The 230,686-nt window shown below is 27.2% G+C and carries 214 protein-coding genes, 2 pseudogenes and 1 other annotated feature (1 of these 217 cut by a window edge); of the genes and pseudogenes, 132 read left to right on the top strand and 84 right to left on the bottom strand.

Annotation, left to right across the window (positions count from 1 at the left end):
* The 5 genes from LQE93_RS04910 to LQE93_RS04890 form a co-directional block, all read left to right on the top strand.
* On the top strand, window positions 1-838 hold the 3' portion of the coding sequence (locus tag LQE93_RS04910) for a helix-turn-helix transcriptional regulator (protein ID WP_231072307.1). 113 nt of this gene lie to the left of the window's left edge; the window shows 838 of its 951 coding nt (coding positions 114-951); its start codon lies off the left edge, out of view; it ends in the stop codon at window positions 836-838.
* Between the two features lie 197 nt (window positions 839-1,035).
* Entirely contained in the window at window positions 1,036-1,413 is a 378-nt protein-coding gene (locus tag LQE93_RS04905) for a DnaB-like helicase N-terminal domain-containing protein (protein WP_231072305.1), read from the top strand.
* A gap of 42 nt (window positions 1,414-1,455) precedes the next feature.
* A complete protein-coding gene (locus tag LQE93_RS04900; protein ID WP_331000411.1) occupies window positions 1,456-2,361 on the top strand; it encodes a DnaB-like helicase C-terminal domain-containing protein in 906 nt (301 codons plus the stop codon).
* Window positions 2,362-2,376: 15 nt separating this feature from the next.
* Entirely contained in the window at window positions 2,377-2,937 is a 561-nt protein-coding gene (locus LQE93_RS04895; protein WP_231072304.1) for a hypothetical protein, read from the top strand.
* Between the two features lie 240 nt (window positions 2,938-3,177).
* Window positions 3,178-4,209 (top strand): winged helix-turn-helix domain-containing protein, encoded by a 1,032-nt coding sequence (locus tag LQE93_RS04890; RefSeq protein ID WP_231072302.1) that lies wholly within the window; start codon window positions 3,178-3,180, stop codon window positions 4,207-4,209.
* A gap of 130 nt (window positions 4,210-4,339) precedes the next feature.
* Here the strand turns inward: LQE93_RS04890 and LQE93_RS04885 are convergent, their stop codons facing one another.
* The 3 genes from LQE93_RS04885 to LQE93_RS04875 all read right to left on the bottom strand — a co-directional run bounded on the left by LQE93_RS04885 (window position 4,340) and on the right by LQE93_RS04875 (window position 5,170).
* Window positions 4,340-4,555, bottom strand: coding sequence for a DUF2922 domain-containing protein (locus tag LQE93_RS04885; RefSeq protein ID WP_231072300.1), 216 nt, complete (start codon window positions 4,553-4,555; stop codon window positions 4,340-4,342).
* Between the two features lie 110 nt (window positions 4,556-4,665).
* Window positions 4,666-4,890: a DUF1659 domain-containing protein gene (locus LQE93_RS04880; RefSeq protein ID WP_231072299.1), complete on the bottom strand. Its 225-nt coding sequence runs from the start codon at window positions 4,888-4,890 to the stop codon at window positions 4,666-4,668.
* An 88-nt stretch (window positions 4,891-4,978) separates the two neighbouring features.
* Window positions 4,979-5,170: a YvrJ family protein gene (locus LQE93_RS04875; protein ID WP_055262780.1), complete on the bottom strand. Its 192-nt coding sequence runs from the start codon at window positions 5,168-5,170 to the stop codon at window positions 4,979-4,981.
* A gap of 331 nt (window positions 5,171-5,501) precedes the next feature.
* Between LQE93_RS04875 and LQE93_RS04870 the strand changes: the two genes are divergently transcribed.
* The 6 genes from LQE93_RS04870 to LQE93_RS04845 all read left to right on the top strand — a co-directional run bounded on the left by LQE93_RS04870 (window position 5,502) and on the right by LQE93_RS04845 (window position 21,001).
* Entirely contained in the window at window positions 5,502-6,332 is an 831-nt protein-coding gene (locus LQE93_RS04870; RefSeq protein WP_231072297.1) for an SDR family oxidoreductase, read from the top strand.
* 540 nt (window positions 6,333-6,872) lie between these two features.
* Window positions 6,873-9,710, top strand: a complete 2,838-nt coding sequence (locus tag LQE93_RS04865; protein WP_231072272.1) for a HelD family protein — start codon at window positions 6,873-6,875, stop codon at window positions 9,708-9,710.
* A gap of 509 nt (window positions 9,711-10,219) precedes the next feature.
* Complete coding sequence (dptF, locus tag LQE93_RS04860; RefSeq protein ID WP_231072271.1) at window positions 10,220-12,646, top strand: DNA phosphorothioation-dependent restriction protein DptF; 2,427 nt, start codon at window positions 10,220-10,222, stop codon at window positions 12,644-12,646.
* A 4-nt stretch (window positions 12,647-12,650) separates the two neighbouring features.
* Entirely contained in the window at window positions 12,651-14,039 is a 1,389-nt protein-coding gene (gene dptG / locus LQE93_RS04855) for a DNA phosphorothioation-dependent restriction protein DptG (RefSeq protein ID WP_231072270.1), read from the top strand.
* The gene (gene dptH, locus LQE93_RS04850) at window positions 14,020-19,185 is read left to right on the top strand and encodes a DNA phosphorothioation-dependent restriction protein DptH (RefSeq protein WP_231072268.1); all 5,166 of its coding nucleotides are present in this window, start codon (window positions 14,020-14,022) and stop codon (window positions 19,183-19,185) included. Before dptG ends, dptH begins: the two co-directional genes overlap by 20 nt.
* 25 nt (window positions 19,186-19,210) lie before the next feature.
* Window positions 19,211-21,001, top strand: coding sequence for a DUF262 domain-containing protein (locus LQE93_RS04845; protein ID WP_231072266.1), 1,791 nt, complete (start codon window positions 19,211-19,213; stop codon window positions 20,999-21,001).
* Between the two features lie 54 nt (window positions 21,002-21,055).
* Here LQE93_RS04845 and LQE93_RS04840 read toward each other — a convergent pair whose 3' ends face one another.
* The 5 genes from LQE93_RS04840 to dndB are packed head-to-tail and all read right to left on the bottom strand — an operon-like array spanning window position 21,056 to window position 27,506.
* Window positions 21,056-22,219 carry a cysteine desulfurase family protein gene (locus LQE93_RS04840; protein ID WP_231072265.1) on the bottom strand — a complete coding sequence of 388 codons (1,164 nt, stop codon included), beginning with the start codon at window positions 22,217-22,219 and terminating at the stop codon, window positions 21,056-21,058.
* Complete coding sequence (locus LQE93_RS04835; protein ID WP_231072264.1) at window positions 22,216-22,605, bottom strand: DndE family protein; 390 nt, start codon at window positions 22,603-22,605, stop codon at window positions 22,216-22,218. The genes LQE93_RS04840 and LQE93_RS04835 overlap by 4 nt, the downstream gene beginning before the upstream one ends.
* 2 nt (window positions 22,606-22,607) lie before the next feature.
* Window positions 22,608-24,767 carry a DNA sulfur modification protein DndD gene (gene dndD / locus LQE93_RS04830; RefSeq protein ID WP_231072262.1) on the bottom strand — a complete coding sequence of 720 codons (2,160 nt, stop codon included), beginning with the start codon at window positions 24,765-24,767 and terminating at the stop codon, window positions 22,608-22,610.
* Entirely contained in the window at window positions 24,757-26,385 is a 1,629-nt protein-coding gene (gene dndC, locus LQE93_RS04825; protein ID WP_231072261.1) for a DNA phosphorothioation system sulfurtransferase DndC, read from the bottom strand. Before dndC ends, dndD begins: the two co-directional genes overlap by 11 nt.
* 41 nt (window positions 26,386-26,426) lie before the next feature.
* Complete coding sequence (dndB, locus tag LQE93_RS04820) at window positions 26,427-27,506, bottom strand: DNA sulfur modification protein DndB (RefSeq protein WP_231072259.1); 1,080 nt, start codon at window positions 27,504-27,506, stop codon at window positions 26,427-26,429.
* Window positions 27,507-27,650: 144 nt separating this feature from the next.
* Between dndB and LQE93_RS04815 the strand changes: the two genes are divergently transcribed.
* The 11 genes from LQE93_RS04815 to LQE93_RS04765 all read left to right on the top strand — a co-directional run bounded on the left by LQE93_RS04815 (window position 27,651) and on the right by LQE93_RS04765 (window position 35,198).
* On the top strand, window positions 27,651-28,814 hold the full coding sequence (locus tag LQE93_RS04815; protein ID WP_231072258.1) for an HNH endonuclease domain-containing protein: 1,164 nt from the start codon (window positions 27,651-27,653) through the stop codon (window positions 28,812-28,814).
* Between the two features lie 9 nt (window positions 28,815-28,823).
* The gene (locus tag LQE93_RS04810; protein WP_231072257.1) at window positions 28,824-29,768 is read left to right on the top strand and encodes a helix-turn-helix transcriptional regulator; all 945 of its coding nucleotides are present in this window, start codon (window positions 28,824-28,826) and stop codon (window positions 29,766-29,768) included.
* A gap of 150 nt (window positions 29,769-29,918) precedes the next feature.
* Window positions 29,919-30,374 (top strand): hypothetical protein, encoded by a 456-nt coding sequence (locus tag LQE93_RS04805; protein ID WP_231072255.1) that lies wholly within the window; start codon window positions 29,919-29,921, stop codon window positions 30,372-30,374.
* Window positions 30,375-30,456: 82 nt separating this feature from the next.
* On the top strand, window positions 30,457-31,227 hold the full coding sequence (locus LQE93_RS04800; protein WP_231072254.1) for an EFR1 family ferrodoxin: 771 nt from the start codon (window positions 30,457-30,459) through the stop codon (window positions 31,225-31,227).
* A gap of 89 nt (window positions 31,228-31,316) precedes the next feature.
* Window positions 31,317-31,463, top strand: a complete 147-nt coding sequence (locus LQE93_RS04795) for a CAP domain-containing protein (protein ID WP_231072353.1) — start codon at window positions 31,317-31,319, stop codon at window positions 31,461-31,463.
* Between the two features lie 165 nt (window positions 31,464-31,628).
* Window positions 31,629-32,111 carry a hypothetical protein gene (locus tag LQE93_RS04790; RefSeq protein WP_231072253.1) on the top strand — a complete coding sequence of 161 codons (483 nt, stop codon included), beginning with the start codon at window positions 31,629-31,631 and terminating at the stop codon, window positions 32,109-32,111.
* The gene (locus tag LQE93_RS04785) at window positions 32,104-32,844 is read left to right on the top strand and encodes a hypothetical protein (RefSeq protein WP_231072252.1); all 741 of its coding nucleotides are present in this window, start codon (window positions 32,104-32,106) and stop codon (window positions 32,842-32,844) included. Before LQE93_RS04790 ends, LQE93_RS04785 begins: the two co-directional genes overlap by 8 nt.
* Before the next feature lie 367 nt (window positions 32,845-33,211).
* Window positions 33,212-33,595 carry a hypothetical protein gene (locus LQE93_RS04780; protein ID WP_231072250.1) on the top strand — a complete coding sequence of 128 codons (384 nt, stop codon included), beginning with the start codon at window positions 33,212-33,214 and terminating at the stop codon, window positions 33,593-33,595.
* A gap of 92 nt (window positions 33,596-33,687) precedes the next feature.
* Window positions 33,688-34,008, top strand: a complete 321-nt coding sequence (locus tag LQE93_RS04775; RefSeq protein ID WP_055262803.1) for a nucleoside triphosphate pyrophosphohydrolase — start codon at window positions 33,688-33,690, stop codon at window positions 34,006-34,008.
* Window positions 34,009-34,327: 319 nt separating this feature from the next.
* On the top strand, window positions 34,328-34,759 hold the full coding sequence (locus LQE93_RS04770) for a nucleotidyltransferase domain-containing protein (protein WP_055262805.1): 432 nt from the start codon (window positions 34,328-34,330) through the stop codon (window positions 34,757-34,759).
* Window positions 34,743-35,198: a hypothetical protein gene (locus LQE93_RS04765; protein WP_055262807.1), complete on the top strand. Its 456-nt coding sequence runs from the start codon at window positions 34,743-34,745 to the stop codon at window positions 35,196-35,198. The genes LQE93_RS04770 and LQE93_RS04765 overlap by 17 nt, the downstream gene beginning before the upstream one ends.
* Before the next feature lie 64 nt (window positions 35,199-35,262).
* Here LQE93_RS04765 and LQE93_RS04760 read toward each other — a convergent pair whose 3' ends face one another.
* Entirely contained in the window at window positions 35,263-36,306 is a 1,044-nt protein-coding gene (locus LQE93_RS04760; protein WP_231072248.1) for a DUF2804 domain-containing protein, read from the bottom strand.
* 202 nt (window positions 36,307-36,508) lie between these two features.
* Here LQE93_RS04760 and LQE93_RS04755 point away from each other — a divergent pair, with 202 nt between their 5' ends.
* Window positions 36,509-37,255: a hypothetical protein gene (locus tag LQE93_RS04755; RefSeq protein ID WP_231072246.1), complete on the top strand. Its 747-nt coding sequence runs from the start codon at window positions 36,509-36,511 to the stop codon at window positions 37,253-37,255.
* A 101-nt stretch (window positions 37,256-37,356) separates the two neighbouring features.
* Window positions 37,357-38,013, top strand: a complete 657-nt coding sequence (locus tag LQE93_RS04750) for an FMN-dependent NADH-azoreductase (RefSeq protein ID WP_231072244.1) — start codon at window positions 37,357-37,359, stop codon at window positions 38,011-38,013.
* A gap of 106 nt (window positions 38,014-38,119) precedes the next feature.
* On the opposite strand, the gene LQE93_RS04745 is transcribed toward LQE93_RS04750, so the two are convergent.
* Window positions 38,120-38,917: an EcsC family protein gene (locus LQE93_RS04745; protein WP_231072243.1), complete on the bottom strand. Its 798-nt coding sequence runs from the start codon at window positions 38,915-38,917 to the stop codon at window positions 38,120-38,122.
* Window positions 38,918-38,978: 61 nt separating this feature from the next.
* Window positions 38,979-40,013: a LacI family DNA-binding transcriptional regulator gene (locus LQE93_RS04740; RefSeq protein ID WP_231072242.1), complete on the bottom strand. Its 1,035-nt coding sequence runs from the start codon at window positions 40,011-40,013 to the stop codon at window positions 38,979-38,981.
* A 1-nt stretch (window position 40,014) separates the two neighbouring features.
* Here LQE93_RS04740 and LQE93_RS04735 point away from each other — a divergent pair, with 1 nt between their 5' ends.
* Together LQE93_RS04735 and LQE93_RS04730 are read left to right on the top strand one after the other, a co-directional pair.
* Window positions 40,015-40,662, top strand: coding sequence for an MFS transporter (locus LQE93_RS04735; protein WP_231072241.1), 648 nt, complete (start codon window positions 40,015-40,017; stop codon window positions 40,660-40,662).
* Window positions 40,663-40,788: 126 nt separating this feature from the next.
* On the top strand, window positions 40,789-41,586 hold the full coding sequence (locus LQE93_RS04730) for an HAD-IIA family hydrolase (protein ID WP_231072239.1): 798 nt from the start codon (window positions 40,789-40,791) through the stop codon (window positions 41,584-41,586).
* A 27-nt stretch (window positions 41,587-41,613) separates the two neighbouring features.
* On the opposite strand, the gene LQE93_RS04725 is transcribed toward LQE93_RS04730, so the two are convergent.
* On the bottom strand, window positions 41,614-42,309 hold the full coding sequence (locus LQE93_RS04725; RefSeq protein WP_231072238.1) for a YoaK family protein: 696 nt from the start codon (window positions 42,307-42,309) through the stop codon (window positions 41,614-41,616).
* Window positions 42,310-42,621: 312 nt separating this feature from the next.
* Between LQE93_RS04725 and LQE93_RS04720 the strand changes: the two genes are divergently transcribed.
* Window positions 42,622-43,452 (top strand): hypothetical protein, encoded by an 831-nt coding sequence (locus LQE93_RS04720; protein ID WP_231072236.1) that lies wholly within the window; start codon window positions 42,622-42,624, stop codon window positions 43,450-43,452.
* 145 nt (window positions 43,453-43,597) lie between these two features.
* Window positions 43,598-44,110: a hypothetical protein gene (locus tag LQE93_RS04715; protein WP_231072234.1), complete on the top strand. Its 513-nt coding sequence runs from the start codon at window positions 43,598-43,600 to the stop codon at window positions 44,108-44,110.
* Window positions 44,111-44,236: 126 nt separating this feature from the next.
* On the opposite strand, the gene LQE93_RS04710 is transcribed toward LQE93_RS04715, so the two are convergent.
* The gene (locus tag LQE93_RS04710) at window positions 44,237-45,754 is read right to left on the bottom strand and encodes a hypothetical protein (protein WP_231072232.1); all 1,518 of its coding nucleotides are present in this window, start codon (window positions 45,752-45,754) and stop codon (window positions 44,237-44,239) included.
* Window positions 45,755-45,927: 173 nt separating this feature from the next.
* Between LQE93_RS04710 and LQE93_RS04705 the strand changes: the two genes are divergently transcribed.
* From LQE93_RS04705 to LQE93_RS04610, 21 genes are all read left to right on the top strand, one after another.
* Window positions 45,928-46,089, top strand: a complete 162-nt coding sequence (locus tag LQE93_RS04705; protein WP_186838206.1) for a hypothetical protein — start codon at window positions 45,928-45,930, stop codon at window positions 46,087-46,089.
* A 141-nt stretch (window positions 46,090-46,230) separates the two neighbouring features.
* Window positions 46,231-46,824, top strand: a complete 594-nt coding sequence (locus LQE93_RS04700) for a class I SAM-dependent methyltransferase (RefSeq protein ID WP_231072230.1) — start codon at window positions 46,231-46,233, stop codon at window positions 46,822-46,824.
* Window positions 46,825-46,979: 155 nt separating this feature from the next.
* Window positions 46,980-47,195: a hypothetical protein gene (locus LQE93_RS04695; protein ID WP_055262837.1), complete on the top strand. Its 216-nt coding sequence runs from the start codon at window positions 46,980-46,982 to the stop codon at window positions 47,193-47,195.
* Between the two features lie 136 nt (window positions 47,196-47,331).
* Window positions 47,332-48,459, top strand: a complete 1,128-nt coding sequence (locus tag LQE93_RS04690) for a metallophosphoesterase (protein ID WP_231072229.1) — start codon at window positions 47,332-47,334, stop codon at window positions 48,457-48,459.
* A gap of 91 nt (window positions 48,460-48,550) precedes the next feature.
* Window positions 48,551-50,173 (top strand): Na/Pi cotransporter family protein, encoded by a 1,623-nt coding sequence (locus LQE93_RS04685; RefSeq protein WP_055262841.1) that lies wholly within the window; start codon window positions 48,551-48,553, stop codon window positions 50,171-50,173.
* A gap of 114 nt (window positions 50,174-50,287) precedes the next feature.
* The gene (locus tag LQE93_RS04680; protein ID WP_231072227.1) at window positions 50,288-50,662 is read left to right on the top strand and encodes a hypothetical protein; all 375 of its coding nucleotides are present in this window, start codon (window positions 50,288-50,290) and stop codon (window positions 50,660-50,662) included.
* A gap of 238 nt (window positions 50,663-50,900) precedes the next feature.
* Complete coding sequence (locus LQE93_RS04675) at window positions 50,901-52,025, top strand: aldo/keto reductase (RefSeq protein ID WP_231072225.1); 1,125 nt, start codon at window positions 50,901-50,903, stop codon at window positions 52,023-52,025.
* A gap of 31 nt (window positions 52,026-52,056) precedes the next feature.
* Window positions 52,057-52,443, top strand: a complete 387-nt coding sequence (locus tag LQE93_RS04670; RefSeq protein ID WP_231072224.1) for a MerR family transcriptional regulator — start codon at window positions 52,057-52,059, stop codon at window positions 52,441-52,443.
* A gap of 66 nt (window positions 52,444-52,509) precedes the next feature.
* A complete protein-coding gene (gene gloA2, locus LQE93_RS04665; protein ID WP_231072222.1) occupies window positions 52,510-52,896 on the top strand; it encodes an SMU1112c/YaeR family gloxylase I-like metalloprotein in 387 nt (128 codons plus the stop codon).
* 307 nt (window positions 52,897-53,203) lie between these two features.
* The gene (locus LQE93_RS16780; protein ID WP_269144333.1) at window positions 53,204-53,329 is read left to right on the top strand and encodes a hypothetical protein; all 126 of its coding nucleotides are present in this window, start codon (window positions 53,204-53,206) and stop codon (window positions 53,327-53,329) included.
* A 150-nt stretch (window positions 53,330-53,479) separates the two neighbouring features.
* Window positions 53,480-54,097: a hypothetical protein gene (locus LQE93_RS04660; RefSeq protein ID WP_231072220.1), complete on the top strand. Its 618-nt coding sequence runs from the start codon at window positions 53,480-53,482 to the stop codon at window positions 54,095-54,097.
* A 32-nt stretch (window positions 54,098-54,129) separates the two neighbouring features.
* Window positions 54,130-54,741, top strand: coding sequence for a hypothetical protein (locus LQE93_RS04655; RefSeq protein ID WP_231072218.1), 612 nt, complete (start codon window positions 54,130-54,132; stop codon window positions 54,739-54,741).
* A gap of 345 nt (window positions 54,742-55,086) precedes the next feature.
* Window positions 55,087-55,425 (top strand): DUF6054 family protein, encoded by a 339-nt coding sequence (locus tag LQE93_RS04650; protein WP_231072216.1) that lies wholly within the window; start codon window positions 55,087-55,089, stop codon window positions 55,423-55,425.
* 189 nt (window positions 55,426-55,614) lie between these two features.
* Window positions 55,615-56,331 carry a phosphatase PAP2 family protein gene (locus LQE93_RS04645; RefSeq protein ID WP_231072215.1) on the top strand — a complete coding sequence of 239 codons (717 nt, stop codon included), beginning with the start codon at window positions 55,615-55,617 and terminating at the stop codon, window positions 56,329-56,331.
* A 162-nt stretch (window positions 56,332-56,493) separates the two neighbouring features.
* Window positions 56,494-58,134: a PP2C family protein-serine/threonine phosphatase gene (locus tag LQE93_RS04640; RefSeq protein WP_231072214.1), complete on the top strand. Its 1,641-nt coding sequence runs from the start codon at window positions 56,494-56,496 to the stop codon at window positions 58,132-58,134.
* A gap of 16 nt (window positions 58,135-58,150) precedes the next feature.
* Entirely contained in the window at window positions 58,151-59,575 is a 1,425-nt protein-coding gene (locus LQE93_RS04635) for a vWA domain-containing protein (protein ID WP_186838215.1), read from the top strand.
* Between the two features lie 9 nt (window positions 59,576-59,584).
* Window positions 59,585-60,418, top strand: coding sequence for an FHA domain-containing protein (locus LQE93_RS04630; protein ID WP_231072212.1), 834 nt, complete (start codon window positions 59,585-59,587; stop codon window positions 60,416-60,418).
* A 1-nt stretch (window position 60,419) separates the two neighbouring features.
* Window positions 60,420-61,517, top strand: a complete 1,098-nt coding sequence (locus LQE93_RS04625) for a protein kinase domain-containing protein (protein ID WP_186838217.1) — start codon at window positions 60,420-60,422, stop codon at window positions 61,515-61,517.
* Between the two features lie 27 nt (window positions 61,518-61,544).
* The gene (locus LQE93_RS04620) at window positions 61,545-63,272 is read left to right on the top strand and encodes a CFI-box-CTERM domain-containing protein (protein ID WP_231072210.1); all 1,728 of its coding nucleotides are present in this window, start codon (window positions 61,545-61,547) and stop codon (window positions 63,270-63,272) included.
* 95 nt (window positions 63,273-63,367) lie between these two features.
* Window positions 63,368-63,976, top strand: a complete 609-nt coding sequence (locus LQE93_RS04615) for a glycosyltransferase (protein WP_231072208.1) — start codon at window positions 63,368-63,370, stop codon at window positions 63,974-63,976.
* A 397-nt stretch (window positions 63,977-64,373) separates the two neighbouring features.
* Window positions 64,374-64,778, top strand: a complete 405-nt coding sequence (locus LQE93_RS04610) for a hypothetical protein (RefSeq protein WP_055262871.1) — start codon at window positions 64,374-64,376, stop codon at window positions 64,776-64,778.
* Between the two features lie 24 nt (window positions 64,779-64,802).
* Here LQE93_RS04610 and LQE93_RS04605 read toward each other — a convergent pair whose 3' ends face one another.
* Window positions 64,803-65,330, bottom strand: coding sequence for a hypothetical protein (locus LQE93_RS04605; protein ID WP_186838220.1), 528 nt, complete (start codon window positions 65,328-65,330; stop codon window positions 64,803-64,805).
* 226 nt (window positions 65,331-65,556) lie between these two features.
* Here LQE93_RS04605 and LQE93_RS04600 point away from each other — a divergent pair, with 226 nt between their 5' ends.
* From LQE93_RS04600 to LQE93_RS04590, 3 genes are all read left to right on the top strand, one after another.
* Window positions 65,557-65,994 carry a hypothetical protein gene (locus LQE93_RS04600; protein ID WP_231072206.1) on the top strand — a complete coding sequence of 146 codons (438 nt, stop codon included), beginning with the start codon at window positions 65,557-65,559 and terminating at the stop codon, window positions 65,992-65,994.
* Between the two features lie 149 nt (window positions 65,995-66,143).
* On the top strand, window positions 66,144-66,983 hold the full coding sequence (locus tag LQE93_RS04595; RefSeq protein WP_186838221.1) for a glycerophosphodiester phosphodiesterase family protein: 840 nt from the start codon (window positions 66,144-66,146) through the stop codon (window positions 66,981-66,983).
* Window positions 66,984-67,125: 142 nt separating this feature from the next.
* Window positions 67,126-68,631 (top strand): carboxypeptidase M32, encoded by a 1,506-nt coding sequence (locus LQE93_RS04590; RefSeq protein WP_231072204.1) that lies wholly within the window; start codon window positions 67,126-67,128, stop codon window positions 68,629-68,631.
* Between the two features lie 56 nt (window positions 68,632-68,687).
* Here LQE93_RS04590 and LQE93_RS04585 read toward each other — a convergent pair whose 3' ends face one another.
* Window positions 68,688-70,103 (bottom strand): spore germination protein, encoded by a 1,416-nt coding sequence (locus LQE93_RS04585; protein WP_231072203.1) that lies wholly within the window; start codon window positions 70,101-70,103, stop codon window positions 68,688-68,690.
* A gap of 116 nt (window positions 70,104-70,219) precedes the next feature.
* On the opposite strand from LQE93_RS04585, the gene ybaK reads away from it, so the two are divergent.
* The 13 genes from ybaK (at window position 70,220) to yjeM (ending at window position 86,732) form a co-directional block, all read left to right on the top strand.
* Window positions 70,220-70,687 (top strand): Cys-tRNA(Pro) deacylase, encoded by a 468-nt coding sequence (ybaK, locus tag LQE93_RS04580; RefSeq protein ID WP_231072201.1) that lies wholly within the window; start codon window positions 70,220-70,222, stop codon window positions 70,685-70,687.
* 86 nt (window positions 70,688-70,773) lie between these two features.
* Window positions 70,774-71,559 (top strand): tetratricopeptide repeat protein, encoded by a 786-nt coding sequence (locus LQE93_RS04575; protein ID WP_055262885.1) that lies wholly within the window; start codon window positions 70,774-70,776, stop codon window positions 71,557-71,559.
* 34 nt (window positions 71,560-71,593) lie between these two features.
* On the top strand, window positions 71,594-72,142 hold the full coding sequence (locus LQE93_RS04570) for a GNAT family N-acetyltransferase (RefSeq protein WP_186838653.1): 549 nt from the start codon (window positions 71,594-71,596) through the stop codon (window positions 72,140-72,142).
* A gap of 102 nt (window positions 72,143-72,244) precedes the next feature.
* A complete protein-coding gene (locus LQE93_RS04565) occupies window positions 72,245-73,939 on the top strand; it encodes a M3 family oligoendopeptidase (RefSeq protein ID WP_231072199.1) in 1,695 nt (564 codons plus the stop codon).
* A 185-nt stretch (window positions 73,940-74,124) separates the two neighbouring features.
* Window positions 74,125-74,472: a hypothetical protein gene (locus LQE93_RS04560; RefSeq protein WP_186838651.1), complete on the top strand. Its 348-nt coding sequence runs from the start codon at window positions 74,125-74,127 to the stop codon at window positions 74,470-74,472.
* 105 nt (window positions 74,473-74,577) lie between these two features.
* Window positions 74,578-77,682 (top strand): DEAD/DEAH box helicase, encoded by a 3,105-nt coding sequence (locus tag LQE93_RS04555; protein WP_231072197.1) that lies wholly within the window; start codon window positions 74,578-74,580, stop codon window positions 77,680-77,682.
* 137 nt (window positions 77,683-77,819) lie between these two features.
* Window positions 77,820-78,464 carry a Bax inhibitor-1 family protein gene (locus LQE93_RS04550; RefSeq protein WP_055262895.1) on the top strand — a complete coding sequence of 215 codons (645 nt, stop codon included), beginning with the start codon at window positions 77,820-77,822 and terminating at the stop codon, window positions 78,462-78,464.
* 141 nt (window positions 78,465-78,605) lie between these two features.
* Window positions 78,606-80,129 (top strand): histidine ammonia-lyase, encoded by a 1,524-nt coding sequence (gene hutH, locus LQE93_RS04545; protein ID WP_231072195.1) that lies wholly within the window; start codon window positions 78,606-78,608, stop codon window positions 80,127-80,129.
* An 18-nt stretch (window positions 80,130-80,147) separates the two neighbouring features.
* Window positions 80,148-81,038, top strand: coding sequence for a glutamate formimidoyltransferase (gene ftcD, locus LQE93_RS04540; protein WP_231072193.1), 891 nt, complete (start codon window positions 80,148-80,150; stop codon window positions 81,036-81,038).
* Window position 81,039: 1 nt separating this feature from the next.
* Complete coding sequence (gene hutI / locus LQE93_RS04535) at window positions 81,040-82,299, top strand: imidazolonepropionase (protein WP_231072191.1); 1,260 nt, start codon at window positions 81,040-81,042, stop codon at window positions 82,297-82,299.
* A 13-nt stretch (window positions 82,300-82,312) separates the two neighbouring features.
* Window positions 82,313-82,954, top strand: a complete 642-nt coding sequence (locus LQE93_RS04530; protein ID WP_231072189.1) for a cyclodeaminase/cyclohydrolase family protein — start codon at window positions 82,313-82,315, stop codon at window positions 82,952-82,954.
* Window positions 82,955-82,970: 16 nt separating this feature from the next.
* Window positions 82,971-84,995 carry a urocanate hydratase gene (locus tag LQE93_RS04525; RefSeq protein ID WP_231072187.1) on the top strand — a complete coding sequence of 675 codons (2,025 nt, stop codon included), beginning with the start codon at window positions 82,971-82,973 and terminating at the stop codon, window positions 84,993-84,995.
* Window positions 84,996-85,214: 219 nt separating this feature from the next.
* Window positions 85,215-86,732 carry a glutamate/gamma-aminobutyrate family transporter YjeM gene (gene yjeM / locus LQE93_RS04520; RefSeq protein WP_231072186.1) on the top strand — a complete coding sequence of 506 codons (1,518 nt, stop codon included), beginning with the start codon at window positions 85,215-85,217 and terminating at the stop codon, window positions 86,730-86,732.
* Between the two features lie 37 nt (window positions 86,733-86,769).
* On the opposite strand, the gene LQE93_RS04515 is transcribed toward yjeM, so the two are convergent.
* Both LQE93_RS04515 and plsY read right to left on the bottom strand, forming a co-directional pair.
* Window positions 86,770-87,042, bottom strand: a complete 273-nt coding sequence (locus tag LQE93_RS04515) for a DUF1294 domain-containing protein (protein WP_442870534.1) — start codon at window positions 87,040-87,042, stop codon at window positions 86,770-86,772.
* Window positions 87,043-87,122: 80 nt separating this feature from the next.
* Complete coding sequence (gene plsY / locus LQE93_RS04510) at window positions 87,123-87,713, bottom strand: glycerol-3-phosphate 1-O-acyltransferase PlsY (RefSeq protein ID WP_055262910.1); 591 nt, start codon at window positions 87,711-87,713, stop codon at window positions 87,123-87,125.
* Between the two features lie 234 nt (window positions 87,714-87,947).
* Between plsY and LQE93_RS04505 the strand changes: the two genes are divergently transcribed.
* The 32 genes from LQE93_RS04505 (at window position 87,948) to LQE93_RS04350 (ending at window position 122,563) form a co-directional block, all read left to right on the top strand.
* The gene (locus tag LQE93_RS04505; RefSeq protein WP_186838669.1) at window positions 87,948-88,577 is read left to right on the top strand and encodes a DUF488 domain-containing protein; all 630 of its coding nucleotides are present in this window, start codon (window positions 87,948-87,950) and stop codon (window positions 88,575-88,577) included.
* Between the two features lie 213 nt (window positions 88,578-88,790).
* The gene (locus tag LQE93_RS04500; RefSeq protein WP_231072183.1) at window positions 88,791-91,739 is read left to right on the top strand and encodes a helicase C-terminal domain-containing protein; all 2,949 of its coding nucleotides are present in this window, start codon (window positions 88,791-88,793) and stop codon (window positions 91,737-91,739) included.
* Window positions 91,740-91,981: 242 nt separating this feature from the next.
* Window positions 91,982-93,025: an ABC transporter ATP-binding protein gene (locus LQE93_RS04495; protein WP_231072181.1), complete on the top strand. Its 1,044-nt coding sequence runs from the start codon at window positions 91,982-91,984 to the stop codon at window positions 93,023-93,025.
* Window positions 93,019-93,885, top strand: coding sequence for a carbohydrate ABC transporter permease (locus LQE93_RS04490; RefSeq protein WP_055262916.1), 867 nt, complete (start codon window positions 93,019-93,021; stop codon window positions 93,883-93,885). The genes LQE93_RS04495 and LQE93_RS04490 overlap by 7 nt, the downstream gene beginning before the upstream one ends.
* Window positions 93,886-93,896: 11 nt before the next feature.
* Window positions 93,897-94,724 carry a carbohydrate ABC transporter permease gene (locus LQE93_RS04485; protein ID WP_055262918.1) on the top strand — a complete coding sequence of 276 codons (828 nt, stop codon included), beginning with the start codon at window positions 93,897-93,899 and terminating at the stop codon, window positions 94,722-94,724.
* A gap of 179 nt (window positions 94,725-94,903) precedes the next feature.
* Entirely contained in the window at window positions 94,904-96,232 is a 1,329-nt protein-coding gene (locus LQE93_RS04480; protein WP_231072179.1) for an extracellular solute-binding protein, read from the top strand.
* Between the two features lie 180 nt (window positions 96,233-96,412).
* Entirely contained in the window at window positions 96,413-97,369 is a 957-nt protein-coding gene (locus LQE93_RS04475; protein ID WP_231072177.1) for a DHH family phosphoesterase, read from the top strand.
* Between the two features lie 140 nt (window positions 97,370-97,509).
* Window positions 97,510-98,940, top strand: a complete 1,431-nt coding sequence (locus LQE93_RS04470; RefSeq protein ID WP_055262924.1) for a LexA family protein — start codon at window positions 97,510-97,512, stop codon at window positions 98,938-98,940.
* Between the two features lie 15 nt (window positions 98,941-98,955).
* Window positions 98,956-100,149, top strand: a complete 1,194-nt coding sequence (locus LQE93_RS04465) for a pyridoxal phosphate-dependent aminotransferase (protein WP_055262926.1) — start codon at window positions 98,956-98,958, stop codon at window positions 100,147-100,149.
* A 44-nt stretch (window positions 100,150-100,193) separates the two neighbouring features.
* The gene (locus LQE93_RS04460) at window positions 100,194-101,027 is read left to right on the top strand and encodes a pyridoxamine kinase (protein ID WP_231072176.1); all 834 of its coding nucleotides are present in this window, start codon (window positions 100,194-100,196) and stop codon (window positions 101,025-101,027) included.
* 261 nt (window positions 101,028-101,288) lie between these two features.
* Window positions 101,289-101,753: a ribosome maturation factor RimP gene (rimP, locus tag LQE93_RS04455; RefSeq protein WP_055262928.1), complete on the top strand. Its 465-nt coding sequence runs from the start codon at window positions 101,289-101,291 to the stop codon at window positions 101,751-101,753.
* 17 nt (window positions 101,754-101,770) lie between these two features.
* Window positions 101,771-102,829, top strand: coding sequence for a transcription termination factor NusA (gene nusA, locus LQE93_RS04450; protein WP_055262930.1), 1,059 nt, complete (start codon window positions 101,771-101,773; stop codon window positions 102,827-102,829).
* A gap of 12 nt (window positions 102,830-102,841) precedes the next feature.
* A complete protein-coding gene (gene rnpM / locus LQE93_RS04445) occupies window positions 102,842-103,108 on the top strand; it encodes an RNase P modulator RnpM (protein WP_055262932.1) in 267 nt (88 codons plus the stop codon).
* Window positions 103,101-103,415, top strand: a complete 315-nt coding sequence (locus tag LQE93_RS04440) for a 50S ribosomal protein L7ae-like protein (protein WP_055262934.1) — start codon at window positions 103,101-103,103, stop codon at window positions 103,413-103,415. Before rnpM ends, LQE93_RS04440 begins: the two co-directional genes overlap by 8 nt.
* 15 nt (window positions 103,416-103,430) lie before the next feature.
* The gene (gene infB, locus LQE93_RS04435) at window positions 103,431-105,503 is read left to right on the top strand and encodes a translation initiation factor IF-2 (RefSeq protein WP_055262936.1); all 2,073 of its coding nucleotides are present in this window, start codon (window positions 103,431-103,433) and stop codon (window positions 105,501-105,503) included.
* Window positions 105,504-105,515: 12 nt separating this feature from the next.
* The gene (gene rbfA, locus LQE93_RS04430; protein WP_055262938.1) at window positions 105,516-105,866 is read left to right on the top strand and encodes a 30S ribosome-binding factor RbfA; all 351 of its coding nucleotides are present in this window, start codon (window positions 105,516-105,518) and stop codon (window positions 105,864-105,866) included.
* Between the two features lie 2 nt (window positions 105,867-105,868).
* The gene (locus LQE93_RS04425; protein ID WP_231072173.1) at window positions 105,869-106,840 is read left to right on the top strand and encodes a DHH family phosphoesterase; all 972 of its coding nucleotides are present in this window, start codon (window positions 105,869-105,871) and stop codon (window positions 106,838-106,840) included.
* A 3-nt stretch (window positions 106,841-106,843) separates the two neighbouring features.
* A complete protein-coding gene (gene truB, locus LQE93_RS04420; protein WP_231072172.1) occupies window positions 106,844-107,722 on the top strand; it encodes a tRNA pseudouridine(55) synthase TruB in 879 nt (292 codons plus the stop codon).
* Between the two features lie 9 nt (window positions 107,723-107,731).
* Complete coding sequence (locus tag LQE93_RS04415; protein ID WP_231072171.1) at window positions 107,732-108,661, top strand: bifunctional riboflavin kinase/FAD synthetase; 930 nt, start codon at window positions 107,732-107,734, stop codon at window positions 108,659-108,661.
* Between the two features lie 172 nt (window positions 108,662-108,833).
* On the top strand, window positions 108,834-109,097 hold the full coding sequence (gene rpsO, locus LQE93_RS04410) for a 30S ribosomal protein S15 (protein WP_055262947.1): 264 nt from the start codon (window positions 108,834-108,836) through the stop codon (window positions 109,095-109,097).
* A gap of 76 nt (window positions 109,098-109,173) precedes the next feature.
* On the top strand, window positions 109,174-111,276 hold the full coding sequence (locus LQE93_RS04405; RefSeq protein WP_231072169.1) for a polyribonucleotide nucleotidyltransferase: 2,103 nt from the start codon (window positions 109,174-109,176) through the stop codon (window positions 111,274-111,276).
* 107 nt (window positions 111,277-111,383) lie between these two features.
* Complete coding sequence (locus LQE93_RS04400; RefSeq protein ID WP_055262951.1) at window positions 111,384-112,640, top strand: M16 family metallopeptidase; 1,257 nt, start codon at window positions 111,384-111,386, stop codon at window positions 112,638-112,640.
* Between the two features lie 89 nt (window positions 112,641-112,729).
* On the top strand, window positions 112,730-113,035 hold the full coding sequence (locus tag LQE93_RS04395) for a YlmC/YmxH family sporulation protein (protein ID WP_055262953.1): 306 nt from the start codon (window positions 112,730-112,732) through the stop codon (window positions 113,033-113,035).
* Window positions 113,036-113,076: 41 nt separating this feature from the next.
* The gene (gene dapG / locus LQE93_RS04390) at window positions 113,077-114,273 is read left to right on the top strand and encodes an aspartate kinase (protein WP_186838638.1); all 1,197 of its coding nucleotides are present in this window, start codon (window positions 113,077-113,079) and stop codon (window positions 114,271-114,273) included.
* A 136-nt stretch (window positions 114,274-114,409) separates the two neighbouring features.
* Window positions 114,410-115,207, top strand: a complete 798-nt coding sequence (locus LQE93_RS04385; protein WP_231072168.1) for a hypothetical protein — start codon at window positions 114,410-114,412, stop codon at window positions 115,205-115,207.
* 327 nt (window positions 115,208-115,534) lie between these two features.
* On the top strand, window positions 115,535-115,816 hold the full coding sequence (locus tag LQE93_RS04380; protein ID WP_231072166.1) for a hypothetical protein: 282 nt from the start codon (window positions 115,535-115,537) through the stop codon (window positions 115,814-115,816).
* Entirely contained in the window at window positions 115,788-117,728 is a 1,941-nt protein-coding gene (locus tag LQE93_RS04375) for an insertion element protein (RefSeq protein ID WP_231072164.1), read from the top strand. Before LQE93_RS04380 ends, LQE93_RS04375 begins: the two co-directional genes overlap by 29 nt.
* A gap of 227 nt (window positions 117,729-117,955) precedes the next feature.
* A complete protein-coding gene (locus LQE93_RS04370; protein ID WP_331679218.1) occupies window positions 117,956-118,510 on the top strand; it encodes an RNA polymerase sigma factor in 555 nt (184 codons plus the stop codon).
* A complete protein-coding gene (locus LQE93_RS04365; RefSeq protein ID WP_231072161.1) occupies window positions 118,500-119,252 on the top strand; it encodes a hypothetical protein in 753 nt (250 codons plus the stop codon). Before LQE93_RS04370 ends, LQE93_RS04365 begins: the two co-directional genes overlap by 11 nt.
* Window positions 119,253-120,125: an ABC transporter ATP-binding protein gene (locus LQE93_RS04360; protein WP_231072160.1), complete on the top strand. Its 873-nt coding sequence runs from the start codon at window positions 119,253-119,255 to the stop codon at window positions 120,123-120,125.
* A 3-nt stretch (window positions 120,126-120,128) separates the two neighbouring features.
* Window positions 120,129-121,397: a hypothetical protein gene (locus LQE93_RS04355; RefSeq protein ID WP_231072158.1), complete on the top strand. Its 1,269-nt coding sequence runs from the start codon at window positions 120,129-120,131 to the stop codon at window positions 121,395-121,397.
* 11 nt (window positions 121,398-121,408) lie between these two features.
* Window positions 121,409-122,563: a chloride channel protein gene (locus LQE93_RS04350; protein WP_231072157.1), complete on the top strand. Its 1,155-nt coding sequence runs from the start codon at window positions 121,409-121,411 to the stop codon at window positions 122,561-122,563.
* 144 nt (window positions 122,564-122,707) lie between these two features.
* Here the strand turns inward: LQE93_RS04350 and LQE93_RS04345 are convergent, their stop codons facing one another.
* The 3 genes from LQE93_RS04345 to LQE93_RS04335 form a co-directional block, all read right to left on the bottom strand.
* Entirely contained in the window at window positions 122,708-123,601 is an 894-nt protein-coding gene (locus LQE93_RS04345; protein ID WP_186838636.1) for a DUF5685 family protein, read from the bottom strand.
* Window positions 123,602-123,624: 23 nt separating this feature from the next.
* Window positions 123,625-124,350, bottom strand: a complete 726-nt coding sequence (locus LQE93_RS04340) for a J domain-containing protein (RefSeq protein ID WP_186838635.1) — start codon at window positions 124,348-124,350, stop codon at window positions 123,625-123,627.
* A 292-nt stretch (window positions 124,351-124,642) separates the two neighbouring features.
* On the bottom strand, window positions 124,643-125,044 hold the full coding sequence (locus LQE93_RS04335) for a tetratricopeptide repeat protein (RefSeq protein WP_055262962.1): 402 nt from the start codon (window positions 125,042-125,044) through the stop codon (window positions 124,643-124,645).
* Between the two features lie 145 nt (window positions 125,045-125,189).
* Between LQE93_RS04335 and LQE93_RS04330 the strand changes: the two genes are divergently transcribed.
* From LQE93_RS04330 to LQE93_RS04295, 8 genes are all read left to right on the top strand, one after another.
* Complete coding sequence (locus tag LQE93_RS04330; RefSeq protein ID WP_231072345.1) at window positions 125,190-125,543, top strand: arsenate reductase family protein; 354 nt, start codon at window positions 125,190-125,192, stop codon at window positions 125,541-125,543.
* 27 nt (window positions 125,544-125,570) lie between these two features.
* Complete coding sequence (locus LQE93_RS04325) at window positions 125,571-125,903, top strand: hypothetical protein (protein ID WP_055262966.1); 333 nt, start codon at window positions 125,571-125,573, stop codon at window positions 125,901-125,903.
* 21 nt (window positions 125,904-125,924) lie between these two features.
* Window positions 125,925-126,338, top strand: a complete 414-nt coding sequence (locus LQE93_RS04320; protein ID WP_055262968.1) for a hypothetical protein — start codon at window positions 125,925-125,927, stop codon at window positions 126,336-126,338.
* 82 nt (window positions 126,339-126,420) lie between these two features.
* Window positions 126,421-127,386: a YbgA family protein gene (locus LQE93_RS04315; RefSeq protein WP_231072155.1), complete on the top strand. Its 966-nt coding sequence runs from the start codon at window positions 126,421-126,423 to the stop codon at window positions 127,384-127,386.
* An 85-nt stretch (window positions 127,387-127,471) separates the two neighbouring features.
* On the top strand, window positions 127,472-127,717 hold the full coding sequence (locus tag LQE93_RS04310; RefSeq protein WP_186838631.1) for a DUF3243 domain-containing protein: 246 nt from the start codon (window positions 127,472-127,474) through the stop codon (window positions 127,715-127,717).
* A gap of 133 nt (window positions 127,718-127,850) precedes the next feature.
* Entirely contained in the window at window positions 127,851-128,663 is an 813-nt protein-coding gene (locus tag LQE93_RS04305) for a TerC/Alx family metal homeostasis membrane protein (protein WP_055262974.1), read from the top strand.
* Window positions 128,664-128,709: 46 nt separating this feature from the next.
* Window positions 128,710-129,438: an HAD-IB family hydrolase gene (locus LQE93_RS04300; RefSeq protein WP_055262977.1), complete on the top strand. Its 729-nt coding sequence runs from the start codon at window positions 128,710-128,712 to the stop codon at window positions 129,436-129,438.
* Between the two features lie 77 nt (window positions 129,439-129,515).
* Window positions 129,516-130,451 (top strand): hypothetical protein, encoded by a 936-nt coding sequence (locus tag LQE93_RS04295; RefSeq protein ID WP_055262979.1) that lies wholly within the window; start codon window positions 129,516-129,518, stop codon window positions 130,449-130,451.
* Window positions 130,452-130,493: 42 nt separating this feature from the next.
* Here LQE93_RS04295 and LQE93_RS04290 read toward each other — a convergent pair whose 3' ends face one another.
* Window positions 130,494-131,465, bottom strand: coding sequence for an alpha/beta hydrolase (locus LQE93_RS04290; RefSeq protein WP_055262981.1), 972 nt, complete (start codon window positions 131,463-131,465; stop codon window positions 130,494-130,496).
* A 129-nt stretch (window positions 131,466-131,594) separates the two neighbouring features.
* Window positions 131,595-132,794: a threonine ammonia-lyase gene (gene ilvA / locus LQE93_RS04285; protein ID WP_231072154.1), complete on the bottom strand. Its 1,200-nt coding sequence runs from the start codon at window positions 132,792-132,794 to the stop codon at window positions 131,595-131,597.
* A gap of 195 nt (window positions 132,795-132,989) precedes the next feature.
* On the opposite strand from ilvA, the gene LQE93_RS04280 reads away from it, so the two are divergent.
* From LQE93_RS04280 to LQE93_RS04220, 13 genes and pseudogenes are all read left to right on the top strand, one after another.
* Window positions 132,990-133,730, top strand: coding sequence for a pseudouridine synthase (locus LQE93_RS04280; RefSeq protein ID WP_055262985.1), 741 nt, complete (start codon window positions 132,990-132,992; stop codon window positions 133,728-133,730).
* Between the two features lie 10 nt (window positions 133,731-133,740).
* Complete coding sequence (locus LQE93_RS04275; RefSeq protein ID WP_055262987.1) at window positions 133,741-134,283, top strand: tRNA (mnm(5)s(2)U34)-methyltransferase; 543 nt, start codon at window positions 133,741-133,743, stop codon at window positions 134,281-134,283.
* A 67-nt stretch (window positions 134,284-134,350) separates the two neighbouring features.
* Window positions 134,351-135,244 (top strand): MurR/RpiR family transcriptional regulator, encoded by an 894-nt coding sequence (locus LQE93_RS04270; RefSeq protein ID WP_055262989.1) that lies wholly within the window; start codon window positions 134,351-134,353, stop codon window positions 135,242-135,244.
* 74 nt (window positions 135,245-135,318) lie between these two features.
* Window positions 135,319-136,533, top strand: coding sequence for an NAD(P)/FAD-dependent oxidoreductase (locus tag LQE93_RS04265; protein ID WP_055262990.1), 1,215 nt, complete (start codon window positions 135,319-135,321; stop codon window positions 136,531-136,533).
* 78 nt (window positions 136,534-136,611) lie between these two features.
* Window positions 136,612-137,268 (top strand): (d)CMP kinase, encoded by a 657-nt coding sequence (gene cmk, locus LQE93_RS04260; RefSeq protein ID WP_055262992.1) that lies wholly within the window; start codon window positions 136,612-136,614, stop codon window positions 137,266-137,268.
* Window positions 137,269-137,309: 41 nt separating this feature from the next.
* Window positions 137,310-139,220: pseudogene (locus LQE93_RS04255) on the top strand (bifunctional 4-hydroxy-3-methylbut-2-enyl diphosphate reductase/30S ribosomal protein S1).
* A gap of 105 nt (window positions 139,221-139,325) precedes the next feature.
* Complete coding sequence (locus LQE93_RS04250; protein WP_231072153.1) at window positions 139,326-140,261, top strand: GNAT family N-acetyltransferase; 936 nt, start codon at window positions 139,326-139,328, stop codon at window positions 140,259-140,261.
* A 109-nt stretch (window positions 140,262-140,370) separates the two neighbouring features.
* On the top strand, window positions 140,371-141,699 hold the full coding sequence (miaB, locus tag LQE93_RS04245; RefSeq protein ID WP_055263000.1) for a tRNA (N6-isopentenyl adenosine(37)-C2)-methylthiotransferase MiaB: 1,329 nt from the start codon (window positions 140,371-140,373) through the stop codon (window positions 141,697-141,699).
* 114 nt (window positions 141,700-141,813) lie between these two features.
* A complete protein-coding gene (mutS, locus tag LQE93_RS04240; RefSeq protein WP_186839385.1) occupies window positions 141,814-144,492 on the top strand; it encodes a DNA mismatch repair protein MutS in 2,679 nt (892 codons plus the stop codon).
* Window positions 144,493-144,503: 11 nt separating this feature from the next.
* On the top strand, window positions 144,504-146,453 hold the full coding sequence (gene mutL / locus LQE93_RS04235) for a DNA mismatch repair endonuclease MutL (protein WP_186839386.1): 1,950 nt from the start codon (window positions 144,504-144,506) through the stop codon (window positions 146,451-146,453).
* Between the two features lie 16 nt (window positions 146,454-146,469).
* Window positions 146,470-147,399, top strand: a complete 930-nt coding sequence (gene miaA / locus LQE93_RS04230; RefSeq protein ID WP_186839387.1) for a tRNA (adenosine(37)-N6)-dimethylallyltransferase MiaA — start codon at window positions 146,470-146,472, stop codon at window positions 147,397-147,399.
* A 22-nt stretch (window positions 147,400-147,421) separates the two neighbouring features.
* Window positions 147,422-147,658, top strand: coding sequence for an RNA chaperone Hfq (hfq, locus tag LQE93_RS04225; RefSeq protein ID WP_055263008.1), 237 nt, complete (start codon window positions 147,422-147,424; stop codon window positions 147,656-147,658).
* 109 nt (window positions 147,659-147,767) lie between these two features.
* Window positions 147,768-149,045: a methionine gamma-lyase family protein gene (locus tag LQE93_RS04220; RefSeq protein WP_186839388.1), complete on the top strand. Its 1,278-nt coding sequence runs from the start codon at window positions 147,768-147,770 to the stop codon at window positions 149,043-149,045.
* Between the two features lie 25 nt (window positions 149,046-149,070).
* On the opposite strand, the gene LQE93_RS04215 is transcribed toward LQE93_RS04220, so the two are convergent.
* Together LQE93_RS04215 and lexA are read right to left on the bottom strand one after the other, a co-directional pair.
* Window positions 149,071-149,691 carry a DUF3267 domain-containing protein gene (locus LQE93_RS04215; protein ID WP_186839389.1) on the bottom strand — a complete coding sequence of 207 codons (621 nt, stop codon included), beginning with the start codon at window positions 149,689-149,691 and terminating at the stop codon, window positions 149,071-149,073.
* 72 nt (window positions 149,692-149,763) lie between these two features.
* A complete protein-coding gene (gene lexA, locus LQE93_RS04210; RefSeq protein ID WP_186839390.1) occupies window positions 149,764-150,369 on the bottom strand; it encodes a transcriptional repressor LexA in 606 nt (201 codons plus the stop codon).
* Window positions 150,370-150,510: 141 nt separating this feature from the next.
* Between lexA and LQE93_RS04205 the strand changes: the two genes are divergently transcribed.
* A complete protein-coding gene (locus LQE93_RS04205) occupies window positions 150,511-150,867 on the top strand; it encodes a hypothetical protein (protein ID WP_186839391.1) in 357 nt (118 codons plus the stop codon).
* Between the two features lie 57 nt (window positions 150,868-150,924).
* Here LQE93_RS04205 and LQE93_RS04200 read toward each other — a convergent pair whose 3' ends face one another.
* The 3 genes from LQE93_RS04200 to LQE93_RS04190 form a co-directional block, all read right to left on the bottom strand.
* Complete coding sequence (locus LQE93_RS04200; protein ID WP_231072344.1) at window positions 150,925-151,920, bottom strand: tyrosine recombinase XerC; 996 nt, start codon at window positions 151,918-151,920, stop codon at window positions 150,925-150,927.
* 482 nt (window positions 151,921-152,402) lie between these two features.
* Window positions 152,403-152,591, bottom strand: a complete 189-nt coding sequence (locus LQE93_RS04195; RefSeq protein ID WP_055263019.1) for a hypothetical protein — start codon at window positions 152,589-152,591, stop codon at window positions 152,403-152,405.
* Between the two features lie 195 nt (window positions 152,592-152,786).
* Window positions 152,787-154,520: a hypothetical protein gene (locus LQE93_RS04190; protein ID WP_231072151.1), complete on the bottom strand. Its 1,734-nt coding sequence runs from the start codon at window positions 154,518-154,520 to the stop codon at window positions 152,787-152,789.
* Between the two features lie 181 nt (window positions 154,521-154,701).
* Between LQE93_RS04190 and LQE93_RS04185 the strand changes: the two genes are divergently transcribed.
* Complete coding sequence (locus LQE93_RS04185) at window positions 154,702-154,920, top strand: DUF378 domain-containing protein (protein ID WP_055263023.1); 219 nt, start codon at window positions 154,702-154,704, stop codon at window positions 154,918-154,920.
* Window positions 154,921-154,985: 65 nt separating this feature from the next.
* On the opposite strand, the gene LQE93_RS04180 is transcribed toward LQE93_RS04185, so the two are convergent.
* The 10 genes from LQE93_RS04180 to LQE93_RS04135 form a co-directional block, all read right to left on the bottom strand.
* Window positions 154,986-155,246 carry an HPr family phosphocarrier protein gene (locus LQE93_RS04180; protein ID WP_032118696.1) on the bottom strand — a complete coding sequence of 87 codons (261 nt, stop codon included), beginning with the start codon at window positions 155,244-155,246 and terminating at the stop codon, window positions 154,986-154,988.
* 166 nt (window positions 155,247-155,412) lie between these two features.
* Window positions 155,413-155,673, bottom strand: a complete 261-nt coding sequence (locus LQE93_RS04175; protein WP_032118697.1) for a stage V sporulation protein S — start codon at window positions 155,671-155,673, stop codon at window positions 155,413-155,415.
* A gap of 148 nt (window positions 155,674-155,821) precedes the next feature.
* Window positions 155,822-157,423 carry a ribonuclease Y gene (gene rny / locus LQE93_RS04170; RefSeq protein ID WP_186839465.1) on the bottom strand — a complete coding sequence of 534 codons (1,602 nt, stop codon included), beginning with the start codon at window positions 157,421-157,423 and terminating at the stop codon, window positions 155,822-155,824.
* Between the two features lie 170 nt (window positions 157,424-157,593).
* Window positions 157,594-158,625 carry a recombinase RecA gene (gene recA, locus LQE93_RS04165; protein WP_186839466.1) on the bottom strand — a complete coding sequence of 344 codons (1,032 nt, stop codon included), beginning with the start codon at window positions 158,623-158,625 and terminating at the stop codon, window positions 157,594-157,596.
* A gap of 155 nt (window positions 158,626-158,780) precedes the next feature.
* Complete coding sequence (gene pgsA / locus LQE93_RS04160) at window positions 158,781-159,371, bottom strand: CDP-diacylglycerol--glycerol-3-phosphate 3-phosphatidyltransferase (RefSeq protein WP_186839467.1); 591 nt, start codon at window positions 159,369-159,371, stop codon at window positions 158,781-158,783.
* Window positions 159,355-160,692 (bottom strand): 30S ribosomal protein S12 methylthiotransferase RimO, encoded by a 1,338-nt coding sequence (rimO, locus tag LQE93_RS04155; protein WP_186839468.1) that lies wholly within the window; start codon window positions 160,690-160,692, stop codon window positions 159,355-159,357. Before rimO ends, pgsA begins: the two co-directional genes overlap by 17 nt.
* Window positions 160,693-160,773: 81 nt before the next feature.
* The gene (locus LQE93_RS04150; protein WP_055263031.1) at window positions 160,774-163,131 is read right to left on the bottom strand and encodes an FtsK/SpoIIIE family DNA translocase; all 2,358 of its coding nucleotides are present in this window, start codon (window positions 163,129-163,131) and stop codon (window positions 160,774-160,776) included.
* Window positions 163,132-163,250: 119 nt separating this feature from the next.
* Complete coding sequence (locus LQE93_RS04145; protein ID WP_055263033.1) at window positions 163,251-164,000, bottom strand: ClpP family protease; 750 nt, start codon at window positions 163,998-164,000, stop codon at window positions 163,251-163,253.
* A 26-nt stretch (window positions 164,001-164,026) separates the two neighbouring features.
* Complete coding sequence (locus tag LQE93_RS04140) at window positions 164,027-164,698, bottom strand: hypothetical protein (protein ID WP_186839469.1); 672 nt, start codon at window positions 164,696-164,698, stop codon at window positions 164,027-164,029.
* Between the two features lie 111 nt (window positions 164,699-164,809).
* Window positions 164,810-165,046, bottom strand: coding sequence for a ground-like protein (locus LQE93_RS04135; RefSeq protein WP_186839470.1), 237 nt, complete (start codon window positions 165,044-165,046; stop codon window positions 164,810-164,812).
* A 137-nt stretch (window positions 165,047-165,183) separates the two neighbouring features.
* On the opposite strand from LQE93_RS04135, the gene LQE93_RS04130 reads away from it, so the two are divergent.
* Both LQE93_RS04130 and LQE93_RS04125 read left to right on the top strand, forming a co-directional pair.
* The gene (locus LQE93_RS04130) at window positions 165,184-165,573 is read left to right on the top strand and encodes a PadR family transcriptional regulator (RefSeq protein WP_055263037.1); all 390 of its coding nucleotides are present in this window, start codon (window positions 165,184-165,186) and stop codon (window positions 165,571-165,573) included.
* A 70-nt stretch (window positions 165,574-165,643) separates the two neighbouring features.
* On the top strand, window positions 165,644-166,084 hold the full coding sequence (locus LQE93_RS04125) for a hypothetical protein (protein WP_055263039.1): 441 nt from the start codon (window positions 165,644-165,646) through the stop codon (window positions 166,082-166,084).
* Window positions 166,085-166,119: 35 nt separating this feature from the next.
* Here the strand turns inward: LQE93_RS04125 and LQE93_RS04120 are convergent, their stop codons facing one another.
* Entirely contained in the window at window positions 166,120-167,130 is a 1,011-nt protein-coding gene (locus LQE93_RS04120) for a hypothetical protein (protein ID WP_186839471.1), read from the bottom strand.
* 297 nt (window positions 167,131-167,427) lie between these two features.
* Here LQE93_RS04120 and LQE93_RS04115 point away from each other — a divergent pair, with 297 nt between their 5' ends.
* On the top strand, window positions 167,428-168,225 hold the full coding sequence (locus LQE93_RS04115; RefSeq protein ID WP_186839472.1) for a tyrosine-type recombinase/integrase: 798 nt from the start codon (window positions 167,428-167,430) through the stop codon (window positions 168,223-168,225).
* A 215-nt stretch (window positions 168,226-168,440) separates the two neighbouring features.
* Here the strand turns inward: LQE93_RS04115 and guaD are convergent, their stop codons facing one another.
* Both guaD and ygfK read right to left on the bottom strand, forming a co-directional pair.
* Window positions 168,441-169,721 (bottom strand): guanine deaminase, encoded by a 1,281-nt coding sequence (gene guaD, locus LQE93_RS04110; protein ID WP_186839473.1) that lies wholly within the window; start codon window positions 169,719-169,721, stop codon window positions 168,441-168,443.
* Window positions 169,722-169,819: 98 nt separating this feature from the next.
* Entirely contained in the window at window positions 169,820-172,837 is a 3,018-nt protein-coding gene (ygfK, locus tag LQE93_RS04105; RefSeq protein ID WP_231072148.1) for a putative selenate reductase subunit YgfK, read from the bottom strand.
* A gap of 361 nt (window positions 172,838-173,198) precedes the next feature.
* Here ygfK and LQE93_RS04100 point away from each other — a divergent pair, with 361 nt between their 5' ends.
* Window positions 173,199-173,720, top strand: a complete 522-nt coding sequence (locus tag LQE93_RS04100) for a hypothetical protein (RefSeq protein WP_186839719.1) — start codon at window positions 173,199-173,201, stop codon at window positions 173,718-173,720.
* A gap of 195 nt (window positions 173,721-173,915) precedes the next feature.
* On the opposite strand, the gene LQE93_RS04095 is transcribed toward LQE93_RS04100, so the two are convergent.
* The 9 genes from LQE93_RS04095 to LQE93_RS04055 form a co-directional block, all read right to left on the bottom strand.
* Window positions 173,916-174,392, bottom strand: coding sequence for a hypothetical protein (locus LQE93_RS04095; protein ID WP_231072146.1), 477 nt, complete (start codon window positions 174,390-174,392; stop codon window positions 173,916-173,918).
* Between the two features lie 66 nt (window positions 174,393-174,458).
* The gene (locus LQE93_RS04090) at window positions 174,459-176,450 is read right to left on the bottom strand and encodes a molybdopterin-dependent oxidoreductase (RefSeq protein ID WP_231072144.1); all 1,992 of its coding nucleotides are present in this window, start codon (window positions 176,448-176,450) and stop codon (window positions 174,459-174,461) included.
* A gap of 54 nt (window positions 176,451-176,504) precedes the next feature.
* Window positions 176,505-177,443 (bottom strand): TRM11 family SAM-dependent methyltransferase, encoded by a 939-nt coding sequence (locus tag LQE93_RS04085; protein ID WP_231072143.1) that lies wholly within the window; start codon window positions 177,441-177,443, stop codon window positions 176,505-176,507.
* Between the two features lie 172 nt (window positions 177,444-177,615).
* A complete protein-coding gene (locus LQE93_RS04080; RefSeq protein WP_186839723.1) occupies window positions 177,616-177,810 on the bottom strand; it encodes a hypothetical protein in 195 nt (64 codons plus the stop codon).
* A gap of 68 nt (window positions 177,811-177,878) precedes the next feature.
* Window positions 177,879-179,213 (bottom strand): uracil-xanthine permease family protein, encoded by a 1,335-nt coding sequence (locus LQE93_RS04075; RefSeq protein ID WP_231072138.1) that lies wholly within the window; start codon window positions 179,211-179,213, stop codon window positions 177,879-177,881.
* 199 nt (window positions 179,214-179,412) lie between these two features.
* Window positions 179,413-181,584 (bottom strand): HelD family protein, encoded by a 2,172-nt coding sequence (locus LQE93_RS04070; RefSeq protein WP_231072137.1) that lies wholly within the window; start codon window positions 181,582-181,584, stop codon window positions 179,413-179,415.
* Between the two features lie 27 nt (window positions 181,585-181,611).
* Window positions 181,612-182,361: a tRNA pseudouridine(38-40) synthase TruA gene (truA, locus tag LQE93_RS04065; RefSeq protein ID WP_055263064.1), complete on the bottom strand. Its 750-nt coding sequence runs from the start codon at window positions 182,359-182,361 to the stop codon at window positions 181,612-181,614.
* A gap of 25 nt (window positions 182,362-182,386) precedes the next feature.
* Complete coding sequence (locus tag LQE93_RS04060) at window positions 182,387-182,737, bottom strand: hypothetical protein (RefSeq protein ID WP_055263066.1); 351 nt, start codon at window positions 182,735-182,737, stop codon at window positions 182,387-182,389.
* 87 nt (window positions 182,738-182,824) lie between these two features.
* A complete protein-coding gene (locus LQE93_RS04055; protein WP_231072342.1) occupies window positions 182,825-185,413 on the bottom strand; it encodes a 3'-5' exonuclease in 2,589 nt (862 codons plus the stop codon).
* 161 nt (window positions 185,414-185,574) lie between these two features.
* Here LQE93_RS04055 and LQE93_RS04050 point away from each other — a divergent pair, with 161 nt between their 5' ends.
* Window positions 185,575-187,962, top strand: a complete 2,388-nt coding sequence (locus tag LQE93_RS04050; RefSeq protein ID WP_231072136.1) for a sensor histidine kinase — start codon at window positions 185,575-185,577, stop codon at window positions 187,960-187,962.
* Window positions 187,963-188,241: 279 nt separating this feature from the next.
* Here the strand turns inward: LQE93_RS04050 and LQE93_RS04045 are convergent, their stop codons facing one another.
* The 9 genes from LQE93_RS04045 to mnmH all read right to left on the bottom strand — a co-directional run bounded on the left by LQE93_RS04045 (window position 188,242) and on the right by mnmH (window position 198,424).
* Window positions 188,242-189,054 carry an ABC transporter ATP-binding protein gene (locus tag LQE93_RS04045; RefSeq protein WP_231072134.1) on the bottom strand — a complete coding sequence of 271 codons (813 nt, stop codon included), beginning with the start codon at window positions 189,052-189,054 and terminating at the stop codon, window positions 188,242-188,244.
* Window positions 189,047-190,054, bottom strand: coding sequence for an ABC transporter ATP-binding protein (locus LQE93_RS04040; RefSeq protein ID WP_231072132.1), 1,008 nt, complete (start codon window positions 190,052-190,054; stop codon window positions 189,047-189,049). Before LQE93_RS04040 ends, LQE93_RS04045 begins: the two co-directional genes overlap by 8 nt.
* 12 nt (window positions 190,055-190,066) lie before the next feature.
* Window positions 190,067-191,314, bottom strand: a complete 1,248-nt coding sequence (locus tag LQE93_RS04035) for an ABC transporter permease (protein ID WP_231072131.1) — start codon at window positions 191,312-191,314, stop codon at window positions 190,067-190,069.
* Between the two features lie 15 nt (window positions 191,315-191,329).
* The gene (locus LQE93_RS04030) at window positions 191,330-192,334 is read right to left on the bottom strand and encodes an ABC transporter permease (protein WP_231072129.1); all 1,005 of its coding nucleotides are present in this window, start codon (window positions 192,332-192,334) and stop codon (window positions 191,330-191,332) included.
* Between the two features lie 109 nt (window positions 192,335-192,443).
* Window positions 192,444-194,300, bottom strand: a complete 1,857-nt coding sequence (locus LQE93_RS04025; RefSeq protein WP_231072128.1) for an ABC transporter substrate-binding protein — start codon at window positions 194,298-194,300, stop codon at window positions 192,444-192,446.
* 124 nt (window positions 194,301-194,424) lie between these two features.
* On the bottom strand, window positions 194,425-195,873 hold the full coding sequence (locus tag LQE93_RS04020; RefSeq protein ID WP_231072126.1) for a response regulator transcription factor: 1,449 nt from the start codon (window positions 195,871-195,873) through the stop codon (window positions 194,425-194,427).
* Between the two features lie 139 nt (window positions 195,874-196,012).
* A complete protein-coding gene (locus tag LQE93_RS04015) occupies window positions 196,013-196,390 on the bottom strand; it encodes an ankyrin repeat domain-containing protein (protein WP_055263081.1) in 378 nt (125 codons plus the stop codon).
* Window positions 196,391-196,543: 153 nt separating this feature from the next.
* Window positions 196,544-197,230, bottom strand: a complete 687-nt coding sequence (locus LQE93_RS04010; RefSeq protein ID WP_186839614.1) for a SpoIIIAH-like family protein — start codon at window positions 197,228-197,230, stop codon at window positions 196,544-196,546.
* A gap of 87 nt (window positions 197,231-197,317) precedes the next feature.
* A complete protein-coding gene (gene mnmH / locus LQE93_RS04005) occupies window positions 197,318-198,424 on the bottom strand; it encodes a tRNA 2-selenouridine(34) synthase MnmH (RefSeq protein ID WP_186839613.1) in 1,107 nt (368 codons plus the stop codon).
* A gap of 214 nt (window positions 198,425-198,638) precedes the next feature.
* On the opposite strand from mnmH, the gene selD reads away from it, so the two are divergent.
* The gene (selD, locus tag LQE93_RS04000; protein WP_055263087.1) at window positions 198,639-199,676 is read left to right on the top strand and encodes a selenide, water dikinase SelD; all 1,038 of its coding nucleotides are present in this window, start codon (window positions 198,639-198,641) and stop codon (window positions 199,674-199,676) included.
* Window positions 199,677-199,862: 186 nt separating this feature from the next.
* Here selD and yedF read toward each other — a convergent pair whose 3' ends face one another.
* The 5 genes from yedF to LQE93_RS03975 form a co-directional block, all read right to left on the bottom strand.
* Complete coding sequence (yedF, locus tag LQE93_RS03995; protein ID WP_186839612.1) at window positions 199,863-200,459, bottom strand: sulfurtransferase-like selenium metabolism protein YedF; 597 nt, start codon at window positions 200,457-200,459, stop codon at window positions 199,863-199,865.
* A gap of 152 nt (window positions 200,460-200,611) precedes the next feature.
* Entirely contained in the window at window positions 200,612-201,637 is a 1,026-nt protein-coding gene (locus tag LQE93_RS03990) for a pyruvate kinase (RefSeq protein ID WP_231072125.1), read from the bottom strand.
* Window positions 201,638-201,958: 321 nt separating this feature from the next.
* A complete protein-coding gene (locus LQE93_RS03985; RefSeq protein WP_186838778.1) occupies window positions 201,959-202,975 on the bottom strand; it encodes an alpha-hydroxy-acid oxidizing protein in 1,017 nt (338 codons plus the stop codon).
* Between the two features lie 238 nt (window positions 202,976-203,213).
* A complete protein-coding gene (locus LQE93_RS16870) occupies window positions 203,214-205,202 on the bottom strand; it encodes a sensor histidine kinase (protein WP_231072124.1) in 1,989 nt (662 codons plus the stop codon).
* A gap of 507 nt (window positions 205,203-205,709) precedes the next feature.
* Entirely contained in the window at window positions 205,710-206,501 is a 792-nt protein-coding gene (locus LQE93_RS03975) for a TIGR00266 family protein (protein WP_231072122.1), read from the bottom strand.
* A 282-nt stretch (window positions 206,502-206,783) separates the two neighbouring features.
* Here LQE93_RS03975 and LQE93_RS03970 point away from each other — a divergent pair, with 282 nt between their 5' ends.
* Both LQE93_RS03970 and LQE93_RS03965 read left to right on the top strand, forming a co-directional pair.
* Complete coding sequence (locus tag LQE93_RS03970) at window positions 206,784-207,365, top strand: hypothetical protein (RefSeq protein ID WP_055266950.1); 582 nt, start codon at window positions 206,784-206,786, stop codon at window positions 207,363-207,365.
* A gap of 208 nt (window positions 207,366-207,573) precedes the next feature.
* Window positions 207,574-208,680, top strand: coding sequence for a DEAD/DEAH box helicase (locus tag LQE93_RS03965; protein ID WP_231072120.1), 1,107 nt, complete (start codon window positions 207,574-207,576; stop codon window positions 208,678-208,680).
* 133 nt (window positions 208,681-208,813) lie between these two features.
* On the opposite strand, the gene LQE93_RS03960 is transcribed toward LQE93_RS03965, so the two are convergent.
* Window positions 208,814-209,407 carry a nitroreductase family protein gene (locus LQE93_RS03960; protein ID WP_186838781.1) on the bottom strand — a complete coding sequence of 198 codons (594 nt, stop codon included), beginning with the start codon at window positions 209,405-209,407 and terminating at the stop codon, window positions 208,814-208,816.
* 169 nt (window positions 209,408-209,576) lie between these two features.
* Here LQE93_RS03960 and LQE93_RS03955 point away from each other — a divergent pair, with 169 nt between their 5' ends.
* Window positions 209,577-209,903: a winged helix-turn-helix transcriptional regulator gene (locus LQE93_RS03955; RefSeq protein ID WP_055266944.1), complete on the top strand. Its 327-nt coding sequence runs from the start codon at window positions 209,577-209,579 to the stop codon at window positions 209,901-209,903.
* Window positions 209,904-210,026: 123 nt separating this feature from the next.
* Here LQE93_RS03955 and LQE93_RS03950 read toward each other — a convergent pair whose 3' ends face one another.
* The 17 genes from LQE93_RS03950 to LQE93_RS03870 all read right to left on the bottom strand — a co-directional run bounded on the left by LQE93_RS03950 (window position 210,027) and on the right by LQE93_RS03870 (window position 224,875).
* On the bottom strand, window positions 210,027-211,994 hold the full coding sequence (locus LQE93_RS03950; RefSeq protein ID WP_231072119.1) for a class I tRNA ligase family protein: 1,968 nt from the start codon (window positions 211,992-211,994) through the stop codon (window positions 210,027-210,029).
* A 90-nt stretch (window positions 211,995-212,084) separates the two neighbouring features.
* Window positions 212,085-212,355: a binding site (T-box leader), on the bottom strand.
* A 102-nt stretch (window positions 212,356-212,457) separates the two neighbouring features.
* The gene (locus LQE93_RS03945) at window positions 212,458-212,754 is read right to left on the bottom strand and encodes a YciI family protein (protein WP_186838783.1); all 297 of its coding nucleotides are present in this window, start codon (window positions 212,752-212,754) and stop codon (window positions 212,458-212,460) included.
* A gap of 19 nt (window positions 212,755-212,773) precedes the next feature.
* Window positions 212,774-213,037, bottom strand: a complete 264-nt coding sequence (locus LQE93_RS03940) for a hypothetical protein (RefSeq protein ID WP_207731871.1) — start codon at window positions 213,035-213,037, stop codon at window positions 212,774-212,776.
* A 9-nt stretch (window positions 213,038-213,046) separates the two neighbouring features.
* Window positions 213,047-214,303: a DNA polymerase Y family protein gene (locus tag LQE93_RS03935; protein WP_186838784.1), complete on the bottom strand. Its 1,257-nt coding sequence runs from the start codon at window positions 214,301-214,303 to the stop codon at window positions 213,047-213,049.
* A gap of 258 nt (window positions 214,304-214,561) precedes the next feature.
* Window positions 214,562-215,710 (bottom strand): ABC transporter permease, encoded by a 1,149-nt coding sequence (locus LQE93_RS03930; protein ID WP_231072117.1) that lies wholly within the window; start codon window positions 215,708-215,710, stop codon window positions 214,562-214,564.
* A complete protein-coding gene (locus tag LQE93_RS03925; protein ID WP_231072116.1) occupies window positions 215,685-216,830 on the bottom strand; it encodes an ABC transporter permease in 1,146 nt (381 codons plus the stop codon). Before LQE93_RS03925 ends, LQE93_RS03930 begins: the two co-directional genes overlap by 26 nt.
* Before the next feature lie 8 nt (window positions 216,831-216,838).
* On the bottom strand, window positions 216,839-217,774 hold the full coding sequence (locus LQE93_RS03920; RefSeq protein WP_231072112.1) for an ABC transporter ATP-binding protein: 936 nt from the start codon (window positions 217,772-217,774) through the stop codon (window positions 216,839-216,841).
* 456 nt (window positions 217,775-218,230) lie between these two features.
* Window positions 218,231-218,734 carry a GNAT family N-acetyltransferase gene (locus tag LQE93_RS03915; RefSeq protein WP_231072111.1) on the bottom strand — a complete coding sequence of 168 codons (504 nt, stop codon included), beginning with the start codon at window positions 218,732-218,734 and terminating at the stop codon, window positions 218,231-218,233.
* Window positions 218,735-218,816: 82 nt separating this feature from the next.
* Entirely contained in the window at window positions 218,817-219,521 is a 705-nt protein-coding gene (locus tag LQE93_RS03910; RefSeq protein WP_231072107.1) for a class I SAM-dependent DNA methyltransferase, read from the bottom strand.
* Window positions 219,522-219,552: 31 nt separating this feature from the next.
* Window positions 219,553-219,705 (bottom strand): hypothetical protein, encoded by a 153-nt coding sequence (locus LQE93_RS03905; protein WP_156334266.1) that lies wholly within the window; start codon window positions 219,703-219,705, stop codon window positions 219,553-219,555.
* A gap of 52 nt (window positions 219,706-219,757) precedes the next feature.
* A complete protein-coding gene (locus LQE93_RS03900) occupies window positions 219,758-220,396 on the bottom strand; it encodes a response regulator transcription factor (RefSeq protein ID WP_055266926.1) in 639 nt (212 codons plus the stop codon).
* A gap of 10 nt (window positions 220,397-220,406) precedes the next feature.
* Complete coding sequence (locus LQE93_RS03895; RefSeq protein WP_055266924.1) at window positions 220,407-221,510, bottom strand: sensor histidine kinase; 1,104 nt, start codon at window positions 221,508-221,510, stop codon at window positions 220,407-220,409.
* Between the two features lie 188 nt (window positions 221,511-221,698).
* Window positions 221,699-221,881 carry a DUF4177 domain-containing protein gene (locus LQE93_RS03890; protein ID WP_055266922.1) on the bottom strand — a complete coding sequence of 61 codons (183 nt, stop codon included), beginning with the start codon at window positions 221,879-221,881 and terminating at the stop codon, window positions 221,699-221,701.
* Window positions 221,882-222,147: 266 nt separating this feature from the next.
* A complete protein-coding gene (locus tag LQE93_RS03885; protein ID WP_231072106.1) occupies window positions 222,148-222,909 on the bottom strand; it encodes a sugar phosphate isomerase/epimerase family protein in 762 nt (253 codons plus the stop codon).
* 11 nt (window positions 222,910-222,920) lie between these two features.
* The gene (gene aat / locus LQE93_RS03880) at window positions 222,921-223,577 is read right to left on the bottom strand and encodes a leucyl/phenylalanyl-tRNA--protein transferase (RefSeq protein WP_231072104.1); all 657 of its coding nucleotides are present in this window, start codon (window positions 223,575-223,577) and stop codon (window positions 222,921-222,923) included.
* Window positions 223,578-223,974: 397 nt separating this feature from the next.
* Entirely contained in the window at window positions 223,975-224,289 is a 315-nt protein-coding gene (locus LQE93_RS03875; RefSeq protein WP_231072102.1) for a nucleotide pyrophosphohydrolase, read from the bottom strand.
* A 79-nt stretch (window positions 224,290-224,368) separates the two neighbouring features.
* On the bottom strand, window positions 224,369-224,875 hold the full coding sequence (locus tag LQE93_RS03870) for a TetR/AcrR family transcriptional regulator (protein ID WP_055266916.1): 507 nt from the start codon (window positions 224,873-224,875) through the stop codon (window positions 224,369-224,371).
* A 126-nt stretch (window positions 224,876-225,001) separates the two neighbouring features.
* On the opposite strand from LQE93_RS03870, the gene LQE93_RS03865 reads away from it, so the two are divergent.
* Window positions 225,002-225,943: a poly(ethylene terephthalate) hydrolase family protein gene (locus tag LQE93_RS03865; RefSeq protein WP_186838795.1), complete on the top strand. Its 942-nt coding sequence runs from the start codon at window positions 225,002-225,004 to the stop codon at window positions 225,941-225,943.
* A 281-nt stretch (window positions 225,944-226,224) separates the two neighbouring features.
* On the opposite strand, the gene LQE93_RS03860 is transcribed toward LQE93_RS03865, so the two are convergent.
* The 3 genes and pseudogenes from LQE93_RS03860 to LQE93_RS03850 form a co-directional block, all read right to left on the bottom strand.
* Window positions 226,225-227,190 (bottom strand): aldo/keto reductase, encoded by a 966-nt coding sequence (locus LQE93_RS03860; protein WP_186838796.1) that lies wholly within the window; start codon window positions 227,188-227,190, stop codon window positions 226,225-226,227.
* 19 nt (window positions 227,191-227,209) lie between these two features.
* Window positions 227,210-227,752: pseudogene (locus tag LQE93_RS03855) on the bottom strand (flavodoxin family protein).
* Window positions 227,753-227,783: 31 nt separating this feature from the next.
* Window positions 227,784-228,200, bottom strand: coding sequence for a cupin domain-containing protein (locus LQE93_RS03850; RefSeq protein ID WP_231072099.1), 417 nt, complete (start codon window positions 228,198-228,200; stop codon window positions 227,784-227,786).
* Between the two features lie 187 nt (window positions 228,201-228,387).
* Here LQE93_RS03850 and LQE93_RS03845 point away from each other — a divergent pair, with 187 nt between their 5' ends.
* Window positions 228,388-228,810, top strand: a complete 423-nt coding sequence (locus LQE93_RS03845) for a MarR family winged helix-turn-helix transcriptional regulator (RefSeq protein WP_055266906.1) — start codon at window positions 228,388-228,390, stop codon at window positions 228,808-228,810.
* Between the two features lie 91 nt (window positions 228,811-228,901).
* Window positions 228,902-230,278, top strand: a complete 1,377-nt coding sequence (locus LQE93_RS03840) for an MATE family efflux transporter (RefSeq protein ID WP_231072097.1) — start codon at window positions 228,902-228,904, stop codon at window positions 230,276-230,278.
* Window positions 230,279-230,686: the final 408 nt, after the last annotated feature.

The following is a 230,686-nucleotide window of genomic DNA, read 5'->3' as shown; positions in this document are numbered from 1 at the left end:
AAAAGTTACCTTAAGAGAATTATCCAATGTATTTGGTATAACAAGAATCTCAAAGGTTCAGTCAATTTTAAAAGCTTTAGTAGATAAAGGATATATATCTACCGAAAAAACTATAGGAAAAGCAACTAACTATAGTTTTGTAAAAGAAGGCTTAATATTTAAAAATAATGAAGATATAAGTAATGATCAAATGGCACCTATGGCCGAAAAGGTATGTACAGAAAGTAATGCGCAAATAGAACCTATGGTCGAAAAGGTATGTACAAAAAGTAATGGTCAAATAGTACCTAAGGCTGAAAAGATATATACAAAAAGTAATGACCCAATAGAAGAAAGTAATAAAAAAATACTTAGTGAATCTATAGAAAAGTGTAATTGTTATGAGAGTAGAATGGGGACTAAATCAAGTAAAATAGACAGTTTGACAGGGGTATACAATTCTGAAAATAGTCTGTCAGATAGAGATAAAGATGATAATATAAATAGTTATATAAATAATAATATAAATAATAAATTATATATAAATATATTTAATACTTGGAATAAAATTAATATAAATAAAGAGCCACATATAAATCCTAAAATTACAGATGCAATAAATACAGCATCTAAAATCTATTTAGAGGATCAGATTGTACAAGCTATAGAAAATTACAGTAAGGTTTATCATAGTAATCATTATTATAATCATCCTTGGAAGATTGTTAATTTTCTTAGTAGACCAAATGGAATGAAGAGGTTTATTGATACGGGAGATATATGGTTAAGTTATAAAGATAAATATGAAGATGAGGAGCTCTATGGAGGAGATTTTGATATAGAAAAATATATTGATTAGTCGACTGCGTCGAGGAGAAAAGTTTGCTGGCGCAAAGGAGAAAGGTCACCTGCGGTGAGGGGAAAGGTTTGCTAGCGTAAAGGTGAAAGGTTGCCTACGGCAAGGTGAAAGGATGGCTTGGACATGGTGAAAGGTTATCTGTAGCAAGGTTAGGGTTTTCAGGGACAAAGATAATATGATAATTAGGGGGAGAGTTTATGTTGGATAATAATCAGGTAGTATTGGAGCAGGAGATACTTTGCTCTATGTTTAGGAATAATGAGCTTATTATAAAGGCTAGGGATAGTATAAAGCCGGAGATGTTTTTGTATGATAAGCATATGAAGATTTATTTAGGTATATTGGATATGGTAAATAATAAGATGGAAGTGGATTTAGTTACTTTTATTCAATATCATAGCGCTGAAATTAGGAATATGGATGGAGCATCTTATATTTCTGATATTTATACATGTAATGGTAGTGATAGTGGCTTTAATACAAAGCTTGAGTTACTTATTAAAAATTATAAAAAGCATCTTTATGTTGAAATGATGAATAAGTTAAATGGTGATATGGCACTTGAGGATATTTAAGGTGAACTTGAAAGTGTAAAGGTTAAGGTTCATAAGTGTGAGATTAAAAAGGAGTTAGATATTGCAACTCAGTTTGATGATTATGTAAATTGGCTATATAACTCAGAGAGAAATAATGGTATAAAAAGTGACTTCATACATCTTGATAAATATTTAGGTAACTTCCAAAAAGGTAGGCTTATTACTGTATTTGCAAGAAGTGGAGTGGGTAAAACAACATTTTCACTTCAGCTTGCTGCAAATATGATTAAAAATAATGCCAAGGTCTTTTATGGTAGTGCAGAGATGACAAGAAATCAAGTCTTTAATAGAATGGCAGCTAGTCATTTGTCTATATCTAGTAAATCTATAGATGATGATTCAATTAATAATACAGATAAGGAAAACATAACAAAATATATGACAAAGCTTCTTAATAGCAGCTTTTATGTATCAACAGAAACAGATTTCAATAAGTTTATAAATGAAATTAAAGTGTACAAGCTTCAAAATTCTTTAGATGTAGTTTTTGTTGATTATATAAATAAATATATAGATTTTAGCGATAAAGATATTATGACAAATAAGCTTGGGAAAATAAGTGGAATGCTTAAAACTCTAGCTATGGAAGAAGACATATGCATAGTGCTGATGGCTCAGGCAAATAGAGTTGTCGATAAAAAAGGTGGAGATATGGCTATAGAAAAGATTGATTCTAGTGATATTCAAGATAGTGCTAGAATTGAGCAAGATAGCGATCAGGTTATAGCTCTTTATAGAAATATTAAGCTTGACGATAAGATGTATAGAGATGCTTTATTTAAAAAGGGAAAATTGAAATACTCATCAAAAAATGCAGATGAAAATCCAGAATGTATAAATGCAATATTAATAAAAAATAGACATGGAGACAGAGGAACCTGTGCTTTAAAATGGAACGGAAGATATTCAAGAGTAACAAATTTTTAAATAGGAGGATAGTTTATGTTTAGTGAAATGGCAGAAATAATAAAAGAAAAAGACAAATACCTAGCAGAAATTATAAATAATTTTGAAGAAATGCTATTTATAGATTCATATACAGTTATCTTAAAAGGTAGGACTATGGCAGAAAGGATAGCAAGAAATATTATAGCAGCTGAAAATATTAAAGAAAATGAAGAGATAAGTCAGAAAGACAGAATTTATCTATTAGAAAGAGAAAGACTACTAGAAGAAGAGGTTATAAAAGCTTTTCATACTATAAGATATCTTGGAAATAGAGTAATACATGACGAAGTGGAAGGAGAGTTTGAAACATCACTTACTATTTATAGAAATATATACAAGGTGTTAGCTTGGTATGTTCCATTATATATAAGCAATAGTTTTGAGGTTAAAGAATATTTAGAGCCAAAGGTTATTGAAAAAATAAAAAATGTAGAAAAAGAGGCCAACGGTGTTAAAAATATCATTATGGAAAACTTCTTATTAAACCTATATATGGACTATGATAAAGAGAAATACTATTTTCACAGTAGAAAAAATAAGAAAATGTATAATTAATAGTAAAAATATAAATCACAAGGGGAAGTAACTAATAATACTTCCTTTTCTATACAAAGAAGTGTTTATAATCTAAAATAAAATACTCGTAAATGATGATAAGGATAAAACTAAAAAACATACAAAATAATAAATCGAACATATTTTCTAGAAAAGTATTTAAATATTATTGGAAATTATGTATAATATTAATAAAGAACGTACGTTTGACGAGAAGGTGTTGAATTGGGGGAATAAAAGTTGTTATGTGGTAGAGAGTTTAAAAGGATTAGAGGGGAAATAACCAATATACTTAAAGAGATTACAGAACATGAATTATTTAATAATTTTATATTTTATGATGAGGTTCCTACAGAAGAATTACAATATTGGAAGTATGGTATTTCAATAATAGAAGAAGATTTTACTGCTTCTATACAAAGTGTGTGTGGTTACTTTGTTGCTTCTCAAAAGGTTATGCAAAATAGAGAGTGTAATATTAATAGCTTTTTTAGAATAAACGATATTATAGCTGAGGAATTTTATTATATTGATAATATTAATGGGCCACTAAATAAACTAGCAAACAGTTTGAAAGAAATTAAAAGCTTTGCAGAAACAGTATTTGGAATTTCAATAGAAATAAATTCAGGAATCAATAATGAATGTCAATGGCTTAGAGAAGTTTGTGATGAAAATATGCTTATAATACATTCAGCTGAAAATGAAGACTTTGTAGATGTGAGCTGTATGATGAGCGAAAGATACGATCTTAGATGTACAAAGGAGAAAGAGAATAATAAAGTGGAATTATTAAGAATTCCTTTTGATAAAGTAAAATATTTTGATAACTTTGAAAGGATTGATAATAGAAACAATTATTATGAAGAAGAAAAATACAATTATATAAATAGCAATATTGAAAAAGAAGATAATACTGAAGTAAACAATATTACAGAAAACGATGATGATAATGGTACTACATATGAAAAGTTGTGTGAATTAATAAGTGGTGTATGGAGATATGATAATCTTATAGTAGATTTCACTCAGAAAATAATAACAAAAAAAGGAGAAAGAATAAGATTAGGTAAAAAGCAAATGGAAATACTGAAGATACTTGTATACAATAAAGGCAATATCATAAGTAGAGAACAGATTATACAATATGTTTGGTATACAGATGACGTTAATGATAGAACAGTTGATGCACATATAAGTAAAATAAGAAGAGAGCTAGGGTTAACATGCATAAAATCAGTTCCAGGGTATGGGTATAGATTAGAGTGCTAAGTAATAATATAAACCTTTAGTATTAAAAAGACAGTAGAGATTTTTTTACACAAATCTCTACTGTCTTTTTTAGAGATAATAGAAAAAGGCCCACCTAACCATAAAGATTAGATGGACCTTTTTAAAAAAGTTAAAGGGTAAATTTAGTGATTTGTCTTTCAGTTACCTTAGCTGCATACTTGGAAGCTATAGCTCCTTTTTTACTTATAAAAATATCATTTTCTAAGATGATATCCATTAAGTCAGATACTTCCTGAGAGTTAAGATTTTGTCTAACACCTGATATTGATAAAGTGTACTTATCATCTGTTTCAGTTAAAAAAGTCATTGATAAAGTATATTCCATAATTTGTTCCCCCCTAAGCGATACTTAAAATTTAAATTTGTTTTGTAGAGCTTATACCTATGTGAATAGGTATTTTATTTATAAGCACATAAGCTCCAGTTGTTTGAAAATTAGTTACTTTGTATTAGTGACGTTTCATTTAAGTAGTAAGCTACAGCGTCATTTTTAAGAACTGTCTTAATACCTTCTGCAACAGCAAAGATAGCTTCAGCAGAAGCCTTTCCTTTAACGTTAGCAAAAGATTTCGTTTTATAAACTGTGTTTCCTTCTTCGTCAGTTCCATTTTCAAGCTTAAAAGCTAATGATACTTTTTGTAATTCTTTATTGGCTGCCATTTAGCATTCCCCCTTTTTTGTTTCTTCACTTAATAAATATGATGTAATATAAAAGTTTTACTGTTTTTATTAAGTTTTTTTATGATTTTTAAGAAATTTTTTTTGTTATTTCATCATTATCTATTACAATGCCAAGCTTAGTTGAAACTATAGTATTTAGCTTGTTAATAGAGTAAGTTAAGTTCATTATTTGCTTTTCAAGCCTTACTAATAAATAAGCACTAATGGCAACAGGAAAACCAACATTAGCAATCAAGTTTAGTAATTCATTAATCTCCATAAATAAACCTCCTTTAGATTTAGAGTTTAGAAGTATGTCTACTTATTAAATATGAAGGAGATAGAAAGTTTTATATACTTAGTAGTAATAATAAGTTATACTTTAAAATAAAATACTCGTAAATGATGATAAGTATAATAAAAATACACTTAACTTTTGGCTTTTCAAAGATAAGAACATAAGTAACTGTAAATTTAATATTTAATAAAAAGTAAATATATGAGTTGAAATATTTTATGAAAACGATCATAAAAATATATTGACTTTGAGTTAACTCAAAGAAGTAAAATTATTTTAAAGTAGATATTAAAATAATTGAAGGAGAAAATTTATGAAAGATGTAATGATTATGACTGGTGCAGGTCAAATTAGTATGGCAATAGCAAGAAGAATTGGTTATGGAATGAAAATAATTATTGGAGATAAAAATCCCCAGAATGCAAATACGATATCAAAGATTATGAATGATGCAGGGTTTGATACGGTAGCATTTGAGATGGATTTATCTTCTAGGGAGTCAATTTTAGATTTAATTAGAGAAGCAGAAAAATACGGAGAAATTTCTATGTTAGTTAATGGCGCAGGGGTTTCACCGAGCCAGGCATCAATAGAAGACATTTTTAAAATAGATTTATATGGAACTGCTGTATTATTAGAAGAAGTAGGAAAAGTTATTAAGAAAGGTGGAGTCGGTGTTACTATTTCTAGTCAGTCAGGACATAGAATGCCAGCTTTAAGCGCTGAAGTTGATGAACAGCTTGCTACAACTCCAACTGAAAGACTACTTGATTTAGAAGTGCTTCAAAAAGAAAATATCAAAGATACACTACATGCTTATCAGATGGCTAAACGCTGTAATCAAAAGCGTGTAATGGCTGAATCAGTAAAATGGGGAAAAAGAGGTGCACGTATTAATTCAATCTCTCCAGGAATTATTGTAACACCATTAGCTATTGATGAATTCAATGGGCCAAGAGGCGATTTTTACAAAAATATGTTTGCTAAATGCCCAGCAGGACGTCCAGGCACTGCAGATGAAGTTGCAAATGTAGCAGAATTATTAATGAACCCTAAAGGAGCATTTATAACAGGGGCTGATTTCCTAATTGATGGAGGAGCTACTGCATCATACTTCTATGGACCATTAAAGCCAGAAGAATAGAGAAAGAAGTTAAGTAAAGATAATGTGGCGATTAAGATAAAAAACATAGTTACAATAGCTGCTAAGTACTAAGATTGTATTGTAATTAAAAATTATAAGAATATAAAAAAACTAAAACTAACATGTAGAAATTAAATAAATTAGTAATGGAATAAGCTATGTATTTATTAAAAAATTAATAAGTACATAGTTTTAATTTTATTAAGATTAAAATAATAAAAATTAAATATATAAGCCACAATTTAGCAGCATAATTTTATATTATTTATTATGTCTACTTGATAGGGAACAGTTCAATCTCACCTAGAGTTTTTTAGTGCTAATTCAAACATTTAATCATATTATTGACTTTATCAACTGTATCATTGAATCCTTTAAATATGCAAAATAAATAACAATAAAAGGTATATTTCTACAATTAAAAAATAAGCTTTCTAATCATTGCATAAAAATAAATTTGTAAGAGTATCCATAATAATAAGTAAAATAAGAAGTTTAAATATTATGTAATATATATTTAAAAGTAAAGAGGCGAGAAATATGCTAGATAAAAAGTCATTAATTAGTGAAGAAAACAATATTCTTGAATATAATATTGGCTTAATTAATAAAGAAATAAATAAAAATACAGACATAATAAACTCATATGAACGAGATATTATTATTGAAGAAAGAAAAGTAGATGAACTTTCTTACAGTAGAATTTTAAATGAAAATATAAGATTGAAAGATATATTAAAAAATCCTTACTATGGTAGGTTAGACATTGATTATGTTGAGGATAATGAATCTGCAAGTATTTATATTGGAAGAAAAAGTTTCATACTAGATAACAAGGCAATTATTGTTAGTTGGGCAGAACCTATAGCTGATGTATATGAAAGATTTAATTGTGGCAAATTTCAATATCATTATAAGAATAAAAAAACTGAAAAAGACTTATATTTAAGTGGAAATATAACAGACAAAAGAAAAATAGCAATAACAAACCAATGTGTTACTGATGTGTTTAGCTATAAAGAGATTTCTTTAAGTGAAACAGATGAAGATAAATTAATAACTGAAAAACTTGAAAAAAGTGAAACTGATAAATTAGGAGTAATATTAGAAACTATTAAAAGAGATCAGAATAGAATAATAAGGCTTCCAATAGAAAAAAATATTTTAGTTCATGGATGTGCTGGAAGTGGTAAAAGTTCAGTAGCTTTCCATAGATTAGCTTACTTAGCTTATAATTATAATCTTAATAGTGAAGATATGTTAGTAATTTCACCTAATAAGATATTTCAAGGATACACATCTGATATTTTATTTGAACTTGGAACAGATTTTAATGCTACTCAAAAAACTTTTTTTGAGTTTGCTCAAGAAATTTTAGGAATTAATTTACCTAACAGAAATATAAGATTTGATCAAGAAAATGCTAAGTTAAATAAGATATTAACAGGAAAGAAATTTAAAAGCCTATTAGATAGGGGTGTAGAATATACAATAGATAATTATATACCAAAGGAAAGTATAGAAATAGATGATTTACAGTTAGTTTTATATGATGAAATACTTTCTATTTGGAAAAAGGAATTTGCGACATACAAATTAAATGTAAGAATAGAAAAGTTTAAAGAATATATTGAAAAGTATCTATATAAAAAAGTTGATGATTATATTAATACAATTAAGCAAAAATATGAGAATAATAGAAAAAAATTTTTGAAGTATAACAACAATTATACTATTTATAATGATGTGTTAGAGCTTTCAAAAGAAGAGGAGAAAACCAGATGTACGAGAATTAGAAAAGAAGCTTTACTAATTATAAGTAGTTATATAAGAGGATTAAAAACAGTTAATACTTTTGATTTATATAAAAATTTGTTTATAGAAAAGGAAAATATAAATTTACTTTGTAAATATATATTTTTTGAAAATGAGGAGAAGGAATTGCTTAATAGGAACATTAAACTGTTTGAAGCAATTGACTATATACCTCTGACATATCTTTCTTTAAAGATAAACGATATAGATAAAAAATATCGGCATATAGTAATTGATGAATGTCAGGATATGAGCTACATAGAGATAGCAATTATCGAGAAATTAACAAATTCATTTACTCTTGTAGGAGATTTCAATCAGAGAATTGATACTGGAAAAGACATGATTAGTATTGATGAGATAAATGATATGTTTAGAAAATACACATATTTTGAAGTATACAGCTTAAATAAGAGCTTTAGAAATTCTAACTCTATCACTTATTTTTCAAATGAAATACTTAAACCATACTTCATTAATAATAAATATATTCCCCAATCTTTTAATAGGGAAACTTGTAAGCCAAAAGTATATTTTAATATGAATTATGAATTAACCATAAAAGAGATAATTAAAAATATCAAAGATAGAAGTAATGTCAAGAAAAATATAGGAGTAATATTTAAAGAGACAGATTCTGTAAAAAAATATTATGAAACTATAAAGGAAGAAGTTAAAGATATTAATATTAATTTAATTGAAAATGAATATTGTGAATATAAAAAAGGTGTGAATCTACTATCTGCAAGGTTGAGTAAAGGATTAGAATTTGATTATGTTATTATTGCAGAAGGTGATAAGTATTTAGATAATGAGAGTGATAGAAGGCTTTTGTATGTTTCTGCAACCAGAGCTTTACATGAGTTAGATATATATATTGAAAATAGAAATTGTTTTATTACTTCAATAGATGATAACTTATGGGATGGTAAGAAGAAGTTTTCTACTGATAAACTATTTAGTGATATTAAAGATGCCATAATTAATAATCTTGAAAAAGTGTATGGTAATTTAAAGGATGAATACAAAGATTATATTTATTCAATACAAGATAATACAAAACTTTTACAGATACCAATTAAGTTAACAGGTTTAGAAGACATTGATGAATTTTTTTATAATGAGGGAGTCATATTATCGGAGAATCCTAATAGTAGAAATGAAAATAATGATATATTATTAAAAAATAGTAATACTAATAGAAATAGAAATAATTTTAATACTCCTTTAATCAGCGAAAGTATATTAAATGATATAGAAAGTGGAAGTCCTGATGGTGAAATTATAATTGGAGCTAATTGTAAGGAATTGATAGGTGAAATCAATACTAAAGTTAAAAAATTATATGGAAAGCAAATAGATGTTGCAGATTACATTATAAATAATTTAGATAAAGTTGCAAAATTTAAAACTTGTAAAGATATGGCTGATGCTATAGGGGTAAGCAGTTCAACTATTTCTTTAGTTTTATTACGATTAAATCAAGATAATTTTATTAAATTTGTTTCTAAAGTAAGATATTGTATAGCAAAAGATTCTAGTGAGTTAGCTAGTTATAAGTAAAGCTTTACCTAATATGTTGTAAAAACCACACATTTTAATGTGTGGTTTAATTTTATATATTAAATAATAAATGGTACACAATAGTAATTACTCTAATTGATAGTAAGATATATTAAATTTTGTAATAATCTTTAGGATTAATTAGAATATATAATAATTCTTAAGCTAGTAGTACAACTACAACAAAATTTGATTTGTATAAGGATATTTTAGAGTGGATAAAAGATAGAAATTTAAGTGAAAAAATAGAATTAGGATTTAAATAGTAATATAAAGCTATAATTTAAAATAATACCTCCTACTTTATTACGGTTGGAGGTATAAAATTTATAAGTTTAAAATAATTATTAAAAAGGTAGTTAAAGTTTAGCTAGTAGAGAAACCGTAAATAATTACAGTTGGACAAGATGTAAAATTTAATACATATATGTTATAATATTAATAAAATAATATTATTATGAAATGATATTTAGAATATTGTCAAGTTCTCTGAAAGGAATGTATAAAAATTGAAAAGAGATATTTTTGAGTATTTAGAAAAAGATTATAAAGAATTATATAGTTTATCAAAAGATATTGATAGATTAGTTTTTACTGCACCACATAGTGTTATATTAAAAGCTAGAGTTTTTATAGAATGTTTAACAAAAGAAATTGCAAAGATTGAAAAGATGGACAAGTTAAATACATATACATTAGCTGATAGAATTAAAGAATTAACATATGCAGATTTAATAGATAAAGAAACTAATAGATATTTTTATCAAATTAGAGTTATAGGAAATCAAGCAGCACATGAAGAAGTAGAAGATGAACTTGTGTTGGCTTTAAAAGTACATAAATATATTTATAAGATTGTATCATGGTTTATAGAAACTTATATAGATTTTAATTTTGAAGCTCCAGTCTATAAAAATCCATTACCAATGAATGGAAATAAAGAAGATAAGATTGAGAGTAGTTTTCTACAAAAACTAATGGGGAAAGTTGATGATTTAATTAAATCTACTAATCATACAAAAGAAGTAGTAAGTGAGGTTGCAATTTCTAGAAGGAATGATAGGGAAGATGATGATAAAGAAAATATAAATAATGAAGTTGTTGATAATAAGATAGATGCGAAAGAAATAAATAATATAGAATACTCAAATGTAAAAATAGAGGCTAAGACTGTAATTGAAAAGCTAAGCAAGAATTGTCTTATTCAGGAACTAGCAAGACTTAAGGAATCATCTAAAGAAGCAGTAGAAGGATTGAATACTTTTAGTGACTTTAAGAAGTATATGCATATAGAAAGAGATGTACAAAGAGAGCTAGAGAATATTATTAAAAAATCAGCTACAAGTGAGAAAGGCAAATTAATTCTTGTTTGCGGTAGTGTTGGTGATGGGAAATCACATATTATATCATATTTTAAAAACACTATGCCTGATATAATGAAAAGCTTTGAACTACATAATGATGCTACTGAGAGTTTAGATCCAGATAAGACTTCGATGGATACTTTAAATGAAGTTTTAGATCAGTTTAGTGATGAAAAAATTGATAATACAAAGCAGAAATTCATTTTGGCAATTAATCTTGGAACATTAAATAACTTTATAGATTCAGAGTATGGGCATAGATTTACAAAATTAAAAGAATTTGTGTATGATAAAAAAATACTTGAACCTGGAATAGAAGATAATGAATATTGTGAGAATAGTACTTTTCAGTTCGTAGACTTTACGGATTATCATTTATATACATTAAAAGATGGAAAAGTTAAATCAGATTACATAAAAGAGTTGTTAGAAAAAATAACTAATAAAAGTGAATATAATGTGTTTTATCAGTCGTATAAGGCTAACTGTATAGATTGTAAAAACTGCAATTGTTGTCCTGTAAAAGCAAACTACGAGTTTATTAGCGAGAATGAGGTTCAAGAAGAGATTATCCAGTTGTTAGTTAAAGCTATAGTTAAGAATAAAATGCTTATTTCTACAAGAGCATTATTAAACTTCATGTATGAAGCTATTATTTCAAGAACATATTTAGATGTCAATTCACCTTCATTTAAAAATAAGATTAATTCTATGAATAAATTAGATTACGTTAGGTCGCTAATACCAAATATATTATTTAATCATAAAGAGTTATCATTCATTTTTGAAGCGTTAAAGGGTATTGATCCATTAAATATAAGGAACAGCAAACTTGATGATTTTATAATTAAATTCAATAACTCTACTGAAATAAGTTGTTTCTTTAAGGAGTATTTAGATCTACCAAAGGGATTTTTAGATAATTTGTATGATATTGATTTTTCAGACACTAAATATAGTGACATAAAATATGAATTGCTAAAGACTTTCATTAGAAGTTATGAATTATGCGGAAAGGGAGATGTATTCTCTTTAAGTGATGATATTTATAATAATTATATAGAAAGTTTATATTATTGGAATAAAGGTGAGAAATCTAAGCTAAAGGGACTTTATACAACTATAAAAGATGGAATAGTTAAATGGAATGGTGTAGCAGATAAAAACTATATGAATATCTTTATAGGTAAAAAACAAGTCAAATATAAAGTTAGTGAAGAGTTAGAAATTAAAGCTGATGTTTCAGGATTACCTAATAATAGTAACTCGGAATTAGTTAAATTCTTGAAAAATATTAAGTTAAGATATAAAACAGAGAAAAGCGAAAAGTCTTATGAAGTAGAAATAGATTATCAATTATATGAATTAATATATAAAGTAGTAAATGGATATAGACCAAATAAGAATGATAAGAATCATTTTATTAATTTTATAGAGTTTATTAATAAACTTGAATCTATAGGTTCACAAGATGAAAAGTTAGTATTTACTGAAAAGAATAGAGAAGATAACAAAAAATATAAACTTGAGTATAATGATGAATTTGATGAGTATAGATTTGTGGAGATGTAGGTAGATGAATGATATAAATGAATTTAAAATTGATATAAATGGAATAAAAGAAGCATTTTCTTTTAAACCTGATGGTGGATTAACCCACACTCATTGTGGAAAATTTAGAATGCTTCCATATGTAGCTAATGATAAAAATTTAGAAATAGATTATCAAGGGGTAGCTGGAGCCTTTTCAAGATCAATATGTGGTAAAAATTTAAGTGAAGATTTTAATGAAGATACATTCATAAAAAGTGTATCAGAAAAGATTGGAGAATTTGAAGGTAAAAACGCAGAGGAGACTTTTAAGGATATTATAAAAACTATGTTTTTAGATAATGGTAACCTAGTTAATTTTGATATAAAAACTTTAAATTATATACAAGCTTCAACAAAAGAGAAAAAGATTGCTGGATTTTTATCTTCAGTTTTAAGTAATGATGCTCTAAAAAGTATCGCAGATGAACATTATGATAATGAAGTTAAAAATATAATGTATAAGTTGGTTTTAGATTCTTTACCAAAGCTTAAAGACATTAATGTAAAAGATGAAGAGTTTAACTGCTATTTACCTTTTGTTAGAGATATGTTTTTAGAAGATTTTAGATTTTTAATTAGTAATGAAGAGTTATATAAGGAATCATTAAAAAGAGTATTAGAATTCTATTATATGTTTTATGTTTCACAATTAGTTTTAAAGGTGTCTAAATTTGAAAAAGCTGATTTAACAAAACCAGATAGTTTATACTATTCTTTATCTTGGGAAAGTTTATCGAAGAATAGAACAGCTTATAAATTTGGATGGAATTTATTAAAAACTAATGTATTATCATTATTTTCACATGCTGTAACTTTAGAACTTTTAAATCATAATAACATAGATAAACAATTAAACTATATAGATTTATATGATTTATTTAGCAAGAGTGACGAAACTATGTCAATGGTAGAAATTCAAGCTTTGATAGATTTATATAAGAATCAATTAACTGATATTACATGGAGCGCAATGAATATAAAAGAAATTAATTCAGGAAATTTAGCTTTTGATAAAGTGTTAGAACTGTTTGAAACTGTTGATTATCAGTTTAATAACTCAAGTAGATCAAGAGCGTATGAAGCTTATAGAAATTGGTATATCAAATTTGTATGTGAGAAATTTGCTAAAAAGAGAGGCCCATTAGGGTACAGTTTAAATTTAACAGAGGATGATATTATTTTATTAACTAAAATTTGTATCAAAGACAAAAGAAAGCTTAAGCTAAACTTCTTATTTGAAGAATTTGAAAAAAGAGGAGTATGCTTTGATAGGGATTCAAAATTAAAGGTTATACAATTATATGAAAAATTAAACCTTTTAGAAAAGAAATCAGATAGTGGGGATGCACAATATGTTAGATCAGTTTTATAGTTATTTATCAGATAAAATTATCGACTTTTTTAAGGATAATCCATTAGAAGTAGGTGCTAAATACAATATACAATTTGAAACGGATGATCAAGTGAAATCACTTGTGAAAGCTTTAGAAGAGAATAATATAGCTGAACCTTTTGAATATACAGATAAAGGTGAAGTAAAATATAATTCATATATGCTGAATTTTGGAAAAGTAAAACTTATAGTTGCTTCAACTATGGGGAATGTAAAGCCTGACTTTTTAACAAGACTAAGAAATATGGTAGGAATGGAATCAGGATATGAAGATAAGGCTATTCTATTTATTCATAATACAACTCTAGATAGTATTATAGGTGGAACAGAGTCATTTAACAAAGAAGGTATGCCATTCCATATTGATTCAATACAAAAGGATATTAAAAAGAAGTTATCTGTATCTGAATTTAAAGAAGTAGATAAGAAGATAATCGAATTAGATTTAGAGAGAAAAAAGACAGAATTATTCCAAGATAACAGTTCAGTTTTTGAATATAAGGAAATTCTTGAAACAATAAATAGTACTTGTATTAAAAGAGAACATTATAAGAATTTTGGATTGTTTTATGATAGCGATATAGAGGATTTCACTGGAGCTGAACTAAAAAAAAGATTAAAAACTAATGCTTTATATTTCGCAAGAGTTGACGAGATACATAATTATGGTAATCCTGATACTCAGCTTGAAAGATATTTTGATGAAAATTTGATAAAGGAATTAAAGAAAGCTGATTGGAAGAATATTGATTATAAAAATGTTAAAAAATCAATTGATATAATAGTTGAAACAGAACCTCCAAAGTATTTAGGAAGTACAGCTAAGTGGGATAAAGAAGAAGGAACGTCAAAGGCTAAACAAAGAATAAGAAATATATTAGTATTTAATGAAGATAACGTAGATAAAGTAGATTTAGAATTTGCATTTAATGACTATGTAAGAAAAGATGGACTCTCAACAGTTGGCGAAGTAGATGCTGTAACAAGTGGTAAGAAGATTAAAGCAACAATTTATAATGTAGAAGGAAAATCTAATTTTTATAAAATAACTTATAAAAATGATAAGGGAGTTAAGTTCGATTTCAAAATTGTAATGCTGCATTGTAATGATAAAGTCTTTGATTCTGTATTAACGAAGTTCTCAGTAGTTATTAAAGGGAAAAAAGTAAGATATATTTCTATTAATACAAATGACTCAGAGGTAGTATTTAACGGATATTGTGATAATAAATGCGAATATAAGCTTTCTCAGAATAAAGAAAAAGTAGAATTAATAGAAGACGAAAAACTGATTATAAAGATAGGGGAAGATTATAAATACGAAGATGATAGTGATATAGCTTTTTTTGATTTAAAAATAAAAGATAAATTTGTACCAATTGGAATAGTAGGTACAAATGAAAAGATAGCACCTATTGAAGGCCTTAAAGTTTGGAATTTAAAAAGAGAGAAAGAATCAAACTTTAAATTAGTTGGAGAAAATAAGTTATATTTCGGTACCAGAGAATATTTTGCTAGAGATGAGTTTAGAAAGAATTTAGAGCTTGAAAAAGAACTTATTAATTTAGATGGAATATGTTTCACTGATACAATCAGAGGATTAGAGGTAAAATCATTAGAATTAGATAGATGTGTTAATATGTCTTATAATAATATCCTTGATTATTACAAAAAGTCAGGCAATTTACCAAGCTTAACTTACATGAGTGATGAGTTGAAAATTTTATATACTGACTTTATTAATGATTATGTAAGGGCCTTAAATAAGATTGAGGAAGGATCTTATTTAAATAGAGAACAAAAGAACTTATTTAAAATAGGAACAATATATAGAGAGATAGAAGATAGAGAAATAATGTTAACTCCATTACATCCATTAAATATAGCATATCAGCTACATTTAAATAATGAGGTTGGAACTGATTCAATATCTGAAGAGGTTATAAAGAAATTAACTTCAACATATCTTCTTCCGTATATTCAGAATAGTGACGATAAGCTATATGTACCTATGGAGCAGCATCATTCTCCAGAATGGAAATACTATGTTGATGAATCTCTACCAAGATATAAGGGGTCAAGAGACTTTGTATCAAAACTTGTGCAAGAAAAGATTGAGGAATTTATAGGCCACTTTAAATATATGTTTAATATGACATCTAATGCACCTATAAAGCTTAATCTAATAAATACAGGAGATAGTAAAGAGATACTTCAAGGTGTTCTAAAGTACTATGTAAAGTTGTTAAAAGGAAATAAAAAAGTTGAACCATTACCAATGGAGATATTTATTTATGCTGATAAAAATATAACTTCAGCTTTTGAAGAAGCTGCATTTAATGATGATATCGAAGATTTAAAAAATACTTACGGTTTAGATTTAAAAGTAGATAGTTTGTCAGAAGAAGATGTTTTAAAAATATATAGAGAAAAGGTTCATTTCTATACTAAGAAGATTGAAGATGGCATTGAGTATGCACATATAACATTCTTAGAGATGAGCAATGATATAAAAGCTATAACTTCTAAGTCAGATGATATTCCATCAGGAGTGATTTTGAACGGACTTATTTCGGGCGTTCCATCAACATTCTTAGGCGATTCATATAGAACTGGATTTGGAACAAAGTATGCAAATAATGATTCTACTATAATGAATATAGCAACAAGATTAAATGCACTAAATTCTGCTGCATCTGGTGAACCTTTCGGATGGAATCAGTGTAAAGCTATTGCAGTATCTAATAATGCAAAATCAGGATTAGAATCAGTTTATGATGCAAGTCATTGGGTAACATTTATAAATCCAAAGGTCGATTTAAACTTCTTTAAAAACGATCCTGACGCAAAAGATTTACTTATAATTCACTATAGCGATCAATATACAACTGCTGGAGGATATGATGCGATTACAGTTACAAGAAAGTCAGGACCATATCAAAGAGTAATAGAAGAATTTTTAGAAAAGAAAGATATAGAAAATGCATCAGATTATTCTCCTAAAGTAATTAATATGTTTAATGCTATTAATGGAGATTGGTTATTAAGATTGTTATCAAGCAAATCACATTTCCCTAAGGAAAAAATAAGTATACTTTCTGCAATTAAGTTAGGCTTAGCTGAATTTAAAAAGGAAGGTATTATTTGGGTTCCAATTTCATTAGAAGAGATTTTAAGAGTTTCAGGTGGAGCTGGACTTAAACAAGCTGAGGGATTCTTATCAGCTAAAAATCTTGGATTTGATAAGAGCGGAGTAACTAGTGATGATATATTATTTGTAGGAATTGAAGTTGTTGATGGAAAGGTAAATCTTCATTATTATCCTGTAGAAGTTAAAATAGGTGAAAATACAAATCAATACATTCAAAAAGGTATAGAACAAGCAAAGCAAACAAAGAAAATATTTGATACAATCTTCTCGAAAGATGAAGAAGGAAATATTACAACTATACAAAGAGTATATAGAAACTTCTTAATGCAATTAGTAATTACAAGTGCAGAAAAGTTAAAGCTATATAATGTTTGTGAAGAAGAAAATTGGGAGTTAATAACTGATTCTGATATAAGAAGAAGACTTTTAAATGAAGATTATGAAGTTACATCTGTTGATAAAACATTAATGGGAGAAGCTGCGGTAATATCATTTAAAAGAGGATTAACTTTCAATGATAAGAGAATTGAAGATGGAGTTATGGTAATCGAAATGTCAGAAGATGATGGAGTGAACTTTATTACCAAATCAATATCTGAGATAAGAGAATCATTAGGAGAAAAGCCTATTGGAGCAAGTTCAATTAATATTGATGGATTAGATAATACTGACCCTGTAGTAATTGATGATGGTATAGAAGAAGTAGAACCATCAAGTGATAATACGGTTCCAGATGAATTTATACCAGATGATATAGAACCATCAAGTGATAATACAGGATCAGATGATATACAACCATCAGGTGTAGTTGTTAAAGAAAGTAATAGAAATATGGAAGTATTATTCGGTCATAATGTTAATAATAATAAAGAAATTATTTGGGAGCCAAATAATACAGATAAGGTATTCCATACTAATACAGGTATTATAGGAACAATGGGAACTGGTAAAACTCAATTTACTAAATCATTAGTTACTCAGTTATATAGAGAATCATCTAATAATGTTGATGGTAAAAAAGTTGGAATTTTAATCTTCGATTATAAAGGGGACTATAATAAAACAAAAATGGATTTTGTAGAAGCAACTGATGCTAAGATATTTAAGTTATTTAGATTGCCATTCAATCCATTTAGTTTAAGTGTGTCTGCTGATCCTTTACCTATGTTACCATATCATATAGCTAATACATTTACCGATACTATTATTAAAGCTTTTGGACTAGGAAGAAAACAAGAATCACTATTATGTGATTTAATAGAAGAAGCATATAGCAGAAGAGGAATAGATAGCTATGATGAGGAAACTTGGAATAAGCCAGCGCCAACATTAAAAGATGTCTATGATGTATATGAAGCAAGAGAAGATATCAAAAAAGATGATAGTCTTTACGCTGCATTTAGAAAGCTTATAAAGATGCAGGTGTTTGAGCCAGATCCATTTAAAACAAAGAGCTTATTTGATCTTATTGATGGAGTAACAGTAATAGATTTATCTGGATATGACCCAGGAACACAAAATCTTGTTGTTGCTATTACATTAGATTTATTCTATTCACAAATGCAAGCACATGGACACAGTAAGATTGATGGAAGCATGAGACAGCTAAACAAGATAATTTTAGTTGATGAAGCTGATAACTTCTTAAGTAAAGACTTTGAATCATTAAAGAAAATATTAAAAGAAGGAAGAGAGTTTGGAGTAGGAACTATTCTTTCAACTCAGCTTCTAAGCCATTTCTCAACAGGTGAAAATGATTATGCAAACTATATATTAACTTGGGTAATCCATAATGTTGCAGATTTAAATCAAAAGGATGTTAAATATATATTCAATACTCAAAATAAACAAGAGGAAGAAGTGCTATACAATAAGATTAAAAGTTTAACTAAACATCATAGCTTAGTTAAGATGGGGGATAGTAGTATTCCTATTCATATGAAAGATAAGGCTTTTTGGGAACTAGAAAAATGATAAAGTTAAGGAGCGATAGCTAAATATGGGGAAAATCAAAGCTCAAGATGATAATACTCTAAGAGATTTGTTACAGAATAAAAATTTTATATTTAGAATTCCGATTAATCAAAGAAAGTATTCATGGCAGGAAGAACAATTGGAAGCTTTTTGGGAGGATTTTGTTAAATTAGTTGGAAAAAATTCATCTCATTATTTAGGGGTAGTATCATTAATAACAAAAGAAATTGATGATATGAATTTTAAGTGTTTTGAAATAATTGATGGACAGCAAAGAATAACTACAGTGATCTTATTAGTTTCAGCGTTAAGAGATGTATATTTAGCACTAAAAGATATTAATAAGGCTAAAGGAATACATGCTAATTATTTATCTGCAATATCAACAAGAAAATGTCTAAATAAACTTGAAGTATCAAGGTTAGATAAGTTTACTTTTTCTAAAATTGTAAATATTAATGAGGGTGAAGGCACAGAAGTAGATATCTTAGAATGTGCAGAACTTGAATTGAAAAAAGATAAATGTAGATATATAAATAATGATAATGATGAATTTATAAATAATACAATGATAGAAGCATATAAATTCTTTTATAACAAATTAATAGATTATATAAACATTGTTAGTGATATTAAAGAACAAAAAAATAGACTATTAGATATAGAAGAATCACTTGGTAAAATAGATATAATAATCATTAAAAGTGATGATATTGAAAGTATGTTTTTATTTTTTGACTCATTAAATAATAGAGGTTTACAACTTAGTAGGATGGATATTATTAGAAATTCATTATTAAAAATTATTCAAGAAAAGTTTCCAAATTCGCTTGATGAATTTGGTGAATTATGGGATAGATTAGTGATAAGATTAGATTCTTTTGATGAACTTAAATTTCTAAAATATTATTTTATGTGTACAAAAGAAAATAAAATTATAAGTGAAAAAGAGTTGCCTAAGAGATATGAACAATATTTTAATGAGTTTGAGTCTAAAGGAGAGTTAAAAAAAGAAATACAAAAGATAATTGATTATTCTAAAATATACACTCAGTTATTTGATAAAAGTAAGTTGTCAACTAACGATACATTATTACAAAGAGTAGTAAAACAGATTAATCAACTAGGTCAACAAGCATGTTATTCATTTTTCATGGAGTATATTTATAATGTTGATGATAATAATAGACAAGTAAATATAGCAAAAAATCTAGAAAACATGATGTATAGAAGAATAATATGTGGTAAATCTACCAAACCTTTAGACGGGATATTTAGAGAATTTATAAATTTACGACTACCAACTAATAACTTATATGAATTTAATGATATAGATATCCTAAATAGAATTAAAGAAAATTCACCAAATGATGAAGAGTTTAAAAGTGTATTAATAGATAGAGTTTGGGAAAGAAATGAGATTACAAATTATACACTAAGAAAATATGAGTTCGAATTACTTCCTAATCACAATAGTATGGATTATATTCTAAAAGATCGACAAGATGTTCATATAGAGCATATTATGCCAGAAAATTTTAACTCAGCATGGCAAAATCAATTAGGAATAAGTGATAAAAAAGGAACATACGATGTGTTTGTGAAGAAATTAGGTAATTTAGTTCTTTTAGATGCAGATATCAACACAGCAGTTAAAGATAGTTTGTTTAATGTAAAAAAGGAACTATATAAAGATTCTACATTATTACAAACAAAAGAATTATTAGATAATTATACGACATGGAATATTGAAGATATACGATCTAGAACAGATAAGCTAGCTAATAAATTCTTAGAGATTTGGAATTTAGATTAAATAAAAGGTTTATATTTGGTTAAAGTTTAATCAAATATAAACCTTTTTACATTGCTATAAATTATTAAATTTACTTAGAGTAATTCTTAAAAAGCTAGAACTATTGTTTTGTTTACCAATGTTATCTATAACATATGATGGTTCACTTATTCCACAAGCAGAACCAGCAGAAATTGCAATTTCATTTGCTAAATCTTTAATTAGCATTTCGTTAACTATACCAGGAATAAGCATACCTATCATTCCAGGTATTTTGTCAACTGGATCACCTAAGAATTCTGTTCCAGGATATTTAGCTAATATCATTTTTTTAGCCTCAACTTCAAGTTCAGCAATTTTCTTAATATATTCATGCATATCTCTTTTAGCAATCTCACATGCTTTACCGAAGCCAACAATATTATGAACTCCATGAGTTCCAGCTCTATATCCAAATTCTTGTTGACCGCCATGGATTAATGATGTCATTTTATATTTAGTTAATCCATTTTGTCTTATATATGCAGCACCGACACCTTTTGGTGCATACATCTTATGAGCAGAGAATGAAAGGAAATCTACAGGTAATGTATTAACATCTATATCTATCTTACCTAATACTTGTGTAGCATCAGAGTGGAATAGTACATTGTTTTCTTTTGCTATTTTTCCAAGTGTATTAATATCATTTAATGATCCAATTTCGTTATTTCCATATATAAATGAAGCTAAAATAGTATTTTCTTTAATTGAATTTTTAAATTCATCAGCATTTACTTGTCCGTATTCATTTACAGATAAGAAATCAACTTCAAAACCTCTATCTATTTTCTTTTCAGCTTTCTTTTTCACAAATCTACTAGCTACTGATTTATTAGGAAGATTATTAAATACTTCACCATTTAAAAACTTACAAGTTTGTAAAACTGATTTATGTTCAACAGTAGAAGTGATTATATGATTACCTTTTTCTTCATAGTATTTCATATAATCTGCAACGCCTTTAATTATAAAATTATTGCTTTCTGAAGCACCACTAGTAAATATTATTTCTTCAGGCTTTGCATTAATAAGTTCAGCTACTTGATTACGAGCTTTTTCAACTGCTTTTTCAGCATTTACAGCTAAAGTATAGTGTCTACTTGATGGATTACCAAACTCCTCCTTAAGGTAGGGAAGCATAGCTTCCAATACCTCAGGATCAATAGGAGTAGTTGCACTATTATCTAAATATATCATATAGATACATCTCCTTTTTGAGTTAAAGTCTTTAAGAATTTTTCTAAATTACCACCTGAATATTTATAAAGGTTACTAAGTATTTCTGCACCTTTATCTATATGTTTTTTTGTATAAAGAGGGTAGTATTCATCATCAGTTAAATGTCTATTTAAATTAACTTCCATTAATGATTTATACATATTGTCAAATTCACCTGTTACTGTTGATCTTTGAAGCTCTAAACCGTTAGTATCAGTTTCTTCATATAAATCTATAGAGTTATCATCTTTTAATGATAATGCAATTGCAATCTTTGATAATGCAAATGGTTTTAGGTTGCTGCTTGAACCTACTTCTTCGAATATTTCTTTTGTCTTTTTTGATGTTTTAAGTCTAAATCCCATAATTATACCTCAAAGTAACCTTTCTTAACTTCTGTTTTTCTAGCACTTTCATTATAAAGTAATAAATACTCATCACAAATGTAAGGCTTAATTACACTGTATAAATTAGAATCAATTTCTTCATTAGTAGATAGAATAATGACTTGTTTACTAATCTTAGGTAAATAATCTTCAGTTAATGATTTTCTATGACTTTCATCTATTCTAGCGTAAGGAGTATCAATTATAAATGGAACTTCAACTCCAGAACTCTTAATTAATGCCCAGATTAAGCAAAGAATATATATCTGTTTTTCACCTTTAGAGAAATCATTAACGTTAACTTTAGTTCTTAATTCTATTAATTCAAAAGTAGGATTATCATTAAAATGATTAATTAATTCGTCTATAGAGTCCACCTTGAATTTATTTAGTAAATCTTCTATAAATTTAAGACCATATTTTTTAGATATATCGTTTATTCCAAGATTACTTATTATATTTAATATTTCAAATGAAGTATAATCTCTGCCTACATATAGTGTTGAATCAAACGAATCATCAATAACTATACTTGAAACATATTCATTTTTTCTAATTATAGTTTTGAATATATCTATAAAGTTATTTTCTATTAATTTTAGTTTGTCTTTTGTTAATGTAGCTAATAGAGTATCAAGATACTCTGTAACATTTGATGATAATTCTAATACATTATTGTTTTGTAACGAAGCTGTATATTGATTTTTAGCTCTTGTATAGTGATATTCAGCATTTTTCAGTTCTTCGTGCCAAGAATCTAAAGTATGTTTTAAAGAAACAATTTTATTCTGAGTTTGAATTATTTCTTCATTAATAATTGACATATCTTTTAAGTAGTTTTCAACTAATTCACCAGATATAGTTGAGTTTAATCTATCTCTATTAATTTTAATTTCACTAGCAATAGATTTTAATTTATCAAATTTTATAACTACAGATTGTTTATGCTGATTTTCTTTAGAAAGAATAGAAGTTATTATCGATAGTACATTAACCTTCTGATCATCAGATAAAAGAAGTACTTGATCAATATTTTCTAAAGTATTAACATCAAACATGTTATTTAATATTGTAACTGCAACTTCATCAAAATTTGCTTTACTAGAATTTAAGCTAGGAAGAGTATTAAATGATTTTTTTATTACTTCACCAGATAGCTTATTCTTAACTGCATTATATGAGGAAAGATTTTCTTCCTGTTCAATTTGTTTTTTAGTTGTTGATAATAAATCACTTAAAATAAGGAATGGTAATATGTCATTACAGAAGTCCTTTATTTCTTGATTTATAATAGCACGCTCACTTTCAAGTTTATTTATTCTTGCAGTAATTTCAGAACGTTCATTTTCTAAGATACCACCAGAACTTTTGAATTCATCATCAAGATTATTTTTTTTAACCAATAAATCATCTAATTCAGATTCTTTAATTTCTAATTCAGTATTAATATCTTTAATTTTATTTTTAGCATTTTTAACTCTTTCAAGTGTTTCATCATAAGTTGCTTGAATATCTGTTAAACTATCAGTACTTTTGGATATATTTCTTTGGAAAGAAAGCAGATGTTTCTTTAGTATATTAAAAGTATCATAATTAAATAATTGTAAAATAGCATCTTTTAAACTGTTTGAAGAATTCTTTCCTATAAAGAATTCAGTGAGTTCTTCACCATCAAAGAAGAAGAAGTCAAAAAGGCTTGGAGGCAATACCGATTGAAGGTATCTATTAAAGTAATTAACTTCATCTTCATTTAGAATCGAACCATTTTTCAACACTTCGAAAGTTTCAACTATTCTTTGATTTACATATTCCCAAGATCTATTTAAGGTATATTCATTTACTTGAGTTCCTTCTTTAAATGACAGAGAAATGGAAATATCACATTTAACAATATCATTTTTAAAGGCATTATTGTTTATATTATTTTTTATCTTAGTCAAATAGTTTGAATTTATTCCTAAGTAGCCGTAACTCATAGGACCATAAATACAAAGTTTTATTGCTTCAAATAGAGTAGACTTACCTGAACCATTTTCTCCACCAATTAAAACTATATTTTTATTGTCTCTTGGAGAAAAAGAAAATTCAGTTTCATCTTCATAAGATCTAAAGTTTTTAAGTTTAATACTGTTAATTATCATTTTCTATCTCCTCAACTATGCTTTTGTGTAAGTATCTTTGATTTAATACTTTAGATATTGATTTATCTAATACAGTTTTATTAGTAAAATTCTTAGCCTTATTTGTTTCAATAAGTAACTTGTTAATTAAATGATTAGATAAATTAAATTCTTTATTAAGCTCTTCTATAGTATCTAAAGCCACTTGATCAAAAATAGGTTTTTTAAAATCATGCCAAGGAAGTTTTTCACCAATTACTTCATAATAAATATCCACAAGGCTTCTTCTAGTTAAATCTTCCTCATCATCCCAAATCTTATCAATTTGTTCTAACTCTTCAATAGTTATAAGAGGGAAGTCAATATATTCATTCATTATTACTTGAGTTTCTAATAATTTTTTAAGAATCTCTTTTCTACCGAAGAAATTAAATGGACCATATCCAACAACATTAACATATGGTTTAGAATCTTTATCAAATATTTTTGATTCATCTAATTTATATTCTGATAAGATTGGAAGAAGTTCTAAATATATCTTTTCTTTATCAGTAGATTCTCTACTACCTGATTTTAAATCTTCAGCGGTATTTCTTAAGTCTATATATTGCTTATTATTTTCTTCGTCTTTAAATATGTATTCTTTATTTAATGTTAAATCATCTATCATTGGAAGGTCTTCTAGATATAATCTCTTATAATAATGATTTCCATCACGTCTATATTGTTGTCTATATTCATGCTTATCTCTAATACTTAATAACCAAGATCTAAAGTCAAGAAGAGGCATTAACCATTCTTCACCGTTTTTGATAAAACCAGTAAGTGATTTATCTTCTTTAACTACAGTACAAATCCAGCATCCAAATCTAGAGTTACCACAAGATGGAGAATCAACTTCACCTTTAGCATTCTTAGTTATAGTAAATGGACATTCACCTGCATCAGATCCTGCATATAAAGCAAATAATTCGTTATTATCTCCACCCCAAGGAGTTACTCCATTATTACTTAATAAAGTTCTCCATACATCATCAGTAGTATAATCAACAATTGGATTATATACATAAGTATTTTGAAGTGAACCATGAGGAGTTAATAAATAGCCATCAATAGCTCTATTTTCAATTCTTATCTTTCTTGCTATACTTTCAGCTTTTCTAACACCTAGTAAAACAATTACTTCACCATTTTCTTTAACCTTTTCTTCTATAAAAGTATTAGAAGGTTTTATTTTTAGACGCTCAGTACACCATCTAAATCTAATTGATGTTGGAGTAGGTAACCCCTTACCGATTATATTAGTCCAAAAAGTATTATTGAAATCTGGATGAACCATTTCAGCATATAAAGGTAAATTTTTTGCTTTAGCACCTTCATTAATTAAATTAGATGCTTCTTTTAAATAACCAAGGACAATAGGATTTTCAATTAAAGTATCTGAAGAAACAACATAAATAGGCTTATGTCTTTCTTCTGGAGATAACGATTCAAGCATTGTAAAAGCAAGCTGAACAACAACAGTACTATCCTTACCACCACTATAACCTATAATCCAAGGTCTAGAATCATTTTTGTATACTAATTTCATTTCTTCAATTACTTCGTTAATCTTTTTGTTTATATCATTAGCCATCATAGTAATATACATCCTTTATTTGTTAAATTATTATTCAAAGCTTATCTTTTGAATTCTTTTTCAAGCTTTTCTTCATCTTTTGTTAGAGGCAAATCTATTTTTGATTTAATTAAGTTACATGTTAATTTTATATAGCTAGCACTTTTTACAATACGACCATTAGGAGCTATTACACGATTTTCCCAATCTTTAAGATTAGATCTATTCCAATCTATAGTATTTAATTTAGCTATATAAGATTTCCAATCACTATAATTATTTGTATATAAATAGTTACCTATTATTCCAATGGCCTCAAGAACGACTCCGTTAGAATTAATATATGTATTTCTAAAATTATGAGCGCTCATTTCTTTATTGAAAACGAACATCCATTCACTAATATTATTGCATAAACAATCCCAAAATTCCAATACAAATTTTTGAGACTGGTTATCTGTAGCATTTATCTTGTTAAGCAGCTTTTTATTTGTTTCGTAAATACTACTTAATATAAATAGCTTTGCTGAGTATTTTGGTAAAGATGTATTTTCTTTATCAGTAAAGTTTTTTAAATACTCATTTTTTTCTAATAAGTTTTTTGTGATTATTGCAATTGGGTCTCTCGAATCATATAGGATACCGATAGACTTAGAAACATTAACAGCATGTTTATTTAAATCAGCAAAAATTTGTTGGCTTCTACGTAATCCTTCATCAATAAAAAGAACAACGGAAATAGTTTCTTCACCAAGTTCTGGACAAGCTTTTAAAGCTTCCTCAATAGCAGCTCGTCTATGTTGACCATCATTAATAAGAAGCTTACTATCCATAGAAACTTTAAGTATTCCAATGTCTTTATTATTTTTACTATCAAAAGCTGAGAAGTCAAATTCACCATCAATTGAAGCAGTAAGAGAAGAAAAGACATAGTCCTTAGGATTTTCGATTATATAATTAGCCATTTCTGGAATTCTAGTTTTATTTAAAATTCTCTGTGATCTATATTCAGCTGGAAGTTCATCATCGCTAAAAATAAATAATTTAGATAAAATCTTCAAAGGACACATTATAACAAAGTATTCTTTAGAAGATTGTGTTCCTTTTATAGCAGGAAATGAATAGAAAAAGTTGCTCTCCATAAATCCTCCTTACGTACGTAATATTTATGTAATAATTATATAACATTATGTTACGTACGTAAAGTATATGATTATCTATCATTTTTAAAATTCATGATAAACAGTTATAATATTTGTAGATGTTATATAAAGGAGAGGAATAATATGAACAATTTACCAAAAGATGATGAGGTTAATATTACATATTTAAATGAGGCATTTAATAGCATGAATACGAGTTATAAGATATTTTGTTTTAAAGCTATATACGATGAAATAATATTAGATAATTATTGTATAGATTTTAAAACTTTAGCTTGTAGAATGATTGAGAGTGTATGGTATCCATTATTAAAATATAAATTAAATTTAGGAAAACAAGATCAATTACAAAAAATAGTTAATGAAATTAATACAAAAGGTACTATTAAGACAAATATAGAATCTATAAAGTTATTAAAGATTTTAAAGCAAGAAGTTGATGATAAACTTGTAGATGAGTTACTTAAATATGTTATTTATAGATTAATACGACCAACATTTTCAAAAGAAATTAAAAATATTAAAACCGATTATGCTCAACAGAATGCTATAATGAATTTATGTGAAAATAATTTTGAATGTATTTATAGAGTTGATAGTAAGAATAGAATGATATATGTAAATAGCTGTTGGTTCAAATATATTAAAAGGAATCAAAATATAATTAACGGGTGGATGAGATATAAGTTAATAGAATTTCTACAAAAACGAAATCCTAATGTGCCAGCTATAATTAATAAAATAGATGTTGAAGTAACTCGTGATTTAAAAGAAGCTACTAGATTGTGGAAAAGTATTGTGGAACATATTAAAATCTATGATATTTATACGGGGGATTTAATAACAGCCAAAGAATTTGAAATTAAAAATTTAATGAGTGTTGATCATTTTATTCCATGGAGCTTTATAGGACATGATATGTTATGGAATCTGATTCCTACTTTTAAAAATATTAATAGTAGTAAAAGTGATAATCTTCCAGAGTGGGAAATATACTTTGATAAATTTGTCAAACAGCAATATCATTTATTTTGCTTTTTAAGAGTAAATGCAAGTAAGTATAAAAAGATACTTGAGGATTACCTTGAAATATTTAATAGTTATGATATTAACAATATTACTAATAAAGAAACTAGTATTTCTTATAATGATTTTTATGTAAATATGTTACATACTCTACAACCTCTATATCAAATTGCATATAATCAGGGATTTACTATTTGGAGGTTGGATAATGGAATACATATTAAACAGATAGAAGAGAATAAAGAAGAAATTATGTTTTAGGGAAATGATATGGGGAAAATAAACAATGCACTTAGAATGCTAGCAATTCTTCGTAGTAGAAGAAAAGTTACAAGAAAAGAACTTGCAGAAGAACTTGAAGTAGGAATAAGAGAAATCACAAGATATAAAGAAGCTTTAGAATACGCTGGAGTTACTATTACTGAAGTGAAGGGGAGATATGGTGGATATATATTAGAAAACAAAGATTACCTTTTAAATCTTCAATTAAGTAATCTAGAAGAACTATCTTTAATCAAGGCTAAAGAGTATTTAAAGGACCAAGGATTACATTTTTATAATGATTTAAGTAGTGCTGTAGAAAAAATAAAAGCTGTAAAACCAAAGGTTAATGAAGATATCCATGAAGAGATTTATTCTAAAGGTATAAAAATACGTGCTAATCATGAAGAGGAAAGCAATAAGTGGTTAACTATAAATGATGGAATAATTAACTCTAAAAAAATAAGAATAACTTATACTAATTCAAATGGAGAAGCTAGTGATAGAGTAATTCATCCATATAGATTATACACATATTATGGATCAAATTACTTTGTAGGCTTTTGTGAAGATAAACAAGAGTTAAGACAATTTAAACTAGTAAGAACCAAAAGTATAGAATTATTAAATGAAAAGTTTGATAAACCGAATTTTGATTTAAAGGAATATCTTGGACAAACCATAGGCATATTTAAAGATAAATCATATAATATCAAGTTAAAGATAGATTATCCATATGCACAAGGGTTTAAAGAGTATCATTGGGTTGATAATGAAGAAGTAGAAGATCATATTGAAGAAGGATTTATTATATATAGAGCTACTGTAGAAGGCAAAACTCAAGTTATACCTTGGATAATGGGAATGGGAACATCATGTGAAGTATTAGAGCCATTAGATTTAAAAGAAGATGTTATAGCTGCATTTGAAGAAGTTTTAAATAAGTATAAGTGAGATGCTAATTTAAATTTAGATAATCGAACTTATTCATCGACGAATAGGAGAATGAGTTTTCTTAGAAAATAATTTTTAAAAGGACGATATAAGTCACTATTAAGAGTTATTATTAGTACATAAAGTAAATTACTTAATGAGGTGCAAAAAATGATAAAGATAAAACACAATTTAGATTCAACAAAATTCATGTGGTTATGGAGTAAATATGTACAAGATGGAAATGATAAAAAACATTGCACAGCTTCTTTAAAAGGTAAGTATAGCAAAAAGTTTAGTGCACATAATGAAAATTTCAATAATGAAACTACAATAATTTTTGATGAGCAGCCAGAAGATGGTTTTAAGGCTATTTATATATGTGGAGTTATTAAGGCTGGCTATAGTGCTAAAAAGAATTATCCGCATAATGTTCATTTAGCAATAGTTCCAAAGAAAGGTGCTAGATCTCTTTATGAATTTGAAGACTGGAAGATAGAAATTGAAGATGGGATGATTTCAAGAATTCCTGAAATAGAGGAACTACCAAAAAAGTATCAGGGGTTACCTGATGAGTATATAACTTGTAGAATATATAGATGGGCTATTGGGTATTTTTATAGTTAAATGTAGTAGAATCTATGTTATTGGTATAATCTTTTTAAATAAGGAATAATAATATTAAAAAATGTTGATTTGAGGAATAAAAATGAAAATAGGAATTTTTTATTTTAGTGCAACAGGAAATACTGCGGATTTAGCAAAGGTAATGAAGTCTACTTTAGAAAGTAAGCATAATATAGTTGAAATAAGAAAGTTTGAAGAGGGATGGTTTAAAAATTATAATGATTTTGACTTTTTTATATTTGGATCTCCAAAACATTATGAGTATATTCCATTATTCTTTTTGAATTGGATAAAAGATAATCTAAGTAAATGCGATAAGCCAACTGATGCTGCTATATTTATAAATGGAGCAGCAGATCTTAATAGTGGATTTAAAAAGATGATTAATATTTTAAAATCTAAAAATATTAATGTTAAAGCAACAAAAACTATAAAAATGTCAAATAATTATTTTTTACCTCCATTTGATAAATCTTATAAAGAACCATTAATATCTAGTTGTGAAACTGGGGAAGAAATAGCAAGAAAATTTGCAATAGATATTAACAATGGAAAAATGCAGTTAGAAAAAGCTAATTTTCTTCTTGAAAATATGTGTAAAGATGTTAGTTACTTTTTCGGGAAGAAAAGTAATAAGGTGGCTAAAAATTTTTCTACATCTATTAAATGTAATAAATGTGGAACTTGTGTTAGAAATTGTCCTGAAAATAATATATTTATTAAAGATGGAAAGATTGTTTTTGGAGATAAGTGTATAACATGCGCTAGGTGTATGAATATATGTCCTATGAATGCTATTCTTTATAAAGGTAAAGAGATTAAACAATATAAATTAAAAATGAAAGAAATATAAATATTTAGCGGAGGAATACTAATAACAGTACTCAACAAGGTGATAATATAGCTGTAAGTGATAAATTTATGGCACAAGTTGAATAAGCTATATTTAACAAAGTTAATGAAGAAAGAACTAAAGCAGGAGTTGCACCATTAACATATAATACAACTATGGAAAAGTACGATAGAATCAAGTCTCAAGATATAGGAGATAACAATTATTTTAGCCATACTGATTTAAATGTTAGATAATTAAATGATGTATAGATAATAAAAGTAGCCAGGAGATTGGAGAAGTCTAAATCTTGGCTACTTTTTTAGTAAAATATTATAATGGAATTATACTAACTAAAAAGTAATTTATTAAGTTTATTTTGAATATACTTTGATTGAACATAAATTAGTTGGGGGAATATAATGGAGTGGCTTAGAGTGCAGAGCATTGCAGAATTACAAGAATTATCAAAAGTTAGAGGGAAAAGGAATTTAAATAACATAAGAAGAATAATTAAGGCTGATCTTAGAAACTATGTTATTGAAACAGCAATTAAAGATAAGTCAGCACAAGAAATGATTAGTATTACAAGTAACTCATGGGATGGGTTATATAATAAGATTTGTTTGTTTAGAAATATGATTGATAGTTATAGTAATTCAAATATTGATTATTTTAAGTCTAAAGAAGATGAATTAATATTTTATATATTAGAAATGGATGGCAAAAGAAGAAGCGAAAAGCTTGGTATTACAAGAAAGTGTTTTCTAAATAAAGAAGAAGCAAGGAAGTGGAAGAATAATATTTTAAAAAGTATTCATCCAGATAAGGTAAGCCATAAGTATTCTAATGAAGCCGTTTCGGAAATTAATCAATTGTTTGAAGAGATGGTTGGTAATGGTTAAAGGTAAGGAATTAAATAAAAGTTCATCAAATTTGCCATCAAATTTTGTTATTAAAGCAGGTGATATAGATTATATAAAACCTGCTTTATTTGATGGAGGATATAAAGGAACTTTTACAGCAATAAAAAATGCTTGTGATGAAATTTTGGGAGATGAAATGGGAAATTTATTTGTAAATTCAGCTTATTTAGATAGAATTTTAAGAACTAAATCCTTTGTAGCTAAAGAGATTCTTGTGAATATACCAAGAGAGGACAAGCTTATATTTCAAGGGGTAACCTATGTAACCCTTGGAGAAATCATGAAAATAGTAACAAAGAGGTTACAGGAGTTACCAGCAGGTAAAACAAGAGCATATCTTTTATTAGCTGAGCAGTTTTTAATTAATATAAGAGATAATGATAAATTTCTAAATAAAAGGACAGAGATGCAACTACAATTGATAGAAGAGTTTAAGACTCTTAAAAAGAAAAGAATAAAAAGCTATAAAATAGAGAATGATGAATTAACAGGTAGAATATTACTAAAAGGCGCACAATTTTCACATATAAGAGCAAAATCTGTTTATCCAGCATATGCTTTAAATATTGATAACGGTTTAATAGTAAATGTAGATACACATGAAATAATCACAGCAAGAGCTATTGTTAATGAGGAGAGTCTATTAAATCTATGTGAGGAATTAGGTTGGAAAACAGAGTGGTATATAGTATATAAAAACCTTGTACTATAAAAATGAGGAATAGATTTCATGATTTCACTATAATTTGGTAGGACATTAAGCATGAAGTAAATTTCCAGTGCCAACCTTTGGTTTATCTGTTTAGGTTTTTATTCAATGAACAATATGATCACTGTATTGTAATCAATTACAAATTAGGTCCGAGAAAGTTCCATCCATAAGTATTAAATGGTAAGTAGTATGCTAAACTTATTTAAAGCTAAGAAATATTTTATCATTAATAAATAATTTTCACAAAGTGTGCTATTAAATGGCATGCTTTTTTATATGTAGAAGTTAAAGATAGTTGGGTATAAAAAGCTTGTGTTTACAGATATTAATTGTAGAATATGTATAGTTTAAGCTTGGAGTGTTGAATATGGTTTCTTTAGTTAATGAGGCTTATAAAATAGCTGATAGTAATAATGCAATCTTAAAAGGCAATATCAAAATAAGTAATAATACTAATTGTTTAATATTTGCACATTACTGTGATAGTACTTTATTTTATAAGAAGTTTTATAAAATCTCAAAAGATATTTTAAAAGTAAACAATATAGCTAATAAAAATCTAAAGGAAATTAAAAAGTTAGTTAAAAGTTATGGCTATAAAAAGGTTTGGGCTAAAGGTGTATTTTCATTTTATGGTGATTTAAGACCTTTGGCAGTAGAAGCTGGCTTTGGTAAATGGTCGGATAGTGGGATTATAGAAAATGAAAAGTATGGCACTAATTTTATGATTACTGCTGTGTTTTATAGATAAAAAAGTAAGATATTTAAAACGATACATCTTATTTATGGAAGATAAGATGTATCTTCAATTAATGGAAATTCTACTGAGAGAGGATAAAAGTTATGAAAAATTACAATAAATTAGTTAGAGACTTAATTCCAGAAGTTATAAAGGCTGATGGTAAGGAATGTGAAATAGAAATAGCTAAAGATGAAGAAAAAACAGCTCTTCTTGAAGCCAAGCTTATGGAAGAAGTAAACGAATATCTTCAAGATAAAAACTTAGAAGAGCTTGCAGATGTTATGGAAGTTTTATTTGGACTTGCGCATAACTTAGGTTACTCAGAAGAGGATTTAATTAATATGAGAAATGAAAAGCTTAAAGCTCGTGGAGGTTTTAAAAAAGGAATTGTATTAAAGGGAGTATATAAAAATAAATCTTAGGTATTAAATAAAGGTAGAGATAAAATTATGGCAAAAACATTTAATTAAAATGATATTATTATTCGAGAAATATTATCTAAAATTGAGAGTTTAGAAATTCAACTACAGGATTTTCAAAGCGTCTAGATATGTGATGATAATATTATACATGCACTAATTGCAAGTATAATATACTTTTATTTTTATTACTTTTTCATTGTACATTATTATAGAGAACTAGTATTGGAAGCTTCGATATATAATTTAAGTTTTAAAACCATAATGATAAAAATATGTTCATATGGTATAATGTAGCTATAGAATTAGAGAGGTGATATAGATGGATAAAAGTGAATACATAGAAGAGCTTAGTAAAATAGAGGGGTTAGTAAGTATTTGTCAATTCGGAAGTTATGGAACCGAGTATTGGATGGAAGATGTGAGTGATATTGATTTAGTTATAGTAACTGCTCCTGATAAAAATTTTATGTATACATTAAAAATTGAAGATGATATTTTAGAGTTAGCAAAGAAGTTTTATAAATATGATGATATTCATCTTACATTTGTATTATTTAATGAATTCTCTAATAAGTATGCAAGAATAGCAGTAGATAGTGATAATAAATTTATAATAAATGATGAAAAGTGGTTTGATTTTCAACATTATGTTTGTAAATATGCAAGAAATAATGAGAATTTAGAAAGAACTCTTAAAATTGACGAACAATTTAGTTACTTTGGGAGGATAATAGATGAGTCCGTATTATAGATATAAAAAAGAAAAATTTATGGAAAAATACCAAAATGCTTATGATAATCTTAATGATTTGAAAGAAGCAATAAATGAATACAGTAAAAATCCTAATAGAATTATAAGAAGAGCAATGTTTGCTTTTTTTCAAGATTTTTCTGAATATATAGTAGATATGTGTGAAAGTTATATTATAATAAATGATGGAAGAATTAAAAGTTCGAGTACATCATTAAATTTAATAGAGCAAGCATATGAATTAGGCTTTTTTGACAAAGACTTGAAAGAGTACTTAATATTTTCTGTAAAATTAAGAAATAGATATACTCATGATTATTATAAGAGAGAAGAAAGTGAAAAACAGATAGAGCAGTTTTGTTTTCAAGAGTTATCTAAGTTAGATATATTTTTAGAAGAAAGTAAGGATAAAGTAGTATTAAAGTATATAAAGAATTAGTTTGTTTATAGTGGACACTTGATAAATATAGGCTACAGAGAAATCTGTAGCCTATATCTTTTTATCACCATTTATTATATACTTTTTCTGCAAAGCCAAGCTTATCTTTAATATTAATTACTGTACCATCAGATAAGGTTGCTTGTCCTGAAAATAATCCAAAGACTTGATGTTGTTTACTTTCGATTATTCCTAGGTTACTATTATCTATTCTATCTATAATAGGTTTAAATGTCATTTCAAATTTACCATCGTTTGAAGTAAAGGTCCAAGGACTCATAAAGTCATCTTTACCATTAAGTTGTGGAATATTGAATGTAACTTGGTCAAATTTATGAGCTATACCATCTAGGAAAATCATATTCTCTGATCCATTAGGTCTGTCTGAAAAGCCATAGCCTATATTAAAGCCAAATTTTCTTCCATCATCTAAGTATGTTTGCATACTTCCCCAGTACCATGTATTAACTCTAGTCCAAACGCCACGTCCCCAGTCAAGAGTTCCTAAGCTATCAGATTCATCAAAATTGTATTTTTTACCATCTATAATGCAATATCCACTAGCTTTCATACAATTAATCTTACTATTGTAGTAAAAGCTCTTATTGTCTTCATTCCAGGCAGAAGCAATAACCATAGAATCTTTTGGAAAATCAGTTAAGATAAGATTTGCTTCTAAATTAACATCCTTACCATTAATATTATCAAATTTATCAAATCTACAATATAAATTACGAGTTTGTCCATCATTCTTAAAAGTCATATCAACTCTTTTAGATTTATAGTTAATATCACCATTATCCGTAGTTGATGGCATAATGTTTTTACCAAATGTAAATAATTTAATCTCACTTGTAGTTTTATAACTTGGTTTTAAAAAGTCTAAAAAGCTTACTGAAGCTAAAGACATATAGCTATTTTCTGCGAAAGTTAAGGCAATAGCGATTTTACCATTTGTGATTATATAATAATCCCATTCCTTAATTCGCCATTTAGATGCAGCAATATCATTTCTAGAATATTCTTTAATTAATTTTGTAGACCAGCCTGATTCAATAAGTTGTCCTTTTTCATCTAGTAATTTTCCACGACTTAAATTCCCTTGCATATTAATCCCCATCCTTTTGGTAATATTACTTTAATTTAAGAATAGTTAATCTAATTTATAATATTACAATTATAGATATAATTATGAACTTTTTGAGAAAATTTGTAAAGTAACAGATTCATTGATACTTTTATATAATTATAAGTAGGGAAAATATTGAAGTCTCTTTATTTACACATATATTTTAATATGGAGGGGAAATATGGCTAGTAAAGGGGAGAAGGCTAAAAGCAAGAAAACAATTGAAGCTAAGAATACAGTAGATAGTAAAAAAGAGGAGAATGTTAAAATAGTATTTGAGTATTCTAAGGAAAGATATAATTATATGATAAAGCAGAAGGAACATATAGATAGAAATTCGATATATTTGCTATTAATAATATCAATTTCTGCTTTATTTTTAATATTTAATGGAGTAGGTTTATTATACGATACTACTGAATTAGTAATAAGTGATTATTTATATATAGGGACATTTGTGGTATTAATTTTAGATATATTAATTTTAGTAGCTTCATTAAAGAATACTTTTATAAAGAAAAAAGTGTTTAGGTATTTATTTAAGAAAATATATAAAATAGACATCTACAAAGACTTAGAATTAAAAGATAAGATTGATGATGCAGTTAAGAGCAAAGAAAAAAGTTATAAGAGAAAATTAACAAGGGATGAAAAAAAGAGGGTAGCTAGAAAAACTATAAGAGAGAGCTGTTGCTATAGAGAAATGGATGATCCTGTTGAAATAATGAAGATTTCTAAAAGAAGATACTCAGAGAAAACAGATAAATTTTATGAGTATCTTATAAAATTAATTAGCCCAAGAATAAATGAGGGAAATGTGATTAATAAAATAAAGCAGATATGTTTTAATATCAGTTTAGGTTTATTTGTAATTTCTATGATATTAATATTCATAAATACAATAGTATATATTTATTTGCCTATTTAAATCTTATCTATTAGTGATAAATATTTAGTTATGTATATATAATTATTAGAATTTAGGTAAAGCTATATTTGTTAGTATTATTCTAAAGATAGAGGTGTATTATGAGTAGAAAGTTATTATATATAAGTGTTAATTCAAAACCTGAAAATTTATCGTCATCTAAAACAGTAGCGAGAGATTTTATTAACAAGTTTCTTGATAAAAATAAAGATTTTGAGGTAGAGGAAGTAGACTTATATAAGCAACATATACCAAGATTAGAGTATCAGTATTTTGAAAGTCGTAACTGTATTATTAATGAAGAGGCAGAAAAGAAGTTGCCTGAAAAGGAGCAAAAAGAGGTCCAAAGAATAAGGGAATTATGCGACCAATTTATAAGTGCTGATATGTATGTTATAGCTTCACCAATGTGGAGTGTATCATTTCCAGCTCCACTAAAGGAATATATTGATTGTATTGTTCAAGTAAATAAGACAGTATTAATTGAAAAGGATAAGAAGCCAAAAGGATTGCTAGATGATAAGAAAAGGGCATTAGTATATATACAATCATCAGGTGGAAGTATTCCTTGGATTTTAGATCCTGTAATGGATAAGGGAGAAAATTATATAGCTTCTATTATGAAGCTAATGGGAATAAAAACTGTTGTTGAGCTTAAAGTTGATGGAACAGGAACAACTGAAGAAGAGAGACAAAATGCAATTAATAAAGCTAAAGAAAAAATTGACGATATAATAGATGGATTAGATTTTAATTAAGAAATTAAAATAAAAGGATAAGTTTATTCTTTATAAAAAGCTTTTCTTAAACTATATAATAAACCACTGCCTATTTCGCTATGAATGAAGATAGACAGTGGTTTTTCTAAAGTTTATTTAAATATCTCTTTTTATATTTAATCTTAGCTATTTTAGTTATATCTTGTAATGTGATAAAGTTAGTAACACCACCTACAACACCAACGATAGGAAGACCTTGAATAAATTTTGCTGTGAGCATATAGGTTGATATTTTATTAGAAGTATCAATTAGTATTTCTTCTAAATTATAATCATAAGCGTTATTATTATCTATATTACTAGCTAAGATATCTAGCTTATCAAAATAATGCTTTCTTTCAGCACCTTTAGTTACAGCAGAAGATATTAAAGTTAAGATATAAGCTTTTTCAGTTTCTGTTGAATAATCAAATCCATAACTTAAACTAATTTCATAGATTGATTTTAAAATAACTGCAATATAAACTGGAATATCTGGTAGGCCAATACCAAGCAAGCCAAGTCCACTACCTTCAATGGCTGTTATTGATTTATTTATTATAGATTTTTTATTTGCAGCTTTATCTATTTTCTTTAAGTTCTTTTTTGATGGGTATTTATTAACTGCATAAGCATTAATATCATACTCCATATTAATTGAATCTTTATTATAAGTTTTCTCTATAATTCCTATACCTTTATCAAATACTAATTTAAACCCTTTTTGAAAAGCTATTTCTAAAGTAGATTGTAACTTTTCAGGAATTTTATCTTCTAGTTTATTTTTAATAGGAGATATTTTTTCTTTTATATAGCTGTCTTTAGGTTCTTTTAATAGGTTAGCTTCTTTCTTTTCAATTATTTTCATTTGTTTATTAATTAAGTTATTTATATCTTTTTTCATAATAACTTCTCCATATATATTAATATAAAAATTATATCACATTAAAAAGGCTAAAAGTAATTTAATAACGAGCAGGACCAGTAGAATTACGTTGTACTAATCTTTGTTCATATTCCACTCTAATAATTGAGCTATTTTTAAATTGTGGCTTTGTATATTCATTAATCTTATTTAGCAAGATTTTAAAAGCATTATGGCCAATATCTTCTATGCAGTGCTCAATAGAGGTTAGAGATACTGGAGCAAAATGAGATGGGAATATATTATCAAATCCACAAATACTATAATCATTAGGAATTTTATAACCTGAATCAATAATAGCATCTGCTATCCCGTATGCAACCATATCATTAAGACCAACAAAGGCAGTAACTTTTTTATCTTTTAGAACTTCTTTGCACAAATTATATCCAATAGCATGTTCGATAGATATGTTATCTCTTTCTATATCTGGAGTAATATTTTGTGATTTAACCATAATTGAATAATCATTACCATGCTTTTTGTAAGTAGCTTTAAGTCCTTCTAATCTATTTAACCTTGAAGTGTTTATATGGTCTAAAGTTGGGGATAGAAATGCTATATGTTTATGACCTAATTCTATAAGATGGTTTCCTATTAAAACACCAGCATTATAGTTACTCACTTCAACAGTATCAATGTGTACTGAACAATCACTGTCTCCAATTACTACAATCGGTAATTTAGAGCTTAATTGCTCGGCAAATTGAGGATTACTTGGCATCATTGCAAATATAATTCCTGCAAGGTTTAAATTATAAAAAGTCTCAATGATTCTTTTTTCAATTTTAGGGTCTCTATAAGTATTAAAGATAATAACATCTATACCATTTTGCTTAGCAACCTGTTCTACAGCTTGAACTATAGTTGAGTAATATGGATTTGTAATATTAGGACAAATTACTGCAATTACTTGATTAGTTGCTTTAATAATATTTTGTGATTTATCAGTTTTACTTATGTAATTTAATTTATTAACAGCATCCATAACTTTTTCTATTGTTTCAGGAGAAAATGTAACTCCGTTTTTTTTTGTAATTATCATAGAAGCAGTTGGAACAGAAACTCCAGCCAACTTGGAAAATTATTGGAAGACAATTTTACTTGGTTGTGGTACAAGATGGATTGATGGTGTATTCTATAATGTATTTGCTGTATTCACGCTTTCTTATGCAACTCAAAATTTAGGAGTAGCTCAAAGTTCAATGTATATAGTTAATATAATATTTGCAGTTGCAGCTATGCCTTTTATACTTTGGGCAGGTAAACTTGCTGATAAGTTAGGAAAAGGTAAATTATTCTGTATGTCAAGTATTGCTTGTGGTCTTATAGCTATTCCAGGTATGAAAATAATAGAAAATAGTGGTGGAAATCTGTTTATTATCACTGCTGTAATAATATTAGGTTGGAGTATCTTCTATTCAGGAATCTGGGGTGTTCTTGGTTCTTTATGGGCTCAACTTTTTGAAACAGAAGTTAGATATTCTGGTATTTCATTTGTATATCATGCACCTAGTTTCTTAGTTGCAGGAATAGTTCCTACTATTTGCACATACTTATTAAAAGTAGGAAATGGAAATGTAATATTTATAGGTATATTTGTGGCATTTGTAGCTGTTATAAGTACTATTTGTGGTGTTGTATTACAAAAAAGACATGATAAAGCTGAAAAGTTAGCTAAAATGAACGTAAAAATTACAAGTGAAGTTGGAGTAACTGAATAAAAGTAAATCAAGCTTAGTTTGTAATAGTTATTTAGACTGTTGGTTAATGATACATTTTTAAATATTATTAATCAACAGTTTAATTATATATAGTTAAGCATGTATAAATGAGAAATGAGGGGTTTTATGAGAGCTATTACTGATATACAATGTTTTGTTTTAGATATGGATGGGACAATATATTTAGGTAATGAAATAATAGATGGTGCTATAGAATTTATAAATACAATTAAATCAACAGGAAGAGAGTATATATTCTTAACTAATAACTCTTCTAAAAATAGGCAAGTTTATAAAGAGAAATTAAATAGATTAGGGATAGATGTAGAAGAAGAAAAAATATTTACATCAGGAGAAGCAACAACTATATATTTAAACTCTTTAAAGCCAAATAGTAAGATTTTTTTATTAGGTACAAATTATCTAGAAGAAGAATTTATAAATGCAGGATTTAATATTACAGATAAGTATGAAGATGATATAGATTTTGTAGTTTTAGGATTTGATACAACTCTAACATATAATAAATTATGGGTAGCTTGTGACCTTATTAGAGATGGTGTTACATATATCGCTACTCATCCTGATAAAAATTGTCCTTTAGAGGGTGGGAAATTTATGCCTGATACTGGATCAATAATAGAGTTAATCTATGCTTCTACAGGTAAAAGACCATATGTAATAGGAAAACCAAATCCAGAAATAATTGATTTAATCTGTATGAAGTATGATGTTAGCAAAGAAAGTATTGCTATGGTTGGAGATAGATTATATACAGATATACAGACAGGGAAAAACGCATCTATTTCTTCAGTATTAGTTTTATCTGGCGAAACGAATTTAGAAGAATATTATAATTCAAATATAAAAGCTGATTATGTTTATGAATCTGTAAAAGAGATAAATGAAGAGTTACTTAAATAGTTTAAAATAAGGTACAATGATTATTTTTCATTGTACCTTATTATATTTGCTATTATTTATCCAAATAGCTTGAATAAATAGAATAGCACTACAAATCCATACAGCTTTTGTATTTAAAACTAGTGATATTAGAGTACCTGGAATAGCTCCGATGGCAAATGAAAAAGTAAGAGCTGTAAAGTAAATTAATTTTTCTAGTGTTTTTATGCTTTTTTCATCTAATGCTTGGAATAATAATTGCCCAACGTTTCTAATATTTCCAGTACATATAGTTGTGTTAAATGGAATTCCAAGGCAATCCCTAAATAGACATAATTGATATCCCATTAAAAATGAAACTAGATTAGTTACAATTATATCTGGAAAGCTACTAGGAATTAATCCTATAAAAAATAATACAGTAGCTTCTAAAAGGAGAGCTAATATCCTCCACTCGCCTTTAAATTTTGTCTTTATAATAATAGTTTTTACTAATTCACTAAATGCAGCACCTAATATACAGGCAATAATGGGAATAAAGTAGTGTAGTGCTTCTATGTAGTTTCCTAAGGCAATATTTATTCCTAGTTTTGACATATTAGCAGTGTGCATATTAGCAAGTATTTCATTTCTTGTAATATATGTATATCCATTCATATAGCCACCTACAAAGGTTATTATCATAAGAAATATTGGTCTTTTAAAAGGTGGAATTATTTCTTTTCTTTTATTATCATTTTTCATTCAATTCATCCCTTGTTATTTTTAAGTAGTATATTTTCTTCATATAGTATGCCCTATAATTTAACCTTTGTTTTGTATAAATAAGGAGAATGTAATTGTTAAATAATTGAAATTTATAAGAACAATTATTTAATTAGCTTTATCACTACAAAAACAATAAATTTGACAAGATATGTTTTTAAAATAGTATTAGATGATTAATATAAGTTAAAGTGAATTAAAAAGAACATTTATTTAAAATAAATAGTATCTTGAAGTAGAGAAATTTTTATATTAATTCGGTCAGAGAAAGTATATATAGGAGAAGTACTTATGAAGTGTAAATATTCAAAGAAAAGGAGTGAGAAAGAAAAATTTAAACATATATCGGATAAGGACAGGAATGCCTTAGAACTATTACATCTACAATTAATTTTTATTTATATATATATGATGTCAGATGTATTTCTTTTTATTGGTACAATTGAAAGTATAAATATATGCTATGGTAAAAAAGAAGATAATAATCCAATACTATTATTAGAACAAGGACAAATTTTAGCCTTAATAGCTAATATTATAAATAATTATATAACTTCTACTAGATATAGTCAGTTAACTGAAAGATACAATGAAGAAGAGATATCTTTAGAGCCAGAGTTCTTTGTAAAGCAAGCATCAATATTAAGTATAATTCTTTACAGTTTAAATGTAATTGCAGTTTCTAAGCAATATAAAGCTAGTTTGCTAATTAATATTTTTAAATGTGATAAAAATAGTATAAACTTACTATTTTTACAGGCTACTTGTTTTTTAATGAGATTTTATGGAGATTATTTTCTTTTGAAATCTACATTAAAGAGTATTGATTTAATAAGAAGTAAGTATGATAAGAGTATTAAAAAAATATATAATCCTGATATTGATGCAGTAATTGCAGCAGAATTTTATGTTCTACAAAGAGGAGTACTGTATGATATTGGTTGTATTGCATTAGTAACACTAATAAATAATGGAACGGAGTTAGAAAAAGAATTATTATTACCTGCACAACAAACTCTTGTAATTGCTAATATAATTGGAGTTATAGCAAATATAACAGTTTTAATAGCATTTATAAAAATATATAATAGAAATGAAAATGAACCTATTTTTGGAAGATAGATTTTAAAGTTTTCAAAAATAGTTACATGTATTTAATATGATATTACCTTGGGAAAAACAAACAAAAAAATCCAGGCAAATGTTTACAAAAACTTCTAAAAGTTATAATATTTATGTATAGACGGATTATGGGAGGGGAATAAATATGGCTTATGACAAATTAATAAAAGAAACAAATATGAAGAATGGAATTGAAGGTAATATCTCTGTTTTTATGCGTGAAAGAGTAGAAGGTAAAGAGGATGGAGCTAAGGTTATAGCTAATGTTATTGCTGGTTCTTTAGATAGAAATTATAAAGGGCAAAATAACTACAAGCTTCTAGCTAAGAAAATTACAGATAAAGATAATAATTATTTTGAAGATATAGCAGCTTTTGCTTTATATATATTCACAATGGATTATACAAATAAAATGCTTAAAAATATGCCTGAAGACCATAATAGAAATGTTTTAATGAAGGCAATCAGTACGCAGATATCAAGAGGTGTTGCTGCAATAAACATGTACGTAGCTAATGATATTAAGCAAGGAGTTTATGCAACACAAACTGAAACTACAAGAAAAATAATGGGGATTTCTAATAAGTTTCATGATGCGTTTAATAACTATTTAAATTCTAAAAAATCTGAAATAATTGAAAATTTAATAGCTATATAATTAAAATAGAGGAGTTAGTAGTATATCATGTACCACTAACTCCTAATTATTATATCTTAATTTAATGTGAATACTAATTTATTATAATGAAAGCATATCAAATTTTTGAATGAAATTATGATAAGTTTATCTTGATAATAGATTAGCTATTTTAGTAAGAGTAGATTTTAAAAAGTTAAAGTTTTCATATATAGTTTTTTCGATTTCGTTTAGATTTGAATTATTGTCTATATCAGTAGAGTGATGATTATAATTATCTCTACAGTTACAATCTTCAGTGACTCTCCATATTTGACAGCCATCAAAAGGATTTGAAGTACCAATTAGTAGCTTATTATCTTTACCTACATATAATATACGTCCTCCATAGTTATTCATATTGTTTATGCCATTTTTTAATAATGGAGTAAAGTATCTACCATTAATTGACCTATACAAATCGAATCCTATCGGATATTTAGTCTCTGCTAATAATTTTACGATTTTTTGGTATATCTTAATAAGAGTTTCAGTGTCAGCTTCACCTATTTCATTAATTAAATATTCTTTGTTAGCAAGTACGGTATTAAGAATCACTTCCATATTACTTGAATCATCAAAAGTTGATACTAAAAGAGAATTGTTATACTCTTGAATTTGCCATGCATAAACATTAAAAGGATTATTGAATCCAGAAGTATATCCACTTAAGCTCTTATTTCTAATTCCTTTACTTGGTTTAGCAGGCGTTAAAGGACGTCCACCAACAACTAGTTGCCAGTTATCAGCTTTATCTATTCTAATAATATCAAACCCTACAGGGATTGCCCATGAAAAAGGAGGAGATTTAATTCCACTTACATAAATATAATTATTGAATACTCCTATGCTAAGTGAGAGTTGATTTTCAGAATCTCCAAAACCGTTATCTACAATAAGTGTCCAATCATTCATTTCAGGGACTTCTTTATTGCTTCTCCATACTTGAACTCCAGATGATTTGCTAGTTGATACGTAAAGCTTATTGTTAAAAATAGCCATGTTTGCTATTCCACCTTGAGGATTTTTATCAGGGTCAAAATCAGGATTAGTTGTATCTGTTACGTTTTCCCATGGGTAGAATTCAGGGTCTTTACTTCTATAAAGGAATGGAGTTTCACTAGAATTAATTTCATCTACCACTGCAAGATAGAGTTTATCTTTTATGGTAACCATATACCTAGATGAATTACCAACTAGTGTGTCATAAGGCATAACAAACCAATTTATTCCGTTATAGGATTTTAATACTTTAACTTGATTTCCATAAGTTGATGCATATAAACATTGTGCTAAGCCTGCTGGTTTGGCATTTATCATAAATCTGAAGCCTGTAATACCTGAACCAGGCTTTGCTTTATATACTCTTTCCCAAGGAAGTTCTCCATTCTTTTTATATCTCCATATTTCTGCAAGGTTATCCTGATTAGTAGCTTTTAAAATAGCAGGAATATTTATATCTGGTGCAATTGATTGAAGAATTGTTAAAGGAACGTTACGGCCTGTACCAACATAAACATAGTCACCTAGCTCTGCAATTGCCCAAGCATAGTTATTTTGTCTAGCATTATCTAAATTATTAAAGTCAAATCCATCAGTAGGATTTAAATTTTTAAATCTATACATATTGTTCCTCCATAAATCTTTAGTTTGTGTTTATAATATAATTTATGTAGAAATTATAAATGGGTTAATATTTCAATATTATTAGTTATTATAATAATATGTTTATTAAAACTTAAAAATAGTATATACTTATGTGGAATAGAAATTAAAAGAAAGTGAATGACAGGAATTTTATGAGTATAGAAAATATAATTTTAGGAATAGATTATAATTTGATGGTAGACTTATATTTGATATCAGTTTTAGCATTATCAATTTACGCACATAAAAAAGGAGATAGAAAGACTTCTTTAATATTAAATGGAATAGGTTTTTTATCAATATTTCTATTATAAGATTTGATTTAAAGTAGTAATAACATATGTTAAATACTACTTTTTTTATTAGAAATTTTAAGATTAGATATGACTTAAGATTTCGCATTTAAATATAAAATAACTAACTTTAAATAGTTTATTAAAGAATAAGGTGATAATATGAAAAATGAAACGTTAAACTATTATAATGAAAATGCAAAAGAATACTTTGAAATTACAAAGACGCTAAAAACAAGTGATATATATACGGCTTTTTTAAATAGTGTTAAGTCCGGTGGTAAGATACTTGACCTTGGATGCGGTTCAGGAAGAGATAGTTTATATTTTAAAAATGCTGGCTATGATGTAACTGCAGTGGATGGTTCAGTAAAACTAGCCAAGGAAGCAGAAAAATTGATAAATCAAGATGTAATAGTCAGTAAATTTGAGGATTTACAATTAAATCAAAAGTTCGATGGAATATGGGCTTGTGCATCATTACTTCATGTTAAAAGAGAAAATATTGAAGAAGTACTAAGAAAGCTTTCTAATAACTTAAAAGAAGGAGCAGTATTTTACCTATCTTTTAAATGTGGTGATAATGAATATGTTGATGAAAGAGGTAGATATTTTAATTGCTATAGAGAAGAAAGCTTTATTGAGATGATAAAGAAAATTAAAGAATATGATATTAAAAATATCTATATAACAGGAGACTCCTTAGGGGGAAGAGATAATCTTACCTGGTTAAATGTATTATTACAAAGAGTTTAGAATTCCATTCGTTAAAATTAATATAATAAAGATATATAAAGTTACTATATATAATAATGGCTCTATTTAATAAAAAAAATTCCCTTTAGTGTTTAAAAAGTATAAATTTGACAATAATTAAGTGTATAAAATTAATTATTATAGAAGGGGAATTTATGCAAGTTAAGATAGAGAAATGTGAAGGTGTAAATAAGTGTTGGTATAAAAGCTTTATTGGAGAAATATTTGAAGTTGAAAAGATAGAACCAACAGGATTAAGTAAAAACAAAATATTTGTAAAGCTTAATAAAGAAGAATGTAGAAAATGTTTTAAGGATAAAAGAAGTTACGCAGCAGTTTATAAAAATGATGTGAAGATAATTAATGAATAAGCAGTAATAACGTATAACCGTTGTTGCTGCCTTATTTTATTCTAATGTAAAAGTATTGACTTAAAGTTAACTTTAAGGAGTATGGTTTATTTATATAGGAAGTAGATTATAAAGAATAAAAGGGGAGGGAGATTATATGAATATATTATACTTTATTATTCCAGCATTACTTATGATATTGCTTAGCATCTATTTATATTATTATATTGCAAGAGCTTTACGAAGAGTAAAAGTAGATGTTAAAAAGAACCAAGTAAAATTAATAATTATTTCCTTAGTACTTATTATTATGTATTTTTCTCTCAGAGATTTAGGTATAGGTATTGTTGTACTGCTTCATATCGTGGTTTTAGCACTTGTTATGGATCTTTTAAATTATATATTTAAGATTCTAAGTAAAAGAAATACTATAGCTTTTAATAAATGGAGAACAGTATATGAAAGTGGAATTGTTCCAATTATATTAACAGCAATTATATTAGCTTATGGATATTGGAATATGAATGACATAGTAGAGAAGGATTATAAGATATATACAAATAAGAATATAAGAGATGAAGGCTATAGAGTAGCAATGATTTCTGACCTTCACTATGGAACTGTTATGAATAGAGAGAAGCTACAAGCAGTTTGTAATGATATTGAAGAAGCAGAACCTGATATTGTAGTGCTTTGTGGGGATATTGTCGATGAAAAAACAACTGTTGAGCAGATGAAAGAAGCTACTGAAATTCTTGGAGATATTAAAAGTAAATATGGTGTATTTTATATATATGGTAATCATGATGATGCTAGGTATTCATCTATTCCTAGTTATACTAAAGATGAACTAAAGAATGAGTTGTTATCGAATAATATTCATGTATTGGTAGATGAAAGATATGAAATTAATGATGATTTTGTTATTGTTGGCAGAGATGACGAAGGATTTTCAAAAGAAGAAGGAAGGAAAAGTAGTGAGGATTTAATTGCTAGTATAGATAAGAGTAAGTTTATATTACTTTTAGACCATCAGCCATCAGAGCTTAATCTAAATAGCTCATTAGGATATGATTTGCAATTATCAGGTCATACTCATAAAGGTCAGATTTGGCCTGCAGGTTTAATAAGTGAATTATTTAACTTTAATGAATTAGAATATGGATATAAAAAAATAGGAGATTATGAAATAATAGTTTCGTCAGGAATATCAGGATGGAATTATCCAATAAGGACTGGTTCTAAGTCAGAGTATTTAATTATTGATATAGAGAAGCAAAGCTAAAAAATAAATAAGAAAGTTTAAAAATATATGTATAGACTGACCTCATAAAAAAGAAAATAATAAGAGTTACATTTTTAGGAGGGAATATAATTTGTATATATTAATTAGTCTTATAGGAGGCCTTGGTTTATTTCTTTATGGAATAAGTGTTATGGGTGAAGGTCTTCAAAAATCAACTGGTCCTAAATTAGAAAAAGCTATTGGTCTTTTAACTAGTAATATAGTTATGGGTGTACTAGTAGGAACTGTAGTTACAGGGATAATTCAAAGTAGTGGGGCGACAACTGTTATGGTTGTTGGATTCGTTAATGCAGGGATAATGAGCCTTTATCAAGCAATAGGAGTAATAATGGGTGCTAATATAGGAACAACAGTTACAGCTCAGCTTGTATCTTTTGATGTTAGTATATTGTCATCCATAGCTCTTGGAATAGGGATAGTTTTACATATGATTGGCTCAAAATCTAAGCCTATGCTTAAAAATATATCTGAAATACTAATTGGATTTGCAATATTATTTATAGGTATGAGGTTTATGAAGGATGCAGTAGCTCCTCTATCAGAATATCCAGCTGTGAGAAAAGTATTAGCAGAGCTTGCACATCAACCAATTCTAGCTTTAATTGCTGGATTTTTAATGACAACCATATTACAAAGTTCTAGTGCATCTATGGGAATATTAATAGCATTGTCTTCACAAGGATTAATGCCACTACAAGCAGCATTACCTATATTATATGGTGATAACATAGGTAGTTGTACAACATCTCTTATTTCAAGCGTAGGTGCAAATAAGAATGCTAAAAGAGCTGCTACTATGCACTTGTGTTTTAATGTAATTGGAACTATTTTATTTATGCTTGTATTAAATAAACCTATAACTATGGTGGTTCAATACTTAAATCCAACTGATCCTGCAAGGCAAATAGCAAATTCACATACTTTATTTAATATAGTAAATGTGATATTGTTACTACCATTCTCTAAGTTTATAGTTAAATTAGCTATGTTAATTATACCTGATAAAGCTGGTGAAGAAGAAGTTGACAATGCTATTACAAAATACTTAGACACTAGAATGTTAGAAACACCTGCAATAGCTTATGGTAATATAATTAGAGAATCTCTTAGAATGGGTGGAAAAGCTAAATATTGTTTTAGTAGTGCTACAAATGCTTTGATTGATAAGTCTCAAAAAGGTGTAAATGAAAGCTTAGAAAAAGAAAAGCTTGTAAATGCTCAGCAAAAAGAAATTATAAATTATTTAATAAAGCTTTCAAATAAGGCATTAGATGAAAAGATGAGGTTATCTCTAGATTTATTATTCCATACAATAAATGATATTGAAAGAGTTGGAGATTTATCAGAGAATATTGCAGAATTAGCACAAGAGTCTATTAATAATAATGTTAACTTTTCAGAAGAAGCTATAGCCGAAATACAAAATATATTTAATAAAACTTTAGAGGCGTATAGTTTAGCTTTAGATGCTATGAAAGGAAATGACGTAAATATTTCTAAGCGTGTTATTATACTAGAAGAAACTGTAGATGAATTAGATAAAGATTATAGAAATGAACATATGAGAAGATTAAACAAAAATATTTGCAGTGTAGATTCAGGTATAATATATTTAGATTTATTAACAAATATTGAAAGAATTTCAGACCATGCTGCAAGCATTGCTAAGAGGGTTATAATGGTTAATGAGTAGGTTAAAGTTATAGAGTAAAGTATTTAAAAGAAAGTTTGTTATTTTAAGATTAGATGATATAATTTATTCAAAATATAATTAAGATAGCGGTAGCTAGGATGGGGGGGATTGATTTTGGATAAATTGTTGATTACAAAGATTATGGGCAAAAAAGATGCAGTAGATTTAGATGATTCAGTTTATAACTTAAGAGATGTATGTGATGAATTAAGAAATATAATTATATTAAATTTACCGATTGATGATGAGTTTAAAGTAAGAAATAGAAGACGACTTAAAGCTATATATGATATTGTAAAACCTATGACAGATAAACTAAAGGATGATAGCTATATTCAAGGATATACTAATAGTAAAAAGTACTTGCTTAAATATATAGAAGATATGACTGCATACATTGAAGGAATATTATCAGCTATGGAGCCCTTAGATTTTAAAAACTTTACTTATTATACAAATATGTTAATGGATTTAGTTTTAGTTTATTAGAAGTTTTTAATTTATAAAAGATGAGTTGAAGATATAAAATATGGACTAAGCTAAAAGTTTGATTTTGGTAGTAGTGACTAGAAAATATGTTACTGCTACCTTTTTATTTTTTATTTTAATATAAAAAATATTGACTTGGAGTTAACTCTAAGGAGTATAGTGGGATTAGGTAAAATTTATATAAAAAGAGTATTTATTTAATTGAATTAATAAGAGAGAATAAATGGAGGATAAAACTATGGAGCAAAAGAAATTAGGGTTTGGATTTATGAGACTACCAATTACAAATAAGGAAGACCAATCTAGTATCGATTATAAACAAGTAAATGAAATGGTAGATGTATTTATGGAAAGAGGATTTACTTATTTTGATACAGCATATATGTATCATAATTTTATAAGTGAATCAGTAATAAAAGAAGCTGTTGTAAAACGTTATCCAAGAAATGCTTTTACAATTGCAACAAAAATGCCTACTATGTTTTTGAAAAAGGAAGAAGATTTAGAGAGAATCTTTAATGAACAGTTAGATAAAGTTGGAGTAGAGTATTTTGATTATTATTTACTTCATAACCTTGGAGTGAGTAATTATGAGATAGCAAAGAAATTTGATGCTTTTAAATTTATTAAAAGCAAGAAAGAAGAAGGTAAAATTAAAAAAATAGGATTTTCATTTCATGATACTGCAGACCTATTAGATACAATTCTAACAGAGCATCCAGAGGTTGATTTTGTTCAGCTTCAACTTAACTATATTGACTGGGATAATGAAAGTATTCAATCAAGAAAATGTTATGAAGTAGCTACAAAGCATAATAAACCTGTAATAGTTATGGAGCCAATTAAGGGAGGAACATTAGCTAACGTTCCACCTAAAGCAGAGCAATTATTCAAAGAATATCACAATGATATGTCAGTTCCATCTTGGGCAATTAGATTTGCAGCAAGCCATAAAAATGTTATGATGGTCTTAAGTGGAATGTCTACAATGGAGCAACTATTAGATAATACAGGATATATGGAGAATTTTAAACCATTTAATGAAGAGGAATATGATATTATAAATAAGGTAGTAGATATAATAAATGATTCTATAGAAATACCTTGTACTGCATGTCAATATTGTGTAGATGGATGTCCTAAAAAAATTGATATACCAAAGTATTTTGCTTTATATAATGCAGAAAAGCAATCAGAAAGCAAAGGTTTTTCTACTCAAGGTGTATATTATGCAAATTTAACTAAAACATATGGAAAAGCTTCTGAATGTATTAATTGCAAGAAGTGTGAAAAAAGTTGTCCACAGCATTTAAATATAACAGAATACCTAAAGAATGTTGCTATGACTTTTGAAAATAAATAAATATAGCTTAAAGATAAAAGGGAGATAGTATATGACAATTACAGAAGTAAGTAGAAAATATAATTTAACAGCAGATACATTGAGATATTATGAAAGAATTGGATTAATTCCTCCCGTAAACAGAAATAATAGTGGAGTAAGAGATTTCACTGAAGAAGATTGCAATTGGGTACAGTTTATAAAATGTATGAGAGGTGCAGGACTTTCAATTGAAGTCTTAATAGAGTATGTTAAAATGTTCCAAGAGGGTAATTCTACAATAAAAGCTAGAAAAGAGCTTTTAATAGAACAACGTAATCATTTAGCAGATAAAATTACAGAAATGCAAGAGACTTTAGATAGGCTTGATAAAAAGATTGATGGTTACGAAGAGAGAGTTCTTATTAAAGAACAAGAATTATCAAAAACAGATAAGTAAAATTTATATATTTGCTATTTAAGCATAAGAAAAAATACTTATTATAATACGGCTTTAGGGGGATTTATGCAGTTTAAAAAGATACATCATATAGCAATAATATGCTCAGACTATAAAATATCTAAAGAGTTTTATGTAGAAAAGCTAGGTCTTAGAATTATTAGAGAGGTATATAGAGAAGAGAGAGATTCATACAAGTTAGACTTAGAAATAGGAGATAGCCAGATAGAATTATTTTCTTTTCCTAATGCACCCAAAAGACCAAGCTATCCTGAAGCTCAAGGCTTAAGACATCTAGCTTTTGAAGTTGATGATATAGAAAAAGCAGTTGAGGAGCTAAACCAAAAAGGAATTGAAACTGAACCTATAAGAATAGATGAATGTACAGGTAGAAAGTTTACTTTCTTTGAGGATCCAGATAAATTACCATTAGAGCTATATTCAAGAGTGTAACCATAATTATAAGTTGAAGATAGTATATAAAAATAGTTAGTAGAGTTAAGAGTTTAGAAATAAAGACAGTATAGTAGTTTTTATATTAACTCTTAACTTTAAAGCTATTTATAAGTGAAGTAAGCTATGATTATATATAATTTATATAAGATATGATTTAAAGCTTCTTCAAATTACAATTTAAATTTAATTACAATTATAATTTGAAATATATGGTAAACGATATAACTGTATGTTATACTTATATCAAAGTATTTTATTACACTTTAAGTAAACGTATTCAATTATTATTCAAGGAGGATTTGATATGTGTAAAGAGGAATCAAAAAACGTAATTCAAATGGATGAAATAATAGAAGTAGAAAAAGTTGAAGTTAAAGAAGATAATAAAGACGATAAAATTAGAGAATATGAAGATTTATTAGGGTATTAAAAACAGAAGAGTATATCATAAATAAACTAATTAAAAGAGGTGAATTTCATCTCTTTTTTTATTTAAGATTTATAGTTTATTTATTTAAGAACATTCTAAAGAAAATTTTTGTATTATTATATTAACATTTAAATTTTAGGAGGCATTAATGTGTCATCAGATTTAAAAGAGTTAAAAGGGTTAATATGCAGAAAGAGAATATCTAAAATTAAAAAGAAATACGAAAGTGCAGAAAAGAGAGTTTATAGAAAGCTACTAGATTGTAATAAGAATAAAAATGAAGAATATTTAACTAAGTGCGTATTTATTGAGTTTAAAAAAAGATATTTTTCAGATTTTTGTAAAAGAGTAGATGATTTAGTAACAAGTTATACTGTTGGAATTGAACCAGCAATGAGAGAGTTTGTTTTTGCAAAAAGAAGAGATAGAACTTTTGAAGTACTACTTTTAATAAAAAACATATTAGATAGAAATTGTATACGTTGGGCTATTATGAATGATTATATAAAATGTAGAGAGGAGTGCATCTGTCCTGAAAGTATTTGTATAGTCGTTTCTAAAGAACATATAAATGCAGCATGTAATATTTTTAATGTAATTGGAGAGAAAAGAGGAGAGAATATCTATATAGTTAATGGGGTAGAGGTTCATCTTAGCTTTGGATATGCTATAGAAAATAGAAGTTATAATCTCAAGGAGTATGATATAGGTTATTGTAATCTAGATAGTGAAAATATTCCTGTGCTAGTAGAACCAAGAAATTCATAATATAGTATATAGTAATTCTATAGAGGAAACCTATGACAAAAAGAAAAAAAAGAAAAAAATCATTTTGTGAGGATTTTGATAGCTTCAAACTACCTCCTTGTGCTAAGTTTTTAGGCAGTAATAACCCTTTTGTTAAAGATGGTAAGATAATATATAGAAATAATAATAGATTGTATTTATTCTTAAGTTTTAATACAAAGTCAAATGTAGGTAAGACGTATAATCCTATGGATCCAAGTACCTACAGTTCAACTGGAGTTGGAAATTTACAAATTGAATTATATTTTTTTATAATTGGCTTATTTATTAATGAAGTTCAAAAAGGGAATATTAAAGATTATGAAAATATATCAATACATGAAGATGATAATGCAGATAAATTTATTAAAAATGTTTTAGATAATGAATATAATATTACTACAGAATTTGTACCATCCTTAACTTACTTAATTTCTAATGCAAGTGCTGTAATCCCTGTATTTACAGGTGTTATAGATATAAGTCCTATAAATTTTTATATTATATTAATGTTAAGTAGGTTTTATGGGGATTACGGATTATTATTTAGTGATAATGCCTATGTAACAAATGATTTTATTAATTTAGCTTTGGCAAATACTTATGTAGAGTTTTATAAATGCTAATAATGTTTTAGTAAATGATGCAAATAATTTAAATGAATAAATGTATTAGGTAGAATATAATTATATACGGAATTTATAAGCACTACTATTAAGAATAATATTCTTAGGGTAGTGTTTATTTTTTTAAAAAGAAAAAATAAAAGAGCTAAAGTTATTGCTCATGTCTTATAGAAAGGGATATATAAAAGAAAATAATTAGCTAAATTTTAATTAAACTATATTTTTGAAAGAATATAATTAAAAAAATTACAATAAAAACATAATTTAATATATATATCCATATAAAAATGTGATATAATGTTAAGACATTATATAAGGTATAGGGAATAAAAGGGGGAGAAAATTATGGGAATATACAGTTTTGATGTGAAATTAACTTTAGATGAAACCATTAAGAGATTAGATGCAGGTATAATATCAGGAACAATTACAGAAAAGATTGATTTTCATGAAATTAACTCACAAGGTAAAAATAAAGCAGTTGTTATGGTTTATGAAAAAAAATATTTTAGAGCGAGTAATAGACTAACTTTAACGTTATGTTTAGAAGAGTTAGAAAACAAAACTCATATTCATGTTATAGGTATTAGTGGAATAGAAAAAGCCATTACAGGCAATGGTGAAGCAAGTGAAAAATTCACTAGTTTACCAAGAGAAATATTAAAAGATTATATAATAGAATAATATAAAGATTAAATAGATGGATATAAAAATAATTATTTTTATATCCATCTATTTTATTTAAATTATAAGATATATAAATCAACAGAACATAGAGAGATTAAATAAATATATTCTTGTGAAAGATTTATGAAATTGAGAATATAATAGCTTTATATAATAAAACGAGCGTATTTTAGGGGGAGTAGGAAGATGCTAAAAAGAGTAATAAACGAAGTAAAGAAATATGAGTATAAACTCGATTTATTATGGTTAATTTTGTTTCCTATGTTTAATGTGATCTATTTTATAACTAATCATATTCATAAAGAAGGATTTGATTTAACTATAGCTTTAGATAGAATGATACCATTTGTACCTATCTTCATTATTCCATATGTTTATTGGTACTTATATATGATAATAGGCTTTCTTATTTTATCTTTAAATGATAGAAAAAAATACATGAGATGTATATTAGGTTTATATTTAGGAATGTTCTTTAGTTACACTATTTATTTAATCTTTCCAACTGAGATAGTAAGGCCAACAGTAACAGGTAATGGTATCTTAAGTAGTATAGTTAAGATTATATATTCACTTGATAGACCTTTTAATTGCTTTCCATCGTTACATGTGTTAGGAACTTATTTTATTATGAGATACACAAAAAAGGAAAATAGTAAATATGTGTACTACTATACACAAGCTGTAGGGATTTTGATAATATTATCAACTATTTTTATTAAGCAGCATTTCGTACTAGATGCTGTTGCTTCAATGTTAATAGTTGAGTTAATAAATATTATTGTTAAAAAAATAAGTGAAGAAAATTTAGAAAGATATTTAAAAATACCTTATGAGATAGTTGAAAGGTTAACTCATAAATCACAGAAGTTTTCAGAAGTAAGTTCAAATGAAAAAGAATGAAGCTATTTTAATTAATAGTTTCATTCTTTTTTTACTATTATTCAGAAGGATACCTGAAATTTCCTTAAATTATTTGTGAATTAGTAATATAAAAGTTAAGTTTACGTATAATTAAATATAAATTTTTAACCATAGAGTTAAATATTTTGAAAGGAGGATAGTATGTCTGTTTTATGTACCTACTGTAATGAGTTTAGCATTGATAATGAGTTTTGTAGTAAATGTGGAAAGAAAATAAAAAGAGACATAGGTAAATGGAAGATAAGTATAGATAATAAATTGTTAATAGATACTACATTGAAACAAGACGATATTATTAATTGCGACAACAAATATATTGAAAGTCCTTTATATATTGACTCTGGTAAGGCATATTTTAATTACAATAAAGAGATGACTTTATTAGAATATATTAAAGAAAAAGATATAAACTTTAAAATCATTGACTTTGTAATAAATAGAGTAGGAGATATTATAAAATCAATAAATAGAAAGAAAAAGATTTTAGGTTCTATAGATTTAGATCAATTATGGATAAGTGATGAGAATATAGAAACTTTGCATTTAAAGCAAATAAGACCGTATATAACTAAAGGTTCAGATAATTCAAAATATAAAGCTGGAAGAATCTCTTCAACAGAAGTCTTATATGGTAATAGTAAAAACATTACTTACTCTTCGGATGTATATATTATTGGAAGACTTCTTTTGGTTTTGGCGTTAAAAGGAAAAGTAATTGAAAATAGGTCACATGAAACCTACTTAGCATATTTTATAACTGCTTTTAATGAAGAAATACCTGTAGAGCTTCATGAATGGATTTATAAAACTACAACATTATTTCCAGAAGATAGATATAAAAATGTTGAAGAAGCACTAATTATTTTTGAAGAAATTTGTAAAAATAAAAAACAGAATTTTGAAGATATAAGTTTTAAATATTCTTATTCATCAGATATGGGAAATTATAAAAAGTCTAAAGTAGAAAATAAGGATGATAATTTAAAAGAACGAGCTAATGAAGATAGTTATATTGTTTTAGAAGATGCTAAAAATCATAAAATATTTGCTATGGTGTCTGATGGAATTTCAACAACAAATTATGGCTCAGGATATGAGGCGGCTAACATAGTAAAAGATACTTCTATTGAAATTTGGAAAGAAAAATATGAGAATTTACAAACTTTAAGTGATGTAAAGTCATTTTTTCTTTCAATTATAAATAATAGTAATATTAAGATAAACAATTCAATTGTTAGGAATAGCGATAAGGAATTGTGGGGTACAGTTATGGGGGCTACCTTTATAGGAGTAATTATTATAGAAAACATAATGTACTTTACATCATTAGGTGACAGTAAAATATATTTGTTTAACAAAAACAAAGGGCTAAACCTCTTAAACTATGAAGAAAATTACGGAACAGAGCTTTTAAAGAATGGTTATAGCTGGGGAGAATGCAGTAATGTTGATGGATTTAAAGCTTTAACTAATTGTATTGGAGGCAATGACATAAATATAGAAGCAAAAATAGTTAAAGATGATGACTTAAATATTAAGAAAATAACATTAGAAGATAAAGACATAGTATTAATATGCTCTGATGGTGTTACAGATTATATTAGTCCATTAGGATATGGTAGTAATTTGTGGAATATTGATAAAAAACTAAAAGAGTATATAGTAGCTAAAGATAATATGGAAAGTGTATTAGATATTCCGTCTAATTTAACACAAGCAGCAAATGATAATGGTGGTGGAGATAATATCACAAGTATATTGATAGAAGTAAATATGAATTAATTGAAGGAGGAGTAAAATGGCTGGAGAATTAGTATTAGAAACTAAGATAAGCGATCCTTATATACTTTGTGATGATAAAGAGCATGTAGTAAAGGCTTGTTTATCAGTTTATGCAAGTGACGAAGTAAAAGAAAGGCTTGAAGGGGAAAAACAAATTAATAATGGTGTTGACCTATGTCTTCTTATCGATGTTAGTGGATCAATGTTTAAAATAGTTGGAGGGGAAACTACTCCTACAGGAAAGAAGCAAATAATTGATGGAGTTAAATATAATATAGTTACTGGAGGCACTACAAAGCTTGATATAGCACTAGAAGCAGTAAATAAGGTTGTTGAGCTTTTAAGACCAACAGATAATGTTACAGTAATAGCGTATGATGATACTCCACATATAATAGTACAAAACTTACCAGGGTCTGATAAAGAAAGAATAACTGAAGCTTTAGAAAAATGCAAAGATTATAGTGGAAATACAAATATATCTGAAGCTCTAAAGTTAGGTAGACTTATATTAAATAACAATAATAATGGAAAGATAAAAAAGATGATATTTATGACTGATGGTGTACCTTATGGAGATACTGAAGAAGCTGGTATAAGACAAGCTAAACTAATAGCTGAAACTGGTATATCAATAGATTGCTTAGGTTTTGGAGGAAGTGATGTAAACTTTGCATTTTTAGAAAAGCTAGCTAAACCATCAAATGGTAGAACAGAACTTATAAATGAACCAGAAGAAGCTAGGGACATGTTTACAGAACTATTTGAAAATTCTACAGAGGTTATAATTACTAATGCTAAATTAGAATTAACATTCCCTAAATATGTTAGAGTAACAGAGCATTATAAAGGAACTCCTGAAGTGGCATATTTAGGAAAAGTTATTCTTGATAAAGAAAGAAAAGCTACTGTTAACTTAGTTAATATAGAAAGAAATCAAGAATACAAATTCTATTTTTTAATGACTATACCAGGAAGAAGTAGCGGTGATTCATCTTTAGAAATAATGAGTGCTAAGCTTGAATATTATATACCTAAGCTTTATGGAAATAGAAATTTCTTTATAGTGAGAAATGTAAGTGTGGATGTAGGAGATAATACAAGTTTAGTAGAAAAAGATGGTGAAGTAGAAAGAGGCTATTATGAAGCTGAAATTAAAAAGCTAGAAGATGAAGCAAATATTGCAAGAGAAAGAAATGATTATAATACAGCGATAAAAAGATATGAATGGATAATAAATAGATATGAAGAGCTAGGAAATGCATTAGCTGTAAATCAGTATAGAGCTTTAATAGACGAATTCAGAGAGAATGGCACAATATCTATTCAAGCTATAAATAATGCGGGGAAAACTAGTACAAGACCAGTAAACTCTGCGACAACTACTATAAAAATAGATTTTCCTACAAATGCAACATTAAGACGTAGGAGAAATAGATAGGAGGGTAATATGAGAAAGAAAGTATGTCCAAGGCCTCAATGTGCAAAGGAATATTTAGAAGGTGAAGGATTTGATGATCTTACTGTATGTAAGCTTTGTGGAGCTCCTTTAGAAGATGTATTTGTAGATGATTATGACATAGAGGAACAAAGCGATGAATTTGAAGAAAATACTGACTATGAAACTGAGGACGTTATATGTGAAGATGATATGAGTTATGAAGAAGATATTGTAGACAATAATGATATAGAAGACACTGAAGAAACCTTTGAAGATAGAAATTGTTTTATAGATATAGACATTGTTGATGATAAACTTAAAAGCGAAGTAATACTTGCTGAAGAGGATGTTGATTCAGATGAAAATGATGATGAAAATATTGAAGAGAATGAAGCAGAGGATATAGTTATTACTGAAGCTAATGAAGAAGACGAAGAGGAAGAAGATGAACTCGAAAATACTGAAGAAGTAAACCCTTATGAAAATATAAAAGGTAATAATCTTATTCTTTATAAAGATAATGAAATCTTTAAAGTTTATGAATTAAAATATGATGAAACAATAATCGGAAGAAATAGCTCTGAATTTACACCTGATATTGATTTACAAGAAGTAGATAATGAAAATGCAATTAGTAGAAAGCATTTGCTTGTATATAAAGAGGACGATAAATATTATGTAAGAAATCTTTCTAAAAAGTGCTCAGTTCATATTAAAAGATATGATGAAGATGAGCCTAAGGTGTTATCTTTTAATGAATCTGTAGTTATAGAAGATGGAGATTTTATAGTTTTAAGTGGAAAATTTATTTTAGAAGCTTACTTTAACGAAGTGGAGGAATAAAATGATGTGGACCACAAAAAGCTCTAAGATACCTAACATTCAAATTTTTGTAAATGAGAACGGTGAAGAGGTGGTTTCTCCTATTAAAATAGGCGGAAGATATACAGTATATGATATCTTATCTGTCTCAGGAGGATTTGGAGTAATTCTAAAAGCTAAAGACACAAGACTTGGAGATAGAACTGTATTAGTTAAAGCAAGAAGATATGATAAAGAAAATGGATTGTTTTCATATGAAAAAGATAGAAGCAGAATTGATAGAATCGAGAAAATAAGAAAAGTAACTAGATTTGAATATAATTGCTTAATTGATTTTAAAACCTTAGGAGAAGGCAGGATACCAAACGTAAATGATATAGTTGAGGATTTTTGCCCAAGCATTTATGGTCCACATTTATCTACAGATGGAAAAGTATTTGTTTGTACTGACTACGTTGCATACAATGAACCTTATATAATTATGCAGATGATAAATGGTATTAACCTTGGTGAGTATTTAAAATCAGGTATAAGGAATATTATGCTTTCTAGAAATTATAAGTTTTATAAAAGCTGGGAGAGGGATGTATTACAATACTCCCTCCAACTAGCTACAATATTAGGTGGTTTTCATAAAAAAGATAAAGAAAATTATAATAGGTATTATATTTATCAAGATTTAAAACCTGAAAATATAATTATTACTGATGATTTATTCCTTACACTTTTAGATTTTGGCGCTATGACCATGGTTATTGAAGATAATCAAGGTAATGCTAGGAGTAATATTGAAGGATGTGGATCAGCAGGAGTTGGTACATGGGGATATAAAGCTCCAGAAATGAATAATCCATCTAAGCTTGCTAAACTTGATAGAAGGGTAGATATCTATTCTTTAGGGGCGACTATGTATCATATGTTAACCGGTGAAAATTTATCGTTAACGCTTAAAGATGAATATGGAAGAATTCCTGTAGATAATCTTAAAAAGTTTAGCTGTACTGAGTATACATACAATATAGTTAAAAAGTGTACAGAGTATAATGCTAATGAAAGATATAATGATATGATAGAAGTCAAAAATGATATTTATAAATCATTTATGTCTATAAGAGGATAAAATAATCATGTTTTAAGGGAGGGGAAAATGAGGTACAGATTTGGGAGCAAAGGAGAAATTTTTATAAACTCAACAAATTGTAATTTACAGAATAGATGGGTAGTGATTTCTCCAAGTAAAATGGAAGAAATATGTACTGGCAATTGGAGATGGTTTTACTCTATATGCAATAGAAAAGATGAAAGAACAAACCTTTCTTTAGGATATGATGACAATATATGCAAACCAGTAATAATTAAAACTGTTGAGTATAGGTCAAATGATTTAAAAGATGAAATAAGTATTAGAAAAAGAAGAAGTGTATTAATTGAACAAATAAATATACTTAATGATTTAGCATCACCTCTATTACCAGAACCTTTAGATTGGTTTTATGTTAAGAATACTTACGATAAAAATATGAGTGAAAATATGAGAAATGAAGAGCCGATACTTGTATTAGACTTTGAACAAGCTTCAACTTTAACAGATGAAATTAATAAGCATAGCTTTAGATATAGAAATTACAATGGAGTAGCTACAACTAAAATAGATTCTTCTAAAATAGCTCGATTAGGGCTTTCAATACTTTATTTTTTAAAGTTATTAAAAGATAAAAATTATGCATACTTAGCATTAAGCCCAGAGCATATTTTACTATTAAAAGATTATGTACCTAGGTTTGTTGGGCTAGGTAGGATTTGCAAAATGAAAAATGGTCACCTTGATTCAAATCATATTAATTTCGGACGTACATTATTAGGTTATTCAGCTCCAGAGCTTAATGATATAAATAATAATTGGGGAGAGTTTGCAACATCAGAAGAAGTAGGCGCATTTTCACTAGGTGTTATTTTACATCAAATAATAATTGAATCTGATAGTTTTAAAGAAGGTACATTAAAGAATGGGTCTTTTATTTATCCTAATGGAGTAACTGATAGTATTATAAAAAAGCAAAGTAACGGAAAGGTGTTACATAGATTAATATCTGGATTATGTGATCATGACGTTAGTACTAGATTAGTAGATTATGATTATATTGAGGAAATTTTAAAGAGTATAGATTTAGGTGAAGGAAAAGAAATCATCAATAAAAATGGAGTGATTAAAGAGTATAATACGGAATTAGCTAGAGGTAAAATAATAGATAGTAATGGAAAAGAATTTAAATTCTATAAAAATGCTGTAGACAAAAATCTTGTAAGTAAATTGGAGCCTGGAAGAACAGTTATATTTTCAAGAGTTGAACATGATGATTTAACATATATATCAGAAATTAAAGATACTATAAGTGTATCTTCTTTCAAACGTATAACACAAATCGATGATAATGAGATAGTATCAAATAATGTATCTAAAAATACTTATCCTAATAAGCCTAAAAAAGATGGATGGTGTTTTATATCAACAGCAGCATACGGAACTACTGTTGCTCCTAAATTAGACTTGCTTAGATGGTATAGAGATAATGTTCTTATAAAAAATAAGATTGGAAAAGCCTCATTAGAGTTTTATTTCAGATATAGTCCAAAGATAGCTAATAAGCTAAGAGGGATGAAGGTACGTAAATATATAGTAAAAACTATAATTGACCTTGAAGCAAAGCTTATTAAAATTATTCAAAGATTATCTAATAAGAATATGTTGTATTATATTTTTTCAGGATTAATTTTTATAATTTATCTTTTTGTATTTCTTTTAGCTTATATATTTGTTCTTCCAGAAAGGATTCTTAATATTACCACAACAACCTCTAACGGAGAAAATGAATAAAAGTTAAAAATATATTGAAAAACATTAAATTTTTTCAATATTGAATCATATAGTAAAAGGAATAGAACTTTTGTTAAAACGTGGGGGATAAGAAAATGAGTAATTCAAACTTTAGTAGAAATATAGGAATTTTGATGAGTTTAATAATAATAGCTTTAGGTCTTCTATACATGTGTAGTACTTTTGGATCTAAAGCTTATTTTACGTTAAGTTCTTATTTAGTAATACTATTATTATATATAGTAATCAAGAAGGTTATTTCTTTTTCTTATAAATCTAGAGATTATGATTTGTTGCAGTATTCTGTATCAGTAGTGATAGTAGTGGAAGGGGAAGATTCAGAAGCTTTAGTTAGACTAGTTAAAAATTTGCTAAATCAAGACTATCCATTAAAAGAGATATTAATCATAAATATAAATAGTAAAAATTTAAATATATATTATATGGCTAAAAAGATACGTAAACAAATTGAGCTATTTAAAGAAAGTGGAATAAAAGGTGAAATTGATTTAGGTGATATAAAGAGTTGCCCTGAAATTATAATTAAAAAAACATCGAGAAATGAAGACAAAAGTAGTGCAGAAACATGGGGATTTACTAGAAGTACTGGAAATATAGTATTAATATGTAACAATAATAGTATTATTGATAATGATGGAATAAAGGAATTAATTAAGTCTGTTGAAGATTCATTTGCTTCTTAGGCAAAAAGGTTTTAGAAGTGTTATATAAGTGCAACTTCTTTAAGCATATATGCTTTTTATATAGAAAATAAAGCTCTGAATAAAGAGCTTATTTTTTTATAAGTAATTTTGAAAGTTTAATTCAGTAACAGCCACTTACTTTAAAAGAATAATGATAAAATAGGATATTTAATATAGTAGTATATTTGGAAAATAAATCTTTGAAGTAATAAATATTATAGCGACTAAACAAATTAAAAAATGCATATTATAAGTTAATAATATAACAAAAAATATGTATTTAATATACAAGAGTTGGAATATATTACTATAATGATTGTGACAAAATTCGACATAGGTTTTAAGCTGTTTATTATATAATTATATTGTAAAAACAGTACGAAAGGTGATGGGGGAAATGGAAAGAGCTGAAGTATTAAGAAAATTGGCTGATGAGGCGGTAAATTTAATAAAGGAATTTAGAGAAGAGGCGTGTGTTTTAGGAGAAAACCCACTTTGTGATGTTTTAGTTAATGAATCAAATGATATAGTAATTTTTGAAAATGGAATAAAGGAACCTATAGAATATAGCTTAAGTGAAATAAGTTATATTTTTGAAGATGATATTGAGGGATTTAACAATTGTGGTAGTAACTTTAATGAAGGTATAGAATTAGCATTAAGAGAAGCAAGATTAGAATATGATAAGTTAAATAAAGAAGAATTTTCAAATTACATAGGTAGAATTATATACGCTCAATTCAGATGTGAAGAAATTTATAATAGTTTATTAGAAATAGAAAGCATAACAAGAAGTTTATAATAGATAGAAAAAGAAGTGCAGCTCTTATTTAGCTGGCACTTCTTTTATTTTAATATTTTTTGGTAATGATGTTTTGAATTCCTTTATTAGCGATTTAGGATCTTCTGTTTTTATTTTTATAGTATGAAGAAAATCCTTTGTAGAAATTGAAAGTTCATACAGATTATCTTTATTTTCTGGCTTCAATAAAACATTTTTTATTTCACTAAACTCAACATAGAAATTTTTAATTATTAAAAAATTATCGAATATGTAGAACTTTGAACTTGATAATTTTATTAAAAAATAAACTAGTATATCTATTAAAATCATTGGTATTAGTAATAATACAAAAGTTTTGTTGAATAAGGAATATATACCAAATGCTATTGTAGCAATAACTAATACTATTGCAGCAAGATAAGTTGTATATGAGCTAACATTTAATACAACTTTTATTTTGTCCTTATTTTTTCTTACTTGTTTATAGTATGATGAAAATAAAATAGTAAAATAATATGTTGGAACACCTATAAAAAGAATAGTAAATAAAATTGATATAAAAGTATTCATCGATTTCTCCTTTAAAATTATATATTTATTAAAATCATAGCAAAGAGTATTTTACAATATTGTATAAAATTTATCAAATATTAAAAAATAGGAATATAAAGATTTATTCTCGATATTTGGACATATTTAGGTTAAATTGTAGCGTTATTTAAATATAATAAAAAACTATTTATAATTAAATAAAAAAAATAATAGAGGAAATAATATTTTTTAGGAGGTGTTTTGAATGGATGGAAACATAGAAATTTTAAATTTTATATACCAAAACTCTGAGATGGGTACTGAAACAATAAAACATCTTATTGATATTACTGAGAAATCTACAAATCAAGAATTTAAAAATATTTTGTACTCTCAATACAATGAATATAATAAAATATTTAAAGATTCTGAGAAGATGATAAAAGATAGAGGACATGACCCAAAAGATATTAATAAGTTTCAAAAAATCACAACATATATTATGATAAATATGAAAACTTTAACTGATAAAAGTCCGTCACATCTTTCAGAAATGCTTATTCAAGGAAGCACTATGGGAGTAATTGATGCAACTAAGAGAATTAACCAATATGATGATGCAGATAAAGATGTTTTAGACTTAGCAAATAAATTGTTAGATTTTGAAAAAGATAATCAAGAAGAATGGAAAAAATTCTTATAATCATACATGGAACTATAGATACTAATAAATTAAATTTATTTAGTAGATATAGTTCTCTTTATTTATTCATATAAATTTATTAATAAGTAATAAATAAGTTGGATAATAAATGGAAAAAGATATATAATTTATAGATGGGTGATGATTGAATGTATGAGAATTTTGGAAAAATAATAGTAACAGTTGGATTAGATATAGTTATTTTACTTGTAATATATATCTTTCTTATATATGGAGATAAGAAGGATGTAGAGGAGACAGAATGGTTGACAAGTACTAAATTTGCACATAGAGGGTTGTATTCTAACGACCAAGTAATACCAGAAAATTCATTAGAAGCTTTTAATAACGCCATTAAAAACAATTATGGTATTGAATTAGATGTTGCTTTTACTAAGGATAAGAAAACAGTAGTATTTCATGATGATAACTTATTAAGGATGACAGGTTTAAATAAAAAAATAAGTGATTGCACATTAGAGGAACTACAAAACTTAACATTAGCTGATACAGAGTATAAAATTCCTACTTTTAGTGAGGTACTTAGTTTAGTAGATGGAAAAGTTCCTTTAATAATTGAAATAAAATCAAATAGTGATAGAGATGGTTTGTGTAAAGCTGTGGAAAACGAGCTTAAAAAATATAAAGGTAATTTTTGTATTGAATCTTTTGATCCTTTAATACTGAGCAGAATAAAAAAGAATATGCCAGAAGTAATAAGAGGACAACTTTCAATGAAGTTTCCTAAAGAAAATAAATCTCCGAAAACACTTAAAATAGTCCTAGAATACTTATTATTAAATTGTAAAAGTAGACCTCATTTTATAGCATATAATTGGATAGATTCAGATAATCTTTCTCTAAAAATTTTAAGAAAATTAGGAATTATAACTATTGCTTGGACTGTTAATTCTGAAAAGGCTTTGGAAGTAAGTAGTGAAAAGTTCGACACGATAATCTTTGAGCATTGTGAACCAATGAATTACTAAATTTTAAATATAAATTAGCTTAAATAAAAAGGACTAAATACAGTCCTTTATTTTTATATAAAATTTGGCTATAATAAAATGGGGAAATTTAACAGAAAATTTATTCTTGCTAAATGCAATAAATAAAAATAGGAGGATGAAAATGAATTTAGAAAAGAAGTTTGAAGAGGTTAAGGAGTATATTGGAGAAGTTGAATATCTAACACATGCAATGGTGTTAGTTGATTGGGATACAAGAACTAATATGCCTATAAAAGCAGGAGAATCAAGAAGTAAGGTATTAGAATATTTATCAGGTCAGTTATTTAATATGACTACATCACCAAAGGTTAAGACATTTATAGAAGAGTTAACGCCATATAAAAATGAGATGTCTTTAGTTCAAAGAAGAATTCTTGAAGAGCTTGAAAGAAATTATAATGAAATTATGAAAATACCTGAAGATAGATATGTGGCTTCTGTTGGAGCTACAAGTAGAGCTCAAATTGCATGGGAAAAGGCTAAAGAGGCAAATGATTATGAAAGCTTTAAACCATACCTTCAGAATGTTATTGATTTTTCTAGAGAATTTATTGGGTATTGGGGATACGAAGGTGATAAATATAATACATTATTAGATAAATATGAAAAAGGACTTACAGTTGAAAAGTTAGATAAAATATTTAGTGAGTTAAGAGATGGAATAGTAGAGATATTAGAAAACATCAAGAAAAGTGATAAGAAAATAAGTACAGATATACTAAATGGTAATTTCGATGTAAATAAGCAAAAGGAGTTATCATTGTGTGTACTTGAAAAAATGGGATTTGATTTAGAAGCAGGAAGATTAGATGTAAGTGTCCATCCATTCACAACAAATATGGGAAACAAGGATGTAAGATTAACTACTAATTATCATAAGGATAGATTTGCTTCAGCATTATTTAGTACAATTCACGAAGGTGGACATGGGATTTATGAACAAAATATTAGTGATGATTTAGAGAATACAGGATTAAACGCTGGGGTTTCAATGGCTATTCATGAATCACAATCAAGATTTTATGAGAATATAATAGGAAGAAGCAAAGAGTTCACTTCATATTTATTGAATTTATCTAGAAAATATTTTGAAGAATTTAAGGACGTTACTGCAGAAGAGTTTTATGAAGCAATGAATAAAGTAGAGCCTTCATTTATTAGAACAGAAGCTGATGAATTAACTTATTCACTTCATATAATTATTAGATATGAATTAGAAAAAGATTTGATAAATGGAAGAATAACATTAGATCAACTTCCAAGTGAATGGAACAAGAAGTATAAAGAATACTTAGGTGTTGAACCGACAAGCGATTCTGTTGGGGTTTTACAAGATGTTCATTGGTCTGCATCATTATTTGGATACTTTCCTAGCTATGCATTAGGTAATCTTTATGGAGCACAAATTTATTATACGCTTTTAAAAGAAGAACCTAAAATAATGGAAGACATTGCAGAGGGGAATCTTAATAATCTACATTCTTGGTTAAAAGAAAATATTCATAAATATGGAAGTATTTATTTGCCAGCTGAGATAATTAAAAGAGTAACTGGAGAAGAGTTAAACCCACAATATTTCATTAAGTATTTAAAGGATAAGTATTATGAAATATACAATATTAAGTAAATAATAAAAAGCTCTATTAAACCTTAAAATTGTAAAGCGGTTTAATAGAGCTTTTATTATCTTTTCTCAATTTGTTTTCTAGTTCTGAAAAGTACCTTTTTCAAAGCTTTCCAATTAAAAGGTATAAGTGGGTATAAATACTTTTCACCAGTTACTGTCTTAGTTGTAAATAGAATTATTAAATTAAATACTAATCCTGCTATAAATCCCCAATCACCGAACAATCCAGTAGTTATAAGTAGGAGGATACGATTAAATTTTAATGCAAATCCTAGTTCAATGCTAGGTTGAACAAAACTAGTTAGCGCTACTATTGACATATAAAGGATAGTTTGAGGGGTAAACCATCCAGTTTGAACTGTATAATCACCTAAAATTAATCCACCTATAATTGAAAGTGAAGTACCTAGAGAGTTAGGTGTATTAAGTGATGCTAGTTTCAATCCATCTATAGCAATCTCTGCTATAAGAAATTGTATGAATATTGGTATTGTATAAGGGTCTTTCGGCAATAGAAAGCTTAATTTTCCAACTAACCACTGAGGATTATCTGTTAATAGCACATAAACTGGAGTTAAGAATATATTTACAAAAAGTACAAGATATCTTAACATCTTTAGATAATTTCCTGTAATTACAGGTAGATAATAATCATCGATAGATTGGAAAAAATCGAAAATACTGCCAGGCAATATTAGCGCAGAAGGTGTATTATCGATTAATATAACGATTTTACCTTCGATAATTTCAGCAGCTACTACATCTGGTCTTTCTGTATATCTTGCTTTAGGAAATGGATTTAATCGACTTTTAGGCATTAATACCTCAAGTAAACTTTCATCTCCTAAAGTTAAAGCTTTAATCTTTAAACCTTCTATTAATTCTTTAACCTTATTTAATGTTTTTTTATCTACTTTACTTTCTAGATATCCGATTGCTACATCCGTTTGAGATATTTGACCTATAGTATGCATTTCGAATATAAGCTTAGGATCTCTAATCCTCCTTCTGATTAAGGCAGTATTAAATACTATAGTTTCCACAAAACCATCATGAGAACCACGTAAAACCTTCTCTTTATCTGGCTCATCAACACCTCTAGAAGGATATGTTCTATAATCAAGAATAAGAGCTTCATTAAAGCTTTCACATAGCATAGCTGTTTGACCAGATAAAACAGCTTTAACGATGCTGTCTATATCAGTATCTGTAGAAGCTTCTATAGAGCTTAAAGCTTTTTCTATAAGCTCTTGGGCAGAAGATATACTTTTAAAGTCTTCTTTTTTAAGATTGTACATATCTCTTCTTACATATTCCATATTAGTATCTTTTACAAAGCCATCAAGATAATAACAATAGAATTTTGTGTTATGTACATCGATTATTCTTTCAAGAACATCAAATGTTTTTCCTACTTGTAATTCTTTTTGTAGTAGTTCAACATTTTTCTTAAAATTATTTGTTAATTTCATTTTTAGCTCCTTATCTATAAAAATAATACATTTAGTTTTAACTTTTTTTGAAGCTTATATACTAATTTTGTAGTAAAATAAATAGAAGATAATTTAAAGGTGAGGTGTTGTTACATATGACTAAAACAAATGCTATGAGAATTTTAGATAAAAATAAGATTAAATATGAAGTAATAGAATACGATATATCTGATGGAAAAATCGATGGAGTATCTGTTGCTGAAAAGACAAATCAAGATGTTAAAGAAGTGTATAAAACATTAGTAACACAGGGCAATACTAAAACGATTTATGTATTTGTTATACCAGTAAATGAAGAATTAAATCTTAAGAAAGCAGCAAAAGTATGTGGTGAAAAGAAAATAGATATGATACATGTAAATGATATTCTGAAACTAACAGGATATATTAGGGGTGGCTGCTCACCAATTGGTATGAAGAAGTTATATAAAACATTTATTCATAAAGATGCTGAAAGTTTAGAGAGAGTATGTGTAAGTGGTGGTAAAAAGGGCTTACAAGTTAAGTTAGCACCACAAGATTTACAGAATGTTTCAAATGCAATATTTGAAGACTTACTTTAATTAATTATTTTCAAAGAGAAGTTAATAATTAATGTAGGTATAATTTATAAATATTTATTATCATTTAATATTAAGGAGAGAAAGAAATGGAACTAAATATGGATTTTTTACGTGAATATGAAAATTTAATGAATGAGGATGTGGAAAAAGCTTTAGAGTTTTGCATAAATACTTTAGAAGAAAGCAATAATCCTGAAATTTATATTTATATAGGTGAGTGCTATATGGCTTTAAATTTATTTGAAGAAGCTATAGAAGCTATAGATAAAGGATTAAAGGAAGGGTCAGTAAATATAAATTTTGCTAAGAGTTTAAAAGGAGAGTCTTTATTCTACTTAGAGAAATATGAAGAAAGTAAAGAGATATTTTTAGAATTATTAAAAGAAAGACCAAATAGCTTTTTCTCAATAGCTTATCTTACTGATATAGATATTAAGCTAGGTAACTATAAAGAAGGAGTAGAAAGAGCAGAAGAAGCGTTAAAGAAAAATAAACTTGATAGCAAAGATTCTGCTTATATAGAAGTAAATATAGGTTGGATAAAACTTAAATATTTAAATAAAGAAGATGAAGCATTAAATCACTTTAATCATGCACTAGATTTAGATAATAATTTAGGAAATGCTTATATAGGATTTGCAGAATATTATTTAAGAAAAGAAGAGTATTTTAAAGCTATAGATAATTTTGAAAAGGCAATTGATCTTGGCGAAAATACTTTAGATGTATATTTTGGAATGGGATTAGCATATAAAGGGTTAGGACAATTAGAAGATGCTTTAGAATACTTTAAAGTTGTATATAATGCTGATGAAAGCTATGAAGAAGCTAAGAAAGAAATAGAACTAATTGAAAGTGTTCAATCTAACTAATAGTTAATTACTTTAAAAGTATATAGGAGAATTTATGAATAAAAGTATTAAGATAAAACATATTAGTGGAAGAATTATTGATGCAAAGATTAGAAGGTTGACAAATAGGGATTTAGATAAAATTTTATTACTTCAAGATTTCATATATGAGAGTATGGTAGATAAAAGCCTTTTTGCTAAGACAGAAAAAGAAGAGTTTGAAAACATGATAAACAATAACGGCGAGGTTATAGGAGTTGTTACTGAAGATGATGAACTTATAGCTTTTGGTGCTATGATAAAGCCAGAATTTGAAAAATTTAACTTAGGATATGATCTAAATTATGATGATAAAAAACTTATTTCAATAGCTCATATTGAATCCACAGTAGTACATTCAGATTATAGAGGAAATAGGTTACAAAGAACTTTGGTAGAAGAACTTGAAAAAGTTGCAAAAGGTAAAGGATGCTGTATTTTTTGTGCAACAGTAGCACCACAAAACGAATTTAGTTTAAATACATTCATTAAATTGGGATATAAAATAGCTATAGAAAAAGAGAAGTATGGTGGCTTAAAAAGATACATTGTTATTAAGGAATAAAAATATAAATAAGTTGATATTGCCTAAAATAATATTGTTGGAATTATATATATTATATGGTATAATTTTCATGAAACATATTTACATATTGGAGGGGCTAAGATGGAATTTAAAGACTATACATATGAAAGACCAAGTTATGAAGAATATAAAAGTGAATTTAATATTTTATTAGATAAATTCACAAATGCTTCAACATACGAAGAGTGTAAGAAAGCATTAGAAGATATAAATGCTTTAAGGGGCACACTTATGACTATGATGGAACTTGCTGGTATAAGATACACTATAAACACAAATGATGAGTTTTATAGTGAAGAAAAATATTACTGGGATGAAAATTCTCCGTTATATGAAGAACTAGATGATAGATACAACAAGGCAATGGTTACTTCTAAGTTTAGGGAAGAGTTAGAAAGAGAATATGGTAAGCAATTATTTAAATTACTAGAATTAAAGCTTAAAGCTTTCTCTAAAGATATTATTGAGGATTTGCAGCTTGAAAATAAATTAACTTCAGAGTATGTAAAGCTTATAGCTTCAGCTAAGATACCATTTAACGGTGAAGTATTAAATCTATCAGGTTTAGGAAAATACAAAGAATCAACTGATAGAAAGATTAGAGAAGCAGCATGGGGAGCTTCATCAAAATTCTTTACAGAACATGAAGATGAGTTTGATTCAATTTATGATAAATTAGTAAAAGTAAGAACTAAGATAGCTAAAAAGTTAGGGTATAACAACTTTGTAGAGCTTGGTTATATAAGAATGAGTAGAACTGATTATAATGCAGAAATGGTTAGTGAGTTTAGAAAGCAAGTTAAAGAATATATAGTACCTGTTGCTTCTAAGCTATATGAAAGACAAAGAGAAAGATTGGGATTAGACGAATTAAAGTATTATGATATAGATATGGAATTCACTTCAGGAAATGCTACACCTAAAGGAGATAAAGATTGGATATTATCTAATGGAGAAAAAATGTACAGTGAACTTTCTCCTGAAACAAAAGAATTCTTTGACTTTATGGTAGAAAGAAAGTTACTTGATCTTGAAACTAAGGAAGGTAAAGCAGGTGGAGGATATTGTACTTATATAAATGATTATAAGTCACCTTTCATTTTCTCAAACTTTAATGGAACTTCAGGAGATATTGATGTATTAACACATGAAGCAGGACATGCATTCCAAGTTTATAATTCTACTTGGATTTCTGTACCTGAAATTGTTTGGCCTACTTATGAAAGTTGTGAAATACATTCTATGAGTATGGAATTCTTAACATGGCCTTGGATGAATAACTTCTTTTTAGAAGATACAGATAAGTATAAATTTACACATTTAGGATCAGCTATTAAATTTATACCTTATGGTGTAACTGTAGATGAATTCCAACATTTTGTTTATGAGAATCCAGAAGCTACACCAATGGAAAGAAAAAATATGTGGAGACAATTAGAAAAGAAATATTTGCCACATAAAAATTATGAAGGTGATGATTTCTTAGAAAGAGGAGGATTCTGGTTTAAACAAAGTCATATTTTTGAAAATCCATTCTACTATATTGATTATACATTAGCTCAAATTTGTGCACTTCAATTCTGGAAGAAAGCTAATGAAAATAGAGAAGTTGCATGGAATGATTATTTAAGACTTTGTAAAGCTGGTGGAACTAAGTCTTTCTTAGAACTTGTTAAACTAGCAAATTTAAAATCTCCATTTAAAGATGGCTGTGTAAGCTCAATTATTGGTGATATCGAAAATTGGTTAGACAATGTAAATGATAAGAGTTTATAATAAATTAGTTCTATAAATAATTAAATACAGATAAAATTACACCTCAACTATTATGAAGAAAATTAATTTTTAAGAAATAACTTATATATTAGTGTATGTATTGTTATTTAAATAAGCGAATTAGAGTTTTTTCTTTGCTTATAAATTTTAATTTACTTGTCAATAATAATGTTGAGGTGAATTTAATGTACGATAACATAGGAATTAATAAAGAAAAAAGATTAAATTATATGAAAAAAAGAATACGAATTCCCAAAATAACCAATAGAAATTATTATATTTATAGCTATGATTATGATAATAATTGTTGTGAAGACAATGATTTTGAAGATGCATACAAAGATTATTACGAAAATGAATATGATTATGAGAATGATGAATATAAAGAAAATTATCCATGTGATGCTTTCTGTGAAGATTATGAAGAGACTTGTAGGTGTACTATGAATACAGTGAAAAAGTTAGCTTTAGTTTCAGCAGGAGTTTTAGTTGGTGTATCTGCAATTTCATTATTATTATCTAAAAGAAGGTAAGCGTAATATAAAATAAAAGTAGTGGAATTTATAATATATAAGAAGTATAATATGAATAAAAATAAAAGACTCTTTTAAGAGTCTTTTTTAGTTTAGGTGATTAAATTGAATTATAAACGTTTAGAAGAAAATATTTTAAGAAGTTGTAGTGGATTAACTAGAAAAAAAGGAAACGAATTAATATTAAATAAAGCTGTTAAAAGTATTCAAGGGAAAAAAGTAGATGGTGTTTATCATATATACGGTAAACTAGAAAATGATAATAAAGTTATTAATACACACCTTAAATATGACTTAAATAAAGAGAGATTATGTGGCTATAAATGTACATGCAGTAAGTATAAAGATTACTTAGAGCAAGGGTACTCATATTATTGTGAACATATAGCAGCTACATCTTTAAGATTTTTAGATTCACTAAAGAGTAAGATTAAAGATAGTAAGGAAAACTCGCAAAGTGTACCAAAGAAAGATGTAAGAGAGATACTACATATAGAAAGTAAGATTTACTATTATAAGGTAAATAATTTAAATCAATTTTTTTTAGAGCTAAAAGTAGGAAATAAATCAAAATATTTAATTAGTAATATAAAAGAATTTATTTATTCAGTTTTTAATGATAAAGAGATAAAGCTGACTGATACTTTTAAGTATTCACCTCTAAAGCATAAAATAAATGAAAGTGACTTAAAATACTTAGATTATATTAAAGGAAATATTCTAAATAATAGTACCAATGGTGCTAAAATTAAAATCGAGCAAAAGCAATTACCACTACTATTAGGTAAAATACCTAATGAAGAAATACTATTTAAAGATATATACCTAGAGTATAAAACTAAAATTAATAAAGGTACTATTGATATAGCTTTTAATTTGAAAGAAGAAAATGGGCAATTTGTATTATGGTCTGAAAAAAATTTGCCTGTTCCTTTAGATAATGAGAAAAGAGTTTTTTTGTTTAATAGAGAGATTTATTTATTGAAAAAAGAAATTTCTAAGGCTTTTATACCTATATATAATGAATTGAAGAAAAATAACTTCAAATATTTTCCAGGAAATAATCAGAGTTTTATTAATATAATTTCCACACTTTCTAGTATTACTAAGAAGGTAAATGTAAGTGATGATCTAAGAAATTATATGAGAAAGTTTTTGATGGGTAAATATTTTATATATAAAGAAAAAGATAATATATTTTGTGATATTAAGGTTATCTATGGTGATAAAGTAATAAACGTATTAAAGGATAATAAGGTTAAACTAGGATGGATTAGAGATTTAAAGTATGAAGAAAGAGTAATAATGACTTTTGAAAGATATGGATTCATAAAAAATAATGCAAGAATGAAATTCGTTGGTGATGATGAAAAGCTCTATTCATTTTTACATTCTAGAGAAAATGAACTTTTAACTTCAGGGGAAATAATTATACCTAAGGACTTGAATGAATTTAATGTTTATACTTCTAAAGATTTATATGGAACAGTATATGAAGAGGATTGGGCAATAAAATTATCATATGGAATTAAGGATATCACGCAAGAGGAATTTAAAGAGGCTTATTTAGCATTTAAAAATAATAAGAATTTTTATAAAACTAAGAAAAATAATTTTATTGATTTATTAGATGATAAGATTAGAGAACTATTTAATATGATAAACCTTTTGAATTTAGAGAAAGATTTAGATAAAGGTATATCATATATTAATAAATCTAAATCATCTTTAGTTCAAGGTATTATAAATAAATGTGATTTATCTTTTATATATAATAATGGAAGTTTAAAATCTGTAGAAGATAAGCTTGAAGCTTTAAAATCTAAAGAAATAAAAATTAGTAAAATGCTAATGTCAATTTTAAGGCCATATCAATATGAAGGCGTTAAGTGGATAGATAATTTATATGAATTAGATTTTGGTGGAATTTTAGCAGATGATATGGGGTTGGGTAAGACCTTACAAACAATAGCATTCTTATCAATGAAGAAGAAGGAGAAGTTTCTTATTATAGTACCAACTTCACTTATCTTTAATTGGAGAGATGAGTTTTTAAAGTTTGCTCCTAGTTTAAAAGTAGGAATTGTATATGGAGATAAGAGAGATGATGTACTAAAAGATTATAAAAAATTTAATGGTCTGATTACTACTTATGGAATATTAAAAAATGATTTAGATAAATTTATTGATAAAGAATTTGATATTTGCATTATTGATGAAGCTCAGAATATTAAAAATTATAAATCACAAAATGCAGAATCTGTAAAAAAGATTAAATCAAAGTTTAAATTAGCTTTAACTGGTACTCCTATTGAAAACAGCTTAAAAGAACTTTGGAGTATATTTGATTTTGTAATGCCAGGATTTTTATATTCTACAAAAGAATTTGAAAGTAAATTTAGCAAGGATGATGAAAAGAGCATGATGTTACTTAAGACCTTAATAAATCCTTTTATTTTGAGGAGAACAAAGGAAGAAGTAGCTAAAGATTTACCAGGTAAAAGCGAAAAGAGAATTATAGTAGAATTAGACGAAAATCAAAGATTTATGTATAAAAATTATCTTAATAACGTACGTGAGAAAATTAAAACAGATTCTAATATTCAAGTATTATCTCATTTAACTAGATTAAGACAGATTTGTCTCCATCCTGCATTGGTATTTCCAGAGTATATTGGGAATAGTGGCAAATTTATAATCGCTCATAAGTTAATTAATACAGCAATAAAAAATGATAGAAAGATTTTAATTTTTTCTCAATTTACATCTGTTTTAGATATGTTCGGAGCTGAATTAGAAGAGGATAATATTAAATTTTTCAAATTAAGTGGTGATACTTTATCTAAAGAGAGAATTAAATTGGTTAATGATTTTAACAATAGTGATGATGTGAAAGTGTTTTTAATATCTTTAAAAGCTGGAGGAACTGGATTGAATTTAACTTCAGCGAATTTAGTTATACATTTTGACCCTTGGTGGAACCCTGCTGTAGAATCTCAAGCAAGTGATAGAGCTCATAGGATAGGACAAGAAAAAGATGTAGAAGTAATTAAATTAATTGCTAAAGAAACTATAGAAGAAAGTATAGTTACTTTACAAGAAGATAAAAAAGAATTGATTCAAGATATTTTATCAGGAAGTAATATTAAAAGTTCATCTATAAATAAAAAAATGATACAAGAATTAATTGAAACTTATATAGAAAAGTAATATATAAATGTATTGGTTAAGAAGTAATGGAAATTTAATATGGATATTATATTAATATTTTGTAAAATTATCCTATATCATTTGAATAATATATATGAAAGTGGTAATGTTAATTAAAAGATTAAGGAGGAGTAAAGATGGTTAAGGAAAACTATTTATCCATATTAAAAACTTTTTTTATAGCTCTTATATTTTTAGTTATCGGTGGTATAATAGGCGTGAAATTTATACCTGCTACATTTAGATATATGTTAAATATAGCTTTTTTTGTAGTAGTATTATTTTCAGCATTTTCTAAAAGAGGTGGACTTATAAGAAATAAAGCTAGCATGTACACATATGCATTTATTTTAGGAATTCTTACTGGTTCTACGTATGTTTATTATTTTGCAAGATTAGGGCCAGAGATTTTTATTTCATGTATTGTAGGAGTATTATTAGTATTTGCTTTTGCTTATTTTTTGGCATTAAGAACATCAGAAGAAAAGATTATGAAACTTTCACCAATAATTTGGGGTGGAATTCTTGCATTGATTATACTAGAGTTTATTAATATTTTCTTTTTTAGATTTGGGATATTTGATTTACTTTTATCTACTGCTGGAATTTTAATATACTCGCTTTACGCTATTTATATAATGAAGTCTATACAAAGTAGGTGTAGATACGGAAGACTATCTGAAGGTGAGGTAGTACAACTATCATACTCTATATTTATTAGTTTTCTAAATTTATTACTTGATTTATTAAGATTTATGTCTATCATTAGTGATGACAATTAGCATTTAAATTATTTACAAATAATGGATAAAGATATAAAATTAAAATATAGTGACAGTAAAAAGAGAGGCAAATCCTCTCTTTTTATTATATATAATTATCAGAATTTTCTATAAATACTATAAGATAATAAGGAGAGGTATATGGAAGAAATAATAATTAATGGGAAAGAACTTACTTTACAGAAACTTATTAATATATCTAGATTTAATCGAAAGGTGAAGATTGATGATGCTGCTAAAGATAAGGTTAAAAAATCACGAGCTATAGTAGAGAAAATTGAAAATGAGAAAAAAGTAGTCTATGGGATTACGACTGGATTTGGAAAGTTTGCTAATGTGACTATATCAACAGAGGATTGCAAAAAGCTACAACGTAATTTAATACTTTCACATGCATGCGGAGCAGGGAGGCCTCTTCCTACAGATGTTGTAAGAGCTATTATGGTTTTAAGAGCTAATGCTCTATCAATTGGTTATTCAGGTATAAGACTTAGTACATTAGAAACTTTAATAAAGATGGTAAATGAGAATATTAATCCAATAATATTTGAAAAAGGTTCTTTAGGTGCTTCAGGAGATTTAGCTCCACTATCACATATGGTTTTACCAATGATAGGTGAAGGTGAAGCAGAGTATAAAGGGGAGATTATGTCAGGAAGAGAAGCTATGATAAAAGCAGATGTTAATATCGTAGAATTAACTTCCAAAGAAGGGTTAGCCTTAATTAATGGTACTCAAGTAATGACAGCAATAGGGGCATTAACAGTTTATGACGCCATTAATTTAATAAAGGTAAGTGATATTGCAGCAGCATTAACTTTAGAAGCTTTAAGAGGCATAAAGGATGCTTTTGATATAAGAGCTCATAAAGTAAGACCTCATAAGGGACAATTAAAAACTGCCGAAAATATTTTGAATTTAACTGAAGGAAGTACTTATATTACTAGACAGGGAGAACTAAGAGTACAAGATGCTTATTCTTTAAGGTGCATACCACAGGTGCATGGAGCAAGTAAAGATGCAATATCTTATGTAGAAGAAAAAGTTTTAATAGAGATGAATTCTGTAACAGATAATCCAACTATATTAGAAGATAGTGATGTAATATCAGGTGGTAACTTTCATGGACAACCTATGGCATTAAGTTTTGATTTTTTAGGAATAGCTTTAGCTGAATTAGCTAATATATCTGAAAGACGTCTTGAAAGATTAATTAATAATCAATTGAATGATTTACCATCATTTTTAATAGAAAATGGAGGATTGAATTCAGGATTTATGATAACTCAATATGCAGCAGCTTCATTAGTTTCAGAGAATAAGGTTTTAGCTCATCCAGCCTCAGTTGATTCAATTCCCTCTTCAGGTAATCAAGAAGACCATGTAAGTATGGGAACAATTGCTGCTAGAAAGAGTAGAGAAATATTAGAAAATGTAAAGAGGGTAATTGCCACAGAAATTATGGCGGCATGTCAAGCTATTGACTTTAGAGAAGGATTAATATTAGGAAAAGGAACAAAGGTTGCTTATGATATTGTAAGGCGACATGTAGACTTTGTAAAAGAAGATAAGATTATGTATAAAGATTTAGAAAAAATTACTGAGTTAATAACATCAGAGGAACTATTAAGAGAGGTTGAAAAAGTGGTAGAGTTAAAATATTAGTAAGGAGATATACTAAATATGGCAAAAATAATTGAATGTATACCTAATTTTAGTGAAGGTAGAGATCCTGTAATCATAGATAAAATAATAGATACCCTTAGAGGAAAAGAAGGTATAAAGCTTTTAGACTATTCTAGTGATAAAGATCATAATCGAACTGTAGTGACATTTGTAGGTTCACCAGAAAAGGTATATGAAGGAATACTAAATATGGCAGATAAGGTATATGAATATATAGATATGAGAAAACATAATGGTGAGCATCCGAGGATGGGAGCTTTAGATGTTGTTCCCTTTGTGCCTGTTAATGATGTAACTATGGAAGAATGTATAAGCTTAGCTAATAAAGTTGCTAAAGAGATAGGGGATAAATATAAAGTACCTGTATATTTATATGAAGATGCTGCTACTAAAGAGGAAAGAAGAAATTTAGCAACAGTTAGAAAAGGGCAATATGAAGGGTTTTTTGAAAAAATAAATAATCCAGAATGGAAACCAGATTATGGACCTAGTGTAATGAATGCCAAGTTAGGATGTGCTGCTATTGGAGCAAGAGTACCTTTGGTTGCCTTTAATGTTAATTTAGATACAAATAATATAGAGATAGCTCAAAATATAGCAAAGGTTGTTAGACACATAGGTGGTGGATTAAGGTATGTTAAAGCTATGCCAGTAGAGCTAAAGGAGAGAAATATAGTTCAAGTATCTATGAATTTAGTTAATTATGAGAAGACTGCAATATATAGAGCTTTTGAGATGATAAAGATGGAAGCTAAAAGATATGGAGTTAATGTAATAGGTAGTGAAGTTATTGGATTAGTGCCAATGGCTGCATTAATACAATGTGCAGAATATTATCTCCAAATTGAAAATTTTTCTAAAGAACAAATATTAGAAACGAGGCTATAGTATGTTTTTAATATTAAAAAATATAAGCTCTCTTGTTACCTGTAGAGGAAGTTATGGAAAAACTAAAGATGAGATGAAAGATGCAGGAATAATTGCTAATGGATATATAGTAATAGAAAATGAATATATCAAAGAAATTGGTGAGGGAGATGGATATTTAAAATATCTTAATAATGAGGCTGTATCTATAGACTGTAATGGTAAAACTGTAACTCCAGGTCTAATAGATTGTCATACTCATATAGTATATAGTGGGTCACGAGAAAAGGAGCTTAAGTTAAAGTTAAATAATAAAAGCTATATAGATATTCTTAAAGCTGGTGGAGGTATATTAAGTACAGTAAGAAGTACAAGAAATGCATCATTAGAACAATTAATAAAAGAAAGTGAAATTAGATTAAATAATATGCTTTTGCATGGTACAACAACTATTGAAAGTAAATCAGGCTATGGATTGAATCTTAAAGATGAAGTTAAAATACTAAAAGTTAATAAAAAATTAAATGATACTCACCCAATAGATATAATATCAACTTATCTTGGAGCTCATGCTATTCCAGAAGAGTATAAATACAATAGAGAAAAATATATTGAGGAAATAATTAATAATCATATTCCATATATAGTAGATAATAACTTAGCAGAATATATAGATGTATTTTGTGAGAGAGGAGTATTTACTGTAGAAGAATCAAAAAGGATTTTAGAAGCTGGGATAAGTAAAGGATTGAAAGCTAAGATTCATGGTGATGAAATAGAAAGTATAGGGGGAGGTGAATTAGCTGGTGAGTTAAAAGCAACTTCTGCTGAACACTTAGTAGCTATATCAGACAAAGGAATAGTATCTTTATGCGAAAATAATGTGATTGCAGTTTTATTACCATCTACATCATTTTATTTAATGCTGAATCACTATGCTGACGCTAGGAAGATGATAGATAATGGAGTGAAGATAGCATTATCTACAGATTGTAATCCAGGAACATCACCTAATGAATCATTACAATTTACTATGACTTTAGCATGCTATGGAATGAGATTATTACCAGAAGAGATTATAAATGCAGTTACTATAAACGCTGCTTGTGCAATAAATAGAGAAAAAGAAATAGGAAGTATAGAAGTAGGTAAAAGGGCTGATATAACAGTTTTTAATAGTAATAGTTTAGAATATTTAATATATCATATTGGAAGTAATGCAGTAGATAAAGTTATAAAAAATGGAAAAATAGTAGTTGAAAGTGGAAAGTTAAAATTTTAGGGGGTATGAACAAATGTTTGCAAATAGTAAAATAGAAGACTTTTTAGAAAATGTATCTTCCTCAGAACCAACACCAGGAGGGGGAACTGTAGCGGCATTATTAGCAGCACTATCATCATCTTTAGTAAGTATGGTTTATGATATTACAAGTAATAAAAGCATGTTTTTAAATTTAGATAAAAGTGTAAAGAGTGAAATATTATTAGCACAAGATAGGATAGGTAATATAACAAGATTATTTTTAAAACTTATGGAGGACGATGCTGTTGCCTTCAATAAAGTGATGATAGCGTATAAACTACCTAAGTCTAATGAAGATGAGATTAGTTTTAGAAATAATAAAATTCAAGATAGCTATAAAGAGGCTCTATATATACCTCTTCAAACTCTTAGAGAAAGCTATAAGCTATATGATTATATATATTTGGCATGTTTATATGGAAATAAGAATGCTATAACTGATGTTGGGGTAGCTGCATTATCATTACAGTCAGCTATAGAAGGAGCTGCACTAAATGTAAAGATAAATGCAAAATATATAGAAGACAGAGAATATGTATCTTTAATTATTTATGAATGTAATGAAACTATAAAAAATGGTAGAGATAAAAGAGATGATATATTGAAGAAGGTGCAAATGGAATTAGAATGTTAATGGAAGGTTGAGATTTATGAATAATAAAGATATATATAATTCAATGAATATAAAATTAGATAATGTATTGCCAGATAAGACTATATTTAAAGAAGGTATAAGAAGAGCCCCTGATAGAGGATTTAATTTGACAAAAGAAGAAACAGAGTTAGCTCTTAGAAATGCTTTGAGATATATTCCTGAAGAATTGCATGAAGAAATAGCACCAGAATTTTTAGAAGAGCTTACTACTAGAGGAAGGATATATGGATATAGATTTAGGCCGAAGGAAAGGATTTATGGTAAGCCTATAGATCAATATAAAGGTAAATGTATAGAGGGAAAAGCATTTCAAGTTATGATAGATAATAATTTAAGTTTTGACATAGCTTTATATCCATATGAACTTGTTACTTACGGAGAAACTGGACAAGTGTTTCAGAATTGGATGCAGTATTGTTTAGTTAAAAAATATCTAGAAGAACTTACAAACGAGCAAACTTTAGTTATTGAATCAGGTCATCCTGTAGGTCTCTTTAAATCAAGAAAAGAAGCACCAAGAGTAATAATTACTAATGCTATTATGATAGGACAATTCGATAATTTAAAAGATTGGCATAGAGCTATGCAATTAGGTGTAGCAAACTATGGACAAATGACAGCAGGTGGATGGATGTATATTGGTCCTCAAGGAATAGTGCATGGAACCTTTAATACCATATTAAATGCAGGAAGATTAAAGCTTGGAATTAAAGAGGATGAAGATTTAAGTGGTTATATTTTTGTATCATCTGGTTTAGGTGGAATGAGTGGAGCTCAAGGTAAAGCCGCAGAAATAGCTGGAGCAGTTGGTATAATTGCAGAAGTTGATTATTCAAGAATTGAAACAAGATACAACCAGGGGTGGATTAAGATTGTATCTAATAATCTAGATGAAGTATTTAAGATTGCAGAAGAATATAAATTTAGAAAAGAACCTATTTCAATAGCTTATCATGGAAATATAGTAAACTTACTAGAATATGTCGTGAAAAATAATAAAAACATAGACCTTTTATCTGACCAAACATCTTGTCATGCTGTATATGATGGTGGATACTGCCCAAGAGGAATTGATTTTGCAGAGAGAACTAGACTTTTAAAAGAAGAAAGAGCAGAGTTTGAAAGATTAGTTGATTGTACACTAAAAGACCACTTCAAATTAATAAAAGAATTATGTAACAGAGGGATATATTTCTTTGATTATGGAAATTCATTTATGAAAGCTATATTTGATGCAGGTGTTAAAGAAATATCTAAAAATGGAATAGATGAAAAGGATGGCTTTATTTTTCCGTCTTATGTAGAAGATATAATGGGACCAGAACTTTTTGATTATGGTTATGGCCCTTTTAGATGGGTATGTTTAAGTGGAAAAGAAGAGGATTTAATAAAAACTGATAAGGCAGCAATGGAATGTATTAATCCTAATAGGAGAGCACAAGATAGAGATAATTATGTTTGGATAAAAAATGCTCAGAAAAATAATTTGGTAGTTGGAACAAAAGCAAGAATTCTATATCAAGATGCTTATGGTCGTAGAGACATAGCCTTAAAGTTTAATGAAATGATAAGGAATGGTGAAATAGGTCCAATAATGATAGGCCGTGATCATCATGATGTAAGTGGAACAGATTCACCTTTTAGAGAAACGTCTAATATTAAAGATGGTAGTAACATTATGGCTGATATGGCTGTTCAATGCTATGTAGGAAATGCTTCGAGAGGTATGAGTTTAGTAGCTCTTCATAATGGTGGTGGAGTTGGTATAGGCAAAGCTATAAATGGTGGATTTGGATTAGTTTTAGATGGTAGTTTCTATGTGGATGAAGTAATAAATTCAGCTATCCTTTGGGATGTTATGGGAGGTGTAGCTAGAAGAGCTTGGGCTAGAAATGAAAACTCTATAACTACTAGCATTGATTATAATATTAATAATAAAAATAAAGATCATATAACCTTACCTATTTTATCATCAAATGAACTTATTGAAAGTGTTGTAACAAAACATTTTAATTATTAAAATTTGTCAAAATTATTATCGTAAAAATTTTGATATCTATACTATGAATAAAAAATAGACTTCTGATAAAGATAATAGTAAATAATTTTAATGAAAACGTTAATTCATTAGATATTTGCTAATGTATCAGATGGAATATAATGATTAAGTTTGCTATTATTAAATTTAAAGTATAATTCTGTGGAATTACACTTTAATAAACAAAAGAGGAGATAAGATATGGGAAGTAAAAAAAGTACATCTAAATTAACTTTAATGGCTCTTATACTTATGATTTTTACATCAGTATTTGGTTTTAACAATATTCCAAGAGCATTTTACCTTATGGGATATTCAGCTATTCCATGGTATATTTTTGGGGCAATTGCCTTTTTTATTCCTTATGCATTTATGATGGCAGAGTTTGGTGCTGCTTACAAAGATGAAAAAGGTGGAATATATTCATGGATGGAAAGCTCTGTAGGACGTAAATTTGCATTTATTGGGACATTTATGTGGTTTTCTTCTTATATAGTATGGATGGTAAGTGTATCATCTTCTATATGGGTACCTTTATCAAACCTAATATTTGGTGCAGATAAAACATCTACTTGGTCATTATTTGGCCTAAACTCAGCACAAACACTTGGAATTCTAGGAATATGTTTTATTATAGTAATAACATTCCTATCATCAAAGGGAATGAACAGTATTTCAAAAGTAGCTTCAGTTGGAGGAGCTTTTGTAACAAGTGCTAATGTTGTACTGATTGTTGGTTCAATTATTGTTCTTTGTGCAAACAAATTTAAATTTGCACAACCTATAACTTTAGAACAATTTACACATTCACCAAATCCAGCATATGGATCAATTCTTGGTGTGTTAGGATTCTTAGTTTTCGCTATTTTTGCTTATGGCGGATTAGAAGCAGTTGGAGGATTAGTTGACCAAACTGAAAACTCTCAAGTAACATTTCCGAAAGGGATTAAGATTTCAGCAATAGTTATTGGAGTTGGATATTCTTTAGCAATACTTACAGTTGGATTCTTTACAAATTGGGATGCAGTATTAAATAATCCTAATGTTACAATGGCAAATGTTTCTTATGTTGTTATTAAAAACTTAGGAATAGAATTAGGTAAGGTTTTCGGCTTGTCACCGAATGGAATAGAAATAATGGGTACATGGTTTGCTAGATATATAGGGCTTGCAATGTTCCTAGCATTACTTGGAGCATTCTTTACATTAATTTATGCACCGTTAAAGCAATTAATTGAAGGAGCTCCAAAGGGAATTTGGCCAAAAAGCTGGACTGAATTAGATAAGAATGGAATGCCAGTTAAAGCTATGTATGTTCAAGGTATAGCAGTTATAGCTATAATACTTATTGCATCATTTGGGGGACGTAATTCAGATAAATTCTTAGATTACTTAATACTTATGGGTAACGTGTCTATGACAATACCAACTATGTTCTTAGCTATAGCTTTTATTTACTTTAAGAAAAATGATAATATTAAAAAACCATTTGTTATATTCAAGAGTAAAACAATGGCTACAGTTTGGGCGATAATAGTTACAATAACAGTTGGATTTGCAAACTTCTTCACAATAATTCAACCAGCTATTGAAACTAAAGACTACGTTTCAACAATATTCCAATTAGCAGGGCCTATAGTATTTGGATTGATAGCATTTATATTAATTTCGAATTTTGAAAGAAAAGAAAAAAATAAAGATAAAAAAAGAGTTGCATAATAGCAGCTCTTTTTTTCATATACTACGAAAGTTTAAATTATCTAATTATATTAGCTATTACAAATAGCTGAATTACTAGAATTATAGGAATTCCTACTTTGAATTTTAGGTGCTTAGTTTTGTGTCTAAAAGTATACATTCCTATAAGAGAGCCTATTGAACCTCCTAATAAAGATATCAATATAAGTGTATGTTCACTTATTCTCCATTCTTTTTTTATAGCGCGTCTCTTATCTATGTACATTAATATAAAAGATACGAAATTTATTATAATAAAATATATAGTAAAATACTTAATCAAATTATTCACCTCTTCTAATAATTATATATAACTGGTTATAAAGAAAAATTCTTAAGTATAAAGTAACTTAAGAATTTTTAAAAGTATTATTATTTTTCAGTTCCATCTATTAATCTTTTTATATTAGCTCTATGTCTCCAAAAACAAAGTGCAGCAGCTATAAATGTTGATATAATCAAGTATTTATCATAACCAAAAAGCCATGTAGAAGTACATAAAACTACTGCAGCAGTTAATGATCTAATAGAAACTATTTTTGTAAAAAGTTTTAAGCCAAAGAAAACTATCGCTGTAACTATGAAAGCTTTAGGAACTATAAACATAAATGCTGCAGCTGAAGTTGCAACTCCCTTACCACCTTTAAATTTTAAGAAAATAGTGTAGTTATGTCCAAGTATTGCTGCTAATGCAACTAACCCTAAGCTTAAACTTTTATTAGTTGTTAATATATTATTAGCTAAAAGTATTTGTGTTAAAACGACAGGGACAATAGCTTTTAACATATCTAGTATAGCTGTTATTTTACCTATTTTTTTACCAGCAACTCTTCCAACGTTAGTAGCGCCAATATTTCCACTTCCATAATCTCTTACATCTTTATTTAACTTTTTCTTAACTATAATGTATCCACTAGGTATAGATCCCATAAGATAACTAAAAATAATTAATAATGCTAGCATGTTAAACTCCTTTGTTAATTCTAAATATTAATAAAAATAAAATAATATGATATCTTTATAAATATAATATTATTTTAGATATTGAAAATATGCAAGAGAAACATAATATTATAACTTTAAAATCTACTCGATATTATAAATAATATAAGAATTTATAGTAAAAATTAAATTAAGACTATATTTTAACAAGATAAAAAGATTAGATTTGTTAGTTAAAGAAAGGATAAGTTTATGATAGATATTTATACAATAGGACATTCTAATTATTCTATAGAGAGATTTGTTGAAATGTTAAAAAAGTTTAAAATAGATGTAGTAGTTGATATTAGAGGAACTCCTTATTCAAAATATAATACTCAATATAATAAAGAAGCGTTAGGCATTACATTGAAAGAGCTAGGATTTAAATATATTTATATGGGGAGAGAGTTTGCTGCACAAAGAGATAATAAAATAATTTATACGTGGGAAGGATATTCAGATTTTGAAAAGGTTATTAATGAACCAAGTTTTATAGAAGGGATTGAAAGACTAAAGAACGGTTTAGCAAAGGGATATACTATAGCATTATTAGGTGCTAAACAAGATCCTGTTAATTGTCATAGATTTGCTCTTGTTGGAAGAGATTTATATAAAAGAGGTTTTAATGTTAAACATATAGAAGATGATTTAACTATTTCATCCCAATTAGATTTAGAAGAAAGGTTGTTAGAACGATATTATCCTAATGAAGAACAAATTACTATGGATTTATTATTAAACGGTGAAAAAAGTAGAGAAGAGAAACTTATAGACAGTTATAGAAAGATAAATAGAGAAATTGGGTTTAGAGTTGAAAATTTAAATGTAACAAAGAAAATTTAACTTTCATAATATAGTATAATGAATATACTATGGGAGTGAAAATATGAATAAATGGGATGACTTGGCTATGGTAACTTTTATTGCATGTGATGTAATAATTGAGAACACAGAGAATTTCAAGTTGTTTTCTAATTACTTTTATAAAAATTTAAAATATGAAGCAAAAGATATACTTAAAAGACTATTCAAATAAAATAAAGGAGGTGGTTTTTTATGAATTATAAAAGTGTTTTAAATAATTTAGTGTATCTAGATATAGAAACCACCGGATTAGATCCTCTTAGTTCTGAAATTATTGAGATTGGAGCTATAAAGATTAAGGATTTTATACAAAGTGAAATAAGTATTTTGATTAAACCCCTAAAAGATGTTCCCAAAGGTATATATCATCTATGTGAAGGACTTAGAAAAGAAGATTTAGATAATGGGTATGAACTACAAGAAGCCAAGAGTATATTGAAAGAGTTTATTGAGGAGTTGCCTTTAATTTGTCATAATAAATCTTTTGAAAAATCTTTTTTCTCATATTACTTTCCAGATATAAACAATAACATGTTAGATTCAATGGAATTAGCATGTATATTAGAACCAAATCGAAAGTCTTACAATATTCAAGATCTTCTAAGTGAGATTACTACAATAAGAGAAAAGGAAAGACATCGAGGACTTAGTGATTCAATTCATACTATGTTAATTGTTAATTCGTTATTGTGCAGATTGTGGCAAAAAGAAGAAGAGAATAATAAAGTTAATGCTTTATATAATGACATAAAGAAATTGTTTAATAACAGACCTTCGTGGGAATGGGAAGAGTACTTATTAAAACCAATTATGTTTGATTTTATTGATTATCCTTATGTTTTATTTAAGGAGCGTTTATTTAAACCTTTAAGAATGAACAAAATTGATATAGATTATGAAAGATATGAAAAACTTTTAAGAGATAATGAAATATGGAATAACGGTGGAGATTTTAAATATCAGTATAGAGCAGATCAAGAGTCTATTTCTTTACAGATAAGAAATAACTATGAGAAAAGTAAAAGAATATTTATTGAAGCACCAACAGGGAGTGGAAAGACATTTGCATATCTTTTAATTGCTATTATTACAGCTTATTTAAATAAGCAAAATAAAAATTATGAAGATAGTAATTTTGTAATTTCAACAGATACAAAAGAATTGCAGAATCAATTAATTGACAAAGATATCCCTAATATGCTTAGAAAATTAAATTTATATAATAAAATAAACTTTGGAGCTATGAAAGGCAAAGGAAACTACATTTGTATGGAAAGACTTAAAAAATCTAAAGAATTTGACAATGATGATATGAGTTTGCTTGCTTTTATATTTTTAAAGAGATATGGAGAAGATGGTATTAGTGGTGATTTAGAAAATATTAATTTTTGGGCCTTAAATCATTTTAAAATTGATAAATATAAGATACATATTAATTGTGATAGTGAAAATTGTAATTTAGATAGATGTAAAACTACATGCTATTTAAAGAATAGATATAATGAATTGCAAAAAGAGAACATTACAGTTGTTAATCACTCCCTATTAGCTAGTTGGCCATATTCAGAAAAAAGAAAAATTAATCATTTAATTATAGATGAGGCTCATAATTTAATGGAAAAAGCATATGATTTCTTTTCGGAAGAATTTAATTCATTTGAGTTTTTAGAGTTATTAAAGCAAATAAATGAAACAACTCCATCTATTATATTTTTATTAAAAAGGTTGAATGGATTATATAACTATAAGAATCATATTGATACAGATGATATAATTAATAAATCAAAAGATGTAGAAATTAATTTAGCTTTTATACTAAATGAGTTTAGAAGACTAGGCCTAAAAAATGGACAGTACAACTTTAGTGATGAATTTTTTAATTCTGAAGAAATATTGAAAAAATCGTTATCTAGTATTAAAGAACTATTAAGTAATATCAAATTAAGTATCTATAGACTTTATAAAGTTTTAGATGACTACATGAAAAGTATACTAGATGAAGATGAAAAAGATTCTGGAAACGAATATAGAGTGCTGAGTAATTATGTTATGAAACTTAGAGATTCTTTTGAGATAATTGATAACTTTTTAGAGTTTTCAAAAGATTATGCAAAAGTGTTAGAAATAGATAAGGAATATAGGTATTTTATAATCAAGAATATACCGTTAAACATAGCTAAGTTAATTAATGAAAATATGTTAAAGGAAGTTAAAAGCACAGTTTTTATTTCGGCTACTTTAAGAATTAATAATTCATTTAATGAAGTTAAAAAAATATTAGGTCAACAAGAAGCGAATACCTTTTTCATAAAGCCAGTATTTAATTTAAAAGATAGAACTAAAATTTTTACAGTAAAAGACATAGGTTCTTATAAGAATGAGGATATATTTGCTAATAATACTGCAAAATTCATTTATGAATTAGCTGTAAAAACAAAAGGGCATATGCTAGTTTTATTTAGTAATAACTTAAGAAGACAAAGTGTAATGAATAGATTAATTCAATATGCTAAAGGTACTGCTTTAGAGGTATACGATAATAAAAAGGCTATACAATATTTAAAAGATAAAAATAGACAGGTTGTAATCTTAGGTAGTAAAGGATTCTTTGAAGGAATAGACATTCCAGGTGATTCTTTAAATTGTGTAATAATAGATAAAATTCCTAATATAAATCCTACTGATCCTTTATATAAAGCTTTAAAAGCGTATACGAATATTTATTATAGTGGATACAATTACCCTAAAGTGTGTATCAAAGTTAAACAGGGATATGGACGATTAGTAAGGAGTATATATGATTATGGATATTTTATAATTCTTGATGGAGGCACCAATAGTGAGACTTTAAGAAAATTAGAAGGAGATTTAAATGGTCCTCGTATCAATGAAAAATGGAGCAAAGAAATAGTAAATAATATATCTCTTGATTTTAATAGGTGGGATGAGGAAAATTTTAATAGCATTATTAAAGAAATAGATATTAATAAAATTAAGAATAGCTTTAATGATATTTCTTTTAAGATGAATTTGTATTGGGAATGTATAGAAAATGATGCTATGAAAGAGATATCAAAGTTTAAAAATAATGAAAAGATAATTGAATTAAAATTACAAGACATTAAAAATAAAAAGTTGTGAACTATAAAATGCTCACAACTTTTTTTGTAATTTATGACAAAATATCAAAGCTTAAAAGGATAATAGTGGGATAATAATACTTATATTGGAAAATAAAAATATATTAAAAATACAATATCTTGTATTTGATTAAAAAGCGTTGACAAAAGGTCGAAATTTATCGTATTCTGTTAGATGTGCGAAAGCTTTTTTGCATTTAGTAATTAATATTTGTATAAAATTAGGCATGAGGTGAATTACAAATGGGTATAAAACTAGAAAATCTAGTTGTAAAGTTTGGAGATTTTAAGGCAATTAATGATGTAACATTACAAATACCAAAAGGTAAGCTTGTTTCATTATTAGGACCTTCAGGATCTGGTAAGTCAACAACATTATTTACTATTTCAGGAATACATAAGCCACACAGTGGTAAGATATTCTTTGGAGACAGAGATGTTACTGGATTAGATCCAGAAAAATTAGGAATAGGTTTAATTTTCCAAAACTATGCACTATATCCTCACATGACTGTAAGAGAAAACATAATGTTCCCTTTAAAGAACTTAAAATGGGACAAGGCTAAGGCTGAAGCAAGAGTTCTTGAAGTTGCTAAGATAGTAAAAATTCAAGATCAATTAGATAAGAAGCCAGCACAACTTTCTGGAGGACAACAGCAAAGAGTTGCTATAGCAAGAGCTATTGCAAAGAATCCAGATATCTTATTACTAGATGAACCACTTTCAAACTTAGATACTAAGTTAAGAGTTGAAACTAGACAAGAAATAAGAAGAATTCAAAAAGAAACAGGGGTTACTGCTATATTCGTTACTCACGACCAAGAAGAGGCTATGAGTATTTCAGACGAAATAGTTTTAATGAAAGATGGAGCAATACAACAAATATCTTCTCCAAGTGATATTTATATGAACCCTTGTAACAAGTTTGTTGCGTCATTCATAGGAAGTCCTGAAATGAACTTCATTGACCTAACAATAAACAACGGAGAATGCACTATTGATACTTTAAAAATAGACAATCTACCAAAAGATATGTCTAAAGGTACTTTAGGTGTTAGAGCAGAAGATTTTGAAGTTGCTACAGAAGGTCTTAAAACAAAAGTTATGACAGTAGAAATACTTGGTAGAGAAAGATTATTAACTTTAGAACATAATGATAGAACTTATAAGATGTTAGTTGATAAAGAGTTCTATATCAATGAAGGTGAAGAATTAATAGTTAGACCTAAAACTGGTAAGAGTTATGTGTTTGACGCTGAAAGTGAGGCGTTCGTAACAAAATGCTAAAAAAAGGGCGTAAAGGATATATATATTTATTACCAGCATTAATTATATTAGGTGTATTTGTTTTCTATCCAATTATAACTACTATAGTAGGAAGTTTTGATGAAACTAAAGCTCCGGGATTTGTATTTGGATTTGATAGTTACAGATACTTATTCCAAGATAAGAGATTTATACAATCACTTATTAATACATGTATTTATGCAGCAGTAGTTCCAGCATTATCTGTTGGTATTTCACTATTACTTGCAAATTCATTAGTAAATATAAAAAATGAAAAAGTAAGAGGGGTTTTCCAAAGTATTTACTTCTTACCATACGTAACTTCTTTAGTTGCAATTGGTGTAGTATGGTCTTGGTTATTTAATAGTGAGTATGGTATTATAAACTACCTGTTAGGGTTAGTAGGAATTAATCCAGTAAACTGGCTTAATGATCCTAAATATGCAATGCTTGCATTAATAATCTTTGCAGTATGGAAGAGTTTAGCGTTTAATACACTAATTTTAACTACAGGAATAGCTTCAATTAATCCGCAATACTATCAAGCAGCTAAAATAGACCAAGCTACTGATGGAACTATATTTAGAAAGATAACAATTAAATTAGTTTCTCCTATGATAGTATATACATATATAATCAGCTTAATAGCAGCATTTAAGGTTTATACAGAAGTTTATGTTCTATTTGGAGGACGTACACTAGATGGTGCAGTATCTACAGTAGTTAGATATATTATTGATAGATTCTATGGGGACCAAGATTTCCCATTAGCATTTGCTGCAGCAGTAGTATTATTAATAATAATTTTAACTGTTACGTTTGTTCAAAGAACAATTTCACGTAATAAAGTTCATTATTAAGGAGTGCGGACATGAAGAATAAATTAAATATAAAAGTAGCTTTAAAGTATTTTATATTAGTTGCTTTTGCTATAATTACTTTATTCCCATTTTACTGGATGATAGCATCATCTTTTAAGGATAGTTTTGAGGTTATCCAAACACCTCCAACAATGGTTCCTAATAAAATATTATGGGAAAATTACAGCACAGCATTATCAATGGCTCCATTTGGAAGATATTTTATAAATACTATTATAGTTACGATTTTAAGTATAATTAGTACAGTTATAATAGCAATATTATCAGCTTTCGCTTTCTCTCATCTAGAATTTAAGGGAAGAGATTTAATATTCTCAATTTTCTTAGCTTCAATGATGATACCAGGTGAAGTTTTAATAGTTACAAACTTTAAGACAATATCTCAATTAGGTCTTATGGATACTTATACAGCACTATTTGTTCCTTACATGGCAAACGTTCTGTACATCTATATGCTTAGAGAATTCTTCTTAAAGATACCAAAACAATTATATTATGCAGCTAAGGTTGATGGTTCAAGTGATTGGAAATTCTTATGGAGAATCGTTGTTCCAATGGCCAAGCCTTCAATAATTACAATTTGTATACTAGTAGGAATAAATTCATGGAATGCATTCTTATGGCCATTATTAGTTACTAATAAAGAAAACATGAGACTGTTAGCAACAGGATTAACAGCATTCCAATCTGATGCAGGAAATCAATATGAGTTAATTATGGCAGCTTCAACTATAATTACAATGCCAATAATTGCAGTTTATATTTTCCTTCATAAGAAGATAATGAGTGGTATTTCTATCGGGGGAATTAAAGGATAGTTTATTAGGAATAACATAATTTTATTTAATGATTTAAAAAAGTTTTAGAGCATGAAGGAACCTTGATTTAATCAAGGTAACTTCTTAGCTCAAAAAATTTTAATCTTTTTTTATTCATTAAAATGGGATAAATGGAATTCTTGATATATAAATTAAAATTTTTACAAGAGGTGGTACTAATGAAAAAAAGACTATTAGCAGTATTAATGACTGCAGCAGTTGCTACTTCAGCTTTCGTTGGATGTTCTAAAGGAGCTTCTTCAAATGCTGATATAGTAACAGAACTACAAGAGCCTGTAACTATAGAAATGTGGCACTACATGACTGGTAAACAAGCTGAAACATTACAAGAAATCGTTGAAGAGTTCAATACTACAAACGATAAGGGGATAACTGTAAATGCTGTTGCTCAAGGAAGTGTTGCAGATCTTAACAAGAAGGTTATAGCAGCTTCTCAATCTAATACATTACCAGCAATCATAAATGTTTATCCTGATTTAGCTACAGGATTAATAAATGAAGGTAAAATAGTAGATTTAGCTACATACATAAACGACGAAAACGTTGGTATGGCTGATGATATGAAAAATGATTTCGTAGACGCATTCATTGCAGAGCTATCTCAATGGGAAGAAGGAAAAGTTTATGGTTTACCAATGACTAAATCAACTGAAGTATTATACGTAAACAAAACTTTACTTGAAAAGTTAGGTTATACTATGGCTGACATGGAAAACTTAACTATGGAAAAATTAGCTGAAATTTCAAAGAAAGCTTATGATGAATTAGGAATAGCTGGATTTGGATTTGACTCTTCTTCAAATGCTTACATTTCAACTTTAAAAATGGGTGGAATGAACTTTGTTGAATTAGATGGTACAATCAATGTTGATAATGAATGGGTAAGAGAATTTATGCCATTCTTACAAGAACAAACTACTAAAGGATACTTTAGAATTGCTGGAGAGGATAAGTTCCTTTCAGGTCCATTCTCTAACCAAAAGATGTTAACTTACCAAGGTTCTTCAGCAGGATTTGCTCATATCAATACAAATGGTGCTTTCGAAATAGGTGTAGTTGAAGTTCCAGTATTTGAAGGAAAAGACAAAGCTGTTATCCAACAAGGTGCTTCTTTATTTGCTACATCTACTGTTTCAGCTGAACAACAATACGCTTCATATGAATTTATGAAATTCTTAACTAGCACTGAAAATACAGCTAAATTTGCAACTTCAACAGGTTACTTACCAGTTAGAAAGTCTGCTCAAGATTTAGATTCAGTTAAAGCATTAATTGAAGATGAAACTAACCTTTATGGTCAAATTTACAATGTAGCTCAAAAAGCTTTAGAATATGCTTACTACACTCCAGCTGTTAACAATGCTCAATCAGCAAGAACATCAGTTGAAGAAAAGTATGCAGCATTCGTTACAGGAAACATTACTGATTTAGATACTTTTGTTAAAGATTTATTATCAGAAGTTGAAACTTCAATAAGCAGACAATAGTTTGAAATAAAACATTTAATTTAATAATTTGAAGTTATTAGAGTATAGGCGTATTAGCGAAAGTTAATATTGAGGATACTAACAATTAATTGATTTAAAGTCCCTACTTAGTTATAATATATAGCTATGTAGGGATTTTTTTTACAGATATATATTATCGTAAATTATAGGAGGAAAATAATGATATACGCACCAATGAAAGAAATTATAGAAAAAATCGAAGAATTTGATAAGATAGTATTATTTAGACACGTGTTTCCGGATCCAGATTCATATGGAGCACAAAATGCTCTTAAAAATATAATTGAATGTACATATCCAGATAAAAAAGTATTATTATTTGGGGAACATTCTAAAAATCTTGAATACATAGGAAAGATGGATGAATCAAAAGAACTTGATAAAGATACACTTGCAATTATTTTAGATGTTGCAAATGCACCTAGAGTAGATAACCAAGAATTTAATAACTGTGGATATATTTTAAAGATTGATCACCACAAGCCTTTTGATGCACCTTTTGAAAATCTTACATGGGTAGATACAAATTATACATCTACTTGTGAAATGATTTTAGATTTATATTTAAGCAATAAAGATAAACTTAAGATTGAAAAGCAAGGAAGAAAAGCTTTATTTACAGGAATTATAGGGGATACAGGAAGATTCCTTTATGTTGAAAATCCTACAGATATCTTTAAAAAATTATCGGAAATAACATTTGACTTAGAAACAAAAGAGATTTATGCAAATATGTATAGAAGAGAAGAAGAAGAATTGAAATTCTTAGGATATATATATTCAAACTATAAAAAGACTGAAAATGGAGTTGCGTATTTAAAGGTTCCAAAAGAAGATGTAGCTAACTTTGGGCTTGAAACAATGAAAGCTGTAAGAATGGTTAATGCTCTTCAAGATACAGCAGGAATTATAAACTGGATGTTCTTTGTTGAAAAGCCAGATGGTGGAGTGTTCTGTGAATTTAGATCAAATGGACCTAGAGTAAATGATATAGCTGCAAAATTTGGCGGTGGCGGACATATGCTAGCTGCTGGTGCTTCTATAGCAAATTTTGATATTGCAGATAAAATGATTAAAGAGTTTGATGATAATTGCAAAGAATATTTAAATAAATAAAATACATTAAAGCTATTTATTAATATAATTAATAAAATTTGGTTGACAATTCAGTAATGGATTAATAAAATTATAATGTAGACTCCAAAGTAGTTTTCTTTGGAGTTTTTATCATATACATATTGTCAGTAGGTGGATTTATGAAGTTAACTAAAGGTCAAAATAGATTTATAAATAATAAGTCTATGGGAGTATCATTTTTAAAAGGTAAAAATAATAGTGGTAAAACAACTGCTTCATTATATAGAACAATAAATCTTGAAAATAATTATTGTATATATAATGAAGATAGAATATTGTATTTAGCTTTAAATAATGATAGTGCTAATAATATCAAGTCTAAATATAATGAGATAAAAGATAAAAATTATTTTTATTCATTATTTTCTTCAATAGATGAGAAGGTGACAATTCTTTCGTTGCCAGAACTTATACTAGAATATTCTAATAAATATAAAATGTATAATGATATGAAGTTAGTGTATAAGAATAAGGAGTCTTTAATTCAATTGATTAAAGATGAAGATTTTAATGATATTATCACTGCCTACGGAAAGAAATCTAAGTTGATTAAAAATCTCCCTTTGGAATCTTTATTAGAGGAAATTCTTTGGATTAAATCATGTGACTTTACATTTGAAGAGTATATGAATTGTAGCAGAACAGGAGCTATAAAAAGATTACGAAAAAACTCTATATCAAGAAAATTATTATATAACCTTATGGAAATGTATAATAAAAAGATGCTTCAAAATAAATTTATGGACAAGTATGATCGTGTTAAATTTGCTAAAGAATTTAGCAAGAATGTAAATGAAAAGTTTAAGCATATAATAATTGATGGTGGAGAGAAGATTACTAGATGTGAGCTTCAATTTATTTCATCATTATATAACATATCTAGTACTTCTTCATTAACATTTACAATAAATACAGAAGAAACTACAGAGATAGATTCTTGGTTTGTTAAAGGAAAAAAGACAACTTATTTAGAAGAAGAGTACAAAAATAAAACTTATATATTAAAGGGATTACCAATTAATAATGAAGCTAAAAAGGTAGACTATATGGAGAAGTTTAAATATATTAATTTAAAGCATAAAAATGAATTTGATTTTAATATAGATAGTTTAGGTGGAACTAAAGAAATTTATTTAGAGGATAATTTAGTATTTAAAGAAAATGAGTTAAAGGAGATACCTGTATTTAATCAGATTGCTGCTGGTAATCCAATTGAAATAAATGATGAGATGAGAGAAACCTTCTACTTGCCAGCTGGTTGGCTTGAACGTGGTAAAGATACATTTATCCTTGAAGTTAAGGGTGATAGTATGATAGATAAAAATATCTTTAGTGGTGATTTAGTTGTTATAAAGAAACAACATACAGCTTACAATAATGATATTGTAGCTGCTTCATTAGATGGTGAAGCAACATTAAAAATATTAAATACTAATGGTAAATATCCTAAACTTATACCAGCGAACAATAGATATAGTGAGATAAGTTTAGTAGATAAAGAGGTAAGTATTTTAGGTGTAGCAATAGGTATAATAAAACACCATCATTAAAAGGGGGCATTTAATATGGTATCAAAGAGTATGGAAACCTTAATGAAAAATAACTCTGTCATTAGAGAGATGTTTGATGAAGGTAAGAGATTAGAACAATTATATGGAGAAGAGAATGTTTTTGATTTTAGTATAGGTAATCCAAATGTAACTCCTCCAAACGAAATTAAAGAAAATATAATTAAAATTTTAAATGAAGAAAATCCGTTAGAGGTACATGGATACATGAATAATTCAGGTTATTTTTCTGTAAGAGAAAATATAGCGGAGCATTTAACTAAAACTAAAGGAATACAATTAGAAGATAAAAATATTATTATGACCTGTGGGGCTGCAGGTGGACTTAATATTATTATGAAGACCTTAGTAAATCCAGATGATGAAGTTATAATCTTTGCTCCATATTTTGGAGAGTATATAAATTATATCAATAACTATAATGGTAAAACTGTAATTGTTTCTTGTGATAAAAATAATTTTGAACCAAACTTAGATGAGCTAAAAGAAAAAATTACTGCTAAAACTAAAGCTGTAATTATTAATTCTCCAAATAATCCTTCAGGGGTTATTTATTCTGAGGAGATTATTAAAGCTATTAGTAATATATTAAGAGAAAGTTCGGAGAAATTAGGTACTGAAATTTGTTTAATATCAGATGAACCATATAGAGAAATTGTATATGATGGAGTCGAGGTGCCTTTTATTCTTAAGTATTATCATAACTCTTTAATTGTATATTCGTACAGTAAGTCTTTATCATTACCAGGAGAAAGAATTGGTTATATTGTAGTTAATCCTAAGATGAATAATATATCAAAAATTTTAGCTGCATTAAATATTGCAAATAGAGTATTAGGTTTTGTTAATGCACCATCGCTTTTTCAAAAAGTTGTAGGAAGATCTTTAGATTTAGAAGTTGATGTTAATATATATAAGAAAAATAGGGATTTATTATATAATCACCTTGTTAGCTTAGGATTTAAATGCTTAAAACCTAATGGAGCTTTTTATTTATTTCCTAAGTCTCCAATAGAAGATGACAATAAATTTTGTAATGAATTAAAGAAATTTAATATATTAGCAGTACCAGGATCGGTATTTGGTTGTAATGGCCATTTTAGACTTTCCTATTGTATTAAGTATGAAAAGATAGAAAATTCTTTAAAAGCCTTTGATAAGGTAGCAAAATTATATAGTGATTATTTATAAGAAAGTTTTTGTTTAGTTGCAGAATATGTATAGGTGGTGTTGTAGTGTCAAAAGTGGTAAAAAAAGTTGCGACAGTTCAAGATATAGCAGGGATAGGTAGATGTTCATTAACTGCAGCGATTCCTATATTATCTGTGTTAGGAGTGCAACCGTGCCCTCTTCCAACAGCTATTTTATCTTGTCAAACAGAATATCCTAATTTTCATTTTTATGATTTTACTAATGAAATGAGAGATTATATAGATTCATGGACTAGTATGAATTTAAGTTTCGATGGTATATATAGTGGTTTCTTAGGTTCAGAAGATCAAATTAATATTGTTATAGAATTAATAGAGAGATATCGAGAAGCTTTAATTGTAGTTGATCCAGTTATGGGAGATAACGGTGAAAAATATAAAACTTATACAATAGAAATGTGTAATAAAGTAAAAGATTTAGTTAAACATGCTAATATTGTAACTCCTAATTTAACTGAATGTTGTATTTTAACAGATAGAAAATATGAAGATGTTGTTGATGTTATTAATGAAGAGACTCTTTTTGAAATAGCAAGAGAAATTTCTGAACTTGGCCCTGAGAAGGTAGTTATAACTGGTGTTATAAAAGATGATGAAGTAATAACATTTGCATATGATAAAGAGCGAGATGAAAGTTTCAGTTTTTCTAATCCGTATAATAATAAATCCTACAGTGGAACAGGGGATATATTTGCATCTATAATTTGTGGTATGTTAGTTAGAGGGTTTGATTTTAAAATAGCTGTAAATAAAGCGTGTGACTTTATTAAAAATGCTGTATATATGACGAGTTTAGAAAATGCCGATGAAAGAAATGGTATATTCTTTGAGCCATTATTAAAAGATTTAATTATATAGTATTTAAAATGTGTTTTACTTTGAATAAAATGAGTTAAATTGGGCAAATTTAAAATAGGGGGGATAAATGTAATATATACCCCTTGTATTTTATAGTGAAGTATGTTAACATTTAAAAAGAAGTAATTTACTAATAGCTTAAAAACAAAGTGGGGTATAAATTCCCGCTTTTTCTATTTGAACGCAACTACTTTACCTAGTTGCGTTTTTACGTACATTTTTAAATTACTTAAAAACTGAATATTGTAAAGGAGGGTTAATATGAAAGTTGAGTCTTTAATTAAAGAGATTTACGGAATTGTTGAGCCTATGGCTAAGGAACTTAACTTAGAAATCTATCATATTGAATATGTTAAGGAAAATGGAGAGTATTATTTAAGAATATATATAGATAAGGATGGGGGAATCTTCCTATCTGACTGTGAAGCTCTTTCAAGAAGAGTTAGTGATGTGCTTGATGAAGTAGATCCTATAAAAGAAGCTTATTTCTTAGAAGTTTCTTCACCAGGATTAAACAGAAGATTATTTACTAATGATCACTATGTAAAATTTGTTGGTAGAGAAGTTTTAGTTAGATTAACTAAAGCATTAGATGGAAATAAGAACTTTAAAGGTACGTTAAAAGAAGTAAATGAAGATAACATTGTTATTCAACTAGAAGATGAAAAATTACAAACTATTCCTAAAGATAAGATAAAATCTACAAACTTAGAAGGGGAAATATAGCAAGGAGGGCAATTAAAATGAATGAGGAGTTTATAGGAGCTCTTAGAGAAATTGTTAAAGAAAAAGGTATAAGTGAGGATTTATTATTTGAAACTATAGAAGATGCATTAGAGGCAGCATACAAAAAGAATTATGCAGGACCTAATTCAGCAGCTGCAAATGTAAAAGTTACAATTAATAGAGATAACGGAGAAATTCATGTCTACTCTCAAAAAATTGTTGTTGAAGAGATTTTTGACAACGTAACTGAAATAAGTATAGAAGAGGCAAAAGAATTAAATCCTAAATATGATTTAAACGATGTAGTTGATTTCGAGGTTACACCTAAAAACTTTGGTAGAGTTGCAGCACAACTTGCAAAAGGTGTTGTTACACAAAGAATTAGAGAAGCTGAAAGAAGCATTATATATAACGAGTATAAAGAAAAAGAATATGATATCATCACTGGTACAATATTAAGAAAAGATAAAGGTAATGTATTCGTTAATATAGGAAAACTTGAAACAGCAATAGGACCAAATGAGCAAATGCCTGGAGAAATCTATAAATTCCCAGAAAAAGTTAAGTTATATGTTGTAGAAGTTAAAAATACACCAAAAGGAGCTCAAGTTGTTGTATCAAGAACTCATCCAGGATTAGTTAAAAGATTATTTGAACTAGAGGTTCCAGAAATTCATGAAGGTGTAGTAGAGATCAAGAGTATATCAAGAGAAGCAGGATCAAGAAGTAAAGTTGCTGTAGTTTCTCACGATGAAAATGTTGATCCAATGGGAGCTTGCGTTGGACCTAAGGGTGCTCGTGTTCAAAATATAGTAAATGAACTTAAAGGTGAGAAATTAGATATAATTAAATGGAGTAAAGATCCAGAAGAATTTATAGCTAGTGCTTTAAGTCCTGCAAAAGTATTAAGTGTAGATGTAGATGAAGAAAACAAGTCAGCTAAGGTCGTTGTAGAAGATAACCAACTTTCGTTAGCTATAGGTAAAGAAGGTCAAAATGTTAGATTGGCTGCGAAATTAACAGGATGGAAGATAGACATAAAGAGCAAATCTCAAGCGGAAGCATCAGCAGAATAGAGGTGATTTTTTATGAAAGTAAAAAAAATACCTTTACGAATGTGTACTGGTTGCATGGAGATGAAACCCAAAAAAGAGCTTATAAGAGTCGTTAAGAGCCCAGATGGAGAAGTTTCAGTAGATTTAACTGGTAAAAAATCTGGAAGAGGCGCTTATGTATGCAAAAATTCTGAATGTCTTGAAAAAGCTTTTAAAGCAAAGAGATTAAGTAGAAATCTAGATGTTGTTATAGATGAAGAGATATACAACAGACTAAGGAATGAGATAGAAAATGAATAGATTTTTTAACTTTCTAGGTTTAGCAAAAAGATCTGGAAATTTAATTGAAGGTTATAGCAAGTGTGATGAACAAAGAAATAAAGTTAATTTATATCTTGTAATACTATCTAATGATGCATCAGATAGTACAAAAAGAAAGTTTAGAAATCATTGTGCAGAAAAACAAATACCTTTAATTGAAGATTTTTCAAAAGAAGAGCTTGGAATTGCTATTGGAAGAGCTGAAATTAAAATTTTAGCTTTAAAAGATAAAAATATGGCAGAAAAGCTATTAGCATTGTACCAAACAGAAAAAGTAACAAATTAACCGGGGGTGATTTTATTGTCAAAGATTAGAGTATATGAATTGGCAAAAGAGCTTAATGTTAGCTCTAAAGATTTAATAAATTTATTAATGGACGAATTTAGCATAGAAGTAAAAAACCATATGAGCGTTATTGAAGATGAAGATGCAGAGCTTATAAAAGAATTATTAGGTGGATCTTCAGATAGTAATTCAGAAGATGGAGAAAAGAAAACTATCGTTGACGAATATGAAGAGCAATTAGCTGAAGAATTAAACAAAGGTGTAAGAAAAAAGAAAAAAACTAAGAAGCAATTAGAGCAAGAAGAAATTGAAAGAAATGCTGAAGCTGCTTCAGGAGTTATTGAAATAGGTGACACTATAACAGTTAAAGAATTAGCTGAAAAACTTGGTAAGCCTAGTAACGACGTAATTAGAACTTTAATATTTACAGGAGTTATGGCTGCATTAAATCAAGAAATAGATTTCAATACAGCTGAAAAAGTATGTGAAAAATATGAAGTTTTAGTTGCAAGAAAAGAAGAAACTAATGAACTAGAAAAGTTTGAAGATGATTCAGAAGTTTCAGAAGAAAACTTAGAAAAGAGACCTCCAATAGTTACTGTAATGGGACACGTTGACCATGGTAAGACATCATTATTAGATGCTATAAGACATGCAAAGGTTACAGCATCAGAAGCAGGTGGAATCACTCAACATATAGGTGCTTATACTGTAACTTTAAATGGTGAAAAAATTACATTCTTAGATACTCCAGGTCACGAAGCTTTTACAGCAATGAGAGCAAGAGGTGCACAAGTTACTGATATAGTAATATTAGTTGTTGCTGCAGATGATGGAATAATGCCTCAAACTAAAGAAGCTATAAACCACTGTAAAGCTGCTGGAGTTCCAATGATAGTAGCTATAAATAAGATAGATAGACCAGGTGCTAACATTGACAGAGTTAAGCAAGAATTAACAGAGCATGGATTAGTATCAGAAGACTGGGGTGGAGATACTATATGTGTTCCTGTTTCTGCAAAGACAGGTGAAAATCTTGAAAGTCTTCTAGAAATGGTTATCTTAACTGCTGAAATGCAAGAATTACAAGCTGATCCTAATAGAAAAGGAAAAGGAACTGTTATAGAAGCTAAGTTAGATAAAGGTAGAGGAGCTGTAGCATCTTTACTTATTCAAAATGGTACTTTAAATGTTGGTGATTCAATTTTAGTTGGTTCTACTTATGGTAGAATAAGAGCTATGTTTGATGATAGAGGAAAGAAGATAAAATCAGCTGGTCCATCAATTCCAGTAGAGGTATTAGGTTTATCTGAAGTTCCAGCAGCAGGTGATAGATTTGTAGTTGTTAAAGATGAAAAGACTGCTAGAAATATGGCTGAAGCTAGAAAAGAAAAGATAAGAACTGCTAGTCATCAATCATCTAATAGAGTATCTCTAGAAGATTTATATAGCCAAATTCAAGAAGGAAAAGTAAAAGAATTATCAATAGTTGTTAAGGCTGACGTTCAAGGTTCAGTAGAAGCTATTAAGCAATCATTAGAAAAACTATCAACTGATGATGTTAAAGTAAGAGTTATTCATGGAGCTGTTGGTGCAATAACAGAGACAGACGTAACTTTAGGAGCTGCTTCTAATGCAATAGTTATAGGATTCAATGTAAGACCTGATAACAATGCAATCGCTCAAGCTGATAGAGATGGCGTTGAAATTAAAACTTATAGAATTATCTACGATGCTATAGAAGATGTTAAATCAGCTATGATAGGTATGCTTGATCCAGAATATAAAGAAGTTGTTAATGGTAAAGCAGAAGTAAGAATGACATATAAGATTTCTAATGTAGGAACTATAGCTGGATGTTATGTAACAGATGGTAAAATAGTTAGAAATTCTGAAATAAGAGTTATTAGAGATGGAATAGTTATATTTGAATCAAAGCTTGCTTCTTTAAAGAGATTTAAAGATGACGCTAAAGAAGTTGCAAGAGGATATGAATGTGGATTAAGCGTTGAAAAATTCAATGATCTTAAAGAAGGTGACGTAATCGAGTCATATTCAATGGAAGCTATTAAAAGAAAAGAGCTTTAAGAGGTGATTTAAATGGCTAACTATAGAGGCGGAAGAATAAACGAAGAAGTAAAAAGAGAAATAAGTAATATTATAAGAAATGAAATTAAAGATCCAAGACTTACTGCAATGGTTTCTGTTACTGATGTAAAAGTTACTAAAGACCTAAGATACGCAAAAGTTTATGTAAGTATATTTGGAAAAGATGAAGAAGAAAAAAATAATACGTTTTTAGCCTTAAAGAATGCAAGTGGATATATTAGAAGAGAAATTGGTCAAAGAATTAATTTAAGATATAATCCACAAATATTATTTGAATTAGACGATTCAATTAATTATGGAATGCATATTGAAGAACTAATTGCAAAGGTTAAGGATAAATAAAAATGGACTTAAAGTCTATTAGTGAAATATTATTAGGTGCAAAAAAGATAGGCATTACCTACCATGTATCACCAGACGGTGATGCTGTAGGTAGTGTCCTTGCACTTCTACAAGGATTACGTATTATTAATAAAGATGCTTACATCATATCAAAAGATAAGTTAAGTGAAAATCTTAATTATCTTCCTACATCAAATGAAGTAACAGGAAATATAACAGAACCAACTGAAGACACAGATGTTGTAATAGTTTTAGATTGTGGAAACTTAGAAAGAGTTTGTGCTAATTTAAATAATTTTAATGGTGTTTTATTAAATGTAGATCATCACCTTTCTAATGATTTTTACGGAGATAGTAATTATGTAGATACATCAGCATCTGCTACAGCTGAAATAGTATATGAGCTTCTAGGGTTATTAGGAGTAGATTTATCTATAAGTAATGAAAAAACATTAAGTGTTGCTACATGCTTGTATACTTCTTTAGTTACAGATACAGGTTGTTTTAGACATTCAAATGTAACAGATAGAACTTTACTAATTGCTAGTAATTTAAAAAAGATTGGTGTAAATAATACTTATATTTATCAAAGTCTTTTCGATAATAAGGAATTTGATAGAGTAAGGTTCATTGGTAAAGTAATAAGTAATATGAAATTAGTATTAGATGGGAAAGTAGCTTTAATTGAATTACCAAATAGCTTTGCTGATGAATTTAGTATAGAAATTGGTGATACGTCTGACATTATATCTTATGGGTTACAAATTAAAGGTGTAGAAGTTACACTTTTAATTAAAGAAGTTGAGAATGGCGTAAAATGTAGTTTACGTTCAAAAAATAATGTAGATGTAAGAAAGATTGCTGAGATTTTCGGTGGTGGAGGTCATACTAAAGCTGCTGGGATAGCTATTAAAGAGAAATCTATAAATGAAGCAAAAGAAATTCTTTTAAAAGAAATAGAGAAAGAGTTGTAGAATATGAATGGTGTTTTAAATATTTTTAAACCAAAGGGAATGACCTCTTTTGATGTAGTTAGAGAAGTCAAAAAGGTATGCAAAATCAAAAAGGTTGGACATACTGGTACTCTTGATCCTGAGGCTACAGGGGTTCTACCTGTATGTATCGGTAAGGCCACAAAAATTATTGATTACATAATGGATTCAGAAAAAATTTATGAAGTTACCTTTAAACTAGGATTAAAAACAACTACTTATGATTTAGAAGGTGAAATTCTTGAAGAAAGAGATAGCTCTTTCTTAAAATATGAGGAAATATTAAATACAATAAACTCTTTTAAAGGAGAATATTGTCAGGTTCCACCAATGTATTCAGCGTTAAAGCAAAATGGAGTAAGATTATACGAATTAGCTAGAAAAGGAATAGAAGTTGAAAGACCAGGGAGAAATATAACTATATATAATATAGAAGATATTAAAATTGACAATCCATATATATCTATGAAAGTAACTTGCTCAAAAGGAACATATATAAGGAGCTTATGTTACGATATTGGAGAGAAACTTGGAGTTTATGCAGCTATGACAGAGTTGTGTAGAGTAAAAACTTCTAGATTTTTAATAGAAAATTCAGTTAATATAAATGAACTAACTAAAGATAACTTAACTCAAAATTTAATTTCGATAGAAGAAGCTTTAAATGAATTTGACAAGATAGTTGTGAATAATAAATTTGCTAAGCTTTTAGTTAATGGAGTTAATGTATTTGATTCGAGAGTTGCAAATGAGAAATTAATTGCTAATAAATTATATAGAGTATATGATGAAAATAATAATTTATTAGGAATTGGAAGTAAGAACAATAATGGATTTAAGATAGAGAAGTTATTAATTACTTAGGAGAAGATAATGTTAGTATTAGATAATGTTAATTTATTAGAACCAAAAAGAAGCAATTATGTTGCTTTAGGCAGCTTCGATGGTCTTCATATTGGACATCTATCTTTAATTAATAAGGTTAAAGAATTAGCTAAGGATAATGAAGGTAAATCGATGGTATTTACTTTTAAGAATCATCCTAGAACAGTAATAATGGCTGAAAATAATCTAGATTTGCTAATGACTAATAGAGAGAAAATCGATATATTACTAAATGAAAATGTTGATATTCTAGCGTTAAAAACTTTTGATAAAGAAGTAATGAAAATGGATCCAGAAGAATTTATAAAATGGCTATGTAATGACTATTCTATACGAGGAATTGTTGTTGGGTTCAATTTTAGGTTTGGTTATAAAAATCTAGGGGATATTGATCTTTTAAATGAACTTAAAGAAAAATATAATTATGAACTTTATGTAATGGAGCCATATATATATGAAGGTGATGTTGTTAGCTCTACACGAATAAGAAAAGAAATATTAAACGGAAATGTAGCTATAGCTAATAAGATGTTATCAAGACCATATACAATTAACGGTAATGTAGTTCATGGTAAAAAACTTGGAAGACAAATAGGGTTTCCAACAGCTAATATTAATTTAACAGAAGATAAATTAATACCTAAAGTAGGGGTTTATTATACTAATGTTGAAGTAAATGGTAAAATTTATAAAGGAATTACATCAATTGGGAATAATCCTACAGTAAATGGGAAAGAATTAACTATAGAAACCTATATTCTAGATTTTGATAAGTATATATATGATGAAGAAATAAAATTATATTTTATTGATAGAATAAGAGATGAAATGAAATTCAGTGGAATTGATGAATTAGTATGTCAATTAAAAAAAGATAAAATCTTGGCTGAAGGTAAAGAAACAATAAGACAAAAATAGACTTATAAGTTTATTGTAATTATAAATATAACAAAATTATAGGAAATAATTAATTTGTATTTACAAGACATAATTAGTTTGTTATAATTCTTTATGGAAAACCTATTTCTAAGATTTGAGGGTGATTTCTCATTTCATGGAGCTAGGGGATATATTTACGGAGGTAAGAAAAATGGATAAAATCAGAAAGCAAGAAATAATCAACGAATTCGGAAGACATGAAGGTGATACAGGTTCACCAGAAGTTCAAATCGCATTATTAACAGAAAGAATCAACTCTTTAACAGCTCACTTAAAGATGCACAAGAAAGACCACCACTCAAGAAGAGGTCTTTTAATGATGGTTGGACAAAGAAGAGGATTCTTAAACTACTTAGCTGCTCAAGATATCGAAAGATACAGAGCTATCGTTTCAAAATTAGGCTTAAGAAGATAATCTTTAGAGCGGGTTTTTCCGCTCTATTATTTTAAAAAATTATATTTGTATGATAGACCTGAAAGGAGGTTATTAAATGATTAATGTGCTTGAAAAAAATATAGCAGGTAGAAATATGAAAGTTGAATTTGGTAGAGTTGGAATGTTATCAAATGCAGCTATTTTTATGAGCTATGGAGATACAGTAATACTAACTAATGTTAATGCTTCAGAAAAACCAAGAGAAGGTATAGATTTTTTCCCATTAAGCGTTGAGTATGAAGAAAGATTATATGCTGTTGGGAAAATTCCAGGTGGATTTATTAAAAGAGAGGGAAGACCTTCTGAAAATGCAATACTTTTTGGTAGAGCAGTAGATAGACCTCTTAGACCTTTATTCCCAAAGGGATATAGAAATGATGTTCAAGTGGTTTGTACAGTAGTATCTGTAGAACAAGATAACTTACCAGAAATTCTAGCAATAAATGCTGCTTCTATGGCATTATGCGTATCAAGTATACCTTTCACAACTCCTGTTGCTGCGGTGCAAGTGGGACTTATCGATGGAAACTTTGTTTTAAATCCAACTTCAACTGAGAGAGAAGAAAGTATTCTTCAATTAACTGTTTGTGCTACAAAAGATAGAGTTATGATGATTGAAGCAGGTGGAGATGAAATACCTGAAGATGTAATGATAAAAGCAATTGAATATGGATTTGATAAGTGTCAAGATATAATTCAATTCCAAGAAGAAGCTATGAGTAAGTTTGGTAAAACAAAGGATGAACCTGTACTTTATAAACCAAATAGTGAATTAAAATCTGAAATAGCTACATTTGCTGGTGAAATGATAAAAGAAGCAATGTGGATTACAGATAAAGATGAAAGAAATGCTGCAATGGATTTAGTAAACGATAAGATTAATGAGGAGTTTGCTGAAAAATATCCTGATAATGTAGCTGATATAAAAGAAATCGTATATAACATGCAAAAAGAAGTTGTTAGAGATATGCTTTTAAATCATAAGAGAAGACCAGATGGAAGAGACTTCGACCAAATAAGAAAAATAAGTTGTGAAGTTGGATTACTTCCAAGAACACACGGAACTGGATTATTTACAAGAGGATTAACTCAAGTAATGACTGTTGCTACTTTAGGAGCAGTTGGTGATATCCAGATAATTGATGGTATAGGTGAAACAGAATCTAAGAGATACATGCATCACTACAACTTCCCTGCATATTCAGTTGGAGAAGTAAAACCATTAAGAGGTCCAGGTAGAAGAGAAATTGGGCATGGTGCTTTAGCTGAAAGAGCATTAGAGCCACTAATACCATCTGAAGAAGAATTCCCATATACTATTAGATTAGTATCAGAAGTATTAAGTTCTAATGGATCAACTTCACAAGCATCAGTTTGTGGTTCAACATTAGCATTATTAGATGCAGGGGTTCCAATAAAAAGACCAGCTGCTGGTATAGCTATGGGATTAATAACTTCAGAAGATTTAACTAAAGAAGAAGTATTAACTGATATCCAAGGAATTGAAGATTTCTTTGGAGATATGGACTTTAAAGTTGCTGGTACTACTGAAGGTATTACATCAATTCAAGTAGATACAAAGATTGCAGGATTAAGCTTTAATGTAATAACTAAGGCTATAAATGATGCAAGAAAAGCTAGATTATTTATTTTAGATAAAATAAATGAATGCTTACCAGAAGCAAGAAAAGAAGTTTCTAAATTTGCTCCTAAGACTTCTACTATTACAATCGATCCAGAAAAGATCAGAGATGTAATCGGTGCTGGTGGAAAGGTAATTAATAAAATAATTGCAGATACTGGTGTTAAGATTGATATAAAAGAAGATGGAACTGTATTTGTATCTTCTCCTGATCATGATGGTGTTAATGCTGCTATTAAGATTATAGAAGGATTAACAAAAGAGGTGCAACCAGGTGAAGTTTACTTAGGAAAGGTAACTAAAATAGCTACATTCGGTGCATTTATTGAAATATTACCAAATAAAGAAGGACTTTGTCACATTTCAAAATTAGATAAGGCTAGAGTAAATAAAGTTGAAGACGTTGTTTCTGTAGGAGACGAAATTTTAGTTAAGGTAACTGAAATAGATCAACAAGGCAGAATTAATCTATCAAGAAAAGATGCTTTACCTGATGAAGAAGAAAAAAGTGAATAATATACTAATGAAAGAGAATTATTAAATTCTCTTTTTTTAATATAGAGAATAATTATTACTATATTAAAATAAACTAAAAGCAAAGCAACAAAGTGAGGGAGGAAATTATGTTTACTTTATATACATTAGATAATGGACTAAGAGTAGTAACAGAGTATATTGAACATGTTAATTCAATAAGTATTGGTGTAATGGTCCAAAATGGATCAAGAAATGAGACTAAAGATGAGAATGGGATATCTCATTTTATTGAGCATATGTTCTTTAAAGGAACAGAAAAAAGAACATCTAAAGATATAGTGCAGGAAATAGAAAATATTGGTGGACAAATAAATGCATTTACAAGTAAAGAAACTACTTGTTATTATTTAAAATCTTTAAATACCCAAATGGATTTGTGTTTAGATGTTTTATCTGATATGTTATTAAATTCTAAATTTGATGCAGAAGAAATAGAAAAAGAAAAAGGCGTAGTCATTGAAGAGATAAATATGAGTGAAGATAATCCAGAAGATGTTTTAGATGATATACATTCTAAAGCTATATTTGGAGATAGTACTTTAGCATATCCAATATTAGGAACAATAGATAGAATTAAATCATTTGATAGAGAGAAAATAAAAAACTATATAGATAGACATTATACACCTTCTAACTCTGTAATAAGTATTTGTGGAAAATTTGATATAGATGAACTTAAAAAGAAAATCGAGCATTATTTTGGTGGCTGGAAAACAACTGATAAATATACACCTCAATATACAATTCCAACACTTCATAATGATAGTGCTTTTACAGAGAAGCAAATAGAACAACTTCATATTAATCTTGGATTACAAGGGCTACCTTATGCTGATGATAAATCTTATTCGTTATTATTATTAAATAACGTATTTGGTGGAGGAGCGTCTTCAATACTTTTTCAAAAGGTTAGAGAAGAACTAGGGTTATGCTATACAGTATATTCATACCCTCAAACATATTTAGGTGTTGGTACTTTAAATATATATACTGGATTAAGCAAACAATTTGCTGATAATGCTTTAGAAGTAATAGATAGAGAATTAAAAATGTTTAGTAAGAATGGTATATGTGAAGAAACACTTAAAATTAATAAGGAAAAAATAAAGGCATCTTATATTTTGGGATTAGAAAGCACTTCGTCTAGAATGTTTGCAAATGCAAAATCAGTTTTATTACAAAACAAAATAAAGACTCAAGAAGATGTTATAAATAAAATTAACAAAATTAGTAATGAAGACATAAACTGTGTATTGGAGAGATGCTTTAAACCAGGAATTATTAGCTCCGCATATGTTGGGCAAAGTGTAGATATTACTAAATTAAACTCAATAATAAAATAATTTTATAATATAACAATAATTGAATTATGAAGTGTACTAAACTACCTCCTAAACGCATAAACTTATGTATAGATAAGGGGGTAGTTCTTATGAAAGATTATGAATATTATGAAAAAAAAGCAGATAATAGCTTAAAAATGCTTAGTGAATTAGAAAGATTTGAAATATTTAATTTAGAATCAGCTGAGAAATATGACAATGCTCAGAACATTGATTTTATTATAGATGAAAATGGTTATATAAAATATATGATCGTAGGAGTAAATGGTAGTAAATTTAGTTTTTTATCTAGCCGTGAATATGTAGAAATTCCATGGGACTGTGTTACAAAGGTTGGAGCTAATGTAATAGTAATCTCTGCAGATGAAACAAAAATTAGGCGTGCACGAGCTTAAAAACAGTTATGCACTGCTTAAATTTTAAGGGGGAACAATCCTTGGAAATTATAGTGCAAAAATTTGGGGGAACATCTGTATCTACAGAGGAAAGAAGAAAACAATTAGCTACTAAAGTTAAAGCTGCTATTGATAACGGAATGAGTCCTGTTGTTGTAGTATCTGCCATGGGGAGAAAAGGTGATCCATATTCAACTGATACACTATTATCACTTGTAGGAAAAAAGTTTATGAGTGATAATAAAAATGCTCAAGATTTATTAATGAGTTGTGGGGAAATAATTAGTTCGGTTGTTGTATGTAATACTCTTTATAATTACGGAATAAAAGCTGCTCCATTGACAGGTGGCCAAGCTGGTATATTAACTGACGATAATTTTACTAATGCTAGCTTTATTAATACAGATCCAAGTAAAGTTTTAGAACTTGTGAAAAATGGAATAGTTCCAGTAGTAACAGGATTCCAAGGTATTACTAAAGATGGCTTAATCACAACGTTAGGCCGTGGAGGAAGTGATACTTCAGCGTGTATTCTAGGGGTAGCTTTAAAGGCAAAAGAGATTGAAATTTATACAGATGTTGACGGAATTATGACAGCAGATCCAAGATTAGTAGATGATGTGTCGTTAATAGACGAAGTAACTTATAATGAAGTTTATCAATTGGCCGATCAAGGTGCTAAAGTTATTCATCCTAAAGCTGTAGACTTAGCTAAAAAAGCTAATATACCACTTATAATAAAAAACACTATGTCAGATAGTAAAGGAACCTTAATTATTAGAGACGTTTCAGAGGAAAATAAGCGCTTTATAACTGGAATTACTCATTTAGATAATAGAATTCAGGTAAGAGTAAGATTATCAGAAAATCCAAATCATGCAGCATATAGAAGTTTATTAGATAGTCTAGCAAAAAATAATATTAGTTTAGATTTAATCAATATTTTTCCAGCTCATCAAATTTTCACAATAAATGCAGATGAAAAAGAAAAATTAAATCAAGTATTAACTAAAGCTAATATAAACTTTACTACAGTTGAAGGCTGCAGTACTATTGCAATAGTTGGAAGCGGAATGACTGGAGTACCTGGAGTGATGGCTAAAATAATTAATACTTTAACAGAAAATAATATTGAAGTACTTCAAACTACAGATTCTAATATAACTATCTGGTGTTTAATTTATACAAGCAAATTAGCACAAGCTATGAATTTATTGCATGAAAAATTTGGTTTATAATAAATTAAGTATTAATAAAAGATTCATTAAAATTAATGAATCTTTTATTAATTTTAGAAAAAAATATTTATAATGGTAGGAAATTGATTTATAATAAGTAAGAATAATAAAACATATTTTACAAAGGAGAATGAAAATGTTTAAAGGTAAAAGGTTTTTAAAAATATTATTGGTAGCAGGATTAGTCAGCTTATCTTTAGTAGGGTGTGGTGCTAAAGCTGAAGTAGAACCTGTTAGATTAGGAACTCCAGAAGAATTAGTAGAAACATTTATTAAAGATAATGAAGAAAAAAATGTAAGTGAAATGGTGAAATTATATTCAGATGTATATGTAGATTCAACAGGATATGATTTATCTACAATTGAAAAAATATTAGAGAAATCTAAAAAAGAATATGAAATAGTAAATTCTGAGTTAGTTAGTATGGAAGATTATAGTGACACAATAAAAAGAGCTACTATAAAAATAACTTCAAAAGCTAATGATGAAGAGACTACTACTGACTATGAGTATGCGCTAATAAAAGAAGAAGATGGATGGGCTATATCTCCAGACGGGATTATAGCATGTGAAAATTTTGATATTCCTATGTACAATAAAGGTGAATTAACTCTAAATTTAGCTAAAAATATTAAATTGTTTGAAGGCGGTATATTAAGAGTTAAAGTTTATAATGATTCTAAAAATAAATTTATGTTTGGATCAGAAGCTAATAAATGTGAAATAATTGTTGAAACATCAACAGGGAAATATGTAACAACTATGGATGAACCAACAATGTTAGATAAAAAAGTAAATAGTTATTTCTTAGCTAGAATCACAGAATTAGATGGTGAAATAAATAAAGTTACAGTTACTAATATATATGAATTAGATAAAGATGAAAATATCATAGAAGATAGTAAAAAAGATATAATTGCCTATCAAAAATAAGAAAAATACCTCCTATTATTTACAACGGGTTCCGTTTTAGGGTGCAAAACAACAAAATAGCAGTAAAAATGACTTGTATTTTAGCATATAAAATAGCAAGTCATTTTTTGTTGATATAACTATCTTAACATATATTTTGTAGTTAAAATAGCACTAAAAATAGCAGATGTTTTAACATTAATATTTTATAAAAATGTAATGGAATAAGTTTATTCCATTACATTTTTTATGTTTACATTACTATATTTTTTATGCTATTTTATATGCGAATAATCATGCTATTTTTTGGTTAAAATTTAGATATAAGATAAAAGGAGTTAATAATTGATGAAGTACATAAAACCGAAGACTATAAAAAAGAAAGTTTCCTGGAATATCTCTGAAAAAACACTAACTATATTATCTCAATATGCTAAATACACTCAATATAAAGAGGAAGAAGTTGTTGATATGTTCTTGGAAAATTTATTGACAGACCAAGGTTTTGTTCAATGGATTAAAAAACAAAGAAATCGCAAAAAGATTGAATCAATCTTAAATGATTGTGAGCTTATAACATGGTTGGAAGGTGAAATGGAAGATGAAGAAGTTACAGAAGTTGATAAATAATACTGAAAGTAAAGTCACAGTTATTTATCCTATAAGCGACGAGGAGATTCACAATAGACAGATTGATTATCCTGTATTAGGAGAAGTTGAATTTGCTAAAAAATACAGAGATTTGTTATTTAGAGAAGTTGAGCTTATTATTGGTTCTAAATCAACTAAAATCCAGAGCAATTTTTGTACTAATCCATTTTGCAAATGGTTTGGATTACCTCAACACAAGTTCGCTGACGTTAAAAATAAACCTTCTAGATACAAACTTGTAGGCGAAAAAAACCTTAAAAGAATAAACTGTAATGAAGTATCGACTAAAGAAATAGACGGTATTGTAATTAAAAACTACGTTACCCCTCTTTCAAATTGGTCAGTAGCTCTTGAAATTAAAAGATTGATAGATATTAACACTGTATCACCTATAGAACCCCCATATTCATTCCATAAAGAGGGTTGTGATACCCCAGAAGTAAATCCTATAGATAATCCTAAAGAATTTCATAAGAAGGGAAAAAGCAGCAGTAACTCTCAAAAATATAAATGCAAGAGTTGTGGCAAAATGACTAATATATTACCTAACCAGAGAGAATGTTTTACATATCATCAACAAAGAGATGATATACTTCCTAGGTTCGCTTTGCAAGTAGTAAGTAGAACCCCTGTTACAAGAACAGTCGAGTTGTTAGGTATTGGTGTTAGTACATACTATAAAAAGTTAGAGCAACTTTATCAAAGATGTCTTGAATTCCTTGATAAACATGAAACTAAGAAATTAAGCAAAATGCATTTTAATGAGTTATGGCTTACAACAGATAAGTTTAGCTACTCATTAAATAATATTAGAAAAAAAGGTCACGGCAAAGATTATTCAACTCAAGAAAGACCACTATTCCCAACATATATTGTAGCTACAGTAGATTCTCACTCAAGATATGCTTTTAGAACTGATTTAGCTTTTGATTACAATGTTACTGCTGATGATATCGAAAGCGATATAGAAATCTTAAAAGATAATCATGTTTATAATTTTGCTCAAAAAAATGCTAGATATAGATACTCATATTATGGAGCAACTACTGACGATACTACCGTTAAAGAGAATGAGGTAGATAATTATATTGACCAACGCAGTTTACATCTTAGAAAAGATTATATCGATGGTTTTCATGTTAATACTACCTATACATCATATGCTCACTTTTGGCTTATTAGAGATATATTGAACGTCGATAAGATTAATTATGTGTCTGATGAAGATAATTCCATAATAACAGCATTAATGAGGGTATTTAGTAATGAAATCAAAAATGGAAATGCAAATATTTTCACCTGTAGAATAGATAAATCTTTAAAGAAAAAAGAAGCTTACTTTTGCTATAAAGAAGCCACTGAAAGATTACATGAGTGGAAAGATTCCAATGGACTTAAATGTTCAATGAGAGAAGCTGCAATAAGTAAATTAGCTAGTGACTTAGAAACCCATAAACTATATGGTATAAAGACTGTTGATGATAAATCCTATCCATACTACTTACATAATCCTATTGAACATCCATACCCCAATAAGGATGAGGGAATTAGGTATGTGGACTGTATTACCAATCTTTCACAATTATCAACGCAAAATCTAGCTGAAGTACTATATAAAGTGAATATGAGGGCTGTAAATACTTATTTCAATCAAATAAGGCGAAGAGCTTCTATCTTGGAAAGACCCCTTGTATCAGGACGTGGAGAAGGAAAAAGCTTTATATATTCAAACTTCAATCCAAAGTATGCAAATTACATATTAACTATATTAAGAACTTATCTTAACTTTTGTGATACTTTTAAATACAATAAGGGGTATGTAACTCCAGCTATGGCATTAGGGTTGACCAATAGACCTTATACATTTGAAGATATAATTTATTTAAAATAATTTTTTTAATAATAAACAAAAAGGTAAGCTATATATTAATAAGTAAAATAGGGCTTATCTTTTTTATTTTTATGACAAAATTTACTATAAAACGTATAATATAATTTATATTTAAATAAGTTAATATTTTTTAAAATAATTAAAACTATTCCTACACTTCATACGAATATATAAATGAAGAAGTAAAATTATTGAGTTTGAAGCGGAAAAGATGGAGGTGTATTTAAATTAATGAAAAGAGATTAATAAAGCTTGTTAAAAATAAAGGGAATAAATCGGCTGCTGGAGATTTAGTACAATTGTATTATAAAGATATTTTTACCTATGTTTTTAGACAAACTCAAAATGAAGAACTTTCTAAGGATTTAACACAAGAGATATTTATAGCTATGTTAAAGTCTATAGATAGGTTTGATGATAAAAAAGCCTCATTTAAGACGTGGTTATACAAAATAGCAAGCAATAAGATTATTGATAGTTATAGGTCAACATATTATAAATATGTTACCGTAGTTGAAGAGGTATATGAAGATACGCTTGTCAATGAAAGCGGATTAGAAGAATCATTGGAGTTAAAAGAAGATATAAATGAAATTTTAGATATAGTAAAAACCTTTAATACTAATTATCAGCAAATTTTTAGGTTAAAAGTTTTTGGTGATATGACTTTTTCTGATATAGGTTCTTTGCTTGAAATGTCAGAGTCTACAGTTAAAACTAGGTACTATTCTACTATTAGAAAGATTAAAAAGTTATTGGTGGTGAAAAATAATGGACAATAAGAAAAAAGAAATGAATATAGATGTACCTGATATAGATTTTGAAAAAATTGATTCGATAGTGAATAAAGGAGTTAAATCTAAAATATCATTCATACGTTATTTAATTAATTGTTTTAAGGAGCTTGGATTTAGAAATATATTTCATGATAAAACCGAATTAGTTATTATATTTTTAATTTGTATTTTAACGTTATTGCCTTTTATGATTAATTTAAACAATTTAAATATACAAGGTTTATATCAGTTTACATTTGGTATGTCTCCAATAATGTATTTAGTAGCAGTATTATTTTCTTTTTATAATTCAAAAGAAAAAGGGGCTTTTGATATAGAGATGACATGTAAATATAATCTATATCAATTATCAGCATTAAGAATGTTTATATTTAGTTTAGCTGGTATCCTTATTAATACGCTTTCAATAATAATTATATGGTTTATTGGAAGACAGATTGATGTAATAAGAATGATTGTAATATCTATAACAGGTTTATTCTTGTTCTCTGTTATATTTTTATATTCATTATTGAAATTAAAATTGACTGTATCTAAATATTTTGTTGTAAGTTCTTGGATTATTATTAACTTATTCTTAAGTAAATCCAATAATGAGGCGTATAAGGAGTTTCTAATAAAAGCTCCATTATTAATTCATTTAATAATTTCAGGTATTTGCATAGTTTTATATATTAAAAATCTTAATAAATTAATAAATTATAGATATAAAAAGGGAGAGATTTAAATGTTAGTTGTTAATAATGTTACAAAAACTTATGGAAAGTTTGTAGCTCTTGAAAATATAAATTTAGAATTTACTAATGGAGTATACGCACTGCTTGCTCCAAATGGTGCAGGTAAAACTACATTGATTAAAATGTTGACTACTCTGATTTTCCCAACTAAGGGAGAAATATTATATGGTGGAGAAGATATAGTTACTCTAGATGAAGAATATAGGGATATAATAGGATATTTACCACAAGATTTTGGATATTATAAAAATTATACTCCAACCAAATTCTTATTATACTTAGCTGCTTTAAAGGGTATAGAAGAAAAAGTGGCTAAGAAGAGAATAAATGAACTTTTAAAAATGGTTGCTTTAGAAGAAGTAGCAAATAAAAAGATGAAAGGTTTTTCAGGTGGAATGATTCAAAGAGTTGGAATAGCTCAAGCATTGTTAAATGACCCTAAGATACTTATTTTAGATGAACCAACGGCAGGATTAGACCCAAAAGAAAGGGTTAGGTTTAGAAATCTTTTAAGTGATTTATCTAGAGATAGAATAGTAATTATATCAACTCATATAGTATCAGATATTGAGTTTATAGCTAATGAGATAGTTATGTTAAAAGACCATAAGGTTTTATACAAAGATAGTGTTGAAAAAATATGTAACAAAATCAAAGATAAGGTTTATGAAACTGAAATAGATTTTAAAGATGCAAAAGAGTTTAGAGATAAATTTATTGCTCTTTCAGAAAAACAAGAGAATGGAAAAATGATAATAAGATTTATAAGTGAGGGGGATATTAGTCCTATATGGAAACCAGTTACTCCTAATTTAGAAGACGTATTTTTATATGAATATAATGAATATGTAACGGTGGGATAATAGATGAATATAAAAAAGTATGAATTTAAAAAGATAATATCTTCACCTATATTTATAGTTCTTATATTAATATTTTTAGCTTATAATACTATGGTTATTTTTGATAAATCATATATGAGAAATGATTTAAAAGTATTAAATGAAATAGTTGATGAAGTTGGATATGTAATAGATGATGATATGATGTTAGACTTTAAGCATTATTATGAAAGTCAGTTAATGGAGGCTAATAAACTTTTAAATCAAAAAGGATATAGTTCCTATGACACTATAAATAAATTTTTTGAAGAAAATCATATCTATGTTAGTGAAGATTCTAAATTTAATAGTGATGAAATTGTATTTTTAAATAAAGTATCTAGTATTGAAGCTTATTATTTTTTATCAATAGATTTAGAACAGACTTATGAAAATATAGATATTTATAAAATGGCGGAAAAAGATTTATCTATAAGTCCTTATAATGACAATGTAAAAAATATTATGATGAGAAATTACGAAGAGTTTGCTACAAGATTTCAAGAGCTAAAAACAAATGGAGAACATAAAAACTTATTCTTTCATGGTAAAACATATAAAATGCATTCCTTCTTATTCAAAGATATTTTTACAGTTATGATTTATGAAATAATGATTTTAATAGTATTGACTACTGCGTTTATTTTAAATTATGAATTTGAAAGCAAGACATCATTAGTAGTTTATTCTACAAAAAGAGGACGAGATATAACTAGGGATAAGCTGATGGTAGCTTTAGGTTCTACGGTTTTAGTAACAACTATAATCATCGGAATAACTCTTTTAATATATTTTAGTGTCTTTGATTATTCAGGACTTTGGGGTGCTTCAGTAAATAATTTCTTTGGACAAGAATATAATATGCCTTACATGACTTGGTGGAGAATGTCCATATTGAAGTATTTATTAGCTGTTATCTCTGTAGTTTATGTGCTTGGAATTATATTTTGTGGACTAACATTTATTTTATCATTATTAATGAAAAATACTTATATTGTATTCGGTAGCTTTGTAATAGTGGTAGGTTGTGGAATATTATTACCGAAACTTATACCAAATTCTCTTAATATAACTATTGCTTCAGTATATACTCCATTTACATTGATTTTAAATCCATCATGGTTGTTTATGTTTAAGGGAAGCTTACAAACTAATAAGTATTATGAAATTATCACTTTAGTTATATGGTTAATAGGTACATTGTCAACAGGGGTATTATGTTTGAAGAATTTTAAAAAAGAAAGTATTAAATAGAGGTGAACTAATTGAAAATTATTATAAATGAGATAAAGAAAATATTTAATCTAAAGATGATAACTTTATTAATAATAGGTAGTGCTATATTTTATCAATTATTTATATCTTTCGAGATAGAATTTTTCCCAAATGGAAGACCTAAATTAGATATTTATAATATTATGGTACAAATGATTGATAATTATGGTCATGAAATGGATGAAATAGAATTTCAGAATTTTAAAAATATCTATGAAAAAAAGTTAATAGAAGCCAATAACTTTTTAAATACAAATAAGGATTTTAATGCAGTAGGCGTATATTCCTATGAAGATTTTTTAAATGAAGATAGTAAAGTTTTTTCAGAAGAAGGAAATGAAAAATTTGAAAATGTTAAGTGGGATTATCTTAATAAAGAGGAAGGAACAATTTTTTGGGAGTTACAAGAGTTTCCTAATCTTATAGCATTTTATGAAGATAGAGACGACTATTATTCGGTAAGTTTAGACGAAGAAAAGTATAAACAAAGAATAAATGAGATAATTTCAAATGATGAAAATGAAGCTATATTACCTAATATAGTATTTGGTAACTACAATAATATAATAATGTACGTTGGATTAGGCATAGTAATAGGAATAGCATTTATGTTAACACCAATATTCTTAAGAGATAAAAAAGATAAACTAAATTATCTACAATATTCAAGTAAGCATGGAAGAAAATTATTTAAAAGCAAGTTGATAGCTGGAATTATATCAGCACTGATTATTACAACAATAGAGCTTGTAATTTATTTTGTTCTATATAATGGAAATAATACAACTATGTTCTTTGAGAGCAATATAAATTCTGTATTTAATAACAGCTTTTGGTTTAATATTACATTTATTCAATATATAATTTTAACTGTTGTAGGGATATATATTATAAGCACAATAACTGCATTTGTAAGCATGTTTATATCTAATAAAGTTAATAATTATATATCAAGTATAGGTATACAAGTACCAACTTTATTTATAATTGGTGGATTAACCGTAGGAATCTTATTAAATAATTTATTTATATTATATATGCCTAAGTATTTAGCATTAGTTATATACTTAACTTTAGCTATAATTGCAGTAATAATTACAAAAAACTCAACTAAAAAAGAGCGAATTGTTGATGTTAACAATTAAAATAATAGTGCTAATAAAAATTTAGATATTAAATGTTAAAAATCCAGTGAAAATAGATTATTTCACTGGATTTTTATATGCTATTTTGAATGCTATTATATATGCTATTTATACGTTTTGCACCTCAAAACGGAACCCGTTGTATTATTTAGGAGGTATTTTTTTGTACATTTCATTGCATATTTTGTAAAACTCATTAGGCATTCCTAAGGTAACAATGTTCTCTAATATTTCTTTATGCTTTATAAGAGGAATTGAATCAAGAATATCCTTGCAATATGATATACAACTTAAAATCAAAAAATCCATTTCAGCTATTATATTTTCAAGATTATCCTTATAGTTTTCTTTATTTAATTTATGAATTACTATAAGTGGATTAAATTGATTAGATAAAATATCGTCCTCTAAGTCATCAAAAGCATCCATAAGATAAATATATTTACCGATATAATATCCTAATTTATATAACATCTCCCTTAAGGTAGAAGAATCGTTATAAAGGGTATGAGGATAATTTTTAAGAATAGAAGCCATTATATCACTAAAAGGATGACAAACTTCGTCAAAGGTATCAAAATTTTTATTTATTTCCATACTTGATAAAGTAACTAGATTAGTTTTTATAATTTTATTAATATCAGCATAATTTAACTCTGCCTTTTTACTATATGGAGATAGAAAGATATTAAAAACTTTGCTTTTCTTATTATTATCATCATTAATATTATCTTTTAGCTTATAATCAAAAAAAGTAACACTTAAATTTGCAGCATATTTTAATGCATTTGTATCTTTTATTACTTGAATATCATAAGTAGGATGCTTAATACATCGTTTATTCTCAATAATAATGGATTCATTACTCAACCCTTCTAATATAAAACCAATAAAAGTCATATCGTAGTTCAAAGTTAATCTTGGTATATTCCCAAAGTTATTTTTTATTGAATAACATAAACCATGGTAGTAGCTACGAAAGTATTCAAATTCTTTTACCTTAAGCTCAATTTTTAATGGTGTAATATATCCAAACATTAAGATGCTCCTTTAGTTAGAAATTAGCACATACCGCCACCGCCATTGCCACACATATTCATATTATTTGGTGACATTAAGTTTTGCATTAACATACTTTGAAGTGGATTTCCGTTTTGCATATTACCACCTCCAGCTAAAGGATTTCCACCACCTGCTAGAGGATTTGCGCCACCTGCCATATTATTTAGTATATTAGCGGCATTAGCTTGATTACCTCCACACATGTCTCCGCCATTACCCATTCCTTGTCCAGCTCCACCACCGCAGAGATCCATATCATTTTGAGAATTATTTTGTGCAGCTACTCTAGCGTAATTGGCTCTAATTTGAGATATTTTTCTTGTTAATAGGCGCATAGTTTCTTGATATTCATCATTATCTGGATTTAATTCTACAGCAGTTTTTAAATGATTAACACCAGCACTGAACCAACCTTTTTTTAATAAAACAAAGCCTTTTAAATAATTCCATTCTGCATTTTTTTTATCAGTAATTAAATTTAACTCTGTTTCAGCAGCAAGGAATTGTTCAGATTCTATTAAATCTCTTATTTCTTTTAATTTTATATCATTTGTTAATGTATGAAAGGCCTCATTAACTTTTGAAAGCTTTTCTTCGGTTAAAAATTCTACCGGATTATCTGAATTAGCATTAAGGTTATTAGATTCTATTATATTTTTGTAAGCAACTTCAATTTCATCTTTAGATGCATTAGGTCTAATACCTAAAACCTTATAAGGATTCATATATATATAGCTCCTTTATTAACTATTGAATTATTATAATATATTCTTAAGTTAAAGAAAGAGTGATTGAATGAATGAATCAAATTTTTATATAAATATTTAATATTTGAAATAATAAAATGTGTAAAATAGGAAGATATAAGTTTAAAAAAGTGTATATAAGAAGCGAATTTTTTTAGCTGGTAAATAAGAGTTAATAGTAATTTAAAAGTGACAAATAGCGATTAAAGATTAATAAATCTTCGCCTTTTGTCACTTTTAAAAAATTACGTATCTTTTATGATATATATTTTTAAATACAGTCTATTAAATCACCGCCCATACATTCACAACATGTATCTAAACAAATTAAATCGCAGCAACTAAAATTACAATCACAACAGCAATCATCACAACAACAGCAAGAACAGCCTCTATTATGGTGTCTGTATCCGGATCTATTGTAATCATCGCTATAACGTTTTCCTCTTCCAAAGAAATTAACTAAATCATCTTTATATATTGAATTATTTGGAGATAAATCATTAGCAATTTTAAGATGATTTAACGCTTCATCAAACCATTGTTTTGAAAGCAGTACTTTGCTATACAAATAATGCCAAATTGAATCGTTACATGGATTACTTTTTAATAAAAGTTCTGCAGTAGTATAATCATTTATGTTTATTAGATTTTGAATTAAAGCATAATTCATAATATCCCTCCACATAGTTTATAGTATTAATTATACACAAAGTTAGATGAAAATATTAAAAAAGTACGAAGATAAATTAAATTTTACTTATCATAAATAGACAAGTATGATAAAATTATTAAAAAACTAAAGATTGGAGATTGAAATTATGACATTATTTATATCTTATCCTAAATGCACAACTTGTATAAAAGCTAAAAAAAATTTACAAAACAATAATATTGACTTTGTCGAAAGACATATAGTTGAAGAGAATCCAACTAAAGAAGAATTAGCAAAGTGGATAAAACAAAGTAATTTAGAAGTAAAAAAATTCTTTAATACATCAGGTAAACTATATAAAGAGATGGCATTAAAAGATAAGCTTAAATCTATGACAGATGAAGAAAAAATAGAATTACTAGCAACAAATGGGATGCTTGTTAAAAGACCAATATTAATTAAAGATGATATGGTTCTAGTTGGTTTTAAAGAAGATGAATATAATAATATAAAATAGATTAGATAAGTTAGGGAGTTTTATATAATGACAGATAGAGTACCAAAAGAATATATTTCAAAAATAGCAAAGGCATCAACATATTTTGCTTTTAAGAATGGTCCAATAAAAGAAATGTTAAAAGATAATAAATTATCAGAAGAAGATTTAAAAGTAATTCAAAAATATATGGATGATCATTTAGCGTATTTATATACAGTTTTACTTGAAGAGAATAACTTAAAAAAATTTGATTTAATAGTAAATACTATGAGTAAGTTTTATGTGAATGATAGTGAAGAAGTAATGATTAATGATGATGGGTTTGACAAATTTTACGATAGTCTATTCCCGAAAAGTAGTAATATAACAATAAAATAATAATACTTAGGAGGAATTAAAATGTATATTGCATTTGGAAATAGAGTTGTTGATAGTAAAGATTTTATAAAGGTGATAGAAGAAAATACAGAGTTTAAAGTAATAAAGGACATGAGTAAAGGTTCAAAAAGAGAAGATATAGTTGCTTTAAATTTAAGTATAGATATATCAGAATTAAATGAAGTTATATCAGAAAATTATAAAATAGAAGACCTAGATGAAGATACACTATTTGAAGAGTATATGACTATATCTGAAGAAATAGGATATGAAATAGAAGAATATTTACCTGAAGATGCAATAGTAAAATTTCAAGCTTATAAATGGGATCCATCAGATAATGATGTGAAAGCTATAATAGTTATAGTTCATGAAGAATTAGGTGAAAGAAAAGCAATGGATCTAATAAAGAGATTATTAAAACAAGTTGAATAATTATAGAAACAACCTTATGTTGAATAAATAAGCATTAAACTACAGAAAATATCATAAGAACTATGTAGGAAGGAAGATTTCTATGACTTATGATGTTAAGCCAATATTAGTTATTAGTAAATGTTTAGGCTTTGATGCTTGTAGATATAATGGTGGAATTGAAAATAATAGTTTTATAGAAAATTTAAAAAAATATGTAGAATTTATAACAGTGTGCCCAGAGTCAGATTCAGGGTTATCTACTCCAAGGGATATTTTAAGAATAGTTCAAAAAAATGATAAATTAGAGATAGTTGTATCAAAAACAGGAGAAGACGTTACAGGGAAATTATGTGATTTTATAGAAAAGTTTTTGACTGATTTAGGAGATGTTGATGGATTTATTTTAAAAAATAAATCTCCAACATGTGGATTAAAAGATGCTAAGATATATACGTCAGTAGATAAAGGGGCTGCTATTAGAAGAGGAAAAGGAATTTTTGTTCAAAAAGTAAGTAATAAATATCCTAATATAATAATTGAAGATGAAGGAAGACTAACAAACTTTAAAATTAGAGAACATTTTTTAACTAGAATATTTGTATTAGCTAATTTTAGGAATGCTAAAAAAAGTAATGATAAAGATATGTTAAGAAACTTTCATTTGCAAAATACACTATTATTTTTAGCTTATAGTCAAAAGTACTCAAAATTATTAGATTCGTTAATCTATAATGATGAATCTTTTAATAGTAACACCGTATTTATTGAATATGAAAAATATCTTAATAAATTATTAGAGAGAGCTCCAAGATATACATCAAATATAAATGTATTATTAAAATCTGTTGATAGTTTTAAAGATAATATTACGCAGGACGAAATGCAGTTTATTTGGAATACAATAGATAAATATAAGAAGGGATTAGTTCCTTTTTCAGTACCTTTATATTTAGTAAAGGGATACATAGTAAGATTTGATTTAGAGTATTTACTAAACCAAAGTTTTTTTATGCCTTATCCAGAAGAGTTAATTCATGTTAGTGACTCAGGAAAACTTATACATTAGAATTTTAAATTAAATGTAATTCTAAACTGAATAGTATTTTCTATAAGGATAATACTAAGCTTATAAAGTTTTAGGAGGGTAACACATGGATAATTCAAATGAATGGAATAACTGGAAAGAGGCTCTAGGAAAAGCTGTGGATTTAGGAGAAAATATTGGACTATCAAATAATAGTATAAATAATATAGCTGAAAAAGTTGGAGGTTTTCTAGCTAATCATGTTGAACCTGCAAATGATGAAGAAAGATTACTGAAAGAACTTTGGGATGTAGGAAATCAACATGATAAGCATGTGTTAGCAAAACTAGTAGTTAAAATGACACAAAAATAATTATATTACGCCAGAAATACAATTAGAGTATTTCTGGCGTTTATGTATTTAAAATAATAATATTATGTTGTAGATATATATTTAACTCAAATCACATATAAATAACTTGTAGTAATTTATAAGGAGAGTTATGTTGTATACTAGAAGTGCTTTAAGAAATTTTTTGTTTTGGGTTAGTCTTGCTATAGCAGTAAATATTATTATTTATTATCTATATGGAGCAGGTGATGCATTAGAATTTTTAGGTGGGTATGTTATCGAATTAAGTTTAAGTGTAGATAACTTATTTTTATTCCTTGTTATATTTTCAAGCTTCGGAATTCCAATTAATTATCAACATAGAGTTTTAGCTTACGGTATATTTGGGGCAATGATATTAAGATTTATATTCATATTTTTAGGAATTGCTGTAGTAAATAGATTTCACTGGTTACTATATATTTTTGGATTTATTCTTGTAATAAGCAGCATTAAGCTATTTACCAATCATAATGAAACAGAAGAATTTAAAAGTAATCTTTTTATGAGATTTATTCAAAAAATAATACCAGTAACTAATAAAATATATGGTCAAAAGTTTTTTGTAAGAATAAATGGGCATCTTTTGGCAACACCATTAATGCTAATTTTGATTTTAATAGAGAGTTCTGACATTATATTTGCTCTAGATTCCATTCCAGCAATTTTTTCTATAACTACCAATCCATTAATAGTTTATAGTTCAAATATTTTAGCGATTTTAGGTTTAAGAAGTTTATATTTTTTACTTGTCAAACTCGATTCGATGTTTAAATGTATGAGATATGGAGTAGGATTTATTTTAATGTTTACTGGTATTAAGTTAATTATTTTATATTTTAATATAGTTATACCAACGCTTATATCTCTATTGATAATATTTATTATTTTGCTTTTTAGTATATTATTTTCGTTGATTATTGATTAGGGGTATATTAGAATAAATAAAAGTAACTTAAACAAAGGAGGATAATATGAAAAAAATTGCAGCTTTTTTTGATATTGATGGAACAATTTATAGAGAAGGTTTAATTACAGAAGTATTTAAAAAAATAATTAAATATGAATTAGTAGACGAGGAGAAGTGGTATAAAGAAGTACGTCCAGCATATTTATTATGGGATAAAAGGCAAGGAGATTATGATACATATCTTTTAAAGATGGTGGATATTTATGTAGAAGCGATTAAAGGAATTAGCAAAGAGCAAATAGAGCATGTAGCTAAAAAAGTTATAGAACAAAAAGGTGATAGAGTATATACTTTTTCAAGAGAAAGAATAAAATGGCATCAAGAGCAAGGACACATAGTTATTGCAATATCCGGATCCCCATATGAATTAGTAAAAGAGATGTCACAAAAATATAATATGGATGATTTTAAAGGTACAATTTATATAAGTGATAAAAATAATAACTATACTGGTGATGTTATTCCTATGTGGGATTCAGAAAGTAAGGAAAAGGCTCTCTTGGAAATGAAAGAAAAGTATAATATAGATTTATCAGCTAGCTATGCATATGGAGATACAGCTGGAGATTATACCATGTTTAAGTTAGTTGGAACACCGTATGCGATAAATCCTACAAAGGAACTATTACATAAAATAACCAATGATAAAGAAATAAATGATAAGATTAACATAATTGTTGAGAGAAAAGATGTAACATATAAGTTAACTACTGATAATTTAGAGCTATTATAATTGAATTTTAAATATGAAACTTTTTATTGTAATGGAATAAGATATCTACTATAAAGATTATGTTAGGGGCGAAAAGCTTGATAGGTCTTACTGATTTATTAATTTATCTTGATGAAGAATTAACAAAAAATTTAAACTCCCTAGTTATAAAGGGATATATAGAAAAAAGAACTTCTAGGTGGATCGAAGATAGAACTATTTCAGGAAATATTAGATTTCAAGATAGAGAGCAATATTTTGAAGAGGATAGATGTATAAGAGATGAACGAGATGGATATAAAGGTAAAAATTATAATAGTGCAGATTCTTTAACAAATACTAAAGAAAAAGCTGAAGGATTAGATGGGAGAAGATTTATAAGAAGAGAAGAGGAACTTACAAGAATTTATACTGTATTCGAACTTCATAATCAATTAGTAAATGGATTAAATGATTCTAACATATTAAAAAATGTTTCCGATGAATGGATGAGTGATGATATATCTGTTGGAGACTATATACAGCTTAATGGAGTTATTGGAGAAGATTCAATATTATCCTATGTAGATGTTTGTTGTAATTTAATTAATTGTATAGGATGCGATACTCTAAATTCTTTAGCTAAAAGTACATCTAGTAATATATATAATTATAATGTTCTATCTAGTTCTTTAATAACTCTTAGAGATTATTTAAATGTAAATAATACTCAAGATGTAATTATTAATACTAATAATAATGATGTAGTGGTAATGATGAATAATCAATATTTATTTAATAATTATGGTAATATTTACGAAAGGGCTGGATGTCCTTGTAAAATAATAGGAAAGGTCATAAGAGTTTGTGAAGAAGGTGAATATATACATTTGTTAAGAAAAACAGGTCAACCAGAGTTTTACGAAAAATTGCTTGCTTCACATAGTATATTAAATAATAGCCTAAAGAGCAATGGATTAATTATTCCTACAGAGCCGAGAGTTAAAGTAGAAGGAAAAACTCTATTAGTAGTACCAATAAGTATGAGTATTTAAGTATATAGTATAATAAGAAAATTAGGAGATTTTATTTATCTCCTAATTTTTTGAGTTTTTATATATAAAACTTAGAATTTTAAAATATAGTGTAATAGCTTCCTTAGTAGATAGATTCTCCAAATAGTGTGTACAAGTTTCTAATGATAGAAGTTCAAAGTTGTTATTGTTATTTTTAGATTCATTAAAAAGTTTTAAAGAACTACTATATGGAACAATGGTATCTACTATACTATGAATAATAAGTGTATTAGGTAAATCTTCTTTTACGTAATTAATAGGACTGTATAATTCGGAAATATTTTCTATATCATATGTGTCAAATTTTTCTGCTACTTCTGTTGGAGCTAGAGAGATATTTATTTTTGATAATTCTGTAGGGCCAAATAAATCTACAACGTAAGATATATTAGATGGATAAGAGGCTAAACTTAAATCATCTATAAACATATTATTATCAGAAAAAGCGGCAATCATAGAAAGTTGTGAACCTGCTGATGGGGATACTATTCCTATATTATCAGTATCAAAGTTATAAATATCTTTATTTTTATATATCCATCTTATAGTATCCTTAATATCTGATATTTGTTTATCAAAAATTGCATCTGTTTTTAATAATTCATAAGAAGTAGATATTATTGTAAACCCTTCATTTCTTAGTATTTCGATTATTGGCGATAATTCAGATGGTAGATTTTTATTACCATACATCCAGGAATCACCGAAAACATATATTATAACAGGGGATGCGCCCTTATTAGTCTTTTTGGGACTATAAATATCTAAGGTTAAATCTAGATTTCCTCTACTTTTATATACTACATCTTTATATGATACTTCTGATGTAGGTTCTGTATAAAAGTTGCTAGCAATTACAGCTAAGTTACTATTTAGATTGATTATTTCTTTTGTTATATTAAAATAAAATCTTATGGAATCATAACTTAATGTAATAAAAAATATTAATAATAAAAATAATGGAAGTATAATTTTTTTCATATATTTAAACAAATTTATCACCAACTAAAAATTAATATTATAATTATTAACACAAAATATAAAATAATATACAAAAATTAGTTAGTTTTCTTAAAATAAAAAAATGAGGTTAATGTAAAAAAATACATTAACCTCTAAATATTAATACATAACTCGAATAGAATAACCTTCGTTTTCAAGAGCATTTACTATTCTTTCAATATGTGAATCTCCATTTGTTTCAACAGTAATTTCTACAAGAACGTTATTTATTCTATTTATTGCTTTAAACTTATCATGATCTAAGCTGACTATATTTGCATTTTCTTTAACTAATAATTGTGATAGTTTTAGAAGTTGTCCAGGAGTATTTGGAACTTCAGTTGAAAAACAGAATAACCTTCCACCTGAAACCAATCCATTATTTATTAGAGTAGAAATAGTTAGCATATCTATATTACCTCCACTAATAACTGAACAAACTCTTTTACCAGTAAAATTTAATTTCTTTAATGCTGCTAATGATACTACTCCTGAAGCTTCAGCAATTAACTTGTGTTTTTCAGTAAGTAATAAAAATGCATCTACAATTTCGGCATCAGAAACAGTAATAATTTCATCAACATGGTCTTTTATTATTTCGAATGTTTTATCTCCTGGAGTTTTTACAGCTATACCATCAGCAATTGTATTAACAGTAGTTAGCGGAGTTAATCTATTATTTTTAAAGCTATTAGCCATAGCAGCAGCTCCTTCAGATTGCACTCCTATTATCTTAATAGAAGGATTAATTTCCTTTGCGACTAATGAAATACCGCTTATAAGACCACCGCCTCCAATTGGACAAATTATACAATCTATGTTAGGAATATCTTCTAATATTTCTAATGCTATTGTTCCTTGACCATATATTATATCAATATCATTAAATGGATGAATGAACACCTTATTTTCTTTTGCTTCAATTCTTTTTGCTTCATTATATGCATCATCATAGCAAGTACCTTCTAACACAACGTTACCACCATAATTTTTTGTTGATTGTACTTTAAGATAAGGTGTAGTTTTTGGCATAACTATAGTTGCATCTACACCAATTAAACTTGAAGCATATGCAACACCTTGGGCATGATTACCAGCAGAGGAGCATACCACTCCTTGAGATTTTTCATAATCAGTTAACCCTTTTATTTTATTAAGAGCTCCTCTTAACTTATAAGCACCTGTAAGTTGTAGATTTTCACATTTCATATATACTATATTATTGCATAAATCGCTAAATATTTTACTATGAAGAATTGGAGTCTTAACGATTACATCTTTGATATTTTCTCTTGCTTTTTTTACATTCTCAATATACATAAGTTTCACCCCATTGTAGTTTTAAATAGATTTGGTATAATTTATACAATATATACTTTAGCATATATTTAAAATAAAATCTAACTAATAAAGAAAAATGTATAATTATTATATTTTTGCTCGTAATTTTATTGTATATCTAAATATATAAAGATATAATTACAAAGTAATAGATTTAAAAATGGAGTGAACTTAATGGAAGAAAGATTACAAAAGTACATAGCTAGATGTGGAGTAGCTTCTAGAAGAAAAAGCGAAGAACTGATTTTATCAGGTCAAATTAAGGTTAATGGTAATGTTATAACTGAGCTAGGTACTAAAGTAAATGTAGATACAGATATAGTAGAGTACGGTAATAAAGTTATAAAACCTGAAGAAGAAAAGATATATATAATGTTAAATAAACCAGAGGGATATATTACATCAGTAAGTGATGAAAAAGGAAGAAAAACTGTATTAGATTTAATAGATGTTAATGAAAGAATTTATCCAATTGGTAGATTGGATTATGATAGTTCAGGTCTTTTACTACTTACTAATGATGGTGATATTTACAATAAAATAATACATCCAAGAGTGGCTATTGATAAAAAATATATAGCTGTATGTGAAGGAAAATTTACAGAAAAAGAAATAGAAAAATTTAAAAATGGTGTAGATATAGGTGGATATGTTACATCTAGCGCTAATATAGAAATTATAGATGAAGAAACAGTTACGCTTAAAAAGACAGGTGAAAATATTATAAGATCTACTGTTGAAATAACTATTCATGAAGGAAAGAATCGTCAGATTAGAAGAATGTGCTCTTCTTTAAATCATAATGTATTAAAATTAAAGAGAGTATCTGTGGGCAATATAAAATTAGGTAACTTAAAAAAAGGAAGTTGGAGATTGTTAACTCAAGAAGAAGTTAATTATATAAAAGGATTATAGGGTATAGATTATGTTTACTTATACAGCAGATTTTAGTTCATTAACACATTATATTATAAAAAATTTTGTAAAAGAAAAGAGCGTAGCAATTGATGGTACATTAGGAAATGGATTTGACACAGACTTTTTAGCTGATAACTTTAAATTAGTATATGCATTTGATATCCAAAAGATTGCTTGTGAGACTTACAAACAGAAGGAAAAGCAAAATGTTCTAGTAATTAATGATTCTCATCATAAATTTTTAGAATATATAAAAGAAAATGTTAATTGCATTGTATACAATCTAGGATTTTTACCAGGTGGTGATAAATCTATTACTACTTGCTATAACTCATCTTTAGAAAGTATAAAATTAGGATTAGATATTCTAGAATCAGAGGGAATGATGTTAATTACATCGTATAGAGGCCATGATGAAGGTATGAGTGAGTATATTTATATAAAAGAGTATTTAGATAATTTACCTAAAAATAGATATGCAGTTATGAAACATGAAATTATAAATAGAAGCAATAAATCACCAGTTTTATTTGTAATTGAGAAAAAATAATTAATTGATTAAAAAGATAAATAATGCTAAAATTATTTATCTATATATATTATAAGAAGAGGTAGTTATGGAGAAAAATAATAATTGTGAATCAAATGATCTTATGAGATTAATACAAACAAAGTTTACAAGACTTAGTAAGGGACAAAAACTAATAGCAGATTATATATTAAAGAACTACGATAAAGCTGCCTTTATGACTGCTTCAAAGCTAGGAGAGGCTGTAGGAGTTTCTGAATCAACTGTTGTTAGATTTGCAATAGAATTAGGTTTCTCAGGTTATCCAAAATTACAAAAATCCCTTCATGAATTAATAAAAACGAAATTGACTACTGTTCAGAGATTAGAGCTATCAAATGATTATATAAGCAATGGATATACATTGAAAGGTGTATTAAAATCTGACATGGAGAATATAAGAGCAACTATGGAAAAGATTGATTACGAAACTTTCGATGCTGTTGTTAATAGCATTTTCGAAGCCAAAAGAATATTTATTATAGGATTAAGAAGTTCTATGGCATTAGCTGAATTTTTAGAATTTTATCTAAATCTAATTTTACAGAATGTAAAAACTGTAGGTAATGGAATTTCAGATATATTTGAACAAATGGTAAGTATTAGAGAAGGAGATTTAGTTATAGGGATAGGATTCCCTAGATACTCTTCAAAGACGATAGATGCATTAGGAATAGCACAAGATAGAGGAGCAAAAGTGGTAGCTATAACAGATAGTTATTTATCACCATTAGATGCAAAAGCAGATTATACTTTAGTTGCTCAAAGTAATATGGCATCATTTGTTGATTCTCTTGTTGCTCCTTTATCAGTAATTAATGCTTTAATAGTTGCTGTTGGATTAAGAGAGAAAGAAACAATTTCTAATATTTTTAATGATCTAGAAAAGATTTGGCATGATTTTAATGTTTATTCTTATAACGGGAGAAATTCAGGATATTAGAATAGAATCAATTAAGGGGATTAGCATTTGTTAATTCCTTTAATTTTTATTAATTAGTTTTTAGGAGGATTTATATGGCTGATGTTGTTGTTATAGGTGGTGGGCCAGCAGGAATTATGGCTGCTATTAGTGCTGCAAAAAATAATAATGTTACATTACTAGAAGGAAATGATAGGATAGGTAAAAAATTATTCATAACTGGAAAAGGTAGATGTAATGTAACAAATGCAAAGGATATAAGTGAATTTTTTGATTATATTCCTGGAAATCCATATTTTTTATATAGTTCTTTATATACATTTACTAATGAGGACACAATAAATTTTTTTGAGTCACAAGGAATAAAATTAAAAACAGAAAGAGGAGGAAGAATATTTCCATACTCTGATAAATCATCTGATATTATTAAAGGATTAAATAATGGGCTTGAAGAAGCTAACGTTAAAGTGAAATTAAATTCAAAGGTAACTAATATTTTAATGAATAAATCAAAAATTGTTGCTGTAGAAATTAATAATTCAAAAAAAATATATGCTGATAACTTTATATTTGCCACTGGAGGAGCATCATATCCGTTGACAGGATCAACTGGTGAGTGTTTTAAACTACTTGAAAATATAGGGCATACAATAGTAAAATTAAAACCTTCTTTAGTTCCTATAGAAATTAAAGAAGAATTTATAAAAGAATTAGCAGGATTATCTTTAAGAAATATAGGATTGGTTATAAAATCTAATAATAAGGTATTGTATAAAGAGCAAGGTGAAATTAAATTTACATATTACGGTATTTCGGGACCTTTAACATTAAGTGGTTCAAGATATATAAAAGAAAATGAAAATTTTAAGATATTAATAGATTTTAAACCAGCTTTAGATCACCAAGAGTTGGACAAAAGAATACAAAGAGATTTTAAAAAGTATATAAACAACGATTTTAAAAACTCATTAAATGATTTATTACCACAAAAGACAATACCAATAATAATTGAATTATCAAATATAGATCCGAACAAAAAAGTTAATGAAATAACTAGGGAAGAGAGAAAAAGATTAGTAGATTTATTAAAAAGTTTTGAGATTACTGTAAAAGGATTAAGACCTCTATCAGAAGCTATTGTTACAGCAGGTGGAGTATCTACAAATGAAATCGACCCATCTACAATGAAATCAAAGATAATTGAAAATTTATCATTTGCAGGGGAAGTAATTGATGTAGATGCATTTACAGGTGGATATAATGTTCAAATAGCTTTATCCACAGGATATATAGCAGGAATAAATATATAAAATCTTGTTTACTTAACAAATTCATAATATAATCTTAATGATAAATAAATGGTTAGCAGCAAGAAAGGTGGCAAATAAATGAGAATATCTGTAGCGATAGACGGACCAGCAGGTGCTGGAAAGAGTACTATAGCAAAGTTAGTAAGTAAAGAATTTAATTTAATGTATATAAATACAGGTGCAATGTATAGAGCTGTATCTTTAATGGCAAAGGAAAATAATATAGCGCCATCAGATATAAAAAGGCTAATGGAGTTAATAGATACATTAGAAATGCATTTTGAAAATGATGATTTGATATTAAACGGAAAAAATGTTCAAGAAAAAATTACAATGCCAGAAATTAGCTCAATAGTATCAAATTACGCTTCAATTCCTGAAGTAAGACAAAAGCTTGTAAATTTACAAAGGAATATGTCTGAAAAATATAATGTTTTAATGGATGGTAGAGATATTGGTACAGTAGTATTAAAAAATGCACCATTTAAGTTTTTCTTAACTGCAACAGCAGAAGAGAGGGCAAAAAGAAGATTTAATGAATTAGTTAGTAGAGGAATAGAAGTTAATTACGATACTTTATTAAGCGATATTATAAAAAGAGATTATATAGATAGTAATAGAGAAGTAGATCCATTAAGAATGGCAGATGACGCAATTGAAATAGATAGTTCTAATTTATCTATAGAAGAAGTTACAGAATTTATTTGTAATTATATAAAAAATAAATTACAATAATATTGTTGGGTAGTAAAATTTAACAACAGGAGATAAACAGCATGAAAAGAAAAGTAATTTTAGCTGAGAGTGCAGGTTTTTGTTTTGGGGTTCAAAGAGCGGTAGATCAGACAGTAAAAATTCAGAAAGACTACGGTAAAAAAATTTATACATTAGGACCACTAATTCATAATAATGATGTTGTAAAATATCTAGAAAATAATGATGTTTTTTCAATTTCAATAGATAACATAGATGAATTATCAAAAGGGGATGCAGTTATAATACGATCTCATGGTGTTTCAAAGGCTGTAATGGACTTATTAGAATCTAAAGGAATAATAACAATAGATGCAACTTGTCCGTTTGTAACTAATATCCAAAAGAAAGTCAATAAATATTCTAAAGAAGGTTATCAAATAGTTATTTTAGGAGATAAAGATCATCCAGAAGTAATAGGTATAAATGGATGGTGTGATAATAAGGCCATAATAACTAAAGATGGAGAGCTTCCTGAGAGAATACCTAATAAGATATGTGTAGTATCTCAAACTACTGAAAAAGAAGAAAATTGGGTAAACACAATAAGAAATTTATCTGTTAGAACTAAGGAACTTTTAGCATTTAATACAATCTGTGCAGCAACTGAAATAAGACAAAAGGGTGTTTTTGAATTATCAAAAACAGTAGATTTAATGATTGTTGTAGGAGGAAAGAATAGTTCAAATACAACAAAATTATATCAAATTGCAAAGATGAATTGCAAACGTGCGATTCATATAGAAAATTCATCTGAATTATCAACAGAGATAATTAATGATAGTACAATAAATAAAATAGGTATTACAGCTGGAGCTTCAACTCCAGATTGGATTATAAATGAAGTAGTTGAATTAATGGAAGGGGATATATAGATGGAAGATCAATTACAATTGATGGATCAAATGGATTTAAGATTTAGAATAGGAGATGAAGTACAGGGGGAAATCCTTAAGATAGGTTCTTCAGAGGTATTTGTTTCTTTAGTAGGGTATAAGACAGATGGAGTAATCCCGTTTAATGAATTAACGTATGCTGAAGATTTAGAAGAAACTTTAAGAAATTTAAAACAAGGCGATAGCATAAAAGCTAAAGTAATTAAGTTAAGAAATGAAGATAATTACGTTGTTTTATCTAGATTAGAGTATAAAAAAGAAGAAACTTTAGAATTATTAGAAGGATTATTTGATAGAAAAGAAACATTTAAAGTACTTGTAAAAGAGGCAAGAGAAAAAGGGTTAGTTGCAAACTTTAACGGAGTAAGAATATTTATTCCTGCTTCTCATATTGATGTAAGATTTATAAAAGATACAAGTGAATTTGTAAACACTGAAATGGAAGTTAGATTAATTGATTTCTCTAGAAAAAATCCTTCTAAAATTGTTGCATCTAGAAGAGTAATTCTAGAAGAACAAATAGAAGAAAAAGAATCAAAAGCTTGGGAGAAATTTAATTTAGGTGATGTAGTATCTGCTGAAATTAAAAGATTTACAAACTTTGGAGCTTTTGCTGAAGTTGATGGAGTTGATGGATTAATTCATATTTCTCAAATTTCATGGAAATTAGTAAGATCTTGTGATGAAGTTTTAAAAATAGGTCAAGTAGTTAATGCTAAAATCATTGGTTTAGATAAAGAAAATAAAAAATTATCACTTAGCATTAAGGAATTAACACCAGAACCATGGACAAATGTGGAAGAAAAATATCCTGTTGGATCAGCAGTTCTTGGTAAAGTTGTAAGAATAAATGATTTTGGGGCATTTGTAGAATTAGAACCTGGATTAGATGGGTTAGTGCATATATCTAAAATAAGCCATAACCACATTAATCATCCTTCTGAAGTATTAACTGTAGGTCAAGATGTTAAATGTATAATCTTAGAAGTTAATAAAGATGCTAAAAAAATAGCACTTAGCATAAGAGATACAGAATAATTAATAAAACGTAGGTTAAAGTTACTAAGGAGATTACATCGTATAGATGTAATCTCTTCTAATATATATTAAAATTATATAATAATTTATTTTATGAGGTTTTATATGGTTTCGTTGGTTAGATTATCGTCTAGTAATTTAGATGAATTTAAGAAACTATACGAAGAAAATTTTCAAAGAGAGACCTATGATAAAGACTTTTTTGAGTATTATTATAATCAATCCTTTATTCCAAAGATATTTTTAAAGAAATTTGTTAAGCTTTTTATGTATAATGAAGAATTTATAGGATATATATGGTATGAAATACCTATTGATTCACAAATTAAGGTTTTTTCTTTGTATGTAGAAGACAACTATATTGATATTATTACTAATGATATTTTAAAAAGATTTAACGAGAAATATTTGGTTTATGAATCTATTGAAAATAGAAATAGCAACAAATTGTTAAGTAATTTAGGTTTTAGGAAAGCAAGACCATCTATTATTATGAATTTAAAATTAAATGAATATAATAAAACAAATGAAATAACGAATTTGAAATCTACTTTAAAGTACGATATGAAATTATTAAAATTACTTAATATTTATAGCAATGAAAAATATGATGATATTCTCATTTCATTTCAAAAAGTAGATATAAAAAACGATGCTTTATTAAGATGTGAAATACAAAATAATGTTTTTAAAAATATTGATCGTGTACCTATTGAAGTAGAAGATATTGAAAATGATTTTAAGCAAGATTATTACATTGAAGATTTAGCAATTTTTATGAAAATAAATAATGTTGTAGTTGCGTATGGTCAAATAATCTATATTAGAAAAATGTATACTGTTGTTAATTTCGGGGTAGTCGATATTTTTAGGGGGAAGGGACTAGGTAAATTACTTTTAGATAACCTAATTAGTAAGGCTAGAGAAAAGAATATATCAGAACTTGCTTTAGGCGTTGATAAAGATAATGTTAATGCAATTTCTCTATATAAATGGATTGGGTTTAATAATAGATATGATATAGCAAGATGGGAAAGATAATAGAATACTATAATTTACTTATAATAAATTATAATATTCTATTTAAAATGAATAAAAAATTTATTATAATATACAAAGGTTAAGAAATTTGTACAAAGGAGATTTAAAGATGCAAGAGACGAATTTGAAATATTATATAGAAACTTGGGGCTGTCAAATGAATGAAGAAGATTCAGAAAAGCTTTCAGGAATGTTAAAAAATATTGGGTATTCAAGAACAGAAAATAAAGAAGAAGCTGGAATAATTTTATTTAATACTTGTTGTGTTAGAGAAAATGCTGAAAATAAAGTATTTGGTAACCTTGGACAACTTAAGGCTTTAAAGAAAAAAAATCCAGATTTAATTATAGGAATATGTGGTTGTATGATGCAACAAGAGGGTATGGCAGATAAAATACTTAGCACATTCCCTTATGTAAATATTGTTTTTGGAACTCATAATGCTTATAAATTCCCAGAATACTTAAATAGAGTTAAAACTGAAGGCGTGCAAATAAAAGAGATATTTAATAAGGAAGAAGAAATAGTTGAAGGACTACCTATAGATAGAAAAAGTGATGTAAAAGCTTTTGTAACTATAATGTATGGATGTAATAACTTCTGTACTTATTGCATTGTTCCTTATGTTAGAGGAAGAGAGAGATCAAGAAAGTCTGAAGATATACTAAATGAGGTAAAAGAATTAGTTAAAGCTGGATATAAAGAAATAACACTTTTAGGTCAAAATGTTAACTCATATGGTAAAGGCTTAGATGAGGATATTAACTTTGCTAAACTTCTAAGAATGATAAACGAAGTTGAAGGACTAGAAAGAGTTAGATTTATGACATCACATCCAAAAGATTTAACTGATGATGTTATTTTAGCTATTAAGGAATGTGATAAATTATGTGAGCAAATACATTTACCAGTACAAAGTGGTTCAAATAATATTTTAAAGAAGATGAATCGTCATTATACTAGAGAGTATTATATGGAACTAGTAAATAAGATAAAGAAAGAAATACCAGGTGTATCTTTAACTACTGATATAATTGTTGGTTTCCCAGGTGAAACAGAAGAAGATTTCCTTGAAACATTAGAATTAGTTAAAGAGGTTGGATATTCTGCAGCATTTACATTTATTTATTCAAGAAGAAATAATACTCCAGCTGATATGATGTTAAATCAAGTAGATGATGCAGATAAACATCATAGATTTGATAGATTAGTTAAAGCTGTAAATGATAATGTTATAAAGCTAAACAAAGAATTTGAAAATCAAGTTGTTGAAGTTTTAGTTGAAGGTATGAGCAAAAACGATGAAACAAAGTTCTCAGGTAGAACAAGAAATGGTAGATTAGTTAACTTTGAAGGAGAAAATGTAAAGATAGGTGATTTAGTTAATGTTGAAATTACTAGAGCCCAACCATTCTCATTACTAGGTAAAATGAAATAAACTATTAAAAGAGGGCAGCTCAATAGACTGTCCTTTTTTATTATGTTATATACTCTAGCAATAAAAATATGATAATATATTACTATAAAATTTAAAATAACGGAGGATAAGAAAATGGCGTTAACTCCTATGATGAGACAATATATGGAAGTTAAAGAGAGATATACTGATTGTATATTATTTTTTAGATTAGGAGACTTCTATGAAATGTTTTTTGAAGATGCTAAAACAGCATCAAGAGAACTCGAACTAGTACTTACAGGAAGAGACTGTGGGTTAGAAGAGAGAGCACCTATGTGTGGAATTCCATTTCATGCATCAGCCGCATATATATCAAGATTAGTATCGAAAGGATATAAAGTAGCTATATGTGAACAGGTAGAAGATCCATCAGTAGCAAAAGGTATTGTTAAAAGAGATGTAGTTAAGGTAGTTACCCCTGGGACTTTTATAGATGGAAATGGTGATAATGATTATAAAAATCTTTATATGATGTCTATATATGAAAGTAATGGTTTGTATGGAATAGCAATATCAGATATTTCTACAGGTGAATTCAAAACAACGTATTTTTCAGATACAATAGATAATCTATTAGGAGAAATTTCTAGATTCTCACCTAAAGAAATAATTGTAGATAACACTTTAAATGAAAATATTATAATTAGAATTCATGAGACTTTACCAGTGTTAATAACTAAAAAAGATTACTCTAAATTTTATTGTACCGATGAAGAATTAAAGAAACAATTTATAAATATAGATGTAGACTCAATTAATATTAACAGTAAAATAGCAGTATCTGTATTACTTAAATATATATTTGATACTCAAAAGATAAGTTTATCTAATATAGATATACTAGAACAGTATAATATAATTGACTTTATGACTATTGATAGTAATTCTAGACGTAATTTAGAATTAACAGAAAGTCTTAAAGAAAAATCTAAAAAAGGAAGTCTTATCTGGGTATTAGATAAAACTTCTACTTCAATGGGTGGAAGAACATTAAGAAGCTTTATAGAACAGCCTTTAATAAATAAATCTCAGATTGAAAATAGAAGTGCTGCTGTAGAAGAATTATATAATAATATGTTCTTTAATGAAGAATTAAGAGATAGTCTAAAAGAAATATATGATATAGAAAGAATAACAGGTAAAATTTCTAATAAAAATGTAAATGCAAAAGATTTAGTTTCTCTAAAAAGATCTTTAGATAAATTACCAGGAATCAAAGAAAAGCTTAATAGTTGCAAATCAGACTTATTAGTAAAATGGAATGATAACTTAGATACTTTAGATGATATAAGAGAGTTACTTGCTGAATCATTGTTAGAAGATCCTTCTATTGGATTAAAAGAAGGAAATATAATTAAAAGTGGATATTCAGTAGAAGTTGATGAATTAAGAGATATTAAGTTAAATGGTAAGCAATGGATAGCATCTTTAGAGCAATCAGAAAGAGAACATACAGGAATTAAATCATTAAAAGTAGGATATAATAAAGTTTTTGGATATTATATAGAAATATCAAAGGCAAATTATGCATCTATCCCAGAAGGTAGATATATAAGAAAGCAAACTCTTTCTAACGCTGAAAGATACATAACAGAAGAGTTAAAAGTTATGGAAGAAAAAATATTAGGTGCAGAAGATAAATTAATAGCCCTTGAATATGAGTTATTTGTAAATATAAGAGACAGAGTTGAAAAAGAAATTCAAAGATTAAAAGATACAGCAAAAATAATAGGATCACTTGATGTTATTTCAACTTTAGCCTTAGTAGCTTATGAAAATAATTATGTTAGGCCAAATATAAATGAAAATGGTATTATCGATATTAAAGATGGTAGACATCCTGTAGTAGAGAAGGTAATTGGTAAAGGTGAATTTGTTTCTAATGATACTTTGCTTAATAAGAAAGACAATATGTTATTGCTTATAACTGGTCCAAATATGGCCGGTAAATCTACATATATGAGACAGGTAGCATTAATAACTTTAATGGCTCAGATTGGATCTTTTGTGCCTGCTTCAAGTGCTAATATATCAGTGTGCGATAAGATCTTTACAAGAATAGGTGCTTCAGACGATTTAGCTGGAGGTAAATCTACATTTATGGTTGAAATGTGGGAAGTTTCCAATATATTAAAGAATGCTACAAATAATAGCCTTGTTCTTCTTGATGAAGTAGGAAGAGGAACTTCTACATATGATGGACTAAGTATAGCTTGGTCTGTAATAGAATATATATCAAATCAAGTTAAATTAAAATGTAACACTTTATTTGCTACTCACTATCATGAATTAACAAATTTAGAAGGGGAAATACCTGGTGTAAGAAATTATTCTGTTGCAGTTAAAGAAATTAATGATGAAGTTATATTTTTAAGGAAAATTGTTGAAGGTGGAGCAGATCAGTCTTATGGTATAGAGGTTGCAAAAATAGCTGGATTACCTGAAGAGGTAATTAATAGAGCAAAAGATATTTTAAATACTTTAGAAGGTAAAGAAAAATTTGAGATTAACAATACCTCTTCTAAAAATGCTGAAGTTGCCCTAGACTCTGTAGTAGACGATAGTACTATAAAAGAAAACTCTAAAAATTTAGAAGAATATAAAATAGAAGAAGAAAAAAATAAAATAGAAAATGTTCAAATAGATTTCACGATGTTGGAAAAAGAAGCTTTATTAAATAGCATAAAGGATTTAGATGTTATGGTAATGACTCCACTTGATGCAATGAATACTCTATTTAAAATTGTTCAGGATGCTAAAAAAATAATGTAAGGTGAGAGTATATGAAAAGAATAAATATATTAGACCAACATACTGCTAATAAAATTGCTGCTGGTGAAGTTGTTGAGAGGCCATCATCAGTAGTAAAAGAGTTAGTTGAAAACTCAATAGATGCGAATTCTAAAAATATCACTATAGAAATAAATGAAGGCGGATTATCATTAATTAAAATAATAGATGATGGATCTGGAATAAATAGAGATGATATTGAAATAGCTTTTTTACCTCATGCTACTTCTAAAATCTCTAAGGTAGAAGATATCTACAATATAAGCACTTTAGGGTTTAGAGGTGAAGCATTAGCTTCAATAGCATCAATTTCTAAGATATCTTTAAAAAGCAAAACAAACGATGCTGATAATGGTAGTGAAATTATATTAGAAGCTGGGAAAAAGGTATCTTTACAAGAAGTAGGAATGAATAATGGTACAATAATGGAAGTAAAAGACTTATTTTTTAATGTTCCTGCAAGAAAAAAGTTCTTAAAATCTATTTCACGGGAGAGTAGCTTAATAAATGATATAGTAACAAGAATAGCACTTTCTAATCCAGAGATATCTATAAAGTTATTTAATAATGATAAGAAAGTAATTAATACTTACGGTACAGGTAATTTAAAAGATGTAATAAGAACTATATATGGAAAAAATGTATATGACAATATATTGTATTTTGAAGGCTCTAGGGGAGATATTTCAGTACATGGTTATATAGGAAAAGAAGAAATTGCAAAAGGTAGCAGAAATCATCAAAGTATATTTGTTAATAATAGATATATAAAAAATAAAACAATTATTGCAGCGGTGGAAAATGCATTTAAATCTTTCTCAGTAATAAATAAGTTTCCGTTTGTAGTTATATTTATTGATCTACCTCCTGAACTAGTAGATGTTAATATTCATCCAACAAAAGCAGAGATCAAATTTAATGATGAAAGAGCTGTATTTAAAGTTATTTTTGATACAATACATTCAGTACTAAGGGAAGATGCATTAAATAAATTCAATTCAGTTAAAAATGAAAATAATAAATTTGTTGTAGAAGAAAATGTAGAAAGAATAGAGTTTAATATTTCATCTGAAGACGAATATCCTACAAAAAAAATAGAACCAGAAATAACTAAAGATGAAGTAAAAAAAGAAATTGATATAAAACATATGTATAACTCAGTAGATATTTCAGATATAGAAAGAGAAGAGAAGTTATACAATAAATTAAAGAGTATAAATATAAACAATTTTAACAAATCAAATGAAGAGGATTCATATGAAATAAATAATGATAAGAATAGTACTGAAGTTGTTACTGTAAATGAAGATAATATTTGCCAATCTTATAATATAAAAGATGATGTAAATACTAAAGAAGCTAAATTTCCAAAACTAAGAGTTATAGGACAATTTAGTAAAATGTATATATTAGCAGAGTATGGAACAGATTTATATATAGTGGATCAACACGCTGCTCATGAAAAAATTCTATTTGAAAAATATTTTAAGGATATTGAAGAAGGTACTATTATAGTTCAACAGTTATTAGTTCCTATAATTTTAGATTTATCCTTAGAAGATTATGCTTATTTTGAAGAAAATAATAAAGTTTTTAGTGAAGCTGGATTCGTTATAGATCATTTTGGTGGTGAAACTATATCAATAAAAGAAGTACCTTATTTTCTAGGTAAGTTGGATGCTAAAAAGCTTTTTATGGAGATATTAGATAATCTAAAAGCATTAGGATCTGGAAAAACATCTGAAGTTAAGTTAAATAAGATAGCATCTATGGCATGTAGATCGGCTGTTAAAGCTAATGATTATTTGAACCATGAGGAAATGGATAAATTAATTGAAGATTTAAGATATATAAATGATCCATTTCACTGTCCTCATGGAAGACCTATTATAATAAAATTTACTGAATATGAATTAAATAAGAAGTTTAGAAGAATAATATAGAAGAGGAATAAAGTAGATGAAACAAAAATTACTTATAATCGCAGGGCCTACTGGTGTCGGTAAAACTGAATTATCTATTAAGTTAGCTAAGTTATTAGATGGAGAAGTTATATCAGCAGATTCTATGCAAATATATAAACATATGGATATAGGTTCTGCAAAAGTAACAAATGAAGAAATGAACGGCGTTAAACATCATATGATTGATGTTGTAATGCCTGATAAAAGCTTTACTGTAGTAGATTATAAAAACATGGCTGAAAAGGAAATTAATGATGTAATAAGAAGAAATAAACTTCCAATAATTGTTGGAGGAACTGGTCTTTACATAAATTCTTTGACATGTAATATGAATTTTACTGAAGCTGAAAGTGATATTGAATATAGAAAATACTTAGAAGATCTGGCTAAAGAAAAAGGAAATGAATATGTTCATAATCTTTTAAAAGAAATTGATCCTATAAGTTATGAAAAAATTCATGCAAATAATTTAAAAAGGGTTATAAGGGCATTAGAGGTATATAAAATTTCTGGGAAGCCATTTAGTTCATTTAATGATTTAGATACATTTTATAAATCAAAGTATGATATATATTACTATGTTCTTACTATGAATAGAGATAAACTTTATAATCGAATTAATCTAAGAGTAGATAAGATGATGGATGATGGATTACTTCAAGAGTGTATAAACCTTAAAGAGTTAGGATATAACACTTCTATGCAGTCTATGCAAGGTATAGGCTATAAAGAAGTATTTTATTACCTTGATAAAAAAATAAGCTTAGAAGAGGCTATAGACATGATTAAACAAGGATCTAGAAATTATGCTAAAAGACAATTAACATGGTTTAAGAAAGATCCAAGAGTAAAGTTTATCGATAAAGATATATATTCTGAAGATGATATAATTAACTTAATAGTTAAAGACCTTAAAAATAATTAGTATTATTAAAGGAGATGTTTTTTTGAATAAACAAACAAATAACTTACAAGACATATTTTTAAATAATGCCAGAAAGAATAGAATTCCAGTTTCTATATATTTAACAAATGGATTTTTAATTAAAGGTTATGTAAAAGGATTTGATAATTTCACAGTGATTTTAGATTCAGATGGTAAACAAATGTTAGTTTATAAACATGCTGTAACAACTATTACTCCTGCAACTCCAATTTTATTTAATAATATTGATAATAATTAAGATGAAGGTTTATCCTTCATCTTAATTATTTATAAAATACTTTCTATTTCTAAAAAAATTATATATAATAACTTTAGTAATTATATGTTAACTATAAAGGAGTAAAGCTATGTTAAATTTAACAGAAGAATTTTTAAAAAAGCAATATAAAATAAATGATGAAACATTTACTTTATATAATAAGGCTTTAAAAGATGTTGAAGAAGAGTTTAAAATATATGATGAAATTAGAGAGTTTAATCAATTAAAAGTTTTAAATGCTCTTCAGGAGGAAAGAATAAGTGAATCACACTTTACAAACTCTTCTGGATATGGATACGGGGATATTGGAAGAGATTCATTAGATAAAGTATATGCTAAGGTATTTAATACAGAGAGTGCTTTAGTAAGACCTCATTTCGTTAATGGTACTCATGCAATAGCCTGTGCCATAATAGGTAATTTAAGACCTAATGATACAATGGTTTGTATAAGCGGTAAACCTTATGATACATTACATAATATAATAGGAATTGGTGAAGAGAAAAATATAGGTTCATTAAAAGAGTATGGCGTAAATTATAAACAAGTAGACTTAATAGATGGTAAATTTGATGAAGATAAGATAATTACTCTTTTAAAAGAAGATAAAAGCATAAGATTAGTACATATACAAAGAAGTACTGGATATGGTTGGAGAAATTCATTCTTAGTATCAGAATTAGGGGATATAATATCAAAGGTTAAATCAATTAGAAATGATGTAATAGTATTTGTTGATAACTGCTATGGAGAATTTATAGATACTATAGAACCTACTGATGTTGGTGCAGATTTAATTGCTGGATCATTAATAAAAAATATAGGGGGAGGAATAGCTCCTACTGGAGGATATATAGCAGGGAAAGAAGAGTATGTACTTCAGGCAAGCTACAGATTAACAACTCCTGGAATAGGAGGAGAGTGCGGATCTACATTTGGAGTTATGAGACAGTTCTATCAAGGTTTATTTTTAGCCCCACATATAGCTATGGAGGCAGTTAAAGGTGCTGTTTTCTGTGCTAGAATTATGGAATTAGCAGGCTTTGAAGTATTACCGAAATATAATGAAAAGAGAAGTGATATTATTCAAGCTATTAAATTTAACGATAAAGATAAGCTAATAAAGTTCTGTAAGGGAATTCAAAAAGCATCTCCAATAGATTCTTTTGTAGAGTGTGAACCATGGGATATGCCTGGATATAGCGATCAAGTTATAATGGCAGCAGGAGCATTTATACAAGGTTCATCTATTGAATTATCTGCTGATGCTCCAATAAGAGAACCATATATTGCTTATCTTCAAGGTGGATTAACATTTGATCATGCTAAAATTGGTGTGTTATTTGCATTAAGTAATATACTTTAAAATATTAAAACTTAAACAGGATGAATTACTCATCCTGTTTTTGCATTTCGTTAATTAAATAATTATAGTCATTTGGTAACTCATAGATACCTTTACTTACATCATTAGAGCTAATATAAATAAATATGTTTAAGATATCTTCAGCAGATATAATTAAATTAGCCCACATAACACCATAAATAACGATGTTAAATCCTTTTAAAATAAGTATTACACTTAGTATAGAAGATATTATTAATACAGGAGCAATTAAACTAAGAAGACTCCTTGTATAGTTTATTTCTCCATTATAAGTAGAAGTAATCAATCTTTTTCGATTAAATAGTTTAATTTTAGCCTTTTGATCTGATAAAAAGTTAGAATAAATTATATAATGTATTAATTCATGTGGAATTTGAATTAAGTAAAATGATAGGATATAAGTAATTATAAAACTTAATATAAATGATTTTATATCTACAATTGAATTACAAGTGTAATATAGTGAATAACCTAAATAAAAGGCAAGTGGAAGTGATAAAATAGTTCTAATAAGTAACCTTAAGTTTAAATAAGTAGTCCGATTAAAATTGGATATTGGTGATAATATAAATTCACAATCATATTCATCCTTTGCTCTAAGAAATATCCCCTTTTCTAATGTCATTTTTTTCACCTTTCCTAAATACTAAATACTAAATATAAATGAGCCATACTAAAATGTATGACTCATTTATATTTAATATGCTCTAAATAATCCTACTAATTTACCAAGAATACTGCAATCTTTAACAATTATAGGATCCATAGTATCATTTTCAGGTTGTAATCTTATATAATCATCCTCTTTATAAAATGTCTTAATAGTAGCTTCGTTTTCAATCAAAGCAACTACTATATCACCGTTACAAGCTGTAGGATTTCTTTCAATTATAGCTAAATCTCCATGATGTATACCAGCATTTATCATACTATCCCCTGAAACGTTAAGTATAAAAAGTTCTTTATCATGTTTAATATAACTTAGAGGAACAGGGAAAACACCTTCAACATTTTCATTAGCCAATATAGGAATACCTGCTGTAACTTTCCCTATTATTGGAATATTAACCATTTCAATTTTATTTAAAGAGTTTTCCATAATTTCTAATGCTCTAGGCTTAGTTGGATCACGTTTTATTAGGCCTTTAGTTTCTAATTTTTTTAAATGCCCATGAACAGATGAAGTAGATTTTAAATTAACTGCCTCGCATATTTCACGTACAGATGGTGGATATCCTTTTAATTCTGTAAAGTTTTTAAGAAATTCATATATTTCCATTTGTTTGTTGCTATTTTCGATCATTATAACACCTCACTTATTTATAGATATTATAACATAACATAATAATAATATCAAACTTATGTTCTTGTAATATAATAAAATTTGAATTTATTATATCTTTCTGATAAAATAAATAAGTTAACAGAAATGGAAGGTGATTTTATGAAATATACTAACGACGATTTATGTGATATTTTTGAAAATAAAATTTGTGATAATTGTGGTAAATGTTTAGAAATCGATGGTATTGATATAAGAGCAATAAATATAGAAGATATAGCAAAAGATGTAGAAGAAAATAAATATTTAGAAGAAGAATTAAAGCTAGCTTTAGAAGCTCTAAAAGAAGAAGAGACAATTGAGGTACAGGATACTTTAAACTATTTAGATGATGAAGAATATGTTGATGCTTTTGATAATATTACATACCTTGATGAAATTGGTCTTGATGATGATTTATCTTTAGATGATGTAACCGAGGAAGTATATCCAGGAGTTCTAAAGTTTAAAAGAAAATAATAATACATTTAATAAAAAATTAGCTACCTATTTTAAATAGATAGCTAATTTTTTATGCTATAACTTAGATAAAGGATTTGAACGTACAGCATCTCTAAGTTTATCATCATCTATATGCGTATATATTTGAGTTGTAGATATATTTTCATGACCTAATATATTTTGTAGACTACGTATATCAACATTTCCATGTTTATACATTAGAGTAGCTGCTGTATGTCGTAGCTTATGAGGTGTATAAGTATTATCCAATATTTCTGCATTAGTTATATGCTTTTTTACTAATAATTCAACAGTTCTTTTATTAATAGGTTTATTACGAATAGATAGAAATAAGTATTTCTTATTTTCTTCAGATATTTTTGAATTATCTCTTTTGCTTAAATAATCATTAATGGATTTTATACATGCATCATTTAAATAAATAGTACGTTCTTTATTACCTTTTCCCACAATAGTTAATGTATCATTTTTTATCTTATTAATTTCTATTGAACATAACTCAGATAATCTCAATCCACAATTTAAAAATAGTGTTAATATACAATAATCTCTGTAATAGTTTATATTACCTTTATCTAAAGAGGAGAGTAGATGTAAACTTTGTTCTAAAGTAAGATATACTGGATGACGTTTATTTATTTTCGGTGATTCTAGTTCTACTGTTGGGTTTTCTTTAATCACTTTAGCTTTTCCAAATAAAAATCTATAAAAAGATTTTAATGTTGCAACTTTTCTAGCTCTAGCGTATGTACTATTTTGTCTTTCTTTTTCAACAAAAGATAAAAATGCATAAATATCCGTTAATTTTATAGTATTAATAAAGTTCTCATCAATATCGCTTATAGAAATTTCTTCAAATTCTAGTGAATCATCTATTTTATTATCTTTATAAACCTTCATAAATCTAAAAAATAACTGCAAATCTATTTTATACCCATTTATAGTATTTTTTGATTTACCTTTAATAGTTTCAAGATAATTTAAAAAATCTAATACTAACTGTGGCAAATCAGAAGTATTCTTAGCAGATTTATTTTTAAATTTAGTTATTTGGGTAATCTGATCATTATGAATTAAATCAGAATCACTAAAAATATTACTTTCAAGTGATGCTTTTTTAGCATCTTTTAAAGTTCTATTTAATCCTAGTTCTTTAAGCCAAATTTGAATAGAACGTACATTAAGAGAATATATTTTTGCTAATTGAGATGATGTAAAATTATGTTTAATAACTAATATATATAAATCTTCAATAATATACTCATAGCCACGTTTCATATTAGAAAGTTTTAAATTATTTCTAATTTCATTTATATTTCTTTTATCATAATCAGAAAGAGAAATTGCAAGTAGTTTTTTTACTTCATCTGAGTATTGATAATTTTTATACTTAAATGTTTTAGTACGACCCCTCAAAATATTACCCCCAAGCTCGATAAAATATTAAATTTTGTTATAATTTCTTTTCGTTTTAATACGAAATTTTATAAATTGATATTTAGCGAAATTAATTTTTGGGTGTTTTTTTGTATTTATTTTCTAATTTCTTTTATATTTAATATTAATTCATTTAATACTAATTCAGATTTAGAAAAACCTTTTTTAAAACATCTTATTTGTTTATATTTTACTCCATTCATTTCAAAATCTAATATATCAATTCTATCACCTTTATATATTAAAGGTGTTTTAGAATTTTTTAGTTTAATTTCTATTTCCATATTTACCTCCAAGTTTAAGATATATTTTAATTATAAAACAAAATAACCTATATAAACAATAAATTTATATAGGTTATTAATTAATATTATATAAAAATTCAAAAAGATTCTCCAATTAATACAAAATTTTTACCAAAATGATTATTTAATACTGCTTCTATAGATTCATAAAAATACATAATCGCAATTAATTTATTAAAGTAAATATTTCAATTTTTCTTTTAGATTTACTGTTTCAATATTTTGATTTATAAAAAATTCATCTGCCCAACAGTATATAATTGGTATATTTAATTGTTTTATATAACTTAGTTTTTTTATAATATCATAAGTTTTACTTACTAAACTATCCATAAAAATATATATAATTCGATTTGGATTACTAGGATGAAAAACTACAAACTCTAAATTAATTGAATTAAAAGTATAATCTTCTACAACTCTATAACCTAGCCCCTCAATTTTCTCTCTCAGAAATTTAAGCATATTAGAAGTTGTATCGTGTTTTTTATTAAATGTTAAATTGTTGGTAAAAAACTCATCTATATATCTTATAGAATCATCATATTCAAGTGTTTTTAATATATAATTTGTAATAGAGCTACTTTCTTCAATTTCAGAAATATATTCAAAAGTATTTATTTTTAAAATTGAAATATAATTATTCTTATTTATTAATTTTGATAGTATATCTAAATCATTATTTAATTGTATAATTAAAGTATCTAATAAATCTCTTTTTATTGTAATTTCAGCACTATCTTCTTCAATCATTTTGAAATTTAGTAAAATTAGAATGCTTGGCAAAGTAAATAGCTTTTCTGTATATTTACTAATAGTATCATTTTTATCGTAACAAAGATCTAATAACTCTCTTTCTTTATCATTAAGAGTATATATTTGATTTTGTATTGATATTATCTCTTTATAAAGGGATAAAGTATTAAATATATTTTTCAAAAAAATATACATATCATTTTCATCATATATATAGTTATATATTTTATTAAAATAGCTTTCATTAAGAAAATCTTTTAGAAAATCAAAAGAGTTTACGTATAAGTTTAGTGATTCTATATTTTCTTTATATTGATTACACATAGTTTTTTTTATATTGTTATATTCATCTGTTATAGCTTTATTATACAGTTTCACCTCAGTACATTTCTTTCTATTCAAATAATGATACCATTTAAGTTTTTTAGGTTCACAATTATAGTCTATTTTTAAATTTGAAATATAATTTATCAATTCGTTTTCACTTATACTTAAAGAGAAATTAGCATTAATAAAATATTTAGTAAAATCATTTTCATATATTGGTGGAATTAGTGCATATTCATTATTTAATAAACACTCTAGTTTATATAGAGCATTTGTAATATCATCACAGGAAATATTATTCTTTAAGTCATTAAACTTATAACTATTATTAAACTTTTTATATTTTAGATATGATTTTATTAAATTTGTATCTCTTATATTCTCAATAAAACTCTTTATCCAGCCATAATCTCCTATCGTAAAATGACTGTTTTCAATTTTTTCATAAAGTATATCTATATATTGCTTGTCAATTTTTAAATTTAATAAAATATCAATCATTTCCACCAATGAAATATTATCATTTTTCCTATAAGTTGATGATTCAATTATATTTTTTACTTTATTATATTTCATTAGTATATCTCTCAATATAAGTGCATATTGTTCTAGAGCTTTTTTATATGAGGGCTTATCGCTATCATAACTTATACTAATATAATTATAACCGCTAATTTCTTTAATGAAATTATTCATAAATGTATATTTATTATCTAAACAATTAAAATCGATATCTTTAGTATTTAAGTATAATGTTTTATTATCAATTAATTTGTCAATTAATTTAATAATTGTATCTAGATTAATATTAATTTCTTTATTCATATATATCTCCAATATTTTTTGGTATTTATATATAATATGTTTTTATACTTAAATACTGTACTTTTTAAAGTGTTTTATAATTATAAATTTTGATGTTATAACCATAAAAATTTTTATGAGCATATTTCCATATTTGTGTTCATAATATATATTAAAGAAATTAATGATAGGGGGAAATATTATGTTCAAACTAAATATATTTGATAAGTTATCTTTTTTTCTAGTGATTATAGGTGCTATAAATTGGGGAAGCATAGGATTAATAAATAAGAATTTTATATATTATTTAGCTGGTGGTTCATCTATAATATTAAGAATAATTTATGTACTTATCTTTTTAGCCGCATTAGATTTGTTATATCTTCTAGTAAAAGGTAATGTTATAAAAATAAAAGCATAAATATTCTACATAAATAAAAAAACTCCTGTTATAATTAACAGGAGTTTTAATAAGTATAAATAAAATTAATCTTCTAAAGTTTCAATTAATTTTACTATTTCTTCAGCTGCTAAAGTTTCATCATCACCGTTTGCAGAAACAGTTATAGTTGCTCCCTTAGTTACACCTAAAGATAATACACCGATTAAGCTTTTAACATTAGCTTTCTTTCCGTTAAATTCAATGCTTACATCAGATTTAAAAGATGAAGCTTTTTTTACTAATAAAGTTGCTGGTCTAGCATGTAAACCAGTTCCGTTATTTACTACTACTTCTTTAGATACCATTAAATACACCTCTTTTTATAATAATCATCTTAACGATTCCATTATATACGTTAATCAATTAAATTTCAAGAGTTAACTGTATTTTTAATATATTTATAGTAAATATATTATAGGATAAAAAAGAGAAATCTATATTAAAATAGACTTCTCTCTTAGTTGTAAATATTTATCTTGGTTGAACAATCAGTTTTATAGCAGTTCTTTCTTCACCATCAATTTCTATATCAGTAAAAGCTGGGACACATACTATATCTCTTCCACTTGGTGCTACAAATCCTCTAGCAATTGCTATAGCTTTAATAGCTTGATTAATTGCACCTGCACCTACTGCTTGGATCTCTACTATGTTTTTTTCTTTTATTATAGCGGCTAACGCTCCTGCAACTGAATTTGGATTAGATTTTGTTGAAACTTTTAATACTTCCATTTCTAATTTGACCTCCTGATAAAAATCGTTTACATTATATAAATTAATACTTCTATAAGTATATATATTCTATATCTTTTAAATAATTCCTTCTTTTATAATCAATAAAAAAAATACATTTTGAAATATCAAAATGTATTTTTAAAAATTATTTAGCATAGTCTACTGCTCTTGTTTCTCTAATAACATTTATTTTAATTTGTCCTGGATACTCTAATTGCTCTTCGACACTCTTAGCTAAACTACGTGCTAATTCAATAGAACCAGCATCATCTAATAGTTCTGGTTTAACCATAATTCTAATCTCTCTTCCAGCCTGAATTGCATATGACTTCTCTACACCTTCGTATGAGTTTGCAATTTCTTCAAGTTTCTCTAATCTCTTAATATAAGCTTCTAGTGTTTCTCTTCTTGCACCTGGTCTAGCAGCTGATATGGCATCAGCAGATTGAACTAAAATAGCTTCTAAAGACATCATTTCTACATCACCATGGTGTGCCGCTATAGCATTTACTACTAAAGGTGATTCATGATATTTTTTAGCTAAATCTCCACCGATAAGTGCATGTGGTCCTTCATGTTCTTGGTCTACTGCTTTCCCTATATCGTGTAATAAACCTGCTCTTTTAGCAAGATTTACATCTAACCCTAATTCAGATGCCATTAATCCTGCTAAATATGAAACTTCGATAGAATGTTTTAATACATTCTGACCATAACTAGTTCTATATTTTAGTCGTCCAAGTAACTTCATTATCTCAGGATGTAATCCGTGTACACCTGTTTCAAGAGTTGCTTGCTCTCCTTCTTCTTTAATGTCATTTTCTACATCCTTAGTGGCTCTTTCAACCATTTCTTCTATTCTTGCAGGATGTATTCTGCCATCAATGATTAGCTTTTCTAATGCTATCTTAGCTATTTCTCTTCTAATAGGATCAAAGCTAGATAATATTACTGCTTCTGGTGTATCATCAATAATTAAATCTACACCAGTCAAAGTTTCAAGAGTTCTAATATTTCTTCCTTCTCTACCAATAATTCTGCCCTTCATTTCATCATTTGGCAATGCCACTACATGCACAGTTGATTCAGATACATGATCTGCCGCACATCTTTGAATTGCTGTTGTAATAATCTCTCTAGATTTCTTATCAGCTTCTTCTTTAGCTTTAGATTCAATTTCTTTAATCATTAAAGCTGTTTCATGCGTAATTTCCTTTTTAACTTCATCTAATAAAATTTCTTTAGCTTCTTCAGTTGAAAGGTTTGAAACTTTTTCAAGTTCCTCTCTTCTGTGATTATAGATTTCTTGGGCATTTTGCTCCAATTGACTTATTTCTTGCATTTTTTTGTTGATATTTTCTTCTTTCTTTTCAAGAAGATCGCTCTTTTTGTCTAATGCTTCTTCTCTTTGAAGAATTCGTCTTTCAAGTCTTTGAATTTCATTTCTTCTATCACGAGAATCTCTGTCTAAGTCACTTCTAAGCTTGTGAACTTCTTCTTTAGCTTCTAAAATAGCTTCCTTCTTTGTAGATTCAGCCTCTTTCTTAGCATTCTCTACTAATTTTTGAGCTTCCTCTTCTAAAATTAAAACCTTTTTCTTTGTAGCTGTTTTAATAGCTATATATTGGATAATTCCTAATATAGCTAGTATTATAATTCCTAGTAATATAATTATAGTACTATCCAAATTAACACCTCCTTGCACATTAATCAATTTATTATTTAATAGAAAGTAGGTAGGTGTCATATTATTCTGTACTGGAAATTGAATTTGATAAACCAGTATTTGTTATTATTTTATCTTAAAAACAAAAATATGTCAAGTTTAGTTAATTAAATACATTAATTAATTTATCTAGATATAAAGCAAAAAAATACGCCTTGTTACAATAACAATATGGCGTATTTTTGAATTTATTATTTTTCAGTTTTCTCTTTTTTCTCTTCCATTAAAGGTAAATTATACTTAGATCTAATTTTGTTTTCAATTTCTAATGCTATATGCGGATTATCCTTTAAATATTGTTTAGCATTTTCTCTTCCTTGACCTAACCTTATATCATTATAAGAGAACCATGCACCGCTTTTTTGAACTATATTTTCTTTAACACCTACATCTATTATATTACCATTTCTAGAAATACCTTCATTATACATAATGTCAAATTCTGCTTGTTTAAATGGTGGAGCTACTTTATTTTTCATTATTTTTACTCTAGTTCTATTACCAACTATTTCATCACCTTGCTTTATAGAATCAATTCTTCTAACATCCATTCTAACAGAAGCATAGAACTTAAGTGCTCTTCCTCCAGTTGTAGTTTCAGGATTTCCAAACATAACTCCAACTTTTTCTCTTAATTGGTTAATAAAAATTGCTACACATTTTGATTTGTTAATTGTTCCAGCTAATTTTCTTAAAGCTTGAGACATTAATCTTGCATGTAATCCAACGTGAGAATCACCCATCTCACCTTCTATTTCAGCTCTTGGTACTAATGCTGCAACTGAGTCTACTACTAATACATCAATTGCTCCAGAACGTACTAGAGCTTCAGCTATTTCAAGACCTTGCTCACCAGTGTCTGGTTGAGAAACTATAAGGTTCTCTGTATCAACACCTAAGTTTTTTGCATAACTTGGATCTAATGCATGTTCTGCATCGATAAATCCAACTACTCCTCCAGTTTTTTGTGCTTCAGCAATTATATGTAATGCAACGGTTGTTTTACCTGAACTTTCTGGTCCGTAAATTTCTATAATTCTTCCCTTTGGAACACCACCAATACCTAAAGCGATATCTAAATCTAAACAACCCGTAGATATAGCATCAACATTCATAGCATTGTGTTCTCCTAATTTCATTATGGCACCCTTACCATATTGTTTCTCAATTTGACTCATAGCATTTTCAATTGCTTTTAATTTTTCTTCATTAATATTTCCCATAAGGCTCATCCTCTCTCTATCGAACATTTGTTTTATAATTAAATTATAATTTATGCTGAATTTTAAGTCAACATAAATTTCAAAAAATTATTCATATAATAAAAAGTTCCACCTTAATTTAGGAGGAACTTTTTATTATTATAACCAAGATTAACTTATTTAGTCATTGAAAACACTTTTTTATTCTTTACAAAATAATCTATTCCAGAGATTATAGTTACTATAACAGCTAAGTATAAGAATATAGTAGGTGCGAATTCAAAGAATTTATTCATTGCAGAATTATTGTTTATTAAATTTGCTAAATATGGAGATGTTTCTATATTGACTTTTATAAGTAATAATAATATTGATATTATTTGTATAACAGTCTTAATTTTTCCCCACCAACTAGCAGCTATTATTTTACCTTCTGATGCAGCTATTGTTCTAAGACCAGATACAGCAAATTCTCTAGCTATAATTATTATAGCTGCATAACTAGGAATTAATCCTAGTTCAACTAAAGATATTAATGCTGAAGTAACTAAAAGTTTATCTGCTAAAGGATCCATAAATTTACCAAAAGTAGTCACTTGATTTCTACTTCTTGCTATATAACCATCTAATTGGTCAGTTAATGAAGCAATTATAAATACTAAAGTGGCTATTATAGTTCCATAAGGAATTCCTTTCATAGCTATAAAAATCAAAAAAATAGGTACTAAGAAAATTCTTAGCATGGTTAACTTATTTGCTAGATTCATCTATAACATCTCCTATTAAATCATACTCCTGTACATCAGTAATTTTTACCTTTATAATATCACCTATTTTTACTTTTTTTGTTTTTCTAACTAAAATTATATTATCTATTTCCGGTGACATCATATAAGATCTTCCTATGAAAAATTCTCCATTACTTCCATCTATTATAGTATCATAGATATTACCAATTTTCAATTTATTTAAATCTAACATAATTTTTCTTTGAGTTAACATTAATTCTTTTAAACGCTTCTCTTTAGTAGACTCATCAATTTGTCCATTCATAATAGCAGCAGGGGTTCCCTCTTCTTGTGAGTAACTAAAAACTCCTACGTTTTCTAATCTATAATCTAATAAAAATTGTTTTAACTCATTGAAATCATCATTATTTTCATTTGGGAACCCAACTATTAAAGATGTTCTTAAAGTAATATTAGGTATTCTTTTTCTAAGCTTATCTATTATATTAATAATATCTTTTTTATTAGTTTTTCTACCCATTAATTTTAATATCTTATCACTAATATGTTGTATAGGAATATCTAAGTACTTAACAATCTTATTATTTGTTGCAATTTCCTCAATTAGTTCATCATATATTTCTTCAGGATAACAATATAGAAGTCTAACCCACTCTATATTATCTACTTCAGAAACCTTTTTAGCTAATTTATGAAGCATCTTTCCATTATAAATATCAACACCATAATTTGTTAAATCTTGAGCTATTAGAATAATTTCTTTTACTCCTTGAGAAGCTAAACTTTCAACTTCTTTTATAACACTTTCCATTGTTCTACTTCTGAATTTTCCTCTTATCTTTGGAATTATACAGTAAGTACAAAAGTTATTACAACCTTCTGCAATTCTAACATAAGCAGTATGGCTGTTTGTTGTTAATATTCTTTCGCCTTCATTTATACTTAGGTCACTGTAACTAGCTGATGAGATTTGCTTTTGTTCCTTTATAAATTCTAATATAAGCTTATGCAACTTCATATAGTCATTTACACCCATAAGAATATCTATTTCAGGCATTTGTTCTAAAAGTTCATCTCCGTATCTTTGAGTTAGACAACCTGTTGCAATAAGCATTTTACACTTATAATTAGTCTTATAACTAGCCATCTCTAAAATTGTATCTATTGATTCTTGCTTAGCACTTTCTATAAATCCACATGTATTAACTATTATTATATCGGCTTCTTTAGGGTTATTAGTTATTTCATAATATTTATTAATTGTTCCTAATATAAGTTCAGAATCAACTCTATTTTTGTCACATCCTAAACTGACCATTCCTACTTTATATTTTTCCAAAGTAAATTCCTCCATTGTTTAAGTTTCTAATAATTCATAAATTATTGTAATTGAATAGTCTTCTATTTACAAGTATTTTTGTTATTGATAATTTGGGTTTTCTTCTGTATTCATCACCAATACCTGTCTAGGTCTACTTCCATCCTTTGGAGATATTATTCTTTGTTCTTCTAATATATCCATAATTCGCGAGGCCCTATTGAATCCAATTCTTAATTTTCTTTGTAAAAATGAAGTTGATGCTTGTTGATATTCAATTACAAGTTTTATGGCTTCATCAATAAGTTCATCCTCGTATTCACTTTGTTGCGACTCAGCTGGAGTTTCACTATTAATATGATTTATAATATCTTCTTGATAAGTGACACTATCCTGAGAGTTCTTAACAAAGTTAACCACGTTTTCTACTTCCTCTTCTGAGATAAATGCACCTTGAACTCTAACAGGTTTATTTTCTCCTATAGGATAGTATAACATATCTCCTCTTCCTAATAATTTTTCAGCACCAACTTGATCTAAGATAGTTCTTGAGTCAATACCTGAAGATACTGCAAAAGATATTCTTGAAGGAATATTTGCTTTAATAACTCCTGTAATTACGTCAACAGACGGTCTTTGTGTCGCAATTATTAAATGCATACCTGCAGCTCTTGCCATTTGGGCTAGTCTACAAATATAATCTTCAACATCATGAGGGCAAGCCATCATTAAATCTGCTAGCTCATCAACAATTATAACTATATATGGTAATTTATCTTCAATTTCTCCTTTTTCATATAAATTGTTGTATGATTCTATATTTTTAACTTTATTATTGTAGAACAAATTATATCTCTTATTCATTTCATTTACAGCCCAATTTAATGCTCCAGCAGCTTTTTTAGGATCTGTAACTACTGGAATTAACAAATGAGGAATATCATTATAGACACTTAATTCTACAACTTTAGGATCTACCATTAATAATTTTACATCTGCTGGAGAGTATTTATATATCAAACTAATTATCAAAGCATTTATGCATACAGATTTACCAGATCCTGTTGCACCAGCAATAAGCATATGGGGCATTTTAGATAAATCACCTACAACACATTTACCAGCAATATCTTTTCCTAGACCAAATGATAATTTTTTATTTGAGTTAGTAAATTCTTTTGAGTCTAATACTTCTCTTAGAAATACTGGTATTTGCTTTTTATTCGGAACCTCAATCCCTATAGCAGATTTCCCTGGAATAGGGGCTTCTATTCTTATACCACTAGCAGCAAGTCCTAAGGCTATATCATCTGTTAAATTAACAATTTTTGAAACTTTAACTCCAGGACTAGGTTGTAATTCAAAACGAGTAACTGAAGGACCTTTAGTTACTTGAGTAACTTTAGCTTCAACTCCAAAACTTTCCAAAATTGATTCTAATTTATTAGCCCCATCAATAAGGTCTTTTTTATCTTCGCTTTTCAATCTCGCTTTTCCATTATTTTTCAACAAGTCTATAGTTGGATATATATAATGGATTTCTTTTGACTCAGTGCTAATAATATTATTAATATCTATATCCTTACTTTTTAGCTCTTTAGTGCCATTGTCATTCTGTAATCTTTCATCAGTTGATTTTTGGGAGTTTACTGCTCTATTTGAATCTAAAAATCTGTTTTCCTCTTTAGCATTGAATGATTCTAGAGAAATTTCATCTAAAATATCAACATCGTTAGTATTTGAATTTTTCATAAAATCAAGTATTTGAATTTTATTATCTATTCCTTTTACTATGTTTTTGTCAATTATTTCTTCATCACTTTCAATTTCAACGAAATCATTGTTAATTTTTTTGTGCTTGTCTTTTTTTTGTGGCTTAGAGTTTATATATTGAATAATTTTATTAGCAAATAATTTTGTACACTCTAATATATTAGATATTGTTATATCAAATATCTGCATTACCCCAATAAACAATAGTGATAAAAATAGAATATAAGAGCCTATATATCCTATAAGTTTAGATAATGGATAAGCTAAAAGATGACCTAAGAATCCACCATGCAACGACATTGTGTCTTCTTGCATTATTAATTTCAAAGAAATTTTAAATGATTCTTGATCTAAAGCTTGTATCTTTATTGTTGCGAAAAGAAGGATGCAGGTTGTTAAAACTAACGTTACTCCAAATAATCTTCTTGAATAACTTATCTTTCCATCCGATATAATTATATTTATACCAAAGTATATCAAGTATAAAGGCAAAATAAATGCACCTATACCAATAAAGTTATATATATATTTTCTAGAAATATGTGATAAAACCCCTGCAAGATTAGTATAAATTGCAATTGTAAGAAGTAATCCTACAACAATATAGACTATACTTTTTATATCACTGTCTAATGTTCTCTTTTTTTTAGTTCGCTTTCTAGTATTTTTTTTACTTTTAGTAGTCACAAAATCACTCCTATAATATAGTTAAAATTTTCATATATATCTATATTATATAATTAAGATGACATAGTGTAAAATATGTTTAAACTAAAAAAGGAATTCTTTTGAATCCCTTTTTTAGTTTACTTCAAATTATTCTTCTCATATAATGCTATTTCTTCTCTAAGTTTATCCAATGCTTCTTTAATTCCGCCTACCTCATCTATCAATCCACAAGCAACTGCTTGTTCTCCTATTAATATAGTTCCCATATCATTTAATAATTCGTCAGATTTAAGCATCATTCTCTTTAATTCATCTTTACTTATTTTAGAAGTTTTAACTATGAAGTTGTCTATCCTTTCTTGCATTTTTTGGAAATAATGAAATGTTTGAGCTACACCAATAACAAATCCATTCATTCTAACTGGATGTACAATCATTGTGGCAGATGGAGTAATAAACGAATAATCTGCTGATGTTGCAAGCGGTACGCCTATAGAGTGTCCACCACCAATAACTATAGATACTGTAGGTTTAGATAAAGATCTAATCATTTCTGCAATAGCTAATCCTGCTTCTACATCCCCACCTACTGTATTAAGTACAATTAAAATACCTTTAACCTCATTATTTCTTTCCATCGCAATTAATTGTGGTATTATATGCTCATATTTAGTAGCTTTAGTTTGTGGTGGTAATACCATATGCCCTTCTATCTGTCCTATTATTGGCAAAACTTGAATACTTTGATCAGAACTTGATTTATTATCTGTACCGAACTCCTTTATTTCTTGTCTTCTATCATCTTCTTTGCTATTTTTATCGTTATCGCTTTCTTTTATAGTAGTATCATTACTATATAATGGATAAAAATCTTCATTTGTGTTCATAATAAGCCCTCCTAGCATGATTACCTTTATCTTCTTATGTCAAGCACTATTCCATATTTAATATATCCATTGGAAAAGTTTCCAGTAATTACGATGACAATCTTTTTGTCTGAATCAGGAACTTCTATACACCCCCTTTTCACTTTGACTTCCTTTAAAGTTTCATTTTCTTCATCCCATATATGAGCTTTTAGTGATTTGCAGTTAGGTACAAATTCAAAATTAATAATTTCTCCTGGTCTAACTTTTAATGATGGTTTTTTTATTAAAAGATTGTAATTATTTATTATTTCTTTTGTAAGTTCAATTTCTTTATTATCATCAGAAATTATAAAATCATAAGAGCATAGATATTTAGGAGAATGTTTTCCTCTTAATCTTACTATTAATTTAGGGATATTTTCATTATCAGTATCCTTTTTAGGTTTTGTTGGTTCTTGAGTATGTATTTCATCTTGACTTTCTCCATTTTTATTTTGTTCTTGAAGTTTTTTTTGATTTATCTCATCTAATTTTTGTTGATTTATTAATTTTCTCTCTTCTTTTAATTCTTTTAATAAGTCATCGATACTTCTGTATTCTGGTTTATTATTCTCTATAATTTCTTCACCTGGTTCATAATAAGCATTTACGTAAAAATCATAGTTTATTAATAGAGAAAAGATATAAATTACAAAAAGAATTTTTCGATTTATCATATATTTTATACCTCCATATTAATATATATTTATTTTTACCTATTTATTTATTTTTATATATCAAAGTGTGCCAAAAACCTTGGAAGTTTTTAGCACACTTCGACTATTGTTTTACCAACAACCAAATAATAATATTAATATTAGCCACCACCAGCAACCGCCTCCGCAGCCACAGCCTCCGAAGCCGCCACCACATCCAAAGTTACCACCATATCCGCAGTTACCGCCACCACAGCATCCGTAACCCGGATAACCACATCCGTAATTACATCCTCCGCAACCACAACTTGAGCAATTATTACAGCAGCATTTTTTCTTACAACAGCATTTTGAACAACTGCTTGACATGTTTCTCATCTCCTATCATTTGTTGATTAATATATATTATTCAAAGCAAAGATTTTATGTTCTTAATTATTTAGATTGTTAGACAAATTTATATCCCTCTGTTATTATTACAATATATTCTAAAAAAGAGGTGGATTATGAAGGATCAAAGAAATAGATTAGTTGTTCCAAGAAATATTGTTAACACAAAGATGCTATATACATTTTATATATTAAAGGAATTATCAAAAGGTGAAGTTGTTTTTGGAAATAAAATTTTATCAACCTTTAAAGATGTTTTTGAAAATTGCAGCCATCCTTTTCCTGTTTCTTCTAGTACAATATATGAAACGCTATACTCTTTAGAAGAAAAAGGTTATGTGGTAAGTAGTTGGACAGGTGATTTAGTATTAAATAAAAGAAGTAAAAAATTTTATTCTATCACAGATGAGGGATTAAATTATTACAAAACACATATAGCGGATTATGTGAATAATATTGAAAAAACAAAATCTACGTTAGATTTAATTATAAAGATGCTTAAATAGCATCTTTTTTTGTTATCACAATTTATACATAAATAAATATAATATAAATAACTAATTTAAAAATATAGGAGTGATAATCATAAATATCAATAACTATACAGATTTTTATTCTAATAATAATATTTTAGAAACAAGAAAATTAAGAATAGACAAACTAATTCAAAGAGATAATTCTCTTATTTTTGAACAAAATACAATAAAATTTAGATGTGAAGAAGAATTATTAGTAATAATTCGAAATGTAAAAACAAAAGAAGAATTTATATGTGATTATTTAATTAAAGCCAATAATTTAGTTATTATTTTAGATTCATTGCTTCATTTATTTAGTAATTACGAAGGTGCAATACAAATACTTAATAAAAGTGATGAGAAATATTATTTATATAATCCTATTATGAAAAATAATAATATTATTAACGAAAAAATAGCTAACAATAAACAGTATAAGTGGTTTATAAGAGTATTAGAAAATGGAGAAATTAGATTATCATCAATTATAAATAAATAGCCTATAATGAATTATTCATTAATAGGCTATTTATTTTACTTTTTAACTTTTAAAATTTCTAACTTTAGATTGTAAATTTCATCTTTCAATGTAGTTATTACTTTTAAATTATCTTCTATTATATTATTTTTTTCTGTTTCTATAGTTTTCTTTTCTTCTAAGTATTGATCCTTTAAGCGAGAACTTTCATTAGAATTCATTAAAATTAGGTTATGCATTTTTTCATTTAAGCTATTTGAATACTCTCTTTCTCTTCTTAAATCATCCTTTAGAGTATCTATCTCACTTCTAGCTCCCTCTAATTCTTTGTTGAGCTTTAAAACTTCATTATCTAAAATTTTATAATTACTTATTTGACTTTGTAAGTTTTCTACAAGTTCTTGAAGGGATTCGTATTTTTCTCTAACTTCTTTACTTTGATCAACTATATCAGTTAATGAATTAATATGCTTTTGTAGATTTTGAATTTGTAATGATTTTTCCTTAGAGTCATTTTCAAAAGTGTTTATTAAATCATTTACTTTAGTGAAGTTATCTTTCGAATCTTTTAATTCATTATTTTTTATAGATAATTCTTCTTCAATATTTCTAAAATCATCCTTGATTTTAATATTTTCTTCTTGTAATGATTTAATTATATTTTCTCTTGATTTAATTTCACTCTGAAATTTTTCGTTATATTTTTCTTGTATAAAAGTCGCCATATCAAGAGATGATAAATAGCTACTTCTAATGGAATCCAATAAATAATTAAATTTATCAATTTCTGCTTTTCTATCAGCAAATTTACTATTATTTTCAATTTTAATTGCTTCATATTGATTCAAAAGTGTAGAAATTAATGTTTCAGCATCTCCAAATTTACTTTGCAATTGATTTAACCTGTCTTTTGTAGATTTTTTAAGCTTTAACCCCTTAGTCTCAAGTTTTTCATTTTGGATTACTCCATCTGTTTTATTTTGATTAAATTCATCTTCAACTTCAAATTCCTTAATATTTTCATCCAAGCAAATTGTTTTTTCTTCATTTTTGTTATTTTCAACCATTTTTATCCTCCTATATACAGTTAACTGAGTTAACCAAGGTTAACCTAGTTAACCTTGGTTAATTTATTGTATCATAAATACCATTAAATTTCTAGAAAAAATAAGCAAAAATAGTATAATTATATCCAAATAAAAACTGCGCTTATTCCTGAATATGCGCAGTTTTTGTTTAAAGTATTGATAAATCAAGGTTTTATAGCTATAATGAAATTAGTAAAATATAAAAAGCGCAGTTTATAAACGCAAAAGGCGCAGTTTAAATTTGGATTTCTAGAAGAAAGGAATTTTTAAAATATAATGAATGATGAAATGATAGAGATGATGAAATTCTATGAATTTTATAAAAAGATGAAAGCCTTAGAAAAAAGTGAAGAGTTAACTTCAAATAAAGAAGAAAATTTATTAAAAACAGAGGGAGCAAATAGTAGTACTATTAAAAGTAATAATTTAGAAGATGTACATAGTCATAATAAAACAGAGGGAGAAACAAAAAACACTAAAAAGAAAAATTATAGAGCTACTCGCCCACTAGAAATAGATGAATATGAAGAAATAATTAAGTTATGTAAAAGTGGATTTATTTACGGAGATAAAAAGACAGGGAGAAGAAAAAAATTTAGAGCGAATCCATCTTTAGCTTTCGCATTAGCTCTTCAAGCAACTTTAGGATTTAGAGCTTCTGATATAGTTAATTTAAAAGTAGAAGATTTTAATAGAAGTAAATTCTCTATAAAGGAAATTAAAACAGGTAAGTGGCAAAATAGAGAGTTGGGTGAAAATATGTATAATAAATTTTTAGAATATGTAGTAGAAAACAAATTAGATGGAGACGATTATATTTATCCAAATAAGGTTAGAAATATGCAGCAACAATTAAAAATAATAACTGACTATCTAGGCTACAAAAATATTGGAACGCACTCTTTTAGAAAATTATTTGCTCATACTTTGTATGAAGAATCAGGTCATGATATTGAATTAGTTAGACACGCCTTAAATCACTCAGATATAAAGACAACGATGAGATATTTAGGGGTAAGTATGAAAAAATTAAAGGAAGCAACTACAAAGATCGACTTTTCATATATGTTATAACTTTAGAAAATGAAATAGATATGCTATTTAAGTATATTTTTATACTTGTTTATATTAATAGCATATCTATTTTTATTTATAATAGCACCTTACCTAGCTAGCAAATAACAAATACTAACTTTTATTGCATAATATAGTCATATTCATTATACATCTCTCTATTTATCCCCAAACATATACACTTCATCAGGAGATATATTTAAGAACTTAATAAATTATAAATTGGGCTCATTAACAATATTTCCATTTACATATCTAACTTTAATATTCCTATAGTCACTATTATATATAAATTTTTGCAACCTTTCTTCTAATGTTAAATAATTAAAATTATCATCCTTACTATCATCTATTACGAGAGCATCAAAATCATATCCTTCTTCAAAACTACCTACATTTCCAAAAAATTCTCCTCCACCTTTAGTGACTAAATAAAATATTTCAGCGGTCGTTAAAGGTAAATCTTTATGATTACTTTCACTCCATTTTAAATTTGATATTTGCATAGCATAAGCCATAACTTGGAACATTGATAAAGTATGACCACCTGAAATATCTGTAGCTAATCCAACTTTAATGCCATTTTCTATAAGTTTTCTAATAGGGGCTATACCACTCGATAAATTCACATTAGAAGTAGGACAATGAGCTACATAAACATTTTGCTGCGCTAATAAGGATATTTCTTCTTCGGTTAAATGTACACAATGAGCCATAATGGTTTTTGTTTGTCCTAAAAGATTAGATGAATTATAAACACTTGCATAATTCGGCTCACTTGGGTATCTATCAGCAACCATATTAATTTCTCCTACATTTTCAGAAAGGTGAGATTGAACTGGAATATTATATTTCATAGCTAATTCCCCTAAGGATTTTAATAACTTATCGCTGCAAGAAGGAACAAATCTTGGAGTAATTATAGGCTTTACAAGAGCATATTTATCTTTATACTCTTCAATTATTTCCACAGTATCATTTATAGATTTATTTGTATTTTCTATTAAAGTATCTGGAGACTTATAATCCATATTCACTTTTCCTATATAAGCTCCTAATCCGGATTTATTAAACAAATCCATCAATAATTTACTACTTTCTTTATGAATAGTAGCAAAAACACAACATCTTGTAGTTCCATGTTTCCATATCTCTTTAATTAATTTAGAATATACTTTTTTTGCATATTCTAAATTATTATATTTGCTTTCTTCTGGAAAAGTATATGACTCCAACCAAGGTATAAGCTCTTTATCTAGCCCTAAACCTATATTAGGAAATTGAGGCGCGTGTAAGTGCAAATCAACTAACCCAGGTATTATTAATAAATTGCTATAATCTACTACTTTTATATTTGAAAACTCGTCTGGTAGCTCTTCATAAACTCTCTTTACTTTATTTTCTTTAATTAATATATATCCATTATAAATAGTTTCAAAAGTTCCAAATTTTTTTGTATATAAAATATCTCCTTTAACACAATAAATATTTGACATTATTACCACCTATATTCTTCAACCTAAGTATTAGGCTACTTATTTCAATATATAAAAGGTGGAGATAAATAATATATACCTTCCCCCACCTTAATCCATTAAATTATATAATTATAATTGTAAATACATGCTTTTATCATTTCTTCATATTCTTTTGAAATTTTATCATCTTCTCCTAATCTATACCTTACTATTAAACCATCTTCTTTTCTTACTTTAAATGTGTTAGAAGTTTTGTCTAATAATAAGAATCCTTTATTATTACTATTATTAAAATCCTCTTCACTCCAGAAAAGCGTTAATTTATCTTTATAAGGATTTCCATTGTGAGGACAGAATACACCACAGTTTCCACATTCATTGCACATTCCATCTACATGAAGAACTTGATGTGAATTCAAAGTATTACTATTAACCTTAATTGAAAGATTTGCTCTATTTGGACATACATCTACACAAATCTCACAAATATTATCACAAGATAAACATCTAGTAGATTCAGCTTCATTTGAAATTGGTTCACTTATAATACCTTTTCTTAAATATAACGTACTTTCATCAACTTGAACGACTTTATTCTTAAAATCATTCTTAATACCTACTTCTTTTAATATATTTTTTGCAACTAGTTTTCCATCAGCCATAGCTTGAACAATTGTTGATGGCCCTGATTTCATATCACCTGCAACATATACATTTTTTATTGAAGTTTCATAGTATTCATTAATAACAGGATATCCCTTACTATTTAAAGTTATATTATTCTTTTCAAGAAGTGTTGTATCAACAGTATCTCCTACTGCAAGAATTACAGTATCTGCAGCTATTTCTACATTATTGTTAGTTTCTATAGGTCTTCTTCTTCCAGAAGCATCCTTATCTCCTAGCTTCATTTTACTGCATATTAATTTTCCATTCTTTATTTCCTTAGGATAAAGTAATTCTTTTATTTCTATTCCTTCTTCAATCAATAATTCTATCTCTTCTTTACTTGCAGGCATAAGATCTTTCGTCCTTCTATATATTACCGAAACATTCTCTACTCCATTTACTCTCTTGGCAGCTCTTGCAGCATCCATAGCTACATCTCCTCCACCAATGATACAAACATTTTTACCTAAGTTAATAGAATCATTATTTTCTTTAAAATTCTCTAAGAATTCTAAAGCATGAATTGATTTATTATCATTATCTATAAGAGATACATTTAAAGGCTTCCAAGTACCAATAGCTAATACTACATAATCATAATCTTTTTTCAAATCTTCTATTACAAAATTATCTTTTGCACCAAATTTAAAATTAACTCCATAATTTTTAATTAAATTAAAATCTTTCTCTATAATAGTTTGTTGAATTCTAAATTCAGGTATTACATATTGAATAATTCCATAAGGCTTTTCGCGTTTTTCAAATACGGTCACATCTACGCCATTTCTTCTTAAATATGCAGCAGTAGCAAGTCCAGCTACACCGGCACCAATTACAGCTACTTTTTTATTACTAATAATTGAAGATACTTTTAGTTTTCTTACATATTTATCTTGTTCATTAACTACAGCAATATTTTTCATATTTCTAATAGAAACAGATTTATCATAATCTAATCTAGTACATTTAGTTTGGCAATTATGATTACATATAGTAGATGTTATAGCCGGTGAAACATTATCATTAACAATAACTTCAAATGCTTCATCATATTTCTTTTCTCCAACTAATGAAATGTATTGAGGTATTTGTTGATTTATTGGGCATCCTTTATTACATGGAGCTATTGCACAATCAAATATTGGTAAATCAGATTTTATTTTTCTATTATTAACTTCTCTCCATTCTTTTTTATAGTGTTTATTATTTATTACAGTAGTCGATAGTCTTTCTAGTAATTCTAAATTAATTTTATCTTTCACTTTGGAGTTGATTGCTTCAGTCTTTTTTGCAAGTTGATGAATTCTTTCATATCCACCTGGTTTTAACAGAGTTGTTGCAAAAGTTATTGGAAATATTCCTGTTGAATATATCTCTGCAATATTAAATAAATCTGCACCACCAGAGTACGATATTTTTAAATCTCCATCAAATTCTTTAGCAAGCTTATAAGCTAACGTAATAGAAAGAGCAAATAGTGATCTACCTGACATGTACATTTCTTCACCTGGTAGTTCATTATTGGTAATCTTAGTAGGCAGCGTATTAGTTAACTTTACTCCAATTTCTAAATTTAATCCTTTTGCTACTGATTTAAGTCTACTAAGCATACTAATTGCATCATCAAATTGTAAATCGTTTTTAAAATGATGAGAGTTTAAAGTTATATATTTATAACCCATAGTATCAAATGTATTTCTAACAAACTCTTCTCCTAAAAGAGTAGGATTCATCTTAATAAATGTATTTAATCTCTTCTCATTTAATAGATAGTTAGCTATTCTTTCAATTTCTTCTGGAGGACATCCATGTAATGTTGATAAAGTAATAGAGCTGCAAACTCTACTAGATATATTATCTAAATCGTCCACATTAAAATTTTTAAATTTATCTAAATTATTTATAATGACATTTTTACATTCATTCCATACATCTGTTGAAGAGGCATCTATCATTTCATCGATAAATTTATTAACCTTTGGAGATTTTATTCCCTCTAGGTCATATCCTACGCTCATATTAAAAATAAAATCTCTAGTATTGCTTAAACCTAATTCCTTCATTAATACATGTAGTAAGAACCAAGCTTTTACATACTCATCATAAGCACTAGGAACAGTAAGCTCTGTTGACCATTCTACATTATAACATTCATCTTGAGCATAAATGCAAGGTTTTGAAACCGGTAAATCTTTACCATCTAAAATTTGAACTGTTTTTAACTCTATAAATCTACTTCCAGTTAGGTAGGCTGCCACAATATTTTGTGTTAATTGTGAATGAGGTCCTGCAGCTGGGCCTATGCATGTTGAAATATTTTCTCCTAAAATATTTATAGATGATTTTGAAACATTTTTATAAAACTTCTTTTTATTTATTCCAAATATTGTACCTTTTAATTTATGTTCATTCAAAACCCAATGTAATAATTTTTCAAAAGGAATTGGTGTCATTTTATCTCCCATTTTAAATTTTACCCCCTAAATATATTAATAACTCTAAATAACTTTTAGAGTACTTAGATTTACTAGTTATTTTCTTATATGGCATCTGACCTAGTAACAATTTCCCCTATAACATTAAAATTCATTTTATCCTCCCTATAGATTTAATGTACATCAATATAATAGATACGTTTACATAGTGTTTTATATGCATATATAGATAATAAAATTCAAATATATACACTTATATATTACCATTAATTTACAAATAAATAAACTAAAAAACTTTTCCATAAATCCCTCATTAAATTAATAAATTTATATCATAAATTTTATTTAACTTAATAAATATTATATAGAGTGAAATATAAGGAGTGATTTTATGGAGAACTTGTTATATACATCATCACCTATGGATGTAATAAATTATATTAAAACCATAAACAAAAACTATGAGATTTGGATTGATTTCAAAGATGAAATAAAGTATATAGATCCCGAAGGAATGATAATAAAACAAAATATAGTAGACCCTATTAAAATTACTTATTCTAATATAAATCCAATATTTAAAATATATAGAAGAACTAAAAATTGTTGTATTTTAAAAATTATTATACCTGAATTCACAATAACATTTCCTAATTTACACAATCTTACTTATACCTTTTTAGAGAATAGTTTAGATTTACATTTAAACTTACTTCATTTTACTGTTGAATATTCTGATATAGATAGTTATTTTGATAATGGATTAGAACAATATTTAAAGAGAACAGTAGATTCAATATTGCATCAACAATTTATATCTGATAATGGCTATACATTAAAATGTAGCAATTATACTACTTATGTATATAGTGTTATTCAGAGTAATAAAAAGAGAAAAAATAATTTATCATAAATTACTTAACAAAAGTATAAAAAAGAAAATGTGCTATCCAATAATTTGAATAGCACATTTCTTAATTAACTTTTAATTAATAATCAATAGCATTGAAACGTAGTTTAACTATATAGTGTTCCAACCTACATAGTTACTATATATACTATACCATATTTTCAATTAAAATAAAGATTTATTTTTACTATTATATAGTTATTTTAAATTTGATATTGTTATATTTGCTAAATTTAAATTTAATGTAATTTCTTTATTTATTAATTTAACACTTTCGATATATAAATCATTTATATGAACATTTTGACTTTCATCACAAATACTATTTAATATCTTTTCTAGTTCAATTTTAAATGTGTTACTGTCATATGTTATTCCATCAATAGAAGTTATTGAATTTATAATAAGATTCATAGATTTTTTTACTAAAGGATTAATAATATCTTTTTTTGCTAGTTTAAAATCTACTACTTTAATGTAAACTATATTATTATTAACTGGTAATAGTGCTAGCTTAGCTTCAAAATCAACATTTAGTCCTACTACCCTATATGACCCACCAATAATTATATTATCAGTAATTTCTACTTTGTTTATAGTAACTTTATCTAATAACTTACATATGCTTAATATATCATCTTTTGATAATGTCCATACTAAATTTTTAAATTTCATATAATATCACCTCTCTATCTATATATATTTATTTATAAACAGTTTGTAATATTATATAAAAATAATTTAAATTTTTTCTATTTGTATAAAGGTTTCATTGTAGGTAACTTGTCCACCAATATCAGAGATTTCTGATACTGTTATAAAGTTTGGATTACCATGTTTTTCCCACCAACCTACGTACATCATAGCAATGTTATCAGCAATAGATTCATCAATACTTACTTCTGCTTTTATCGATCCATTTTCAGATTTTAATTTTACAACTTCTTTATCATAAACAAAAATATTATTTGCCATTTTTTTATTTATGTATACTTTAGAAATAGATTTTTTATCCATCATATGCTGGCTAAAAAGCGTCTCTTTACTATGATTTGTTAAAAGTCTAAAATTATTTTTATTATTAACTGTAAATGCTTCTGGTTTTATATCAATTTCGAACTTTCCTGAAGATGTTAAAAATTTATTGTCACTCCACGGTATACTATCCTGTAAGGTTACATATGAATTTTTAATTTTATCTAAGCTAATATCTTTATAATACTCTTTAAGAGGAGCAATAACCTTATTTAAATACTCTTTTTTAGATACATTAGGATAATCTATCAAATTAAGCTTTTTTGCTAACTCTCTAAAAAAATAATACTCATCCATAAATTTATTCTTTGGTTCAATAATTTTTTCATTATAAATTATATATGGATTCATCATTGAACTAAATAATAAGTCTTCACTTTCTAAACTACTTGTAGTAGGAATAAACAAATCACATACTTGAGCAGTATCCGTCATAAAAATATCAAAACAAACTTTAAACTCTATTTTAGAAAATGCTTTTTTTAGATTATTCAAGTCAGGTAGTTGATTTAATAAATTACTCTTGGTAATTACAGCCATCTTTAATGATTCTCTATACTCCTCACTTAAATCATCACTATTTTTAGAATAAATATTTTCTCTATAAGTATCATTATGATTTATAGTATCATTTATAAAGTCTGCTAAGTGACTTGTATAAAAATATCTATTATTAGCATAATTATAGCTTTTATACGGATCAGTATCTAAAACAGATGCAAAAGTCTTATTTGCATAGTTTACACCACCGCCTGATACCCCAATTTGACCTGTAATAGCACCTAATGTATCAATTGCTCTAATTGTATTTCCACCGTTACTATATTTTTGTAACCCATAACCTAGTAAAATAGTAGAATATTTATCTGTGTATATATTAGCTAATTTCTCTATTTCTTCTAAAGAAACACCAGATTTTTTAACAAGATCTAAATACTTAAGTGATTTCAAATAAGATCTATATCTATCAAATCCATTTACATAACTCTCTACATAATTCAAATCACATAAATTATTTTCAACTATATATTTTCCTATAGCAAGTGCTAGTGCACAATCTCCACCTGGATTTACTCTTATATACTTGTCAGAAATTTTAGCCGTATCTGTATATATTGGATCAATAACAATTATCTTGCTACCATTTGCTTTGGCCTTCTTTATCATTTGCATTGTGTGAATAGTAGTATTTGCAGGATTTTTACCCCATATAAATATGTTATTACTGTTAATCATATCTTCTAATGAATGACTTTTAGAACTTCCAAAATCAAGTTTTTGTGCTGCAATTCCAGCACTCCAACAAGGTCCCCCTTTACTTTTAGATACTCCTCCATAGAAATTAAAAAATATATCTCCAATACTTTTTAGTAAAGATCCGTTGCCATATTGTTCATAATACATAATAGATCTTGTAGAATATTTTTCTTTATAAAAAGATAATTTTTCAGATAGAATATCTAATGCTTCTTCAAAATTAATCTCTTTCCATTTACCATTTACTTTAATTAAAGGACTATATATTCTCTTTGGATGATTTAATCTTTCTAAATGAGCTAATCCTTTTTTACATATGAATCCTTTTGTATATGGATGCTCCTTATCCCCTTGAATTTTTATATTATTACCATCTTTATAAACATTAAACTTACAACAATCAGCACAATCTAAAGTACAACCATGGCTAAATTTCTTCATCTAAACACACCTTTACTATTTTAAAATTTTTATAACTCTAATTTTATCGTATTATTATTGACTATTAACTGCAATTGTTATATACCTTGTAAACCTATTTTTAACAATTGTACCTTTATCTATAACTTTAAAACCTTCTCGCATAAGTTCTTTATCCATATCTTCAAAACTTATTAAAATCACTTTTTCTGCAAGCTTTCTACTGGTCTTAATGATTTTAACTTGATCTTCATAAGTTATAGGTGAAAATATCCCATAAGGTATATCAATTATGGCTACATCGTATTTTCCTTTTAAGTTATGCATATCATTACAAATAATAATATCTCTATCATATCCAAAGAACTCAATATTATTTCTTGCATTATGAGCTATTTGCTTACTTATTTCAATACCTTTAATATCTATACCCAAGTCAAGTCCCTCTAAAACAACTGTGCCAATACCACAACATGGATCTATAACTTTACTATCTAGATTATTTTGAACTGATATGTTTATTATTGCTCTAGCCATTTTTAAACTTAATCCGTTAGAATAGGAGTGAGGCATTTTATCAAACCGTTGCCAAGATAAATCATTCTTTTCATATTCTCCAAATATATAGTTATTATTAATTTTTGTAATAGCTAAGTTTACTTTAGGATTATGTATGTCAGGAAATCCTATTATTACAAATCCAATATCTTTTACTGCTTGTAATCTTTGATTATAATATATATCATCATAATCCGACTTAATATAATTTACTTTAAAGTCGTTATAAGCAATTTTATTATCTCTTATATGCTCTACTATATTATCTATATCTATTGATGAATAAATAATTGATATTTTATGTTTAATAAAAGCACTCCTTGATGGTTTTATATTCACTTTAGAATAAATATATTTTTCCTTTGGTACATTGCCAAATATATATTTCATTTCCATATCGCATAAGCTTTTCTCATAGTCTTGATAATTTATTATATATAAGTACTCTTTTATCATCGAGTTTCTCCTCACTTAATTTAATAATGAAAACTCTTTCTACTATAGTAAAATGAGTACATTTTAATATTTTCATTTGTATATTGTACCATAAAACAATAGATTTACTAATATAAATAAGAAATAATATAATGAAAAGCCTCTAAATCTAATTTGATTCAAAGGCTTTTTATTATTTATATAAATTATCTTCTATTATCTTATTTGCAATTAATCCTATGTTTACTTCTTTTATATCCATATATACATCAATAATTCTATCAACTAAAGTTACTTCAACATAATTTACAACTTCACCGTTCTCATCTGTATATGTTATTATGTCGTAAGTTATTATCTCATCTTTAAGCGCTTTTTTAGAAATCATCTTTTTCCTCCTATGTTTTATATTTATTGATTATATCATAAAAACCATAAAAAATAATATATAGTTTTTTATTTTTCTATATTTAAAATATCTTTAGGTAAAATTAAATTCAATACTGTTGCAGTTACAAATCCTCCAACAATAGCTTGTCCAAACATACTTTGGAACCATGATGGTAAATGTTGCATAACTTCTGGAAAGTTACTTAATCCTAAACCTACTGCACAAGATGCAGCTACAATAAGACCACTTCTCTCTGATATCTTTCCTTCTTCTATTAATAAATTAAGACCACTTATACTTATCATAGCAAACATTAATAATACTGCTCCTCCTAGAACACAATTAGGAATTGAAGCAACTATGGCCCCTAATTTTGGAATAAATGAACATAGAATTAGAAATATAGCACCAGTCATTAATACAAATCTGTTAACTATCTTAGTCATAGCTACTAATCCAACATTTTGACTAAATGATGTATTTGGCATAATACCAAATAATGTTGCTACAGCTGAACCAAAACCATCAGCATGAACAGCTCCTTCTAACTCATTATCAGTTATATCTCTTCCTAATCCACCTACAGCTATACCTGTATTATCACCGATAGTTTCTACTGTAGTTGCTAGATAAACTAGTAAATATGGTATTATGGCTTCAATTTTGAAAGTATAACTTAAACCTTCGATCATAAATATTGGCTTTGGTATTGAAAACCATGCTGCTTCAGCTACACCTGTGAAATCAACCATACCGAAAACTACAGCAATTATATATCCTACTATTACTCCTATTAATATTGATGAAATACTCCAAAATCCTTTAGCAAATTGTTTTAAAGCAATTATAACTAAAAATACAATTAAACCGATTACAATATTGGCTATACTACCAAAACTCGGATCACTCTGTAATCCTACACCTCCACCTATAAATTGAATTCCTACCGGAATTAATGATATGCCTAATATTAAAACAACTATTCCTGTAACAACATGAGGTAATATTTTTCTAAGAGGTTTTATAATAAATCCAAGTAAAAATTCCATTATAGCCCCTAATAATGATGCCCCCATAATTGCGCTATAACCAAATTGTGTTCCTACACTAATACTTACTGGTATAAATCCTGAGCTTGTTCCCATTACAACAGGCAAGCCTGAACCTATTTTCCATATAGGATATAATTGAATTAATGTTATAAGTCCAGCTACAAACATAGCATTTTGCAATAAGATAACCCTTACATTAGTGTTAATATTTAATACGCCAGTAACAACAAGTAAAGGTGCTAAATTACCAGCATACATTGCTAGTACATGCTGCATCCCGAGAGGAATTGCATCCTGCAGAGGTACTCTTCCCTCTAATTGATACATATTCTCTTTTTTACAATTCATTTACCTCTCCCCCTTAATATTTTTACATAATAAATTTAATTTATATTTATGTATAATATAATTAATATTAATATGTTCCACTATTTATACATAGGAATTATGGTATTTGTTTTATAAATTAATATAATATTACTATATAATAACTTAACTTAAATTAAACAAAAAAGTCTTGGTATAACTCCAAGACTTATTAATAATTTTATTTAATATCATATAATGATTTATTTTTTGGCAATATTGTTTCTATAGATTTAGATGAAAATATAACTAATTTGTGTAATGCTCTAGTGCAAACAGTATAGAACAAATTACTATCTTCTCTATCTAAGTAATTTTCACCATCTGCGACTATAACTCCATCAAATTCTAAACCTTTTGCTAAATAAGATGAAATTACATTTATACCATTTTTCAATTCTGAATTTTCATTATCTATAATGTTTATATCTAAATTAAAGTTTTTTAAACTATTAAATATATTTTTAGTAGTTTCTTTATTTTTGCATATCACTGCTATAGAACTACATTCTTTATCTTTCATATCTAGTATTGCATTTTTTATAGATATGATTAAATTACTATCATTAATAATTATTTTAGGATTTTCACCTATTCTTTCTACTGCTTCTATCGGTTCATGGGTATCTAAAATTTCCTTAGCAAAATTTGTTATATTAGCAGTTGATCTATAGCTCTTAGAAAGAATAGCAACTTTTACATCGTCAAAAACTTCTAAAATGCTATCTTTATTTTTAACATTTGAATATTTATCTATCCTTTGGTTTAAATCTCCCATAATAGTTATCTTTGCATTACTAAAAGACTTTCTTATTAATTGATAAAATAATGGACTATAATCTTGAGCTTCATCTATAAGTATATGCTTCATATTACTATAATTTCTAAAGCCTTCCATAGCAGCTCTAATATATATAATTGGTGTTAGATCTTCATATTTTACTTCTTTATCTAATATATATTCGATTGTATATTCTTTAATATCTTTCAAGTCATCGTTTGTGTACTTCTCGATATTTTCCCATAGAAGTTTGTATATAGCAACATTATCTAAAGTTTTTATCATTTTATCTACTTGTCTATTTACTTCTTCTTTACAATAAGTATAAAACTCTTCTTTATCTTCTATATAATCTAAAGCTAAATTATCATCTGAAGCTAAATATTTAGTTTCAAGTTGAGAAAATAAACTTTGCTTAACGACATCAATTCTATTTAATAATGGTATATCCTTAAATCTAGTTAAAAATGTTTTTTTAACTACATCTTTGCTTATAACTTCAGAATTATCTATAATTATAGGATTTATTTCTATTAAATGATTTGGAAGATCCTTTGTATATTTATCTAAAATAGACATAAATTTTGTAGTATTTTTGTATTCCATAGATTTTGATCTAATTTTAAAGCTAGTATTTTTTCTATCTACTGAATATATATAATCTAGATGTTCATTTTTACTTTCAAAAATATAATTTGTTGGTAAAAATCTCTTTGAATATAACTCAAAAGTAGTCTGTAATATATTACTTTCTCCAAGATCAGGCAATACATCAGATATATACTCTGCAAAAACTTCATTAGGACTGAAAATTAATATATTATCGGCTTTTAAGCTTTTTCTATTTTTATATAATAAGTAAGCTGCTCTGTGTAGTGCTATAGAAGTTTTACCTGATCCAGCAGCTCCTTGAATAAATAATATTTTACTATCATCATTTCTAATAATATAATTCTGCTCTTTTTGAATTGTTGCAACTATATTTTTCATCTTATCTGTTGCATTTCTATTAAGCATAGTACTTAGATTTTCATCGCAAAGAGATTCATTAGAATTATGCATAAAAACTATTTTTCCATTTTTTATATTAAACTGTCTACTAAACTCTATTTCTCCAGTTATGGTTCTATTTGGTGCTTTATAATACGCTGGTCCAACTTCAAAATCATAAAACATATTAGATACAGGAGAACGCCAATCAAATACTAAGAATTCAAAATCCTCTTCATTTTCTACAGTAGATAATCCAATATAAAAACTTTCAGCTTCTTCTCCGTCTTCTTTAAAATCTAATCTTGCAAAGTAAGGTGACTTTAATTGTCTTTCTAATGTTTTAATCCTTGAAATTTTGCTTGCATATAATTTTTCCTCTAAGGCAACCTGCCCACAATTTTCATTTATTTCAATTTCATCTAATTCACTTCTATTATCCCAAAGGAATTTTCTGTGTTCTATAATAGATTTATCTTGATTAGAACTTGAAACTCCATAATTCTCTAATAAACTATTTATTGTATTTATAGTATTTGATAAATACTTTTCTTCATCTTTTATGTCCTTACCTATAAGCATTAAATTTTCTCCTCTACTAATAACAAATTAATATTCTACTTTTAACATACATAGTCCTTTGGCTGGAGCCTTTTCCCCTGCTTTGCTTCTATCTTTTTCTTCTAAGATACTTCTCATATTTTCAATAGATAAATTACCTTTACCCACTTCAATTAATGTACCTACAATAATTCTTACCATATTTAATAAGAATCCATTACCATTAATAGTGATAGTAATTATATTATCCTTTTCATTTATATTAATATAGTTTATAGTCCTTATTGTTGATTTCCCATTTTTAGCCTTAAGACTTGTAAAACTTCTAAAATCATGAGTACCTATAAGTACTTCTGAAGCTTCTATCATTTTGTTAACATCAAGTTTTTCTTCAATATGATAAGAGTACTTCTTCATAAATACATTACAAAAATCATTATTATCAATAGTGTATTTATAAGTTTTAGAAATTGTATTTAATCTTGAATGAAATCTTTCACTACAATTCATCATATCCTTAATGACTATATCTTCAGGTAAATACATTTTTAAGTATGATTTAAACTCACTTATACTTGCTGTACTGTTAGTTTTAAAGTTAGCTACATAATTGTCTGCATGAACACCAGTATCTGTTCTTCCACAACCAATTACTTGTATATCATCACCTGTCATTTTAGATAATACTTTTTCTATTTTATCTTGAATTGTAGATACACTGCTTCCCTTTATATTTTGTTTTTGCCAACCTTTATATCTGCTCCCATCATATTGGATTATCATTCTTATATTTCTCATTTTTTTCTCCTAGTTTAAATAATATTTATTTAATAGTTAACAATGCTTCTTTTATTTTATTAGCTTCATCTTTTGTAAGCTTAATCTCTTTAATATCTATTGTATTTGGATCAATTAGCAATGAAAACTCTTTAAGCCACACATTACCATCAATAATACTATTTTTAATTATTTCAGAACCAGATTCTTCATCATAAATTTCTTCTAATTCTTTATATGGTGTTAATACTGCTATTCTTCTGCAGGCCTCTTCATATTGTTCATATATGTTGAAGAAACTATTATAGCTTTCAAATGTATTAGTAGCTGTTACAATTTTTAAGTATAAATTTAATTCTTTTGCTAAGTCAATAGCTCTTACAAATTCTTCTTTCATTAAGTTTTTCTCCATAAATGTTATTAATGATTATAAGCCTATATAAAGCCTTTAAACATTATATCATATTTCTATTTTCTCTTATACCTATTTAACCTGTTTTAAATACTTATTAGGTATATAATTTATAAATTGACTTTTATCATTATATCCAAAGTAACCTGATGTGTTGCAAGATATAAAAAGTCTTTTTTTAGCTCTAGTTATAGCTACATAAAACAACCTCTTCTCTTCTTCTAAATTATTACTATTCAAAGCTCTAAATGATGGAAAGGTATTTTTCTGTGCACCTGCTAAAAAGACATTCTCATACTCCAAGCCTTTTGCTTGATGTATTGTAATAATTGGTATTCTCGGTCTTTTGGTCCTATTTATTATTAATGATTCAAGTTCACCATTTGATAATCCTGTTATTTTGATAATATCTAATAACGAATCTCTATTATTTTTACTTTTATCATCTAAATCCTTTAGTAGGACATAAAAATCTCTTAATCTTTCAATTCTTTTCTTACCTTCTTCACCAACATATAATGTTTTAATACTAAAGGTATTAATTATTTCTGCTACTATATCATAAGGTCTCATATTTTTTGCTTTATCAAATAATATATTTAATTTTTCTATTATATTATTAAAAGATTTTAAATGCTTTATCATATAAGACATTCTCTCCATTGATGTAGGAATTATATAATTATTAATTGCATATATAAGAAGCTCTCCTGTAGCTAAAATATCATCCATAGCATCATGGCTAGGCTTGTTCTTAGTATTAAGCAAATTTGATAATGTTTCTAATTTATGATTTTTAGCATTTGGATAAAATCTTCTATAGATATCTAAGGTATCATAGAAGCCTTTTATGTTTATAGAATTCATTTTTAATCTTTGAAGCTCACTTGATAATATATTTATATCAAATTGTACATTATGCCCTACTATTATAGAGTTATTTATAAACTCATTAAACTCTATTAACACTTTTTTCTTATCTTCACCATTTTCTCTTAAAAAATCATCACTAAAACCATGTACGTATTCTGATGTACCTACTGTTTTTGTATTTTTAATAAATTTTTCAAATTTATCGATCACTTTACCTTTAGAGTCAAGTTTAATTGCAGCGATTTGAATTATTTCATCTTCCGTTACATCAGTTCCAGTACTTTCTACATCAAATATTATTACGTTATCATTACTAAATTCATTAATCAACAATGTAAATTTTTCACCATACTCTATTACACTAGGATCAATAAAATCTGATAATAGTATACCTACAGATTTGTATTTAGTACTTTCAATTTCCTCAATGGTTTTATCTCCTATACCAGTAGGAAGTCTTAAAATTATTCTTTTTAAGCTTAAAGAATCATATGGGTTAGCTATAAGCTTTAGAAATGCAATTATATCTTTTATTTCCTGTCTCCTAAAAAATTTAAATTGATCTACTAATATAAACTCAAAGTTAACGCCTAAATATTGTAACGACTTCAAATGATTACTTAAAGATATATTATAATTATTGTCTCTTGTTAAGATACAAGTACTATATATATTAGCTCCATCTTTTTCTAAAGATCTTATAGAATCAAAAATAAACCTAGCTTCGCTCCTAGGATTATCATTAATTGATAACTTTATAGTTTCACCAAAGGTGGTAGATTCTGCCTCAATACCTTTTCTATATGTCTCTTCTACTTTGCTTGGAAAAGCATTTTTCAAATATTCAAGAGAACTCTCTGTTAAAACCTTTGTTGCTCTATAATTCTTATTAAATACTATTTCCATTGGTCTATATTTTTCTTTAAAATTATTAATTATTATATCTGGCTCAGAACCACGCCAACTATAGATGGTCTGAAAAACATCTCCACACATCAAGACATTATTCTTTTTAAATATCTTTTCTATTATAAAGTATTCCAGTGTGCTTATATCCTGCATCTCATCAATATTGATATATTTATACCTTTCACTTATTGACTTAATTACATTCTTATCATTAAATAACTCTTTCGTCCTAAATAACAAATCATCAAAATCTAATCCATGATTACTATAAAGCAAAGAATTATAGGTATGAATTAATATATCTCCTTTTTCTTTAAGAAACTTTTTTAATTCTATATTAACTTTTCCTCTCTCACTACATATTTGATTAATTTTATCATCATTCTCTTTGTACAAATTATTTATAATACTTTTATAATCAATACCATCAGAAATGAATAAATTATTTTTAGATATTAGTGACTTTATTTCTTTAATAAACAACTGTAAGCTACTTATTGGATAATTATAATAGTTACAACTCTTTATTAATTCCTTACAATCTTCTTCATCAAATATAATGAAATCGCTAAATACATCTGTTTTTCTTTTACAATTAGCCTTTATTATATCAAAACAAAAGCTATGAAATGTTTTTATAGTTATATCTTTTGAATTTCTTCCTACAATAGCTTCTACTCTTTCTTTCATTTCTTTACAGGCTTTATTAGTAAAAGTAATACATAATATTTCTGATGCATTAGCTTTTCCACTCTCTATAATCCCAGCAACTCGTTTTGATAAGGTATCAGTTTTGCCTGTTCCAGCAGAAGCTAAGAGTAAAATGTTTTTATCGTATTCATTTACTAAGAGCTTTTGTTCTTCATTTAATTTCAATATCTTCACTCCTTAAAAATTTAAAGCTATATAAAATTATTTTATATAATTTTTAGTAAAATTCATAATAAAACAAATATTATTTTGTAATAATTTGATGAAATTTACAACAAATGGTTGTATAATATCAATATAATCATAAATTATAACACAAGAGGTTAACTATGAAATATTTTTTAAATAATTTACAGGACAAAATTATTATTATTGATACAAATGGTAGGATATTATTTATCAATAATTCTTTTATTAAATTTATACCGATATCATTAGATAATTTACGAGGTTTAAAAATAGATCACCTTATAAAAGACAAATCTGATGTAGATAAAATTTTAAAAGGAAAAAATGGAGAGTCAATCGTTTATATTTCAACTAATAATATAAATAAAAAATGTAATATTACCTATAGCTATAGTAAATTTAATACTACTGATGCAATCTTTATAAATTTATCAGAGGTAGAAAATCATTCATATACAAAAGAACATTTAGAAAGTATATTAGACAATAGTAATTTTATGGCATGGATAAAAGATAAAAATGGAAAATATATTTATATGAATAAACTTTTTGCAAAGGCTTTAAATGCGAATATAAACGAATACATAGGAACATCCCCTGTTGATTACTTTAATAAAGAATCTGTTAAAAGGATTCAAGCTACTGAAAATGTAATTATTAATTCAAAAGAAGCTAAAGTATTTGATCATACATATATCTTAAAATCTGGCAAAGAAATAGTTTTGAGTAGATGTGTTTATCCAATTTTAGATAATAATAAAGAAGTTACGTATATTATCGGTTTATCTAAAGACATAACTCTTACGAACTTCATAGAAAGTAGCTTAAATAAAAGTTATGATCAATTAACAATTTTACAACGTTTGCTTGATCAAGGTACTAATACCGCTAATGATTTTACAGTAATAAACAAAATTAAGTGGAATATTATTAATACCTTAGGGTGTAGTGAATTTAACTTTTTTATTCATTACAATGAATATCTTGTTCCATATTATTGTAATAATAATTTTAATTCAAGTCATTGTGCTGATTCTTATATACCGATAGAGAAAGATAATTTTCAAAGTATTTTAGATAACTATAATGACTATTGTATGTTACCTATTGAAAAACATAATGATTTTATAAAGAATTTATATAAAGATAAATTTAAATATATAGGTGTTTATCCAATAAAATTCAATAACGATATTTTAGGAATTTTACATGTATGTTATAAAAACAAAGTAGATTTTCCAAGTAAAAATTACTCTTTCTCCGCAACATTTGCTAAACAATTAGGTGCTATAATAAATAATTGTTTACTTACTGAAAAATTAAAAGCTGAGTTTAATAAAAGATTAGAAATTGAAGAGGAGCTATCATTTTTATTAAATACTGCAGTGGATATCACAGCAACAATATCTAAAGATGGTAAACATAAAAAAATAAGTAATAGCTATACTAAAGTATTAGGATGGACAGTTGACGAATTAAACTCAGGTCACTGGAGAGATTTGATTCACCCTGATGATATTAATAACATACTTAATATTTATAAATACAATCTATCCAAGAATTATGATAGTTGTAACATTATATGTAGAATGCTTAGTAAAAATGGTGAATATAGATGGTTATCTTGGAATTGTAGATCCTTTAAAGAAGATAGTATATATTTATGTACTGCAAAAGACATTACAGAAGAAAAGAAATTAGAAAGCGAAAACAAGATAATTGAAGAAGCACTACAGTTAGAAAATATAAAAAATGAGTTTTTCGCTAATATATCTCATGAATTTAAAACCCCATTAAATATTATTTTGGCTAGTCTACAAATTATAAATAAAAACATAGACAGTAATAATATACTGGTACATAATAACTTTAACTTAAACAATTATTTAAATTCTATTAAGCAAAACTCATATAGGTTACTTAGACTAGCAAATAACATAATTGATATGACAAAAATTGATACAGGCTATTATGAAATTCATCCTAAAAATCATAATATTATTTCAGTTATAGAAGATATAACTATGTCTGTTGTACAGTATATTGAAGATAAAGGAATAGAAATTATTTTTGATACAGATGTTGAAGAAAAAATTATATCTTGTGATTCAGAAAAAGTAGAAAGAATAATGCTTAATCTTTTGTCGAATGCAGTTAAATATGTTGGAAAAGATGGTAAGATAGAAGTGAAAATAACTACTCTAAGTAATGACATATTAGTAAGTGTTAAAGATAATGGAGTTGGTATCTCAGAAGATAAAATAGATCTGATTTTTGAAAGGTTTATGCAAGTAGATAATACTATGACACGAAAATGTGAAGGTAGTGGTATAGGTTTATCTATAGTCGAATCTTTAGTAAAACTTCACGGTGGAAATATCACTGTCACTAGTAGTAAAGAAAAGGGTACTGAGTTTTTATTTACACTTCCTATAAAGGTTATTGAAAATGAACCAATTATTGATAACTTCAATTCAAACTGTATGAATACAATAGAAAAATGTAATATAGAATTTTCAGATATCTAGATAGCTTAAATAAATTGTGAGACACTTATATGAAAAGTTTAACTTCGTCAAAGGGTAAAATTCAGCTAAAGCTGAGTGAAAAAGGTCACTACTGTGACAGGGAAAGGATTACTAAGTGAATTAGATAAAGTATGTCTGTATTGCTACTTTTTCTGCTACCACAGTAGTTCTTTCACTTTAACTTAAATTTAAGTTAACATTTCCATGCTACTATAGTAGCGTTTTCACTTCGACGAAGTCTACTTTTCACTTACGAGTTTTGCTTGCATTTTTTCATTTTTATACAGTGTTTAAGTCCCATTCTTCATAAATTTTAGGAACATCACTAATTAATCGTCTAGTATACTCTGCTTTCGGTCGTAAAATAACATCTTCTGCTGATCCATATTCTACAAATTTACCATGTTCCATTATATAAACTTTATCTGAAACATAATAAGCTAGTCCAATGTCATGAGTAATAAAGATAATTGTCATATTAGTCTCTTCTCTTAATTTTAAAAGCATATCTAAAATTGTAGCTCTTGAACATGCATCTATCATTGAAGTTGGTTCATCTGCAAGTAATATTTTAGGTTTCAATAAGAATATTCTAGCAATCATTAGACGTTGCATCTGTCCTCCTGAAAGTTCAAATGGATATTTATTAGTAAGTTCTGCAAATTTAAGGTTTACAAAACTACAAGCCTCTGTCATCATTTTAATCTTTTTTTCTTTAGAAAGTTTTCTTCCACCTCTCATATTTATACAATCTAATAAAACTGAATCTATCTTATTAAAAACATTGAATGATGAAAATGGGTCTTGAAATATTGCTTGTATTCCCCTCCAATATTCTTTTTTCTTTTTATGAGTCTTTATATCCCTAGGCTTTCCTTGAAATAGTATTTCACCTTCTGTTATGCTTATTAATCCTAAAAGCATTTTAGCAAATGTAGTTTTACCTGAGCCGCTCTCTCCAACTATAGAAATTATTTCACCTTCATGAAATTCAAAGTCTACATGATCTACAGCAATAGTTTTACTATCTCCTATCCCAAATATTTTTGTTATGCCGTTACCACTTAAGCATAGTGATGTTGTATCACTCATTACTATAAACCTCCCTTAATTCAGATTCATTCATATAGCATTTATACATACGTCCATTTTCTATGTATTTCTCATCTATACTATGAACCATACATTCAGGTTTTGAAAATTTGCAACGCTCAGCAAATCTACAACCTAGAGGTGGATTTTTTAAGTTAGGAGGTGTACCTGGGATAGCAACTAATTTATTATTTTTTGTACCCTCTTCAGGTACTATTATAGATCCCATAAGACCTTTTGAATATGGATGCATAGGGTCAAATACCATTTCTTTTGCTTTACCATACTCTACAATTTGACCTGCATACATTACCATAATATCATCAGTTACATTATATAGTAGAGGTAATTCATGAGTTATAAATATCATTGATTTTATAAAACCTTTATGCATCAAATCTTTTAACATTTTTATTACCATCTTTTGTGATGTAACATCTAAAGCAGATGAAGGTTCATCTGCTATTAATACCTTTGGTGATAGAATCGTAGAAATTGCTATTACAGTTCTTTGTTTCATTCCTCCTGATAGCTCTACTGCATGTTTTTGAAGGACACTTTCTGGTAATCCTAATATTTCAAAACGTTTCCTAGCTAAATCATAAATATCATTTTTTTTAACTTTAGGATCATGCGCTCGAATTACATCTTCAATAAATCTTATTATCTTTTGAGTAGGGTTTAGTGCATTCATAGCAGATTGAGGTATATAAGCTATTTCATTCCCTAAAATTTTCTTTCGTACATCATCTGGTTTCATAATTGAAATATCTTTACCATCTACCTTTATACTTCCACTTTGATAATGAAGAGGTGCAAAATAATATCCCATTAAGCTTAATGCTAAAGTAGATTTTCCGCAGCCAGATTCGCCAGCTATACCAAGTGACTTTCCTTCTTCAATCTTTAATGAAACTCCATCTACTGCATATACATCTTCACCAAACCTTGTAATATATTTAGTTTTTAAGTTATCTACTTCTAATAATACTTTTCCCATAACCAATTCCCCCTACTCTCTAAGCTGTGGATTAAATACTTTATCTAATCCTGTATTCATCAAATTTAGAGAAAATGTAATTAGTGCAATTGAAAGAATAACTGGCAAGAATGCCCACCATGCATTAGATAATGGTGCTTTATATTGCATAGCCCAGTTCATCATTAAACCTAAAGTTGTAACTTTTGTAGTTGCAGGTCCTAATCCTAGCATAGATAATTGAGCTTCAGCTAGAATACCTGATGATATCTGTAAAATTAGAGCCATTATTACATATGAAGCTACATAAGGCAATATATCTGTTAGTATTATTCTAAATAAGCTATGTCCTGACAATTTAGATAAATTTACATGATCCCTATTTCTAAGGGAAATAACCTGTGATCGAACAGATCTAGTTGTCCATGTCCAAGAAGTTAAGCCTATTATACTAGCAACCATAGTTATACCTCTTGCACTTTGACCAACGCTATATGATATAAGAATCAATATTACAAAAGACGGAATTACTGTAAATAAATTTGTAATAAACATTATAATATCATCTAATAATCCTCCAACATATCCAGATAATAAACCTAACATTAAACCTATCAAAGTTGCAATCAACCCAGCTATTAACCCTATTTTTAATGATGTTCTTGTAGCATATACTAATTCAGTTAATACATCACGGCCAAAGTTATCTGTACCTAATACGAAAGTTCTTTGATTAGATATATCTTTCACATTAACAAAATCTTTGGAGTTTACTTTAGTCCCTTCTACTAATTCACCATTCTCTTCATCAACAGTTGAAATGACTATTTCACTTTCCTCTAAAATTCCATCAATTTTATTATCTAATCTTACATAGTACTTTTTCTTAGCAGAAATTAGACCTTCTTGGGAATTATTAGAATCATAATACTTATTCCATAACTTAACTAGTTCTTCTGCATTTGTCACATCTATTTCACTTATAGAAACACCTCCAAACTTTTCAAGCCATGTGGCCATTTCAGCTCTATCTTCTAAAGAAAGTTTACTTTCTAATCTACCTGCTTTAGTATCTATGTTTAGTTTATAACTTTTTGATTCTACTACATCAGTGATAGATACATAATTACCTGGTTTATAAAATAGCCCACCTACCATTTCTAAAGGATCATAGAAAACAAGTATTGGATATACTATAGTCACAAATAGAATAGTGATAAATATAGTAAATCCTAATAAGAATTTTTTATCATGAAAAATTTGTTTTAATTGACTTTTCATCTTCTGCCTCCTCCTTTAGTCTTGTTGTGATGCTTTTATACGAGGATCAATTACACCATATAAAATTTCTACTAATAGATTTGCTAACAAAACCATTATTGTAATAATTAAAGTACATGCAGAAATTAACGGATAATCACGACCCTTTATAGCATTCAAAATTGTGGTTCCTAGTCCAGGATAACTAAAGATTATCTCCGCTACTAAAGCTCCACCTATCATAGTACCTATAGACATAGCTAGCCCTGTTATTTGTGGCAACATTGCATTTCTAAATACATATTTAGTAATTTTTCTATCTTTTATCCCTAAAAATCTACTGTATTTCACATAATCAGCATTAAGCTCATAAATTGACATTGAGCGCATCCCTATAGCTTGGCCGCCTACTGTTATTAACACAATAGACCAAAATGGTAATTGGTAATGATATATAATTGATTTAAAAAATGTAAAGCTAGCATTTGGTATTAATTCATATCCATAACCTCCACTAGTAGGAAACCATCCTAAGTTTACAGCAAAGACAAATAGAAGTATTATAGCCATTCCAAAGGCTGGAACATTACTAAAAAATAAAAATATAGGTAAAATTCCTTTATCAAATATTCCTTTTCTATATGCAGCCACAGCTCCTAATAAGTTTCCTAATATCCAACCTACTAATATGGCAGGAAGTTGAAGACAAACAGTCCACCATACAGAAGATTTTATTATATCTGAGACAGTTCTAGGATATTGACTAAATGAAACACCAAAATCACCTTTTACAGCATTTTTAATAAAGCTAAAAAATTGAGTTGTCATAGGTTCATTTATACTAAATTTTTCAGCATACTCTTCATATACTTTTTGAATAGCTGTATAATCTGTCATACCTGCAACAGATCTTGCTGCAATTGCAGATACAGGATCACCAGGCATCAATCTCGGTAATACAAAGTTTAAAATAACAGCAATAATAAATGTTGCAACATACCATGCTATTTTATTTGTATAATACTTTTTATATCCTTTCACATTATCACCTCCACGTTGAACTTACTATAAATTATTTTATAAAAACGACCATGCTTAATTAGTCTTTAAACATGGTCATTTTAATATTTAATTGACTATTTCAATTTAATTATTCAACATTTTTAAGGTGATATAATGCTGCAACTCCATAACCATCTGTACAATCTAGCGGTGGAATATTATTTCCATCATTTTGTTCTGGGAACCCTGTCCATACACTCTCATTTACTGTATGGAATACTTGTGGTCTATACATTAATGAGAATGAAGGAACTTCTTCAAGATATATTTTGCTTAATTCAGTATAATATTCTTTTAACTTAGATTGATCTTGTTCAGTTGGTATTTTAGCAAGGATTTCATCTGCCTTTTCACTAGTGAATCCACCAAAATTACCACTCCAGTTTACTTCTAATTCATTGTATGTGCTTGAAAGCAATGCCATTGAACGAGTCCATGGATTAGCAATTGATGCTCCTGGAGGACTCCACATACAAATATCAAATTTACCTGTTGTCATGTCATCATAGAATGTATTTGCATCTGGGAAATATGTTTCAATATTAATTCCTATTTCCTTCCCTGCAGCTGCAACTATTTCTAGTGATGCATTCCAATCTGACCATCCTTCTGGACACTCTGCTTTATATGATAGATTTTCACCATTTATTTCACGAATTCCATCTCCATCTGTATCAACTATACCAGCTTCATCAAGTAGTTTATTAGCACCTTCAATATCTTTACCTGTAAATTGTAAATCACTTAATGCAACTTGATCTACCAATTCTTGTTCAGCCTTTGTTGGATTCATTAAACTTCTAGGTGCATCTTTAAATGTTGGGGAATATCCAGACATAGCTGTTGATATTATTTGGTCATAATCTACAACCATAGCAATAGCTTTACGAACTTCTACTCTATCTAATCCTGTTCTTTCAATATTAAAGAATGCTGTTGGCATTGTGGCACAAACATAATAAGGTGCATCATCTATATAAGTAGATATAGGTTTTCCACTTTCCCACATCTTCCATACTTCAGATATAAATTGTTGAGATACATCTACTTCACCATTAGCAAATGCAACATCTCCAGCTGCATTATCAGCAAATATTGTATGAGCTATATATTTAGGTGTTGGTAAACTGTCCCATAGACTTGTACCCCAATAGTTATCATCTCTTATAAATACAACTTTTTGATCATCATCATAATAAAGTTTGTATGGACCAGAAGCAACTAGATCATCCATCACATCTTCTTTAACTTTATCAGCTTCATTATTATTTCTAGCTTCTACTGTTTGTAAATATGCTTTTTGCATAACATATACTTTAGGAATATATTCTATTACTTTTAATGGATTAATTGGTACACCAGCATCATCTAGTTTTGAGTAAAATACAACTGTTGTATCATCTTTTGCTTCTACTTTTTCAATGTAAGCAGAATAGTCATTACCTGTAGTTGAACCATACTTTACATGAGTGTCAAATGTATAAACTATATCTTCAGCAGTTACCTGTGTGCTATCGCTCCATTTAGCATCTGGATTAAGTTTAATTGTTAGTTGACTTTGATCACTATTCCATTCATATGATTCTCCAAGTAAAGGTTGTAGCGATCCATCAAGCATATTATATAAGAATAATGTTTCATAAGTTAATACTCTAGCAGAGTCAACTTGTTGTATTGCCATAGCATTATTTGAGTTAGAACTCATAGGGTTCCAGTTATTTATAGTTCCCCATTGTTGTCCATTGAAATAAAGTGTCTCATTTCTAGGTGTTGAGTTTGCAACATCACTTTCTTCTTGTTTTGGAGTTTCTTCTGACTTTTCACTTTCTTCTGTTTTTTGAGTAGTATCATCTGTAGTATTTTCTTTAGTATCAGAACCACATCCAACTAAAAATGATACTGCCATCATGCTAGCTACTAATCCTGCTAACAACTTCTTTTTCATTATTTCCCCCTACTTATTTATTACTAAAAAGGATAACCTCTATATAAATAATTATAGATGTTATCCTTTACAAAATAAGTGTATTTTTTTTTACTTTTGGTGTTATTTTTTTACTAAAATCTTTTTAGACTATTCTATTATCTCTTCCAGACTTAATATTTTTACGATATTCTGTTGGTGTAACACTAAATACTCCTTTAAATGTCTTCATAAAATGTTTATCATTATCATAACCTACAGCCTCACTAATTTCATTTATCTTCATATCTGTTTCATCCAGCAGCCTTTTAGCTTCTTTAAGCCTCACTTCTTTCAAATAATTAACAAAATTCTTGCCTGTATATTCTTTGAAATCTATAGAAAAAATTGTATAATTCATAGATACATAATTAGATATAAAAGTCATATTAATATTATCTTTAAAGTTTTTATTTATATATCTAACCGCTTCTTCAATTTTAATTCTATTTTTATAAAAATCATATTTATTTAATAGTTTCTTATTTATTAATACCATTAATAAATATATTTCCTGACAATATATATCTATATTAGTATAATTAAAAGCATTTTCTAAAATTTCTAATTTAATTTTCTCTTCTTCAATAATTCCTTTATATGTCTCATATATTCTACTATATATTTTATTAATCAGGTCTAAAAATGAATCCTTACTAATTTCTGACCTTTTAACTAATATAACTATTCTTTTTAAATAGCTAGTGCTTACTTCTAATCGATTAGTACCAATAAGATTTATAAATTTTTCTATTTCATATTCATCTACTATTCTTTCCTCTTTAATGTTAACTTTTTTATTTAATTCCAAAAAAAAGTTTTCTTTTCTTAATTCTATTGCTTCATTTAATGCATTCATAAGACATTTGATATCTGTATAGCTATTACTTATTCCAAAACCAAATCCGTTTAAATTTTCATTTATAAATCTCTCTGCCTTATCTGATTCTATTATAATTACATTATGTCTATTTATATTATGGAAATAAAAGCAATTATTATTTATATTGCTTTTCATTTTATAATTTGTACAGATTATTTTATAACATATGTTTGTAATATATTTGCTTAAAATACTATTAAGACTTTTAGCCACATTTTCATCTAGTTTATTTTGAACTAACAAGTGCTTAATTTGTGAATAAAGTAAAAATACCTTTTCAGTAACTTCTTCTTTTTCTTCTTTATACTCTTCTTCCAATTTTTTTATAGTTGTAATTAATTCACTATCTTGGAAATTACCATATAAATACTCTTTTATACCACAGCGTAATAATTCAACAATATCAGAAGAGGTATCTAAATAACTTATTATTATTACTTTTGGTTTTAATCTAATTTTGTTAATTTTTTTTAATAATATAATACCATCGCTGTGATTTTTAGTTAAGCATATTATTAATAGGTTAATATTATTGTTTTTAATTTTTTCATATGCATCCTCTTCGCTATTACATTCTATAATTGTTTCAACCTTGATTTCAGAATATTTTATAATTTCTCTTATTCTTCCTATCCTTGCTTCTTTATGGTCTACTATAATTATATTTTTCATTAATCTTAATCAGCCTTTCTACATATTACAATACAACTTTCGCTTTTAAACAAATTGATTTTACTACTATAACTATATGAAATTACTCTTGCATAAATTATAGTTAATCTGAATAATGTATTTTTTTTGATTATTTATATCAAAATATTTTCTTTATTATATTTAAGAAAACTCTATCATCCTTAACTTTTATATCTTTGACTTCCTCTTTAACTTTTTCAATATTAAAGATAATCTTTTTCTTATTTATAAAATAATCAATAAGAATATTATTTTCATTCAAAATAATATAATGAAAAATAGTTAAACCTCTGTCATCCCTAATATATAAGTTTGCTCCATTATCTATAAGCAAGTCTAAAATCTCAATGTTACAGTTGTCTACAGCATAGAATATAGCTGATTTATGATTTCTATCTTTATAATCTATATTGCAGCTCTTTATTAATTCTTCTACTAATTTAAGATTATTATTTCGTGTTGCAGAGATAATATCATTACATCCAAAAATCTTCATATATGTACCTCTCAAATTTGATTTCTACTCTTTAAGCCTTTAATAATTAATAAAAAAAAGACCATTAGATATATTATATCTAATAGCCTTCTTTTAGGTACTAATATTTTATTAATTATTTATTAACACTACTAACCTAGTGTTAAATATGTTCTAATTTTTTGATTCTATTTGTATATCACTTAATCCAGTAATACCTTCAACTATATTTTGAATTGATGTTGCATTTTCTTCAGTAAACACATCATTTGTTTTTACGTAAACTCTAACAATATTTTTATCAATCATACATAATGCATCTTCATATCCATTATTAATTATTTCTGATTCAACAGCTGTCTCTTGTTCTTGAATTTTAACTTTTTCATTTAATAAATTAGTTGCATTATCTATAACTTCTTGAGAAGAATTAGTATCCTCTATTATACTATTCATTTCTTCTTTAAAGTCAGTATCTGCTTTAATTTTATTCGCTCTATCATTATAGAAAAATCCTTGATTACTCATAGTTTCTTCTGCATTATCATTTTCTAATATCATAGCAGATAAATCAGCTGATAAACTACTTGCACTTTCGTCAGTACTTCTTCCAGTAGTATAAATAACTGTACCGATTATAGATATACACAATATAGCACCAACGATAACTGATGGCTTTCTGTTTTTCACTTGTGTTCTAAACCCAGTTTTAATGTTTTTAAAATTATACTTTGGATATACTTTATCAATTCTTGCTTGTGCTAAATCGTTTTGCAATACTTTCTTACATCCTGAACATATAATACTTCCTTCCTTATTTTCTTTACCACACTCTGGACAAATAATTTTATTTTCACTCATAAAAAAACTCCCCTTTTACATTTCTTTTACTCTAATTATATGAATGAAATAAATGTAAAATTACGGAATTATTATATATTTAACTGATTATTTCTCTAAACTATTTATATATTGTAATACTGCTTTTTTATCTCCTCTAAATATAATATTTCTATCATCTTTTTCAATAGAATGTTTATACATAGGATCATAATAATTATTTAAGAAAAGCTCTATCCATACTCTATTATACTCATAACTTCCAGTAGTTTTTTGAATACTATAAGCCTTATTAAACTCATCTATAATAATTTTCAATCTATCTCCACCTAGTTTAGACTTTACTCTTTCCATGCTTTTTAACATGTCATCATACCAAAGTTGTACTCCCAATTCATTATCGTTATAAGCAGCTATAAACTCTTTCTGTCCATTAATTACATAATCATCAAGAATATTTTCTACTCTTTCTTCTATAGATGATTCTAAAAATATAACATCTGAACTATGAAATAATCTATAAAGATTATTAGGTATAAAACTTTTACCTATATTTTTACTTTCATCTTCTAATATCATATATTTATACTCTTTGTTATTATGCTTAATAATTTCGTAAGCTAAATTGTTTTCAAAATTTATCTGTGTTGGCTGAATTGTTACATGATGTCCAAATGTTGATCCTCTATGATTAGCTATACCTTCAAGATCTATAGAGTTTTTTAAATTATTTAATAAGATTGTCTTTCCTGAACCAGTATATCCCGTAAGTATTAAAGGTTTTGCCTTTATACTATTAGGTTCTAATGAGTTTATTAAAAAATTACGAAAAGATTTGTATCCACCTTCTAATTTAACTATCTCTCTTTTTCCTATCTCACTTATCCATTTTTGTGCTATTGTTGAACGTGATCCACCTCTAAAACAATAAATCATAGAATCAGGATTTTTATCTATAAAATCTATCCATCCACTAATTCTATTTTCTCTAGTTTTTCCTGATACAATTTCATAACCTAATTTTGTTGCTTCATCATTTCCTTTTTCTTTATAACAAATTCCAATAATATGACGTTCTTCATTTGTTAAAATCGGTAAATTAACAGAAGTTTGAAAGGCTCCTTTTTCAAATTCAATCGGTGCTCTTACATCTATTAAGGGTATATTTTTTAAAACTATATTTTTGAAATCATTTGTTGTTACCACTGTATTCATCCTCTATTCTAATATTTATTCCTTATTATAAATAATACCATATTTAATTTTACACTTATTTCAATATATATGTAAACAACTTAATTCTCCATATTATTACAATTTAATTTAACCTAGATATATTTGGGTTATGGTAATATAATGTAGTTATATCGCTAAATTCAATTTACTTATATAATTGTATAATTTTATTAAATAATTAGGAGGACTAAAAATGTCTAATAACATAAAATTAACTACATTAACGAAAACATCCGGTTGTGCAGCTAAAATAGGACCTGCTGTGTTAGATTCCGTTTTGAAAAATCTTCCTCAGTTTGAAGATCCTAATCTATTGGTTGGCTTTGATAAAAAAGATGATGCTTGTGTTTATAAAGTTTCTGATGATAAAGTAGTGATTCAAACTGTTGACTTCTTTCCTCCAATGGTTGACGATCCTTATACATTTGGTCAAGTAGCCGCAACTAACGCCTTAAGTGATGTATATGCTATGGGAGGAGATCCTGCCTTAGCCATGAATTTACTTTGTTTTCCGTCATGTTTAAACCCATCAATTATGCATGATATACTTCAGGGAGGATATAGCAAGATTAAAGAAGCTGGTGCAGTTGTTGCAGGTGGTCATACAATAGCTGATCCAACTCCTAAATATGGTCTATGTGTTAGTGGATTTGCTCATCCAAAAGATATCCTTACCAATAGTAATGCTAAAACAGGAGATGTATTGGTATTAACTAAACCTATTGGAGTTGGTATTTTAAATACAGCAAATAAAGCAGAATTATTAACTCAAGATAAAATAAAAGAAGTCACAAATATTATGACTACTTTAAATAAATATGCAAAAGAATCATTTAAGGGACTAACAGTTCATGCTTGTACTGACATAACTGGATTTAGCTTAATTGGTCATGGATACGAGATGGCCGGTGGTAGTAATAAAACAATAGAACTTTTTAGTAATAATATTCCTATTATACCAGATGCTTTAGAATATGCTAAAATGGGTATTCTTCCAGAAGGAATGTATAATAATTTAGAATACTTAAAAGATATATTTAGAATTACTAATGGAGTAACTCAAGAAATGCAGGATGTTCTTTTAGATCCTCAAACCTCTGGAGGGCTTCTACTTTCAATGCCTGAAAAAGATGCTAAAGAATACCTATCTCGTATGGAAATATATACTCCTTATACGCGAATCATAGGCCAAGTAATAGATAAACAAGATTATTCAATTATAATCAAATAAAGTAGAAACACCTTATTTGATTATAAGTTAAGAGTTTATAGTTAAAAGTTTAAGAAGAAAGTTAGTAAAACTAAATTTAAATCATTATAAATTTAAAGGTTTCATCTTTAACTTTTCACTTTTACTCTTAACTTTATAAAGTTAAATAATATTCTATTTGTGTAAATGTACTATATACTTATTCTTTTATAATGTAATGACTTTTGATGTTGATTTCATAACTCCAACAATATCATACATATTACTTACAGTTCCTACTTTAAGTTCATTTTCAAGATTATAATAATTTAAACATGCTCCACAAACTAATACATTAACACCTTTTTGAGCTAAAACTTCTAAATGCTCAATAGCTTGTTCGTTTAGTGTTGGAACTTTTACACCATCATTCATAAATAGTACTGCTTTTGGTAAATCTTCATCTTCAGATAGTGTATAAAAGAACATTTTCATTAATGACTTTCCAAGCTCTTCTGCTCCAGCTCCAATTATGTCTTTTCCAACAAATATACACCAATCACCTAGTGGTTTTTTACCTTGTATTTTATTTAATACTTCTTGACACTCTTCACAACCATTAGAAAAATGTACTAAATATATACCTTCAGTTTCTTCTAATGTTATTTCAAAGCCTTGACTATTAGCTAACTTTTTCAAATTCTCTACTGCTATATTATTATCAACTTCAATCGCGAAGAATTTTGTTCCTAAATCTATTTCTTTTTTTGCCATAATTACAGGCATAGGACAAGCTTTTCCTTTTGCATCTATAACTTTTTTCATACTTTTCCTCCATAAACTAATATAATTTAATTACTGTATTTTAATTATATCACTTATTTAAGTTAATAGTATCCAGTTAAGTTTATAATTTATAAATAAAAAGCCAGATAGATATAATTTGTTTATCTGACTAAATAAATATTTTTGGATTTTTACTTGCAATATTTGCTATATAAATTATTTAAACATCTTATTACCATTACAGGTTCTCTTGTAACAGCTACTTCAGTAGATAGCATTAAACCATCTACATTATTTTTAATAAATTTATATATATCATTTACCTCTGAAATAGTAGGTGTATCTTGTCGTCTCATTGATTCCAAAATATATGTAGCTACAATTAGTTTTTTCTTACTTTTCTTCATTCTTGTTATAATTTTCTCTTCTACATAAGGAGTATCTTCTATTGGAATTTCTGCTTTTAAATCTCCTCGCCCTAACATTATTCCATCACTTACCTTTAAAATTTCTTCAAAATTATCTATTCCTTCTCTACATTCAATCTTTGCCCATACTTTAGGAGATTTACTTTTATAATGTTTAACTAATGCTTTTACATATTGTTTTAATTCTATTATATCATCGGCTTTAGTAACATAAGATAGACATATAAAATCTATATTATTTTGAATACCAATCTCTATATCTTGCTTATCTTTACTAGTCAAAGATAACTTGTCTCTAATCAACCCTGGTGCGTTTATACCTTTCTCTGCTCTTAATATGCCACCTTTTATCGTTATAGCTTGTATATATAAACTTCCTTTTTTTATAATTTTAAACCTCATTGTAGCATCTTTCATATACAATTCTTTAACATTTATAAAATCAGTCAGTGAACCATAATATATTATTGGAATTATCTTAATATTTTTATATCTATTCTTTTCGTATAAGTCCTTATAATCTTTTTCTAGACAAAATATCACTCTATCATTTATATTTACTTTATACTCTCCGACAAAAAGCTTTGAAATTCTTAACTTGTTCCCTTGTAAGTCTTGTAATATTTTCATATTTGGAAATTCTATATGTATTTCATTTATTAATGTTTTAAACTTATCATAATCAATATGTGAAAAATTAAAACGTGGCATTGTCATACCAGCTTGTACAAATTTTTTTATGTCTTCTATATTTTTTACAGTAGGGCCAATTGAACAAATTAAATCCATACTACCTCCTATTAACTCTATTTTATTTTCTTATAAGCCCTCTTTTTACTCTTTTGTTATACTCGAACTATATGTTACTACGATGTTTCTTCTATAAAATACTATGCTATTATTGCTAGTTTTATTATCATAAAACTATTTTATTTATATGTAAAAATATAAGATTCTCATAGCTTTTACATATTATACTTAACTATTATTAAACCAATATATTTACTTAACAGAATAATTACTAAAAATAAACTTAAGTAATTATTTAAAGTTGATATTAAAAAAGGCGAACTTTTAATTTGTTCGCCTTACTTCATTAAAATATTTTTATTATATTTTAATCATTTCTCTAGTAATATCTTTAATTGAATATGCTCCACACATCGCCATTGTATCTTCTAACTCAGATGCTAATTTATTTATATATGTTTTAATCCCCTCTTCTTCACCACCATAAAGAGCAGTAACAAAGGTTCTACAAATAAGCACTCCATCAGCACCTAGAGCTAAAGCTTTAAAAACATCTACTCCTGAACGTATTCCACCATCCACAAAAACTTTCATGGAATCTCCAACTGCAGCAACTATTTCAGCTAATACCTCTGCTGTTGCTGGACATTGATCTAATACTCTTCCCCCATGATTAGATACAACTATTGCAGCAGCTCCTGCTTCTTTTGCTTTTAATGCTCCTCTTACTGTCATTACCCCCTTTACTATAAATGGGATTCCTGCAAAATTAATAATCTCTTTGAGTTCACTAACAGATTTTGCTCCTGCTGGTGGATTCATATTCTTTAAAAAAGGAAGTCCCGCTGCATCAATATCCATAGCTACAGCAATAGCCCCAGACTCTTTTACTAAATTCATTTTTTCTTCAATAGTGTCAATATTCCATGGCTTTACTGTTGGTATACCAAATCCACCTACATTTTTTATTGCAGTAGTAGCAGCTTTCATTACATCTTGATTTACTCCATCACCTGTAAAAGCTAATATTCCTTCTTTTGCACAAGTAGATACAAGTATATTATTGTACGTCATATCATTATATTTATCTCCATAATGTAAGTTTACTGCTCCTACAGGTCCAGCAAAGAAAGGATATTTAAAAGTTTGTCCAAACAACTCTATACTCATATCAACTTTTTTATTTTCAGTTAAAGTATCCATATTAACACGAATTTCTTTCCATTTATCATAATTTCTTATAGCTGTATCACCAACACCTTTAGCCCCTGGCCCTGGTATTTGGTTCTTACACACTTTCCCATTACATTCATTACAAACTTTACAATACTCACCTATACAATCTCTTGCATTTTTTAATACTTCTTGATAATCCATAATAATAACACCTTTTCCTTATATTTATACTAAGTAATAATATATAATTATATCTTATTACTTAATTAACATAAAGTACTATTGATTAGTTAAAAATATTAACGTATCTTTATTTAAATTATTAATATCAAACATAAAACCTATTGCTTCAATAAAGCTATATCCAACACTTATAAAAATAAAAACCCTCAAGAGGTATTTTTTAAATTTCTTGAGGATTTAACTATTAATATTACTTTTATTTATTTAACAATTCGTAGATATCTGATAATTCTAATTCAGTATTGTTTATATCATTATCATATAAATTCATCTCTGTATTATTTAAAAGTTCATTCGGTAACAATACTGTAAAAGTACTTCCTTCATTTACTGTACTATCTACAAATACTTGTCCACCATGAAGATTTACTAGTGCTTTTACTATACTAAGCCCAATCCCACACCCCTCATTCATACGACTAAATGACTTATCAACTTGAACAAATCTATCAAATATAAATTCTTTACTCTCATCAGAGATTCCTATTCCTTCATCCTTAATGTCTATTCTAACAAATTCATCTTCTACTAATACATTAACATATATACTTTTATTTTCCTTAGAAAATTTAATTGCATTTGACAATAAATTAAGTATTGCTCTTTCAATCATAGAAGCATCACATTTAATTATATGTTCTTCCACATTAGTATCAAACTGCAGCACAATTGACTTAGATAATGCATAATTAACAACAGATAAAGTTACTTCTTCAATCAAAAACACTATATCATAATTTCTAAAATCAGCTTTTAAAATCCCCATATCTATCATTGATATATCCATTATATTGTTTATTAATCGTAACATTCTTTTGCAATTAATATGTAAACTCTTATTATATTTTTTATAAGTTGATTTAAAACTTATACACTCTTTATCTGCTGCACTATCTAATAATTGTACAGTTGAGTAAAAAATATTTAAAGGTGTTTTTAGTTCATGAGATATATTAGAGATAAAATCACTTTTTTCTTTATCATAAATCTTAAGTTTTTCTAATTCTAACTCTCTCTTTATTTCATCAGAAATATCCATATATGATACTGCTATTTCTTTATTATTTCTATACGTGCTAATTAATTGGACTGTACAATCAATTGTTTTATTTTCTTCTTTATTATTTATAATTCCTCTCCAAAGCCCAGTTTCATTTAAAGAATTTAATATTTCATTCCTTTTACCTGTTGCTTTCATTTTAGCTTTTAATAAATCATCAAGACAATTATTTTGTATATCGTTTGTTCCAAAATAAAATTCCTTAAGCTTTCTATTTGCATATATTACTTTACCATCTTCAGTACATATAAACATAAAACTATGCTTATTATTATCTGCTAACTTATAAAATACACTTAGATTGTCATTTAATATTTTAGTTCTACTTATGTACAAATACAATTCTATAAAGCTACCTACAATAACTATACAGAAACATATATATGTTATTGAAACAGACATTAATTTTACATAAAATGATGCAACTCTTATTCCATATATTGCGTATAGAGCCTTTAATGCAAGCACAAAAATACTTGAACTTAAAACTATGTATAAATATTCTTTTTCTTTTAGTGCTACTATAAATAACCTTACTGATACTACAATATATACTACCATTAAAAACATATTATATAATATGAAAAAATAATTGCTATAGTATATACTAACGCTATTATAATTATATTCTAAAAAACCAAATACTATTGTGTACAGTACTACAAATATCATTGATTTCTTTTTATTATTAACTATTAAACTTCTTAGTTTAGATTTAGGAGAAATCGTAATAATAAGTAAAAGTATCCTTAATAAAGAAGTTGATACAACAATATAATTTGATATATTTATTTCTTCATGATAAAAAGTAAGATAGTCTATATGTCCTAATGCTATACCTATAGCTAGTCCTAAGTACATTAACGATATAATAAATATGTTATCTTTTTTCACTCTATTATATGATATTAAACAACTTATAAATGCCAAAGCAGATAATATAATATTAAAAGTTTTAATAAACACCAATGTTGATTCTAAATATGTATAATCATTATTTCTATTAATAAAAATATTACCAATTAAAGAACTTAATATTAATATCATAATTACAGCTATATAGATAAAGAACTTAGTTTCTCTCTCTTCTAAATACTTATTTTTTAAACTTTGTTTTAAGATCACTCTTCATACACCCTACTTTTCCAAATACTACCCTTAGACTCAATTTACTTATTTTTCTTTTTATTAAACAAATATCCATGTAATTTTCTATTATATTACAATCATTTGTAATGTCAAGTATTTTTTATAAATTTATATAACATAAAATAACTAATTCCAACAATATCTATCCTATTTATATCTATCATAAATAAATCAGTTACTTTTCCTCTTGAAATTTCTCTAATATCATTTCATCCTAAAACCTTTGGTGTTTTATAATCAGCACTGAATTATTTCTAGTTTATAGTCTATACAATAAATAGTATACTCTTAGCTCATCTAAAAGATTGGACCCATCATTACTATATATTTCATCTACTGCTAGTAATGATGGTATATTTAATTTAATAATATAAGGCTTTATCAAGTTCAAAATGTACTTAAACATTTAATGAACTTTATGTCACTATGAATTCTTTTACTTTTTGTTAATTTCTTTGTTCTTTTATATATTTATAGCTTCCTCTAATTCTCAAATAAATTGCTTATTCCTCCAAGAATACTTCCTTCATCTTTTGATCTACCAGCTAATTGTGGAGCTGCTGATATAACTCTATCTGCAAGTTTGCTAAATGGTAAACTTTGAATCCATACATCCCCTGGCCCTGTTAATGTAGCAAAGAATAATCCCTCCCCGCCAAAAACAGTATTCTTAAGTCCTCCTACAAATTGAATATCATAACTTACATTTTTAGTCATAGCAACTAAACATCCAGTATCTATTTTTAATATCTGTCCTGATATCAACGTTTTTCTAACTATAGTTCCTCCACCATGTATAAAAGCTAATCCATCCCCCTCAAGTTTTTGAAGTATAAAACCTTCGCCTCCAAAGAATCCTGCTCCTAATCTTTTAGTGAAGGCAATTCCTAAACTAATTCCCTTTGCACAACATAAAAATGCATCTTTCTGACAAATTAATGATCCGCCTAAAGCTTTTAAGTCCATTGGTAATATCTTTCCAGGATAAGGTGCAGCAAAAGCAACACTTTCTCTTTCATATCCCTGGTTTGTAAATGCTGTCATAAATAAACTTTCTCCAGTTATTACTCTTTTTGCAGCTCCTCCTAGCTTACCAAAAAGTCCACCATTTTTACTCTTTTCACTACCATCTCCAAATATAGTCTCCATAGTAATACTATTATCCATCATCATCATAGCCCCTGCTTCAGCTACTACTGTTTCTCTTGGATCTAAAACTATTTCTACAAACTGCATCTCATTACCGTGAATTTTATAATCAATATCATGTACCATTTAACTACTCCTTAAAAACAATTATTTACTGTAAATTCATATATCTATTTATATTCTACACATACCACCTTTACCCCTTTATCTGATTATTTATCGCATCTAAATATATATTAAAACTTTATTTATTTTAGAAAAAACTCAAATCAATTAATAATATATTACCTTGAATTTATCAAAAAAATACTTTTCTTTACACATTTTCGACATTCTTTCATAGAATGAATTATAAATATCTTTAACAGATAAATTATTTTTTATATTTTAACTTAGGAGGAAATTAATATGGTTGATTATAGTAATATTTTAGATGATGATTGTTGTGGTTGTTCAGATTTCTCTGACTTTTCATCTTATGACAACTTTGACGATGAGTGTAACAGGTGTGAAGATATATTAAATACTAATTTTGCTAGCGATTGTACTAACAATTCTAATTTTGATGTTGATTTAAGAACTGAACTAATCATAAAAGAATCACCACAAACTATTTGTAATGTTTTACAAGAACTTTGTAATCAAAAAATTAAAATTGATGGTTTTGAAATTCAAGCAATATGTGATCACTGTTCAGTATTTAGATTTGTTGTTGGTTCTGATAATTGTCAAAAACTTACAGATATTCAAGTTGCTAAATCTATATTATCAACCCTTGATATTAGCTATCTAGACGACGCAATTTTCAAGGTAACTTCAACAAGGAATTCAAGAGTAAATCTAGCAAATCTTTATTGTGCATTACAAAGAAATGCACAGGTAAATGCCGCATACCCATCAACAACTAATGGTTTATATTTTCAAGCTACCCCAATCGATGAAGCACTTAACACTTTAAAAGTTTCAAATTGTGCTAAATGTACAAGATAACTAATTATATTAAATTATAAGGTTATTATTAAATTAAAGAAAGAAGCTAAACATATTAGTTTCTTTCTTTAATTTTTTCAGTAACTAGTGAATAATGTCATAAATAAATTTTTCTATTGTGGATTAATAAATAATCTATCTTTACATATATCCTACGTTAATATGTTATAATGATATGAAACTTAAGAAAAATGGAAGGTATAATAATATGAACTTTAAAGATTTAGGAATTAGTAACGATATAGAAAATATATTAAAGAAATCTGGAATTAAAACTCCAACACCAATTCAACAGGATAGTATAATACATATTTTAAATAAAAAAGATGTTATAGCTGAAGCTCAAACAGGTACTGGAAAGACCTTAGCCTTTTTATTACCTATATTTGAAAATATATCATTAACTTCTGATGGCATTCAAGCTTTAATAATCTCTCCTACAAGAGAACTTGCAATTCAAATAACTGAAGAGGCAAATAAATTAAGTCTTGCTAAGGATATAGGTGTTTTATCTATGTATGGTGGTAAAGATATTGGGTCCCAAATGAAAAAGTTAAAAGGAAATATAAGGCTTATAATTGCAACTCCTGGAAGACTTTTAGATCATCTTAAAAGAAAAACTGTAAATTTAAGTACTTTAAAAACTATAGTATTAGATGAAACTGACCAAATACTTTTAATGGGATTTAGAAATGAAATTGATACTATAATGAAGGAAACTCCTAAAAAGAAGCAAACGTTATGCTTCTCTGCTACTATGAATGCTTCTGTAAAAAAACTTGCTTATAGATATATGCAAGACCCTGTACTTGTAACTGTAAAAAAAGAAGAAGTAACTTTAACTAATATTAAGCAAGAAGTTGTTGAAACAATTGATAGAGAAAAAAGAGAAACTTTATGCAAAGTTTTAGATCAAGATAATCCTTTTATGGCCATAATATTCTGCAGAACAAAAAGAAGAGCTGATGAGCTTGAAATTGTTATGCATAGACGTGGATATAACTGTAAAGTAATTCATAGTGATATTCAACAATCTAAAAGGGAAAGAATAATGAAATCTTTTAAAAATGCTGATATACAATATTTAATTGCAACTGATGTAGCCTCTCGTGGATTAGATATTAGTGGGGCTAGTCATATTTATAATTATGATATTCCTGAATCTGTTGAAACTTATATTCATCGTATTGGCAGGACCGGAAGAGCTGGAAATGAAGGTTATACATGTCTATTTGTAGATCCTAAGGATTCTAAAATGCTTTCACAAATTGAAAATGAAATTAAGCTTAGAATTCCTAGAAGAACTTTAGAATAGTTATTATCTAATAACTGAAAATTATAGCCTATTTTTAAAAATAATAGACAGCTTGTGTTAGTAATAACTTCGTTTATTATAATTAAAGGAGAGTAACTAAAATATAACTTTGTTACTCTCTTTTTAAATTTTCTTATTTATTTAAGATTTTCTTTATTCTCCCTTCTTTTCTCTCCTTCCCCTGTGGTAATTCACACTCATAATATCCAAGAGCAATATGATATGTTGGAATATATCCCTCTTCTACTCCCCACTCTTTCAGAATATCATTCCCATACTCACCCTCAAAAGTTTTATCAGCTCGTCCAACCATACAAGATCCAATTCCTAATGAATGTGCTGATATCATAATATTTTGTGCTACAACAGCACAGTCAGCATATGTGTATAGATAGTTATTAGGTGCGAATAATGTTATAACTGTTGGTGCTCCATAAAAAGCACTTTTTATATTTCTATCATCTGCAATACTAGGTTGGTCTTTAGATACTCCTAATTTTGCATTCTTCGGAACACTTTCATAAAAAGCTCCACGATTAATCTTTCCAAGCCTTTCATTAACTTCTTCATTTTGTGATACTACAACTAATGCCGATTGTCTCCCACCTGCATTAGGAGCATAAATACCAGCTTCTAAAATTTCGTCTAGTTTATCTTCTTCTATTTGTTTCTTTAAATATTTACGAATTGAACGTCTTTCCTTTATACATTTAATTACTTCATTCACTTTTATCTTCCCCTTATATTTAAATCATAAATTTATTAATAGTTGCATGCATTCTTAACTGTAATTATAATATCATTAGGTGTAAAAGCTTGGAAAGTAGGCACTTTTATGTTCGCTACGCACCTTTTGGTATGAATTGATATTTTACTTACTTTGGAGGAAAAATTTTATGAAGACAAAAAAAGAACTACCCCTTTGTCCAGTTGCAACAACTGTTAGACTTATAGATAGTAAATGGAAGCTATTAATATTAAGAGATCTTTTAGCTGATACTAGACGATATAGTGATTTTCAAAAAAGTATACCAGAAATTAGCCAAAAAGTATTAACTCAATCTTTAAAGTCTATGGTTGAAGATGGTATTGTAATCAGAACTGCATATCCTGAAGTACCCCCTAGAGTTGAATATAGTTTAAGTGCTCTTGGAAACTCATTAAGACCTGTTATTAATGTAATGGAAGCTTGGGGAAAAAACTATCAAGCTAATTATAAATAACTTTCTTTATTAGATACTGTTGATATATTATACTTAATATTTATCTGTGTAAGTATAACATATCAACACTTTACTCTAATGGAAATTAACAGAAAAATATATTAACATTCTAAAACATAATTTTTAATATTGATAATCCATTTTCTTAAAGAAATCTACTTTTGGTTCTAGGAATTTAAATTTATGATTTTCACTATCTTTAAAATAGAAATTAATAGGTTCAAATATATTATCCCAATTCCATATTTCATCACCAATATTTAGATAATCCTTAAACATTTCACATCCTTCTGGAGCTATTGGATGTATTAGCATAGCTATAACTTTACAAGCATAGAAGCAATCTGAAACTACTTGTCTTTTTAATTCATCATTTTTTATATTGTTAGTCCAATACTTATTTATTTCTCTTATATATTCGTCTAAAACATATGCTATTCTATGAAAATCTTGATTGTACATATGTCTTTCGTATTCAAAAACTGCCTTCTCTGTTATTTCTTTTATTTTTATACTTACTTCTTCAGTAGGTATATCTTCATTTAAGCTTTGCAATGTATAGAAGCATGAACGAATAAGTCTATTAAATACGTTTGTTAAAAGGTTTCCTTCTTTTAATACTGGATCCGTTCCTACTTTTTCCTCTTCCTTCATATAAACTTGTGGTTTAAATCCAACACTCTTTGATGATAAGCCTAAACTCATAAAGTGCATACGTAATTGATCTTTAGTATAATATTTTAATAATTCATCTGCCATTGGAGGCTTTATTTCCGAACTACTACTTGCTTTTTTATCCATAAATAAAATATGCTTATTAGCAACTATATGTGGTAGATTTACTTTAGTAACATCCACACTTTCTCCTTTGGCTATTTTTAAACCTATAAACATTGCCATTTCTGCAATAGAGTAAAAATAAATATTATCTTCACCTATAAATTGATAAACCATTGAATCATCTGATTCCCACCAATTACGCCATTCTTCTGCATCCTTACCTTTTGATTCTAAGTAAGTTTTTAAAAATGATATTGGCGCCCATAAAGATTCAGGCCACACCCAGAATGTTAAATTCTTTAAATCATCTCTATCTGGAACCTTTACTCCCCATGAAATATTCCCTGATAATCTAAAAGGTACTAAAGTCTTACCACTAGTGTAGTTAATACTTAAATTTTCCAATACTTCCTTAGCTCTATCTCTATCTTCTAAATGTTCAAAAACAAAAGTTATTGATGACTTTTTCTCTTCATCAATAGTTTCATGATTTGGGAATTTAGCTTCCAGTTCGGCTAAATTGTCAATATATTTTCTAGGAACATAAATCACTGGTTTCTTTAAAAATTCTTCTATAGCTTTTATTTCATATTTTCTTCTATTAGTATTTTTCTTTAAAAACTCATTAAGCTCTTGCATAACATCCATTGAATCATCTAAAGTAAAATACCAATTATCTACACTTTTTAGTACTGGTTTTTTACCTGACAACGTGCTAATTGGATTAATTAATTCCGATGCCATATATTGATGTCCTAATGAACATTCTTCCGCATAGGCCTTATCAGAGTTACACCCAGCAATTGGACATTTACCAACTACTTGTCTTCCATTAAGAAAAGTTTTCTTTTCTTCATCATAAAATTGCAATGCTGACATCTTTTTTATATATCCATTCTCAAATAAAGTGTTAAAGATATATTCTGATACTTCCTCATGAATTTCTCCTGTTCTTCCAAGAGCCGAAGCACCAAAAATATTTAGACTAATATTGTAGTCTTCTAAGGTTTTCTTTTGACTTAAATGATTTCCTCTAACATAATCTTCTATAGTATTTTCGTAGCCTTCTTCTTTTAATTTTCTATAGCTTTCAAGAATTGGAGAACCATAGCAATCTGTACCTGATATAAAGATTACATTTTCTTTTCCTATTCTATCTCTTAAAAATCTTGCAAATATGTCTGCATGGACAAACATTCCTCCTACATGACCAAAATGAAGATTTTTATTTCCATATGGCATTCCAGCAGTAATAACAGCTTTTTTAGGAAATATTGGTCTTTCATTTCTATCTAATCTTTTACTTATCATAATAATCTCTCCTTTAAGATTTCTAAATTTTATAAGTTATTCGAGTATAGTATTTTTAACGTCAAAAAAGCCCCTGTAGAACGTAAATTCCACAGGGGCGAAAGTTCAATTTCGCGGTACCACCCTTTATTCTTAAAATGTCACCATTTTAATCTCATCAAGTACACCATCTTCCTAAAAGGTCAAATCATACTCTAGTTCTGTAACGTGAACAAACGTCATATTATCACTTATAAACAATTTTATAAGATCCCATATGCAGCTCCAAGCCTTGTTTCATTATGATTTCATAATTTCCTTCCACCAAACGGAAACTCTCTGTATATTACTTCATAACTACTCTTCTCTTCATAGCCTTTATTTGTCATAATTATATAACTTTAAATATTACCTGTCAATTATATACATTAATAATTTTGAAACTTCTTATTTCTAATTAATATATATGTTTATAGTTTTTTAATTATTTATTAAACCAGTCATTAGGATATTGATTAAAATAATGTGGCGAAAACTCTACTATCTTGTACACCTGTATTCCATTAACTTTTAATGGTTCATTACATAAATAGTTATCTACTTTTTCAATAGACTCTGATTTCATAATAAATAATCCACCACTCATATCTTCTTTAAGACCGGACATTAATATTAATCCTTCATTCATTGCTTTTTGTGAATACTCAATATGGTTTTTCATAATATTATCATTCATTAAATCCGCATTTATTATTGTTCCCTCTACTATAAAATATCTCATTTTTCATAACCTCCTTTAATTAACTTAGTAATAGCCATCTACAATTTATTAAATCATATTTTATATTATAGATATATTCTGTATCATCAACAATACTGGTACAAGTAAATTTCCACATAAGATTTCCTGCTAATTTTTCAAAACTTCTATTCAAAATATTATTTATACAGATTACCTTAGTCCCTTCATTCTCTTCTTCGTATTTAAACTTTATAGGATTTATCTTACCGTTTTCGTCAAACCAAGCTATCATCTGTATAGTTTTTGCTAATCCTTTCACCATAATCATCTCCTATAATATACTTCCCATCATAGGGTAATCGTCTTCTCCATTACCTCCACTTAAAGGTTTTATATCCGAACTAATAAATACAGACCTAAATACTGCTTTATCTCCAAATCGCTCTCTTATGTTATCTATAGCCCTATCTAAAGATCGTTTCTTATCTATATTTTTATCATCAAAAAATGTTCTTTGATAAAATTCATTGCTACATAAATGACTAAAGCGTACTCCTAATTGCCTAATAGGTTGATTATTCCACATTTCATCAAAAACACTAGTAACTTGATGAAATATTTCTTCTGTTGAATCTGTAATATTATTCAAAGTTCTTTGATGTGAAAACTTAAAAAATCCATTAGTTTTTATTGATACTGCAATTAAACTACACATACTATTATTTTTTCTTAATCTCATAGATGCTGTTTCTGTTAATGATAATAATATTTTCAATGCTTCTTCTCTTGTATATATATCTTTACTAGTAGTAGTTGAATTACCTATCCCCTTAACTTCTATATAATTACTAGCTCTAACCTCTGAATTTTCAATGCCATTGGCATAATTATGAATTACACTTGCATAGCTTTTAAAAATAGGTTTAAGAAACTCTAGATTATATTGAGCAAGCTCTCCTATTGTATTAATATTCAACTTAAGTAACTTGGCTTCTGTAGCTTTTCCAACCATAAACAAATCCCGTATATTTAGTGACCACATTTTATCCTTAATCTCATTTTTAAAAAGGGTGTGAACAGAGTCCTTTTCTTTAAAGTCACTAGCCATTTTAGCAAGTAATTTATTATGGCTAATACCTATATTTACTGCAAATCCTAACTCTTCCTTTATCCTAAGTTTTATTTCATAAGCTTTTTCCATATACTTATCTTTAAAATGACTTACATCCATAAATACTTCATCTACTGAATATCTTTGTATTACTGGGGTATATTCCTTTAACAGCTCAACCATAGCATTGCTACACCTCATATATAAATTATAATCTGGGGGATATATCTTTAAGTTAGGACATTTTTTTAAAGATTCTGCTATTGATTCTCCTGTTTGAATATTATACTTTTTAGCTGGTATTGATTTTGCCAACACTATTCCATGCCTATTTTCTCCATCTCCACCAATAATAGAAGGTATAGTTCTAATATCTATATCATTTTCACCATACTGCAATTGTTTAACTGCAGTCCAAGATAAGTATGCAGAATTAACATCAATATGAAATATTATTCTCTCTGGACAAGAATCCATTTATACCACTTCCTTAATAAATAAATGCTACTTTTAATTATAAAGAACATATGTTCTGTTGTAAAGATTTTTTCATTTATTTTTTCAAAAATTATATTTTTATCTAATTAAAACCTAGTATCGGTATTTTTATCCAACAAAAAAGTCACAGATTCCCCTGTGACTTTTAATAAAAAAATTCCTATTAGGCTCTTTAGATAGATTTAGATTTATATACATATATTCATTTAAATTTGTTAAACATAAAGTATCTAATATTTAAATTATAGAAAACTCTTTTTCTGATTTTGTTGTTTTGTATGAACCAATAACAAAGAAAACTACTGCAAATAATATAATAATGAATATATGTGGTACTATATCTTTAAATCCTAATCCTAATTGTAAATCACTTATTGCTTCTATTGCCCATCTAGTTGGTGTCAAATATGAAATATTATTTACCAGCTTTGGCATTATATCTAATGGTACGAAACATCCTCCAACAATTATTAGAATAATATTTAAAAAATTAAAAATCATATTAAACTCACTATAGGTATTACAAAAAGCTCTAATACATATAGCTAGTGATACTGACACTAGCCCAACGACACCCATTATTAGCAATAGCATTCCACTACTAACACCAATGTTAGTACCTAAAATTTTCATTCCTAGTATTCCTATAATAGCTTGTATAAAAACTACTAAATAGTTGCTTAAAAGGTCAGCTAAATAGTACTGATATGATTCTACTGGTGCCATAAAAAGTCTATTAAATACATTTTCATCTTTTTCTTCATAATAATGTAATGATCCACTACTTCCTCTAAGTAACATAAAGAATATAATAAAACCAACAAATATACTTGATTTTAAGTAATCTTCTCTCAAATCTGAAAGTGGTTTTCTCTCAATTTTAACTTCTCCGTCATTTTTATAATTATCTAAAACCTCTATATACTCTTGTTTACTTTCACATACATTAGCTAAATTTCTAACATTTACAACTTCAGGGTACAGCATGTCACTAATAATATCTTTAATATCAACATCATTCTCAGTAGTTGTTATTAAAATCTTATCTTCATTTCCAGTAAATAATGCTTCTTCATATCCTTCTTTAAAAGATATAACACCGAATATAGCTCTTTCTGCTAACTTATTATTTATATCATTTTCATCCATATTTATAACATTAATAAAATTTGTGTCTTGTAAAAATTCTACTAAAGCTTCTGTAGTCTTTGTATTATCATTATCTACTATCCCAATATTCAAAGAATTTCCACCACCAAAGCTAAGTATTTTACCCATAAGCAATAAAATTAGAATAGGAGCTACTAAGGTTAAAATAAAATTAACCTTTTTCTTTGCTACTGAAATATATAAATTATTCTTAAATAGAATCCATACATTTGCCATCAATAAAATCTTCCTTTCCAAGTATATAGTATATTAATGCTAATAATATTATTGTTGCTAAAGAACCTATAATAACCCATGTAATTAACATAGAGCTGTCACCGTTATAGATATATCTAAATAGTCCATTATTAAACCATCTTAATGGTGATATCTTTGTAACAATATTGAATAGAACATTTACATCATCACCTAAAGCTATATATCCTCCCCCTAAGAAACATAAAATTGGAATTACTACTGAAGATCCTATTATTTCACCTCTATCTTCATCCTTTAGTACTATTGATAAAAACATACCTAAAGATATCACTAAAGTAATAAAAGGTAATGCAGCAATAGGAAGGATTAAAATATTATTTCCATAGTTAATGCCTAAGATAAATTTAGATATTAGATATGCTAGCGTAGTAGTTGAAAATGCAAATACAGAATAACCTATAAAAGATGCAAAATAATATTTTCTATTTGAAATTCCAGAAAGTAAAATCCTGTCCTTTATATTTCTTTTTCTTTCTTCCTTCATATAATAAATTGGCATTGAAAAGTAATAAAATATCATAAGCCCAATCTCTGCCACACCATAATAATCCATTGATGATGGTGACTTAGTACTTGCTATAGTTTCTACATCTAAAATTTCATTTTTTTCTATAGGAGTTATTGTAAAATCTCTTTGTGGATTAACATTATACATCTCTAAAGTGGCATTTAAACCATTGCTTATCCCCTTCAACATTCCATATACTATAGATGAATTAGTAATATACTTATCGTTAGAATATATCTCTATTATTCCTTTATTTAAATAGAGAAACACTGCTTTTTCAATTCTAACTCTTTGTTTAGCTTCTTCTATTGAAGTTGCTTCTTTAAATTCTATTTCTAATCCTGAATCTATTTTCTTAAAAGCCTTTAATACTTCTTTTGAATAATCGTCTCCATTATCAATATATAAAACATCTAATTTATCTAAAGATGTATCTCTACCTGTTTCAAAATCATTTGAAAGAGTAAAACCTAGAACAAGAATTAAGAATACTGGAAAAAATATCTTAAAGAGTGTACTATTTTTCTTTCTTATTTGATTTAATATTATCCCTTTAATTATTGATATCATAACTCCTCCTAATCTCTTAAACTTCTACCTGTTAAAGTTAAAAATATAGTTTCAAGTGTTATTTCCTTAAAGCCTAAATCTAATATTTTTACATTTGAATCAGTTATACTTTTTATTAATATATCTAGGTTGTTTATTTCCTTTTGAGTATTTATTGTTAAACAATTTTGGTCAATGATAATTTCTGATACACCTTTTATCTTTTTAATATTTTCTATTTCAAGCTTATAAACATCATCAACACGTATCTGTAAAGTCTTCTTATCACTTACCATAGACTTTAACTCATCAGTACTTCCTTCAACTATTATCTTTCCTTTATCTATAATTCCTATCTTGCTACAAAGATTCTCTGCTTCTTCCATATAGTGAGTAGTATAAATTATAGTAGTCCCATTTTTATTTAAAGTCTTTACAGCATTTAAAATATGATTTCTTGATTGAGGATCGATTCCTACAGTAGGTTCATCCATTATAATCAATTTTGGTTCATGAACTATCGCACAAGCTATATTTAATCTTCTGACCATTCCACCTGAAAAACTTTTTGCTTGGTCTTTAGCTACATCTAGTAATCCAACAAATTCTAGTGCTTTATTAACACTTTCCTTAAGCTTATTTCCTCTTAAACCATATAACTCTCCAAAAAATTTAACATTTTCATAAGCAGTAAAGTCTTTGTATACAGCAATATTTTGAGGAACTAGCCCAATCTTTTTCTTAACATCCATGTTATGCTCTTGCACATCTACCCCAAATATCTTTAAAGAACCAGAGTTTGGCTTTAATAAATAGCAAAGCATGTTTATAGTTGTACTTTTACCAGCCCCATTTGGCCCAAGTAGACCATATATTTCACCTTCATCTATAGATAAGTTAATATTATCAACAGCAATGTTATTACCATACTTCTTTACTAAATCCCTTATTTCAATAACCTTCATTTAAATACCCCCAAGTTTTATCTTATACCATCATTATAGGAAATATATAAAAATCAACCTACTATACAAAGTCATAAAGTGCATATGACAAAAGTCATATTTAATTGCTTCGCCTTTATATTAAGGGGATAAATTTTTATAAATACTATAAAAAAGGTTACCTGGAGTATTACTAATATGGATGGGAAAATAATATTAAATTTAACAATAGACTTAGATTGCTATATAGCAGATGAAAATGATGGATTCGACTAGATAATTTGAGATGGTGATTTGACTCTAAATACGGAATCAAAACTCTTCGATATTATGCTGTTGAAGAGGATATTATAATAATTAGATATTTAAAAAGAAATAAATAAACTAGTGCCAGTAGGTATATTTGTGCAAAAACAAAACACCTACTGGCACCTATTCAATATCTCTTAATTTAATAATAAAATTATACATGTTCATTTATACTTTTATCTCAAAGCCATATTCACTTAACACAAAATCATCAATTCTTTCTTCATAGATTCCATCAACTTGCTTAAAGCCATTCTTTAAATAAAAATTTATTGCAGGTTTATTTATATCCACAACAAAAAGCCGTATATATTTAGCACTGCTATCTCTTGCAATGGCAATTGCTTTATTAATCATTACGCTGCCAATTCCTTTTCTTAAATAATTGACATTAACTCCAAACCTATCAATATATAATGCTTTAGCATCTTTATTTGCCCATTTCATATACTCTTCTCCTAAATTTGAATTGCTTAAAGCAAAAGCTGAAACTATCTCATCGTTTTCCGTTAAAACATAAAGACGATTATTTACAATATCATCATAGAAAACCTCACATGGATAAATCTCATTCCAAATCTGTATGTTATTTGTATTCATGTTATCAATTATTTTTCCGTATACAACTTTGATTTTGGGTAAGTCATACATATTAGCTAATCTTAAATTCATCTGAATTCACCTCTAACTTGGAATTTAACTGAGACTCTAAATCTCCTTAACCTACCTTTTGTAAAGCTATATTATTTCTAGCTTAACTCTTTTTTGCTACATAAAAAACCTTGTATGTTCTATCTTCTATAGGAAACATTCTAAAGTTTTTATATCTACCAACTATTTCAAATCCAGATTTCAAAAGATATTCATCCATTTTTTCAACTGAATATGCCCTTTGAATATGATTTTCTAACTCATTATTTCCAAAATCAAAAAGTGTAGTAGCTATTTGAGTTGTTTTATCATATTCTAATATTTGCTTAAAATGTATATTATCAAATACCCTATTGATTACACCAAAATGCTTATCCTCATATAAATAAGGTGTGTTAACATCAAATATAAAAAATCCATTTTCATTTAAGTTATTATAAATACTACTCATAGCATTTTCCATATCCTCATCAGTAGTTATATAATTAATAGCATCAAAAGCACATGTAATCATATCAAATTTCTTCTTCATATCAAAATTTCTCATGTCTGCTACTATAAATTCAATTTCTGTTGTAGTTTCTTTAGCTACATTAATCATGTCCTCTGAAATATCCATTCCACTAACTTCAAAGTTCATTTTCTTCAACTCATTTGCAAGTATCCCTGTACCACACCCAACATCTAAGATAGAAGTTATCTTTAAATCTAATGTATTAATTACATTTGTAATTAAATCAATATATCTAATACTATCATTACCCCAATCCTTTTTGTAAAATTTAGATAATTTCTCATATGCCTTCATTTCAATCACCCCTTTAATTTAATAACCTAACTTATTTATTGCTGACTTTTCCTGCAATAACTGCAGCTAAATAAATTATTGCTATACCAGTAAATGCCTCATCCCCAAGAAGCATAGTTGTAGTAAAGCATACTATTAATCCAATTACAAAAACTTCTACCGATCTCCAAAGATCAAACTTCAATTAAAATCTCCCCCTGTCTCTTAGTTACCACTATATATTTAATTCTTTGGGTTTACTTACCTTTTATATAGTAAATTGCTATTTGTGTTCTATGTTCTAAATCTGTCTTATCTAAAATAGATGTAATATAGTTTTTTACAGTTCCTTCTGATATAAATAGTTTTTTTGATATTTCTTTATTAGTTAATCCATCTGCTATCGCTTCCATAATGTTTAATTCTCTTTCTGTAAATAAACTTGTATCTATTTTCTTTTCTGATTTATTATTAACTTTAAGTAGCTTATCTGTTATCTTATTTAATACCTCTTCTTGAATGACGCAATTTCCACTGCTCACTACTTTTATAGTTTCTATTATCTTTCTAGGTGATGTATTTTTTAATAAGTATCCCTTAGCTCCATAGTTCAATGCTTCTTTTATATATTCATCTTCATCAAAAGTAGTTAAAATAATTACCTTAGTGTTAGTTCTCTTAGTTATTTCTTTTGTAGCTTTTACTCCATTAACTAAAGGCATTCTTATATCTACTAAAGCAATATCAACTGAGTTTTTAATACAATAATCCACTGCTTCTTGTCCATTACTAGCTGTAGATAAAACTTCTATTTTGTCATCAGAGCTTAATATTATTTTTAAACTCTCCCTTATTAAGGAATCATCATCTACTATTAAGATTTTAATCTTTTCCATATAGCCTCCTTTAAAATGGAATTATTAAAATTACAGAAAATCCATCTGTACCATCAACTATCAGCTGTCCATTGATTTCTGCAATCTTCTCTTCTAAATTAGATAAACCAATGCCCTTTTTAACTTCCATTGAGCCTATACCATTATCTCTAACTTCTAACTTGATAATTTTATTTAAGATTGTTATATTTACATCTATTTCTGTACCCTTAGAATATTTAATTGAATTTGTACTTAATTCCTTTACAGCTTGTACAAAAATAATCCAATTAGATGCTGATATTTTTTCTAAATCACCTGAATGTCTTATACTATATTTAAATCTTGTATTTTTAGTCTTTTCTTCTAATATTAATTTGATTCTATTAATTCCTAATTCTTCTTGCTGTGGTCTAATTTCTCTTAAAATCATTCTAATATCATTCATACCTTTTCTTAAGTTATCAATAGACATATCTAATAGTTTTTTTCCTTGCTCCTTGTTATTATCAATAGTTAGTTTAATAGCTTCTAACTGAAGCAACGTTCCCGATATTGTGTGACCTATTCTATCGTGAAGCTTTCCAGAAAGCTTATTTCTTTCTTCTAATTGCATTGTATACAGAAATTGCTCTTTAAAATTCTGTTCTTCTTTTAATCTGCTTTGAAGTTTATATATTTCTTTTCTTCTTTGTTCATTTTCTCTCTCCATTTTAAATAAGTTATGTTGTTCTTTAAAATAATAAGAAAAGAACAATGCTATAACTAAAACCAATACTATAATTTCACTATTTAATAAATAGTCTCTTATTAACAATAAAGGTAAAGCAATTAAAGCAAATAAAATACCTTTATCTTTTATCTTTCCTAGAGCAAGCTCTAGCATTGTAATTATTAATAAAACCATAGCTATAGGAATAAACTTTATTCCTATAAACAAAGCACATAAACCTTCAAAAGCACTTAGTATAATTCTATATTTCTCTTTTACTATTCCATTTGAAAATATTGATATTAAATATAAAAGCATTAAAATTATTAATGACTTATCTATTTTTTGCATTTTTGTTATTGATAATAACATATATACAAATATTATTAATTTTACTTTTATTGAAATATGTTTTAGTTCCATTCACCCACCCCCAAATGTTCACAAAAATATTTTACCATAAATTGTATAATTTAGTAAATTATATTATTATTTTTTGTGATAAATAATATCATTTTTTAACAGAAGATATTATAAAAAGCTATAGATTACTCTATAGCTTTAATAAATAACTAAATATAAATTTTATACTACTGCCCATTAAACTATTATTAATCGACCTTTTTTTCAAATACTAAATCAAATTCCTTAACTTTACCTTCTCCAGTTTGATAAGTAGGTATCGCAGCTACAAATCTCCATCCCTCTCTAGCTAATTTATCTATGACCTCTCTATGATCCGGTTCTGTAAAAAATGTTCCCCCTGATGATTTTTCATATCTATACTTATACATAAATCCATCCCCTTAATCTATATTTTTTTACTATGCTTATTCTAGATAAAACACCTTATTACAGTATAATTTTACTGTTTTATGTTATTAATTACAACAAAAAAGGAGATAGTAAATATAATTACAAATAATGTTTTCTTTAGACAGAAGCCTTTAAACATAAAAAAATCTAACAAAAGAATTTATTAAAAATAAATAAAACTTAATAGAAAGAAGAATAACTCAGTAGAGAGTTTAGCCTAAACTAAACCCTCTACTGAAAATATCTACAAAAACTTATTTAACACTTCTATAGAGCTATTTATTTCATAGTAATCATTAATTTCAATAGTCATTGATGGATTGCAACAGTATTCATTAATTTTATGAAGCAAATAACAAATATCCATATTGCCTTTATTTAAGCCTTCATGTGTATCTTTAATTCCATAATTATTATGGAGATGAATATGACCTATCTTATTTCCTAAAGATTTAATCCACTCTTCTACTGGTACATCTGAATAGCAATTTGCATGTCCAATATCTAAGCATATCGTTAAGTTGTCATTATTTACTCCTTCTACAACTTCTACTAAATGGTCCATAGACTTTTCCAACACATTCTCTATATGTATTTTAATAGACTCATCCTTATCAGCTAAAAATTCTTTCCAGAATTCTATAGAGTTGGTAACATAGGCTTCTTTGAAATAAATATCTTCATAAAAACATGAGTGAAAAATTATTCTATCAGCATTAAGTTTCTTTGCAACAGAATATACTTGATTAAATCTCTGCATAGTTGCATTTCTTACTAAGCTATCAAAGCTAGCTGGGTTTAAATCAATGAATGGTCCATGTAAAGATAAGTTTCTATTCTTTATACTATCGCCCATCCTACTTAAATAATCACTTAATCCGTTATCCTCTTTATCAAGTACGCTTCCAATACCGAACTCGATAATTTCAAGACCTATATCTTTATCTTTAAGCAATTCAAATACTTCTACATCTGAAAAAAGCTGTGATACATAAATCTTTCCCATACTACTCCTATCTAGTTTACAAACTCGATACCTTCTTTTAGCATTAATTTAAACTCTTCCCAATCTATAAACCTCCCACCCATACTTTCTAAGTGGTTAGTATGCATTTGACAATCTAAAAATATAAAGCCTTCTTCTTCAAGCTTTTTACACATACTAATCAATGCTACTTTAGATGCATTTGATTCTATTGAAAACATACTTTCTCCAAAAAAGCACTTTCCTATCTTAACTCCATAAAGACCACCTACGAGCTTTTCATTATTATACACTTCGACACTTGATGCAAAACCTCTTTTATGTAAGTTTATATACGCATCCATCATTTCATCAGTTATCCAAGTGCCTTCTTTATTTTCTCTAAGCTCTTTGCAGTTTTGTATTACCGCTTTAAAATCTTTATCAAAAGTAACAGTAAACTTACCTTTATTAAAAACTCTTTTCATAGACTTTGATACATTAACTTCATTTGGTTTTATAATAAATCTTGGCTTTGGACACCACCAAAGTATTGGTTCTCCATAACTATACCACGGGAAAATACCATTACAATAAGCCAATATAAGTCTTTCAAACTTTAAATCTCCTCCTACAGCTAGCAATCCATCCTCTTCCGCTAAGTCTGGATTTGGAAATATTATTTCTTTACTTAATCTATATACAGGCATTTTTTACTCCCTCTTTCTTAAATTTTTACTATCTAGCAATTATCATTTAATTAGAGATTATATATTTTCTGAAATATATAAATTAACAATTTAAAATTAATTATAAATATCTGAGAATTCTACATTAAACTTTTTTACATTTGTATAATCTCTCTTAAATTTAACATAATTATCACTCATCTTTTAATCCACCAAATTCCCTCTTACATACTCTTATGTATATCAAACCAATTTTAGACATAATACCATATATTATACCATATTTTATATTATTATAAATTTAATTCTACATGCTATTCCTACATTTTGATTCTTAGCATTTAACTCTTTAATCTTTACTAAATCGCCATAGTTAAAGGCTAGTGCAGATGCTCCACTTTCTATATACTTTTCTATACTATAATTCAGTATATTTCTTACTATTTCCTTTAGCTTTTTCTACTGGATATTTCTTTTCGTTCTTATCCATCTTCTTATTTATAATGTCCTCAATATCAACACCTAATGAATCTGCCATATGTAAGCAATAAATCATAACATCAGCTAATTCTTCACATACTTCTTCTTTATTAAAATTATTGTCCCATAAAAAATGCTCTAATAACTCACCAGCTTCTATATTTATAGCCTTTGCTAAATTTTCTGGTGTATGAAATTGTGACCAATCTCTATCTTCTCTAAATTTTCTTATTCTTTCTATTGTTTTATTCATTTATTTACTCCTTTTAAATTTAATTACATATCTACATATAGTATTATTTAATAACTTTATTATTCTATAACTAATAATTTTAAGATCGCTGTTCCGCTGCCTTAATTAATTGTGCCATTTCTTTAGGAGATTCCTTCATTCCTCTTACAATCCATTCATTAATCCAACCAAATAATCCATGAGCTACCCACGAATTAAAATATGCTTGTAAATCATCTTGTTCCTCTTTAGGTCCACAGACTTCTTTAATATTCTCTAATACTAAATATGATAAATTAGAGCGATATAACAATTTGTAAACTTCACTATAATTTTTATAAAGACCAAATAAGTTTTCTATCCAATCTGACTCTTCTCTTTGTTCTAGTTTAAGTTTCTCTTCCCATTCTTTAATCAGTTGTATAAGATATTGTTTTATTACATCCTCTTTATTCGTAAAATTTCTATAAAACGAAGCTCTTCCAACCATTGCTTCTTTAACTATATTAGTTATTTTAATTTCTTCGAACACATGAGTCTCCATTAACTTCAAAAGTGCCTGTGTAATCTGCTTCTTTACATACGTATTATTTTCTTCTTTTTTCATATGATACAAAACCTCTCAACTTGTCTCATTTTTTATAAACTATTGTTTTTGCAACAAAGTGTATGATACACTTGTCTCGAACTTATGATACAGCTGTCTCATCATATTGTAAAGGGGGAAATATTAATGGTAAAAAAATTTATAAAAACCATTTTAATTGTATTTGTAATTATTCTTTTCTTAATAATTGCTTTTTTAATACTATTGAAATACTTTGCATCAAAACCTATTAATAGTGAATATTTCAATAATGTTGTCGCTGGTGGAGTTCTTGAAGAAAAATATATAGCTTATGGAGAATATGATGTTACTTCTTTAGAGATTGACAGTAACGAAGAGTTATTTAGTAAATATAAGATATGGTATCCAACTGAACTAGTCCATAATAGTAACAAAAAATATCCAATCGTATTATTTGTAAATGGAACTGGTGTACCTTATTCAAAATACGGAGCAACATTTGATCATTTAGCTTCATGGGGATTTGTTGTTATAGGAAATGATGATGAAAATACTGCATCTGGCGAATCTTCTTCAATTACATTAAGCTATATTCTATCGTTAAATAATAATGAAAAAAGCATATTTTACAATAAGCTAGATATAGAAAATATAGGTATATCAGGACATTCACAAGGGGGAGTCGGTGCAATCAATGCTATAACAAACTTTAATAACAGCAGTATGTTTAAGTCAATTTATACTGCAAGCACCACTTCTCTAGAGCTTGCAAATGCACTAGAGTGGAACTATGATATAACTAAAGTTAATATTCCTTATTTTATGGTGGCTGGCACAGGTAAAGCTGATGCTGAAACTATTGCACCACTTGATTCTTTGATTAGGAACTTTGAATCATTAAATGATAATATAAAAGCAATTATGGCAAGACGAAAAAATATTGACCACGGAGATATGTTAATATATGCTGATGGTTATATGACCGCTTGGTTTAGATATACATTGATGAATGACAATGAAGCACTTGGAGTTTTTTCTGGAGCTTCACCTGAAATATTCCAAAACGTAGATAATTGGCAAGATGTACAAAGTAAAAACTTAGACTAAAAAAGTACGTAAGAAATAGTTGATAAATATTTTTCAACTATCCTTACGTACTTCTATTTTATATTTGCTAATCTCTTATTTAATGGACATACATTATACTATATTATAATAGTTATATGCTCACCACTTTGTAATACTACTTCAACTACCTTTTAACCCCTCATAATCTTTTAAGCTACATTTTACCGCTTTAAAAAGCTGTAATGCTATCTTTTTTGTTGACTATTAAGTTTATTCTTTGTTTTCATATTATTTCATTATTTGATTTGTATTAACTTCTATTAGAAATGACTTTCATCAATTTCTATGCTATCTAAAGCCTCATTAATTTCCTGCACTTCTTCACGAGTTAGATTAATTGCTACTCCTCCAAGGTTTTCCTCTAAACGATGTAATTTCGTTGTTCCTGGAATTGGTACTATATATTCTTTTTGAGCTAATTCCCATGCTAAAACAATTTGAGCACTTGTGGCATTTTTTCTTTCTGCAATTTCTTTAAGAAGATCTAATAATACTTGATTACGCTCCATTACTTCTAGACTAAATCTTTTCATATTATTTCTAAAATCGCCTTCTTGATATTTTGTATCCTTATTATATTTACCACTTAAAAATCCATTTCCTAATGGAGAGTAAGCTACAAAACCTATATTTAACTCTTCTAAAACATTAAATAGTTCATTTTCTGCTTCTCTAAATACCATAGAATATTGATTTTCAACACAAGTAATTGGACATATAGCATGAGCACGTCTTATATAATCAATTGGTGCATTAGACACTCCCCAGTATTTTATCTTTCCTTCTTCTATTAATTCTTTCATAACCTTTGCTACATCTTCAGGCTCAACTTCTGGATCAATACGATGTTGATAATAAAGGTCTATATAATCAACCTTTAATCTTTTTAAAGATCCTTCTAACTGGTTTCTTATAGATTCTGGCTTACTATCCAATATATTTAGTGGTTTACCATCTATTACTGATTGGCCTATAATTCCAAATTTTGTTGCTATTACTACCTCTTCTCTATTGTATATTTCTAAAGCATTTCCTAATAACTCCTCATTGCTTTCACCATATACAACTGCAGTATCAAAGAAATTGCAGCCTAAATCTACAGCTTTTCTTATAAGCTTTATCATTTCATTACGATCAGCAGGAGCTCCATATGCATGGTCCATCCCCATACATCCAAATCCAATAGCTGATACTTCTAAATCTCTACCTAAAGTTCTTTTCTTCATTTTATCTTCCCCTAAAGTTTTATTTTATACCTTTTCCCATTTCATAAGCTTGTAAAAATGCTGAAGTATTTTTAATCTCTCCCTTTTCCCAGGCTCCAGTTCCATAAATAATTCCTTTTTCTTTTGCTCCACTAAGACAATCTTCTGTAAATCCACGTAATCCTTCTATAGTGCGCTCAAGCATATTTTTATCTGTATCTGCAGCAGTCATTATATAATAGAAATCTTTATTAGATATCTCTGTATATCTTGGTACAGTTCTATCAATAAGAGTTTTTAGTTGTCAATCCATTGAATAGAAATATACAGGTGTTGTTAATACAATTACATCAGCAGATACCATCTTATCAAGAATTTCTGCCATATCATCATTTTGAACACATTTATGAATTGAATTACAAACTCCACAACCTCTACAGTAATTTATATTTTTCTGAGCTATAAAAATCTTTTCTACATAATTACCACTTTCTTGTGTCCCTTTCATAAATTCATCACAAAGTAAATCAGAATTTCCACCTTTTCGTGGACTTGAAGATAAAATCAATACTTTTTTACTCATTAATATAACCCCTTACTCTTAATTTATTTTACTATTTCAATTTTAAATACTCTTCATCAAAAACAGGCTCACACCACTCATTTGATGCACCATCAGCTGGGACTTCAATAGCAAGATGTGAAAAAGCACTATCTTTTGCTGCACCATGCCAATGCTTTACTTCAGCAGGTATATTAACTATATCTCCTGGATATAACTCTTTTGGTTCTTCACCTTCTGCCTGATACCAGCCACGGCCAGATATAACAAGAAGAATTTGACCACCCTTATGATGGATATGCCAATTATTACGACAGCCTGGTTCAAATGTAACATTTCCAATTCCAACACCACTTGTAGTAAGCATATTTAGATATGCAGTGCCAATAAAATATTTTGAAATTTGTTCTGGAAGTTCATCTCCTATAGGAAATATAGTATTAATATTTTTTAGACTATATTTATTCATTTATATTGCTCCTCTAATTTTATTAAATTATTCTCTATAAAATAAGCTTACTCCTTAGAGTTAACTCGAAGTCAATACTCTAAAATGATTTTTTAATAAAAACTTCTGATTTTTAAAAGCATGCTATTGTTTTTAAAAAGTAAATATGTTACTCTTATTAAGAAGTAACTAAGGAGGCCTTTAAGTAATGAAACATAATCCATGTGGACTATTAATTAAACAAATTCATGATTCTTTAGAAAAGCAATCTAATAATGAATTACGTAGCAAAGATTTAACTATGACTCAAGTTACTGTTCTACTTCTTTTAAATGATGCTCCTGATAAAAAGTATTCTTTAAAGGAACTGGAAAAAGTTCTTCAAGTAGCTCAATCTACTGCTGCTGGGGTCATTTCAAGATTAGAGCAAAAAGGGTTTGTAGAAGGTTTTAGTGATCCATCAGATAAACGTATAAAAATGGTTAAGCTTACTCATCGAGGCGAAGAATGTTGCTTAGATGCTGAGAAAAGTATGGATGATGCTGAAAAAAGACTTTTATCTGGATTAAGTGAAGAAGAAAAATTAATCTTCAATGACCTATTAGAAAAAGTAAATAATAACATGAAATAAAAGCTCGATACTATTTCGAGCTTTTAATAAAATCAAATTAATAGCACACTATTAATATTGTGCTAACGAATATTTTAAAGGAGAAATAACTATGGAAAACAAAAAATCTCTAGATGTATTTAACTCAATGCCTGTCTCAAAGGCTATATTTAAAAATGCTGTTCCTGCAATCGCAGCTATGATAATGGTTCTAATTTATAACCTAGCAGATACTTTCTTTATTGGACAGACCCACGATCCGTTTCAAGTAGCTGCTGTATCTCTAGCTACTCCAGTTTTTTTAATCTTTATGGCTATAGGTACTATTTTCGGTATAGGAGGAACTTCAGTTATATCTCGTTCTATGGGAGAAGGGCGAAAAGATTATGCAAAAAAAGTATGTTCATTCTGTATGTGGTCTTGTGTTATAGTTGGGATTATTATATCACTACTTTTCTTTATATTTATGGATCAAATTCTTGTATTTATTGGTGCAAGCTCAGATACTATTGAATTAACACGTAGCTATCTTATTATAGTTATTTGTTCTGGTCCTTTTGTTCTAATTTCAAACTGTTACTCAAATGTTTTAAGAGCTGAAGGTCAATCTAATAAGGCTATGATGGGTATGTTAATAGGTAATCTTTTAAACATTATTCTTGACCCAATAATGATTCTTGGTTTTGGTTGGAACATTACTGGAGCTGCTATTGCTACAGTTATTGGTAATATAATTGGAGCTCTTTACTATATTGCATACTTTATGAAGGGAAAATCTATGCTTAGCATAAATATTAAAGATTTCACTATAAAAGATAAGGTATGTAGTAGCGTACTAGCCATTGGTATACCCGCTTCTCTAGGTTCTATTCTTATGAGTGTTTCTCAAATTATAATGAATAGTCAAATGGCTTCTTATGGTGATATGGCTTTAGCTGGAATCGGTGTTGCTATGAAGGTAATTATGATTACTGGTATGGTTTGTATAGGTCTTGGGCAAGGAATTCAACCACTACTTGGTTTTTGTGTAGGATCAAAGAATTGGGATAGATATAAAAAAATATTAAAATTCTCCCTTTGGTTTGCTCTAATTCTTGGTGTATCATTAACAGCTATATGCTATTTATTTACTAATCAAATTGTAAGTGCATTTTTAACTGAAGTTAGTGCTTTTGACTATGGAGTTGAGTTTTCTAGAATCCTTCTTTCAACAAGTGCACTATTTGGAGTATTTTATGTTTTAATTAATGCATTGCAAGCTACAGGAGCTGCAGTTTCTTCACTAATAATAAATATTAGTCGTCAAGGAATTATATATATCCCTGCACTATTTATTCTAAAAGCTATACTTGGAATAAATGGACTTGTATGGGCTCAACCAGTAGCAGATATTCTCTCTATTTGCCTAGCTATTATTTTATATGTTATTACTTCCCAGAAACTTATGAAAGACAATGTAGATTCAAAAGTTGTCTTAGAGAAATGCTAATAATCATTGTAATAAATTTAGTTTGTTATTTATAAATATAGATAAAATCCTATGAAAATCAAAATTTATGATTTCATGGATAATAATTATATCTACGACAAGAACTTAATCATTGTCTAAGAATATACTTATTATTGTATAAGAAAGATAAAAAAGGGGCTGTATCAAAAAAAAATTGATATTTGCCGATAAAGAAAAGGAAGTTCGAATTTGAACTTCCTTTTTTGCGCATAGTAATAATATGAAAAACTTCACAAAAAATGTGATTCCTATGCAACAAATAGGATTTGCATTACAGGTTCCTTTTATACCAAGTGAAGATGATTCAGTAAGATTGCTATTTGAAGTTACGGAGGGATTAGATTTTACAGATTTATATAAAACATACTCTACATTAGGTAGAAATCC

Origin of the sequence: Clostridium sp. NSJ-145 (assembly GCF_021044725.1) — a bacterium.
Classification (GTDB): domain Bacteria; phylum Bacillota; class Clostridia; order Clostridiales; family Clostridiaceae; genus Clostridium; species Clostridium disporicum_B.
Note: the sequence above shows the minus strand (reverse complement) of the source record. Positions and strands in the feature narration are given on the sequence as shown.

Excerpts from the sequence above, each read along its gene's own strand:
- LQE93_RS04905 (WP_231072305.1), top strand. The coding sequence starts at position 1,036 with ATGTTGGATAATAATCAGGTAGTATTGGAGCAGGAGATACTTTGCTCT.
- LQE93_RS04895 (WP_231072304.1), top strand. The coding sequence starts at position 2,377 with ATGTTTAGTGAAATGGCAGAAATAATAAAAGAAAAAGACAAATACCTA.
- LQE93_RS04885 (WP_231072300.1), bottom strand. The coding sequence starts at position 4,555 with ATGGAATATACTTTATCAATGACTTTTTTAACTGAAACAGATGATAAG.
- LQE93_RS04880 (WP_231072299.1), bottom strand. The coding sequence starts at position 4,890 with ATGGCAGCCAATAAAGAATTACAAAAAGTATCATTAGCTTTTAAGCTT.
- LQE93_RS04875 (WP_055262780.1), bottom strand. The coding sequence starts at position 5,170 with ATGGAGATTAATGAATTACTAAACTTGATTGCTAATGTTGGTTTTCCT.
- LQE93_RS04870 (WP_231072297.1), top strand. The coding sequence starts at position 5,502 with ATGAAAGATGTAATGATTATGACTGGTGCAGGTCAAATTAGTATGGCA.
- LQE93_RS04865 (WP_231072272.1), top strand. The coding sequence starts at position 6,873 with ATGCTAGATAAAAAGTCATTAATTAGTGAAGAAAACAATATTCTTGAA.
- dptG (WP_231072270.1), top strand. The coding sequence starts at position 12,651 with ATGAATGATATAAATGAATTTAAAATTGATATAAATGGAATAAAAGAA.
- dptH (WP_231072268.1), top strand. The coding sequence starts at position 14,020 with ATGTTAGATCAGTTTTATAGTTATTTATCAGATAAAATTATCGACTTT.
- LQE93_RS04845 (WP_231072266.1), top strand. The coding sequence starts at position 19,211 with ATGGGGAAAATCAAAGCTCAAGATGATAATACTCTAAGAGATTTGTTA.
- LQE93_RS04840 (WP_231072265.1), bottom strand. The coding sequence starts at position 22,219 with ATGATATATTTAGATAATAGTGCAACTACTCCTATTGATCCTGAGGTA.
- LQE93_RS04835 (WP_231072264.1), bottom strand. The coding sequence starts at position 22,605 with ATGGGATTTAGACTTAAAACATCAAAAAAGACAAAAGAAATATTCGAA.
- dndD (WP_231072262.1), bottom strand. The coding sequence starts at position 24,767 with ATGATAATTAACAGTATTAAACTTAAAAACTTTAGATCTTATGAAGAT.
- dndC (WP_231072261.1), bottom strand. The coding sequence starts at position 26,385 with ATGATGGCTAATGATATAAACAAAAAGATTAACGAAGTAATTGAAGAA.
- dndB (WP_231072259.1), bottom strand. The coding sequence starts at position 27,506 with ATGGAGAGCAACTTTTTCTATTCATTTCCTGCTATAAAAGGAACACAA.
- LQE93_RS04815 (WP_231072258.1), top strand. The coding sequence starts at position 27,651 with ATGAACAATTTACCAAAAGATGATGAGGTTAATATTACATATTTAAAT.
- LQE93_RS04810 (WP_231072257.1), top strand. The coding sequence starts at position 28,824 with ATGGGGAAAATAAACAATGCACTTAGAATGCTAGCAATTCTTCGTAGT.
- LQE93_RS04805 (WP_231072255.1), top strand. The coding sequence starts at position 29,919 with ATGATAAAGATAAAACACAATTTAGATTCAACAAAATTCATGTGGTTA.
- LQE93_RS04800 (WP_231072254.1), top strand. The coding sequence starts at position 30,457 with ATGAAAATAGGAATTTTTTATTTTAGTGCAACAGGAAATACTGCGGAT.
- LQE93_RS04790 (WP_231072253.1), top strand. The coding sequence starts at position 31,629 with ATGGAGTGGCTTAGAGTGCAGAGCATTGCAGAATTACAAGAATTATCA.
- LQE93_RS04785 (WP_231072252.1), top strand. The coding sequence starts at position 32,104 with ATGGTTAAAGGTAAGGAATTAAATAAAAGTTCATCAAATTTGCCATCA.
- LQE93_RS04780 (WP_231072250.1), top strand. The coding sequence starts at position 33,212 with ATGGTTTCTTTAGTTAATGAGGCTTATAAAATAGCTGATAGTAATAAT.
- LQE93_RS04775 (WP_055262803.1), top strand. The coding sequence starts at position 33,688 with ATGAAAAATTACAATAAATTAGTTAGAGACTTAATTCCAGAAGTTATA.
- LQE93_RS04770 (WP_055262805.1), top strand. The coding sequence starts at position 34,328 with ATGGATAAAAGTGAATACATAGAAGAGCTTAGTAAAATAGAGGGGTTA.
- LQE93_RS04765 (WP_055262807.1), top strand. The coding sequence starts at position 34,743 with ATGAGTCCGTATTATAGATATAAAAAAGAAAAATTTATGGAAAAATAC.
- LQE93_RS04760 (WP_231072248.1), bottom strand. The coding sequence starts at position 36,306 with ATGCAAGGGAATTTAAGTCGTGGAAAATTACTAGATGAAAAAGGACAA.
- LQE93_RS04755 (WP_231072246.1), top strand. The coding sequence starts at position 36,509 with ATGGCTAGTAAAGGGGAGAAGGCTAAAAGCAAGAAAACAATTGAAGCT.
- LQE93_RS04750 (WP_231072244.1), top strand. The coding sequence starts at position 37,357 with ATGAGTAGAAAGTTATTATATATAAGTGTTAATTCAAAACCTGAAAAT.
- LQE93_RS04745 (WP_231072243.1), bottom strand. The coding sequence starts at position 38,917 with ATGAAAAAAGATATAAATAACTTAATTAATAAACAAATGAAAATAATT.
- LQE93_RS04730 (WP_231072239.1), top strand. The coding sequence starts at position 40,789 with ATGAGAGCTATTACTGATATACAATGTTTTGTTTTAGATATGGATGGG.
- LQE93_RS04725 (WP_231072238.1), bottom strand. The coding sequence starts at position 42,309 with ATGAAAAATGATAATAAAAGAAAAGAAATAATTCCACCTTTTAAAAGA.
- LQE93_RS04720 (WP_231072236.1), top strand. The coding sequence starts at position 42,622 with ATGAAGTGTAAATATTCAAAGAAAAGGAGTGAGAAAGAAAAATTTAAA.
- LQE93_RS04715 (WP_231072234.1), top strand. The coding sequence starts at position 43,598 with ATGGCTTATGACAAATTAATAAAAGAAACAAATATGAAGAATGGAATT.
- LQE93_RS04710 (WP_231072232.1), bottom strand. The coding sequence starts at position 45,754 with ATGTATAGATTTAAAAATTTAAATCCTACTGATGGATTTGACTTTAAT.
- LQE93_RS04705 (WP_186838206.1), top strand. The coding sequence starts at position 45,928 with ATGAGTATAGAAAATATAATTTTAGGAATAGATTATAATTTGATGGTA.
- LQE93_RS04700 (WP_231072230.1), top strand. The coding sequence starts at position 46,231 with ATGAAAAATGAAACGTTAAACTATTATAATGAAAATGCAAAAGAATAC.
- LQE93_RS04695 (WP_055262837.1), top strand. The coding sequence starts at position 46,980 with ATGCAAGTTAAGATAGAGAAATGTGAAGGTGTAAATAAGTGTTGGTAT.
- LQE93_RS04690 (WP_231072229.1), top strand. The coding sequence starts at position 47,332 with ATGAATATATTATACTTTATTATTCCAGCATTACTTATGATATTGCTT.
- LQE93_RS04675 (WP_231072225.1), top strand. The coding sequence starts at position 50,901 with ATGGAGCAAAAGAAATTAGGGTTTGGATTTATGAGACTACCAATTACA.
- LQE93_RS04670 (WP_231072224.1), top strand. The coding sequence starts at position 52,057 with ATGACAATTACAGAAGTAAGTAGAAAATATAATTTAACAGCAGATACA.
- gloA2 (WP_231072222.1), top strand. The coding sequence starts at position 52,510 with ATGCAGTTTAAAAAGATACATCATATAGCAATAATATGCTCAGACTAT.
- LQE93_RS16780 (WP_269144333.1), top strand. The coding sequence starts at position 53,204 with ATGTGTAAAGAGGAATCAAAAAACGTAATTCAAATGGATGAAATAATA.
- LQE93_RS04655 (WP_231072218.1), top strand. The coding sequence starts at position 54,130 with ATGACAAAAAGAAAAAAAAGAAAAAAATCATTTTGTGAGGATTTTGAT.
- LQE93_RS04650 (WP_231072216.1), top strand. The coding sequence starts at position 55,087 with ATGGGAATATACAGTTTTGATGTGAAATTAACTTTAGATGAAACCATT.
- LQE93_RS04645 (WP_231072215.1), top strand. The coding sequence starts at position 55,615 with ATGCTAAAAAGAGTAATAAACGAAGTAAAGAAATATGAGTATAAACTC.
- LQE93_RS04640 (WP_231072214.1), top strand. The coding sequence starts at position 56,494 with ATGTCTGTTTTATGTACCTACTGTAATGAGTTTAGCATTGATAATGAG.
- LQE93_RS04635 (WP_186838215.1), top strand. The coding sequence starts at position 58,151 with ATGGCTGGAGAATTAGTATTAGAAACTAAGATAAGCGATCCTTATATA.
- LQE93_RS04630 (WP_231072212.1), top strand. The coding sequence starts at position 59,585 with ATGAGAAAGAAAGTATGTCCAAGGCCTCAATGTGCAAAGGAATATTTA.
- LQE93_RS04625 (WP_186838217.1), top strand. The coding sequence starts at position 60,420 with ATGATGTGGACCACAAAAAGCTCTAAGATACCTAACATTCAAATTTTT.
- LQE93_RS04620 (WP_231072210.1), top strand. The coding sequence starts at position 61,545 with ATGAGGTACAGATTTGGGAGCAAAGGAGAAATTTTTATAAACTCAACA.
- LQE93_RS04615 (WP_231072208.1), top strand. The coding sequence starts at position 63,368 with ATGAGTAATTCAAACTTTAGTAGAAATATAGGAATTTTGATGAGTTTA.
- LQE93_RS04610 (WP_055262871.1), top strand. The coding sequence starts at position 64,374 with ATGGAAAGAGCTGAAGTATTAAGAAAATTGGCTGATGAGGCGGTAAAT.
- LQE93_RS04605 (WP_186838220.1), bottom strand. The coding sequence starts at position 65,330 with ATGAATACTTTTATATCAATTTTATTTACTATTCTTTTTATAGGTGTT.
- LQE93_RS04600 (WP_231072206.1), top strand. The coding sequence starts at position 65,557 with ATGGATGGAAACATAGAAATTTTAAATTTTATATACCAAAACTCTGAG.
- LQE93_RS04595 (WP_186838221.1), top strand. The coding sequence starts at position 66,144 with ATGTATGAGAATTTTGGAAAAATAATAGTAACAGTTGGATTAGATATA.
- LQE93_RS04590 (WP_231072204.1), top strand. The coding sequence starts at position 67,126 with ATGAATTTAGAAAAGAAGTTTGAAGAGGTTAAGGAGTATATTGGAGAA.
- LQE93_RS04585 (WP_231072203.1), bottom strand. The coding sequence starts at position 70,103 with ATGAAATTAACAAATAATTTTAAGAAAAATGTTGAACTACTACAAAAA.
- ybaK (WP_231072201.1), top strand. The coding sequence starts at position 70,220 with ATGACTAAAACAAATGCTATGAGAATTTTAGATAAAAATAAGATTAAA.
- LQE93_RS04575 (WP_055262885.1), top strand. The coding sequence starts at position 70,774 with ATGGAACTAAATATGGATTTTTTACGTGAATATGAAAATTTAATGAAT.
- LQE93_RS04570 (WP_186838653.1), top strand. The coding sequence starts at position 71,594 with ATGAATAAAAGTATTAAGATAAAACATATTAGTGGAAGAATTATTGAT.
- LQE93_RS04565 (WP_231072199.1), top strand. The coding sequence starts at position 72,245 with ATGGAATTTAAAGACTATACATATGAAAGACCAAGTTATGAAGAATAT.
- LQE93_RS04560 (WP_186838651.1), top strand. The coding sequence starts at position 74,125 with ATGTACGATAACATAGGAATTAATAAAGAAAAAAGATTAAATTATATG.
- LQE93_RS04550 (WP_055262895.1), top strand. The coding sequence starts at position 77,820 with ATGGTTAAGGAAAACTATTTATCCATATTAAAAACTTTTTTTATAGCT.
- hutH (WP_231072195.1), top strand. The coding sequence starts at position 78,606 with ATGGAAGAAATAATAATTAATGGGAAAGAACTTACTTTACAGAAACTT.
- ftcD (WP_231072193.1), top strand. The coding sequence starts at position 80,148 with ATGGCAAAAATAATTGAATGTATACCTAATTTTAGTGAAGGTAGAGAT.
- hutI (WP_231072191.1), top strand. The coding sequence starts at position 81,040 with ATGTTTTTAATATTAAAAAATATAAGCTCTCTTGTTACCTGTAGAGGA.
- LQE93_RS04530 (WP_231072189.1), top strand. The coding sequence starts at position 82,313 with ATGTTTGCAAATAGTAAAATAGAAGACTTTTTAGAAAATGTATCTTCC.
- LQE93_RS04525 (WP_231072187.1), top strand. The coding sequence starts at position 82,971 with ATGAATAATAAAGATATATATAATTCAATGAATATAAAATTAGATAAT.
- yjeM (WP_231072186.1), top strand. The coding sequence starts at position 85,215 with ATGGGAAGTAAAAAAAGTACATCTAAATTAACTTTAATGGCTCTTATA.
- plsY (WP_055262910.1), bottom strand. The coding sequence starts at position 87,713 with ATGCTAGCATTATTAATTATTTTTAGTTATCTTATGGGATCTATACCT.
- LQE93_RS04500 (WP_231072183.1), top strand. The coding sequence starts at position 88,791 with ATGAATTATAAAAGTGTTTTAAATAATTTAGTGTATCTAGATATAGAA.
- LQE93_RS04495 (WP_231072181.1), top strand. The coding sequence starts at position 91,982 with ATGGGTATAAAACTAGAAAATCTAGTTGTAAAGTTTGGAGATTTTAAG.
- LQE93_RS04490 (WP_055262916.1), top strand. The coding sequence starts at position 93,019 with ATGCTAAAAAAAGGGCGTAAAGGATATATATATTTATTACCAGCATTA.
- LQE93_RS04485 (WP_055262918.1), top strand. The coding sequence starts at position 93,897 with ATGAAGAATAAATTAAATATAAAAGTAGCTTTAAAGTATTTTATATTA.
- LQE93_RS04480 (WP_231072179.1), top strand. The coding sequence starts at position 94,904 with ATGAAAAAAAGACTATTAGCAGTATTAATGACTGCAGCAGTTGCTACT.
- LQE93_RS04475 (WP_231072177.1), top strand. The coding sequence starts at position 96,413 with ATGATATACGCACCAATGAAAGAAATTATAGAAAAAATCGAAGAATTT.
- LQE93_RS04470 (WP_055262924.1), top strand. The coding sequence starts at position 97,510 with ATGAAGTTAACTAAAGGTCAAAATAGATTTATAAATAATAAGTCTATG.
- LQE93_RS04465 (WP_055262926.1), top strand. The coding sequence starts at position 98,956 with ATGGTATCAAAGAGTATGGAAACCTTAATGAAAAATAACTCTGTCATT.
- rimP (WP_055262928.1), top strand. The coding sequence starts at position 101,289 with ATGAAAGTTGAGTCTTTAATTAAAGAGATTTACGGAATTGTTGAGCCT.
- nusA (WP_055262930.1), top strand. The coding sequence starts at position 101,771 with ATGAATGAGGAGTTTATAGGAGCTCTTAGAGAAATTGTTAAAGAAAAA.
- rnpM (WP_055262932.1), top strand. The coding sequence starts at position 102,842 with ATGAAAGTAAAAAAAATACCTTTACGAATGTGTACTGGTTGCATGGAG.
- LQE93_RS04440 (WP_055262934.1), top strand. The coding sequence starts at position 103,101 with ATGAATAGATTTTTTAACTTTCTAGGTTTAGCAAAAAGATCTGGAAAT.
- rbfA (WP_055262938.1), top strand. The coding sequence starts at position 105,516 with ATGGCTAACTATAGAGGCGGAAGAATAAACGAAGAAGTAAAAAGAGAA.
- LQE93_RS04425 (WP_231072173.1), top strand. The coding sequence starts at position 105,869 with ATGGACTTAAAGTCTATTAGTGAAATATTATTAGGTGCAAAAAAGATA.
- truB (WP_231072172.1), top strand. The coding sequence starts at position 106,844 with ATGAATGGTGTTTTAAATATTTTTAAACCAAAGGGAATGACCTCTTTT.
- LQE93_RS04415 (WP_231072171.1), top strand. The coding sequence starts at position 107,732 with ATGTTAGTATTAGATAATGTTAATTTATTAGAACCAAAAAGAAGCAAT.
- rpsO (WP_055262947.1), top strand. The coding sequence starts at position 108,834 with ATGGATAAAATCAGAAAGCAAGAAATAATCAACGAATTCGGAAGACAT.
- LQE93_RS04405 (WP_231072169.1), top strand. The coding sequence starts at position 109,174 with ATGATTAATGTGCTTGAAAAAAATATAGCAGGTAGAAATATGAAAGTT.
- LQE93_RS04400 (WP_055262951.1), top strand. The coding sequence starts at position 111,384 with ATGTTTACTTTATATACATTAGATAATGGACTAAGAGTAGTAACAGAG.
- LQE93_RS04395 (WP_055262953.1), top strand. The coding sequence starts at position 112,730 with ATGAAAGATTATGAATATTATGAAAAAAAAGCAGATAATAGCTTAAAA.
- LQE93_RS04385 (WP_231072168.1), top strand. The coding sequence starts at position 114,410 with ATGTTTAAAGGTAAAAGGTTTTTAAAAATATTATTGGTAGCAGGATTA.
- LQE93_RS04380 (WP_231072166.1), top strand. The coding sequence starts at position 115,535 with ATGAAGTACATAAAACCGAAGACTATAAAAAAGAAAGTTTCCTGGAAT.
- LQE93_RS04375 (WP_231072164.1), top strand. The coding sequence starts at position 115,788 with ATGAAGAAGTTACAGAAGTTGATAAATAATACTGAAAGTAAAGTCACA.
- LQE93_RS04365 (WP_231072161.1), top strand. The coding sequence starts at position 118,500 with ATGGACAATAAGAAAAAAGAAATGAATATAGATGTACCTGATATAGAT.
- LQE93_RS04360 (WP_231072160.1), top strand. The coding sequence starts at position 119,253 with ATGTTAGTTGTTAATAATGTTACAAAAACTTATGGAAAGTTTGTAGCT.
- LQE93_RS04355 (WP_231072158.1), top strand. The coding sequence starts at position 120,129 with ATGAATATAAAAAAGTATGAATTTAAAAAGATAATATCTTCACCTATA.
- LQE93_RS04345 (WP_186838636.1), bottom strand. The coding sequence starts at position 123,601 with ATGTTTGGATATATTACACCATTAAAAATTGAGCTTAAGGTAAAAGAA.
- LQE93_RS04340 (WP_186838635.1), bottom strand. The coding sequence starts at position 124,350 with ATGAATCCTTATAAGGTTTTAGGTATTAGACCTAATGCATCTAAAGAT.
- LQE93_RS04335 (WP_055262962.1), bottom strand. The coding sequence starts at position 125,044 with ATGAATTATGCTTTAATTCAAAATCTAATAAACATAAATGATTATACT.
- LQE93_RS04325 (WP_055262966.1), top strand. The coding sequence starts at position 125,571 with ATGACAGATAGAGTACCAAAAGAATATATTTCAAAAATAGCAAAGGCA.
- LQE93_RS04320 (WP_055262968.1), top strand. The coding sequence starts at position 125,925 with ATGTATATTGCATTTGGAAATAGAGTTGTTGATAGTAAAGATTTTATA.
- LQE93_RS04315 (WP_231072155.1), top strand. The coding sequence starts at position 126,421 with ATGACTTATGATGTTAAGCCAATATTAGTTATTAGTAAATGTTTAGGC.
- LQE93_RS04310 (WP_186838631.1), top strand. The coding sequence starts at position 127,472 with ATGGATAATTCAAATGAATGGAATAACTGGAAAGAGGCTCTAGGAAAA.
- LQE93_RS04300 (WP_055262977.1), top strand. The coding sequence starts at position 128,710 with ATGAAAAAAATTGCAGCTTTTTTTGATATTGATGGAACAATTTATAGA.
- ilvA (WP_231072154.1), bottom strand. The coding sequence starts at position 132,794 with ATGTATATTGAGAATGTAAAAAAAGCAAGAGAAAATATCAAAGATGTA.
- LQE93_RS04280 (WP_055262985.1), top strand. The coding sequence starts at position 132,990 with ATGGAAGAAAGATTACAAAAGTACATAGCTAGATGTGGAGTAGCTTCT.
- LQE93_RS04275 (WP_055262987.1), top strand. The coding sequence starts at position 133,741 with ATGTTTACTTATACAGCAGATTTTAGTTCATTAACACATTATATTATA.
- LQE93_RS04270 (WP_055262989.1), top strand. The coding sequence starts at position 134,351 with ATGGAGAAAAATAATAATTGTGAATCAAATGATCTTATGAGATTAATA.
- LQE93_RS04265 (WP_055262990.1), top strand. The coding sequence starts at position 135,319 with ATGGCTGATGTTGTTGTTATAGGTGGTGGGCCAGCAGGAATTATGGCT.
- cmk (WP_055262992.1), top strand. The coding sequence starts at position 136,612 with ATGAGAATATCTGTAGCGATAGACGGACCAGCAGGTGCTGGAAAGAGT.
- LQE93_RS04250 (WP_231072153.1), top strand. The coding sequence starts at position 139,326 with ATGGTTTCGTTGGTTAGATTATCGTCTAGTAATTTAGATGAATTTAAG.
- miaB (WP_055263000.1), top strand. The coding sequence starts at position 140,371 with ATGCAAGAGACGAATTTGAAATATTATATAGAAACTTGGGGCTGTCAA.
- mutS (WP_186839385.1), top strand. The coding sequence starts at position 141,814 with ATGGCGTTAACTCCTATGATGAGACAATATATGGAAGTTAAAGAGAGA.
- mutL (WP_186839386.1), top strand. The coding sequence starts at position 144,504 with ATGAAAAGAATAAATATATTAGACCAACATACTGCTAATAAAATTGCT.
- miaA (WP_186839387.1), top strand. The coding sequence starts at position 146,470 with ATGAAACAAAAATTACTTATAATCGCAGGGCCTACTGGTGTCGGTAAA.
- LQE93_RS04220 (WP_186839388.1), top strand. The coding sequence starts at position 147,768 with ATGTTAAATTTAACAGAAGAATTTTTAAAAAAGCAATATAAAATAAAT.
- LQE93_RS04215 (WP_186839389.1), bottom strand. The coding sequence starts at position 149,691 with ATGACATTAGAAAAGGGGATATTTCTTAGAGCAAAGGATGAATATGAT.
- lexA (WP_186839390.1), bottom strand. The coding sequence starts at position 150,369 with ATGATCGAAAATAGCAACAAACAAATGGAAATATATGAATTTCTTAAA.
- LQE93_RS04205 (WP_186839391.1), top strand. The coding sequence starts at position 150,511 with ATGAAATATACTAACGACGATTTATGTGATATTTTTGAAAATAAAATT.
- LQE93_RS04195 (WP_055263019.1), bottom strand. The coding sequence starts at position 152,591 with ATGGAAATAGAAATTAAACTAAAAAATTCTAAAACACCTTTAATATAT.
- LQE93_RS04190 (WP_231072151.1), bottom strand. The coding sequence starts at position 154,520 with ATGAATAAAGAAATTAATATTAATCTAGATACAATTATTAAATTAATT.
- LQE93_RS04185 (WP_055263023.1), top strand. The coding sequence starts at position 154,702 with ATGTTCAAACTAAATATATTTGATAAGTTATCTTTTTTTCTAGTGATT.
- LQE93_RS04180 (WP_032118696.1), bottom strand. The coding sequence starts at position 155,246 with ATGGTATCTAAAGAAGTAGTAGTAAATAACGGAACTGGTTTACATGCT.
- LQE93_RS04175 (WP_032118697.1), bottom strand. The coding sequence starts at position 155,673 with ATGGAAGTATTAAAAGTTTCAACAAAATCTAATCCAAATTCAGTTGCA.
- rny (WP_186839465.1), bottom strand. The coding sequence starts at position 157,423 with ATGACACCTACCTACTTTCTATTAAATAATAAATTGATTAATGTGCAA.
- recA (WP_186839466.1), bottom strand. The coding sequence starts at position 158,625 with ATGGGAAATATTAATGAAGAAAAATTAAAAGCAATTGAAAATGCTATG.
- pgsA (WP_186839467.1), bottom strand. The coding sequence starts at position 159,371 with ATGAATCTAGCAAATAAGTTAACCATGCTAAGAATTTTCTTAGTACCT.
- LQE93_RS04145 (WP_055263033.1), bottom strand. The coding sequence starts at position 164,000 with ATGAACACAAATGAAGATTTTTATCCATTATATAGTAATGATACTACT.
- LQE93_RS04140 (WP_186839469.1), bottom strand. The coding sequence starts at position 164,698 with ATGATAAATCGAAAAATTCTTTTTGTAATTTATATCTTTTCTCTATTA.
- LQE93_RS04135 (WP_186839470.1), bottom strand. The coding sequence starts at position 165,046 with ATGTCAAGCAGTTGTTCAAAATGCTGTTGTAAGAAAAAATGCTGCTGT.
- LQE93_RS04130 (WP_055263037.1), top strand. The coding sequence starts at position 165,184 with ATGAAGGATCAAAGAAATAGATTAGTTGTTCCAAGAAATATTGTTAAC.
- LQE93_RS04120 (WP_186839471.1), bottom strand. The coding sequence starts at position 167,130 with ATGGTTGAAAATAACAAAAATGAAGAAAAAACAATTTGCTTGGATGAA.
- LQE93_RS04115 (WP_186839472.1), top strand. The coding sequence starts at position 167,428 with ATGAATGATGAAATGATAGAGATGATGAAATTCTATGAATTTTATAAA.
- guaD (WP_186839473.1), bottom strand. The coding sequence starts at position 169,721 with ATGTCAAATATTTATTGTGTTAAAGGAGATATTTTATATACAAAAAAA.
- ygfK (WP_231072148.1), bottom strand. The coding sequence starts at position 172,837 with ATGGGAGATAAAATGACACCAATTCCTTTTGAAAAATTATTACATTGG.
- LQE93_RS04100 (WP_186839719.1), top strand. The coding sequence starts at position 173,199 with ATGGAGAACTTGTTATATACATCATCACCTATGGATGTAATAAATTAT.
- LQE93_RS04095 (WP_231072146.1), bottom strand. The coding sequence starts at position 174,392 with ATGAAATTTAAAAATTTAGTATGGACATTATCAAAAGATGATATATTA.
- LQE93_RS04090 (WP_231072144.1), bottom strand. The coding sequence starts at position 176,450 with ATGAAGAAATTTAGCCATGGTTGTACTTTAGATTGTGCTGATTGTTGT.
- LQE93_RS04085 (WP_231072143.1), bottom strand. The coding sequence starts at position 177,443 with ATGATAAAAGAGTACTTATATATAATAAATTATCAAGACTATGAGAAA.
- LQE93_RS04080 (WP_186839723.1), bottom strand. The coding sequence starts at position 177,810 with ATGATTTCTAAAAAAGCGCTTAAAGATGAGATAATAACTTACGACATA.
- LQE93_RS04075 (WP_231072138.1), bottom strand. The coding sequence starts at position 179,213 with ATGAATTGTAAAAAAGAGAATATGTATCAATTAGAGGGAAGAGTACCT.
- LQE93_RS04070 (WP_231072137.1), bottom strand. The coding sequence starts at position 181,584 with ATGCTTATAGGTAAGGACATAAAAGATGAAGAAAAGTATTTATCAAAT.
- truA (WP_055263064.1), bottom strand. The coding sequence starts at position 182,361 with ATGAGAAATATAAGAATGATAATCCAATATGATGGGAGCAGATATAAA.
- LQE93_RS04060 (WP_055263066.1), bottom strand. The coding sequence starts at position 182,737 with ATGAAAGAAGAATTTGTAAGAGCTATTGACTTAGCAAAAGAATTAAAT.
- LQE93_RS04050 (WP_231072136.1), top strand. The coding sequence starts at position 185,575 with ATGAAATATTTTTTAAATAATTTACAGGACAAAATTATTATTATTGAT.
- LQE93_RS04045 (WP_231072134.1), bottom strand. The coding sequence starts at position 189,054 with ATGAGTGATACAACATCACTATGCTTAAGTGGTAACGGCATAACAAAA.
- LQE93_RS04040 (WP_231072132.1), bottom strand. The coding sequence starts at position 190,054 with ATGGGAAAAGTATTATTAGAAGTAGATAACTTAAAAACTAAATATATT.
- LQE93_RS04035 (WP_231072131.1), bottom strand. The coding sequence starts at position 191,314 with ATGAAAAGTCAATTAAAACAAATTTTTCATGATAAAAAATTCTTATTA.
- LQE93_RS04025 (WP_231072128.1), bottom strand. The coding sequence starts at position 194,300 with ATGAAAAAGAAGTTGTTAGCAGGATTAGTAGCTAGCATGATGGCAGTA.
- LQE93_RS04020 (WP_231072126.1), bottom strand. The coding sequence starts at position 195,873 with ATGAAAAATATAATTATAGTAGACCATAAAGAAGCAAGGATAGGAAGA.
- LQE93_RS04015 (WP_055263081.1), bottom strand. The coding sequence starts at position 196,390 with ATGAAGATTTTTGGATGTAATGATATTATCTCTGCAACACGAAATAAT.
- LQE93_RS04010 (WP_186839614.1), bottom strand. The coding sequence starts at position 197,230 with ATGAGTGAAAATAAAATTATTTGTCCAGAGTGTGGTAAAGAAAATAAG.
- mnmH (WP_186839613.1), bottom strand. The coding sequence starts at position 198,424 with ATGAATACAGTGGTAACAACAAATGATTTCAAAAATATAGTTTTAAAA.
- selD (WP_055263087.1), top strand. The coding sequence starts at position 198,639 with ATGTCTAATAACATAAAATTAACTACATTAACGAAAACATCCGGTTGT.
- yedF (WP_186839612.1), bottom strand. The coding sequence starts at position 200,459 with ATGAAAAAAGTTATAGATGCAAAAGGAAAAGCTTGTCCTATGCCTGTA.
- LQE93_RS03990 (WP_231072125.1), bottom strand. The coding sequence starts at position 201,637 with ATGGATTTAATTTGTTCAATTGGCCCTACTGTAAAAAATATAGAAGAC.
- LQE93_RS03985 (WP_186838778.1), bottom strand. The coding sequence starts at position 202,975 with ATGGATTATCAAGAAGTATTAAAAAATGCAAGAGATTGTATAGGTGAG.
- LQE93_RS03975 (WP_231072122.1), bottom strand. The coding sequence starts at position 206,501 with ATGGTACATGATATTGATTATAAAATTCACGGTAATGAGATGCAGTTT.
- LQE93_RS03970 (WP_055266950.1), top strand. The coding sequence starts at position 206,784 with ATGGTTGATTATAGTAATATTTTAGATGATGATTGTTGTGGTTGTTCA.
- LQE93_RS03965 (WP_231072120.1), top strand. The coding sequence starts at position 207,574 with ATGAACTTTAAAGATTTAGGAATTAGTAACGATATAGAAAATATATTA.
- LQE93_RS03955 (WP_055266944.1), top strand. The coding sequence starts at position 209,577 with ATGAAGACAAAAAAAGAACTACCCCTTTGTCCAGTTGCAACAACTGTT.
- LQE93_RS03950 (WP_231072119.1), bottom strand. The coding sequence starts at position 211,994 with ATGATAAGTAAAAGATTAGATAGAAATGAAAGACCAATATTTCCTAAA.
- LQE93_RS03945 (WP_186838783.1), bottom strand. The coding sequence starts at position 212,754 with ATGAGATATTTTATAGTAGAGGGAACAATAATAAATGCGGATTTAATG.
- LQE93_RS03940 (WP_207731871.1), bottom strand. The coding sequence starts at position 213,037 with ATGGTGAAAGGATTAGCAAAAACTATACAGATGATAGCTTGGTTTGAC.
- LQE93_RS03935 (WP_186838784.1), bottom strand. The coding sequence starts at position 214,303 with ATGGATTCTTGTCCAGAGAGAATAATATTTCATATTGATGTTAATTCT.
- LQE93_RS03930 (WP_231072117.1), bottom strand. The coding sequence starts at position 215,710 with ATGGCAAATGTATGGATTCTATTTAAGAATAATTTATATATTTCAGTA.
- LQE93_RS03925 (WP_231072116.1), bottom strand. The coding sequence starts at position 216,830 with ATGATATCAATAATTAAAGGGATAATATTAAATCAAATAAGAAAGAAA.
- LQE93_RS03920 (WP_231072112.1), bottom strand. The coding sequence starts at position 217,774 with ATGAAGGTTATTGAAATAAGGGATTTAGTAAAGAAGTATGGTAATAAC.
- LQE93_RS03915 (WP_231072111.1), bottom strand. The coding sequence starts at position 218,734 with ATGAATTTAAGATTAGCTAATATGTATGACTTACCCAAAATCAAAGTT.
- LQE93_RS03910 (WP_231072107.1), bottom strand. The coding sequence starts at position 219,521 with ATGAAGGCATATGAGAAATTATCTAAATTTTACAAAAAGGATTGGGGT.
- LQE93_RS03900 (WP_055266926.1), bottom strand. The coding sequence starts at position 220,396 with ATGGAAAAGATTAAAATCTTAATAGTAGATGATGATTCCTTAATAAGG.
- LQE93_RS03895 (WP_055266924.1), bottom strand. The coding sequence starts at position 221,510 with ATGGAACTAAAACATATTTCAATAAAAGTAAAATTAATAATATTTGTA.
- LQE93_RS03890 (WP_055266922.1), bottom strand. The coding sequence starts at position 221,881 with ATGTATAAGTATAGATATGAAAAATCATCAGGGGGAACATTTTTTACA.
- LQE93_RS03885 (WP_231072106.1), bottom strand. The coding sequence starts at position 222,909 with ATGGGAAAGATTTATGTATCACAGCTTTTTTCAGATGTAGAAGTATTT.
- aat (WP_231072104.1), bottom strand. The coding sequence starts at position 223,577 with ATGCCTGTATATAGATTAAGTAAAGAAATAATATTTCCAAATCCAGAC.
- LQE93_RS03875 (WP_231072102.1), bottom strand. The coding sequence starts at position 224,289 with ATGAATAAAACAATAGAAAGAATAAGAAAATTTAGAGAAGATAGAGAT.
- LQE93_RS03870 (WP_055266916.1), bottom strand. The coding sequence starts at position 224,875 with ATGAAAAAAGAAGAAAATAATACGTATGTAAAGAAGCAGATTACACAG.
- LQE93_RS03865 (WP_186838795.1), top strand. The coding sequence starts at position 225,002 with ATGGTAAAAAAATTTATAAAAACCATTTTAATTGTATTTGTAATTATT.
- LQE93_RS03860 (WP_186838796.1), bottom strand. The coding sequence starts at position 227,190 with ATGAAGAAAAGAACTTTAGGTAGAGATTTAGAAGTATCAGCTATTGGA.
- LQE93_RS03850 (WP_231072099.1), bottom strand. The coding sequence starts at position 228,200 with ATGAATAAATATAGTCTAAAAAATATTAATACTATATTTCCTATAGGA.
- LQE93_RS03845 (WP_055266906.1), top strand. The coding sequence starts at position 228,388 with ATGAAACATAATCCATGTGGACTATTAATTAAACAAATTCATGATTCT.
- LQE93_RS03840 (WP_231072097.1), top strand. The coding sequence starts at position 228,902 with ATGGAAAACAAAAAATCTCTAGATGTATTTAACTCAATGCCTGTCTCA.